The sequence below is a fragment of the Chryseobacterium indologenes genome, from assembly GCA_016025055.1.
Classification (GTDB): domain Bacteria; phylum Bacteroidota; class Bacteroidia; order Flavobacteriales; family Weeksellaceae; genus Chryseobacterium; species Chryseobacterium indologenes.
On the sequence record CP065590.1, the window covers coordinates 2,191,514 to 2,422,199 of the forward strand.

A 230,686-nucleotide genomic window follows, 5' to 3' on the forward strand; every position below is an offset into this window, starting at 1 on the left:
ACACGAAGCGGTGGAATTACGTGACGGAGGTTCAGAATACCAGGGAAAAGGAGTTCTGAAAGCTGTTGAAAATGTAAAAGAAGTAATTGCAGAGAATTTAGTAGGACAACCGGTTTTTGAACAAAACTATATCGATCACATTATGATTGATCTTGACGGTACACCAAACAAAGGAAATCTTGGGGCGAATGCCATTTTAGGTGTTTCTCTTGCCGTAGCAAAAGCTGCCGCTGCAGAGCTGGGAATGCCTTTATATAAATATGTAGGAGGCGTAAATGCTAACACACTTCCTGTTCCAATGATGAATGTAATCAACGGGGGATCTCACTCTGATGCTCCAATTGCATTCCAGGAATTTATGATTATGCCGGTAAAAGCAGATTCTTTCTCTCATGCATTGAGAAAAGGAACTGAAATTTTCCACAACTTAAAATCTATTCTAAAAGGAAGAGGCCTTTCTACTGCAGTAGGGGACGAAGGTGGTTTTGCACCAACTTTCAACGGAACTGAAGACGCTCTGGATACTCTGCTTCAGGCAATCGAAAAAGCCGGTTATAAGCCTGGTGACGATATCATGCTGGCATTAGACTGTGCAGCTTCAGAATTCTATAAAGACGGAACTTACGATTACAGAAAATTCGAAGGCGACAAAGGAGCTCACAGATCAAGAGAAGAGCAGGTGTCTTACCTTGCTGAGCTGGCAGCTAAATATCCTATTATTTCTATCGAAGACGGTATGCAGGAAGATGACTGGGAAGGTTGGAAAATGTTAACTGATAAAATCGGTGACAGAGTACAACTGGTAGGTGATGATTTATTTGTAACCAACGTAGACAGACTGTCGAGAGGAGTACAAGAAGGAATTGCCAACTCAATCCTAGTAAAAGTAAACCAGATCGGTTCCCTTTCCGAAACTATGGCTGCTGTACAAATGGCCCAGAACAACAAATTCACTTCGGTAATGTCTCACAGATCAGGAGAAACTGAAGATGCTACGATTGCTGATCTGGCAGTGGCCATGAACTGCGGACAGATCAAAACAGGTTCAGCTTCAAGATCAGACAGAATGGCAAAATACAACCAGCTTTTAAGAATCGAAGAAGCGTTAGGTGAAACTGCTATTTTCCCAGGACTGGAAGCATTTAAAATCAAAAGATAATCGAATTTATAAATAACGGCAAGCGATAATTTTTGTTTGCCGTATTTTATGGAAAGTAGTATATTTAAAAAAAAATAAATAATGTCAGACAACAAAGTAATATTGAATTACGACGGTAATTCATATGAATATCCTATCGTGGATAGTACTATCGGAGACAGAGGGATTGATATTTCAAAATTAAGAGACCAGACAGGTTTAATCACTCTGGATTTAGGTTACAAAAATACAGGAGCTACCATTAGCGACATCACTTACTTAGACGGAGATAAAGGGGAATTATTCTACAGAGGTTATCCAATCGAGCAGATCGCGGAAAAATCTAACTTTACAGAAGTAATGTACCTTTTATTACATGGAGAATTACCTACTCAGGACCAATTTACTTCTTTCGAAAACAATATTAAAAAATATAACTTCATCGCAGATGAGATGAAAAAGATCATTGATGTTTTTCCTCGTTCTGCTCACCCTATGGGAGTTCTTTCTTCTATGACCTCTGCATTAACGGCTTTCAACCCAAAAGCAGTTAACGTAAACTCTAAAGAAGAAATGGATCATGCTGCTGAGCTAATGATCGCTAAATTCTCCCACCTTTGTGCATGGACGTACAGAAAAACTCAAGGTTTACCTTTAAACCACGGAGATAACAACTTAAACTATGTAGAAAACTTCTACAAAATGGCATTCAGATTACCAAATGCAGATTTCGAAATCGATCCGGTAGTTGTAAATGCTCTAGATAAATTATTAATCCTTCACGCTGATCACGAGCAAAACTGTTCTACTTCTACAGTAAGAATGGTAGGTTCTGCTCACACAGGCCTTTTCGCTTCTATCTCTGCCGGGGTATCTGCACTTTGGGGCCCACTTCACGGTGGTGCAAACCAGGCTGTTATCGAAATGCTTGAGCTTATCGAAAAAGATGGTGGTGACGTATCTAAATATGTTGCTAAAGCAAAAGATAAAGGAGATAGCTTCCGTCTAATGGGATTCGGACACAGAGTGTACAAAAACTTCGACCCAAGAGCAAAAATCATCAAGAAAGCTGCTGATGATATCCTTAAAGCTTTAGGTATCCAGGACAAAGCTCTTGATATTGCCATGCAGTTAGAAAGAGTAGCACTTGAAGATGAGTACTTCGTAGAAAGAAAACTATATCCTAACGTAGACTTCTACTCTGGTATTATCTACAGAGCATTAGGAATTCCTACAGAAATGTTCACCGTAATGTTTGCTTTGGGAAGACTACCGGGATGGATCTCTCAGTGGAAAGAAATGAGACTGAAAGGAGACCCTATCGGAAGACCAAGACAGGTGTACCAAGGTGCTCAGGAAAGAAACTACATCGATATCGCAAGCAGATAATATTTGCTTATACCATATCAAAATCCCAAGGCTTGCTTTGGGATTTTTTGTTTCTAATATTCAGGAGCTGTTTCCTGCTATCCACTCATACTCCTCGCACCGGTGCCAGCCCGGCGTTCAAGGCCTGTTAAGCTCCATTGCATGCTGCGGGGTAACCGTTCCTATCAGGGCTATGATATGAGTAATGATAGACAATATTAGTCTTATTTTTAATGTCATGTATTCTGTTGATAAAGGTCCCGAAGAAACAAACCAACACCTGTGAAGATCTGAGGAATCTGTGGGAAAAAATACTATCAATTTCTTATTCATACAAACACTTACCTCGTATGCTCCATAAACCTTGTCATCCAATAGAAACGGGCTTTAGCCTGTTTAACAAATAAATCCCTGCCCATCGGCTTTAGCGGAAACCTATAAAAATATCAATAGATTTCTATAAAAAAACCTACATATTCCTGAAATTCAATCCAATAAATTATTAAATTTACTTTCAACAGATACGACATCAAAAAGTTGATGCTTATTGACAAAATACATGTAAATCTTTTATGATGACCAGAGATTAATGCGTTTTGTGAGCCCATTTGTATACAAAAAATAAAAATTAATAGAACATGACTTTCGGACAGCAGATGTTATTTTTCTTCAGTGCAGTAGGAGCTTTCAATGGGTTTTTGCTGGGGATTTATCTGTTGTATATTAAAAAACTAAAATACCTGCCTGATTTTTTTCTCGGCCTTCTTTTACTGATGCTAAGTATCAGAGTTGGGATTTCAGTAAGTATTTATTTCTATCCTGACTTACCGAGAATTATTCCCCACCTTGGATTATCTGCATTATTTTTTACAGGCCCGGCTCTCTATTATTACATTAAGTCTTCTTTTCAGCGGGAAGAATTTGATCAAAGAATGTGTCGGAGGATGTTTGGGCTATTAACCCTTATTTTAGGAGCTGTGGGGCTGCTTTATCTGTTTTTCCCGGTAACCTGGGATCATTATTTCGGTACATTTACTTATACGGTCTGGTCTGTATTTATAGTGTTGGCGGTCTATCAGTTTTATATTTCTTCCCGACAAAAGAACAAAAACAACAACCAGTTTGTTTTCCCTGTTTTACTCAGTAATGTCATTATCTTTTTAACCTATCAGCTGATCTCTACAGGTTGGGTACAAATCTATTGTGCAGGAGGAAGTCTGGTTTTTTCTTTTGTGCTGTATGCCAACTTCCTTATTTTATTCAATAAAAAATATCAGCAGATATCGACAAGAGAGCCTCATAAGTATTCCAATAAAAAAATACCGGACGAACAGGCGAATAATTTTACTTCAAAACTGGAGCGGCTCATGCATTCCGAAGAACTCTATAAAAATCCAAATCTAAAATTAAGTGATCTGGCATCTATGATGAGTATGTCTTCCCATCAGCTTTCTCAACTATTGAATGACAACCTTGAGAAAAGTTTTTCCATCTACATCAATGAATACAGAATTGATGAAGCCTGCAAAATGATTGAAAGAGGTTCGTACCTGAAGATTGAAGAGATTGGCTATGAGGTCGGATTTAATTCAAAATCTACATTTTTCTCAACATTTAAGAAAATTAAAAATACAACCCCTCTTTTATATAAACAATCGCAAATACCCGTTGAACAACAATTCCAGAGTTCAAATTTATAATTCAGTACTGCGGAATTTAAACTTTAAAACCGCATTCTTACCCCAGGCCGATACTTTTGACTTCATAAAATATAAAGTTTATGATGATCAAATTATGGTTTCTTTTATTCCTGCTCTTTTTAACCATTTTTGGAAAGGCACAGGAGATTGTAAAAGAAAAAGCTTCGGACTCCCTCACTGAATCAAAGTCTTCAACAGCGAACATCGCAGAGGTTATTATAAAATCTGCTCCGAGGAGTATAAAGCTTAGTGATGGAAATACGGTCGTAGCAGTTTCCGGCAATAAAGACTTTAAGACTTCAACAAATCTTCTTGAAGTGTTGAGAAAAACGCCGGGAGTAACCGTAGACCAGGAAGAGGGCATTTTTATCGGAGGCAGGGTAACTCCTGCTATTTTTATCGATGGTAAACCTGTGGTCATGAGTACTCAGGAACTGCAGGCTTATCTACGGTCTTTAACACCTGAGGTGGTAGAATCAATAGAAGTTAATACCAATCCTTCCTCAAAATATGATGCGGAATTTAAAGGAATCATTGATATTAAATTAAAAAAGAATATCCATCTCGGATGGAAGGGAAATTATAATGGAAATATATATATCAATAAATTCAATTACAGAGAAAATACTTTAAACCTTTCCTATAATATCTCAAAGGCTGTTTTTACGATGCAGACCAGCTATAATGATGGCATTTCTAACTACCGTTATAATGCTTTACAACGATTAGCAAATACCGATGTGATGCGCACAAATACAAAACAAAAAGAAAATGCCGGTGTGTATAATGTTTTGGTAGGTGCAGATTTCACATTAAATGATAATAAGAGATTGGGGATCAATGTAAGAGGCAATTTTTGGGATAATGATCGTCTTCGTTCCGGATCATTATACACTACTGACAAAAATGAAACTCAATTGGTTTTTCATACTACAAGTGAAAACCCTTCAGACTATGTACAGAATAATTATGGTATTACAGCCGATTATTCTTTTCAAAACAAGGGATTAACAATTAATTTTCTCGGAAACTATCTTGCAGTTAAAAACAAACAGAAAGATGACTTTATCAACAGAGATCAACCTACATCTGATCTTTTATCATATTGGAAGTCTGACCTCGTTAATAAGATAGATATCTACACCACACAGATGGATGCATCTCAAAAAATAGGAAATGCAGACATTGAAATGGGAATTAAGTACAGCTATTCAGATACCAGCAACAATATCAGATATGATACTTTATCTGCCGGAGGACAGTTTGTATTCGACCCCGACAGGAGTAATGTATTTTCCTATAAAGAGAAAATATTGGCTGGTTATTTAGCATATAGACAAAAGTTTGGGGCACTTCAGATGAATGCAGGGTTAAGACTTGAGAATACGAACAGCATTTCTGATGCAGTCAGTGTAGATTCTATTGTTACCCGAAACTACTTGGAATGGCTGCCTTCCTTTAGCGCGAATTATACATTCAGTAAATCCAGTGAAATTTCCCTTTCTTACAGCAGAAAAATGACCAGACCTATTTTCTCCCAGCTTAATCCGTTCAGGTTTTATTTTAGCCCTCTGAACTACTGGATAGGAAATCCCTATCTGCAACCTTCTTTCACCAGCCAGATCAAAGCAACCTATCGCTATAAAAACTGGATTACAAGTTTTAGTATAGGAAAAGAGAAAGATGTAATGACGCGTTATCCTATTTATAATCCCGAAACAAATGTTTTAGAATATCTGGGAACCAATTTACCTTACAGGAATTTTGCTGTTTTAGAAACCACTTTCCCGTTGAAACTGACAAAATGGTGGAATCTCACTACCCAGATTACGGGATATTACAATAAAGAATTCAGGCCCTACCTGGGAGACGTCTTTGCACTTGATATTTATAATTATGACATAAGGTTAAACCAGGTTTTTACTTTGCCCAAAGGATATACAGTGAATCTGTTCACAAATTATGAATCAAAATCAGGGAACAGTCTCTACATGATCAAGCCACGGTACACCGTAGACTTGTCACTTCAAAAATCATGGTTAGATAATCAGCTTAATACAAAAATTGGGTATAACAACATCTTTGATTCTTATGACCAAAGCCTGGAGTTCAGGCATAAGCAGATTATGGATAATAAGTTTACGCATTGGTGGGATAGCAGTAGACTATTTATTTCGTTGAGTTATCATTTTGGAAGTTCTGTATATCAGGTAAAAGAATTTCAGAAGACAGAAGAAGAACAAAGGACAAGATAAAAGAAAACCTGCTTAAAAAAGCAGGTTGAATATTTTATGGGCAAACACAGTTTCCGCATGTCCAGATTCTGCAGCTACCATCTTCATTCCATTCGCAGCAGTAATCAGGGGGTCTGTTTATGCTTCCTCCTGTAATTGATTTTTGTTGCTCTCTCCTTAATTTTTGTGCATTTTTAAGCGTCGGATTGTTCTTGTTCATGATTTTTTGTTTTTGATGTTAATAGATTGTTAGGTTGTCATATTTTTATGGGCATTGACATCTATCACAGGTATAGATAAGGCATTTTCCTGAAGGATCCCATTCACAGCATCTTTTTCCTGCTGAGATTCCTATTCCGCCTACTAATTTTTTTTGTTGCTCTCTTTCTAATTTTTGTGCGTGTTTTAGCACAGAATTGTTCTTGTTCATGATTTTGTTGTTTTGATGTTGATAGTTTAGTTTAATTATTTTATAATCTTGCAAAATTATATCCCTAATTTATGAATTTATTTTGAATTTAAACGAAAAATTTATCATTATGCATCTGGAATATAGTAAGTTGTGAAAATGTGTAAAAATATTTTTTTGTCTTCATTGTTAAAACAAGAGGAATTCTCGACACTCGGGAGTGTTTCTTTGATAATTCAGAAGGGTTATAATAAATGAAACGGCTTACTTCATGTTACGGGCAGTTACATCTGCCGCATATCCAGAGGAAACATGTTCCGGTGGCATCATCCCACTCGCAGCATTTTTTAGTTCCAGGCATAAATTCACCTCCGATGATTGTTTTTTGCTGGTCTCGTCCCAGCTTTTGTGCGTTTTTCAGCACATAATTTCTCTTGTTCATGACTTTGTTTTTTTTGATGTTAATAGTAAAGTTTTATGAAGTATAATTTCTCGAGAATTATATCCCTAATGTAGGAAGTTGTTTTTACTTTTTCAGCAAATCCGGGATTCTTACGTAGATGAAATATAGTTAGTTATAGATGGTTAGGAACCTTTGGTGACTGATTTTGTTAAAAAATATGAAAAGATAAGCCCGCTACCCATCAAATTTATACATAAAATAATCCAAAAGTTTTATAGATAGAGACCTTTACTTATATTTGTAGTATTGCATAAATCTTTATGAAACTAAACATTAAAAACGAAACGGGGAGGCTGAAGTCAGTAGTTCTAGGCCAGCCTAATTCACTGGGACCGGTTCCCACGCTAGAGGAAAGTTATGACGCCAAGTCATATTACTCAATCGAACACAACATTTATCCTAAAGAAGCGGATATCATCAATGAGATGAATGCTTTTGAAGCAGTTTTAAAAAAATATAACGTTGAAGTGCTTCGTCCAAGTATTATCCAGGATTACAATCAGGTTTTTTCAAGAGATGTAGCCTTCGTTATTGATGATAAAATGATTATTTCCAACGTGATCGCCGACAGAGCAGACGAACAGGAAGCATACAAAAGTGTTTTTGAAAAAGTGGCCTGGAGAAAAATTATCAATCTTCCGGAAACAGCACATATCGAAGGCGGAGATGTCATTGTATGGAACGATTTTCTTTTTATAGGAACTTGCTTCAGCGAAGACTACAGAAACTATAAAACGGCCAGAACCAACGAATATGCGATCGAAATTTTAAAAGAATATTTTCCCAAGAAAAGAATCATTGATCTTGAACTAAAGAAGAATGACAAAGTTCCTTTTGAAGGTATTCTTCATCTTGACTGTACTTTCAATCCTGTTGGTGAAGACAAATGTATTATCTATAAAAACGGATTTGTTGATGAAAGTGATTACCGATTAATTATTGATATTTTCGGAGAAGAAAACTGTTTCCATATCAATGATGAAGAAATGTTTGAAATGTTCCCGAATATTTTCTCTATTTCCCCTGAAGTAGTTGTTTCAGACAAAGCATTTACAAGAATGAACAACCATTTAAGAAACGAGTGGGGAATGACCGTTGAAGAAATCCCGTACAGAGAAATTTCTAAAATGGGAGGATTGCTGAGATGTTCCACAATGCCTCTGGTGAGAGAGTAGCTGAGTTAGAGTGTCGAAGAGTTTTAGAGTGGGGGAAAGGAGTTGTCTAATATTAACTGATAAATTATGTCAACAATTTAATTTCATCAGGATTTAAAAGTCTATCAAAGGTCTTTTGAAACAGCACAACAAATTGATAAACTCTCAATTTTTTCCCAAAGTAGAATTATACACTTTAAAAGTAGAATTATACTCTTTAACAGATCAGATCAGGAGATCATCAAGATCAGTTTTGGCGAATATAAGTGAAGCTTGGAGAAAAAGATTCAGAGGGTGAAGCAAGAGAAACTCAGACATGGCTCCAATTTGCATATGCTTGCTGTCACATTAATGAAGAGCAATATAATGATTCACACAGACAATATAATCAAATAATAGGAATGTTAGTAAATATGACGGGTCAGTCAGAAAAATGGTGTTCATTCTCATCAATTAAAAAAGATGACGAGAATTGATAGTAAATCATATCTCAGACTCTCAAATACTAGCACCCTCAAACTAAATAAAAATGCAAACAACAGATACCGTATTAATGATAGAGCCGATAGCATTCGGTTACAACGCAGAAACTGCAGAAAATAATTATTTTCAGGTTGAACAGACAGGTTCAGATATTCAGTCAAAGGCATTGGCAGAGTTCAATACTTTTGTAGGAAAGCTGAGAAGTAAAGGGATTAATGTGATCAGTATAAAAGACACATTAGATCCCCATACTCCGGATTCTATTTTTCCCAACAACTGGGTGAGCTTTCACAAAGATGGAAAAGTTGTTTTATATCCGATGTTTGCTTCCAACAGGAGAGTGGAAAGAAGGGATGATATTATTGAAACCATCAAAGCACAAGGGTTTGAAGTCGCTGAAATTGATGATTGGTCCTTTCCTGAGACCCAAGGGCATTTTCTTGAAGGTACGGGAAGTATGATCTTCGATCACGATAACAAAATAGCATATGGTTCAATTTCTCTGAGATTAGACGAAAATTTATTCAGAGAATTCTGTGCAAAATATAATTTTACACCGGTCGTTTTCCATTCTTTTCAGACAGTAGGAGCAGAAAGACTTCCCATTTATCACACCAATGTCATGATGTGTGTCGCAGACAAGTTTGTCGTAATCTGCCTTGACTGTATTGATGATGAGTTGGAAAGAGAGAAGGTGATTGAAACCATCAAAAACTCAGGAAAAGAAATCATAGAAATCTCCGAAGAACAGATGCAGCAGTTTGCAGGAAATATGCTTCAGGTTCAGAATAAAGACGGCGAAAAATTCCTGGTAATGAGCCAGACGGCATACCAGTCCTTAACGAAGGAACAGGTAGCAGCTGTTGAAAAATACTGCGAAATTATTTATTCAGATCTTAACACAATTGAAGTAAACGGAGGCGGAAGTGCAAGATGTATGCTTGCTGAAGTGTTTCTGCCAAAAAAATAATATATTTACGAAAAAAATTAATTGAAACCATTATCAAGTAAAGGTTTACATATTCTTCTGACTTTGGAAACAGAGTCAGAAGATTTGTTATTAGACTGCAGTAAATTTCTGGAATTTACTAAAGAAATTCTGAAAATTCAAGACGTGGAGATTGTAGGAATTACCAATCATATTTTTGACAATCAAAGTTTCACGGCTGCCATATGCCTTAAAGAATCTCATCTGTGCATTCACACATGGCCGGAATATAAACAACTGACTTTTGACGTTTTTCTGTGCAATTATACTCAGGATAACACATCAAAAGTTGAACGGATTGCTGATGACGTAATAAAATACTTCAAGGCAATTACTATCCAGGAACATAAAATTAATCGATAAGTATGGATCATATTTGCCCCGTTTGTCATACAAACAATAATGATCTTGCCATTGATTTTGAGGTTAAAGAATTTGTTTGTAGTTATTGTGAGAACCTTATTGAAGTAGGAAAGTCTACACCGAAAAAACATATTAAAAAACCTGTGGAAAACGTTGCTCTTGAAATTGGAGACAAAGGTGAAATTTTTGGTACTGAATACTGGGTAATCAGTATTGTCATCAAAAAATATGGTTCAGATACTTTTTGGAGAGAATATGTATTAAAAGATAAAGATGGAAATGATGCCTTTCTTAGTGAGAGTGACGGACATTGGGTTTTCCTTCACCAACTCGATACTGCTTTCAAAGAATCTAAATTCCATGCTGAATTTGAAGGCAGAAAATACAGATGGTATGAAACAACTCCATGCACTACTTATGCAGCAACCGGATTTTTTGAAGATAAAATTGAGTTTGGTCTTACAACATATAAAGAATACGTGAACGGTACAGAAATGATTTCCATAGAACAGTCCGGGAATATAGCCCAATATTTCAAAGGAAATCATATTTCCAGAACTGAGATCAAAAAGGCCTTTGATGTAAAAGCTTTGCCATACCGTTCCGGAGTGGGAATCGTTCAGCCGTTTCCTTATAATGTAAGACAATGTATCAATATTATGAGTATTACAGCACTTCTGATATGCTTATTACAATTATATGTAGTGACATCAAGAAGTAATCATACTATTTTTGAAGAGACGATTAACTTTGTTGATGTTAATGATAAAGAGATGGTAAGCAAAAGTTTTAATCTTTCAGGTGGATCGGCTCCACTAAAGATAAATACTTTTTCAGCAGTGGATAACTCGTGGGCAAGTGTAATTATAAGCCTTGTCAATGAGAAAACTAACGAAGTAACATATGCCTCTAAAGATATTGAGAAATATTCAGGTTTTGAAGATGGTGAAAGTTGGACGGAAGGAAGCCAAAATGAAACCTTTAATATTTGTGGCGTGCCCCCGGGAAATTATCACTTTCTGGTTTCTGCAGAAAAAGAAGGAGGAATCATAGACCCTTTTAAATCCGGTTATCGCCCACAAAATGGAAATTTTTCAGTAATCCAGAATGAAACCGGGACTTACTTTTTACAAAATGATAAAGATAAAACAATTGTTACCTATCCGGAAAAGGATGCTTTAGAAAAGAAATACAGACAAGAACAGGTATACAGAATAACTTGCAGGAAGTTAAAAAACTTGATTCTATTCTGATCAATATGGTTCCGGATTATGGCTATCCGGGAAAATATGAAGAACATGCTTCAGTAAGTATCAAAGCGACTTGGTTGCCGGTATCTTTCTGGAATTTTGGAATTGTTCTGGCATGTTTAATTGTATTCACTGTTCTAAGCTATGTGGGACAGCATATTTTTGAAACCAGCAAATGGAAAAATAGTTCCAATTCACCTTATCCCTCTACATAGACTATGGAAAAGATACTTGATTACATTAAAAACAATTGGAAACTGTTTATTATGGGAGGAGCTTTTCTCATCTGGTTTATCTATCTCACATTTTCAGGAAATCAGTTCTGTGATTGTATCAAAACGGAAAGCTATCGGGATGGTACTACAAAAAGCCATTCCAGAACTGGATATTACAGATTTTATCACAAATAAAAATATAAAAACAAACTATGGACAATATTAATGTATTACCTATAATTAACTCGATTCTTTATTCATTTTTGGGAATCGCCATTTTGCTGATTTGTTATTTCACTATTGAAAGGTTAACACCAGAGAAGACATGGCATGAAATTGCCCAGAATAAAAATATAGCATTGGCAATTGTCTTTGGAGCATTTATTATTGGAATTTCAATGATCATAAGCGCTGCAATTCATGGATAAAAGGAGAATCCCTTTTGAGCTGCTTTTATTGTTTTCGGTATTTGTTATAGCTACTTGCGGGTTGATTTATGAGTTGGTGGCAGGTGCGCTGGCGAGCTATCTATTGGGAGACTCAGTTAAACAGTTTTCTTTCATCATCGGGGTTTACCTGTTTTCAATGGGCGTAGGTTCTTATCTTGCCAAATTTATAAAAGGAAATCTTATTGATAAATTTGTTGAGATCGAAATTCTGGTGGGAATTGTAGGAGGTATAAGCTCAGTAGTGCTATTCATTTTATTCAATGCAATGGCCCATTTTGAGGCTGTTCTCTATCTTTTTGTTTTCTTTACAGGATGTTTGGTAGGTGTGGAGATTCCATTGCTGATGAATATTCTAAAAGATAGGATTGGCTTCAAAGATCTGGTTTCAAATGTTTTTGCATTTGATTATATCGGGGCACTTCTTGCGTCCATATTATTTCCGTTGGTTTTGATTCCTAATCTGGGGATTGTAAAAACACCACTGTTCTTTGGGCTGATTAATATTTCCATAGCCATATTTCTCTGTTTTTATCTTAAAAAAGAACTCTCAAAACCTATTTCTTTAAAAGTAAAGGCTATTGCTGCTTTCATTTTTCTTCTAGCTCTTTTTCTTTTTTCGGATAAGATTCTGTCTTATTCAGAGGAGAAACTATACGGGGAAAATGTAGTTTTTACCAAAAGCTCACCTTATCAACGAATTGTTTTAACCAGGAACAATCGAGAATTCCGATTGTATTTGAATAATAATCTACAGTTTTCCTCCACAGATGAATATCGCTATCATGAAGCTTTGGTGCATCCTGTCATGTCTATGGCTAAAAATATCGATCAAATCCTGGTATTAGGTGGAGGAGATGGTTTTGCTGTTCGTGAAATCCTCAAATATAAAGATGTTAAAAAGATAAGTCTTGTTGACCTTGATGTTGATATGACCAGATTTTTCAAAGACAATGAGACCATGAGAAAGTTGAATCAAAATTCTTTTTCTAATCCTAAAGTTGAGATCATCAACAAAGACGCCTATATTTGGGTTAAGGAAAATAAAAAGAAATTCGATGTCATTATCATAGACTTCCCAGATCCTTCCAACTACAGTTTAGGAAAACTCTATTCACTTCAGTTTTATAAAGAGCTTGAAAGGCTGACGACTCCGGAAACTAAAATTGTAGTTCAGACAACTTCACCTTATTTTGCTGCAAAGTCTTTCTGGTGTATTGAAAAAACTATAAATCAGATTTATCCTTTTACCTCGGCGTATCACACCTATGTGCCATCATTTGGAGAATGGGGTTTTTCTATGGCTTCCTTTGAACCTGTTAATAATAAGATTTACAGAAGACTTTCCAACCTTAAATATTATGACTATAATTTTTCTCAGCTATCTTATTTTAGTAAAGATATGAAAGCTTCTGGAGTGGAAGTGAATCGTCTGGATAATCAGATACTAGTACGCTATTTTGATGAAGAGTGGGGAAAAGTTCAGTAGGAAAGACTTTCTTACAACAATAGCATTGGGAACTCTGATGCTTCCTTTTCTGCAATATTGTGGGAAGAAGATAAAATCCATAATGCTTACCATTACAGGAACCAGCCATGTTCTTGGTCATCGCTTGTGGGCTAAAGATTTTCCACAAGTTTCAGAAGTTATCCACAAAAAATATCTTATCGTGGGTGGTGGTATTTCGGGACTAGCGGCATCCAGATTTTTCCATCAGCATCTTGAAACTGATTTTCTTCTGTTGGAAATGGAAAATCATTTGGGTGGAAACTCATCAAACGGACAAAATAAATATTCAAAATTTCCCTTAGGAGCCCATTATCTTCCATTACCCAATAAAGAAAATGAAGAGATTATTGACTTTTTAAAAGAATGCGGGATATATTATGGCGATGATGAAAACGGAGAACCAATACTGGATGAATATCAGATGACCTTCCCACAGCAGGAAAGATTGTTTTTCAGAAATTCCTGGCAGAATGATATTGTCCCTCAAAAAGGAATCTCATCGGCGACACAAAAGGAAATGGAGCGTTTCTTTAAAACGATGGAAAATTTTAAACAAAAAAAAGATCACCTCGGAAAATATTGGTTTGCTATTCCTGTTCATGATTCTAGTAGAGGAGATGAGGTGGTACAGCTGGAAAAAATCTTTTTTAAAGACTGGCTGAAGGAAAATAAATATCAGTCCGAAGAACTTCTCTGGTTGCTGGATTATTCCTGCAGAGATGATTACGGATTGGGAATAGATTATGTTTCTGCCTGGGCAGGTATTCATTATTTTGCCGGAAGAAAGAACAACTGGAGCAAAATTTATAAAGACAAAGTATTTACGTGGCCGGAAGGTAATGCAAGACTGACAAAACATTTATCAAAATATGCTGAGGGGAAAAGTCTTTCCGGGCATTTGGTTTTTGATATTAAAATAGATGATAAGGTAGAAGTACAATGTTTTGATAGTGTTCAACAGAAGACAAAAAAAATTATTGCTGAAAAAGTACTGTTTGCGACTCCTCAATTTGTCAACGAAAGAATATTTAATCACAAAAAAGCAGAGTCCTTCCAATATGTTCCATGGCTGCTGACAACCATTACTCTCAAAAATGAATTTGGAGGAGATGAAGAGCTGGCATGGGACAATGTGATATATGGATCGTCAGGATTAGGTTATATTTATGATCAGCATCAAAATATCAATCAGATTACCGGTGAAAAAGTGATTACGTATTACAAAAGCTTTTCAACTGATAACTGTAAAAAAGCCCGTAAACACTTATATTCTATGAGGGAGGATGATATGAAAACTTTAGTTTTAAATGACTTAAAGAAAGCGCATCCATTGATAGAAGATTTTATTCTGGAAATGCAATTTCACAAAATAGGACATGCTATGATTTCGCCTGTTCCCAATCAGATCTTTGGAGAAGAAGCTCAAGCAGCTAAAGAACGGATGGACGGTAAAGTATTTTTTGCCCATTCCGATCTTTCAGGAATCTCTATTTTTGAAGAAGCTTTTTATCAGGGAATACGAACGGCAAAAGAGATGTTGTAAAACTTATTGATAAAGAATATGAAACAACCCTGGATACATAATGCAAAAACTGATTGGTGGTTTATTCTATCCCCACCATTTCTTGTCCTGTTGATTATTTTTCTTTTTCAGAAGCAGATTCACGAGCTTGAAAAAACGTATTCTTTTTACACTTGGCTGTTGCTGATAGTTTTTGTGGATGTAGCTCATGTATATTCCACTTTATTTAAGACCTATTTTGTAAAAGCAGAAGTACAGAAAAGAAAACTGTTGTATTATGGTATTCCTCTTCTAAGTCTGGGATTGGGTATCCTTTTATTTCAGTTCGGAGATTTGGTATTCTGGTCTGTGCTTGCCTTCATTGCTGTATTTCATTTTATTCGGCAGCAATATGGTTTCGTAAGAGTATATGCGAGATTTGAACCTGGTAACTGGAGTAAAAAAACAGATGAAATAGCCGTATATGCTGCTACAATTTTTCCCATGTTGTATTGGTTTAAAACGCCACGTTCTTTTACTTGGTTTGTGAACAGCGAATTTGACTGGTTCAAAAAGTTACCTGACTATCTTGGTGTAGTCACTGGTCTATATATCTTGATACTGGTCGTCTGGATCATAAAAATAATAATGGAAGGAGTAAAAACAAGAAATATTAATATTCCTAAAATTACCCTTATTGCCGGAACCTACTTTTCATGGTATTTCGGGATTGTTTACTTTAATAATGATCTCCTTTTCACTCTTCTGAATGTAGTTTCCCATGGTATTCCCTATATCGCATTGATTTATATCCGTGAAATTAAACAGAAAGACTGCTCACTTTTCTGGTTGCCTGCGCTGAGGTCTGCTTCCGGGATATTCATATTCATCGGAATTATCCTGTTATTTGCATTACTCGAAGAATTCCTATGGGAAACATTGGTGTGGAATGAACATTTCTCACTAAACTTATATATTTCCGAAAATCTATTGGCATTTTTGATTCCTTTGCTGACTGTTCCGCAGTTTACTCATTATCTTCTGGATGGCTTTATCTGGAGAAAACCCAAAAAAGTTAGCTAACTTTGCCTTAATCTTTAAAATCTAAAAATGAGACAATACTTTCTGTCAATAGCTATTTTCCTTGGAATTGTAATAGGTGCCCAGCAGAAGACATTCTGTAATCCCATCAATATTGATTATGGCTATACGCCGTTTGAAGCCTTTTCGAAACAAGGAAAACATCGTGCTACAGCAGATCCGGTAATTGTTAATTTTAAAAATAAACTTTTCCTTTTCTCCACCAACCAGGAGGGATATTGGTATAGTGATGATATGCTGGACTGGAAATTTGTCAAAAGAAAATTTCTAAGAGATAATAAATATATTCACGATCTTAATGCTCCGGCTGTCTGGGCCATGAAAGATACATTGTATGTTTTCGGTTCAACATGGGAGCAGGATTTCCCGATCTGGAAAAGTACAAATCCTACTAAAGACGATTGGAAAATTGCCGTGGATACCTTAAAAGTAGGTGCCTGGGATCCGGCGTTCCATTATGATGAAGATAAAAATAAACTTTATCTCTATTGGGGATCCAGCAATGAATGGCCGCTATTGGGAACTGAAGTCAAAGTAAAGACTCTTCAGTCAGAAGGTTTTGTAAAGCCTATCCTCAGATTAAAACCGGAAGACCATGGTTGGGAAAGATTTGGGGAGTACAATGATAATGTTTTTCTGCAGCCTTTTGTAGAAGGAGCATGGATGACAAAGCATAACGGAAAATATTATATGCAGTACGGAGCTCCAGCCACGGAATTCAGTGGGTATTCGGATGGAGTATATGTGAGTAAAAGTCCTTTGGAAGGCTTCGAATATCAGCAGCACAACCCTTTTTCATACAAACCGGGAGGTTTTGCCAGAGGAGCAGGGCACGGTGCTACTTTTGAGGATAACTTTAAAAACTGGTGGCACGTTTCCACTATTTTTATTTCCACCAAAAATAATTTTGAAAGAAGACTTGGAATCTGGCCGGCTGGTTTTGATAAAGATGACATAATGTATTGCAACACAGCGTATGGAGATTATCCTACCTACCTTCCCCAATATGCACAAGGAAAGGATTTTAGCAAAGGACTTTTTGCCGGATGGATGTTACTGAACTATAACAAACCCGTGCAGGTTTCTTCTACATTGGGAAGTTACCAGCCCAATTTTGCAGTAGATGAAGATATTAAAACTTACTGGAGCGCAAAAACCGGAAACACCGGAGAATGGTTCCAGACTGATCTTGGGGAGACTTCAACGATCAATGCCATTCAGATCAACTATGCAGATCAGGATGCTGAGTTTATGGGGAAAACTTCAGGAAAAATGCATCAGTACAAAATCTACGGATTTGATGACGGTAAAAAATGGAAAGTCTTAGTAGATAAAAGTAAAAATACCAAAGATGTTCCGCATGATTATATCGAACTGGAAAAGCCAGCCTCCGCAAGATTTCTTAAGATGGAAAATCTGAAAATGCCTACCGGAAAATTTGCCTTAAGCGGCTTCAGGGTATTTGGAAAGGGAGCAGGAGAACAACCTAAGAAGGTTGAAGGCTTTGTTCCGTTAAGAGCCGATCCTAAAAAATATGGTGAAAGAAGAAGTATATGGATGAAATGGCAACAAAATACTGAAGCAGACGGATACGTTATCTATTGGGGGAAATCACCGGATAAATTATATGGCAGCATCATGGTATACGGAAAGAATGAGTATTTCTTTACGGGTGCTGACAGAGCAGATGCTTATTATTTTCAGATTGAAGCCTTTAATGCCAATGGAATGTCGGAAAGAACAGAGGTTTTTAGATCAGAATAAATAATTCTTTTATAAACACACTTTGAGCTATCAGGGGTGTTATTTATTATCAGCCTTTTGTAGAAATGATTTTATACCATCGATGAGAACAACATCGTTTGGTGATTTGTCCCAATCCAGATGGCCGCCATTGAATTCATAAAACTCATGCAGTACATTATTTCTGGACAAAACAGAATCGAGTATTTTTCCCTGGCGGGATGGAATGACCCGATCGTTCTTTCCGTAATAAGATAGAGTAGGAGGTGATTCTTTTGTAATCCAGTATACAGGACTGGCCACATCGATATCTGAAATTCCGGCTTTTGGAAAATGAGGATCTACAAGCTGTCTTTCTACAAAGGAGTATTCCTGATAATTTTTAAAACCGGAATCGGAAAGATCTGCCGGTCCGACAATATTGATAACTGCTTTAACTTTTTTCAAAAGGTCACACTTGTAAGCGTATAACATGGATAAATGGCCGCCGGCACTGTTTCCCAATAGGATCAGTTGAGGAGAGTAATGAAGTTTGTTCTCCAAAAAAGAAACCACATGGCCGATATCGTCTGTCTGATTGGGCAAGGCATATTCAGTTTCAGAAGCAAGCCGGTAATTCATATTAACAAAAATGTGACCGGGAAACTGCTTCATCAATGATAAGGCAAAGAATGTCAGCTGTGATTTATTTCCGGCACGCCAGCCACCTCCATGGATCATGATAAAAGCCTTTGTGTTTTCGGTGATTTTTTTATGAGGAATATAAAGATCCATGGTTTGTCCGGAATGTGGGCCATATGAAATGTTTTCTTCTTTATCAAAACCGACCTTATTATCAAAACTAATCTTTTTGTCTTTGCAGTTTATTAAAAGAAGAAATAAGGTGGTCAATAAAAGTGTTCCGATCAACCTTTTTTTCATACCATTAAAGATAAAAAACCCGTTGAGATCTCAACGGGTTTGTGTACAAAATAATTGATTTAAATATGAAGAAAGATAATTTCTATCTTGTTCTGCTTTTAATAGAGTCTGATGCCCCTTCAATGTCTCTTACCTTTTTCACCTTCTGATTTCCAAAGTTGTAGGTAAGGCTTACCATGATGTTCCTTGGGTACTGGTTTTGGTGTACATAATTGTAGTTTCCATTGGCCTGGTAATCTTCGATCTTAACAATATTTGTTCTTAAAATATCATTAAGATTCACTGCGAAAGTCCAGTCATTCCAGGTTTTCTTTATACTAAGGTCTAAACTCATCAGGCTTTTTAATTGACCGAGCTCAATTTGTTGCTTATCTATATAGAAATAATTAATTCCCAGGAACCACGTTTTCTTTTTATCAAGACGGATGGTATTATTGGTCTGGATCAAAAGACTCGTAGATTTTATATTATTAGTATATACAATAAACTGGCCATCTTTATTTTTAAATCGATCTCCTGTTGTAGGATCGGTATCCAGGCTTCCGTTGTTGATGTTATGCTGAAGTCCGATATTAAAGTTGGTGGTCCAGTATTGTTTGAAGAATGACTTTTGAATTCCAAACATGGCAGACATTTCCTGTCTGTCTCCGAAATTGGTTCTGATGTATCTCAATACAGGGTTTGATCCAACGGTTCCATCCGGAGATACAGGATAGCCCTGCAACGGTACCTGGGTAATAGCATCCTTAAAATAAGAATGGTTTAAAATCAGGAAATATGAATTTTTATACATATAGGTAAGTTCCTGATTGTAGGTAGAAGAGGCTTTTACAAAAGGGTTATTCTGTGTATAATTATAATCTGTAAGGATGTTTTTTACCGGGTTGATTTCCCAGAAGCTCGGTCTTCTCATTCTGCTGGAGAAGGAATAGGAGATATTGTTTTTTTCATTAATTGCGTAGTTGAAACTCAGGTAAGGAAGAAAGTTATTATAATTTCTTTCAATTCTTTTCAGATCTTCAGTGGCTGCATTGTCAGAAGTTCCCAGGCTGTTTGTGATCTCATATCTGGCACCAATTTTTCCGGAAAATTTATCAGAAAATTTCTTTTCTGCCGTTACATACAATCCATAGATATTTTCGTCATAAATAAAGTGATTTGGTTTTGGATCAGGGTTTTTTGCCGGGTCATAAAAGTAAGTTATGTTTTTAGAATCGTTATCAGTTTTTGTCCTGTTATAATTTCCTCCTACAGAAATGGTCAGGTCATTTTTAAATTTCTGGATATAATCAACCATCCCTGAGAAGTTATTAATAATCTGAGGAAGGTCCTGGAATACCTGAGTGGTCATATCTTTAATGTCTCCATTACTATTTGAGGCATACGTCCTGTTGTCGGTAAACTGAAATCTTTTATAATTCAGGTAAGCGGCATTCACATTCAATTTACTCCCCAGAGAATCCGTTTTTAATTCATAGTTTAAGTTCAGAGAATTATTGTATGTTCTGGCATCTTCTTTATTTTTTGACCAGGTATAAACCGTGTTGTTGCCGTTTTTTATGGTATTGAATAAGCTTACAGTTGAGTTGTAGCTTTTATTGGCCCATGTATTCCAGGAAAGAGCAAGGTTACTTTTATCTGTCAATTGGTAATCAATGTTGAGGTAGCCACCTATGTTTTTGTTTGGATCATCGATGTCTCCTACAGATTCATTGGAAGTATCTGCAGTTCCGTTTCTCAATACATATCTTTGTGCCTGAATATTTTCACCACCATTAAGGTTGGCGCTGATGGCCAGTTTATCTTTTCTGTAATTGGCAGAGAAGCTTGCCTGGCTGGCATTGTATTTACTTTGTGTGTTTGAAAACCTCATATTTCCGTTAAGTCCGTCACTCATCTTTTTCTTTAATACGATATTGATGATTCCGTCTGAAGATTCTACCTGATATTCACTGCCGGGAACTGTAATAACTTCAATTTTCTGAATGTTTTCAGCAGGTGTATTTTTGAGGAACTGAACCAGAGATTCTGCATCCATATTTGTTTTTCTGCCGTTGATATAGATGAGGGCATTATTTTTTCCTGCAATCTTTAATGTTTTGTCATCTGTTGAAGATAACAAAGGAGTTTGTTTAAGGAGGTCAAAAGTAGTATTTCCCTTAGCAACAGGCGATGCAGCAACATCATATACAAAACGGTCGCTTTGTTTCTTGAATACCTGTTTAGTGAGGGTAATTCCTTCTATATTTTTTGTTTTTGCCGTGTCGGATTTCTTTTCCTGAGCTAATGCAAAGGTTCCGAAGATGACAGCCATTGACAAAAGGATACGTTTCATGTTTGTTTTTTTTTAAGAGTGGTTGAATGATATAGTTTTATGATATTAGGTTCTTGATTTTACAGCATCATTGGCTGATTTCATTTCCCTTGCTTTTTTAGTTTCTGGTTCCCGAAATTATAGGTAACTCCTATACTTATCAGTCTCGGATAGCTGAAGTTGGTGATGTTATTGTATTTTCCATCTGGCTGTATTCCGTTGACCCTGTAGTAGCTTTGATTAAATAAGTCGCTCACTTCCGCCATGATAGTCCAGTCACCCGCAATTTTTTTCAGGTTAAGATCGAAGCTTTGTCTTACCCCTACTGTTCCTGCTTCCGTAGCTGCTTTGCTGGAGAAAAAGTAATTGACCCCCAAAAACCAGTCTTTTTTAGAAGAAAGCCTGACAATATTGTTGATTGTCGCAGACATATTGTAGTTCTTAATATCAATGATGTAAGGATCCACCACCTCAATTTCCCCTGGAGCTGGCATAGAAGTAGGATCATTCAGAACAGCACCTTTATAGGTTACATAAGACAGGTTTACAGAGTAGTTCGTTGTCCAGATATCTTTGAACCAGGATTTATTCATACCTAGGGTCAGGCTAAGTTCCCTGCTCTTCCCATAATTGGTTCTTATGTATCTCAGAAATCGGGTAGTCTGCATGATTGGATTTCCTTTAATATCGTAAATGATTTTACCATCATCATCTTTTTGGGGAGCCGTTACCGTTCCCTGTAAAGGAAGCATATCAGAGGCAGCAGCATCTTCTACCATATTAAAACTAAGATTAGCATAGAATGCATTTTTATACATGTAATTAAGCTCCTGGTTATAATATTTGGATGCCAGTATAAATGGATTGTTCTGTGTATAATTGGTTGGAGTAAAATAAGTTCTGGAAGGATTAAGTTCCCAAAATCGAGGTCTTCTGATTCTGCTGGAAAAAGTATAGCTGAGGTTGTGGTCAGAATTGATGGTGTAGTTTAGATTCAGGTAGGGTAGCAGGTTATTGTAGTTTCTCTCAAATCCTGTTTTGTCTACGATATCTCCCGTACTTCTGGTCATTTCGTAACGTGCTCCTATTTTTCCGGATAATTTTTCCGTCAGTTTTCTTTCATAGTTGAGGTAGATTCCCAATATGTTTTCCTTGTAAATAAAGTGGTTGGTTTGGTTGGGGTCGATGACAAATTCACCTTTTAAAAGTTTATCCTGTCTTGTATCATTATCTGTATTGGTACGGTTGTAGCTGATTCCCATTAACCAGGTCGCTCCTTTGGCAGTTTTTTTAAGATAGTCGATATTGGCTGCATAGTTGTTGATAATTTGTGGAACTGATTGGTGAAGTGCCCCGTATTTATTGATCGTATCATTCGTCAGAGGAAAACTTTCATTGAAACTTACTTTATCCCGGTTAAACCATAAATAAGAGACATTCGAAGTAAGTTTACTACCCAGAGAATCTGTTTTTAGCTCGTAATTGAGATTAAAAGAATGATTTCTTGTCTGTGCATCTTCGTTATTAACCGTTCTGTTTTTTAAAACACCATTTTGCCAGTTGGTGATATCAAGTACCGAATTGAAACTTTTGTTGTATCTCATGTTATACGAAAATCCTAAGCTTTGTCTCCTATTAATCTCATAGTCGATATTGAATCCGCCACTGAAGTTTTTATTAGGATCATCATTAAAACCATAAGACTCATTTCTGAAGGTTGAGTCTCCGTTGGATAAAGAGTATTTTTGTCTTTCTGTCCAGCTTCCCGTTCTGAAATTTGAATTCCCCGACCATTTTCCCTGTCTGAAATTAAATGATGCTCCTGCATTAGGATTATTGTAATAAGCCTGTTCATTCTGCATTTTCAAGGTTCCGTTATAGCCGTTGTTTTTATTCTTTTTCATGACAATATTGATAACTCCTTCCTTAGATTCTACCTGAAATTCACTTCCCGGAACAGTAATCACTTCAATTTTCTGGATATCTTCTGAGGGAGTTGACTTCAGCATTTCTATCAATGCTTCAGAATCCATATTGGTTTTTTTATTGTTGATATAAATAATGGCATCAGACTTTCCCAGAATCTTTAATGTTTTTCCGTCAATACTGGAAATCATGGGAGTTTGCTTTAAAAGATTAAAAGTATTGGTTCCCTTTGCAATAGGAGAAGATGCCACATCATAAACTAATCGATCGCCCTGCTTTTTGAAAACCTGTTTCTTGATATTCACCGCATCAATAGCATTTACTTTCAGACTGTCTTTTTTTGCTGTGCAGTTATCAATCCGCCGAAAAATAAAGCTGCTATAAGGATTTGAGTTTTCATGATGATTATTTTTTAATTGTTAATAGCTTGTATGATTAGTTATTTAACATTACAAAGATATATAATTAATTTAGTATTATGCAATACAAAGTACTGAAAAATATTTTTACTTTTATATAATTAATTGATTTACAATGAATAAAAATTAAATGAAAAATATGGTTTGCCTGACCTTTCTGTATAATAAGACAACTGTAACAACAATTTTGTTACAGCAAAAATTCAGATTTTATTAAAAAAGTGATTATTCTCTGTCGAATTGAGCCAGTTTTTTATCGACCCAAACCGTAGCAAAAGGGAAAAATGCTGCTAATAAAGCAAAAACAAAATCTTCATCATCCCAGTTGTAAATTTTTCTTGCAGGAAGACATAATAAAAGATAAAGTGTAAAGAATAAGCCGTGTAAACTTCCCACTACACTAATGAAAATAATAGAATACAGATTTTCATCATATCGAATCCAGATCATAGCTACACAATACAGTAAAATACATGAAATGGCCTCTGCAAGACAAATCTGTTTAAACCACTTAATGATTTTGTCCTGGGAATATTTGTTGAAAAATTTTTCGATGAAGTTCATTTCTTTACGTATAATTTGAGTGCTGTAAGTAAGAGTTTTATCAAACTTCTAACCTCTGATTTCTGGTTTGCAAAATTACTTATAAAAACTGCTTCCGTCCAAATATTCAAAAACTTCGGGTGGCAGCATAGGCCTTACATTCTTACCCTCTTTAATCATATTGCGGATCTCAGTGGCGGAAAGTTCTATTATTGGCGCCTTTACCAAAGAAATATTATCGTGCCTCAGATATTCAGAATCCTTTTTTGCTCCGTCAAACACTCTGGGGTACACAATAATATGATGGTTTTTGATCAGTATATCAGCGTTTTTCCATTTATGAAGGCTATCCAGATTATCTTCTCCCATAATCAAACTGAAAGAATATTCGGGATACTTTTCATGAAGATAGGTAAGAGTATCAATCGTGTAGCTGGGCTTCGGAAGTGAAAACTCTACATTGGAAGCTCTCATATTCGGATAGTTTTTTACAGCAAGCTGAACCATATCCAGTCTGTTGTGGTCATTCAGCAATGATTTTTTATCTTTAAACGGATTTTGCGGACTCACTACAAACCAAAGCTCATCCATGTCTGAATTTTCCAGAATATAATTAGCTAAAATAAGATGCCCGATATGAATAGGGTTAAAAGATCCAAAAAATAAACCGATTTTTTTCATTTGTCAAAGTAAGAGATGATAAGCAACAGATAAGGTAAAACAGTAATTATTCTCTGAACTTTACATCTTTGATATTAAGATAATGGGTTACATTGCCTTTCCAGTGATTTTCTTCCAATGTGAATGCCAGATCGAAACTTTTAGTTTTAAAATCATCAACAAACTGCCCGAGTTTAAAACCGACACATTCAATATTCCTACCGGTAGATTCTTGTTTAATATAAAACTTAAGATGGTTGTTATCTTTTCCCATCGTTTTTACATAGCCAGACAGCTTCTGGTTTGTCAATGTAAAAATAGGTTTCATATTATGAGGGCCAAACGGAGCGAGTTTTCTGTGAAAATTGATAAATTCTCTGTTGATTTCATCAATTTTAATTTCCGTATCAATCGAAATAGAAGGCTCTTTCTGGTGCTCCTGAATTTTTTCAGAAACAATTCTTTCAAATTTCTCTTTGAATGCAGCAAACTTATCTTTCTCCATAGAAAGTCCGGCAGCGGCGTGGTGCCCTCCGAATTTAAGGAAATATTCAGAACACATATCAAGAGCTTCATGAACGTCAAAATCAGAAACAGATCTTGCAGAAGCTACCATTTCCCCATTGTTACCGTCAGTAAATACAAGGGTAGGTTTGTAATAGGTCTCAATAAGCCGTGAGGCAACAATACCGATTACTCCTTTATTCCATTCAGGATGATAAACGATGGTAGTATGCTTTGTTTCCTGCTGGGATTCTATAATTTGATTCAAGGCAGACAGCGTAGAATTCATATCCAGTTCACGCCTCTCATCGTTGAGGTTCATGATATCATTCACAATCTGGTTGGCATGCTTTAAATTGTCGGAAACCATTAATTCTACCGCGGCTTTACCATGAGATATTCTTCCGGCTGCATTAATTTTAGGAGCAATTTCAAAAACAATATTGGAAATTTCAAAATGGGAAAGTTTATCCTCAGGAATTAATAGTCTTAATCCCATATTTCTTGTTTTCCTCAGGATTTTTAACCCCATTTTGGCTAAAACCCTGTTTTCTCCGGTCATTGAAACGATGTCGGCTGCTATGGAAATAGCAAGAAGGTCCGTAAGTTCAAATAATTCGGCTTCCGGAATTTTATAAATGGTATTTAATCCCTGGCAAAGCTTAAAGCCTACACCACATCCGGAAAGTTCCTTGAAAGGATATCGGCAGTCGGTTCTTTTAGGATCAAGAACAGCAGCTGCGTTAGGAATTTCTTCACCCGGAAGGTGATGGTCACAAATAATAAAGTCTATCCCTAAACCAGAGGCATAGCTTATCATATCAAGTGCCTTTATTCCACAATCGAGGGCAATGATTAATGAGAAACCATTTTCTTTCGCAAAATCAATTCCTTCTGTAGAAATTCCATATCCTTCAGAATTTCTGTCCGGAATATAGTAATCCAGGTATTTTTTCTCAACAATTTTGCTGAGATAAAGGTACATCAGGGCTACAGCTGTGGTTCCGTCTACATCATAATCGCCATATACCAATATTTTTTCTCCGTTTTCAATTGCAGTAGCAATGCGCTCAACAGCCTTTTGCATATCCGCCATTAAGAACGGGTTATGAATATCGTTAAGGTTCGGTTTAAAAAATTCTCTGGCCTTTTGATAATTGTCAATTCCCCGCAGAACGAGGAGCTTAGATTCAAAAGTACCAAAACCAAGTGACGAACTTAGTCTGTCCACAACTTCCTCATCGGGTTCAGGCTTATAAATCCATTTTTGACTCATTTCACAAAAATAGGGAAAAAAATAGCATTGTGAAACGATCAGGAATGAAGTTTGAGCTTTATAATTGTTAAAAAATAATTATCTTCGTGCTCCAAATTTAAATGACTATGAAAAAAATGACTGTGTGCCTTTTATTTCTGGGCGCAATGCATACGATCAATGCTCAAAAAATTAATCTGGGAAAAGCAGCTGGAATCGTTTCTAATGGTGCAAAAGCCCTGACATTTACCAACGAAGATGCCATCAAATTATCCAAAGAATCAGTAGAATGGATGGATAAGAATAATCCTGTGGCGGGAGCAAAAGATCCATATACCGTGAGATTGAATAAATTGTTTGGAAAACACAAATCACAAGATGGCCTTAACCTGAATTACAAAGTGTACAAAGTAAAAGATATCAATGCTTTTGCTTGTGCAGACGGTAGTGTGAGAGTATTTTCTTCCCTGATGGACATCATGACTGACAGTGAATTACTGGCTGTAATCGGGAACGAAATCGGTCACGTAAAAAATCAGGATACAAAAGATGCCATGAAATCTGCATACCTGAAGGCCGCCGCATTAGATGCCGCATCATCAGCTTCGGGCGCAGTAGCAGCCCTTAATGAAAGCCAGATCGGAAAAATGGCCAATGCATTTTTAGATGCCTCTCACAGCAAAAAACAGGAATCTGAAGCAGATACCTACTCATACGATTTCATGAAGACGAATAAGTATGATGTTGTAGGAGCTTATACAGCTTTCAAAAAACTGGCATTACTTTCAGAAGGAAGTACGCAGACCAATTTTGAGAAGATGTTTAATTCTCACCCTGACAGTGAAAAGAGAGCGCTTGCAATCAAAAAGAAAGCAGAGAAAGACGGATTGTGGAAAGATCCGGGGACGGTAAGTCTTCCCACTTCAAAACTGACAAAATAATTATTTTATTTATTGTTTAAACGAAAATACCTCAAAGCTTTGCTTTGAGGTATTTTTATATATTTTTTAATGCTGTTATAAGATTAAGAATACATTTTTTCTCTTAATTCTTTTACCTTTTTATCAGCAAGATATTCGTCATAAGTCATTTCTCTGTCGATGATTCCTGTAGGAGTCAGTTCAATGATTCTGTTACAAACCGTTGAAAGCATTTCGTGGTCATGAGATGCTAACAAAAGATTACCTTTAAAGTTGGATAAAGAGTTGTTCAATGTTGTGATACTCTCAAGATCTAAGTGGTTGGTCGGTTCATCCAGTAAAAGTACATTTGCTTTCTGAAGCATCATTCTGCTGAACATACATCTCATTTTTTCACCTCCTGAAAGCACTTTACAAGATTTTAAAGCCTCATCACCAGAGAAAAGCATTCTTCCCAGGAATCCTCTTACGAATTCTTCATGGCGCTCTTCATCATTTTTGGTGAATTGTCTCAGCCAGTCCACCAGGCTTAAATCCTCCTGAAAGAAATTAGTGTTATCCAAAGGCATATGAGATTGGTTTGTTGTAACTCCCCAAGCAACTGTTCCTTTGTCTGGTTCAACATTTCCTGCCAGAATTTCAAAAAATTCTGTAATGGCAAGTGAGTTTTTAGAAAGTACCGCTACTTTATCTCCTTTTTTAAGATTTAAGTCGATGTTAGAGAACAATAATTCTCCATCTTTAGTCTTCTCAAGACCTTTTACATCTAAAATCTGATCTCCTGCTTCTCTTTCCATTTCGAAAATAATAGCCGGATATCTTCTTGAAGATGGCTTAATATCGTCAATATTTAGTTTGTCGATCATTTTCTTTCTTGCTGTAGCCTGTTTAGCCTTAGCAACGTTCGAACTGAACCTTGCGATGAAGTCCTGAAGTTCTTTTTTCTTCTCTTCAGCTTTCTTATTTGCCTGCGCTCTCTGTCTTGTAGCCAGCTGAGAAGCCTGATACCAGAAAGAGTAGTTACCTGTGTAAAGGTTAAGCTTAGAATAATCAAGGTCACCGATGTGCGTACAAACTGTATCTAAGAAGTGACGGTCGTGAGATACAACGATTACTGTATTTTCATAATCAGCAAGGAAGTCTTCTAACCAGGAGATCGTATCAATATCAAGGTCATTGGTAGGCTCATCCAGAATCAGTACATCCGGATTTCCGAAAAGTGCCTGAGCCAAAAGAACCTTTACTTTGTCTTTGTTCTCAAGTTCACTCATCATCTGCCAGTGCATATCATCTGTAATTCCTACGTTGGAAAGCATGGTTTGTGCATCAGATTCAGCAGTCCATCCTCCCATTTCGTCATAAATTACCCCTAGTTCACCAGCTTTAATTCCGTCTTCATCAGAGAAATCTTCTTTTGCGTATAACGCATCCATTTCCTCCTTTATCTCAAATAATTTTTTATTTCCTCTTAATACAGCTTCAAGAACAGTATATTGATCATATGCAAAGTGATCCTGCTCCAAAACTGACATTCTTTTCCCTGGTTCCAGAGATACATGCCCTGTTGTCGGATCTTGCTTCCCTGTTAGTATTTTCAGGAATGTAGACTTTCCCGCACCGTTTGCTCCGATGATCCCGTAGCAGTTTCCTTTGGTAAACATAATATTTACCTCGTCAAAAAGAACTCTTTTCCCGAATTGTAAAGATAAGTTAGATACTGTTAACATATAGTTTTGTAAATTTGGCGCAAAAATACGAAAAGAATTTGGGTATATTGTAATAATATAATACTCAAGTTTTTAAATGTAGGGTATTTTTTATATATTTCATTAACGAAATTTTAAAATGATGAAGATTGAAAAAACAGTTAACATATTAAATAGAAGAGCTCGGTTTGAATATGAAATTCTTGAGGAATACGAAGCCGGGATGGTTTTGACAGGGACAGAAATAAAATCTTTACGTTCTTCTAAAGCATCTATCACAGAATCGTTCTGTCAGTTTATTGATGGGGAATTATACATTATTAATATGATGATTGATGAGTATAAATTAGGCACTTTTTATAATCACAAAACAAAAAGGGAACGGAAATTGCTGTTGCACAAAAAAGAATTAACAAAACTTGAGAAAAAGTTAAAAGATGCCGGGAACACAATTATACCTCTGAAGTTATATATCACCGATCGAGGTAAAGCAAAGGTGCTGATAGCGCTGGGTAGAGGGAAAAAGCTTTACGATAAAAGAGAGGCGATAAAAGATAGAGAAAATAAACGGAACCTGGACAGAATATTAAAGAAAAGTTAAAAATCATTTGAAAAACTTTGTATATAAAGAAAAATTATATTTATTTTGCATTATCAATTATTTAATCATTTAATTCTATGAAAAATCTAAAATTAGGAATTTCAGCATTGGCGCTTACTGTCGCTTCTACTGTTTTCGCGCAGACTACCAATAATCCGTGGTTAATCGGAGTTGGTGCTCACGCAGAAAACCACGTAGCAGCACGTTCAAGCTTCAGTAATACGTTCTCTGCTAAAAATTTAACGAAGAGTATGTTCAATATGAACAACTTCTCTATTACACCTCCACTATCTAAGTTAACAGTTGCTAGAAACATTGGAAAAGGTTTCGTTATCGACTGGCAGACTTCAGTAGGAAATGTTGAAAACAAAAGATTCAACATGGGGAAAGAGTTCTACCTAATGACAGGTCTTGGTCTTCAGGTTAAAGCTGCAGGTCTTTTATGGAACGAAGAATCTTGGTTTGATCCATATTTAAGAGTTGGTGCTAACTATTTAAGACATGACTATACTGCACTTTCTTTCCCAAGAACTAGTGTAGATGCTAATGGTAACCCAATCGAAACTGTTCAAAACGGTAAAGATGGTAACGAAAATGGTAAAGCTAATTTCTTTGCTTTATCTACAGGTGCTGGTGCTAACTTCTGGGTAACTAAGAACTTCGGTCTTGGTGTTCAGGGTGATTATGTATCAACTCCAGGTGATAAATCTTCAGTTGCAAACCACTGGCAAGCTTCTGCATCTATCTTATTCAGATTTGGAAACAGAGATAGAGATAAGGATGGTATCCTAGATAAAGATGACCTTTGTCCGGATACACCAGGTTTACCAGAATTCCAGGGATGTCCTGATACAGACGGAGATGGTGTTCCAGATAAAGACGATCAATGTCCAGATGTAGCTGGTCCAGTTGAAAACAACGGTTGTCCTTGGCCAGATACAGACGGTGACGGTGTTATCGATAAAGATGATGCTTGTCCTACAGTAGCAGGTCCTGCTGAAAACAACGGTTGTCCTTGGCCAGATACAGACGGTGACGGTATCCTTGATAAAGATGATGCTTGTCCTACTGTTCCAGGTCTTCCAGAATACAACGGATGTCCTAAACCAGAGAAAGTAATCTCTGAAGAAGCTACAGGTGCTCTTAAAGGTATCTTGTTCAACTTCAACAAAGCTACGATCAGACCAGAGTCTAACGGTAAGTTAGATGAAGCTGCTAAGATCATTAAGCAATCTTCAAATGGTACATTCTTAGTAACTGGTCACACAGATGCTAAAGGTGCTGCTGCTTACAACTTGAAACTTTCAAGAGAAAGAGCTGCTTCTGTAGTTGCTGCTCTTGAATCAAGAGGAGTTAACGGTAACCAATTGAAATCTACTGGTGTTGGATCAAGAGATGCTAAAGTTCCTGCTAAAGCAACTGACGCTGAAAGAATGGTTGACAGAAAAGTAGTTGTTGAAGCTGTTAACGGTGCTGCTTGGGATGCACTTAAGAAATCTGATCTAGACGTAGTAGTGAAGAAGACTGTAGTGAAGAAAGGTAAAGCTCCAGCTAAAAGAAAAGCTCCAGCTAAAAAAAGAAAATAATTAATTTTTCTAAATAATGAATACCTCCAATTTTTTTGGAGGTATTTTTTTTTTGTTGACTTTTAGTTAATTTTGTTGAAAATTAAAAATTAAAATGGGAAGAGCATTTGAATATAGAAAAGCTTCTAAAATGGCCAGATGGGACAAGATGGCCAAAACATTCTCTAAAATAGGTAAAGATATTGCACTGGCAGTAAAAGCAGGAGGCGCAGATCCGGAATCCAATCCGGCACTAAGAAGATGTATCCAGAATGCCAAAGGGGCCAACATGCCAAAGGACAACGTTGAAAGAGCAATTAAAAAAGCAAGCGGTGCCGATGCCGAAAACTATGAAGAAGTTACTTACGAAGGATACGGACAGGGAGGTGTGGCTTTCTTTGTAGAATGCACTACAAATAATACAACCAGAACTGTAGCTAATGTAAGAGCTGTCTTTAATAAATTTGACGGAAACCTTGGAAAAAACGGTGAGCTTGCCTTTATCTTTGACAGAAAAGGTATTTTCACCATCGATTTGGCGCAAATCAAAATGGATTGGGATGATTTTGAAATGGAAATGATTGATGGAGGAGCAGAAGATGTGGAAAAAGATGAAGAGGAAGTAATGATTACAACTGCTTTTGAAGATTTCGGATCTTTATCCCATAAATTGGATGAACTTGGAATTGAAGCAAAAAGCGCAGAACTGCAAAGAATTCCTAATAATACGAAAGAGGTTACTGAAGACCAGTTCAAAGCCAATATGAAAATGCTTGAACGTTTTGAAGATGACGATGATGTACAAAACGTTTACCACAATATGGAAATCACTGAAGAGTTGATGAATTCTCTTTAAAAAAATAATATAGCATTCATATACAGTTAACTTTCAATTAGTTTCTTTGTATAAAACTATGAAATACCTTTCCTAAATTTCTAAACTATTGAAATTGTCGGGCGTTTCATTCGGCAAACCAAAAAAGCTGAAAAATATACGGATGAAAAGAAACGTTGAATTAGTTGTCATATCGGATGTTCATTTGGGAACTTATGGATGTAAGGCTAAAGAATTGTTGAGGTACCTCAATTCTATCCAACCCAAAACACTGGTTTTGAATGGCGATATTATTGATATCTGGCAGTTCAAAAAGTCTTACTTCCCTAAACCTCATTTGAAAATAATCAGAAAGATTCTTTCATTTGCTACTAAAGATACGGAGGTTTATTACATCACTGGCAATCATGATGAGATGTTCCGTAAGTTTACAGATTTTGAGCTTGGAAAACTTAAGGTTTGTAACAAAATTTGTCTTACCATTGACGATAAAAAAACATGGATCTTTCATGGCGACGTTTTCGATGCGTCTGTTCAACATTCTAAATGGATTGCCAAACTGGGAGGAAAGGGATACGATCTTTTAATCATAATCAATAATGTTGTCAACTGGTTTTTGGAGAAGATGGGTAAGGAAAAGTATTCGTTTTCAAAAAAAATCAAAAATAATGTAAAAAAAGCAGTAAAGTACATCGGTGATTTTGAGCTGACAGCTTCTGAACTTGCTATTGACAATCACTATGATTATGTGATCTGCGGGCACATTCATCAGCCGCAAATGCGCGAAGTGGTCACTAAGAAAGGTTCCTGTACCTATCTTAATTCCGGTGACTGGATTGAGAATCTATCCGCTCTGGAATATAATGATAAACAATGGAGGATCTTTTATTATGACGAGTATAAACACTTGCTCACAGATGATGGAGCAGAAGACATTCAGGAAATGGATAATTCTGATCTTTTAAAAATCGTAACCAATTTTACCTAAATGAAAATTTTATACGCATTTCAGGGTACCGGAAACGGACATATGGCCAGAGCCCAGGAAATAATTCCCATTCTAAAAAAATATGCATCCGTCGATACACTGATCAGTGGTCATCAATCGCAATTAAAGGCTGATTTTGGTATTAATTTTCAATATAAAGGTATTTCTTTACTTTATAATAAAACAGGAGGTTTATCCTACCGTAAAACGTTTACTGAGAATAAATTTTTCGATGCGTTAAAAACTATAAGGAATCTTGAGCTTTCCGGATATGATTTAATCATCAATGATTATGAACCGTTAACAGGCTGGGCTTCGAAGATGAAAGGGCTGCCGATGATTGAACTAAGCCATCAGGCATCAATGAGCTTTCCTGAAACTCCTAAACCTGATAAAAAAGATTTCCTGGGTGAAATGATTTTGAAATATTACGTTCCCAGTGAACGGAAAATCGGATTTCACTTTGAAAATTATCATCCCCAAATTAAAAAACCGGTGATCAGAAAAAAAATCAGAGATCTCAATCCGCAAAAACAGGGATATTATCTGGTATATCTTCCGAGTTTTGCAGATGAAAACATCATCAAAGTTTTAAGAAAGATTCCCGTACAGTGGAAAGTATTTTCAAAATACAGCACAGTTCGTGTAAAAGTAAAAAACGTTGAAGTTTTTCCTATTGACGAAATCCAATATCTGAAATATTTCGAAGGATGCGAAGGTATTCTATGCAATGCAGGTTTTGAAACACCTGCAGAAGCACTTTTTATGGATAAAAAACTGTTCGTAATTCCTATCCACAACCAATATGAGCAGGAGTGTAATGCCTGTGCCCTGGATAAAATGGGAATTCCTAATTCTAAAGTTTTAAAACTACAGGAAATTATGGAATGGGTAGCTTCTGACCAACATTTAAAAGTAGATTATCCCAATGATATTGAAGATATTCTTTTGAACGAAGTGCTAATTCTTTAGAAAAATATCATCCACATCATTCATCCTCATCATTACAGATCTTGCATATGAACAGTGAGGATACACCTTCCAGCTATTCTCCCTTGCAAATCTGATGGCTTCTTCAACTAAAAATTTTCCCATTCCCCTCCCTTCAAATTCAGGATGCACAAGAACAAATGAAATGATCAGTTTGTGATCTTCAGGGAAAATGGTATAGGTAAGTCTTCCTACTTCTTTAATTTCGTTATTTAATGTAAGTACTCCGCCGTTTCCGGATTTATTGTTTTCAAATTTCATGAGTGTGGACTTTGATTCTAAAGATACAAAAATTGAACCGACCTTTAATTGTAGGCCATAAGTAAATGATTTAGATTATCAATATTTTGCGCCTAATTATCTTTTCCCGTATAATAATTGTAATCTTTGATAATAACATTGATAAACTGCCTTTCCGTCATTTTTGTTGGATCTATTTCAAGTTTTAGAATTCCTTTTATTTTATCAGAAAGTCTGCTGATGATCTGACGGTCGTCTACTTTCAAAGCCTTTGTATAATTATCTTTAATGATCCTCATATCATTATCACTTAAAGCAATAACCTGAGGAAATGAAGGGATATAATCTTCCTTAATATGCTCTAAAATAGTATGGGAAATATTGATATTGTTCTTTAATGAAATAACAGCCGTCCCTGAGGCAATATCTCCCAGACGCTGATTGTTTTTAGACACGATCATTGAGATCAGTCCAACGATACCGGCAAATGAAACATCTACAATTCTGAATACCCATCGGATCATATAGTCCCCAAAGCTCGCCTGATATCCGTCAATCTTCACCACCCTTATTTTCATGAGTTTTTTCCCCGGAGTCTGTCCTTCCATTAAGCTTTCAAGAACTACCGGATAAATATATACGGGAAAGGTAAGAATGATATATATAGCCATGACAGACCATTGATCAAGACCATTCAGCAAATATCCTAAATCGAAAATATTGAAAAAAACATAAAGTATGATAATCACGTAAGCAACCCTGATGAGAAGATCAATGATGAATGCAAGCATTCTTTCTCCTACGCCGGCAATATTAAAGCTAATATTTACATTTTGTGAGGTATTTATCGCAATTTGAGCCATATTTTTTATTATTTTAGCTTTTACAATTATGAGAGAGGTTTATTTCATTAAACAAAATAAAGAAAAATGGTTGGGAATAGAACAGGTTATTGATGGGAAAATTAAAAAAAATCCTGATGACCTGTCTTCGTTGTACATCAACCTGATCAATGATCTTTCTTTTGCACAGACTTATTATCCTAAAAGTAATACAACCGTTTATCTCAATCACTTATCTTCTCAGATTTTTCAGAAGATCTATAAGACAAAAAGAGTGGAAGAGAACAGGCTTATTTACTTTTTTAAAACTGAGGTTCCCTTACTGGTTTATCAGTATCGACGGTATCTGATGTATGCTTTCCTCTTTTTTATTTTATTTACTTCCATAGGGGTATTATCAGGTATTTATGATAAAGATTTTGCCAAAGTTATTCTGGGTGAAGATTATGTGAATCAAACGATAGAAAACATTAAAAGTAATAATGCAGTAGGAATTTACCAGAGCGGAACTACCTGGGGAAGTACGATCGGAATTATTTTCAATAATATCCAGGTGGGAGCCAAATTGTATATCTACGGAATTGCCGGTGGAGTAGGAACTTTATTTGCTCTTCTGTCCAATAGTGTCATGTTGGGATCTTTCCAATATTTTTTCTATGATTACGGAGCTTTGAAAGACAGTGCAAGGGGAATATGGCTTCATGGGGTTTTTGAAATTTTTGCGATGGTGGTGGAAGCCATGTGCGGATTGATTCTGGGAGCATCAATTCTTTTCCCGAGAACATTTTCAAGATTTAATTCTTTTAAAAAAGGTTTTCAGGATTCATTTAAAATATTTTTGAGTACGGTCCCCTTTACGGTCTGTGCAGGAATTATTGAGGGGTATATCACCAGGCATGCTTTGAAAATGCCTTTGGTACTGAATTTTGCGATTATCATCACTTCACTTGTGATCATAGGGTTTTATTATTTTATATATCCTGCTATTGTTAATAAAAAAACTAATAAACACGTCAATGATACAATTTTATAAAAAAAGAGATTTTGGAACTTTCATCAGTGATAGTTTCAACTTCTTCAAATTATACGGAAAGAATTACTTTAAAAATTATATTCTTATTAACGGGCTGCTTCTGATTTTAGCCGCTGTGGTAGTTATTTTCGGATTCAGGGAGATTTTCGGACAGCTCTTAGGGCCTAATATGAGTGGGGAAACCTATTACTTCGAAAAGTACTTTTCTGAGAACACAGGCATGCTTGTGGTAGTGTCGGTATTGATGTTTATATTGTTAATGCTTATTGCAATCATTAACTATTTATACCCCGTTTTTTATCTGAAACGAATTGCTCACGGAGCCGAAAAAGTAAAGACAGATGAAATTCTGGATGACTTCAAAAAAAACTCGGGAAGAATAGGCAAACTGTGCCTCGGAATGATTTTTATTGTGGCACCATTGGTTTTGTTCGTGGTTGGATTTTCCTACCTCCTTGTACTGATCATTATCGGATTTTTTCTGATATTGCTTTTATATCCTACGATATTTAACTGTACAACATTTTTGATGTACGACTATTTTAATTCCTCAAGAGGCTTTTTAGAAAGCTTAAGCTATTCTATCCGCTCTCAGTTTTCTTACACCAATGGAAGTGAAAAGTCTCCGTTCTGGAAATATTGGGCATCTTCATTTGTCATGTTTATCATTATCTACATTGCAACGACCATTTTTACATTGGTTCCGATGATATTTTTCTACGGCTCAATACTGACTTCCACACCGGACGCCAGTTTTGAGGAAAATCCGTTTACCGGAGCTATGGGAATCGCTATGTTCATTTTCTACGGAATATCAATGATTCTCTCATTTTTCCTATCAAACCTGATGTATGTGAATGCCGGTATCATGTACTATGACAGCAGAACAGATCTTCACCAGAAAGCAGAACTTGCCGAAATAGACACGATTGGTATCAATGAATAAAATACTTTTTTCCATAGTATTTCTTTTTTTCTGGGGTTTATTCGGGCTCAGAATGATAGTCCTGTGGATGATCATTTGATAGATTCGTTATATGCTACGGTACATTATAAAAATATGCTTCCCGCAGATTCTGTTTTAAAAGCAAATCCGGTTTCGGAGAATACAGTATATCCCAAAACCTTTAAGAAAAATGTTCCGTCCAGATATAAGGGAAATGAATTTGATTATTCAGAATCAAAACCGAGAGAATCATTCTGGGCGAAATTAGTAAGAAAAATAAAAAATATTTTCAGGGGGATTTTTGGAGAAACCGTTTTTACCAAATCGGCACAATTTACAACAACATTGGTTAGATTATTTGCCATTATTCTTGTCGGCTTTTTATTGTATTTTGTTATCAGATATGTTCTTGGGAAAGATGGTAATTTTATTTTTGGTAAAAAGAACAGAAAATTAAATCTCAATGTAGAAGAGCTTCACGAAAATATTCATGAAATTAACTTTCCTGAAAGTATTGCGAAGTTCGAGCACGAGAAAGATTACCGTTCTGCGGTACGTTATCAGTTCTTATTTATTCTCAAAAAATTAAGTGATAAAAAACTGATCATCTGGAATCCTGAAAAAACAAATAAAGACTACGTTGGAGAAGTAAAAGCTCCTCACCTTAAAAAGAGTTTTCCGACCTTTCTCATATCTTCGAGTATGTCTGGTACGGAGAATTTGATATTACAGAGCAGAATTATCAAAAATTTAAAAATCAATTTCAGACCTTTACACCATAACTTAATTTACCATGAACAAAACTTTCAAAATATATGCTGTTATTTTCATCATTGTGATGATTATTTTGGCATTGCTTGAAGTTAATAAGAAAGAAACTACAGATTGGCGAAGGAATTTTGATCGCAATGAGAAATCTCCTTTCGGACTTTTTGTTTTTAGTAATGAAGCACAGGATCTTTTTAAAGGTAAGTTGAAAAAAGTGGAGCAGGCTCCTTACGAATATTATCAACAGTATAAAAAAGAGCCCCACAATATAATCGTTATTGAAAATGATATAGATAGGGAATCGTGGAAGAAAATTCTAGATGAGGTTTCAAAAGGTTCAGATGCGATGCTGATGGTAAGCAGAATGCCTAAGCAGATTTCGGATACAATCGGATACTATGATTCCGAAATATCATTTGAAGAGGAAAATGTATTGAAGCTTACGGAGAAAAAGTATCAGAATGATTTTGTTAAATTAGATAAATTTCCATCCGGAAGAGGGTTTTCATTTATCAGACCCGGAGTAGTTGTCCTGGGTAAAACAATAGAAAATAAAAATGCTGATCAGGCCAATTTCATCAAGGTGAAATTCGGGAAAGGCTATATCTATGCTCATAGTGAACCCCTTTTTCTGACAAACTATTATTTGCTGAAACCCGGAAATACAAAATATGCTCAGGATGTTTTCTCCTATCTTCAGGATAGAGAAACACTTTGGTTTGTTGAGAACAATTCAAAGGAATCCCGGTTCTTTATGAGGTTTATTTTGGGGAATCCTGCCCTGAAATATGCCTGGTGGGTGTTTCTGGGAGGATTGGTCTTATTTATTTTCTTTAATGCGAAAAGAAAACAGAGGATCGTTCCTGTTTTAGAGCCATTGAGAAATACTTCCGTAGATTTTGTGAAAAGCATAGGAAATCTATATCTGCAGGAAGGCGATTTTCATGATATGATGGCAAAGAAAGCTCAGTATTTTCTGAATAAAGTAAGAATAGATTTCCTTATCGATACACAGGATCTGGATGCAGACTTTGCCAAAAAGTTACAACTTAAAACAGGAAAACCTATGGAAATTATTCACGAAGCGATAAGCCTCATTAAGAAAGCACAGGACCCTTATGCAAACGTAATGAAAGAAGATCTGGCAAGAATCAATAAACTCCTTGACGAGATATTAAAATAAAAAGAGCCCTGACGGGACGATTTCAAACAAGATAGCAAGAAGTCCTGTCCAACCAAAAAATAAAAATTATGGAAAACCCTGATCACCCAAATATAGAAAACGAAAGCTCTGTCAACCTTAATAAACAGGAAGAGCAGTTCCAGTCACGAATCGATATGATCGAGCTTCGTGCCAGTTTGGATAAAGTAAAATCTGAGATAGGAAAAGTAATCGTCGGACAGGAAAGTATGATTGAGCACCTTCTGGCTGCATTACTTTCCAACGGGCATGTTTTGATCGAAGGGGTGCCCGGTGTTGCAAAAACCATTACTGCAAAATTACTGGCAAAAACAGTCGACGTAGGTTTCAGCAGAATACAGTTTACACCGGATCTGATGCCTTCAGATATTCTCGGGACATCTGTCTTCAGTATGAAAAATTCGGAATTTGAATTTAAAAAAGGACCTATTTTCTCCAATTTTATCCTGATTGATGAGATCAACCGATCCCCGGCCAAAACCCAGGCGGCATTATTTGAAGTAATGGAAGAGCGTCAGATTACTATGGACGGAACCCGGTATATTATGGAAGAACCGTTTCTGGTGGTGGCGACCCAGAACCCCATAGAGCACGAAGGAACATACAGACTTCCGGAAGCTCAGTTAGACCGTTTCTTATTTAAAATCAATGTGGGTTATCCTAACCTTGAACAGGAAATTGCCATCATCAAAAATCAGCACGAAAGCAAAAAAGAAGATAAAACAGAAGGAGTCGGTAAAGTGATTACTGCAGAGCAGCTGAAAAGCTATCAACATCTGGTGAAAGAAGTGATTGTGGAAGGTCAGCTGATGGAATATATTGCAAAGATCATCATCAATACCAGAGAAAATCAGTTTTTATATCTGGGAGCTTCACCAAGAGCATCGCTGGCACTGCTTACCGCTTCAAAAGCATTTGCTGCATTGAGAGGAAGAGACTTTGTAACCCCGGAAGATATTAAAGAAGCCAGTTATGCTGTTTTAAGACACAGAGTTATCGTGTCGCCGGAAAGAGAAATGGAAGGCCTGACAGCAGATGAAATTATCCGCCAGATTTTAGAAGGAATAGAGATTCCGAGATAGGGGATAGATAATAGGTGGCAGCTGATAGTGAGTGACTGTTTAAATAGTTACAAAATTATCATAAATGGCAAATTTTAAAGACCTTTTAGTCTGGCAGAAGTCTATTGATGTTGTTACTGAAATTTACAGGGCTACAGAACCTTTTCCTAAAGATGAGACATATGGATTGATATCATAAAGCAGGAGAGCTGCTGTTTCTATACCATCCCATATCTCTGAAGGAAACTCAAGAAGAAGTAAACCTGATTATCTGCAATTTTTAAAAATATCAAGAGGCAGTTGTGCAGAAGTAGAAACACAATTAATTATCTCAAAAAATCTTAATTTTTTAAATGAAAATGAGTATTTAAAATTAAACGGGAAAATTATACAAATAGCTAAAATGTTGAACGGAATTATTAACTCCTTACAATAATAATCATGATGAAAAAGCCAATAGACGTTTACCTAAAACCTTTCATCTGCAACCTGCAACCTCAATAATGAAAAACTTATACATCAATACACGTTTTTTCTTTACACTCATTGGAGTGGGAATCCTGTATGTCCTGGCATTCTTTTTCCCGATTCTGATGTGGGCAGCACATATCGTATTGTTACTGTGCTTCCTGGCCGCCATGGTTGATTATCTGTTGCTTTTTAATCAAAAAAATGCACTGCAGGCGCAAAGAATATTGTCGGAAAAACTTTCGAACGGGGATGAAAACTTTGTGAAAATAGATATTAAAAATAATTACAGCTTTAAGATTACAACTAAAATTATTGATGAAATCCCGTTTCAGTTTCAAAAAAGAGATTTTTTAATCGAAAAGAATATCGACAGCGGCTCAAACATCTATTTTCAATATAGCTTAGAGCCCAAAGAAAGAGGAGAATATCATTTCGGAAGTTTAAATATTTATGCATCGTCACCACTTGGCTTTGTTTCCAAGCGCTTCAATTTTCAAAAAGATGCGATGTTGCCTTCTTATCCTTCTTTCATTCATCTTAGAAAATATGAGCTGATGGCTCTTCAGAGTGAATTTTTACTGGGAGGAATTAAGAAAGTCAGAAAATTGGGTCACACCATGGAGTTTGAGCAGATCAAAGACTATGTGCCTGGCGATGATATCAGGACCATCAACTGGAAAGCGACTTCCAAAACCAATCGTTTAATGGTTAATCAATTCCAGGACGAAAAATCACAACGCATTTTTATGCTGATTGATAAAGGCAGAACCATGAAAATGCCTTTCAACGGATTGAGTTTATTAGACTATTCCATCAATGCAACAATGGCGTTATCCCATATTATTCTGCGAAAAGGAGATCGTGCAGGGATGATGACCTTCTCCAAAAAAGCAGAAAATAAAATTGCTGCTGATAATAAATCGGGTCAGCTTAAAAAGATTTCTGAAGCACTTTACAATATCAAAACAGATTTCTTTGAAAGTGACTTCAATCGTCTCTATCAGGATGTAAAATACTCCATCAATCAAAGAAGCTTAATTCTTCTTTTTACCAATTTTGAAACATTGGACGGGCTTAACCGTCAGTTAAAATATCTTCGCGGGATCGCTAAAAACCATTTGCTGGTTGTGGTTTTCTTCAAAAACTCAGAGCTGCAGACGATCATCAATAAAAACCCTGAAAATATGCAGGAAATCTATGACGAGATCATTGCTGAAAAGTTTGAATTTGAAAAGAAACTGATCATTCAGGAACTTCGAAAATACGGAATTTATACAGTATATACACTTCCGGAAAATTTGAATATCGATGTTATCAATAAATATTTAGAGATTAAAGCGAGAGGAATTTTATAATTTTGTAGTAAGAAATAAGTAAAAATGAAAATTACACTTAACAGAATAAACGAGGACTTTTTATTTGAATGCACCAATTCCCAGGGAAATTCTATCCTTTTGGATAATACTTCCCAACCCGGAGCAAAGGGTGTCTCTCCAATGGAAAGTGTTTTAATGGCAGTCGCAGGCTGTAGCGGAATCGATGTCGTTTCTATCTTAAAAAAACAACGTCAGGAAATTACAGGTTTCCAGGCAGAAGTAGAAGGAGAAAGAATTCCTGTAGATGATGCAAAACCCTTTAGATCAATTAATGTAAAATTCCTTTTAGAAGGAGAAATCGATCCTAAAAAAGCTCAGAAGGCGGCTCAGTTATCCTTTGAAAAATACTGTTCTGTCTCCAAAACATTAGAACCTAATGTAGAGATCGGGTATGAGGTATTTGTCAACGGAGAAAAGATCTGATTTTTGATTTAAAAAAATAAAAGAAGCCGGAAATTGATCCGGCTTTTATTGTTTATGACTGATTGCTCATTATCTTATATGGTCAGTCTTGGTTTTATCAATTTGGCGACTGTAGCAGTCCATCCCGTTTGATGGGAAGCTCCTACACCTCTGCCATTATCCCCGTGGAAGTATTCAAAGAAGGTGATATAATCTTTAAAATGCTCATCATAATTGAACTTAGGATTACCTCCATTAAAGGCACGTTGTCCATGCTCATCCTTTAAAAATATCGAACAGAGCCTTTTACTGATGTTCTGGGCAACTTCGTCAAGATTCCTTTTATCACCGCTTCCCGTTGGTAGTTCTACCTTGAGGCTGTTTCCGTAATAGTAATGAAAACGTTGTAAACTTTCTACAATAAGAAAGTTGATAGGAAACCAGATAGGGCCACGCCAGTTGCTGTTTCCGCCAAACATCCGGCTGTCACTTTCTGCAGGCGTATAATACACCATATTTTCTTTGCCGTGAACAGAGAATACAAATGGGTTTTCTTCATACACCTTAGACATGGCGCGGATTCCGTAAGAACTTAAAAACTCTTTTTCATCAAGCATTCTTGATAAAACTTTGGTCAATCTGTTTTTACGAAGAATACTCATCAGATGCTTTCTGCCTTGTCCTTCCTCATCCCAGTGAGAAACCAGCTTCGTAAGCTCAGGTTTATTTTTTAAGATCCATTCCATTCGGGCCTGAAAATTCGGCATTTTTTCCAGTAATCTGTGGTCCACAATTTCTACAGCAAACAACGGAATTAATCCTACAATACTTCGTAATCTCAGGGAGACACTGTCTCCGTTTCCAAGCTGTAAGACATCATAGAAAAATCCGTCTTCCTCATTCCACAGACCTTTTGTCCCTTCACCCAGATTCTCCATGGCTTCAGCAATATAAAGGTAATGTTCAAAAAATTTGATCGCCATATCTTCATACACCTGATAATATTGAGCCAGTTCCATAGCGATTCGCATCATATTCAGGGCATACATGGCCATCCAGCTTGTTCCATCCGCCTGTTCCAGATGCTGGCCGTCTTTTAAAACCATATTCCGGTCAAAAGCTCCGATATTATCCAGACCAAGGAACCCTCCTCCGAAAATATTTTTACCGTTTTTATCCTTTCGGTTCACCCACCAGGTGAAATTCAGGAGAAGTTTTTGGAAAACTTTCTCAAGGAACAAAAGATCGGGTTTGCCATTATTTTTTTCATCAATTTTAAAAACCCGGAAGCACGACCATGCATGTACAGGCGGGTTTACATCACTCATATTCCATTCATACGCGGGAAGCTGGCCGTTAGGATGCATATACCATTCTTTGGTCAATAGCAGAAGCTGTCCTTTAGCAAATTCTGCATCAATAATGGAAAGAGGCACACAGTGGAAAGCAAGATCCCATGTCGCATACCATGGATACTCCCATTTATCGGGCATCGAAATAATATCCTTATTGTGAAGGTGGTTCCATTCCGTATTTCGTACATACTCATTGAAATTCCTTGGAGCTTCAAAATTCGGATCACCTTTCAGCCATTTTCCGATATTATAATGATAAAACTGCTTGTTCCACAGAAGTCCTGCAAATGCCTGCCTTTGAACATTTTTTTCATCTTCGTTGATAGGGTCGTTCTGAATTTCCTGATAAAATTCTTCAGCTTCAGCAATTCTCCTATTGAAGATCTCCTCAAACTGTGCAAACGGTTCGTCTGTTTCATTCGGACACAATCTGAATTCAAAAACTTTCGATTGTCCGGCGCCAATCATTTCATCAATCAGAAAAGACGCTTTTGTTCCTCTCTTTTCAGGATTAACGGTATCAGTTCCATGATGGATGATAAAATCGTTAATTCCATCCTTGAAGTAATTATTTTCAGTGTGCGGAACTCCGTAAAGCTTTGTCGTATTGGTTTCGTTATCACAGAACACACTTTGAACATCCGTATTCCTAGAATAGATTTTCTTGATGGAAATACTGTCATGCCCGATATCTATACATCCGTTTTGAGAGGCATTCAATTGCCCTTTATAGGTATTGTAGCCCCATTTCCAGTTATTCCTGAACCAGGCTGTGGGGATCACAACAATAGGAGCTTCATGCTGACTCCTGTTGCACACCGTTACTCTGGCGAGAATATCATTATGGTCAACCTTGCAGTACTCAATGAAAATATCAAAATACTCATCTTGATCAAAGATCCCGGTATCGAAAAGCTCGTATTCCGGTTCCTGTTTGCTGCGTCTTCCGTTTTCATTCACCAGATCATCATAAGGAAAAGCATTGATAGGGTATTTGTATACCATTTTCATATAGCTATGCGTAGGGGTATTATCGAGGTAATAAAAAATTTCCTTGATATCTTCTCCATGGTTTCCCTGTGGATTGCTTAATCCAAAGAAGCGTTCCTTTACGATTTTATCTTTTTTGTTCCAAAATGAAAAAGCAAAGCAGAAAAGCTGCTTTACATCTGAAATCCCGGCAATACCTTCCTCACCCCAACGGTAAGCATAGCTTTCCGCGTTATTATGATTGGTATAGTTCCAGGCATTTCCGTTCGGACTGTAGTCTTCACGTACATTTCCCCATTGCCGGTTGCTTACATAAGGTCCCCAGTTTTTCCATTTGGTATCTTGTAATCTTTCTTTTTCGGCGGTCATATCTCATCATTTTTCTATACGAAGTTAGTTTTTTTGAAAAGTAATTCCAATTTTTTTCATCTGAATAATTATTAATATACTCTTGAAACACTAGTATTTAAGCCGATTTTTAAATATTAAATTAATTTTTTTTGAAATTAAAAGAAAAGAACTACCTTTGCACTATTCGTTCATTCAAATATTGAAAATGTTATCAAGAAAGGTTGAGGGATTAGACCCTATGAAACCTTAGCAACCCTTTGTGCAAGCAAAGAAGGTGCTACGTTCTACCAAAATTATTTTGGACAGATAACTTACTGAAGTTCTTTTCAGCCATTTCCTGTGGCATTTTCAATTGTATTAAAATAATAGAATTGAAAACAGAACTAAACTATATTAATCTTACGTATCAAACCAATTCCGGAAAGGAATACCATATCCCGTTGAGCTATCAGCTGTTCGGGAAAGAGCTGTTTACAGCACCCATTATTGTAGTCAATCATGCCTTAACCGGAAACTCTGATGTTTCAGGAGAAAAAGGATGGTGGAAACAACTTATTGGGGAAAATCAGGTGATCAATACGGAAAAATACACAGTTCTGTGTTTCAATATTCCCGGAAACGGTTACGATCATTTTTTAATTGACAACTATGAAGACTTCACTCCCTCAGATATTGCAAATCTATTTCTGAAAGGGCTTGAAGCTTTACATATCAAAAACGTATACGCCATTATCGGAGGCTCACTTGGAGGCGGAATTGCCTGGGAAATGCTGGCCAAGCAACCTGCGCTGGCAGAAGTTTTTATCCCGATAGCCTGTGATCACAGAACTCATGACTGGCTTCATGCACAATGTCTGGTTCAGAAATTTCTATTGAATTCTGAAGATCAGCCATTACAAAAAGCAAGAATTCATGCCATGCTGTGCTACAGAACTCCGCAGTCACTCAATGACAGATTTCAAAATACATACAACCCGGAAAAACAACGCCTGGAATCAGAAGACTGGCTGGTTTATCATGGAAATGCTTTAAACGATAGATTTAGTTTAAAAGCCTATAAACTGATGAATCATCTGCTGATGAATATTAACACGGAAGAATCTGCTCTGGAGAGCATACAGGCACGAATGCACATGATCTCCGTTGATACAGATTTATTCTTTCCTGCTTCTGAAATCCGAATGTGTTTTGAAAGCCTGCAGAAAAAAAAAGAATACTGTTTCCTATCACGAGATCCAATCTATACACGGGCATGACGCCTTCCTAATGGAATACCAACAATTAAATAATATCATAAAAAACATTTTATAAAGTAATGAAAAATGCTAACGAAATAAAATTTTTGAAGAACAGATCAATCGTCAAATTTGAAGGAGAAGATTTTTTAGGAGAAATCGGAATTGACGGAAGAATTTTTAAAGCGCTTACTCTAGCGCGTATCAGTGTAGGAGTGATCTCCCAGCAAGCTATAGAAAACGGAATCTCTATTTTGGTTCACGAAAATGATGCCGAAAAAGCAGTAGCTTGTCTTATTGATGAATTTGAACCGGAAAGAAAATCAGGAAAAGTATCCCAGATATATAGTATCAATAATGTTTCTGTTATCGGATTTGTTGCAGAAGATTTCAATAAAGTATTTGCCGAACTGGCAAGAAACAACGTTTTTCCATTATTGTTAAATCAGGTAGCCGGAGAAAACAGAGTAAATATCGTCGTGACTTCATCTCAGGATGAAAAAACAAAAAATATCATTGAATCCGAAATTTTTAAAAAACCAAAGACCGTTCATCTGGCAATCATCGGTCATGGAAATGTCGGAAAAACATTAATACAGCAGGTGCTTGAGTCGTCAGAAGAAATTAAAAGACGCAAGAAAATAGATCTTAGAGTAGTTGCTGTAGCCAATTCAAAGAAAATAGCTTTCAACAAAAAAGGATTTGATGCCAATTGGGGTGATGAGGTGTTGACTGCAGAACATCCGTCAAATGTTCAGGAACTGATTAACTTTTCAAACGAAAATCAATTAGAAAACCTGATCGTTGTAGACAACACTGCCAGCAAAGACTTTGTGAAGAATTATCATGCATTGGCTGAAAACGGATTCGACTTAGTGTCATCCAACAAGATTTTCAATACGCTGCCTATTGAAGAATATCGTAAACTAAGATATACGTTGAGTAAAAATAACAGACGTTATTTATACGAAACCAATGTAGGAGCAGGGTTGCCTTTAATTGACACTATCAAATTATTACACCTTTCAGGAGAAAATATCACAAGAATCAAAGGGGTATTCTCCGGAACATTGAGCTATGTATTCAACAATTTTTCTTTAAGAGACGACAAATTCTCAACCATCATCAATGAAGCCCTAGAAAAAGGATATACAGAACCGGATCCGAGAGAAGACCTTTCAGGAAATGACGTAGCAAGAAAATTATTGATTCTGGCAAGGGAACTGGATCTGATCAATGAATTTGATGATATCAACATTCAGAATCTGGTACCGGAAAGTTTATCATCTGTTTCAAAATCAGAATTCCTTTCCAGACTTGACGAATTAGACGAAGAATACCAAAAAATCAAAGAAAGCCAGGAACCGGGTCATGTGTTGAGATACGTCGGAGATTTACATGGCGATTTACAAAAAGACAAAGGGGAATTGGATGTAAAACTGATCTCTGTTCCTGCTACTTCCGCATTAGGTCAGTTGAAAGGTTCAGACTCGATCTTTGAAATCTATACAGAAAGCTACGGCGAAAATCCGATTGTCATCATGGGAGCCGGGGCCGGAGCTCAGGTAACTGCAAGAGGAGTATTCGGTGACATTTTAAGAGTAAGTGAAACAAAATAATTGTAGAAACAATCCCGAAGGGATGATTTAACCAAAGATAGAATGCAATTCTATCAAATTAAAACTATATGGAAAATTTCGAAACATCAGCAATAAGAACACAGACTGAAAGATCTCAGTTTGATGAGCACTCCACACCTTTATACCTTACGTCCAGTTTTATTTTTCAGGATGCTGAAGATATGAGAGCAAGCTTTGCGGAAGAAAAGCCTAAAAACCTGTACAGCCGATTCTCAAACCCAAATATAACTGAATTTACAGAGAAGATCGCAAAAATGGAAGGAGCAGAAGCAGGATATGCATTTGCAACGGGAATGGCTGCCATCTACTCAACATTTGCAGCATTATTAAGTGCGGGGGATCATATCGTAAGCTGTCAGTCAGTTTTTGGTTCTACCCATACTTTGTTTACAAAATATTTCCCGAAATGGAATATTGAAACCACCTACTTCAAAGCTGAAGATGCTGAAAACGTAGAAGAATACATCAAACCCAATACAAAGATTCTCTACCTTGAAACTCCTACCAATCCTGCGATTGAAATCCTGGACCTTGAGTTTTTCGGACAGATTGCCAAAAAACATAACCTGATTTTCATTGTAGACAACTGTTTTGCAACGCCTTATCTGCAGCAGCCGATCAAATATGGTGCAGATGTTGTTGTACATTCTGCAACGAAGCTGATTGACGGACAGGGAAGAGTACTGGGAGGAATTGCAGTAGGAAGGGAAGACCTGATCAGGGAAATCTATCTTTTCGCAAGAAATACAGGGCCTGCATTATCTCCTTTCAATGCCTGGGTACTATCAAAAAGTCTGGAAACTTTAGCCATCCGCGTTGAAAAACATTGTGAAAATGCACTGAAGGTAGCAGAGTTTTTAGAAAACCATCCTAATGTGGAACTTGTAAAATATCCATTCCTCAAATCCCATCCAAGCTATGAAATCGCTAAAAGACAGATGAAGCTGGGAGGAAATATTGTTGCTTTTGAAATTAAAGGAGGTATCGAAGGCGGAAGAAGCTTTTTAGATAAGATACAAATGTGCTCGCTTTCTGCCAACTTAGGTGATACGAGAACGATCGTCACCCATCCTGCATCAACGACCCATTCAAAACTGTCGGATGAAGAAAGAAACGAAGTAGGAATTACCGCAGGTTTAGTACGTTGTTCAGTAGGTCTGGAAAATGTAGACGACATTATTGCAGACTTAAAACAAGCCTTAGATTAATCACAAAGAGTGCCAAAGGGGCGATTTAACCCAAGATAGAGAACGAAGTCCTATCAACCAACTATCAGTCTCACTCAACAACTATAAAAGAGATGACAAATATAGAATCACTAAACAAAGCCCTCAAAGAACGCATCCTAGTCCTGGACGGCGCGATGGGAACCATGCTTCAACGTTATAAGTTTGAAGAAGAAGATTACCGTGGAGAGCGATTTAAAGACTGGGAACATCCGGTAAAAGGAAATAATGATTTGCTTTCCCTTACCCAGCCTCAAGCGATAGAAGAAGTTCATAAAAAATATCTGGAAGCAGGAGCTGATATTATTGAAACCAATACTTTCTCAGGAACTACCATAGCCATGGCTGATTATCACATGGAAGAATTGGTCTATGAACTGAACTACGAATCAGCAAAGATTGCCAGAAAAGCCTGTGATGAGTATACTGCCAAAAATCCTGATAAACCAAGATTCGTCGCGGGGTCCATCGGTCCTACCAATAGAACGGCAAGCTTAAGTCCGGATGTGAATGATCCCGGTTACAGAGCCATTACTTTCGAAGAGTTAAGGGTAGCCTACAAACAGCAGTGTGAAGCTTTGCTGGATGGTGGTTCCGATATTCTTTTAGTAGAAACCATCTTTGATACATTAAATGCCAAAGCAGCTTTATTTGCCATTGATGAACTGCAGGACGAAAGAGGAATTAAAATTCCGATCATGGTCTCAGGAACAATTACCGATGCATCAGGAAGAACATTGAGTGGCCAAACGGCTGAAGCATTCCTGATCTCAGTTTCCCATCTGAATTTGCTGAGTGTTGGATTCAATTGTGCATTGGGAGCAGATCAGCTAACCCCGTATCTTGAAACATTGGCTCATAATTCAGAGTTCTACGTTTCAGCATATCCGAATGCAGGTTTGCCTAATGCTTTCGGGAAATATGACGAGACTCCTGAAGATATGGCCAGACAGATCAAGGAATATGTAGAAAAAGGATTGATCAATATTATCGGAGGATGTTGCGGAACAACACCGGAACATATCAAAGCCATTGCTGATCTGGTAGAAAAGTATCAACCAAGAAAATTGAAGGAATTTGTATGATTTGATAGATTTTTTTAATTAAAATCAAGAATGTGGGCTGGCTTATAAATATTAACTTTAAATAAACCACAAAATTTAATGTAATGGAAAAGCCGATTTACCTGAAAGATCCAGACGATGCCAAACTGTTTAATGAATTAAGAAAGAAAGTGAACCAGCGTGTAGAAACCATTTCCGAGAATAGGGATATTTACATTCAGATCAAGGCGGTCATCCTGCCATTGATCTATGTGGGGTTATATCTTTTTGCTCTTTTTAATGCACAGACACCTTGGGGGTATATACTGAGTTTTATCTGTATGGGAATTCTTCTCGTATTGATTTATCTGAATTTAATTCATGAAGCAGCCCATAACAATATCTACAGAAGCAAAAAACTCAACTGGATCGTCTTACACATTTTTGATTTTGTAGGGGCTAATTCCTATATCTGGAAAAAAAGGCATATCGCAAGTCATCACGCCTATCCTAATGTGGACGGATGGGATACAGACATCGAGCAAAGTGGTTTATTGTTAATTGTACCATGGATTAAAGCAAAAGGCATCCAGAAGTATCAGCACAAGTTTTTCTTTCTAGTATATCCTTTGTATTTGTTCAACTGGATGTTTATAAGGGATTTTAGAGACTTCTTTGACAAGGAAAGGGTGATTTTAAAAACCCAGGGAAGAATTCCTGTTGTAGAAAAAGTAAAAATGGTGAGTTATAAACTGTTCTACTTCTTTTATCAGATTGTGATCCCTGTTGTGTTCTTTAAAGTATCAATAGGATTGGCTCTGGGAGCCTGGTTTTTGCAGGTAATTGCAGCCAGTATTTTTGCCCTGTTTGTTCTACTGCCATTACATCCGCTGCCGGATAATGCTTTTCCGAAATTAGATAATAAAAACGGACTTCCGTTTAGCTGGCTTCGTCATCAGCTGGAAGTTACCAACGATTTAAAAGAAAATAACTGGTTTGTAAGAAATTTATTGGGGAATTTTAATTTTCATGTGGCCCATCATCTCTTTCCAAACTACAGTTATATGTATTACAATGAAATCACAGAGGAAATAGAACAATTTGCCAGGGAGCATGGTTTAGCCTATAAAAGGTTTCCCTTGATCACTGCTTTAAGTAAGCACAGAGATTTATTGAGGCAGAATGCAAATAATGCCTATTATATTTTAGAAGAATAAGATTAATGAAATATTTAAGATTATCAGGCCTCGAGCCTCTTATCATAACGCCGGAGAGTAATTTCATCAACGTAGGTGAAAGAACCAATGTGGCCGGTTCAAAGAAATTTTTAAGACTCATCAAAGAAGAAAAGTTCTCTGAAGCATTAGATATCGCCCGCCATCAGGTGGAAGGAGGTGCACAGATTCTTGATGTTAACTTTGATGACGGACTGATCGATGGAAAAGCATCGATGATCAAATTCCTGAACTTAATCGCCTCAGAACCGGATATCGCAAGAATCCCCATCATGGTGGACTCTTCCAAATGGGAAATCCTGGAAGCGGGCTTACAGGTAGCACAAGGTAAATGTGTGGTGAATTCTATCAGCTTAAAAGAAGGTGAACAAGAATTTGTCCACCATGCAAAAGCTATTAAAAGATATGGAGCCGCAGTCATTGTCATGGCATTTGATGAGGTAGGGCAGGCAGATAGTTATGAACGAAGAATTGAAATTTCAAAAAGATCTTATGACATTCTTGTCAACCAGCTGGGTTTCCCGGCAGAAGATATCATTTTCGATCTGAATATTTTCCCGGTAGCTACAGGAATGGATGAGCACAGAAGAAATGCCATCGATTTTATCGAAGCAACACGATGGGTAAGACAAAATCTCCCTTATGCCTCAGTAAGTGGGGGAGTGAGCAATGTTTCCTTCTCTTTCCGTGGAAATGATACCGTACGAGAAGCTATGCATTCAGTTTTTCTTTATCACGCAATCCAGGCCGGGATGAATATCGGAATTGTAAACCCGGCTATGCTGGAAGTCTACGATGAGATTAACAAGGAATTGCTTGAACTGGTTGAAGATGTGATTCTTGACAGAAGAGAAGATGCCACAGAAAGACTTCTTGATTATTCTGAAAAACATAAATCGGTAAAGAAAGAAAAGACCGAAGACCTTGAATGGAGAAACAATTCTTTGCAGGAAAGAATTACCTATGCTTTAGTAAAAGGTATTGACCGTTTTATAGAAGAGGATGTGGAGGAAGCAAGGCAACAGGCAGAAAGACCACTTCATGTCATCGAAGTAAATCTGATGACGGGAATGGGGGTTGTAGGAGATTTATTCGGAAGCGGAAAAATGTTCTTACCACAGGTAGTGAAATCTGCAAGGGTAATGAAAAAAGCCGTGGCATATCTACAGCCTTTCATTGAAGCTGAAAAAGACGGATCAAGACCTGCCAATGGAAAAATATTAATGGCTACTGTAAAAGGAGATGTGCATGATATCGGAAAAAATATTGTCAGTGTAGTATTAGGATGCAACAATTACGAAATTGTTGACCTTGGTGTGATGGTGCCGGCAGAAAAAATTATCCAGACAGCTATTGAAGAAAAAGTAGATGTCATCGGATTAAGTGGATTGATTACACCAAGCCTGGACGAAATGGTGTATATCGCATCAGAATTAGAAAGACAAAATTTAGATTTTCCTTTATTGATCGGAGGTGCTACCACTTCAAAAGCGCATACTGCAGTGAAAATCGATTTAAAATATAAAAACGCTGTCGTTCATGTGAATGATGCTTCCAGGGCAGTAAATGTAGTCAGCTCATTATTGGGAGACCGGAATAAAGAATATGTTTCTGATCTGAAGAGCGATTATTCCGATTTCAGAGAGAAATTCCTGAACAGGCAGGTGGATAAAGACTATGTTTCTATACAAGAGGCAAGAGAAAATCATTTTAAAATTGATTGGCAAAACGAAGATATTTTCACACCAAATAATTTGGGTGTAACCGTTGTTGAAAACCAGGACCTTCGGGAATTGTTGCCTTTCATCGACTGGTCACCATTTTTCAGAAGCTGGGATCTACATGGCAAATACCCCAATATTTTAGAAGATGAGGTGGTGGGCGTGCAGGCAAGCGAGCTATTCAAAGATGCACAGGTCATTTTGAAAAGAATACTCGATGAGAAGTTACTAACGGCAAAAGCCGTCTTCGGAATTTTTAAGGCCAATTCCAATGAGACCGATGATATTTTGATTTTTGATGAAAATAATAAAGAACAGGCCAAGTTTTTAACCTTAAGACAGCAGGCTCAAAGATCAAAAGGAAAAGATTATCTGGCCCTAAGTGATTTTATTGCCCCTCAAAGTTCGGGGAAAACCGATTATATGGGAGCATTTTGTGTCACCACGGGTTTTGGAACGGATGAACTTGCAGAAGAATATGAAAAAGCCAATGATGACTATAATGCGATCATGGTGAAAGCATTGGCAGATCGTTTTGCAGAAGCCTATGCAGAATTTTTACATAAAAAAGTAAGAACCGAATATTGGGGATATGCCAATCAGGAAAACTTAAGCAACGAAGAACTGATTGCTGAAAAATACAAAGGAATACGTCCCGCACCTGGATATCCGGCTTGCCCTGACCATCTGGAAAAGAAAACCATCTGGGATCTTCTAAAAGTAGAAGAGAATACAGGTGTTTTCCTTACAGAGAGCCTGGCGATGTTTCCAACGGCATCTGTTTCCGGATATTATTTCGGAAGCCCGCATGCCAAATATTTTGGTTTAGGAAAAATTACAGAAGACCAGCTGAAAGATTATGCCGACAGAAGAAGTTGTAGCATTCAGGAAGCTAAAAAATGGTTGTCACCCAACTTAGCAGATTAAAATTAAACATGAAGATAACTGAACACATTAAAAATGCAAATGGAAAGACTCTATTTTCCTTAGAAGTGGTTCCGCCACAAAAGGGAATAGGTATTGAAGATCTCTATACAAACATTGATCCTTTAATGGAATTTAAACCTCCATTCATTGATGTTACCACTTCGAGAGAAGAATATATTTATCTGGATAAAGGAAATGGTCTGATGGAACGCAGAATCACAAGGATGCGCCCGGGGACATTGGGGATTTGTGCGGCGATTCAACACAAATATAATGTTGATACCGTGCCTCATTTACTTTGTGGTGGTTTTACCAAAGAAGAGACAGAATACCTTCTTGTAGATTGTATGTATCTCGGGATAGAAAATGTAATGGCTTTGAGAGGAGATGCCATGAAAGGACACCAGTATTTTGAACCTACGCAGGGAGGTCATGCCAGTGCTATGGATCTTGTCAATCAGATTAACGATCTGGGAAGAGGAAAGTACCTGCACAATGAAGATCAGGTCTGTGATGAGTTGAATAAATTTTGCATCGGAGTTGCCGGTTATCCTGAAAAACATATGGAAGCACCTTCCATGAATTATGATTTAAAATGGCTGAAACAAAAAGTAGATGCCGGAGCTGACTACATTGTTACCCAGATGTTTTTTGATAACAAAAAATATATTGAATTTGTACAAAAAGCCAGGGAAATGGGAATTACAGTTCCTATCATACCGGGGATCAAGCCCATTGCTACCAAAAGACACTTAAAACTGCTTCCACAGGTATTTAAAATTGATCTGCCGGAAGAACTGATCAACGAAGTGGAAAATGCAAAAAATAATGAAGCAGTCAAACAAATCGGAATAGAGTGGTCTATTGCACAATGCAAAGAACTGCTGGATTTCGGAGTTCCTGTTTTGCATTTTTATTCCATGGGGAAAAGTGATAATATTAAAAAAGTAGCCGGCGAGCTATTCTAATATCAGTACTAAATGAAGGAACCCTGCTACGCGATGTAGCAGGGTTTATTTTGTATCAAAAATTCAGATTTAATTATGATTTACCGTTTAAGAAATTAACCAGTTTTATAAGATCATCCTGTTTATTGAATTTAATTTTATTAGACTTGAAGAAACCTTCGAGTTGCTCCTTTTTTCCCGGAAGTCCATCCATACATTCTTTTGAATTTTTAGGATTTTTGATAAACCCATCCGGAGTCTTTATATAGTATATTGGGTTCAGGTTTTTAAATGAAGGTGGAGTATTGTTTGAATATGCATTATCTGCTTTCTCGCCATTTAGAAAAGTAGTTTTGATCTTTTTATACAGTCCATATTCTCCCGTTACAATTTCAAAAAAATATCCTGAAAGATCATCACCGGTATCCAGTCGTACTAAGGTATCCTTACTATCTAAAAAAGTTAATTTGGGAAAAGTATCACTTTTTGGTAGCACATATACTTTATCATCTTTTTTCTTAAATTCTATTTCATCAAGATACGTGTTATATCTTGCCGGGGCAGGTTCTGTAACACCCTGGAATCTTGTAGGCGTGAAGTCTTTTTTAAAATAAGGATCACCCTGAATGTCGCTATATGCTATAGTTCTTGCTCCCGGAGCACTGGGTTGGTTCATGTACATTTCACCTCTTTGATTCAATACCCCACCATTAACAGGCGAAAATGGATCCATAAGCCTGTTGGACAATATATTGTCACTATTAGGGATCTCATCCATACGAAGAATTTGAGCATAGCTTACAGCTGAAAACATCAGTATAGCTAAGAAAAATGTTTTTTTCATATTATTAGAATTTTAAGGCAATTTACAAATAATACTAACGTAAAACTTTGAATTTATGCTAGAATTTAACGGAAATGGGATATTACAATAATGGGTGCCTTGAAAATTTCTTTTTTCTATCAAATAAATAACGGTAAGTGGCAAGTTTTCTGGTTACTGTTGTGTCAAGATTTTCAGCAATCCTGATCATTTTTGGATTGAAATCACCAATCCATTGCAACTCAGTAATTTTGAAATCCGTATGCTTTCTAATATATTGAGTCCCTTCCCAGATCATATATCCGTCGATTCCTCTCTTTTGCCATTCCGGGACAACTCCAAAGACAAGGCCCACCATTTTCTCATTCTTCTTAAAATGTTTTAAGAATAAAAATGTAAGCTTTTCAAAAATTCCAAATTTCCCGTTGAGGTACTTGAACCATTGATTCAGATCCGGAAGATTGATCCACATAGCTATCGGTTTTTCATTTTCGTATACAAACCAGGAAATGTGTTCATTGATGATTGGTTTCATTGTATTGAACATCTTCAGCACTTTCTTTTCATCCAACTGTTTACCTTCCCCATGAGATGCCCATGCCTTATTATAAACTTCAGTGAAATCTCTGGAAAATTTTTCGAGATTGTTCTTTTTCATGGGTTGAGCTGAAATAGCAGGATTTCTCCTGTTCCTTTCATGAGCAATTTTAAATACTCGGGATACTTCTGTGAAAATGGGTCTGGTAAAACAAAGCTGTTCAAAATAAATCTGAAAACCATAATTTTCAAAAAGCGCTTTATAATAAGGAAGATTATAGTTCATCCCAAATAAAGGCTCGATGAAACCTTCAATCAAAAGTCCCCAGAATTTATCTCTTTCCCCAAAGTTAATAGGACCATCCATCGCTTCCATACCTCTTTCCTGAAGCCAGTTTTTACAATGGTCAAAAATAAAATTTGCCGTTTCCTGATCATTAATGCAGTCAAAAAAACCAAAACCACCGGTGGGTTGTTCCTGCTTGTAGTGACTGTTGATAAATACAGCGACTTTACCTACCGTTTTATCGTGTTTTTTAAATAAGAACCTTTTGCATTCACCATCCTTGAAGAATTTATTTTTTTTAGGATCGAAAATTTCTTCAATATGTTTATCTAAAGGACGTATATAATTTTTGTCGTTTTGGTACAGTTGTACCGGAAATTCCAGAAATTCCTGTTTTTGTTTTTCGTTTTGTACTTCTTCGACAATAATCATATGTTCTTTAATCAGACAAGGTTATAAAGATAATATTTTTCATTTAATTTTAAAATAGATGATTAAATATTATCCGTATTTTTGCTGCAAATTAAATAAAAATGGTTGATTTTACCGATAACGACGATGATATTTTCACAGGAAAAGAACATACGCCAATAAGAGATGATGCTTTTGATAAATCGCCACAGGAAAAAATAGAAAAAATCACTGAGCTTTTTGGAGAAATCATGGAAACACTGGGGCTGGATATGACAGACGATTCTTTAAAAGATTCCCCTAAACGTGTTGCCAAAATGTATGTGAATGAAATTTTTGGAGGACTTCTTCCGGAAAATAAACCCGGCATTTCTACATTTTCCAATAAATATAAATACCGCCAGATGTTGGTGGAGAAGGATATCACAGTCTATTCTTTCTGTGAACATCACTTTTTACCTATCATCGGAAGAGCTCACGTAGCCTACATTTCAAATGGTGAAGTAATCGGTCTTTCAAAAATTAACAGGATTGTTGATTATTATGCCAAAAGACCACAGGTTCAGGAAAGATTGACCATGCAGATTGTTGAAGCTTTAAAAGAAGCTTTAGGAACAAAAAATGTGGCCTGCATTATTGATGCCAAGCATCTCTGCGTAAACTGCAGGGGAATTAAAGATACTGCAAGTTCTACCATTACAGCAGAATTAAGCGGAATTTTCAGAACAAACCCTATTACAAGACAGGAATTCTTACATTATGTAGGAAGCCATGCCAAACTAGATTAATCCATGAATTACCAGATACTCAAAAACATAATAGATGCAGAACTTCAGAGATTTCAGACGATTTCTGAAGAAGAATGGAGCTACAGGTCCGCACCCGAAAAATGGTCCAAAAAAGAAATTATTGGCCACCTTTGTGACAGTGCTTTTACAAATATCCGTAGATTTGTAGTTACACAATACAAAGAGAACGAGAATATTGTATACGATCAGAATGCCTGGGTAAAAGCTCAGAACTATCAGAATGTTCCCACGGCTGATTTGATTTTACTGTGGAAAATGCTGAATTATCAGGTTGTGCACATTGTTGAAAATATCCCGGATGAAGCGTTGCAAAGAACCTGTGACACTACCAAGACAGAACCTCAAAGGTTTACCTTGGAATTTATTATCAATGATTATGTAGATCATCTGCAGCATCATTTAAAAGCGATTTAATAATGATAAAATTTAAAAAAATAGAAGATAAAATTTTCATCACAACAATTATATGTTGTGGCAGATTTTTATTTTAACTAATTTTTGAATCTTAAAAAACTATTGAATCTTTTAATAAAAAATAAATGCAATTAAAAATATATAACTCGCTTACAGCAGAAAAAGAAATATTCAAACCTATTTTAGAAGGAAACGTAGGAATGTACGTCTGCGGACCTACAGTGTACAGCAATGTACACTTGGGGAATGTAAGAACTTTCCTTTCTTTCGATTTTATTTACCGTACCCTGATGCATTTGGGCTACAAAGTAAGATATGTAAGAAATATTACCGATGCAGGGCACCTTACCGATGACGGAGATGTAAATAACGACAGATTCGTTAAACAAACCCGTCTTGAAAAGTTAGAACCAATGGAAATTGTACAGAAATATACGGTAGATTTCCATAAAGTTCTGGACATGTTCAATCTGCTTCCTCCCAATATCGAGCCTACCGCAACCGGTCACATTGTAGAACAGATTGAGCTAACTCAAAAATTAATAGACACAGGTTTTGCCTATGAAAGTAATGGTTCCGTATACTTCGATGTATTGGAATACAATAAAAGAGGGCTGAACTATGGTGAGCTCTCAAAACGTAATATAGAAGAGCTTTTTGCCAATACCCGTGATCTTGACGGGCAAGGAGAGAAGAAGAATCCTCAGGATTTTGCCCTTTGGAAAAAAGCATCTCCTGCTCATATTATGAGATGGAATTCGCCTTGGGGAGAAGGCTTCCCGGGATGGCACCTTGAGTGTACAGCAATGAGTACTAAATATTTAGGTGAAACATTCGACATCCACGGAGGTGGTATGGATCTGAAATTCCCTCATCACGAATGTGAAATCGCTCAGGGAAAAGCTTGCAATGGTGCAGCACCGGTACATTACTGGATGCACGCCAATATGCTAACGATGAATTCCCAGCGTATGAGCAAATCTACCGGGAACTATATCCTTCCTATGCAGTTGGTAACCGGGGATAATGATTTTTTCGAAAAGCCCTTCCATCCGTCAATTGTACGTTTCTGCTTTCTGCAGGCACATTACAGAAGTGTGTTAGACATTTCCAATGATGCCATGATCGCCAGCGAAAAAGGATTTATCAGATTAATGGAAGCTGTGAAGGTATTGAACTCCATTACTCCAGATGACAACAAGCAATCGGCATTCAGTCTTACAGAATGGAAGAACAAATGCTATGACGCACTAACAGATGATTTCAATTCTCCAATCCTGATCGCTCACTTATTTGAAGCAGTAAAATACATCTTTGCTTTAAATGACGGTAAAGAAACAATCTCAACAGCAGATCTCGAAGATTTAAAATCATCATTGAATGCATTTATCTTTGACGTACTGGGATTACAGACTGTAGAAGAAAACAATAATGAAAAGCTTGATCAGACTTTAAAAGTATTGATCGAATTGAGAAATCAGGCAAGAAAATCCAAGAACTTCGATCTTTCAGACCAGATCAGAGACAAACTCCTTGCCGAAGGTATCGAATTAAAAGATGGAAGAGACGGAACATCCTATGTTCTGAATTAGAAAATATAACTTCTTTATAACCATTCCGTAGGAAGCCTATAAAAGGACTCTTACGGAATGTTTTTTTATGTAGATCCTCATTATATCTGTAATATTCATATTCAGGAGCTATTTCCCGCTATCCGCTCATACTCCTCGCGGCCTTGCGCTCCACGTCTAACCCTTATATTCTCCAGCGCCTGCAGTGGGGTAACCGCTTCTATCGGGGCTAGGAAATGGTAAAAAGTTGAAAATGGAAAATTGAAAATTGAAAATGGATGCCTACTCAACATATTTATTTACTCATCTGTGCAATCTGCGTGATCTGTGGTAATCTTTATTCAGTAGGAGCGAGGTAAAGCCCGCTTAATAAATACCTCTTCCTTGGGCTTTAGCCAAAACCTAAGAGCTTCCCAGCCATCTCCATACAGCTTGTCATCTCGTAGGAATCACAACATAGTCATTCTCACATACTCTTATAATATATATGTATTATCCATGATCCTCTGTGTAGATTCGTGCAATCTGTGGTAAAATCAAATTCAATAGGAGAGTGCTATGGCTGATCAATACATTATTTATCACCATTAATCTGATATTCTACTCCCGCAGGAATCACAACATAGCCATTCCCGTATCCTTTTATAATATATAGTATATAGATTATCCATGATCCTCTGTGTAGATCCGTGCAATCTGTAGGAAAGGTTCTCATCCCTCTCAAAAATCCCCCTTCCGACCTCTGATTTCTCTCCACACTCTAACCCTCCCACGCTCCAACTCCCTCCCTTCAAACATTTGTTTAAAATTTTTCTCCCTGCCTTCCAGTGGTTTACCCTCCAATATTACAATAAAGTAAAATTTATGTTACATAAACTTGCGGGATATTGAGGAAGTCTCTATCTTTGCCCCACTGAAAAACGAAAGACATTCAGTAAGCGCAGAAGGGCTTTTAGATAAGCAAAAACAAAATACTCTTAAAAGAAACAGACAAAAAAAACTTCAAAACTTTTTACAAAAAAAAGTTGCCGGTTAAAAAAGAGTTTGTATCTTTGCAGTCCCAATTAGAGGGAGCGCAGGAGTAGAGTGATTAAGGTTTCGAGAAGGGTTTAGGGTTACACAATAAACTTTAAATTTTCTTCAAAAAACATTTGGTCAATTCAAAATAAAGTTTTACTTTTGCACTCGCAAATACGGAGCAACACTGACAGAAAGATTGCTTCGTTATAAAGCGGAAGATATAAAGATCATTGACATACAATATAACAACCAAGTAAGGAAAAACTAAAGCGTTAAAAACTTTGAGTGAGTCAGACAAACATACAATGGAGAGTTTGATCCTGGCTCAGGATGAACGCTAGCGGGAGGCCTAACACATGCAAGCCGAGCGGTAGAGATCTTTCGGGATCTTGAGAGCGGCGTACGGGTGCGGAACACGTGTGCAACCTGCCTTTATCTGGGGGATAGCCTTTCGAAAGGAAGATTAATACCCCATAATATGTTGGATGGCATCATTCGACATTGAAAACTCCGGTGGATAGAGATGGGCACGCGCAAGATTAGATAGTTGGTGAGGTAACGGCTCACCAAGTCTGCGATCTTTAGGGGGCCTGAGAGGGTGATCCCCCACACTGGTACTGAGACACGGACCAGACTCCTACGGGAGGCAGCAGTGAGGAATATTGGACAATGGGTGAGAGCCTGATCCAGCCATCCCGCGTGAAGGACGACGGCCCTATGGGTTGTAAACTTCTTTTGTATAGGGATAAACCTACTCTCGTGAGAGTAGCTGAAGGTACTATACGAATAAGCACCGGCTAACTCCGTGCCAGCAGCCGCGGTAATACGGAGGGTGCAAGCGTTATCCGGATTTATTGGGTTTAAAGGGTCCGTAGGCGGATCTGTAAGTCAGTGGTGAAATCTCACAGCTTAACTGTGAAACTGCCATTGATACTGCAGGTCTTGAGTGTTGTTGAAGTAGCTGGAATAAGTAGTGTAGCGGTGAAATGCATAGATATTACTTAGAACACCAATTGCGAAGGCAGGTTACTAAGCAACAACTGACGCTGATGGACGAAAGCGTGGGGAGCGAACAGGATTAGATACCCTGGTAGTCCACGCCGTAAACGATGCTAACTCGTTTTTGGGCTTTCGGGTTCAGAGACTAAGCGAAAGTGATAAGTTAGCCACCTGGGGAGTACGAACGCAAGTTTGAAACTCAAAGGAATTGACGGGGGCCCGCACAAGCGGTGGATTATGTGGTTTAATTCGATGATACGCGAGGAACCTTACCAAGGCTTAAATGGGAAATGACAGGTTTAGAAATAGACTTTTCTTCGGACATTTTTCAAGGTGCTGCATGGTTGTCGTCAGCTCGTGCCGTGAGGTGTTAGGTTAAGTCCTGCAACGAGCGCAACCCCTGTCACTAGTTGCCATCATTAAGTTGGGGACTCTAGTGAGACTGCCTACGCAAGTAGAGAGGAAGGTGGGGATGACGTCAAATCATCACGGCCCTTACGCCTTGGGCCACACACGTAATACAATGGCCGGTACAGAGGGCAGCTACACAGCGATGTGATGCAAATCTCGAAAGCCGGTCTCAGTTCGGATTGGAGTCTGCAACTCGACTCTATGAAGCTGGAATCGCTAGTAATCGCGCATCAGCCATGGCGCGGTGAATACGTTCCCGGGCCTTGTACACACCGCCCGTCAAGCCATGGAAGTCTGGGGTACCTGAAGTCGGTGACCGTAACAGGAGCTGCCTAGGGTAAAACAGGTAACTAGGGCTAAGTCGTAACAAGGTAGCCGTACCGGAAGGTGCGGCTGGAACATCTCATTTTAGAGCGTCTTAAAGACGATAAAAAAATTAGTATCGCAAGATACAGCACTTACTTAAAGTTCAGGCTTTAGTTTTTATTTGGTTGATATATAACAATACAAAACCCACTAGAAATTAGTAAAGGGATTGAGATACAAGAGCCCAGAGCGAAGAACCAAGACGAATGAAAGTCTTGTATCTAGCATCTAGGATCTGTAAGTCTAAAAAGACAGTCTCGTAGCTCAGCTGGTTAGAGCGCTACACTGATAATGTAGAGGTCGGCAGTTCGAGCCTGCCCGAGACTACTAATTAAAAAGACGGGAAGACATCAGATATGAGACATCAGACATTTAAGTCTGAGATCTGGGATCTGATATCTGAAGTCTACTAGCGGGGAATTAGCTCAGCTGGCTAGAGCGCCTGCCTTGCACGCAGGAGGTCAAGGGTTCGACTCCCTTATTCTCCACAGTTTTGTGAGTTTGATTTAAAAGTTACGGATGGAGCCAAAAACAACATCTGTTTATCAGACGAGCAAGAAGCAATTAAGATCATTGACATTAACGGTAAAGACATCACAAAGAGATAACCGAGCACTTTCGAGTGCGAAGTTTAAAAATATTAATTAGCATTGAATGCTAATGACAAAACTAAACTAATATAATTATTAGGAAAGAAATCGTTAAGGGCGTATGGCGGATGCCTAGGCTTTCAGAGGCGAAGAAGGACGTGGTAAGCTGCGAAAAGCTGCGGGGATTGGCACACACGAATTGATCCGCAGATGTCCGAATGGGGCAACCCGGCATGTTGAAGACATGTCATCCCTTAGGGGAAGCAAACCCGGAGAACTGAAACATCTAAGTACCCGGAGGAAAAGAAATCGAAGAGATTCCGTAAGTAGTGGCGAGCGAAAGCGGATTAGCCCAAAAGTCTTTTTATATTTAGAAGAATGTTCTGGAAAGAACAGCCATAGACGGTGATAGCCCGGTATTCGAAAGGTATATTAAGATGATAAATGAGTAGGGCGGGACACGTGAAATCCTGTCTGAATATGGGGGACCATCCTCCAAGGCTAAATACTCCTGAAAGACCGATAGTGAACAAGTACTGTGAAGGAAAGGTGAAAAGCACTTCGAATAGAAGGGTGAAATAGAACCTGAAACCGTACGCCTACAAGCGGTCGGAGCAGCGTAATGCTGTGACGGCGTGCCTTTTGCATAATGAGCCTACGAGTTAATTTTACTAGCGAGGTTAAGGTATTAAGTACCGGAGCCGGAGCGAAAGCGAGTCTGAATAGGGCGCATAGTTAGTAGGATTAGACGCGAAACCTTGTGATCTACCCATGGGCAGGTTGAAGCTCTGGTAACACAGAGTGGAGGACCGAACCGGTTGACGTTGAAAAGTCTTCGGATGACCTGTGGGTAGGGGTGAAAGGCCAATCAAACTGGGAGATAGCTCGTACTCTCCGAAATGCATTTAGGTGCAGCGTCGTATATAAGTTTATTAGAGGTAGAGCTACTGATTGGATGCGGGGGTTTCACCGCCTACCAATTCCTGACAAACTCCGAATGCTAATAAATGTTCTACGGCAGTGAGGGCATGGGTGCTAAGGTCCATGTCCGAGAGGGAAAGAACCCAGACCAACAGCTAAGGTCCCCAAATATATGTTAAGTTGAAGCAACGCGGTTGGACTGCATTGACAGCTAGGATGTTGGCTTGGAAGCAGCCATTCATTTAAAGAGTGCGTAACAGCTCACTAGTCGAGCGGTCCGGCATGGATAATAATCGGGCATAAACATATTACCGAAGCTATGGATTTGTATTTAAGATACATCTGGTAGGAGAGCATTCTATTTGCGCCGAAGCAGTACTGTGAGGTATTGTGGAGCGGATAGAAAAGAAAATGTAGGCATAAGTAACGATAAAGCAGGCGAGAAACCTGCTCACCGAAAGACTAAGGTTTCCTCAGCCATGCTAATCAGCTGAGGGTTAGTCGGGACCTAACGCGAACCCGAAAGGGGTAGTGGATGGACAATGGGTTAATATTCCCATACTTGCTCACACTAAAAAGGGGACGGAGTGCCGTACTTACTGGAGACTGACGGAATAGTCAAGGCCTAGCCTTCGGGCGAAGCTGCTGTAGGGAAAGTGCTTCCAAGAAAAGCCGAAGTGAAGCAACCCGTACCAAAACCGACACAGGTAGTCGAGGAGAGAATCCTAAGGTGCTAGAGTGAATCATGGTTAAGGAACTAGGCAAAATAGTCTCGTAACTTCGGGAGAAGAGACGCCATCAGCAATGGTGGCCGCAGTAAAGAGGCCCAGGCGACTGTTTATCAAAAACACAGGACTCTGCAAAATCGAAAGATGCAGTATAGGGTCTGACACCTGCCCGGTGCTGGAAGGTTAAGGAAGGTGCTTAGCGTAAGCGAAGGCATTGACTGAAGCCCCAGTAAACGGCGGCCGTAACTATAACGGTCCTAAGGTAGCGAAATTCCTTGTCGGGTAAGTTCCGACCTGCACGAATGGTGTAACGATCTGGGCACTGTCTCAACCATGAGCTCTGTGAAATTGTAGTATCGGTGAAGATGCCGATTACCCGCAATGGGACGAAAAGACCCTGTGAACCTTTACTATAACTTCGTATTGACTTTGAGTAAGTAATGTGTAGGATAGGTGGGAGGCTTTGAAGCTGGCACGCTAGTGTTGGTGGAGCCGACGTTGAAATACCACCCTTTACTTACTTGGAGCCTAACTTCTTTCAGAAGGACATTGCGTGGTGGGTAGTTTGACTGGGGTGGTCGCCTCCAAAAGAGTAACGGAGGCTTTCAAAGGTACCCTCAGCACGCTTGGTAACCGTGCGTAGAGTGTAATGGCATAAGGGTGCTTGACTGTGAGACCAACAAGTCGATCAGGTGCGAAAGCAGGACATAGTGATCCGGTGGTTCCGTATGGAAGGGCCATCGCTCATAGGATAAAAGGTACTCCGGGGATAACAGGCTAGTCTCCCCCAAGAGCTCACATCGACGGGGAGGTTCGGCACCTCGATGTCGGCTCGTCACATCCTGGGGCTGGAGAAGGTCCCAAGGGTTGGGCTGTTCGCCCATTAAAGTGGCACGCGAGCTGGGTTCAGAACGTCGTGAGACAGTTCGGTCTCTATCTATTGCGGGCGTTAGATGTTTGAGAGGGCTTGATTCTAGTACGAGAGGACCGAATTGAACAAACCTCTGGTGTATCAGTTGTACCGCCAGGTGCACTGCTGAGTAGCTACGTTTGGAAGAGATAAGCACTGAAGGCATATAAGTGCGAAACTCGCCTCAAGATGAGACATCTTTTAAGGGTCGTTGGAGATGACGACGTTGATAGGCTACAGGTGTAAAGGCAGTAATGTCATAGCCGAGTAGTACTAATTACCCGTAGATTTATAGCCTGATAAGGCGCACAAGAAAGTGCAGCAAGGTTAGCTCTTTGTGAAAGTTTTTATCGCTTAAAACAGATATCAGAGATGATCTCTCAGATCTCAGGCATTGGTCTGACATCTGAAGTCTTACCACTGACATCTTATATACAACCTTTAGGGTGGTTTTAGCGGTGGGGCTCACCTGTTCCCATTCCGAACACAGAAGTTAAGCCCACCAGCGCCGATGGTACTGCTAACGCGGGAGAGTAGGCCGCCGCCAGTTTTTATTTTATTTTTAAAAAGTCTCATACAGCAATGTATGAGACTTTTTTTGCTTTATACCTAAGCAGGTTACAGATTATAGCTTACAGGTTACAGGCTATAGCCTATAGGCCCTAATCCACTAGATCATTCCTGATTGATCATTTTCAACTCTCAATTCTCAATTTTCAACTTATTTATAGATCGTATTCTTTATTATGTATCTGTATTAATAGTAGAGAATACACGGATTTGTTATATGATCTATTTATTTTTGCTTTTTATTTTGAAAATTATGTAACTTAGTGATATCCAAAATAATTACAAATCTAAATTATATATTATGAAAAAACTTTTATTCCCTCTCTTATTGTTGGCAGCTGGAACGAATGTGTACGCCCAGGATCTTTTTGCAATTACAGGAAAAGATACCCAGAGTATTAATTTCAATGATATTCGTACGTTGGATGTAACGAATGGTACCCCAGGAGAAAAGATTTTTATGGCAGATTCTCCTGTGCAGGTATTTTCTCAGGCCAGAAAAGGTATAATTACAGAAGATAAAAATTCTTACAACAATTCTCAGGCGGTTACAATGGCAGCCCTGGCATATGACCCTTCCAACAATAACCTTGTCTATATGCCGATGTTTTCTTCTAATATTTATGTTTTTAACCCCCAAACAAAGGAGATTACACTTATTGATAATAATATAGGAAAAGTATCGTCATGTGATATCAATTCCCATATAACCAGGATGACGACAGGATATGATGGAAATATTTATGCGCTTAATAATGCAGGGACTCAATTTTTACAGATAAGTAAAAAAGGAGGACAATATGTAGTGAATGATTTGGGAATTGTAAAAGATGATGCTTCTAATGGCAGGAATTCTTTTACTGAAATGCAGACAGGCTTTGGAGGAGATATGATTGCTGACGCCGATCATAATTTCTACGTTTTTGCGGCTTCCGGAAACGTTTTTAAAGTCTCTGCTAAGGAGATGAAGGCTAAATTCATAGGTAAAATTGCAGGAGTGCCTGATAATTACTCTGTAAATGGTTCTGCTGTGAATGCACAGGGAAAAGTAGTTATCGCCAGTGCTAAGGGTGCGCCCATGTATGAAGTTGATCTGTCTACATTACAGGCAAAGCAGCTTCCGGGAGAAGATAATCTGCATATTTATGATTTGGCCAGTAAATATTTCGCTAATGATAAAAAGGCTTCAGCTGATGTATTAGCTAAAAATCTTGACATTTATCCAACAAGGGTTACCGAACATACTATCACTGTAGCCGGCGGTCAAAATGTAAGGGGAAATATGAAGCTGAATATTTTTGATATGTCGGGTAAAAATGTGATGTCACAGAATATTTCTGTAAAAGATAGTTCTACACACCGGAAGATAGATCTCAAAGGTCTTCTGACGGGTGCCTATATTGCAAGTATTAATGATGAGTCAGGAAAAGTTTTGCTTAATAAAAAGATTCTTGTCACAGAATAAATGATAGCTCCTAACTTGAAGTATATAAGACCTTTTCAAAATATTTGAGAAGGTTTTTTAATGATTATTTGATAGACAATAAGTTTTATTTTTCGATATTAAAATGTAATTTTAAAAAAAATTATAGATGAAGCTATATTTTAATGTAGGATATATTGTAAAAGCTGGAGAGAGTCTGGAGCTGATCATTGGTGATGAAGGATTTGCTGCTAAGGCCCATACGATGTTTTGTGCAGAAAATGATTTATGGAGATGTGAGGTTGATTATTTTTCAAAGGTGATTTCTTATCATTACAGGGTTGTAGATCATAAGGGAAATACTTTGCGAGACGAATTTGTTAAGCATCAGCTTTCTTTTCCGCACAATTATAAGGAGTTCATCATTTTTGATGAATGGAATAATAAAAACTTTCCTGAGAATTATTTAAACAATAAGATTCTTTACAATAAGCTTCATGATTTTATTCCTGAAAAAGCAGCAATTTTAAAGAAGCACACGCATCTATTCAGAATTGAAGCTCCCATTTATAATCCGGACTGGAAAATTGTTTTATTTGGAAACACACCGTCTTTGGGAGGCTGGGATTATGGAAAAGTTGTTCATCTGTCTCAGACAGATTTTGGGGTTTGGGAAGTTTCTGTTGATATTCCTGAAAATGAGCCGATAGAATTTAAATATTGTCTTTACAGTATCAGTGAAAATAGAGTTATTGATGTTGAAACAGGCGGAAACCGTTTAACGGTTGCGAATCTGTTGCCGGATGTGCTGCAGATTGTTTCTAATCATTACTTTAGATTTAAAGGGTATCAGATGTATCATGATGCAGGAGTTGCAGTTCCTGTATTTTCCCTGAGAAGCGAAGAAGGTTTTGGAGTCGGGGAATTTGCAGATATTAAAAAGCTGGCAGATTGGGCAAAAAATACCAATCTCGGTATTATTCAGATCTTGCCTATTAATGATACGACGGCCAATTATTCATGGACCGATTCTTACCCTTATGCCGCTGTATCTGTCTACGCCTTACATCCACAATATATTTCATTGGAGAAGCTTGAATTCCCATTACCGAAAGAGTTAGTTGAAGGCTATGGTGTTGAGAAACAACAATTAAATGCTCTTACTCTGATTGATTACGAAAAAATGATATCCGGTAAATGGAAATACCTTAAAGCTGTTTTCAATACCGAAAAAGATAAAATTTATAAAGATCGGAACTTTAAAAAGTTTATCAAAGATAACGAACATTGGTTGGTTCCATACGCAGCATTTTGTGTTTTAAGGGATAAATATAAAACCCCCAATTTCAACGAGTGGAAAACACATAAAAAATATATTGCAGGAAAGGTCTCCCAGTTTTTTACCACAAAGTCTAAAGATTATGATGCCTCAATGCTTCATGCCTGGGTACAGTATGAGTTGCATTGTCAGCTAAAAGATGCTGTAGATTATGCTCATCAACTGGGGATTTCGTTAAAAGGAGATTTGCCGATCGGTATTTACAGATATTCAGTAGAAGCCTGGACAGAACCTGAATTGTTCGGTATGGATTTCCAGGCGGGAGCTCCACCAGACCAGTTTACTGAACTGGGGCAAAATTGGGAATTTCCAACGTATAATTGGGAAGCTATGAAGGCTGATGATTACCGATGGTGGAAAAACAGGTTCAAAGCATTGGAGCAATATTTTGATGCCATGAGAATTGATCATATTCTTGGGTTTTTCAGGATCTGGAGAATGCCCATTTCTGCAGTTCAGGGAATATTAGGCTATTTTTACCCGGCAGTTCCTATTGTTCTGGAGGAATTTAAAGCGTGGCAGATTCCTTTTAATGTGGAGAGATATTGTCAACCATTTATCAACAATAAGATTTTATGGGATTATTTTGGCGAGGACAGTGAAAAAGCATTGGAGTTTATCAATGATAACGGTGATGGAACTTATTCCTTTAAAAAAGAATTTGATACCCAAAGAAAACTTGCCGAGTTTTTCATAAAAAACCCACGAGGTTCACTTGAGGAACAGTTAATTTCGCTCTGTGCTAATGTTTTGTTCCTTGTAGAGCAAAGAAAAGGGGAGACGGTGTATCATCCGAGATTTAATGTATTTAATACAGAATCTTATCAATATTTGCCGGAACCGGAGCAGAAAAGTATTTATGATCTGTACCATGATTATTTCTTTAGAAGACAGGATCATCTGTGGTATGAGAAAGCTATGGAAAAGTTACCTGTCATCCTGAATGCTACGAAAATGCTCATCTGCGGTGAAGATTTGGGAATGGTACCTGCCTGCGTTCCTGTTGTAATGGATGAATTGGGAATCATTGCCCTGAAAGTTCAACGTATGCCTTCGGAAAATATTCCGTTTTATAACCCCAAATATGCAAATTACATGAATGTGGTTACAGCCTCTTCCCACGACAGTTCCACATTGAGACAGTGGTGGAAAGAAGATCTTACCCTCACCCAAAGATATTTTAACCAACAGCTCATTCAGTATGGAAAAGCTCCCGCTGAATTGAGCCCGGAGCTCGCAGAAATCATTATGAAGCAACATCTCTATAATGAAGCGATGCTGGCTATTTTCCCGATTCAGGAATTCCTCGCCACAGACGTTACGCTTGCCAATAAAAATATTGATGATGAAAGAATTAATAATCCGGCAGTTTTTCCACATTATTGGCGATACAGAATGCATATAAAGCTGGAAGATCTAAAGCAAAAACAAGCTTTCAATGAAAAAATTGCTTTTTGGGTGAAAGATAGTGGAAGGTCATAATTTTTATTATTGATTATCAGTTGATTGTAAATAATTTAAAAGAAGTTTGATCTTTTGATTTAACTTCTTTTTTTTATTTTTATCAAAAAGATAGAATTGAGATATTCTGCTATATATTAACCAATTAACAACTATAGAGATGAAAAAAATATTTTTAGGATTAGCTTTCGGGTTAGGCGTCTTGACGTCCGCTCAGCAGTATCCTAACAATGGTTGGGGAGATGATGGTTATTATCAGAATGATGGAGGCTATTATAGCAATGAAGATGACAGAAGCTATTTTCCTGATGATTATTATTACAATTATCCTCAGGACTATTATCCAAGTGATTACTACCAGAATTACTATAACGATTACAGAAATAGTATTGTCAATATCAACTGGAATGGTTTCTTTGTACAGAACAGATTAAGCCGCTGGCAGATTGATCAGATTATCAGATTGAATAATCTATATGCGAGTTTCGCAGCGTGGGATAATTTTTACAGATATAATCCGGACAGATGGTATTATGATAGATTTTATGCACTGGAAAGGATTTTAGGACCAAGGGTTTTTGTAGTTTTCAGAAACGATTATTACAGAGGGATGAATCCTGTCGTTTATTTCCAGAATTACAGAAGGACCTATTATGTTCCGAGATATGCTGTAATGCCAAGATATCGAAATGTAAATATCAACATCTACAGGATGGACAGGTCAAGATTCCGCAGAATGGATAATCCTACGTTTGATATTATCAGAAGAGACAACGGATTCCGTGGGCCGGTAAGAGATGGAAGCAACAATTCAGGCGGTTTCAGGAATGATAATGTAGGAACAAGAAATAATAATACCGGTGGTTTCAGGGATAACTCTAATAATAATGGAGGGTTCAAAGGAAATTCAAACCATAGCGGAGGATTCAGAGACAACTCGGACAATAGAGGATTTAAAGGAAATGCTGGCAATAATGGAGGTTTTAGAAATGGTGGCGGTTTCAGAGAAAATAATGAAGTAAGAAGGGAAGCCCCCAAAAGACAGGATAACGGCGGATTCCGTGGAAATGAAGGAGGAGGATTCAGAGGACGATCAGAACATTCAGCTCCAAGACAGGAAAACCGTGGTAATAACGGAGGATTTCGAGGGAGTTTAGTTAGGAATTAATTTTCATATATTATATTTAAGTGGTGTGAAGGACAGGTTTTTATAAATCTGTCCTTTTTTGTGTTTATTTTTAATTTATTTTAGTTAAAATTTAACATTATTTATGAATGCGTTAATTTAACTTAGGTTTTAATTGTTAATCAAAAAGGTATATAACAATTAATTAAATTTTTAAAAATGAAAAAATTAGTTTTAGCAATAGCGTTTATAGGAATGGGAAGTTTTGCAATGGCACAACAAACTACTCCACAGGATAGGGAAGCAAGGAGAGCAGAGATGCAGCAGAAAATGCATCAAAAAGAACAGGAACATTTAGCACAAATGCAAAAAGATCTTAACCTTAATCAGTCTCAGGTTGACCAGATAAAAGCCCTTAAGGACAAAAGAAAAGCTGAAATGAAAGCCGAGTTTGAAAAAACTAAGGTCGACAGACAGGCTAAGATGGAAGCAATGAAGGTCAAAAGAGCACAGATGGATGCTGATATGAAAAAAATTCTTACTCCTCAACAGTTTGATAAATGGCAGGCTGACAGAGATGCTAAAATGGAGAAAAGAAAGATGGCAATGAAAGAAAGAAGAATGATGAAAAAGCCAATGACTACAGGAGCTGTTGAACCAAAATAAGAGTTCATAATTTCAATTTTTGAATGTGGTAAGGATGGAAAATGTTCCATCCTTTTTGTATTAATTTTAAGTAAAACCTTTGATGTCGGGCATATATTCCCTATTTTTGACTATAAATTTAATACTTATGGTTAGCGAAAAAATTGCAAAATTAATTAATGAACAAATAGCTCACGAACAATATGCTGCTCAATATTATCTTTCAATGTCTGCCTGGTTTTCAGGGAAAGATCTTGACGGAATTGCCAACTACTTCAGAGTACAAAGCAAAGAAGAATTAATGCATGCAGATAAAATGTTCGATTATTTGAATGATGTAGGAGGAGAAATCATTATCGGAGAAATTGCAAAACCGCCACATGAGTTCGACAGCGCAACGGATATTTTCGAGAAAGCTCTGGCACACGAGAAAATTGTAACGAAAAGCATTTTCAACATTGTGAAGAATGCTAATGAGGAAGGAGATTTTGCGACAACATCTTTCCTGCAATGGTTTATCAACGAACAGGTAGAAGAGGAGGCAAGTGCTTCTCAGTATGTAACGAAGATTAAAATGGTATGCGATAATCCGTCGGCATTATATCTTTTGATCAGGAATTATCACAAAGAGTATTTACTCCGAACACAACTGCTTAAGATTAAACAATCTTTCAGAAAATATAAAAAGCCGTTATCATTGAATAGCGGCTTTTTTATTGAGATTATATTTTTTTCTTATTTTTTACGAGTGTACGCCAGCCCAAATAAATTCCCAGAACAGCAAGAAACAAAACATAAAACAAGATTCCCTGAGGATAATCTTTTGCCATGAGAATGATGATCATCGGAGTAATACCTCCAAAAATGGCCTGCCCTAAATTGTAGGAAAACGAAATTCCGGAAATCCGCACCGACGCAGGAAATCTGTGAATCATAATGTATGGAATGCATCCTAAAACTCCTCCGGCAAATAAACCTGTTGTGGCGTATAATATTGATAATCCTTCCGGTTTCATATGGATCAGTTTCTGGAGGAAGAACCAGCTGCAAATCCCGAAACAGGTACTCCAGAGCATCAACATTCTGCCTGCTCCTTTTCTGTCGCACATCATTCCTCCCAATACGGCTCCCAGGCTAATGCTGATCAATGTATAGCTTTGCATGGTGATGGCATCTTTCCTTGGAATACTAAAGAAATCACTCATCAAATTGGGGATCATCAGGGTGAGAAGGATAGAACAACCTGTAAAAATCCAGGTGAGCAGAAGGGAAAAACTGATATCCGGAAGATGAGACTGAAAGATCTTTTGCAATGGGATTTTCTCGCTTAACGTTTTCTTTTCCTTCATTTCAATAAAAACCGGGGTTTCCTTGAGATACCTGCGGAGGAAGATGGTAATGATACCAAATAAACCTCCCAGGATGAAAGGATACCTCCAGGCTCCGTTGAAAATTTCTTCTGCTGAAAAGGAGGTATTGATGTAAAGGGTAATGGCAGAACCCAGTAATACTCCCATCGAAAGGCTCGCCGTTATCATCGAATCTGCTAATCCGACCCGGTTACCCGGTACATGTTCAGCGACAAATACCCAGGCTGCAGGAATTTCGCCTCCTATAGCAAAGCCTTGTAAAATCCGTACCACCAGAAGCAATATAGGCGCAAAATATCCGATTTGTTGATAGGTTGGTAAAAAGCCTATGGCCAACGTTGGAAATACCATCAGTACAATGGATAGGAAAAACATTTTCTTTCTCCCGAAAAGATCACCAAAATGTGCCATGATCATTCCTCCGACCGGCCGTACAAAAAAACCTGCAGCAAATGTACCGTAAGTATTCATGGATGCCCAGAAAGAATCTAAGGTAGGCGGGAAGAAATGTTCTCCGATGATTTTTGCGAAAAAAATAAAGACTACAAAATCATAAAACTCCAACATTCCTCCAAAAGAAGACAGGATCAATGTTCTGATATCATGTTTGTTTAATTGCCTCGGCCGGGTAAAAGTGGGCATCTCCATATTAATTTGGTATCTGTATAATTTAATCTAAGATATACAAAATATGAAAATCATGAGTTTGTTCAGAAATGTTTATTGAAATTAATTTGATTCCTGATGCAATGCCGTATTTTTTGGTGTGAAATTATTTTCTATCTTATTATCTGTCATAAAAGCATGATAGCCATTCTTGTAAAAAAATAAATACCCATCTACGATAAACATATCATTAAAAGGAAACTGACAACCCTTTTTTGAAATATCTCCATCAGCATTCATGACAACCAATAAATCGTCGGTGTCTTTGATTCCAAAATCTTTTTTTAATAATTCTTTTTTTTCGCTGCCTGTTTTAGAGCTTTTGAAGTAGTTTGCAAACGTATTTTTTTCTTTCACAATTTCTCCAGAACAAACGAGTTTTCCTGAGTTGAGAATTTTAATGGAATCTTCACTGATGTATAGGGTAAAATCCTTGTAGTCCGTATGTAAATTGTTTGGGGCAAACTTCCAAATGACATAATGAGAATCTTCACCATTACGTTCTTTTTTACACCTGTTAAAGTATCTTTCTGTTTACAGCCCAGAACAATAAAAGCAAGTATGAACAAGATCGCTCTATGCATCTGTTATAATTTATATATTAAAGTTTTATAATTTTTCCCTTCTGATCAATTTTAAATTTTTCAAATGCAGTAGCATCTTCTGTATTCCCTTTATACTTTTCAACAGTGAAATCAGGAAATATTTTAAAAGTAACAGGGTTTTCATCACCAATAGAACCTATTTCTTTATAGTCGATAATATTATTATTTTGAGTAGTGATTAAAATAAAATAATCTGAATCTCCTCTGGACATATCAACAACCAGATATTGAAACTGATCATCGGAACGGAGGACAAAAGCTTTATAGCTTTCTCCATCATAACTCTTAGTTTTTAAATAGTCTGTCAAGCTTGAATTTACGTCATAGGAAGGATATTTAACGGATCAGTAGTATTAGCAGCAAAAGCTATTATTTTAATAAGTTCTTCTTCTGTCCAAGGACTATTTTTATCATCATAAAATTTAATAATTTCTTGAGTGACATATTTTTCCAACGCTAAAGTATATTGGTTTTGTTGAGCAGTTGTGTTTTTTTGTATATAGCTTAGGATTTCTGTATTAATTTGAAGTGTATTGTTTCTATCTTTGGTGAAAATTAAATGATCAGTGACTTCTTGTGGATTAGATTTGTTTTTCTCCATTATCTCATGTATAGAGATATTAGAGTTTACTCTATTATTATAATCGGGTAGACTCTACGGTTTTGGAGCTATATAAAAAAAATAAATATTATTTATACAATAATCGATATATTAATTTGATTCTTTCATCTTAATTTCAATTGATAGAAATAATGTATTACTTGCTTTTTTTTACATTATAGCCATATTTGGACATTCTATTTTCAGCTTCTTCTGGTTTTAATTGTGTTGTTTGTGTGTAATAATTATTTTTCCACTTATACAATTTCATAATTAGCTGCCCTTTATCATAAGTCTCATAGCCGTCTTGATGATCCAAAGCGTAAATAAAAAGAGTGTCTTTATTCTCTTTTACAGAACATTTATATTTAAGATAGAATTGAAATCCTGAACCTTCATAACTACAAGAGTTTTTCGATATGGTAAATTGATGTTCCCAATACATTGTTGGCGCATAGCTCCTTTTTGTGGAAAAATCTAATGAATAATTTCCAAACCATGATGGGGGTAATTGCTCTTGAGCGAATGTAAATGCACTCATTGAAAGGAGAAATATAAATAAAAATTTTTTCATTAGTACTATTTTTACTCTAATAACAAAAACTGAATTTTATAAGTTTACAATTATTATTTTTCCATTTTATCCATTTGGAAATATCTTTATAATCTTCAACATATTCACATTCTGTTTTTACAATTGATTTAATTAGCATTGAATCACCATTTATTTTATCTGATTTATACTGAAGTTGTTTCTTCAGTTTCTACTGTGGATGAAAATTCACCTTGAAATTTAGAATCAAGTGATTTAATATTCTCGGTAGCCGATTCTTTGATTGTATACTTTTTATTTTCTTCGTGAGTTTTGCAACTGAATAAAAATAAATAGACTGAAGCTATTAAAACATTTAATTTCATTATTTGTATTTGGGTAAGGTGCTTTATTTATAAGATGGTTTTTATTATTTTAAATCCATCTTTTTGTGGTTTTGTAATGATATCAGAATCTATCCATTCAGACTGAACATAAAAATTTCCGTTGTCTTCTATTAAAATGAACTGTGGATCCATATTTTTTCCAAGAGTATAGCCATCAAGATTTTTTTTATGTTTTAATATCAATTTATTTCCTTCTTCTGTTGCCGTTAGCTCATCTTTAAATCCAATTTGATAACCATTGCCTGACGCTATACTATTTTCACCAGTTATATTGATCTCTAAATCCCACCCGGCATTCATTCCTCCAATTTTTCCATAATTAAATCGAACTTTATAAATACCGTACCATTTTTTATTAATTGCGATGGTGTGTAATGAAGACGGAGTTTTTTGTCTTGAAGTAACAGTATCAGCGTTGATAACTTGAGTAACAGATGTTTTGGCATCTTTACATGAGAAAGCCAGAAATAATAAAAGTGATATGTGGAGGTGTTTTGCTACCAAACTACGTACTTTATTAAATTAAGATAGAATCTATTATTTTATCTTTTGTAAAGGCATTTCATTATTTCCAGGATTGATAAAGTAAACAGGGTTTCCTGAAATATAATATTCATTGTCTGATTTTTCAATATAAATTGTGCCCATATCATGTTGAAATGAAGAATTATAGATGATTTTTATTTTGTCGTTATTAATAAGTTCAGCTTTGACATTAGAATAACTCTCTTTACTCCCATCATCATTTATATTGACTGAAATATTATCTAAGGACTTTATAACAATATTGAAACTTGTTTTTGCCTCATCTCTATTGGATGCTTCAAAATGATAGTTGCCCTGCCAAATAATGTCATTTGCCTTTTGAGATTTATCGATATGTGATCCAGGTGAAACCAATGAATCTTCTGATAATGTCTTACTGGAGCCAACTTTTTTGAAATGGTTGTTTTGTGCTCTTGTGCTTTTTCACAAGAAAACAAGCTTAAAATGCAGATGATAATTAGGCTTTTCATTTCAAAAAATACTGTTGTTTATGTACGTTTATTTTATCAAATCAATGATTTTATTATTGATCATTTTATTATAATCACCTTCAAAAAGCCCATTTTTATACTTTTTGTAATATTCTATATTTGATGTGGAAAACTCGTAGTATAACTTGTCTCCTTTCTCATAATATTTTCCTTCAGAATAGTTTGGATAGTTTTTATAATCATTATCATTTTTGATAATATATTTATCTGGAATCTCTATTAAAATACTTTCTCCTGATTCATAAATTTTTAGTATATCCGAGTAATTAACAGTTGATTCTTCGTACTCAGGTTTCCAATACATAACTCTTTGTCCCAGGGGATATAAAACTTTATTTTTATATAGATATAATTTCCATCCAAAATGATTATCACCATTTATTGGAAAGAATATTACATAGTTTTTAGATGCATCTGAAAAGTAGACTGTAGGTACCGAGGTTTCTAAGTCTTCATTATTAATTTTCCTTATAATAGCTTTTTCTATATCATTAAAAACAAAAGTAATAAGTTCATATCTATTTTTGTCACTTCCTTCAATCGTTGTATTTGAAATATTAAAATTTTTACAATTTAAACTGTAATTAGAAGATTCAGAATTTTCTTGGCCACAATTAATTTTGGTTAATTGAGTGAGATTTTCTGTAGTAATTGCTTGACCTGAAGTCTCAGATTTTAATGCTTCTTTTTCTATTTTGATACTATTATCTTCCTCTTTTTTTTGCCCTTGACATGATAATAAAAAGAGTGTGATAAATATTGTTATTGTTTTTTTCATAACTATTAATTAATCCCAAAAATCTTCATACTAGTGATCTTTATAATTAGTAGTCTTAAGGTGGACCAAATTTATCAAACTCAGATGCATAAGAAATCATTTCTTTGATATGTGGTAGGTTATAGTAATTTTCTTTTTTAACTTGATTTTGAAAATTAATCCATAGAGTTTTAGGATATGTCAAACAACAGAAGCTTAAAATATTTCCCCACATTCCTTTGTGCCAATTGTCTGGTGATTCTTTCCAAAATTTTTGATGTAACGGATCAGTAGTATTAGCAGCAAAAGCTATTATTTTAATAAGTTCTTCTTCTGTCCAAGGACTATTTTTATCATCATAAAATTTAATAATTTCTTGAGTGACATATTTTTCCAACGCTAAAGTATATTGGTTTTGTTGAGCAGTTGTGTTTTTTTGTATATAGTTTAGGATTGCTGTATTAATTTGATGTGTATTGTTTCTATCTTTGGTGAAAATTAAATGATCAGTAACTTCTTGTGGATTATACTTGTTTTTCTCCATTATCTCATGTATAGAGATATCAGAGTTGCGACTTACATTTATATTCCTCTGTTCCTTCTTGCAAGAAAACAGGCTTAAAATACAAATAATAATTATCAGGCTTTTCATTTATTATCTACAGATAATGGTTCTCACTATTTTTTCTTTAAGAAAGTACCATTGGTAGAAATACTATATTCTTGTGTATTTTTTAATACATTTTTATAATCAACTCTATTAAATTTTTTCAAAACAATAGAGTAATTTTTACCAATTGAAAATGTTGTTAACTCTCTTTTATTGGATTCAGGGTAGCCGTCATCTGCATAACCTACCTTTAAAGAGTCAATTGTTTTCCCTTTATTATCCATTGTAAATAATGTATAAAATACGTCATCAGTATTATCATTTTTGGCTAGGGTTATATTAATATCTCCATATTTTTCCAAAGATAATTTGCTGTTATAATTACCCAGAGAATTATCTGCCTCCCATTCGAATTTGTCTAAATCTTCCTGTTGTATGGGTAGAGATACTTGTTTTGAATGGTTGTTAAGTTTGAGAATGATGTCATCATTAAAGTTACTTAAGGTAAGGGAACCAAAATCCTCAGGGGTATAAATCTCATGCTGTTCATCTATTCCTTCTGACGTTTGCTTAGTTTTCAGGAGATCTATTTTTTCTAAAAAAACTTCATTGGATTTGAAGCTAAATGAATAGACTATGTCCTCCTGTATAAGATCAAATCCTGTATCTGTCGCTTTTAAACTCACATAAGGGTCACCTGACTGAACACCACATGTTGAACAGGCAATGATTTTATTATTTGAACTTATTGTTTTATATGTATTTTGGCTATTAAGCTGCACGGCAATTGTTCTGTTGGCCGTTGGTGTTTTTTCAGAAATGATAACCTTATCAGGCTGACCATCTTTATTGATATCAACAAGTAAGGAGTCTATAACTTTTTCTTGCTTATTTGGTTCATTGATAATGGTTGCTTGGCTTTGCAGATGTTTTTTACAAGCTAATAACGATACACTCAATATCATTGAAATGAAAAAAAAGTTTTATTTTCATTTTATTTATCTTTTTTATATTCATTATAGTAGGTTTCAATATTCGAAGCATAGTCAGGATTCTTTTTTTCCATTTACTTCCGTTATATTTAGAAGCAATATCTTCCCAATTTTTATTTTTCATAGCGGTTATCATTCCAATAGTATTTTCAATATATCCAACAAAAAAGTAAAATTGCTGAATTTCACAAAGGTTTACAGCTTTTTCCATTTCTTCAGGTGTGCTAAAGGCTACTGAATAGTTGAAACCCATCACTTGGAATTTACCCCAACTACAAGCTTTTAAAGCGGTTGTATTATCAATTTTTTTAGCTTTATCTAGTTTGTCGTATTGCTCGGAATATTTACCATAACCTCCTGACAGCTCATTTACAAGCGAGGGATCATCTTTTTGTAATTTTTCAAGTTCAGATCTTGTCTTATTTAAATCTTTTTCTAGATATTCCCACATTTTGTGTCTTTCAAATAGGATAGTAGCTTGCCCTTCTTTCCAGAAACTCTCTCTCTTTGATTCCTGCTTTGCGATAGCCTGAATCATTGCTAACTCAATACCTAATCTATCTGCTTCTTTTTTATAAATATCATTAGTAATAGGGCTGCCTTTACCTATACATGCTGTTTTCACTTTACCTTGTTTAAAGCAAATACATTCTCCTACTTTTGAATTAGAATTGCTATTGGTGCTTAATCCTCCGCCCATACAACTACACATATCTTTTAGTCCCAATTCATTGGCAAGTTGGGTTAGGCTTTTTCCTGTAAGTGAATCTTGAGTTTTAGTAAAAAATTTATCATCTAGATAAACATTATCAAATTCACGTACATCCATGTGGATCCAGCTCCAAGTTTGCCCATTTCCTAATCCAAACGGCTCTAAAGAAAAATTATTATTTCCATTAAGCCAATTATATTTACTGTCTAAATATTTTGTATAAAATTTGTCACGAATATCTCTTAGAATAGGTAGGTTTTCTTCTTTTTTCCCTGCAACTAGTTTATTGTTTTTTAAGAACTGTATATCTACAGCTTTTCCCATATGGTTAGTAGTTGCTCTACCAGCATATTTATTGTGTTCCCAACATCTGTATCCTGCAGTAATACTAGAATATTTATATTCATTTTGTATACTTAAATAATATTTCAAGGCGCTCACTCCCCATAATAAACTTCTATGCATTCCAGGTCTTTCATATTTATGATATTTTTCAACGTGAGTTTTACTTGAATATTGATCTTTATATTGACCTTTTCCAAATCCTGAGCATTTGTTTGGAATACTTTTTATTCCATTACATAAACATGTATAATCTGATATTTTTTCAGCCCATTTCGAAGTAAAATCATCAATTGCTTTGAGTACATTTCCACAGACTTTTCCTGTTTCTGGAACTTTCATATAATCCCGTTGGAATTGTTTTACCATTTTTTCTGTTCTGTCCGTAAACTCATCTGTTGGAACATTTCCACCAAATCCAGCTAAGCGGATATTGATTTCTCTGATCAATTCGCTCTTAGGGCTTCCCTTTTTAATACAGAACTTGCCACCACAATTAGATCCACCAATTGGTTGATCCCCCACTTTCACCGCACCTTTATTCTCAACAATCTTAACCAGCGTACTCCCTTTCTTCAGCTTAGCGGTAGCCATTGAGAAATCACCATCTGCATCGTATAAAACTTTTCCGTCCTGGTTCTTTTCTTTCACGATGGCATAAACGGTCAATAAATTTACTTTATTTTTTATACCGTTCCATATAATTTTTTGTTTAATGATTCCATTCTGATCAGCTTTAACATTGACCTGCTGTAAGAGCAGGGGATCTCTCCCTAATACAGAATCCCTTATTTCCAGGAATAAGCTTTCATCAGGCTTTATTCCGCGGCTGTTGGCGTAGAAATAACTGATCTCATCATAATCTACTACCGTATGTTTTTCGCTGCCGTCTTCACTGCCTAACTTGGCATTGAAAATTTCTTTTTATCCTGAACATCCAGTTTATACGTTTTAGGGAATGGCAAACCTTCCCCAATAGCGACAACATCTGGTGCTGAAATTTTGGCATAGATCAATCCCTGGTTTCCCGCCTTGTTTTTCATGTCAGCATCTAAGGTTATCGGAATTAATCCTCCGTCATAAGCTTTAATGGTAATGGTTTTTACAGGGTCGTCCTGTACGGTGTCACTATCCCAGAGTACGATGGTTAGTTTTTCATTATCAAGGCCTTGGTGATCAATGCGGATATTTACTTTCTGTCCCCAGCCGGCTTTGTCTATTTTACTTCCGTTGCTGTCTGTAAACTGGATATCGTTAATTGTTGGTTGTACTACGGTTATGGTTTGCGTAGAGCCTTTACCTTTTATTCTGCTGGTAATGGTTAATGTCCCGGGCTTTTTAGGCGTAAAGTTGATGGATTTTCCGGTAACGGCATTAGAGAATCCCTGCCATTGTACTATTTCGCTGGGAAGAAGATCCGGAAATATCATTTTGTCAACAGTAGCGGTCATAGGTTTACCCACTTTGGGAGTACCGCTGACGGTAAAGCTTACCACATCGTTTTCCTTCACCTCAAAATGCCAGTCGTCATCTTCTTTTTTGGCGTTTTTCCCGGTAGCGTTGGCTACCATGCTGTATGCTTCTACAACATGCTTCCCGGGAGTGACGCGTACTCCGGGGATGGTAATACTTTTCCCGTTTCCGATGAGTACACCGTCCAGGTTCCATTTGATGTCTGCTGCTTCTCCGGAAGTCAGCCCAAAAGGAGAGTTCTCATCACCCAATTTATATTTCATTTTAGAAACACTGAAAGACATCGAAGTTCCCGGTCTTACGACTTCGGCACCATGACTGATACCTAAAACCGCATTGCCTTCACTTTCTCCGGACATCTTTTTTCTATGGCTTCCCCGTTTTCGTTGATATAACGGGCCAGAATACTGTATTTCGCTTTAGTGTTCTGAGGAATAAAGGTTAGGGTGTCATCATTGATGTGAACGCCTTCCGTAATAGCATTTCCCGATCCATCGAATACGGCGAGTGTAAGCCTTGATTTTTCTTCTTCCGTAAGATCAGGAATGAAAAATTTTGCTCTGAACACAGAAGGAACGCCTTTCCTGAACTTTCTGTTTTTAGAGGGGTCGATACGGGTAGTAAAATCTGCGGATGTAGACTCAAGATCGAGAAGGGTGTTTTCTACTACTTCAACATCGATAGAACAGGTAGGATCACATTTATCAAATTTTCCTTTTTCAAATTCCGGGGTTTTAGGTTTGCCGTATCCTTCAATCCTGAATTTTCCCAATCCTTCGAAACTTTGGGAAAACTCGGTTCCGATTTGTTCTCTTAAAAATATTCTGTTCTCTTTCTTACCCTGATGGTCACTGTAAACCATCCACGAGGTGAGTTGTTTGTTTCCGCTTTTCAGATTGGCTTTAAAAGATGCTTCTTCGTCTTTACGCAGGTAAACGGTACCACTTTTATTTTTGGAATCTATTTCTTTAAAACTAAGTCTGTTTTCTATGGCAGTTAAGACAATAGAAGTCACGGAAGGATATTCTTCCTTTTTTTTAGGCTGATCCACTGCCGGATTTACCATAGCCAGTTCTGCCGGGTTGGTATTGTCAGCATGGGCGTTGCTCACAGAATCAGTCTGCCCGTGTTTAGCTATGGTTATTATTCCGCCTGCAGTACACGTTAATTGAGAGATTTCTGTCAGTGTATTTTTTCCCATGACCTGAGTACTGTCATAGGTTTTGTCCCATTTGGGTGCAGGCGCTACAGCACACGGAAGATAACCACCTGCCGTTGGTTTCATTTTACATTTTCCGAAAGTTTCAGCGGGAGGCATAAATGTTTTATCTTCTTCTGTGGCGGCCAGTTTACCCTGTTGATCGTTCAGGACGATAATTGCATGGGAAGTAACTTGCAAATCTGCTGTTTTTTTAGGAGGAATGGATTGATCACAGATGCATTTGGCACCATGTACCACAAAGTATTTTCCGTCGTGGTCACTTTTGGAAGCCTGTTCGTTTTTCTTTTTCTCTTCTTCCTTCTTTTTTTCCTCTTCCTGTTTCTGTTCTGCCGTTTTTTGTTCCTGGGCAGGATCGGGTGGAGGAGTCTCACCATTGAGTCCATACACCTCATCAGGAGGCGGAGTCATAAGGGAAAAGCCTGTATAAGGAGTATTACCAACCTTCGTTTCGGAATTGGCATTATGATAGTCTTTCAGTTTTGTCCAGTCTTTGATCCCCAATTTTTTGGCGATATCCTGCAGCGTTTCTCCGCTCTGAACTGTATATGGGATAGGTGCTGACATATTGTTATTTTGTTTCGATGGTGATAATCTGTTGGTAGTAAAATTTATCTTCCGCTTCTATGCACACAATGTTTTCTGCTTTTTCAATTCTACCGGTTTTCCCGGTGTAGCTGATGGTATTTTGAAGATCTGCATAGAGTGGGAGTGTTTCTTCATCAAAATTGACGTCGTAGTCATACTTATGAATGTATCTTATAATATCATTCATGATATCCTGGGCATTATTGATTTTAGGTTCGAATGATAATGTGTTTTCATCTTTCTGATAGCGGGTTTCGCCTTTCCATTCAGAATTTCCTATCGGGAGAATTTTCCAGGAAGTTTCATAGTGTTTTTTAGGATTGAATTTTTGTAAGCTATACTCAAGCATTTTCATAAAATGCAGCTGTCTGATAAACTGACTTAACTTTTCATCCGTTTGTATCGCCTCAAAAAACCGGGTCCTTATATGTTCGGTCCCATCACCACTGTAGATATTGTGAACGTCGATATCTGCTTTTTGGATGCGTTTTCTGATTTCATCTATATTCTGAATAACCAGGCTATACTTCTGTACCACACAGACCAGCGGAAACAGTGCTTCCATATAGGTGTTGGATACTTCGAGAAATTTAGTATCTATTTCCTGGTTATTAACCTTAAGATTGGTTCTGTTGATCAATATTTGATTACCCTCTTTTTTCCATGGCTCTATATACAAAGTGTATGAGAGCTGCCCGTCATGCTGCTCGCGACCTATTTTTACCGTGCATTTATCCTGTATGAAGTAGGTAGAAGTGGGGAATATGTCCGAAATTGGGAAAGTCATGATTAATTGTGTTTTCAGGTGTTTTTATTAGTATATGTTTAATATATCATAATAAGGGACGTCTATTTTCTTATCCTTTATCATATATTGGCCAAGGCAACAGCCCAGCATTTGCTTGCCTCCGTAATAGGGCATGTTTTTAAAATTGTATAATTTGAAATTCAGGTTTTCTGCTACCTTCACTTCCAAAGTGTCTGTAGTTTGTAACCCGGTTATATTTTTAATTTTTAATTGTGAATCCTGTTGTTTTAAAGTATGGGGTAGTAAGATGGATTTCCCGTTTTTAATATGGAAAATCTGAGCCTTATCCAAATTGACATTTTTGTATTTATCCATAAACTTAAGAGTTAATGAATCATATTTGAATTCAATATTTTTGTTTTGGGAACATTGTTCCTGATCCTGTACTTTTTGTTTTTTTTCGTCTACACATGAAGTAAACAAAAAGAACATGCCGGTGATCATTGCTATGATATTTTTCATTGTATTATTTCATTTTTATATAGCCATTGTAATTCATCATAAAATGTTGCCATGATATGGGAGCCTCAAGATAGGTATCTTTGGTTCCCCATGAATATACCTTAAACATGACTTCATCCTTTTTACTCTTAAAGAAACCGGGTTCATAGTCCCAGGTTATCGGGGTTTCCAATACAACCCAATGCAGATCAAAAGATTTTTTATCCCATATATCCTGTATGAGATCCGAATCTATCATCAACATTAGCCTGTATCCATTACTAAGCTGTTTATTGATATCATCAATTTTAATCTGCATTTCCATGGTGCTTGTCGCCAGTGGTTTTATAGGATTGTATACTCCTTTGGAATGTACGTCACTATAACCCAATAGCTTTTCGCAGAGGTTAATAACTACATTAGGCCAGTTGATTGCCTGAAATTCTTCATCTCCGCCCTTATATTTTGGATTATCGGTATTTCTTGTGGATGCCATTGTGACATAATCCACTAAAGGCATATCCGAAGTATTCAGAGGAAATCCTTTGGTATTGATTTTCTTTTCCAGAATATCAATACTTGGTTTTGCTGTATAGCTCTTATAAGTAGATTCTCCGGTTCTGAACAGTTCTTTTGCAAATTTTTTATAGGCAGCAGGCTGTTCCTTTGCAAACAAATAGAATACACAAGCCATTCCGCAGAGAGAAGTTCCTGACTGGTTTATTCTTTCCGGATGTTTATCGTCAGTTCTTACTTTTAATTCTGCTTCAAACATAGCTTCGTTGAACCATCTGAATCTGTTGTGATGCCATATTTTTAAACGGCCTTCTGATGCTTCATCGTTAATATAAGCCATTACATAAATGTAGCTGCCGCACATATCCTTTTCATTCAGATGAAGACTATAAATTTCTCCGGTGATAGTGGACAGATGTTCTATCCATTTATTTTTTGACGGACTATAATATTTGTATTTCCACCTGATCTTCTTCTTATCCTGAGGCGGAAGATTGGTGTAAGTAACGACCTGGAATCTATAAGTTTTTCCAAACAGAAATCCTGGCTGTGTCTTTATGGGACTCGCTTCTTCATTGGCGGAGCCATTATCCAACGGAGTAAGGAGCTTAATACTTTTAACCTTGGTAGGCTCAATGCCCTTACGTTGGGTCTCTTTTTTTTGTCAAATTCTACTCCAGGCATAATAATATTGATTTGTGTTTTGGTGGCTTATGTTTGTTATTTTCTATTTAAATCGATTCCCATCTATCATATAATCTTTTAAATAGTCTTTCATATCTTCTTCCAGATAATAATCTTTATTGTCATGATATGAATTTTTATCTTTAACAGTTTTTACATACATCGCTTTCAGCTTTTTATTTTTAACAGAATAAATACAAGAGCAATTATTTTTTTTTGTATAGTGCTGTTTGCTAAAGGATTGATAATTCATTTTAAGTATACTGTCATTTATCAATCGAGGTAAAGGATATAATGAATTAAACAATGCTAAATACTTATCTGTAAAAAGGTCTGTTTTTTTTGATGAATGAAGATCTGCGCAGTATATTCCTCCAAGTTCGGCAAACTGTTTAAATGTTCTGTTGTCATTTTGTAGTTTGTTTATAACCTGAGAAAATATCTTATTATCCTGGCTCCACAAATACGTTGGAAGAGTAATACTTAAAATGATTAAAATATGCTTCATTATTTATATATTATTTTAATTCCCAAAAATAAACGGTCCCTCCATAATCGACATAATTATGTCCACCTATTACATTTCTATTATTTCCAATCCAAAGAGTTGCATGTCCGGAAATTCCATCACCAAATCCACCAAGTATAATGTAAACACCATTTTTTATTTTACCCTCATTGATTTTATCGGCTACAGCAGTAATGTTTGAAGGTCCCTTAACGGTCACATCCGGAGATCCCCAAACGTCTGGTTTTATTAACCATGATTGTAAACCACTAGCACTTGTCTGAAATCCTTTATTGTAAAAAGTATGCTTTTTGTTAGTAATTTTAAAAGCAGTTTTAACTTTCATTCCTCCGTTTATTAATCCCAAAGAAACTCTTGTTGCGCAAGCATTTCCAAAGGTTTTTGTATCATAGTCTTTTCCTAATAGCTCTGGGAAAACCTCTGTGGCAGGCTTGTCATCGTTGCCGGATTTGGGATAACCCTCATAAACATCTTTCCAGCTAGGCCTCTTTATTTGAATAGGTGTAGTCGTTTTTCCACCAGACTGCGCAACAAACTTTCTTTGTTGCTCCAGCAAAATGGGAATCAATTTTTCTATATTCATAGCCTGTACTTTTTAGGATTCTTCTTTATCATCCCTTATCGTTAACGTGTAAGCCTTTAAAGGCTCCTTGAATATGATCTGCCCTTTTTTTACAGTTCCTGTAAGAGTAAGTTCGTCAAGACCTTCAGCAATAGGCTCTCCATCTTCAGCTTTAATTGTTACCTCTATGCTTTCTCCGTCTTCATAACCTTCAGTTTCTACAATGAGGTCCATGTCTACATAAAACCTGGAAGAATCTGTCAGATGATTTTCCTCATCCCCATATGCCCAATACATTTCTGTTATTTGCCCATCAGATTTATCCTCATCCTCAGTCAATGCTCCTCCTTTTCCAAAACCTTGCAATATTGCTTTTTTTTGGCTGGATAATTCCAGGTTTTGCTTGGTAGCCTCAATAGTCACCTGCTGGGCTTCCTCATGAGAAACCTTACTGAGCGAGGTATAATTATTTGAAACCTGTATATTGATATTTTTTGCATTCTTTATAATCGCCATGATAATGAGTTTTATAAGTCATTTTTGTATAGCTGGTTAAACGGATATTTATTCTTTTTCCTTTGTCTTAAAGCTCTTAAGGATACATAAAAAGATAAGATAAAAGCTAAAAATCCCAGAAATAAAGATTCAATGACATTTTCCATGGGCATATTTTCGTGGCTGTCTTCTGTCATCGGAGCATTGATGAAATCCATAATATTGTAAGCCGCTATAGTCGTAAAGCTCATAGCAATAATGCTGATCAGTAGTGGTAATAAATAGAGTCTCATGATTAGTTTTTAATGGGAGTTTCCTTGTTCGCCGCTTTGAGATTTTACTGTTTTCTCACTTTGCAAAACCATATTTTCTTTCGTACTGACAACGGTTACTTTATCTGCATAGGAGTCGCTCTTTTTAGATTGGACATTTCTTTCATTTTCGGCGATCTCAGTTCGCATGTCAGATGATTCATGGATATTACCGGTTGCAGTCTGCATCAGATCTTTTCCTGCGGTATCAATCATATTCACTCCCGCATTGGATACAATATTCACATTGGCGGTGGCATACATGTTATTTCCAGCGATAGAAGTAATATCCCGCCCTGCTGTCATTTTGATGTTATTCCCTGCGGTGAAGGTCATGTCTTTTGGGGCATTAACAGTGATATTTCCTTTTCCATCCATGAAATACGTATTTCCACTCGGGTCTTCAATATAAATGCTGCCTTCTGCATCATTGAAAATCACTTTATTCCCGCTTCTGGTCTGTATGGATTTGATATGGTTGTTGACACCACCTCCGAGTGCTACTGCACCATGGAACATTCCTCCCATGGCAAAAGGAAAATCCGGATGATGATATTCGAAGCCTACCATAACCTGGTCACCCACTTCAGGTACAGCTACAAAGCCTCTGTTTTGAGTAATGGCATCAGTACCTCCGGCATCCGGGCTCATCATTCTGATAAAATGGGTGGTATCATGCAGCTGCCAGTCGAATTGTACCTTTATTCTTCCCTGATTCAGAGGGTCTGTATTAGAAATGACGGTAGCAATCTGTGGTTCTGCAGGGATTTGTTCAAAATCAGGTTTTGGAATATATCCCGTACCTTCTGCAATCGCTTCAAATGATCCTGTATAAATCCCTCTTGTATTTACTTCATGAGAAACTTCTGTGATCATAAGTTTCGTAAAATAGGAGGTCTGATTGCTGCTGGGTTTTCTCATCTCAATATCCGGCAATACAACCCGGATACAAGAACGGCACAGAAGTATTTGCGGAAACGGTAAAAACTTCTACAGCTGCGCTCCCTGCAGCACTTTTTTGAGCATCGTCTACATTTAATGACATATTTGCATTCACGGGAGAAGGGTTCAGGGCTCTGGTCTTGTAAATACCATCATTCAGGTCATAAGCTTTGGAAGCCAGTTGCCCCAAATGTTTGATATTAGCCGTTGAGCTTAATAGTTTCTCGTGTTTACTGCTGTTATAACCGAAGAATTCAGGTTTTGTATGTACCGCTTTGAGTTCAATGCAGATATCACTCACATTACTTCCATAGGTAAGTTTTATAGGTTGCTCTCCCGGAGGAAGTTTTCCGAAGTGAAGCACCTCACCGTCATAGTAAAACTGTTCCCCATAAGTTTCTGCCAGTCTTGCAAGGTAGTTGTAATGTGTTTCTTTGTATTGTGCGCTATAGTTGATATAGCTTTTGTTTTTTGTATCTATTTTAAAATCGTATTTACCGGAACCTAAGGTTTCCTTAATGACCCTGTCTGCAATGATGGAGGTATTGACCTGCTGATCACCACCGAAACTTTGTGTATGCGGAGCAGAATCCATTAAAATGGTAGGACTTTTTCCTTTTAGTACGATACTGCCAAGGCTTGCTTTTTCCTGGCTGAAAGCAACCTGAGTGATAAAACCTACAAAAGTTCTTTCAGGACTCTCGTTTTCAGCATCTTTATATTTAAAGACGACCGTTAAACGCTTTCCTAAAAACTGTTGAGCTTCTTCCAGGTTATGATCCTGCCCGTCTCCTAAGGCATCGTGAGCAAGGGTAAGTTCGAAAGTATGATGTTTCCGGATACTCTGTTGGAGGCGGAAATGCTTGAAATATTTGATGATTTTACCTTCAATCACAATATCCAGCTTTACCACGCGCTGGAGTCCGGCTATATGATTTTCAGCAATCTTGTCTGCATTGGTAGTCTTATTTTTCATCGGTTTTTTCTTTTGTGGTTATATCACTAAAATTAGAAATGTTTTAAATTAGTCAGATATAGAAACTGTTAAATTTTAAAAATTGTAGTAGAATTACGACATTTGTCAAAGAAATGTCTCACAAACCAAAACAATTGTAATAAATATGGTCCTTTTCGCAGGAAATAAATCTCATATTTCCTTGAAAGCCGATATTTTGTTAACAGAGACAAAAAGACCATCCTGCTTAAGAATGATCTTTGTAATTTGTTGATTGCTGGAAATTAAGAAGCAGGCCACAGTCCCAAATACTGTGAAGTTCCGTAGTCAATGGTTTCCGCGCTTACCACAAAGCTGATCAGCATGCTATTGCTGTCAACAGCATCGAACTCTACCTCATGCTGGATCACATATCCGTTTTCCCAGTTTAAAGTAATTAAAGTTCCTTCCTCATGAGACTTATTGAAAATAACTTCCCCTTTGGTAGGTTTGTATTTTCCGTTAAGTAATGTTTCAAGGATGTCAGATTTTTCTGTAGCTTCTACAGTCAGTTTTATAAGGGCATTAGAAGGGTCTGAAGCTACACGTCCCGATACATCTGTAGATCTGGATACGCTGTATTTCAGTTTTAATAGCTTTTGCCCTTCACTTCCGTTGAATTTTAAGATTCCTCTTGAGTTTGCTGCCATGGTTGTAAATTTTCTGGTTAATTAATATGCTTTCTGTGATTCTGACACAAATGTATATTTCTTCAATTAAACTTAAAAATTTTTACCATTAAGTTTCAGTATTTGTAGTAATTCTACGATTTTATGTCGTAGTTCTACGATATTTACGGAATGTAGCTATGAAGAAGGATCAGAGATAAATGACCTGCGTTTTTAGAACTTTTCTACCCAGATGCTCAAGAATATTCTTATATCTTTCAACCTGCGCTTCATCTTTCATCTTCTCTTCCCCGGTTTTAAAGTCAATAATGATATAGCCCTCATCACTTTTTAAAATACGGTCAGGTCTTGAAATATAGCTCTTACCTCTTTCCGAAATCATGATATCTTTCTCATTAATAACTTCCCACTTTTCATCAAAGAATTCTGAATAAGTCCTGACAATCTCTTCCAGCTTGCTCTGAATTTCATTTTTCTCTTCAATGGTAATCTGCCCTTCCAGAGCATACGCTTCCAGTACCCTGGAAATATCTTTTTCTGTATTGATTTTGGAAAGAAGCTCATGGACAAAAAGCCCGATTCTTACCTTCTCATTTCTTACCTGATAATTTTTTGAAGGAGTTGCAATTTTGATGGAAGTGCTCTTTTCATTGACATTTTTCAGATTTTGGATATTCTGGGTTTTAAAAGATGAGGTTTTATCACGGGAATGTTTTTTTAACATTTCAGGATGTACCTCATACAAGTCAAACTCATCCGCATTTTCCGTATTTTTTGTTTGAAGGAACTCTAGCAACTCCAGATTATTTGAAGTTTTGTTGGCTTTTTGAATATAGAAAAATAACTGCTCAACAGGTCGGGTTGTTGCAACATATTGAAGGCACAGACGGTCAATCAGGTTTTTATAAGAATTTTTTCTATTGAATGCCTGAATTTCTTCGTCGTACGTTTCGAGGTTTTTACTGAATTGGTTGATATTGACTGATTTTAAAGCAGAGTTCTCACTGGTATCAAACCAATTCGTAAATTCATTGTCCCGATTCTTATTCATCATAGGAATAAAGACGATAGGAAACTCCAGCCCTTTAGACTTATGAATGGTCATAATCTGGATGGCATCGATATTTTCAGAGGCCTGAATGGTGTAAGAAGAAGCTTCCTCATCCCAATATTTCAGGAATTCTTTCGTACTTGCTCCTGCATTCTGAGTAAAGTTAAAAAGCATTTCCATGAAATTGAGCAGGAAGTCGGTTTCTTTATTCTCCACCGAAAATTCATTGATGTAATATTCTATAAAATTATACAGGTTGAATCTTGGGAAATTATCCTGTTTCAGCTGTAATGAATACTTTTGTCGGAGAAAATGAAGAATTTCTTCATGACTTTCAATGTCAAGAATTTCCTTCATTTCCCATGTGAAATCAGCCATACCGACAGCGTCCCAATGTATTCAGATGGTACATCATCATAATCAGGCAGGTCCTGTTTTTAGGATTGATTTCCCATCTGAGAAACTCAATAACGGCTTTTAAAGTACTCGAAAGCTCCAGCGTAAGCCCTTTATCTGAAATTGTTTTGATATTGGTTTCCTCACCACGGTATTTCACTTTCAGGTTACCCAGTTTTTGAGAATAACTGAAAATATCAAAATTTCCACGACAGAGAATCGTAATATCTGAAAATGTAAAACCATTATCCAGACACTCCTGAATATCTTTACACATTCTGTCTGAAGTGTCATCGTAAAATTCTTCGTTGGTGAGATTGTCTATGAGGTTTACTTTTACCCGGCCTTCAAGTTGAGATCTGGGGCTTTGTTCAGCATCTGTTCCAAAAATATTCTTATGCTCCTCTTCCAGTCCTTCGGAATGAAAACGATACAACTCATTATTAAACCGGACAATATTGCGGGCGCTTCTCCAGTTGTCTTTTAAAACAAGAAGATCTGCTTCCTTAGGGGAAAATTCTTTTTATTAATGATGTCCAGCATCAGCTTGCTCTCCCCGCCACGGAATCTGTAAATACTTTGTTTGGGATCGCCAACGAGCGTAAATGAGGTATATTCTGAAGAAACACTGTGATCTCTCAAAGGAACAAAGTTCTGCCATTGTAGCTCGGAAGTATCCTGAAATTCATCAAAGAAATAATGCTGAAATTGAGCTCCTACTTTTTCGTAAATAAAAGCAGAAGGTTCATTTTTGAGATTCTCATTGATCAGGATGTTAAACTTAGACAATAGTACAAGGTCATTTTCTTCCTCAATTTTTCTGAGTTCATCCTGAATATCTTTATTTACTTTCAAAGGAAGAAGGGCAGATAAGACTTTCTCCTTCTTCTGAGTTTCAATGTACAGAAGGATGAGCTGCATTCTGTTTTCAAGAAGCTGATCAAGAATTTCAAAAATCTCAGCTTCTTTATGTTTCGATTTTGAAGAAGCTCCCTTTCTGTAATTGTTCACCACAGAGTCTTCCTGTGTGGTAGGAAACGGAAAGCCTGGTCTTTTCTGCTGGTAAAAGTCAATCACTTTTGTGAAAAATCCTCCGATACCGTTTTTACCCTGGGCAAAATCTTCAATCTCAATATTTCTTGCTTTAAATAATTCAATGGATTTTGCAGCAAGCTCTGTAGCCTGCTTTTTGTTTAGGACAATTTCTTTGCGGAGTACATTTTTTTATATTTTCATAATTGGCATCGTCAAAATCACTGTTATTTTTCAGATGCTCATAATGAATATCCTTTACAAACTCCTTGGCAGAATCATACAGGTTTTTGTTGAGGTTAATTCTCTCATTGTTTTCAAGACTGTAGTCTACATAATCCATGAAAGAATTGGAAATCGTTTCATTCTCACCGATCTTATCCAGCATTTTATCCACAGCTTCGATCAGGAAGGGTTCAGCTTCAATTTCAAGATTAAAATTTTTAGCCAGGCCCAATTCATAAGAAAAACTCCTTACCAGCCTTGAATTAAAACGGTCAATGGTTCCGATATTCAGTGTAGAGTAATTGTGCAGAATATAATCCAGAAGCCTCTTTGAGCGAACATGAAGCTCATCAATGGTAATTTTTAAACCTTCTGCTTCAAATGCTTTCTGTATATTTCTCAGGTCTGTATTGTATGCAAAATCTTGGGAGGCGAAGTTTCCTAACCATGATAAAATCCTTTCCTTCATCTCATTCGCTGCTTTGTTGGTGAAAGTCAGGGCGAGAATATTCCTGATCGATTGCTGTTGATTAGGATAGCGGAGACAGATCATCAGAAGCCTTTGAACCAGGGCATATGTTTTTCCTGATCCTGCTGAAGCATTGATGACTGTGTAAGAATTTTCCATTGTAAAAGGTCGTATTGAGACTGCAAGTTAGCTAAAATTTAAAAGAAACTTTAACAAATTAATCGGGCTATTGATCAGTTTCAGGGGTAAAAAAAGAAAATAAATATTAAAACACGTTAAGGGTGGTTAAACTTGTGGTCCACGTTAAAAATAATTTTAGCTTTGTTTTATAAAAAGTATCCCGTGAAATTTAAACTATTCCTTATCCTTCCCCTTATTTTTTTTATTAAAACCCATGCCCAAACTTACATTTTCGGTAAAGTGATTTCCGAAAGCGGGACTGAAATGCAGGATGTCAACGTAATCAATATAAGGACTGATGAAATGGTACTTTCCAATACTGACGGACATTTTATGATTTCCGGAAAAGCAGGAGATGAATTACGTTTTATAAAGGCGGGATATGATCGTTTGTCTAAAAGAATATCCCAGGAAAATATACAGGCTCCTATCAATGTCACTTTGGTACGTACCACCATAGAAATTCCTGAAGTTCAAGTAAAACAGGGGCTTACTGGGAATCTGAAAATTGATTCACGGACTTATAACAAACCCCAGAAAGTACAAAAACTTACCAAAGAAATTGATCGGTATATTGCACAGAAGTCTGATCCTAGAATACTGGCTGCAAGACCGGGAGAATTTGTGCAGCCGAAAGGAGAAGGATTTTCGATCGGAAAAGCGAAAGATAAGTGGGATGATATTGATTTAATGAACTATATCAAAGCAAGCCTTGGGGATGAGTATTTTACCAATCTTAAAATAGAAAAACCCTTGATAGATCATTTTATTTCCTATGTTCTTGCAGGTGGTTTTGAAAGAAAAAAAATCCTGAAATACGGATATTGTAGTGATGCAGATCTATACAGGTTCCAGCGTTTTGTTTTGGTAAGAATTTCATCCTATCGTACCCCACAACCCCGGAATTAACACGTATGAAAATTTTTCTCAGATTATGCCTTTGTCTGGCTTTTCTATCGACCATAAACATTTTTTCACAACAAACCATCACCGGACGTATCACCGATGAAAGTGGTGAAAGTTTAAGTGCGGTAACCGTCGTCAATATGGCCTCCGATAAAAAAACGTCTTCAGATTCACAGGGAATGTTCTCTATAGAAGCATCTCCCAATGATGAGCTTAGGTTTGTCAAAGAAGATTTTACAAGAGTCTCCCGAAGAGTTCTTATCAATGGAATTAATTCACAATTGTTGATCACTCTTTATCAGATTCCTAAAGATGTCGGGGAGGTGAAAATCGTAAAAAAGCTTTCCGGTGATCTCGATCAGGACTCCAGAATCGTAGCCAAAGCAGATAAAGGTGAGCAGGTAAGAAATGCTGTCGGCCTGCCACAACCGGTCGGGAAAATGAGAGAAAAACCGGCAGAAGTGAAAACTGTTCTCCTGCCTATATTGCTGGGAAACCTGAATGTTCAGGGATTATATGATTTAATAAGCGGAAAGGCCAAAAAACAGAAGCGGCAGTATAGATATGATGACCTGCAGGAGCATATTGCCTGGATCAGAAACAGGGTAGAAGACGAATACTTTATTAAAGCCGGAATTCCTGCAGACAGGATTTCAGAATTTATACAGTTTTCATTTGTAGCAAAACCTCAGGTACGAACCTATGTGAAAGCAAGAAACCTTTCAGGCGTTTTGCTGAGGTTAGAAGAGACAATACCACTTTTTCTCGAAAGATTGCAAGATTCTTCAAAGTAGCGATACCGGATAAGGCTATTCGTTTTTGGTTTAAAATACTGGAACAGAAATTGATGCGTTAGAATAAAAACAAACCAAATTCTCAAATTTTATGAATAAAAGTAATATTGCAGTAGCGGTGGTCATAGCCTTAGGCTTTATTATTGGTCTTGGCTTTTTAGGAAATGCCATCAAGAATCGTAATAAATCTGAAAATACCATTTCTGTAACCGGTCTTGGAACCAAACAATTTACATCCGATCTGATCACCTGGTCAGGAAGTTTTTCTAAAAATAATATAGACTTAAAATCTGCTTATGATGAGCTGGCACTCGACAGGAAAGTGATCAATGACTATCTGGTCTCTAAGGGAATCAAACAGAACGAAATCGTATTTTCTTCAGTAGATATTCAGAAACAGTTCAGAAGTTACAATGATTCCAATGGAAATTATGTACAGGGTGAGTTTTCCGGATACAACCTGACTCAAAAAGTATCTATCGAAAGTAAGGAAGTTGGTAAAATTGAGAACCTGTCCAGAAATATTACGGAAATTATCAATCGCGGAATAGAATTTACTTCTTCTTCACCTTCCTATTTCTATACAAAACTGGCCACGGTAAAGCAGGAAATGATCGCCAGTGCTACAAAAGATGCAAAAGAACGAGCAGCAAAGATTGCAGAAAACTCTGGAAGCAGCTTGGGAAATCTTAAAAAGGCAACGATGGGAGTAATCCAGATCACAGCACCCAATTCAAATGAAGATTACTCATATGGCGGGACTTTTAATACTTCGTCGAAAGAAAAAGAAGCCAGTATTACTATTAAGCTTGAATATGAAGTAAATTAAGTGTTGATACGAATTCTAAATCCTCTGTAAACAAAATAACGCCGGAATTTCCGGCGTTTTATATTTTAAGGATAAATAATATCACAAATTTCTTTTTTGATTTCTTCTATATTTTCAGGAGTATAGTTGGCCAGCAACCAAAGGTTCAAAGACTGTTTCCCTTCGCCATAGCTTGGCTGAATATAAGTGGTGTCAACCAGGCTGAAATTATTCCTCTGGTAAAAAGAGTAACGGCGCGTAGCATCTTCGCTCAAATCAGCCGGCTCAATTTCCAAAATGACATGGGGATAATTTTCCGTCAGGTGATTAACGATATGAGATCCCAGCTTTTTACTTCTGAAGGCTTCAAATACCTCGAAATGCTCCACAAAAACAAACGAACTCATTTTCCAGAGAATAAGATATCCAATGGCCTCCTTCTCATGGATCACAGACATAAAGCTAACATGTGGATTTGAAAATAAATCCAAAAACTGATCTTTGTCTCTTTGCTCGTCTACAGGAAAAGTGCTGATATAAGAATTATAGATCTCCTGAACTCTATCATCCTCAGCATAAGTAATCGGTAAAAATTCCATAATTATAAATCAAAAACGCTTGGTCTTCTGGTAATGAAGATATCTTTAATCCAAAGGGTGAATGCTAATCCCAGATAAATCAGAAAGAAAAAAACCTGCAGTGGCAAAAGTGGAGTAGATGAAGAAAATCCTTAATTTAGATACAGGGATTCCCAGTTTAGCGCCCATTCTTGTCAGGACTCCAAACCACTCTCTTTCCATTTTATGACGGATATTACTTAGCATTTCAAGATTTTTTTAGTTTAATCTGATACTGCAAGATACGCAATTTTTTTGATTATTTTTGAAGAGTTAAAAATGCTATTGTTCCTTTAAAAGTCTAAACCCTATACCGCAGGCCAGACAGTTCTTGTGCTCACAGTAGTTTTTATAGTGAAAAATCATAGTTTGACTTTCCAGTGCATTGTTAATCGTTACTCCAAGGCTTTTCCAGTTCCGGATTACTGAGTTTTTTTCCGCGGTAATATGTCGGTAGAATTCAATGATTTCATCTGCAGCTTCTTCATGATGATATCTGTGATAGACGTATTTTAAGGGAAGAACGGTATTCAAAAGAACAAGGTCAATAAATTCTTTACTTAATGCCTTAGGCTGCATTTTTGAAATCGTTCCAAAATTAAAATGAAAATCCCAGTATTCAGAAGCTTTTATCGAAGAAAAAATTTCATACAGCTGATCTGCACTTTCCACTTTAATGATTTTTGAAAACAAATTCTGATGCTGGAAATAGAGATCTGCCAGCTGAGATAACCTGATGGTAGGGAAATTGGGAGGTCTTAACCGTAAGAATTTAGGATGAAACTGTAAGTCTGCTATGGTGAACTTCTTTTTAGAAACTCAAATTCTCGTTTTAAATGTTTCATATACATATCTTCAGGATGATCCAGCCATCCGGAAATTCCAAAAAATAATGCTTCGAGTTGCAGGGGATTTTGACGGATTTTATTGATAATGCCATAATCAATACTTTCAGCAATTTGCCTGAAAATATGAGCATTTACCTTGAGCCCGAAAGAGTAGGCAAAGCTGTGAAATAAAACGGCTTCAAAATCATTTTTGTGCCGAACAAGACATTGCTCAAATTCCTCAGATTTTTCTTCCAGCTTTTTCAGAATATTTGCGTCGTGAAAATTAACGGGAATTTTTTCCTTTGTAAAGATCTTTTCACAGGCAATAAACTGGCTTCCTTTGATAAGATTTTCATATGAAGTGATAATATTTTCATCAATATAATCTTTCAGTTCCAATGTGGGGATTCCTTTTGTGGTGTGGTCGTTAATTTCTACGTCATAAAGGAAAATGACGTGAAGAATAATGTTTTTATAATTGGGATCCTGAGAATGATTATGAAAAATCCAGTCCGAAGAGCGGACATGAAGCTCTATATTACCGGCTAAAACGAGGCCGTTGGTTTTAATTTTTGCATCCAGAAAATCCGGGCCGGCATTGGTATTCCACTTTCCAAAGTGTATAATTTCAACGGAATTTCCTTCAATATCCTTGAAGTCAAAATGTTTGAAAACCTTATAGTTCCAAAGATATTGAAGTAATTTTTCCGTCATAAGCTGACGATAAATATAATAGAAATATTATACTTTCGTCAGTTCCTTATTAAAATTTTCTATGGTCGTTCTATACATTTTCTCATAGATAGGAAGAATGTTTTTCAAGTCAAACTTTATCGCCTGATCTTTCGCATTTTGCTTCATTTTGGTTAAAAGCTCTTCATTGCTCAAGAGCTTAATGGTGTAATTGCTCATTGCTTCTACATTTCCAATCTCAGCCAGAAATCCGGTTTCTCCCTGAATGTTGACCTCCGGAATTCCTCCCGCATTCGAGCTGATAACTGGGGTATAAGCCGCCATTGCTTCCAGGGCCGCCAAACCAAAACTTTCCTGTTCGGAAGGAAGTAAAAATACATCGGAAAGCTGTAAAATCTTGTAAAGATCATTTACTTTCCCCAGCAGACGGATTTTTGAGATAAGTTCCGGATTCTCCTCGAGGAACTGGTTCACTTTTTCCATATCCGGACCTTCCCCGATAATGATAAGTTTAGATTTTACTTTTTTCTCCACGCTTTTAAAGATCTGCAGCACTTCATCCACACGCTTTACAGGACGTAAGTTGGACACGTGAATCAGGATCTTTTCATCAGGATTGGCAAATTGAGTTCTCTGACATTCTGAGCAATCATCAAATTCAGTATTATCAATAAAGTTGGTGATCACCTGGATTTCTTTTTTGATATTAAAAAATTGAAGAGTATCCTTTTTCAGGCTTTCAGAAACCGAAGTAATTGCATCCGACTTATTGATAGAAAATTCTACCGCATGCTTATAACTCGGGTGCTGCCCAACAAGAGTGATATCAGTACCGTGCAATGTCGTTACCAGAGGGATATCATTATTGTCTTCCTTGAGCATTTGCTTAGCTGTAAACGCTGCATACGCATAAGGAATGGCATAATGAGCATGAAGCAGATCCAGTTTGTAAAGATTCACGACCCTGTAAATCATAGAACTTAAAGCAATATCATACGGCTGATATTGAAAAAGGGGATAGGTCTGAACATTTACCCTGTGAAAGAAAATATTGGGATTGGTAATGTCTAGTCTTGCAGGAAGTGCGGAGCTTATAAAATGCACCTCATATCCTTTATTGGCAAGAGACATCCCAAGTTCTGTTGCTACAATTCCGCTTCCACCATAGGTAGGATAGCAAAGTATGCCTATTTTCATTTGATTATTGTTGTTTTTGATGTTGTATTATTTATTATTCTTCTGAGAAGCCGGATCTAGATCAATTCCCATTCCTGCTTTTAATTGGTCATTTACCAATACAGGAAGCCTTCCCGAGATTTTTGTTTTTCCATTTAAAGCATCAGCTGTTGCATTCATCGAATCATCATTGTTTTCATAAGAAACCAGAACTGTAGATATTTTTGAAATATCAATATCTTTTAAAGCGTAGGCACTTCCAAAAACATTCAGGATTACATTTTGATTTTGAGTAAGATCTGCAAGTACTTTTTTAGATTCTGCAGATATTTTATAAGGTTTATAAGCCGTTGAATTATCCTTATGCAATCCAGCAATTACCGTTGAACCTGCCGGTATAGAATTAATTTCAGATGCCTTTTTGATGATGACATTTGAGCCTAGCCGGTTGGCAAAAGTTTGATAAGGTGCTTCTTCCAATGGAATATAATACACTTGTTTTCCCGGTATCGGAAGCAGTTTTTTATCGTCTTTTAGTAACGTCAATGCATTGGCATAAAGATTCTGAACCAATATTCTGTGTGATTCATTATTTAAATCAGAATTAATATTTTCAGGGTTTTTCGGAGTATACTGAGTAAGTCCCAGGAAATATTTGGTCAGTAATATTTTCTTTACACTTTCTTCTACTCTTGACTGAGGAATTTCCCCTTTATCAATGGCTTTCTGAATTAATTTTTTTCCTTCAGAAACACCTTGTGAGAAAAGCATAATATCATTTCCTGCAGCGAATGCCAAGGCGTCCAGTTCTCCGGGTTTATACTTATTGGCCACTGCACCCATATTTAAGGCATCAGTAATGATTAAACCTTTATACCCTAATTGATTTTTAAGCAGACCTGTGATAATATTTTTAGAAACAGAAGCCGGAATCCCTTTGCCTGATTCCAGACTTGGAACATATAAATGGGCAACCATTACACCCCCGATTCCTTTATCCATCAAGGCCTTGAATGGCGCTAATTCTGTTGTATTAAGCCTTTCGATATTGTGAGAAACCACAGGAAGGTCAAGATGAGAATCAGTACTGGTATCACCGTGTCCGGGAAAATGCTTGATGGCAGCTAGTATATTATTGTCCTGGAGACCATTAGAATAAGATAGGGCAGAACTGATCACATTAGGAACTTCTGAACCAAAGCTTCTGTTCCCAATGATTGGATTATTAGGATTGGTATTCACATCAACTACCGGAGCAAAATCCCAGTTGATCCCCATTCTGTGGCAGTCTTCTGCAATTTTGGCAGACATCTGATGGATCAGGTCTTTATCCTGAATCGCACCCAATGTCATGGCCCACGGAAATTTGTGTGCTGTTGCTATTCTCTGAAACAGCCCCCATTCTGCATCCATACCAATCATTAAAGGAATTCTGGATTTTTGCTGGAATTCATTCACAAGGCTAATTTCTCTTGCAGCATCATCCTGCATTAAGATCAATCCTCCGATTTTATCATTCACAACAATATTCCTTACCTGGCTGATGAAATCTTCACCTTTATTGGTATATAATGCAACAATAAAGAGCTGTCCCAGCTTTTCATCCTGAGAAAGATTTTTGTAAGTCTTCTCAACCCATTGCCGGGCCTTTTTTATATCTTCCGGAGAAGTATTTTTCGGCTGATACTGAGCCATAGCTTTAGGGCTTATGAATGCAGCAATAAAGATAGAAGTATATAATAATTTCTTCATGACTTTTTGAATAAGAACAAAAATACAATTAAAAAAATTGACAAAAACAACGTTTTTGAAATTTTTGGTATATGATTTGAATACGCAATATAAATAATAACTAAACTTTTATAGAAATGAAAAAAATTCTTCCATTTATGCTATTAGCCGGAATTGGATTCTTATCATATAGCTGCGACAATAAAGATGATGTTGTGGTACAACAGAATGCGAATTTCCAGATGAAAGATATCACTGGAACCTTTACTGGAGCTAATAATGCGGACTTTACTATTTCACAAGGACTAGGATTGAAGAGTACAGATGGTCTATTAGTATATAGAAATATCAATTCAAACTCTAATAACAGTGCTATTTGGCAACAAATTCCAAAGGCTTATTTTCTGTCAACTGGTAGAGAATTGGATTATAACTTTATTTTCAATAAAGATAATGTTGATATAACAACTAAAGCTAATTTTGACCAGAATACAATGACTTCTGCGGAAAGACAAACGTATTTGACTAATCAAACATTTAGAATTATTATTGTTCCTGCGAATACAACTGGTACGAGCAACAAGTCAGCTAAAGCACCTGTTGATTACAGCGACTACAATGCTGTGGTAAAATATTATAATCTTAATGATTCTAATGTGCCATCAGTAAGAGTAAATTAAGAAATATCTTTTCAGTTTTTTATAATTAAAAAAAGCTCCGGGAGAATTATTCTTCCGGGGCTTTTGATTTGATGATCTGTTGTTTACAATTTTATGACTTCAGGAGGTTATAAAAGATAGTGTGTAAAGGTTTTGATGCAAAGCAAAAATATAGACCAAATAAAAAAGCTTCAGAGAAACTGAAGCTTTTGTTTTTATTTACTTATCATTGTCATCGAGAAGATGTCCAAAGAAGTCTTTTTTAGTCTGGAGATATCCTTTACTGATTTCATTTGCGGGAATCTGTAACGGAACTCTTGAATTAAGATGTACATTGCTATCCACTACATATTTTACCTTTTCCGGATTATTAGTCAAAAGATTGATATCTTTTACGTCCAGTACATTAAGGATTTCAATCGCTACGCCAAAGTTTCTGTCGTCAGCAGGGAGTCCCAGCTCCAGATTGGCTTGTACGGTATCCAGTCCTTTTTCCTGTAAAGAATATGCTTTAAGTTTATTGATGATGCCAATATTCCTGCCTTCCTGACGGAGATAAATGATAATGCCGCCATTTTCATGGATGTATTTCATTGCAGCGTCCAGTTGCTGGCCACATTCACATTTTTTTGAATGGAAAACTTCTCCGGTAATACATTCTGAATGAAAACGAACATTCACAGGTTTTGAAAAATCTGTATTTTCAGCGACGATAGCCATATGTGGCATCCAGTCGTTTTCGTTTTCGGAGAAAGCGATCATTCGGAAAGTACCGTGTTCTGTTGGAACATTGGCTTCCGCCTGAATTTTAATCATTGATTGTTCAATTAGTTTTTAACTTCCTGACAAAGCATCTTCAATGACAGAGACATTGGTTTTTAACCTTACCAGATATCTGTTGATAACTTCGTCATCATCTTTATCGAGACTTTGTCTTGATTTCTGAATTTTTCTGTATGATTTTTCGAAGCTTTTCAGTGCTCTGCTCTTACCTGAAGAGTTGTTGGCATCAATGGCATATAAATAGTTCTGAAGGCTGTATTTCATGCTGGTAATCTCATCATTCAATCCGTTGTTCTTAAACTTGGGAAAGGTAGAGATCAGGTTTGAAATCTCAGAGGCATTTACATTTTCTTTGACATTAATATTAAAGCTCTTTTTTGAGCCTCTGTCAGAATCAGAGCCTTTGGTCTCACTGTAAAAGTTGTTTGACAGCGGAGAAAGGTTGAGCTTTTCCGTTGCGCAGGAAGATGTTAATATGATTAGTACTCCAAAAAAAACTAGTCTTTTCATTTTTGTTGCCCTTTTTGATAAAGGATTGGATTAAGACTTTCATCGTTATACATTTTCATTTGTTTGTATACCTTCATCTTAATATTACCGTTTTCAATATCAGCAAGCAACTGGTTAATAGAAGTTGACAGATCTTCCTTCTGAATAAGCAGAACATCCAGTTTGGCCTGGCAATTTTTTCTGTGTTCTTCAGAGGCGGATTCTCTATTAGCTTCTAATGACATATGATAAACTTTTAACGCAAGAATGGAAAGTCTGTCTACTGCCCAAGCGGGAGTTTCCGTATTTATTTTTGCGTCAGGTTTAGGAGTTATATTTTCAAACTTATTAAGGAACCAGCTGTCAATATATTCTACCAGATCAGTTCTTTTCTGATTGGAGGCATCTATTGTTCTCTTCAGTTGAAGTGCTTCAGCCGGATCAATATTTTCATCTCTAATTATATCTTCCAGATGCCATTGAACGGTATCAATCCAGTTCTTTGCATACAAAATCCGTTCCAAACTATCTTTTTCGAAAGGGTTATTAATTAGAGTGTTGACGTCATCAGACACGTGATAGTCTTCAATACATTGATTGAAGACTTTCCATGCAGTCTCAGTGAAATTCATTAATGCTAAGGAATTTTAGTTACTGGTAGAATTATTATTTGTAGAAGAAGATTTGTTTTCAGAACCTGGTTTGTCTTCTTCTTTTACCGCATCTTTAAATTCCTTGATTCCCGAACCGACTCCTCTCATAAGTTCCGGAATTTTCTTTCCTCCGAAAAGTAATACCAAAAGTATGGCTACGATCAGAATGTGTTGCCAAGATAAGGCAAGTATAGTTAGTGTATTCATCTCTTAAATTTTATGCAAAGTTACACTTTTTTTAATATGAAATCCAACCTAATGGATCAACTGGGGTACATCCGCTCCATACCTGGAAATCAAGGGTGTATGCACCGTCAAAATCTTGAGCAACACTTCCTACCGGCGTACCTGAAGAAACCTGCTGTCCTTTGGAAACACTTACATTTCCTAAGTTGGAATAAATCGTAAAGTAGCCTCCATGCTTGATAATAACGGTTTTCGTGCCGTCATTGTTTGCCAGTACTGAAGATACGGATCCCGGGAATACACATTTTGCACGTGTACCTGAAGGGACTGAAATTTTAATTCCATTGTTTTCTTCAGTAATATTTTTGAAAACGGGGTGTGGTTGTCTTCCGAAGCGGTGGGTAATCTGCCCTGCTCTGTCTGCCGGATAACCCAGCCTTCCTCTGTTATCGGCAAAACTATTTCCGGAAGCCGTAGAAACGCCATAGCTTGTCATAGCTTTTGTTTCTGCCGCTTTTTTCTCATCTTCTTTTCTTTTGGCCAGCGCCAATTCAGCTGCTCTTGCTGCTGCTAATTTATCAGCGGCTTCTTTAGCCTTCACATTAGCTTCGTCTGACGCTTTTTTAGCTGCGATCTTTCTGGCTTCATCTTTTGCACTCGCTTCGGCTCTTGCAGCTTCTTCATTACGTTTTCTTTCTTCTTCAGCTCTTCTTGCAGCGAGTTCAGCAGCTCTTTTAGCCTCTGCTTCAGCCAATCTTCTTTCTCTTTCAAGGGCTTCGGCTCTTGCTTTGGCTTCCGCCTCAATTCTTGCTTTTTCCCTTTCGGCTGCTATTTTAGCTAAACGTATTTTTTCGGCTTCTGCCTTTCTTCTTGCTTCTTCTTCTGCTTTGGCAATTCGGATTTCTTCTGCGATGATGGCCCTGATTTGTCCTTCTAATGCCTTAGATTGCGTTTGCTTTTGTTTAAGCTCAGCGGTAAGTTTAGATTCGTTCTTTTTAAAATCAGCGACTAATTGTTCCTTTTGTGCTCTTTCAGCATTAATGGTCGCCAGATCCTTCTGTTGATTGATCAAAAGATTTTCCTTCTCTTTCATTGAGTTTTGCCTTTGGGAAATCGTTTTTTTGATCTGGTTGGCGGCATCAGTAATTTCCGCTGCTTTTTTGTCTTGATAATCAGCGTATTGTTTTAAATATTGTACTCTTCGTATGGCTTCACCCAAATTTTTGGATGAAAGAATGAAAGTTACTTTATTTTGTACCCCTTTATTTTTATAAGCATTAACAAGGACTTCAGCATAATTTTTTCTGAGAACAGCCAATTCTTTATTTTGGCGGTTGATCTCAAGCTGACGCAGGTAGATGTCATCTTCAATAAACCTCTTTTCTTTTTGAGTATTATTGTAGACTTTTTCCCTTAAAACCAGCTTTTGATTGACACTGGTAAGGTAAGCTATAGAAAGTTTAGATTCGCTTCTTGTTTTAGCTAAATCTGTATTTATTTGTGCAATTTGTTTTTTAAGTTCGGCGTTCTGCTTCTGCAGTTGTTCTTTTTCTGCTGCCCCTGGTGCAGCCCGAATATAAGAACACCTATTAAAAAGCTAAATTTTTTAATCATTTAATCTCTATTTTCTTATAACTGGATGGTACAGAATAAGGTGTTTCCATCCTCGAAAAGTCAAATTTCGTGTTTTCCAGTAAAATTTGACTAGATTTTGAGCCTTTTATAATTATTTTAACATTTTTAGGGAGGCGTATTCCGTTGTATTCATCCCAGTCGCTATAGGAGATTTCAAGCTCGTCTGTGGATAAAACATCTTTTAAATTTATACTTAACAAATCGTAATTGGTGTCGTATTGCAGAGCTATCTTATACTCTCTGTTTTTCTCGTCTGTAGTGATTTTCTGGTTGGCGTTCGAAACCATTTTATATCCCTGTGCATTTTGAGTCAGTGTAAATTGTGAATCACTGATTTTTACAAAAGTTCTCCCCAGTAAAATTTTTTCCAACGATTTATAATCGATAAAATTGACATTAAGCAAGTGATTAAGATAATCGAAATCGGAATCTATGTAGGCTTTGTTTACTTTGTCCTGTCCTTTTATGCCCTCAGGAGTTGCAATACCTCTAGCGACATTAATAAATAATGCTCTCAGGTTCATCCATACTTTTTTATCATTTTCAATATAAATCGTTGCGTCCAGTGGGGGGATGTAATTTCCCGTTTCCACACGAACTTTACTGTCTATTTTGATCTGGTCAAATTTTGGCGGGATCAATACATGTTCGTAAAAAGCAATTTTGTCTTTTACCGGTTCGTTGACATCTTTTGGATGTTTGGTATTCCCGGTAGTTTTGATACTATCCCCTGATTCCGTATTATTCTGTACAGCATTACGGGTTTTACACGATGATAAGGCAAGAAGTAATAAAAAGAGTGGTATCCAGTTTCTCATGTATTTATCTTTTCAATTAGGAAAAACGCTGCAATATTAACGCCAAACCACACAAAACGTTTTGTGTGGTTTGATTATATCTTGTTTAAGTTAACTAAATTCTGTGTTTAATTATTTCGATAGGAAATCCAATACTGAATAGTCTCCCAAAGAAATTTCTCTTGCCACTCCCACATACTGTGCGGAGTTACCAATCATAGAATTAGAAAGGTTTCCGTGGTTGATTCTTGTGTTTTCCTGGATCAAAGAGTTTTCAATATTAGAATTTACAATCGTAGTGTTGTTACCCAATGAAACGCCAGGTCCTACTTTTGAGTTGGAAATTTTCACATTTTCACCAATGAAGCAAGGAGGAATAATCAATGAATTTTCAATCACTGCAGACGCCGGATATTGAGCCATTTCTTCCTTTTCATATGCAAGGATTTTACTGTTGGTTTCCACGGTAGCATTCTTGTTACCACAATCCATCCAGTCATTTACTTTTCCTAAAGTGAATTTTGCTCCTTTTGCTCTCAGGTTTTCCAGGGCCATTGTCAACTGGTATTCTCCTCCGTTTTTAATATCATTGTCCATGATATAGTTGATTTCATCCATTAGTTTTTCAGCACTATTGAAATAATAGATACCGATAATGGCAAGATCTGAAACAAAAGTCTGAGGTTTTTCAACAAAATCAGTAATAAAGCCATAGTTATCCAGTTTTACTACCCCAAAGGCAGACGGATCTTCTACACTTTTTACCCAAATTACACCATCTGAATTTTTGTCCAACTGAAAATCTGCACGGAAAAGAGTATCGGCGAATGCGATCACCACATCTCCCTGCATAGATTGCTCTGCACATTTGATAGCGTGCGCTGTTCCAAGCGGATCATTCTGATAATACAGGCTTCCTTTTGCTCCTAATTTTTCAGCAATCTGAAGCAAAGATTTTTCAATCTCGGAACCAAAATCTCCAATGATAAATGCTACTTCTTCAATTTCTTCTCCTGCCACTTTAGCAATATCTTCCACCAATCGTTGTACGATAGGTTTTCCGGCAATAGGGATAAGAGGTTTTGGTACTGTCAGGGTGTGTGGACGTAATCTGGAACCACGTCCAGCCATCGGAACAATAATTTTCATAAATGGTATAAAGATGTTTTTGTTTAAGGATTGATTATTTTTTGTTAAATATAGTAATTAAAACGCTTCAGGAACGTAATGCTTATCATGTTTAACGGCTTTGTTTAATGTTTTTAAGCTAAGTAATTATCAAAAGAGAGACCAAAGTTTAGTTCTTCCTGATTCTGGATAAAATCATATTTTTTTCCGAATAGACTAAGATCCCCACGAAGACTAAAAATAAGGCATTGCTGGTCAGGATATTATAGTTAAAATATTTTACGATAATAAAACTAAATATTCCCAGCAATATAAGGAAGAAAGACATTTTCTTCATGCGGTAAGGGATGGGGTAGTATTTCTGGCCCAATGCATAGGATATGATCATCATGATGACGTACGCTCCGAAAGTGGCCCATGCAGAACCAATCATACTGTGATAGTAACTTAAGGCCAGATAATTCAAGGCGATATTAATTCCGGCTCCGATCCATGAAATAACGGTTCCCACACTGGTTCTGTCTGTCACTTTATACCATGTGGAAAAGTTATAATAAATTCCGAAACACAGGTTTGCCACTACAATAATAGGAATAATGTCTATTGCAATCCAATATGATCTGTTCGGAATGAAAACATCCTTTAGCCACGAAATATTGGCGATAATTCCTAATGCTACAGCACAGGCGAAGAACGAAAAATATTCAGCTACCTTAGCGTACGTTTTCTTAGCGTCACCTTTATCCATCTGTTTAAAGAAAAATGGTTCAATACCCATTCTGTACGCGGTTACAAATAAAGTCATAAGGACAGCTAGTTTATAACAGCCTCCATAAGCTCCGGCCTGTTCGTCTGAAATATGATTTCTCTGGATAGATTTATCGAAATTTTCATTAACCATAAAAGCCAGCCCTGCCAGCATAAGCGGAAACGAGTAGCGAATCATCCGCCCAAAAAGAGAGGTTACAAACTGAAATCTTACTTTTAATATAATAGGAAGTAACAATAAAAACCCTAAAGCACTTCCTGCTAAATTACTAAAGAAAGGATAGTCTACATTCTGATCCAATCCAAAACTTCTGGATACATTCTCGGGGATCCAAAAGAATAATGCAGCGGTAAAGACTGCCTGGAATATAGACTGAAAAATTCTGACCGCAGAATATTTGATAGGTTTATTGTGAAAACGAAGCCATGCAAACGGAATGACCAGTAAATTGTCGAAAAAAGCAATTAAAGCAAACCATTTTATATATTCAGGATTATCATGGTATCCCAGATAATCAGCAATAGGCTGATTGAAAAGATAGCACAATGCTAAAAACAGAGTAGAAGTTGAAAATAAAAACCAGAATGACGTGTTGAAAGTTTTTTTCTCATTATCCTCTTCAGCAGAAAATCGAAAATAGGCCGTTTCAAAACCAAATGAAAGTATAATATTCACAAAAGAAATCCATGCATAAAGTTGCGTGAAAATCGCAAAACCTTCATTGGGAATTTTATAGATCAAAAGAGGATTAAGGATGAATAGAATAATTCTGGGTGCTATTGCTCCTGCTCCGTAGATGATTGTTTGCCCTAATAATTTCTTATACAATTCGAAAAATTTTATGCAAATGTAAATATTTAGAAATTGATTTGTATCCGGTGATATTAAAATTCATTCATAAACCTTAATTTTGTTCATTATAGAAGGTAGAAGCCGGGAGCTGGAAATCAGTGATCTCTCTTTATAGTTCGATTCTGACAGGCAGCTCGAAGTAATTTTGGATTTTAACCTTTAATTTTAATTCTAAAAAAGTAAAATGAAAACCCTTATCAAAAATGTACATGTTGTCAATGAAGGCCAGGTCTTTCAAAGCGATGTTTTAATAGAAAATGATGTAATTTCCAAAATTGCTTCCGGCATTTCTGTAGATGCAGATCAGGTTATTGACGGTTCCGGAAAGTATCTTCTTCCGGGTGTTATAGACGATCAGGTTCATTTCCGTGAGCCGGGCCTTACTCATAAAGGAGATATTGAAAGTGAGTCCAGATCAGCGATAGCCGGAGGAGTAACCAGCTTTATCGATCAGCCTAATACGGTGCCGAATGCCGTTACTCAGGAATTACTCGCTGATAAATATGAAATTGCAGCTCAGAAAGCCTATGCCAACTATGGTTTTATGATGGGAGGAACAAATGATAATCTTGAAGAAGTTTTAAAAACGAACCCGAGAAATGTTCCCGGAGTAAAATTGTTTTTAGGCTCCTCTACAGGGAATATGTTGGTGGATAATCCAGAAACCCTGGAAAATATTTTCAGCAATACCAAAATGCTGATTGCAGTTCACTGTGAAGATGAAGCGACCATCAGAGCCAATACCCAAAAATATATTGATGAATATGGGGATGATATTCCGGTAAAATTCCACCATTTAATCAGAAGTGAAGAAGCTTGTTATAAATCTTCCTCTAAAGCCATTGAGCTCGCTGAAAAAACTGGGGCAAGACTTCACGTGTTTCACCTTTCAACAGCAAAGGAAACTTCACTTTTCAGAAATGATATCCCGTTAAAAGATAAAAAGATCACTGCTGAAGTATGTGTTCACCATCTGACATTTACCAATGATGATTATGAAACAAAAGGAAGCCTGATCAAGTGGAATCCTGCTGTGAAAACTCAAAAAGACAAGGATGGACTTTGGGAAGCTCTGCTTGATGACAGAATTGATGTGATCGCGACAGATCATGCTCCCCATACCGCCGAAGAGAAACAAAATGTGTATACAAAATGCCCTTCCGGAGGACCCCTGGTACAACATTCACTCGTAGTAATGCTGGAAAACTATAAAACAGGAAAAATTTCTCTTGAAAAGATTGTTGAAAAGATGTGTCATAATCCGGCAATCCTTTTCAGAGTTGAAAAAAGAGGATTTATTAAAGAAGGATATAAAGCAGATCTTGTTTTGGTCGATTTAAATGAAGACTGGACGGTAGCTAAAGAAAACCTCCTGTATAAATGCGGATGGAGTCCGCTGGAGGGGATGAACTTCCATTCTAAGGTAACCCAGACGTTTGTCAACGGGCACCTTGTATATGATAACGGAAAAATTGCTGAAGAAAAATTCGGAGAGCGTTTACTTTTTGAAGTTCAGGAATAAGAATAGCCGGATATCATAAAAATTCAGGAAAAGAGGCTATCTCACTTTTGAGACAGCCTCTTTTTATTTATCTCATGCCCAAAATAAAGGCCCTATTTATTTTTTCGCCTTGTTTCCCATATAAAATGTCAGTTTTCCACCATTCATTATTTCAGAATGTTTCAGAGTGAAGTTTTTAATTTCACGACCATTTAAAAGAACCTTCTGAACATATACATTTTTCGGACCTTGATTGATCGCTTCAATTTCAAATGTTTTTCCGTTTTCCAGATTCAGAATAGCCTGATCAACAGCGGGACTACCGATAGCGTAGTCTTCCGAACCGGGAGCAACCGGATAGAAGCCCAGTGAACTCAGAATATACCAGGCACTCATTTGCCCCGTGTCATCATTCCCTCCCAACCCGTCAGGAGTTGACTTATACTGCATTTCCAGGATATGACGAATCTGGGATTGTGTTTTCCATGGCTGCCCGGCCCAGTTATAGAGGTAAGCAACATGATGTGCAGGCTCATTTCCATGTACATATCCTCCGATAATTCCTTCTCTTGTAATGTCTTCAGTGTCTGCAAAAAACTCATCAGGAAGATGCATGGTGAATAATTCGTCCAGTTTTGAGGCAAATTTTTTCTTTCCTCCCATCATTTTGATCAGTTCATCAGGATTCTGGGGAACAAAAAAACTGTAGTTCCAGGAATTTCCCTCAATGAAGCCTTGTCCGTGGGTACTTAAAACATCAAAATCTTTTTTGAAACTTCCGTCTGCCAGGCGTGGGCGCATGAATCCGATGGATGGGTCAAAATTATTCTTCCAATTTTCAGAACGTTTGATAAACTGATTGTAGATTTCTGTCTCTCCAAGATGTTTGGCCAGCTGGGCAATTGCCCAATCATCATAAGCATACTCAAGGGTATTGGATACTGAGGTGCCATTTTTCTCTGCAGGAATGTATCCCAGGTCAATATATTGTCCTATTCCTTCATAATTTCGTTTGTTGGCTGTTTCTACGCAGGCTTTCAAAGCTTCCTGAGGATCACCGGCATAATTTCCTTTAATAATGGCATCTGCCACTACACTTACGCTATGATAACCACTCATACACCAGTTATCATTGGCATAATGTGACCATATAGGTAGCATTTTCATCGAAAACTGATGGTAATGAGCCATCATAGATTTTACCATATCACTGTTCCTTTTAGGCTGGATAATGTTAAAGAAAGGATGAAGAGCTCTGTAAGTGTCCCAAAGCGAGAATGTGGTATAATGAGTAAAATTTTCTGCTTGGTGAACATTTTGATCCAATCCTTTATACTCGCCATTGATATCCATATACACGGTGGGATTGATAAAGGTATGATACATCGCGGTATAGAAATTGATTTTTTCGGTTTCAGAACCTTTAATGATGATCTTGTTAAGTTCTTTATTCCAGTCTTCCTGAGCTTTTTCTTTAATTTGATTAAAAGATAAATTTTCCGTTTCCTTTTCAAGATTTTCCATAGCATTGGCCTGGCTTACAGGAGATATAGCCAGTTTGATTTCAATGGCTTCACCTTCACTGGTGTCAAAATCAAAATACATTTTAAGATTCTTTCCGGCAATTTCAGGGAAATTCTGAGTTTGATCGAATTTTCTCCAGAACCCTTTGTATACCTGCTTTTCATCATAGTTCTTCTGACCGTAGGATGTAAAGGGTTTTGAAAACTTCATGGCAAAATAAACCGTTCTTGTTCTTGCCCATCCGTTGGTCTGGCGATATCCGGTAATCGTATTGCCATTTTCCACACGGGCATAGGTCCATACATTTTTCCCGTCATAATTATAAATTCCTGCCATCAGATCAAGAATGATATGCGATTGATCAGATTTGGGAAAAGTATACCGGTGAACACCGACTCTGGTGGTAGCCGTCAGTTCTGCTAAAATATTGTGATCATCCAGCTTTACCTTATAATATCCGGCTTCAGCTTTTTCGTTTTCGTGGGAAAACTTGCTTCTGTAGCCTTTTTCAGGATTTGAAGCTGTTCCCGGATCCAACTGAAGTGGGCCGACAGTAGGCATGATCAGGAAATCCCCGAGATCAGAATGTCCGGTACCACTAAAGTGCGTAGAGCTGAAACCTACTATGGTTTTATCTTCATAGCGATAGCCTGCACAGTATTTATAGACTTCACCATTGTATTTCCCGTTGAGTTCATAAGAAATTGTATCTGTTTCAGGACTTAGCTGCACGGCGCCAAACGGTGTAGTAGCGCCGGGATAGGTATGTCCCATTTTTTCAGTTCCAATCAGCGGATGTACGTATTGATATAATTTTTCAAATTGTTGAGCTTTGAGGGGAAAGCTTAAGATAATGAATAAAAGAAAAACAGATGTTTCCGTATTTTTCATGAGCAGATAAGTTTATTAAGTGATAAAATTAGGTAAAAAACAAAGAATATTATTTATGGCATTATTTATACCGTTATTTTAAGGTAGATCCATTCAATATTTATTATTTTTAAGAAAAAATATTTTATGAGTCTATATACACAACCAATGCTTCGCGAAGGGGCATTAAAAGATAAAGTAGCGATTGTAACAGGAGGCGGAAGCGGTCTTGGAAAAGCAATGACAAAATACTTTCTTGAGTTAGGAGCTAAAGTAGTCATTACGTCCAGGAATCTTGAAAAGCTACAGACTACTGCGAAGGATCTGGAAGATGAAACCGGTGGTAAAGTTCTTTGTGTAGCGTGTGACGTCAGAAACTGGGATGAAGTAGAAGCTGTGAAAGAAGCTACGCTTAAGGAATTCGGTAAAATTGATATTCTTCTGAATAATGCAGCCGGTAATTTTATTTCTCCTACAGAAAAACTGACTCATTCTGCTTTTGATTCTATTTTAGATATCGTTTTAAAAGGAACTAAAAACTGTACACTTTCTATAGGAAAACACTGGATCGACTCCAAAACACCGGGTACCGTTTTAAATATCGTAACCACTTATGCATGGACGGGGTCTGCCTATGTTGTACCCTCTGCCTGTGCAAAAGCAGGAGTATTGGCAATGACCAGATCATTGGCAGTGGAATGGGCAAAATATGGAATTCGTTTCAACGCTATCGCTCCGGGGCCATTTCCTACAAAAGGTGCCTGGGACAGACTTCTTCCGGGAGATCTGCAGGAAAAATTCGATATGAAAAAGAAAGTGCCGTTAAGAAGAGTAGGAGAACATCAGGAGCTGGCCAATCTTGCCGCGTATCTGGTGTCTGATTACTCAGCGTACATGAATGGTGAAGTAGTCACTATTGACGGAGGAGAATGGCTTCAGGGAGCAGGTGAATTTAATATGCTTGAAGCTATTCCCCGTGAAATGTGGGATGCTTTAGAGGCCATGATTAAAGCAAAAAAATCAAATTAATTGAAATTTTCAGAAAAAAAACTCCCGGATTTGTAACAATTCCGGGAGTTTTTTTTACCTATGTATAAACTTTTTTCAAATGAATTGTAAACTTCCAACTCTTGTTTCTGCAGTGGCTTTCTTCCTTTTTTCAGGATCTGCCTATGCACAGGAAACGCCAAAGTATGATTATGTAGAAGCCTTTAAGCCGTTTTTCTATCCGCAGACAGGTACGGAAACACGCTCAGCCAGTGGACAGCCGGGGCATGCCTATTGGCAGAATTCAGCAGACTATCATTTGAATGTGAGTCTGAATGAGGACAAAAAAGAAATTACAGGTACCGCCGAAATTAAATACACCAATAACAGCCCGGATCAGCTGGGTTTCTTATGGCTGCAGCTCGATCAGAATCTTTTTGCAAAAGACTCCCGCGGAAATGCTGTGGTGCCTCTGTCGGGAAGCAGGAATGGTTCACACGGCGAGACTTTCAATGGCGGATACGTTATTAAATCCGTAAAAATTGATGGCAAAGCAGCTAAGTATACCATTTCCGATACAAGAATGCAGATTGATTTACCGGAAGAACTGAAGGCAAAAGGAGGAGTGGCAAAAATTACCATTGATTATTCCTTTATTTCTCCGGATTATGGTTCAGACAGAATGGGAGTTCAGGAAACAAAAAATGGTAAAGTCTTTACTATGGCACAATGGTATCCGAGAATGTGTGTGTATGATGATGTAATGGGATGGAATACACTACCGTATGCAGGCGCTTCGGAGTTCTTTCTGGAATATGGTGATATCACAGCCAATATTACTGTACCTGCCAATCATTATGTGGTGGCCTCAGGAGAACTTTTAAACGAAAAAGAAGTTTATAGTAAAGATGAGGTCAACAGATGGAATCAGGCGAGAAACAGTGATAAAACAGTCATGATACGTCCTGAGTCTGAGATTGGAAAAAATAAATCTACAGGAACAAAAACCTGGAAGTTTAAAATTGTACAGGCAAGGGATTTTGCATGGGCATCATCTGCCGGCTTTATTTTGGATGCTGCAAGAATTAATCTTCCTGATGGAAAAAAATCGCTGGCCATTTCTGCCTATCCGTCTGAAAGTGCAGGAGAAAAAGCCTGGGGAAGGTCTACCGAATATACCAAAGCCGCTATTGAACATTATTCTAATAAATGGTACGGATATACATACCCGGTAGCAACTAATGTAGCAGGAAACGAAGGCGGAATGGAATATCCCGGAATTGTGTTCTGCCATATGGATTCAAAAGGAGAAGATCTGTGGGGTGTTACAGATCATGAATTCGGGCATAACTGGTTTCCTATGATTGTAGGATCCAATGAAAGATTATTTGCCTGGATGGACGAAGGATTCAATACTTTTATCAACGGACTTTCGACGGAGGCTTTTAATAAAGGTGAATATTATAAAAAACAGAATATGGCTCAAACAGGAAGCTATCTTTTAACAGATAATCTTGAGCCGATTATGGTAGGTCCCGATAATATGAGAGAAAGAAGTATCGGAGCTCTTGCCTATTATAAGCCGGGAGCGGGATTATCGGTTTTAAGAGAAACGATTCTCGGGCCTGAGAAATTTGACAAAGCATTCAGAACCTATATCAACCGGTGGGCATTCAAACATCCTACACCCTGGGATTTCTTCCACACGATGGAGAATGTTTCAGGAGAAGAACTGAACTGGTTCTGGAGAGGTTGGTTCTTTAATAAATGGAAAATTGACCAGTCCGTTAAGAATGTGAAATACATCAATGGAGATTTCAAAAACGGAGCTCAGGTTACTGTTGAAAATCTTGGACAACTTCCTATGCCGACGACGGTTCAGCTAAAATTCAAAGACGGAACAAAACATACGGTAAAAATACCAATCGAAGTTTGGAAGAGAAATACAGAATGGACATTCAAAGTAGAATCTGATAAGGAAATCGATGAGGTAATACTTGATCCGGATTCTATGGTTCCGGACGTCAACATGAAAAATAATAAATGGACATCTGCGGATGCAAAACCTATGGAGAAAATTAACCTGAAAGATTTCATAGGAGCGTACAACAATAAAGAATCTAAACTTAAAATAATATTTACTGAGAAAAACGGGTTCCTGTATGGCAGCGCAGGCGGACAACAAAGCTTTCCGCTGGAGTATACGGGAAATAATACATTTGCTTTTGAAGATGCTGGTCTGACAATCGTTTTCAGTAAGGATAAAAAGACGGCAACCCTCACAGAAGGAGGAAGAGAATTTAAATTCAATAAAGAATAGTCTTCGGGTTCTTTTTTCCGTACAGGAAATAATTTAACATTATGATGATATGAATAAGGCTTCTCTATGGCAGAGAAGTCTTATTTTTGTCTCTTATTGATAAAATAAACTATGAATTTCAGATTTTCAATTGCATTCCTCATGCTTTTTGCATTGGGATTTTCACAGGATCTTACCGTAATGAGTTTTAATATCCGACTGAATGTAGAATCGGATAAGGAAAATGCTTGGCCACAGAGAAAACAGGATGTTGCCGACTTATTAACCTACTATCATCCGGATTATTTCGGAGTGCAGGAAGCCCTTCCGGAACAAATGAGAGATATTAAAAACGGACTGAAAAACTATAACTCTATAGGAGTAGGAAGGGATGATGGTAAAGAAAAAGGTGAGTTCTCAGCTATTTTCTACGATATCAACAGGCTGGATGTCATAAAATCCGGAACTTTCTGGTTATCTGAGACTCCGGAAAAACCTTCGAAAGGCTGGGATGCTGCTTTGAACAGAATATGTACTTACGCTGTATTTAAAGATAAAAAGACAAAAAAGGAATTTCTGGCAATGAACCTTCATTTCGATCACATCGGAAATCTAGCAAGGGTAAAATCTTCAGAGTTGATTTTAAAAAAAATAAAAGAACTTAATCCAAAGAATTTACCTGTCACATTAAGCGGGGATTTTAACCTGACCGATGATTCAGAACCGATCAGAATTTTATCCCAAAACATGAAAGATACTTTTTATCATTCAGAAGCAAAACATTACGGCCCGGCAGGAACATTTACAGGATTCAACGTGAATGAAGTTCCTAAAGAAAGGATCGATTACATTTTTACCAATGGCTTCAAAATAAAATCTCACAGACATATCAATGACAGACGAGAAAATTTATTGTATCCGTCGGATCATTTTCCGGTGATTACAGGGCTCTCTTTCTAATACATCAATAGTCTGGAAAATCGATATCAAATCCAATTCCTCTCAGGGATTGGATTTTTATTTGGGGATCATGGCTGAAATATTTACGGAGTCTGCTGATAAAAACATCAAGACTGCGTCCTGTAAAATAATCATTGGTTTCCCAGATATTATCCAGAATCTCATCTCTTGTGATGGCAGAATGGTTGTGCTGCAGAAGATACACCAGAAGCTGCTGTTCTCTGATAGTCAGTCGTATATTTCCGTGAGGATGGGAAAGCAGAAGCTTTTTGGTGTCCAAGGAATATTGGCCCATCTTGATTATGGTTTCAGGAACGGCAGTTGTTGTTCTTTTGATGATATTTTTAATTCTTAAAACCAGTTCTTCAGGATCGCAGGGTTTGTTGAAATATAATCGTCTGCCCCAATTTTCAATCCGGTCAGTCGGTCTATTTTCTGATTTTTAGCGGTTAAAAACAAGAGTGGAAATTTATTCTTTTCCTTTAAAATCATTTTAGCCAGTGAAAAACCGTCAATATTTGGCATCATCACATCCAGAATGCCCATATGGAAAGGAAAATCAGAGGTAAGTCGACTGACAATACCTTCAGGATTCTGAAACCAGCTGACCTCAAAGTCTTCCAGTTCGAGATACTGCTTTAAGATCATTCCGAAATCCGGATCGTCTTCTGCTAAAAGGATTTTAGTTTTCATCAGTAGTTGTTTTTTCTTGTGGAAGATCATCAGTGTTGTAAGGAGCTGATATTCTAAATGTGCTTCCTTTAGGTTGGCTGTAAACCTCTATAGTACCGTGATATTGGGTTATGATTTTCTTTACCATGTACAAACCTAACCCAAGTCCTTTGCTGTTGTGGATATTGTTGCTTTGTATGCGGTAGAATTTTTCAAATATATTTTTTAATTCTTTAGCTTCCATACCTTGTCCATCATCTGAAACTTCAATCTGTAAGTTTTGTGAGGCGGTAGTAAGATTGACAGTAACGATGGAGGCCCCATATTTTACACTGTTTTCACACAGGTTTTTAATAACGGTTTCCATCAGGTTTTTATCAAAAGGAAGCTCCCCGGTAATGGTATTGTCAAAGTTAAATTCAACCTTTGGATAAGTAAAAGACAGATCATGAACAAAGAAATTCCAGTCTTTTGGCTGTATAAAAACAGGTTGTTCCGGATTTTCATCCTGATGAAGCTGAAATACGAGACTCTCAAGACGGGAGATCTGGCGGTCAATAAGAGGCAGCATTTCCGAATTCCAGCCTTTTTTAAGGTTTTAGAAGCAATTTTTAAAGTGGCAATAGGTGTTTTAAACTCATGAGAAATATTATCAACTACCGTATGGAGTACCTCTACTTGCTTTTGTTGTTTGATGAGGTTTTTGATGGTTGAAATATATATCAGAAGTACACATGAAAGAAGGAGGATACAACAGAAGAACAGCAGGGCAAGTTCTTTAAAGACAATGGTTTTGATATTGGTGATTTCAAAATCAATCTGGCTTTTCACATAGAAAGTATCGCGCCTTTCAATTTCTTTATGATCACTGTCTCTTTTTTTTGAGGACGTAGTTTCCCAGCTGCTGGTATTTCCGATTTTAGGATTTTTTACTTTTTCTTTTGTTTCAAAAACAATAAAGGGTTTGTCAATCAGTTTCGTACTGTCCGGAAGATGGATAATAGAGGTATATTCAATCCTTGCAGATATTTTATACCCATCTTTTTGAAGGCGGTTGTCAATATAATGGCTTAGTCTTTTCCGGACTGCGTATCTGTTGTCGGTAAAATTTTTAATAAAATCCTTTTTGCTGATTTCCTTATTGTAATACTGGATGATAACTTTTTGAAGGGCATCATCTTTTGTCTCCTGGGCGCGTTGAGTACTTTCCTCGGTGTCTGTATAAGCGGGAAGGCCATCGATCACTGACCTGTAAATATCCCGCTCCTTTACCTGATAGGTTTTATACATAAAATAAACCTGTATTCCCAGTAAAAGAAGAAACAGGGCGGCAAATACAGAAATGAGAAATTTATTCTTGGAAACCATTAAAACAAAGATAAAACTTTACCTATTCTCACAAGATGATTATTTTGACGTTAACCTTTCATTAACCCGAGGACCGGGATTTCGACTGAGACCGGAAAAAGCCGTTAACCTGCCATTAACCGTCTGTTAACCGAAATTCTCCTGCCCAATCCGGAATTTTGTACACCAGAACAACACATATGATTGTTCAGAATTATAAAAAAAACAGATATGTATAAAATTCTTCTTTTGCTATGTCTCCCTGTAATGCTGTTGGCTCAAAAGCAAAAACTGGCGGGAACGGTAATGAACAACGACAGTGAAAAACTTCAGGCTGTACAGATTGAATTATATGATTCTAAAAATCAACTGATCGCTGAGATTAAAACGGATGCCGATGGAAACTTCACATGGGAGGGCATTTCTGAAACTGACGTAAAAATTGTTGTAAAGAATAAAGGGTATTCTCTGTTTGAAAAAAAACTTGATCAGGAAAAGGCTAAAGCTCTACAAATTATTCTTAGCAAAGAATCAAACCAAATAGGAGAGGTCATTATGACCAAAAGGAAACCTGTGGTGAAACGGAAAGTAGACCGTCTGGAGTTTAATGTCGAAAATAGTAACATTTCATCTTTGAATGCCTGGGAAATTCTTAAAAATACACCCGGAGTAACCACTAATAATAATGTGCTAAGAATAAAGGGAAGTACCGGTATTCTGGTAACCATCAATGACAAAAAAGTTATGCTGTCCGGGGATGAGCTGAAAAATCTTCTCGAAAATACCCAGGGAGATGAGGTAAAGTCTGTAGAGGTCATTACCAATCCACCGGCAAAATATGAAGCATCGGGTAGTGCTGTACTCAACATCGTCATGAAAAAAAATAAGATTGAAGGGTATAGAGGAATTCTTACCTCCAAATATATTCAGACACAATATGCCAAAGCGGTTTTCGGACTTTCACAATATTACAAAAAAGATAAACTTTCGGTGATGGCAAGCTATTACAGAGGTTTGGGAACCTATTATCGCGAAGGAACAGACCACGTCAATTATCCGGAAAGCCAGACAAGATGGATAAGTACCATGAACAGAAAGGATAAAAACACTAACCAGAATACCCTGAATTTTAATGTCGAATACGAGCTGGATAGTCTGACCAACTTGAGTCTTAACTATTCAGGGTTTTTCTATCCGAAGTCCTACGGAACCTATCTTGTGCCTACACTGATTTATAATAGTCAGAATGTAGCGGAATCCAATTATACGACGGTCAATGACCACCGCAACCGTGTTACGAATAATGCTCTGAGCTTTCAGTTGGACAGAAAACTGAATACAAAGAGTAAATTATCCTGGATAAACTATTTTGCCGGAAACAATTCGGATAAATTCCAGCGTGTGAATACGTATCTCAACTTTGCCGGACAGCCTCCGAGAGAAGAAAATTTTCAGACACAAAATAATTCGGATGTTCAGTTGTATTCTTCACAGTTAGATTATCAATGGAAAAATGACAGGCTGGAATTTGAATCGGGAGCAAAATACAGCTTTGTAAAGACCAGAAGTACACTTGATTTTTCTGATAATGAAAACGGACTTTTACAGTATAGACCTGAAAAGAGCAGTGTTTTTAATTATAAAGAACATAATTTTGGCCTCTATTCTTCACTCTCATATACTCTGGGAAAATGGAGTTTCAAAGGTGGGCTTCGTGCTGAAATGACCAACCTGGAAGGAATCGTTTCCGAGCCTTATGAGCTGAATGAAAATAAATACTGGAAGTTTTTTCCCACTTTTTATACACAATACACGACAGATGATAAACATGAGTTTGGCTTCTCTTACGGGAAAAGGATTACCAGACCTTTCTATTCATGGTTGAATCCTGCCAAATCTTATTATAACCTGTTTTCCTACTATCAGGGAGATCCGGAATTAAAAGCCACCATTACCCATAATCTGAATTTTACTTATTCATGGAAGGAATGGAATGTAGATTTGTATTACCGGAAAGAAATCTATCCGTCAATGGAAATCTCATATCAGGAGCCAAGTACCCATCACCTTATTTATTATTTTACCAATATTGAGAATGGCGAGGCTTTTGGGCTGAGCTTATATAAAAGTTTTCAGGTGAAACCCTGGTGGAATATCATGGTGTCTGAAAATCTTGAGCATAATGAAAACAATTTCAAGGGAACCGACGGGGCGCTTTACAAAAACAAGGTCTGGAATCTGGATTCCAATATTTCTACCAGCTTTACCCTGGATAAAAGCAGTGACTGGAAAATGGAAGTAGGACACCGCTACAATTCCCCGGGCATTCAGGGAACTTTCAGGATCTCCGGTGTATGGTCAGCCTATTTTGTGATGAATAGAAAGTTTTTTAATAAAAAACTCGAAGCAAGCTTATTTTTTAACGATATATTCAGAACCACAGGAAAAAAAGTAAGTACAAAATATGCCAATCAGGATAATTATTATCTGGATTACGGCGATGCGCAGGGTTTTACATTTTCTCTGAAATACAATTTTGGAAATCAGTCCGTGAAAGATGCTAAAATGATAAAAAAGACAAGTGAGCAAGATCGTTTGTAGTATATTTTTAATCTAAAGCGAAAAATTGAAAAATATTATGTTAAAGAAGTAGTCGCGCTGTGTTACATTTTCGCTATTTTTGATACTTATCTCTAAAAAGATCGTTATGAAGAGAATTTTTTCCGGAGTGCTGGTGGCGGTTTCATTATTGCAGTTGCCGGCTCAGGAGCTGTATATGCCCAGAAATATCAAAAAAGCTTACGAAAAAGGAACACGTGATATTTCCGGAGCGCCTGGTAAAAATTACTGGCAGAATAAAGGAGTGTATAATGTAGAAGTAAAGGTGGATGCCACAACCAAAACGGTTTCCGGAAAGGAGACTATAATGTATACGAATAATAGTCCTGATCATCTTAATGATTTAGCCATAAGGTTCGTCAATAATCTTCACAAACCGGAATCACCAAGATCAGGATCAGTCTCAAAGGATTTCTTGTCTTCAGGGCTTAAGATTAAATCATTTATTGTTAACAATGAAAAATATGATATCAATAGTGACGAGTGGGGAACTGTTGAAAAAGTGAAATTGAAATCTGCTTTACAATCAAAATCAAAGTCAGAGATCAAAATAGAATGGGAATATCCCCTTTCATTACAGAGTGGGAGAGAAGGGCAGATTGATCCGGAAACGTTTTATGTAGCATATTCTTTCCCAAGAATTTCGGTGTATGATGACTACAACGGATGGGATATGCTTCCGCATTCAGACAGACAGGAGTTTTATAATGATTTTAATGACTATAGTTTTCAGATCTCTGCTCCGAAAAATTATGTTGTCTGGGCAACCGGCGATTTCCTGAATCCTGAAGCTGTTCTTCAACCGGAGTATCTGAAAAGATATAAGGCCTCTTTGAAAAGTGATCAGGTGATGCATATTGCTTCGGAACAGGAGATGAAATCCGGAAAAGTGACCAAACAGAACAAATGGAATGTATGGAAGTTTAAAGCGAATCATATTACAGATTTTTGTTTCGCATTGAGTAATCATTATGTATGGGACGCAGCAAGTGTTCAGCTAAAAACGAAAAGAGCAAGCGTTCAGGCAGGTTACAAAGCCGGGGCAAAAGATTTTGAACAATATGTTGGCTGGATGCGCTATAATCTTGATTGGTTTTCCAAAAACTGGCCGGGAGTAGAGTATCCGTACAATGTGATGACGGCTATTCAGGGATATGCAGATATGGAATACCCGATGATGATTAATGATACCAGTATCCCTGACGACCTTAAAGACGCCAGACTTACTGCAGATCACGAGATTGCCCATACCTATTTTCCTTTCTACATGGGAATCAATGAAACAAGATATGCCTATATGGATGAAGGCTGGGCCACAACCCTTGAGTATCTTATCGGAATCGATGAGAACGGTGAAAAAGCAGCCAAAGATTTTTATAAAAACTTCAGGGTTAAAAAGTGGATTACCGATGCTTCTGCTGAGCAGGACCAGCCCGTAATCACGATGAGCACACAGGTGAGCGGTCCCGGATACGGAAATAATTCATATGTAAAAGCCTCCTTATCCTATCTGGCTCTGAAAGATTATCTGGGAGATGAGGTTTTTAAAAAAGCGTTACACCACTATATGGATAACTGGAATGGAAAACATCCGGTTCCATGGGATTATTTCAATTCGATGAATGCAGGTTCCGGGAAAAATCTGAACTGGTTTTTCCAAAATTGGTTTTATACCAATAATTATATAGACCTGAAAGTGTCACAGGTATCCCAAATGAACGATTTGCTTACCGTGAATGTTGCCAATATCGGAGGTTTTGCCATTCCGTTTGATGCGGTATTGTCTTATGAAGACGGTACCACGGAAAAGTTGCATTTTTCACCTTCGGTTTGGGAAAAGGACCAAAAGCTCACAGATCTTGTGATTCCTATCAAGAAAAAAGTGAAATCAGTACAATTGGACGGCGATATTTTCATGGATTATACTCCTGAGGATAATACCAAAACATTATAAAATATAAAGCCTTCAGTTCATCTGAAGGTTTTTTTTATTTAAAAATAAGCGGTAAGTCTTAATCCAAGGGTGAAATAATTGATTTTCTCTTTGGCAGTCATATTATTTAACTGATCGTTCAGGTCATCACTAGACTCAATGGTATCACTGAAATAATACCGTATAGAAGATTTGATCTCATTGTAATCAGAATATAAAGTGACTCCCAATCCCGGATTGAATTTATAGGTTAAGGAAGCTCCGGTATTCCAGCGGAAAGCAGGCTTGGGTTTGTATCTAGCAATTTCAAGCTCATGAGTAGGAGTGTCTATATTATCACTCTTTATAAAAACTTTACCACTTGAGGTGGCAGAATAGCCGGCAGTTGCTTTTAAGGTAAGCTGCCATTTATCCGAAAATTCATGAGAGTAGTAAGGGCCTGCGCCGGCACCAAGAAAACCTAATGACTGAGTAATGATGCTGTAATCTCCAAAATCTTCTCCGTCATCTAAAGTAGCTTTTAATGGTTTGATCGGGAAGCTGCTGAAACTGATGTCTCCACCTATACCCCATTTTTTTGAAAAGAAATATGCCCCTTCTAATCCACCTTCAAAACCGATCTGTTTTTTATCATCCAGATCAGATTCTTTCAGGAAGTTGGTTGTAGCAAGGGCTGATCCCAGTTTAATAGACAGGAAGGAAGGATAGTCATTCCCCTGTATCCTTGATAAAAGACTTAGATTGTCTCCTTTGTTCTTATATATTTTATCGATAAAAAAATAGCCTAATTCCGTAGATAAGATTCCGATTCCGGCACCTGCCAGAACATCAGGAATCCAATGCCTGTTATTCAGGTTACGGCCAAGTCCGGTAAGGGCAGCACTTCCGTATCCTGCGATGCTGTATCCAGGGTTTACCATACCATATTCTTTGTGTAAAAAGCTTGCATTAGTAAACGCCATTGCGGTATGACCTGATGGAAATGAATTATTTTTAGAACCGTCAGGACGCTCAACTTTTGCCGTGTATTTGATGGAATTGACTAAAATCCCCATGATAGCTAAACTGGTTACATAAGAAAGCGTTGCTCTTCCCAGGTTATTCCGGCCTTTTACACCGGCTAATTTTAATCCGTAAACAGCTGCTGCAGGAGCGTATTGAAGATAGTCATCATATTTTGCCTTAAAAGTAGGAAGGTAACGATTGCGGACTTCCCGAATATTTTCTTTCTCTCCCCAGGTCGCTGCTGCTGCAGTAAAAAGAATAGCAGGGGCTACAGATTTTTTTACCCATTCTTTCTTGAAAAAAGGAGTTTTAATCTGCTGGGTACTATCTGCGCTTATGAGAGCAAGGTCTTTCTGAAGATTTCTGGATTGTACGGTATCTTGTGCCTGATAGCAACATAGGTTCAATAATAGGCCTGTTGCTATTACTATTTTTTTCATCGTTAGGGTCCCTGATTTTTAACGTCGCAAAATTATAAAAAAAATCTATCTCAGTACTAGAGATAGACTTTTTTTAGTGAAATAAGTGATTTTTTTTAATAATATTAACAAATCTGTAGATTGTGATACAGTATTAATAAAGTCTTAGACCGGATCTGGGACCGGAAGCAGAAACTACGGCCTGCATTCTTTGTTTTTGGTTGGCTGTAAACATGTGCATTACTTTATCGTCTACATAATCCATATAATTCATGAAGATTTGTGAACGGCTTACCCCGCCACAGACTCTGTTTAAAGGATAGGTCGGAACACCGAAGTTCGGGCCAGGGGAAGCAGGAGTGTCATTGGAGTAATCTGTCTGACAACCTGTATTACTGGATCCCCAAAGATGTGGAAGATTTAAGTAATGCCCAACCTCGTGTGTGGTTGTTCTTCCCAGGTTATAAGGAGCAGCTGTTCCTGAGCCGGTTCCTATATATGGGGCTCCGATAACGACTCCGTCCAAAGAAGCAGTGATGGTTCCCGGATAATAAGCATATCCAAGAGTTCCGTCAGTCATGTTATTAACAATCCATATATTCAGGTAGTTGTCAGGAGAAGTAGCTGCAATTCCCGTAGTAGCAGATTTCATTTTATTCTCATCCGGATTCCAAATAGTGGTGCTGCTTTGCTTTCTGACAGTTTTTGCCAATCTGAATCTTATCTTGGTATCTCCTGCTTTTACAGGTACAAATTCAGCGGGTGTATTGTTGATGTCTGAATTGGTAGCTCCAAAATCCCTATTCAAAACATCAATCTGTGATTGTAGACGCGCATCGGATACATTTTCACTGCTCGTGTTGTATACCACGTTGAATACCACCGGAATTTCTACGGTGCCGTCTGCTAAAACTTTACCTACCTTAATATCGCTAAGACGTTTTTCGGTGTACTGTTCTATGGCCTCTACCCTGGCTCTTGCACTTGGATCTTTTAGTAAAATTTCTTCCCTCATAGCATCTGAAGGGCATACTCTTTTACCTGCTACCTGTGTTGTAGGAGCTTCTGCTGCTGTTGGATCATTTACAGAATTCGTGTCGTTGTTACAAGAGCTAAGGAATATAATCCCTGCTCCTAAGAGAACTCTTTTCATAAATATTATTTTTTTTGGTTGGGATTGTGAAATTAATTCAAATTAATGTGATGTGCAAATAATTTTATATTTTATTTAATAATTATCATTTATTTCGCTTCAATACTGATATTATCGTAAGTTATTTAAGTTTAAAGTGTTTTTTATTCATTTTATAAATTTGTATTTATATCTTTTATTTAAAAGTATATTTTTAGAGTAAAAAATATTATAAAATATAAAATTCAAAGAAAATTTTGTATTAATAAATATCTTCTTATGCAGATGAAGTTTATGTTGATCATGATAAATCTACTGTCTGAGCAAATAAAAAATCCTCCCCATAAGACAGGAAGGATTTACAGAAAATAAAATAAAATATTTTTAGTATACTCTCAGCCCCGCTCTTGATCCGGAAGCTGAAACTACAGATTGCATTCTTGTCTTCTGCCCTGCAGAAAACATAAACATTGCTGCATCGTTTACATAATCCATATAATTCATAAACATTACAGATCTGTTTTTACCACTGCAACGATTGTATAACGGATAAGTAGGCGTATCATAATTTTCAGAAGTTTGTGTTGGTGTATCAGCTACAAGATCATCTCCACATTTGGCATCTCCCCAGATATGCCTTAAATTCAGATAATGTCCTACTTCGTGAGTGGCAGTTCTTCCAAGGTTAAAATTGGCTGCTGCTCCTGTCTTACCAAAATAAGGAGCCGGAATAACAACCCCGTCATTCCATAATCCTGCAGATTCCGGGAAGGTAGCGTAGCCCAGAATGGTTCGGCCATCACTGCTTACAACTTTTCCGACAATCCATATATTTAAATAATTGGAAGGGCTTGTGGCATCTATTCCTCCGTTAGCAGATTTTTTCATAGTATCTTTTACCCAGCTCGTTTGAGTGGTTGCTTTACGAACTGTATTCGCTAATCTGAATTTGATTTTAACGTCTCCCGCCTTTACCGACTGAAATTCTGCCGGTATGTTGGTAACATCAGTATTTGTTCCGCTGTAGTCAGCATTTAATACATCAATCTGCTCAGCGATTCTGGCATCAGATAGATTTTCTGCGGCATTGCTGTATAATATATTGACTACCACCGGAATTTCGACACTTCCGTCTGTCAGAACTTTTCCAAGTTCGGCATTTTTTGCAAATCTTTCTGTATTGGCTTCCAATTCTGCATATCGTTGTCTCAGTTCAGGGCTTTTTTGTAAAGCCTCTTGCCTGATTTCTTCTGAAAGACAACTTCTTTGCAGAGCAGTGGTAGGAGAAGAAGCAGCTGGGTTTGCTGAAGTTTCATTTTGATTGGACATGTTGTCATTGGTACATGCTGACATCATGCCTAGAGCGATAGCTCCAAATAGTAATTTTTTCATATCCTTTTTTGTTAAGGATGTGAAATTATATCATTTTAAATTAATATGCAAATAAATCGATTAATTGTTTAATTATTTACTATGTTAAGCCTGTTTTGTTAAATATTATTTATTGATTAATGGCTTTACTTGTATTTTAGTTAAAAATTAGAATTTGCTTATTTTTATTTTGTATTATTTTTTATTTTGTAAAATTATTTTTACTTTTTAATGTGTTATAGTGTAATTCGTTAGTCTTCATATCATTATTAAAGGTCCAGATTTGTCAGTATGAATATTCCTGTACGGATTTTCAGCATAAGGAAATCCACCCGGATAATGGATAGATTTACCTGTTTTTACTTTTGATCTTATCAAAACGTACATAATGACAGGTTATCAGAATATCCAAATAATTCATAACATAAAAGATCTCTTTACATTATTAAAAATTGTACTGTAGATATGTTGGGTTAGCCTGCAAAACCGTTTTTAATGGCGAAAACAGCTAGTCCTACACGGGTTTTTAATTCCAGTTTTTCACACAGCTGATCACGGTAGCTTTCTACAGTTCTGGGACTACAACACATTTTGTCTGCAATTTCTTTATAACTAAGCTCGGTAACAGTGTATTTGAGGAATTCTTTTTCCCGTTCAGAAATTCTTATCGTAGTTTCTGTTTGTTTATCTTTATTAAGGTTGGAAAATATAATTTTTGAAGCCCATTCAGGATAAAAGAATCCATCGGTATTGAGCCTTGTAAGTGCTGTTTCCAGGTCTTTTGGATGGGTGTTTTTTAACAAATATCCTTTGGCTCCGCTTCTGATCATTTTGATGACACTGTTATCATCTCCCTGCATGCTAAGTGCCATGATTTTGATGTCAGGATGATTTTTTGTCAGCCATACAGCCGTTTCGAAACCATCCATAATAGGCATGCTGATATCTAAAAGTATAATGTCCGGGATGGGGTTACCATCTCCGAGTTTCTGGATAAGGTCCTTTCCGTTTTCGCAGACATAGATTACCTCAAATTCGTTAAAATTACCAATAATGCCTTCCAGTGCTTTTGCGATAAGTATATGGTCGTCAACAATGACAATTGATTTTTTCATGATTGTTTTTTTAAGGTAATATTAATGCGGGTTCCGATATTTTTTTCACTTTCAAGACGGAATTCTGCTCCTATAATCTCGGCTCTGTTTTTCATGTTTGTTAAACCTATTCCGTTGGATTCGGTTTGGGATTTGTCAAACCCTATTCCGTCATCACGTATTATAAGTTCCCATAGAATGTCCTCGGACGTATTCAGAGTAATGAAAATATTTTTGCAATAAGCATGTTTTATACTATTCTGAATAAATTCCTGTGTAATTCTAAGAAGTACGTTTTTATGGACAAAACCCAGGTCGAATTGGTTGGCGTTGTGTTCAAAGCTTACCACACATTTTTTAAATGTATTGGTATTATCAACTTCTTCTTGAATCAAAGTTACAATTTCCTTTTGGTTGATATTATCATCCGTCAGTGTTTTTTGAAAGGCTCCTGAGATCCTGTAATGACTGGTTGATAATTTGTGAAACCTGGTCTATCCTTTCGCTGGCCTCCGGAGCTTTATTCTCATAAAGCATTTGTTGAACATAAAGACTTACGAGAGTAAGTTTCTGACCGATATTGTCATGAAGTTCGCGGCCAATCTGCTGCATCGTGGCCTGCTGGATTTCGAGTTGAGTCGAAAGAAGTTCTCTTTGATGAAGTTCATTTTTCATCTCAATTTCATTCAGATATTCTTTTTTTCGCTGCCTGTAATTCCGGATATAGATAACTACAGCCACTACAAACATGACAAAGAATATATTAAATAGAATAATGACTATTAAGAGCTCTGCTTTCCCCATATAAATGAAATTGAGAATAAGATATACATTATTATACCTGATATCAGAAAATAATCAAAATAGATATTCCAAATTTCCAGGTGATTCCGTAAGGGTGAATATAACGCAAAAAAAGGAAGTGTTCCAATGTAGGAAAGAGTAACCCCCATATTAATATAAAACATCCTGTTTCTTCCAAAGTTGAGAATGTTTTGTGAAGTAATTTGCTTGTAATACTCCATCACGATCAGAAGCATTAATATCAGACAACCAAATGTGTAGTTAAAAGCAAATATAATTTTACTTCCCGTAAAATATAATTCATTAGGGATGAATGACAAAAGATATAGCAAGGATAATGTCAGAAAAAGTTTTGGGCGGCCAAAAGATTTTGCTGTGTAAAGCCAATAGAAAAAAATAAATTGGACAGGCATTACGAAGTAATTGTAATACTTTGCTTTTGAAAAATATATAAAATTACCCCATCGGCCAAATGCTTCACAAAGAAAAATGAGAATCAGATAGAACACGAAAAATTTCCAATATTGTTTTTTAACGGTGTTGTAATATAAAAGAGCTACCACTGCGGCAAGCCCTTCAAACCAAAGCATGCTTTTGCTCACAAATTCTTGGAAATCATTCATGTTATCTAAATAATGTTTTATTAAAATAGTTCACCTCTGGAAGTGTATGGCGGAATAATCTGGCCATTATTTTCTCCTATTATATCATCTTCTATTTTTATACTACGTGCATTGAGTGCCAAAGCTTCTGAATCATGATCTTCTGACCTGAAGTCAAAATGGTCAGTTTCACCATTTTCATTGGTCTTTTTTAAAGTAGGAATTAAAACAAGTGTATGTCTTTCTGCATATTCCTGAGGTACAGGATGAGATTCCATGATGTCCCAATTTTTGTGTTCGGGATACGCAGCATAGTAGAATCTGATTCCTAAATCATCTTCAGTGACATCAGGATTTGTCTTTGCTGCTTCAGTTTCTATCATTGCAATAAATTTCTTTAGTTTAGGAAGATCAAACCATATGGAATGTGCATCTTCTATTCCTAATGTGTCATTGATGGCAGTCATGTGCTTTTGACGATAATTGTCTATCAAATTTTGAATCAATTTGTTCGACATTCTGCCAGGTTGCAAAGAATCATTCATAGAATCTGTTTTCATAGCTTAGTTGTTTATAATAAGTTAATACGCAAATTTCGTAAAAAATTATATCATAAAGTATAATAATAAATAGGGAATTATACTATTAATTTTACCGTGTTTTTACGGATTGCCAATCATAATATTACAAAAAGACGAAAGTAAATAATTCTATAAAAAATAAAAAACGGAGAAAAATCTCCGTTTACTTTTAGATGCACATGTATTTTCTGGGATCTCTGCAGATATCGCCCGTTGAGCAACATAATCCCCGAGGACACATCATATTGATATCACAACTGATAATCTGGGCTGCGCCCCCTTCGATTTTCTTTAAATCGTTTCTTTTTAACTTTTTCATGTTGATTTTGTTTTAGTTATTAATTTGTTCGGTATGATAAAGATACTCATATTTCACCATCTATAGACAAAATAGGTAAAAATAAGTGCTGTAGGTTTCTCTACAGCACTTACTTACAAAAAATTAATGTATATGAAAAAAAACTATTTTATTTTTCGGTAGGTCTGAAAACCAAACCTGTTTCTACGAAGTAATCCAATGTGATTCTGTCTCCGTCTTTTACATTTCCGGCAAGGATCTCTTTAGAAAGTTTGTTCAGGACTTCCTGCTGGATTACTCTTTTTAAAGGTCTTGCTCCGAAAGCCGGATCATATCCTTTGTCCATCAGATAATCTACAGCATCCTGGGTGAAGGTCATGATAATATTTCGTTTAGCCAATAGATCATTGAATCCTCTCAACTGATACTGAACGATTTTTCCGATTTCTTTTTTTCTTAAAGGCTGGAACAGCACAATCTCATCAATTCTGTTCAGGAATTCCGGGCGTAAGGTCTGTTTCAATAAATCGAATACTTCTTCTTTGGTTTTATCCACAATCTCATCCTGGTTTTCCTCGGTTAAGTTTTCAAAATTCTCTTGGATCAGATGTGAACCTAAATTAGAGGTCATGATGATGATTGAATTTTTAAAATTCACGACACGTCCTTTATTATCGGTCAGACGACCGTCATCCAGCACCTGTAAAAGGGTGTTGAAAACATCAGGATGTGCCTTTTCAATCTCATCAAGAAGCACAACAGAATAAGGTCTTCTTCTTACGGCTTCAGTCAATTGTCCACCTTCATCATATCCTACATATCCCGGAGGCGCTCCGACCAATCTGGAAACACTATGACGCTCTTGGTACTCACTCATATCAATTCTGGTCATATTGTTTTCATCATCGAATAAAAATTCAGCCAGTGCTTTTGCCAGTTCGGTTTTACCCACACCGGTTGTTCCGAGGAACAGGAATGATCCGATAGGTTTCTTATCATCACTCAGCCCGGCTCTGTTTCTTCTGATTGCATCTGCTACTGCCTGGATGGCTTCGTCCTGTCCTACGACTCTGTGGTGAAGCTCAGCCTCTAAATTCAATAATTTATCTCTTTCAGACTGTAATAGTTTTGTAACCGGAATACCTGTCCATTTTGCGATGACTTCAGAAATGTTTTCTGCTGTAACTTCCTCCTTGATCAGTTCATTCTGATGGTTTTGCATTTCAAGCTCCACTTTGGCAAGCTCATCCTCTTTTTCACGCAGTTTCCCATACTGAATTTCTGCAACTTTGGCATAATCTCCTGCTCTGGAAGCTCTTTCTGCTTCATGTTTTAAGGATTCAATCTCTTTTTTTATCTGAGTTAAATCTTCACTTTTCTGTTTTTCTTTCAGCCATTTTGCATTGATCTCATTTCTCTGTTCAGAAATTTTAGCGATATCTTCTTTTAAATGGTCGATTTTAGTCTGGTTACCTTCTCTTGAAATAGCGGCCAATTCAATTTCCAGCTGCATCAACCTTCTGTCTAAAACATCCAGCTCTTCCGGTTTTGAATTGATTTCCATTCTTAATTTTGCGGAAGCCTCATCGATCAGGTCAATGGCTTTATCCGGTAAAAAGCGGTCTGAAATATATCTTTGAGACATTTCCACTGCTGCAATGATTGCCTCATCTTTGATTCTTACTTTGTGGTGGGCTTCATATTTATCTTTGATCCCACGAAGGATCGAAATAGCAGATTCTGTATCGGGCTCTTCCACCATCACTTTCTGGAAACGTCTTTCTAATGCTTTATCTTTTTCGAAATACTTTTGGTACTCGTTCAGGGTAGTAGCTCCGATAGCTCTTAATTCGCCTCTGGCTAAAGCAGGTTTCAGAATGTTTGCCGCATCCATGGCACCTTCACCGCCTCCGGCTCCTACAAGCGTATGGATCTCATCAATGAAAAGGATAATCTGTCCGTCTGATTTGATCACTTCATTGACAACAGATTTTAAACGCTCTTCAAATTCACCTTTGTATTTTGCTCCGGCGATCAAAGCTCCCATGTCTAGCGAGAATAATGTTTTATCCATGAGGTTTTCGGGAACGTCGCCACTGATAATTCTGTGCGCAATTCCTTCAGCAATTGCCGTTTTACCAACACCCGGTTCTCCGATAAGGATAGGGTTGTTTTTAGTTCTTCGGGAAAGGATCTGGAGAACTCTTCTGATCTCCTCATCACGTCCGATCACAGGGTCCAGTTTTCCTTCAGCTGCTAATTCGTTAAAGTTTTTAGCATATTTATTCAAGGATTGATAAGTCTCTTCCGAACTGGCAGAAGTAGCTTTGCTTCCTTTTCTTAATTCTTTGATAGCACCTTCCAGCAGGCTTTTTGTAACGCCCATATCCTTGAGCATTTTAGATACTTCTGAGTTTGTTTCCAAAAGAGATAGCCATAAATGCTCAATGGTTACATATTCATCACCCATTTTCTTGGCGATATTGGGAGCATCCAGTAAAACTTTATTGGCTGATTGTGAAAGATAAATATTTCCCCCTTGTACTTTAGGAAGTTTTTCTAAATTTTCACGGTTTCTTTCTCTCACTAAATTCGCATCTGCTTCAGATTTTTTTAGTAGAAAAGGTGATATATTTTCATCTACCTGAAAAATTCCTTCAAGGAGATGTTGAGGTTCGATACTTTGATTGCCTAATTCCATAGCGACCTGTTGAGCTGCCTGGATGGCTTCTTGTGATTTTACAGTATATTGGTTTAAGTTCATATTTTATATATTTTTGGTAATGATTCGTTTGTAAGTTCAGGTTTAAAATAACATCAAGAAACTAAATTCTGAGGTTCAGTTTCTCAATGCCATCAATTATTTAATCATTTAATCGATGACTGTATCGCAAAAACTGTTCAATTATTAAATTTACAAAAAATATGGACAAAATTTCCGAAATTGGTATATTTAACGTAAAATTAACTTGACAAAATTTCCGATTCTTTAATTTTTTCTCTGAAATCGGTGAACAAATAGTCATACCTGGATGAAATCGTCATCTTAAAAAGCCGAAAAGCCTTTTGAAAACAGCTAACTTTTGAAACTTTCTCTCTTTTACCCTCAAAAAAACAGCATTTTAAATCAGAATAACTACTTTTGCATTTTTACAAATGGAACTTAAAGAAAAACAAAGGAAAATATTAGATGTAGCCGTAGAGCTTTTCAAAGAGAAAGGTTATATGGGAAGCTCTGTAAGAGACCTGGCTACAAAGCTTAATATTAAGGCTGCCTCTTTATATGCACACATCCGTTCAAAGGAAGAAATTCTGGAATGGATCTGTTTTGGCATTGCACAGGAGTTTTTCGATCAGCTTCAGGAAGTAAAAAGTACCGATATCAGTCCGAAAGATAAACTGAACCTTTTTCTGGATAAACACCTTTCTGTTGTTCTTAAAAACCGTGATGTGACCCACATCTATTCCAACGAATGGAAACATCTGGAAGAAAGACTTCCTGAGTTTGTAGAGTTGAGAAAAAACTACCAGCAGGAAGTAGAAGCGCTTATTTCAGAGATTTACCAGGCAGAGGGCTGGGAACTGAAATCTCCCTCCTTCACTACACGATTTATTCTTCATACTTTAAATAATTCTTATTTCTGGTTTAAGAGAAGCAGCGATTCTACCGACGAGATTACAGAGGAAATCAGAAACAAGATTCTTTTTGGTCTGTTAGGCAATCGAAATGCATAATGTATTCGTTCCGGCAAAAGTATTTCTAATAGTATTAGTCCGGCATATATTCTATTTTTAATTATTTAGAATCATTCAAAATATGACGAAAATCATAAAAATTTTGTCAGATAGCAAAATCTTTTTAAATTTACACCTAACAAATGTTAGTTAGTTTTATGGATTTTTCAGTTGAATATCTGGAGCTGGGTCAGTTGAGACAGCTTCAAACCGATCGGTTGATCAATTTGATCAGCTACGTGGGAGAGAAGTCGGAATTTTATAAAAGGAAATTTGATGAATTGGGTATGTCTCCACGGGATATAAGGTCGATTGAGGATATCACTAAACTTCCGATTACGTACAAACAGGATTTGAGGGACCATTATCCTTTCGGGTTATTTGCTGTTCCTAAAAGTGAACTCCAAAGGATTCACTGCTCAAGCGGAACAACAGGAAAGCCAACAGTAGTAGGATATACCAAAGAAGATGTAGATCTTTTCAGCGAAGTCGTTGCCAGATCTTTGAATGCCGCCGGTGCAAGATCGGGAATGCAATTGCATAATGCATATGGCTATGGAATTTTCACAGGAGGTCTTGGCCTTCATTACGGTGCAGAAAAATTAGGAATGAGTGTTCTTCCTATTTCCGGAGGAATGACTGCCAGACAGGTTGATCTGATTATAGACTTTAGGCCTGAAGTCATCTGCTGCTCTCCATCTTATGCACTGACGATAGCAGATGAATTTGCAAAAAGAGGAATATCTGCTGATGAAATCAGTCTTAAGTATGCCGTATTGGGCTCAGAACCATGGACAGAAATCATAAGAAACCATATTGAAGAAAGACTGGGACTGCATGCCACAAATATTTACGGTTTGAGTGAAATAATAGGCCCCGGAGTTTCTATGGAGGACTTTGAAGAAAAAGGAGGCGCTTACATCTGGGAAGATCATTTTTATCCAGAAATTCTGGACCCTGTCACAAAAGAAGCGGTTCCTTTCGGAGAAGAAGGAGTATTGGTCATCACAACATTAACCAAGAAAGCAATGCCGCTTTTACGCTACTGGACAAATGATATTACAAGTCTTTATTATGATGAGAATGCCAAAAGAACAATGGTGAAAATGAGACCTATTGTTGGCAGAGCGGATGATATGCTGATTGTAAGGGGAGTAAATGTGTATCCGAGTCAGATTGAAGATGCTTTTTCACATATAAAAGGCGTGGTTCCCAATTATTATTTGACTCCGATAGAAAAAGAACATATGTGTGTCGCTTTGGATATTGATGTGGAAATTGATGATGAGCTTGTAGATGCTCAAAAAATAAAAGCAAATACCGACGATTATTTTAATTTTGTCGGAAAATTCGGAAAAAACATAGAAAACGAAATCAAGAAAAGAGTAGGGATCACTACAAAAGTGAAAGTCCATGCTCAGGATAGTTTGCCAAAGTGCGAAGGTGGAAAAATTAATAGAATACTAAAAAAATAATGAATTCATTTTATAAACTTAAAACAGTTAAAGTTCAGAAAGATACTCCGGATGCAGTCAGTGTAGCCGTAGAGATTCCTGAAGAACTGAAAGATAAGTTCAGATTCAAACAAGGACAATACCTGAATTTCCGAATGATGATCAACGGAAATGAAGAAAGACGTTCTTACTCAATTTGTAACGCTCCCAGTGAGAAAAGTAACAGACTGGAAGTGTTGGTGAAATTACTGGAAGGCGGAAAGGTATCAGGATATTTCAATGAGCATCTTCATATGGATGAAATGTTAGAAGTAATGCCTCCTATGGGTGGTTTCAATACTTCTTATCATCCTACCAATGTGAAGACGTACATTGGTCTGGCGGCAGGAAGCGGTATTACCCCTGTTTTGTCTAATATTAAAGAAAGCCTTTATCAGGAGCCCGACAGCAATGCTTACCTGTTCTACAGCAACAGAAGTATGAATCATGTTTTGAGAAAAAATGAAATTGATAAACTGGTAGAGCAATTCAACGGTAGACTTAAAGTTGTATACCTTGTAAGCCGCGAGAAACATGAAGATCCTGTTTTTGAAGGAAGGATCTCTCCTGAGAAATTAGATCAGTTGTTTGAAAGGTATACTGATATTGACATCAGAGAAGCCACTTATTTTATTTGCGGGCCTTCAGAAATGATCAAAGGGATTGCGGACTATCTGAAAAAAGATAAGAAAGTACCTGCTATTCAGGTTTTATTTGAATATTTCACGGCTCCTGACGAAGAGAATACGGAGGAAATGAGTGATGAATTCAAGGCTATTGCGAATATTGAAAGTATGGTAACGGTGATTATCGATGATGATGAATATTCGTTCCACCTTAATTCTAAAAAAGAAAGTATCTTAGATAAAGCATTGAAAGACCAGCTTCCCGTTCCTTTTGCATGCAAAGGAGGTGTTTGCTGTACGTGTAAAGCACAGGTTTTGGAAGGAGAAGTTTTCATGGAGAAAAACTATGCGCTTACCGAAGAAGAAGTAGCCAGAGGCTTCGTTCTTACCTGCCAATGTCACCCGACAACGAATGTGGTGATGCTTAATTATGATGTTTAATTTGTAGTAACGATTGAATGTAAATTGTAATCATAACTACATTAATACTTTTTACATTTTACAAAAAAACAAAAAAATGGACCTAGAAAAATTTGTACAATACGTACATGACGAAAATAAAGTAGAACCAAAAGATGTAATGCCTGATGATTACAGAAAGCTGTTGGTTCGTCAGATCTCACAGCATGCCCATTCTGAAATTGTGGGAATGCTGCCCGAGGCCAACTGGATTTCAAGAGCTCCTTCGTTGAGAAGAAAAATGGCGCTTTTGGCAAAAGTTCAGGATGAGGCCGGGCATGGTTTATATCTTTACTCTGCAACAGAAACTTTAGGAGACGGAAGTATCAGGGCAGACAGGGATGCCACCTACGAAGATATGCTGGAAGGAAAAGCAAAATACTCGAGTATATTCAATTATCCGACGTTAAGCTGGGCTGATATCGGAGCTATCGGTTGGTTGGTTGACGGTGCGGCAATTATGAACCAGGTAATGTTAATGGGGAATTCCTATGGACCTTATTCAAGAGCTATGGTGAAGATTTGTAAAGAAGAATCTTTCCACCAAAGACAAGGGTATGAAATTCTGATGGCTCTTTGCCGTGGGACCAAACAACAGAAAGAAATGGCTCAGGCTTCATTAAACCGTTTCTGGTGGCCGGCACTGATGATGTTCGGACCGAATGATGACAGCTCTCCAAACTCTAAAATCTCTATGAATTACAGGGTGAAAAGGGAAAGTAACGACAGTCTTCGCCAGAGGTTTATCGACGTTACCGTTGCTCAGGCAGAATTCCTTGGATTAACTATTCCTGATAAAGACCTGAAATGGAATGAGGAAAGGCAGCATTACGATTTCGGAGAACTTCCCTGGGATGAATTCATGGAAATCTTAAAAGGAAACGGCCCTGCAAATAAAAAACGTATCGAAACGAAGAGAAAAGCTCAGAGAGAAAACTCCTGGGTAAAAGAAGCAGCAATCGCTTACGCAGAAAAAACAACAAAAAGAAGTAATATAATAATGTAACAATATACCGATGTAACAATGTAACAATCAATGGTCATTCCGAACAAAGCGAAGATTCCATTGATAAACTGGTACATTGATACATTGTTAAATTAATTTGACTATGGCAAATTTAGATATGTGGGAAGTGTTTATTCAGACTAAACCGGGATTATCTCACAAACATGTTGGAGTTGTACAGGCCCCAACAGCAGAAATGGCTTTACAAAACGCAAGAGACGTTTATACAAGAAGAAAAGAAGGAACTTCTGTTTGGGTAGTTCCAAGCAAATATATCGTGACTTCTGAAGGTGTGGATAAAGAAGCTTTCTTTGATCCGGCTGATGACAAATTATATCGTCACCCGACTTTCTACGAGATTCCAAACGATGTGAAAAATATGTAATTAATCAAGATTGTAAGATATGAGAACTCAGATACTAGACTTTTTTGTCGATCTGAAATCTGAAATCTGAAGTCTGAAATCTACTCAACAATGAACGCACTATATAATTATTTACTGAAATTAGCTGATGACAGCTTCATTATGGGCCAGAGACTATCCGAATGGTGTGGACAGGGACCATATCTTGAGGAAGACATTGCATTAACCAATATTGCTTTGGATGAGCTGGGCCAGGCTAATAACTTTTACGTCTATGCGTCACGGCTTATAGACAATGGTAAAAGTGAAGATGATATTGCCTTCTTAAGATACGAGCATGAATATATCAACGCCCACTGGACAGAGCTTCCCAATGAAGATTATGCACAGACCATCCTTAAAACATACGTCTTTTCTGTCTATCAGAAATTAATGTATGAAGCATTATCAAGCTCTGCGGATGAAGAACTTTCTGCAATTGCACAGAAATCATTAAAAGAGGTAAGGTATCACTATACCCATACTTCTTCGTGGATGAAAATCTTTGCCCAGGGAACAGAAGAAAGCCGTACACGTTTAGAGAATGCAATTGAAAATATCTGGGAATACACCAAAGGCCTTTTTGCCAAATCAGAAGGCGAGGATGATCTTGTTGTCCTGAATATCGTTCCCAATGTCGATGACTTGTACAAAGAGTTCGTTGCCATCACAGAAAAAGATTTCCAAAGCTTTGGATTAGAATATCCAACGAATCCGTTTATGCAGCCGAAATCCAGAACAGGATATCACACAGAATACTTCGGATATATTCTTTGCGAACTTCAATATATGCAGAGGGCATATCCGGGATGTACTTGGTAAAAAATAATGAGACAATTTGAATATGAGTTAATTTAAAAATGACATCTGCATTTCATTTTTAAGTTTTCGAATGATCCAATTCTCAAATGAATAATGAACAACTTATTACACTTATTAAAAACCATTCCCGATCCGGAAATCCCGGTCATTGATATCGTGGAATTGGGAATCGTGAGAGATGCACAAATCACTGGTGAGAATACTTGTGAAGTGACCATTACGCCTACTTATTCTGCGTGTCCTGCAATGTTTACCATCGAAGAGGATATTATCAAAATGATGAAGGAAAATGGTTGGGATGCAAAAGTAGTGACCAAAATGTTTCCGATCTGGACAACAGACTGGTTGACAGATGAAGCGAGAGAGAAACTTCGTGCTTTCGGAATCACCCCTCCGGAAAAAGGAGCCGATGAACATCATATCGGAAAACCGAAAAAATGTCCACGCTGTGGTTCTATGAACTCAAAACAGATCAGCAGATTCGGATCTACCCTGTGCAAAGCCTCATATCAGTGCTTAGACTGCCTGGAACCGTTTGATTATTTTAAATGTCATTAAGAAATAACAATACGAAGACTGGTTACAACCTTTTTAGCTATGAAGTTTACGGACTATGCAGAACATAACGATGGCATTGCTACATTGTTAAATTCGTAGACTGTTACATTGATTTATATTATTAAATTAGTGCATTGTTAAATAAAATTGCAAAACTATTATTATGTACACACAACTCGATATTGAAACACATTTTGACGGGAAGCTTAAAATCGCTTACCTGAATCAGCCTGAAACGATGAATGCTCTTACAAAACCGGCTTTGTCGGATTTAAAAGACTTTGTGAAAGAATGTAGCGAAGACGAAACCGTAAGATGTGTTGCCATCTCCGGAAGAGGAAGGGCTTTCTGTTCCGGTCAAAATCTTGAAGAAGCTTTCGCCGTAGGTAAAGAACACCACGATCAGGATATCATCAGAAAAATTGTGGTAGACTATTATAATCCATTAGTAATGGAAGTTACCCGTTGCAAAAAACCTGTTATTGCTTTGGTAAATGGTCCCGCAGTAGGAGCCGGTGCAATGCTGGCGTTGATTTGTGATTTCGTGTTGGCAAATAATAAAGCTTATTTTTCACAGGCATTTTCAAATATCGGATTGATTCCGGATACCGGAGGTACATATTTTTTACCGAAACTTTTAGGTAGACAATTAGCCAATTATTTAGCCTTTACAGGTAAGAAACTATCTGCAGAGGAATCTAAATCTTACGGACTTGTAGCTGAAGTATTCAGTGAAGAAGAATTCACAACGAAGTCAATGGAAATTCTGGAAAGAATGGCCAATATGCCGACAGCAGCGATTAAGCTTACCAAAAAAGCTTTCGCAAATTCATACACCAATACTTTAAAAGAGCAGTTGGAGCTTGAAGGCGATTTGCAGCAGGAAGCAGCAGAGACAGAAGACTTCATCGAAGGTGTAAATGCCTTTTTACAGAAAAGAAAACCTGATTATAAAGGAAAATAATATTAATATAACAATTTATCAGTGTAACGGTTTACCAATAGAGATGTTGTTTCAAGAATCAATTTTTGACAAAATTGTTACATTGGTAAACTGATACACTGTTACATTATTTTTTTAACTATGAATATTGGAATTATTGGTGCAGGAACCATGGGAATCGGAATTGCCCAGGTAGCTGCAACCGCAGGATGCAAAGTTGTCGTATTTGACGCTAATGCTCCACAAATTGATAAAGCACTTTCAGGTTTAGAGAAAACCCTTCAGAAACTTGCAGAGAAAGGTGAAATTACTGAAGATAAAGCCTCTGAAATCAGAAATAATATCACAAAAGGAGAGGCCTTACAGGATTTAAAAGATTCTGATTTAGTCATCGAAGCGATTATCGAGAACAAAGACATCAAGACCAAAGTTTTCACTGAGCTTGAGAACTATGTTTCAGAAGATTGTGTGATCGGTTCCAATACTTCATCCATTTCCATCACCTCTCTTGGTGCAGAACTAAAGAAACCGGAGCGTTTCATCGGAATTCACTTTTTCAATCCGGCTCCGTTGATGCCTTTAGTGGAAGTTATTCCATCTTTATTAACAGAAAAAACTTTAGCAGAAAAAATATACAACCTCATGAAAGAATGGGGAAAAACACCGGTTATCGCCAAAGATATTCCCGGATTTATTGTGAACAGAATTGCACGTCCGTATTATGGAGAAGGGCTCAGAATCGTTGAAGAAAATATCGCAACACCTGAGCAGGTGGATGAGGCAATGAAAACCTTAGGAAACTTTAAAATGGGACCTTTTGAATTAATGGATCTCATCGGGGTAGATGTGAATTTTGCCGTAACAACAACGGTTTATAAAGACTATTTCTACGATCCTAAGTACAAACCTTCTTTACTTCAGCAAAGAATGGCAGAAGCCAAGCTTCATGGCAGAAAGACAGGAAAAGGGTTCTATGATTACAATGAAGGAGCTGAAAAACCGGTTGCCCAAAAAGATGAAGCTTTGTATCAGCAAATCTATTTAAGAATCATTTCCATGTTGATTAATGAGGCTGTAGAGGCCAAAAGACTCGGTGTGGCCAATGACGGGGATATCGAATTGGCAATGCAGAAAGGGGTAAACTATCCGAAAGGATTATTAAGCTGGGGAAAAGAATTAGGATATTCAAAAGTTTCAGAGACCCTGCAGAACCTTTACAACGAATATCAGGAAGAAAGGTACAGACAAAGTCCTTTGCTGAGAAAACTATAATTACAGATGAATATAGAGGAACTCAGAGCGGAGCTGGAAACAAGGCTTTTAATAGAAAAAGAATACTTAATTCAGGAAGCTTCTTCTGTGAATGATGAGGAAAGACTCGGATTACTTGGGAAGTTTAATGACAAATACAGGGAGCTGATCAATAGGTTGGCAAATGAACATGGAATTGATTTAAAAGCTTCTTATGAAACTGATAACTCATCTGATGCTGAAGACCTTTCATATCAACAAATCATTCTGGGTAAAACCATGAGTATTTATGACAGGTTATCTGACCAACTCTATGAAGAAATAATAAAAGTATAGAAATGAATCCGAGACAAGTTGCAGATTATATGTTCAATCAGGATGAATTTTCCCAATGGATGAATATCAGGATGATTGAAGTTAAAGAAAATTATTGTTTAATAGAAATGCCTATTAAAAAGGAAATGCTTAATGGACTTAAAACAGTTCACGGAGGCGTAACTTTTGCCTTTGCGGATTCTGCACTGGCATTCTCCTCAAACAATACCGGAGATGCTGCTGTAGCACTTAACTGTATCATCAATTTTACAAAAGCAGGAAAAGAAGGTGATCTTTTCAGAGCAGAAAGTACTCTGGTGAATGATACCAGAAAAACAGCGGTCTACGATATTAAAATTACCAATCAAAACAATGAACTGATTGCCAAATTTGTAGGGACGGTTTATAAAATCGGAAAAAAAGTAACCGAACTATAAGTTCAATGTAATAATATTCCGGTATAACAATGTACCAATAATAAATAGAAAATTAATTTCTGACACAAATGATAAATTTCGAAAATAATCCATTAATTGAGAAAACTGTTTAATTTTCTTTAGATATAATTGAATTCTGTGAATTGTTAGAAGAAAAAAGAAAATTTGTTATTGCAAAACAACTATTACGTTCCGGAACAAGTATAGGTGCAAATGCTTTGAGGCATAAAACCCTCACAGTAAGAATGATTTTGTAAATAAAATTAAAATTGTAGCTAAAGAATTGGAAGAAACCAAATATGGGCTATATCTGTGTAAGAACTCTATAACTTATCCTTTTGAAGAAAAATTATAAGTTCAAATTACAAAGATTGGAAAGATAATATATAAAATATTAAGTACAAGTTTAAATAAAAATCCATCAATCTAGTATTGTTACACTGTTACACTGCTAAATTGTTATATTAAAATAATTATGAACAACGTATACATCATAGACTATGTCAGAACTCCCATCTCAAAATTACAGGGAGGTCTATCAGAAGTAAGAGCAGATGATTTAGCTGCAATAGTTATCAAAGAGGTAGTCGCTAGAAACCCGGAAGTTCCGGTAGAGGAAATTGAGGATGTCATCTTCGGATGTGCCAACCAAGCGGGAGAAGATAATAGAAATGTAGCAAGAATGGGGCTCTTATTGGCTGGTCTTCCTTATAAAATAGGTGGCGAAACAGTCAACAGACTTTGTGCTTCAGGGATGTCCGCCGTAGCAAATGCGTTCCGCTCCATTGCAGCAGGAGAAGGGGAGATTTACATTGCTGGTGGTGTAGAGCATATGACACGTTCCCCTTATGTAATGTCAAAACCTAGTGCCGCTTTCGGAAGAGACAGTCAGATGTATGATACAACTTTCGGATGGCGTTTTGTGAATCCGAAAATGAAAGAAATGTACGGTGTTGACGGAATGGGTGAAACAGCAGAGAACCTTGCCGATATGCACCAGATCAATAGAGAAGATCAGGATAAATTTGCCCTTTGGTCACAGCAAAAAGCAACAAAAGCCCAGGAAAGCGGAAGACTGGCGGAAGAAATTGTAAAAGTTGAAATTCCTCAAAGAAAAGGTGATCCTGTTGTTTTTGAAAAGGATGAGTTTATTAAACCAACATCTTCTATCGAAGGACTGGCAAAACTTCGTCCTGCATTCAGAAAAGAAGGAACGGTAACTGCCGGAAACGCTTCTGGAATGAATGATGGAGCTGCTGCTTTGATTCTGGCCAGTGAAGAAGCCGTAAAAAAATACGGATTAAAACCAAAAGCGAAGATTCTGGGATCTTCCGTAGCTGGTGTAGAACCCAGAATTATGGGAATAGGTCCCGTAGAAGCCACTCAAAAGCTCTTGAAAAGATTAAATCTTTCCTTAGGAGATATGGACATTATTGAATTAAATGAAGCATTTGCTGCTCAGGCTTTAGCAGTCACCAGAAGTCTGGGATTACAGGATGATGACGCAAGAATAAATCCTAACGGTGGGGCTATTGCTATTGGACACCCGCTGGGAGTTTCGGGAGCAAGAATCATCGGTTCTGCAGCTATGGAACTTCAGAAACAAAATAAAAAATATGCATTGTGTACCCTTTGTATCGGTGTCGGACAAGGATATGCAATGGTGATTGAAAGAGTATAATTCTTCCAATAATGTAACAATGTAACAGTTTAACAATATAACAATGTTGAATGTATTGCTAGACTGTTACATTGTTAAATTGGTATATTAAATTTAAATTTTATGAACATCTACTCATACCACGGAATTCGTCCCATCATCAAGCCTTCTGCTTATATCCATCCGCAGGCGGTGATTATCGGGAATGTAGAAATAGGTGAAGAAGTATATATAGGCCCCAATGCGGTAATCCGTGGCGACTGGGGGAAGATCATCATCAAAGATGGCGCGAATGTACAGGAAAACTGTACTCTTCACGTTTTCCCCAATATAGAAACGATTTTAGAGGAATCAGCTCATATCGGACATGGTGCGATTATTCATTCCGGTCACATAGGGAAAAACTGTTTAATCGGAATGAACTCCGTTGTGATGGACAAAGCGTATATCGGTGACGAAAGTATTGTCGGTGCCCTGGCTTTTGTTCCGGCAAACTTCAGATGTGAACCCCGAAAATTAATCGTGGGAAGCCCGGCGAAAATTATCCGTGATGTTTCCGATGAGATGATCCGTTGGAAAACAGAAGGAACCAAACTCTATCAGGAATTGGCAAGAGAGGGAAAAGAAGCCATTTTGCCTTGTGAGCCATTCACCGGATATGTTCAGCAGACTCCTACAAAGATTGTGGATTACAGTATCTGGGACGATGTAAAGTAAATAGGATTATTAATGAAGGGGTTTAGTGATTTATTGAATGCTTACGCAAAAGCTTATAACCAATATAGTTCATATCTGAATGTGAATAAGCCAAGCAAAATTTGCAGGTCAGAGATCATGCGCTATTTTGATACTTTAGATATCTTTGTTGCCTATCATCAATCTCATATGGAATATGATTTTTTGGATGTAGACTAATTAATTATGATCAACAAATTGAAACAGAATTAAACATGATTAAAAAAGCTTTGATTTTTTGCAGTATTCTATGGGCTGCGAATGCTATGATGTCGGGACAAACTGCAACAGTAAAACCGCTTACAATAGGAGAGGTGAGAACATTTAAATCTAAAACCTTACATGAAGATAGAACTTTAAATATCTATCTGCCTCAGGGATTTGACAAAACAAAATCATATCCGGTCATTTATCTTTTAGATGGAAGCATCAATGAGGACTTTATTCATGTTTCAGGATTAGTACAGTTCTTTAATGAAATGTATTCTATGCCGGAAACGATCGTGGTAGGAATTGCCAATGTAGACAGGAAAAGAGATTTTACATTTCATACCGATTTAAAAGACTTGCAGAAAGATTTTCCTACAGCGGGTCATTCTGATAAGTTTATTGCTTTTCTGGAAAAAGAATTGAAACCTTATATTGAGAGCCAGTTTAAAACTACAGAGAAATATATTTTCGGTCAGTCTTTAGGAGGGCTTGTGACAACAGAGATCCTTTTGAAAAAACCGGAAATGTTTGACAACTACTTTATCATCAGTCCAAGCTTATGGTGGGATGATGAAAGCCTGCTAAAGCAAGCCGGAACATTATTGTCCAAATCTCACGACACCAAAAAGTTTGTGTATGTTTCTGTAGGAAAAGGAGAACATCCGGTAATGGTAAAAGATGCTGAAGAATGGTATGATGTCCTGAAGAAATCAAATAAGAAAAACTGGACAGTAGAATATAAAATGATGGAAGCAGACAATCATGCAACGATTCTTCACAGAAGCTTGTATGAAGGATTGGTGAAAAAGTTTCCCTATCAGGAACCAAAATAAGTAATAAATCTAACTATATACCAGTGTAAAAAATGTAACAATCCATTTTGATCTGAGTAAAACACAGAACCTCAGTATAGATAGACTGTTAGATTGATGCATTGTTAAATTAATATTATATGGAAAAATTAAAAAACTATATCTACGGGCAATGGGTAGAAGGTAACGGAAACGGAATCCCTTTGTACAACGCTGTTACAGGAGAACAGGTTGCTGTTTCAGATACAGAAGGGCTCAATTTTGGGCAGGCACTCGACTACGGAAGAACAGTAGGATATAAAAACCTTTCATCAATGACTTTCTACGACCGTGGAGAGATGTTGAAAAAAGTGGCGCTTTACCTTTTAGAAAGAAAGAAAAAATATTACGAATTATCATATAAAACAGGAGCAACGCATGTTGATTCATGGGTAGATATCGAAGGAGGTTTCGGAACTTTCTTTACCTATTCGGGACTGGCAAAAGAATGCTTCCCAATACTCCGTTCTGGGTAGATGGAGATACACAGAAAATTTCTGCCAACGGAACTTTCCTGGGAGCTCATATTTTAACGCCTAGTGAAGGAGTATCTGTACAGATTAATGCCTATAATTTTCCTGTTTGGGGAATGTTGGAAAAGTTATCCACATCATTGTTGGCAGGAGTACCGTCAATTGTAAAACCATCTCCATTCGGATCATATCTCACCAATGCAGTATTTCAGGATATGATTGAAAGTGGAGTATTACCTGATGGAGCGATTCAGTTGGTTTGTGGAGAACCCGGAAATATTCTTGATTATGTTCAGGATGGAGACTCCGTTTTATTTACAGGCTCTGCCCAAACAGGCAGAAAATTAAAGTCTCTTCCTTCGGTTGCCGGAAATGCTGTTCGCTTCAATATGGAGGCAGATTCTCTGAACTGTTCTATCCTTGGATTGGAAGCAAAACCGGGAACTCCGGAATTCGATTTATTCATCAAAGAAGTTCGTAACGAAATGACTACAAAGGCAGGCCAGAAATGTACTGCCATCAGAAGGATTATTGTTCCTGAACACCTAATTGGTGATGTACAGAATGCTTTATCTAAAGCCTTAGATCAGACAAAAATCGGAAACCCGTTAAGCAGAGAAACAAAAATGGGTTCTTTGGTTGGAAAACAACAATACGAAGAGGTTCTGAGAAAAGTAAATATGCTGAAAGCAGAAACAGAGCTTATCTATGACGGAAAACACGAACTGGTAGATGCCGACTATGAAAAAGGAGCATTTATGAGTCCTAAACTATTCCTGAACGATAGCCCTTTCGAAAAAAATATCTCTCATGATGTAGAAGCTTTCGGGCCGGTATCTACATTAATGCCTTATAAAGATGCAGAAGAAGCGGCAGCGCTGGCAAAAAGAGGAAAAGGAAGTTTGGTAGGGTCCATCATTTCTCACGATGAAAACTTCATTGCTGAGACTTCATGGAAAATGGCTTCACAACACGGAAGAATCTTTGTTCTGAACAGAGACAATGCAAAAGAAAGTACCGGCCACGGTTCACCACTTCCGACATTAATGCACGGAGGACCGGGTAGAGCCGGCGGAGGTGAAGAAATGGGCGGTCTGAGCGGTCTTCATTTCTTCTTACAGAAAACAGCAATTCAGGGTTCTCCTGATGTTTTGAAAGCCATCACTAAAATTTATCAGCAGGGAGCAGAAAAGAAATTCTCAGACAAACATCCTTTCCAGAAATACTTTGAAGAAGTTGAAGTAGGAGATTCATTGGAAACAGCAGGAAGAACTGTAACAGACGCTGATATTGTAAACTTCTCCAACGTATCATGGGACCACTTCTATGCACATACAGATGCAACGAGTCTGACAGGTACAATCTTTGATAAAACGGTAGCTCACGGATATTTTATCCTTTCAGCAGCTGCAGGATTATTTGTTTCAGGTAAAAAGGGACCTGTTATTGCCAATTACGGACTGGAAGAATGCAGTTTCTTCAAGCCTGTATATGCCGGAGATACCATCACCGTCTACTTAACAGCAAAAGAAAAAATCAACAGAGGCGTAAAAGGAAGAAACATCCCGTCAGGTGTAGTGAAATGGCTTGTTGAAGTAATTAACCAAAGAGATGAGGTCGTTTGTGTAGCAACAATTTTAACACTGGTAGCAAAACAATCTCCTTTCATTGATCTGAATGTGAAAAATGTTCAGAAAATACTAAGCGGACTGACAGAAAATACACCTTCCCAATGGGGGAAAATGTCACCACAGCAAATGATTGAACATCTTGATCAGGCATTACTGGTAAGTTTAGGAGAACCTGAAGCAGAAAAATGTTTCACTCCTGAAGAACATCTTGAAAAATGGCAGGACTCCCTGTATAATCACAGAAAAATGCCAAAAGAATTTACCGCTCCGTTCCTGCCTGAAGATGGCTCACTTCCTGAACCAGCACATAAAAATCTGGAGGCGGCAAAACAATCATTTTTGGATAATCTGAAACGTTTTGTGATTTATTACAGAGAAAATCCTCAGGCAGAACATATGAACTATGTGTTCGGAAAATTAAATAAAGAAATGTGGGAGCTGATGCATAAGAAACATTTTACGCATCACTTCGAGCAGTTTGGTTTGATTTAATTCAAAATACAACTTAAATTAAAGTCCCTTCCAGTTTTACTGAAAGGGACTTTTTCGATATCATGTCAAGGTTTTAAACCTCGGGAAGAATGATGTTTCCCTTTAGCAAAACGTAGATAATAATACACAAGAACAGGAAGCGCGAAAATCTGAAACAGAAAGACGAATAATGATAAGATGCCTTCAAGGTGATTGCTGTTGGCTTTTACAAAAATGTTCTGTTGTAGCGGGCCGCCGGAAAAAGGACAATATCCATGAGATTCCATCCCAGATGTAATCCGATCGGAAGATATAAAGACCTGGTCTGTGCAAAAGAATAGGCAAGCATGAAACCAAAAATAGCGGTCATAAAGAATATAATGGCCATCTGGAGAGGATTTCCAAAAGCACTGAAAGAAAACCAATGGTAGATTCCGAAACAAAACGCAGAGAGAAAACAGGCTTTTTTTACTCCCCATTTTTCCATGACCAGATAAAGCAGGGCACCCCGGAAGAGTAATTCTTCAAACAGCACAGATTTGATCGTCCACCAGATACCCGCCAATACCTGAAACCCTGTGATTGGTTTCCTGATCACCCAGTAATTATTAGCAAAAAGTGTAGACATTAGTTGGTAGATAATATAAATAGCTGCAGCCATCAGAAAGCCAAACCAAAAATGAAGCTGCCTGCTTTTAGTACTATGAAATCCTAAAACAGAAAGATCTTTTTTAAGCGTAAAACGAAGGATGAGCCAGGAAAAGAATAGCTCTACTATAATTCCAATCATGAGGTTAATCGTTTTTAATGAATGAATCATCCTCATTATTCATCTTTTCATTGTAAGCTAATTTACAAAAAAGATGAATGTGGGGAAAAGTAACGATCATTCACATGAAGTCTTAAACACAAAAACCTTTGCAAATTACCTGTTCATACACTATCTTTAAACTTCAATCATACAATAAAAATAATGAACGAAAGCTGGATGCAACAATGGGAAGAAGTGAAGGGTAAATTTGAATCTCCCGTAGATCTTGAAACGTATTTTACTTCTGAAGAAATTATGGATCAAAAAATGGAAGTGATGGCCATCGGAGATGTTTCTTTACCTTCAGGAAAAGTGATTGTCAGAGATCCTCTTGTTTATCTTAATAAAAAGGAACAGCCTTATTTCACCGAAGTACCCAAAGGAAACTTTCCCGTATCCATTGCCGTGGTAAAACTGCAAGACTGGGGAGATCGGTATGCTGCGGTGAAAGTAGAATTTACCAAGGAAAAGCCGGTGATGTACAGAGAAGCATTAATCGGGATTGAAAATCTTGAAGATACCAATGAAGGAGAGTTTTTTGGATTCAATGTGGATGCCGGTTTAGCTTGTATTACCGACCCGGAAGTTGTTCCTTTTGTAGATAGGTTTATCGAAGAGCTGGATGTAGACAATATTTATGATGATTATTTTGCCGGGCTGTTTGCAGAAAGCTATAAAGAAAATCCGAAAAACCAAAGAGATCTTGGAGACTGGATCAACTGGAAGGTTCCCAATACAGAATATCATATTCCTATTTTTGCCAGTGGGGTGGGAGATGGTGTATATCCTGTTTACTTTGCCTATGATCAGGAAGAAAGAATATGCGGTGTCTATATCCACTTTATCGATATAGAATTAGAATTATCTTACGAAGACGAGGAAGATGAAGATGACGAAGCTTTAGATCTGTCAGATGATTATGTTTCTTTAAAATAACTGACTTCAATGAATAAAACTTTTGCTGATCAGGTCATTGCATTCAATGAAAACCTCACGTACACAGGAGACCTTCCTGAAGGTTTTGAAGTCCTGAATCCGTATCTGGATAATCCGGAAACAATGGTGGTCATGCAAAAGTTTTATCATAAGTACTATAATGATTCCAGTAAAAGGAAGTTTATGATCGGAATCAATCCCAGCCGTCATGGCGCCGGCGTCACAGGAGTTCCGTTTACCGACACCAAAAGACTGGAAAGTGTATGTGGCATACAAATGAAGTCTGCCCGCACCCACGAAGTTTCTTCAGTGTTTATGTATGATATGATTGCGGACTATGGAGGAGCAGAAGATTTTTACAAAAACATTTATATCAATTCTCCTTTTCCTTTGGCTATTGTAAGAAAAACAAAAACCGGATGGCTGAATGCAAATTATTATGATGACAAAAAGCTCTTTGAGTCCGTCAAAGGTTTTATGATTGATTCACTGAAGAAACACATCAGCCTTAATCTGGATACTTCCGAAGTCTTTATTCTGGGCAAAAAGAATGCGGATTTTATTTCTAAACTGAATCAAGAGGCAAAATTGTTTGATAAAATGACCGTTCTGGAGCATCCCCGATATATACAGCAATATAAATCAAAAGAAAAGCAATTGTACATTGATAAATATATGCTGGCACTGAAAAAATAAAAATCCCTCAATCATTTCAGATCAAGGGAATTCCCATTCATGTATTAGAATCTTATCGGGACTGTGACTTGTGAAAATTTTATTTCTTAATAATTTTACTGGATTCTGTTGGTGTTTTTATCAGATAAACTCCTTTCGGTAAGTCTGAAATGTCCAGATCATTTACTCCTTTTTTAATCTGTACACTTTGTAGCAGTTTTCCTTCCAGGCTATAAATCTGAGCTTCAGAATTTTTCTCTGTTCTGATCGATAGTGGCCCTGTGGTTGGGTTTGGGTAGATACTTACCTCTTTTACTACGGCCTTTGTTTCGGAAGTTCCCAGGACTATATTACTGTCTTTTACCCAGGTAAAGGCATCAAAACCGACATATCTGAATCCCCCGTTAGCTGTTATCTGTAATTCATCAATAACGATATTGGAATAATTCTGACCATTTAAATTCGTCATGTCAATCAGTGTATATCCATTTGTAGCTCCCAGGGATGTAGCGAAGCCGGTTGTTTTTGTCTGTGTAAACTTAGTTACACCACTCAGCTTTCCTGTGATAGTCAAACTTCCCACTACATTGAGCTGTAGGGTAAGATCTGAAAGATACATCCAGAATCTGTTTACTTTAAATAAGTTAGAAGTTGTTTTGATACTGAATGATGGTGGAGAGGCCGTGTTGTTGGAATTATCAATATATCTGTTGTCCACTGCTGTTCCGGACCATCCTGTTCCCGGGAAATTGGACTGAATATCAAACACACTGACATGTGAAATGACATTAAAAATAACTCCGTTATCCGTAAAACTCGTGCTTCCGTTTGATTCGGTTTCAAAAGTTTCTGTACTGGTCTGCCCGAATGAGAAAATTGAAATGAGCAGACTACAGATCGTTAAAAAAGTAGTGCTTTTCATGATTTTATATTTTAAAGTTTTCAGGAAAAAGCTGTATAGGTTGAATACTAAGCTTTTATAAAGATTATCAAAGATAGTCAGGTAACGATTTGGTAACAGTGCTTACTGCTTTGCTTTTCAACGTCTTTCCGTTAGCTCAAGGCAAATATACAAAAATAGAAGGATAGGAAAATTAAAACCTATCCTTTATTTATCGCTCTTAAATATTTTTGATTCTTATGAATCCTACTAGAATAAAACATTAATTTCCTGATATCCCATTAACAAAAGTATCTACGAATCCAATGATTTTATTTAGAATACGATCTCCGATTTCCTTAGATTTTAATACACTTGGTCTTCCTTCTTTCCGTAAATCTAAAATTTCTTTTCGCAAAGGTTCACGTTCTGTAAACAAATAATTTTCTATCAGTCTTTCTGTTTTTTCTTCGGAAAGATTTTCTGTTTTGACTAGTTCCTGAAGTGCTTTTTCTTGCTCTACATTCCAGAATTTTTCAAACTCTTCTGGAATGGCATCCGTATCTTCGATATGTGGTAAACTTTCCTGAATAAATTTTTCAATCAATTCTCTTTTACTTCTTAATGAGACCTCGGTGTTCAGTAAATTGAATATATCTTTTTCAATACTTTCTTTGTCTTTCGCACTATGTTTCGACTTGAATTTAATCAATAACTGAAGTATGTAAGTTACATTGATTGTATCACGCCTAATCAATTCCAATTCAAAATCTATATCATTAAGAATAGACGCTTTTTTAGACGGATCAGTAGGATCGAGTTTTTCCTTTAAATCCAGATATTTACTGGTATAATCGGCAAAAAGTTGTTCCTCCATCTGTAAATCATCCCAAGTAAATTCTGTGTAATGGCTCATTTTTTTGTGCAAACGCATCATGGCACGGAAAGCCAAAATAAATTGTAGCTGATCTTCTTCCGAATATAAACCGTCAACAGATACTACTTGTGGAACGATTTCTAATAATTTCTGCGTGGCTTCGTTAAACTTTTCTACATACGCTTCGTATGGTTCTACAATAATCTCATCAATTGCTTCTTTGTTGCTGAATAAAGCGATGGCTTCGTCTGTCTTGTCTTTTAGGTTTCGGAAACATACAATATTTCCCTGTGTTTTATTCTTATCCAGAATACGATTGGTACGGCTAAATGCTTGTATCAATCCATGATATTTCAGATTTTTATCAACGTATAAGGTGTTTAAATACTTACTATCAAATCCTGTCAAAAACATATTGGCTACCAACAAAATATCCGTCTCGTTTTGCTTTGATTTTTTGGCTACCGCATTGTAATAGTTGTAAAATCCTTCGGTATCTTTTACGTTCTGTTTCTCTCCAAATAATTCATTAAAGTCTTGTACATACGTTTCTAATAATTCTCTACGATGAGGTTTGTAGCCGTAAACTGCTTGTGGTTCAGCAACCATTCCTAATTGGGAATAAACAGCATCTTCCATTTCCTCTTCATTCTGAGCAAAGCTAAAAATAGTCGCTATTTTTAAATCGTGCTGTTCCTCTTGTTTTTTACGCTTGAAAATTTCATAGTATTGAATGACCGAATCAATATCCTGTACACACATCATTGCACAAAATTTCCTGTTTTGGGTTTTCTGATCGTGGTATTGAATGATGTAATCTACAATGGCTTCCTTTCGTTCAGGAGCTTCAAAAACTTCAGTTTCATTGATTTGCTCTACTTTTAAATCAATGATATGTTCTTTCTGTTTGAAAGTCTGAATGTATTCTACAGAAAACTTCAGTACATTCTCATCACGTATGGCATCTGTAATTACATATTTATGCAGACATTTTCCAAACAAGCTTGCGGTTGTTTTTTCTCCATCTGCATTCTCTGCCAAAATGGGAGTGCCTGTAAAGCCAAATAATTGAATATTGGTAAAATAATTGACGATGTTTTTGTGGGTATCACCAAATTGCGAACGATGGCATTCGTCAAAGATAAAAACCATCCTTTCGTGCTGAATGGATTTCATTTTTGATAAGTTTCTTCCTGAAATTGCATTATTTAGCTTTTGAATGGTGGTAACGATGATGCGAACATTCGGGTCGTTTAATTTACGAATGAGGTCATCCGTATTAGTAGCAGAACTTACCGAGCCCTTACTAAATTTATCATACTCTTGGTTGGTTTGATAATCCAGATCTTTTCTATCTACCACAAAAACCACTTTTTTGATAGCTGGAATTTTGGATAGAATCTGACTGGCTTTGAAACTGGTTAAGGTTTTTCCACTTCCAGTTGTATGCCAGATGTAGCCATTTTTTTCGATGTTATAGCCATTCAGAATTTCGTTTTCTTTTACCTTTTTGATAATACTTTCTACCGCATAATACTGATATGGACGAAGTACCATCAGACGTTTATCAGTTTCATTCAGAACGATATACTTACAGATCATTTTACTGATATGACAAGGTTCTAAAAAAGAATCGGTAAAGCCGTTTAAAATATTATTTAATGGATTATTTTGTTCGTCTGTCCAATGAAACGTCTGAAGATATTCCTGCTTATGTGTTCCAAAATTACTGAAATATTTGGTATTTACACCGTTACTTATAACGAATAATTGTACAAAATGAAACAAACCCTTTCCAGCACCAAAGCTATGTTTTTGATAACGGTTGATTTGGTTGAATGCTTCTTTCATTTCCAAACCTCTTCGTTTCAGCTCGATTTGCACTAAAGGCAATCCATTCACCAGTAAGGTAACATCATAACGATTTTCATATTTCCCTTCTTGTGTAATTTGATTGGTTACCTGATATTCGTTCTGACACCAATGTTCTACATTGAGAAATTCAAAATACAGGTTATCACCATTATCCCGAATAATGTGATGTTTTTTTTCACGCAATACTTTGGCTTTTTCGAATACAGAACCTTTATTAAGTATATTCAATACTTTTTCAAATTCACTATCGCTAAATTGTATATGATTATGCTTTTCTAATTGTATTTTCAGGTTTGCCAGTAAAGCTATTTCATCAACAATAAAAGCGTATTTATATCCCAATTTCTGTAATTGGTCAATGAGTTGCTCTTCTAGAATTTGTTCGGACTGTTTGCTCAAAATAATTATGAATTAGGAGTTTATCTTATTTTTTTTACCTATGTACAAATTTAACAAAATATAATGTTCTCCTAATCCATAATCTAAAACTTATCTAAGAGCCTTAAACATCTGCTCAATAGCTTTCTTCTTTTGTTCCATATTAGGATGTACATAAAGATTTAACGTAGTGCTGATGTTGGAATGCCCTAATAGTACACTTACCGTTTTATAATCGCAATTACTTTCAATACATCGGGTTGCGAAACTATGTCTTAACCCGTGAAATTTAAGTTCAGGCATTTTTAATTCTTTCATTAAATTTTTGTAATAGCTTCTGTAGGTTCTGGGTTCAGTTGGTTTAGCATCGTTTGTCAATACAAAAAATAAAGGATTCACAATCTTTTTAAATGGTTTCAATATTCTTAATAAATCCTTACTTATCGGAATTTCACGAATAGAATTTTTAGTTTTAGGGGTATCCAGAATCAATTCCGTTCTACGAGTTCCATCTTCTATCATATAAATACGCTGGATGGTTCTGTTAACACTGATAATTCCGTTATCGGTATCAATATCTTCCCAAGTTAATGCACATACTTCCCCAATACGCATTCCTGCACTTAAACATATATATACACCTAAATTCCTAAATGTAAAATGCTCTTGTATATAGTTCATTATTTTTTTCTGATCAGTCTTGGTAAGCACTTCAATATTGTGCTTTTCTCGTTCAGTAGGAAACTGAATATCAAAAGGGGTATATTTCAACCATTTGTTTTTAGCTCCAAATTTCAAAATCATTTTCAGAACAATTAAAATATCCTTAATTGTTTTATGACTTAAGCCTGTTTCCAACTTTTGAAAAACAAAGCTTTGGACATCAGCTTCTTCAATCGCAATTTTATTACCGAAATTAGGCAGTAGATGATTTTCAATCAATAGCGTATAAGCTGAGAAACTTGACTTTTTTACATACTGTTTTTTGTCTATTTTCCATAGATCGATAACTTCTGAGAGTTGTTTTTGTTCATTCATTATAATTTAATTTTTTAAAATCTCAAAGGAAAGAAATTAAGGACACTTTATCCCCCAGATGGATTTGGAACTAAGGTTCCTAATTTGAGATTTCCTGAATTTACTGAGGAATGGGAAACTAAGAAGTTGGGAGATATTGCTACGTTTTCAAAGGGAAAGGGAATTTCTAAAAGTGATATAGAAGAAAATGGAATTATTGAATGTATAAGATATGGCGAACTCTATACACATTACAGAGAAGTTATCAATGAAATAAAATCCAAGACTAATGTAAATACATCGACTTTAGTCTTAAGTGAAATGAATGACGTCATAATTCCTGCTTCTGGCGAAACAACAATCGATATTGCAACAGCTTCCTGTGTCTTGAAATCTGGGATTGCACTAGGAGGTGATTTGAATATCATTAAGACTAAGAATAATGGAATCTTTTTGTCTTATTATCTAAACAGTAAAAAGAAAATGGAAATAGCTAATTTAGCACAAGGTATTTCCGTAGTACATTTATATTCAAGTCAACTAGCTTCTCTTTCTTTAAGTCTACCAAAGCTTAATGAGCAAAATAGAATTTCTTCATTTTTGGCTTTACTTGACGAAAGAATCCAAACCCAAAACAAAATAATTGAGGAGCTGAAGTTATTAAAGATTACGATTAGTAAGAAATTATTCTCACGTCAATTGAGATTTAAAAATGGAAACAATAAAAATTATATAGATTGGAATACTAAAAAGTTGGGAGAGGTTACAACTCTTATAAATAAGAGAAATAAAAATAACGAAAAGCTTCCTGTTTATTCTATAAATAACAAATTAGGATTCGTTCCGCAAAGTGAGCAATTCGAGGGAGTTGATAGCGAAGATAGAGGCTACGATATTAAATTATACAAAATAATTGACAAGAACACCTTTGCCTATAATCCAGCAAGAATTAATGTGGGATCTATTGGCTATAGTGAAAACTTAGAGAATATTATTATCAGTTCATTGTATGTTTGTTTTAAAACAGATAACATCGTAAATGATAACTTTCTATATCAATATCTAAAGACAGATTTTTTTAATAGAGAAGTTTTAAAAAATGTTGAAGGAGGAGTAAGAGATTATCTTTTCTATGACAATTTTGCGAGAATTAAATTTGATTTACCTTGTATTGAAGAGCAAAAAAAGATTGCTGATTACCTTTCATCTATAGATTCAAAGATTGATATTGAAAGCCAACTATTGCATAAATTTGAAGAACAAAGAGATACTTGTTAGCTAATTTATTTATATAAATAAATTAGCTAACAAGTATTGTTTCTGCTTAAGTAATAGCGTATGAATTTCAAATTCAGTTTTTATTTTATCGTCAATACTTGATAGAAAATCTGCAACATATGTTTGTTGAACATAATTTGGTAATTGCATTTCCATAGGCTCAATTTCTGATATATAATGCCGTTTGTGTTCATTTGATGATAGATTTAAAAATGACAAATACTCAAATATAAATTTTAGGTTAACATTTGGTTTCGCTGTCAGTATTTTAATTGCTGAAGATTTTACTTTGAATATAAAATTAACAAACTTTATATCCATTGTAAAATCATCGAAAATGATACATTGACCTTTGTCATAAATACCAAATTCTTCATCGGTATATCCTAATACAAAAGCTTTATTTGCAGTTAGAACTGGAATTAGCGAAATATCAGATGAATAATCTGTATTTGTAACCAAATATTTAGTTGGCTGTTCATAGTTTAAAGTATCCTTAACTTGAACATATTCATTTTCTTGATTAAGAATTTGTTCGTATAGTTGATTGCGAAGCGTAATCACATAGGAAATAAAATCCCTAATTAAAGGGCTTTGTCAGAAACTAATTCTAAATCAAGTACCAAATAAGAAAATAAATAATTGTGTTTCTTGCTATTCATCATCATTAACAGAATCTGATGTAATTGATAAAAATGGAATTTACCCAGTTTATGGAGCTACAGGTGTTATTGCATTTACGGAAAATTCTCAAATTAATGAAGATGCGATTTTAATAATAAAAGATGGTTCTGGAGTTGGAAAGGTTCAATACGCATCGGATAAGTTTTCGGTTATTGGTACTTTGAACTATCTAACTGTAAAACCAGATGTTAATTTGAAGTATATTTTTTTCTGTTTAAAATTCTTCAACTTTGAGAAATACAAAGTTGGCTCTGGGATTCCGCATATCTATTTCAAAGATTATGGAGAATCATTAATTTTTTGCCCATTGTCTATTTCGGAGATGCTGGGGCAGGGATTTCGGAGTCATTGGGCCAATTATTTCGCTAGTCATTGGGGCACTTTCCGATTACAATAATATACAATTTGATTAAGATTCCAATTTCTTTTTTCTACGATAGGATTCACCTGTCAATTCTACTCTATGTGAGGAGAATGTTACCCTGTCAAGTATAGCATCAGCAATCGTACTTTCACCGATTAGTCCATGCCATTTTTCTACGGGGATCTGAGTAGCTATTATTAATGAGGCGCTATTATAACGATCTTCTATGATATCCAAAAGTGCTGTCCTTGCGTGCTGATCTATGGAAGTAAGTCCAAAGTCATCGAGTATTAGTAATTCTGCTCTTTCGATCTTTTTGAGTAACTTATGGTATGTGCCATCCAATCTGGCGATTTTCACCATATCAAAGAACCTGCCTGTATTGAGATAGAGCGTCTTATACAACATCTGACAGGCTTTAACTCCGATACACTGCGCAAGGAAGCTTTTTCCTGAACCGGCAGAGCCTGTTAATATTATGTTTTCTTTACGGTTTATAAACCCCAGAGAAAGGAGTCTCTCAAACATATTTCTGTCAAGGTTTCTGGAAGGGTTGTAATCAATGTCAGTGGCAGCAGCTTTTTCCTTGAATGAAGCCCTGTAGATCAGATTATCAATATTCTTATTCTGTCTAGCTTCCCATTCTGCATCGATAATGGTCGCTAGGAAGTCATCCAGGCTCATTTCACGATAAAGATTATCACTCAGACTACTTCGATAAAGCTCGGCCATGGTGATCATACGCATCTTGCGCATTTTTTCGATTGTTGTGTTCTCATTCATATTATCATTTTTAATGTTGTTTACTATCTGTAAATCGAGGTGTCCCGTAGATTTTCATGCTCAGGGATATGGAAGGTCTGTTGTACTTCCTCTTCTAGAGTGTCAAGTTTATTTTTAAGGATATTGACTATCGTTTGGTAAGATGATTTATGATGGAAAAGACCTCTTTTACAGGCGTTTTCAACGCGGGAAACGCTATGGGTTTTCACAAGAGCAAGTATTCCCTGTGCCTGTTTATACCCTAGTTCAGGGTAGCTATACTGTGCAATTAGTTGGCGGATATATTGTTGTGCAGATGGTCCAACAGCTTCGGCCCGCTGTTCAAAGTACATCGGACTCCAGTGGTTATAAACCTGATGTGAAGAAGGCATATGATCTGCGATGGTGGCATAGTTACCCGGTCGAAAGCACCGCTGATGCTTTGCTATACGCTGAAAGTTATAAAAGACCTCAACAGTGTCATTGTTATATTGAACTTCTACATGATGGCCAATATAACGGTGAGGTACACTATAGTAGTTTCTATCAGCATTGAGATATATATGTGATATCTTCTGCACTTTTGCTCGTCTAAAGTACCGCAAGTTATAGGTTGATAAAGGTAACGGGGTTAGGTGTTCTTTTTCCATATCAATAAATTGGCTCCTCCTAGTGGAGCCTCCATGTGAGAACAAATAATCATTATATAACACCAACTGTTCTGCTATGGCTACATTAAGTTCTTTCAAACTAAAGAAGGTCTGTTTGTCCAGTGGGTAAAAGATACGCTGGTAGACCAATGTTACACTACGTTCTACAAGAGCTTTATCTTGTGGGTGATATGGGCGGGCAGGATCTACTACACAACTATGAAAGAGTGCAAAGTCGGCAAGTGTTTTATTGATTTCTGGGGCATATTTGGAGCCTTTACTCACGGCTGATTTAAGATTGTCAGATACAATAGCCTGCGGCACGCCACCAGACCACTGCAAACAGCTATTAAGGCAATCGATAAAATCTTCACGTTTTTGGCTTGCAACGGCTTTTACAAACGTATATTGACTGCAGGGATAGACGGCAACGAAGATTTCGACAGGGATAACCTCTCCTGTACCTCTATCAACATAGGACATCTTTTTGCCTGTAAAGTCTACGAAAAGTTTTTCACCCGCTTTATGATCCAGTTTCCCCGAAGCTTTGATCTTGCCTCTCCACTTTCTGTAATGGGTGGTAAATTGGGTATAGCGGTAACCATCAGGATATTCAAGTAGGTAATTTTGCCATAACGTCTGCAAGGTGGCCCCAGGGCGCTTAAGCTCTTGCTGTATCTTACTGAACTGAGATGACAGGTGTTCATATCGCATCTTTTCGGTTTGGTCATCCTGGGTAAAAAGATCATGAAGATTTGCATCATCCATAGCTAGAAGTTCAGCATGATCTAATTCTAGTACTTTAAACCGCTTAATATAGCTGTCCACCGTTTTACGGTTGATGTTCATTATCTGGGCAACCTTACGGTTACTAAGTCCTTTTTTCTTTAGAAGGATAAGTGTTCTGAGTTCCATTTTGTCTTTCCGTTGTCCTGCCATGCTGTGATCATATGATTATACAACAGCAACTTAAGCAGTTTAATGGAAAGTGGCCCAACGACCTCCGAATTTAAGAAGATTATTTGGCCCATTGACCTCCGAAATAATTGGCAAATCAAACCGAATCAACTGGCCCATTGACCTCCGTTATAGACACCCATCACTTGATGAACAAGGTAATATTGAGAAATTACTATCATCACTTGATGAGAAAATAAATATTGAAAAGACGTTATTAAAAAAATATGAAATACAAAAAAGAACCTTTTACAGAACTTGTTTATATAAATAGGCTCTGTAACAGATATTGTTTTTGACAATGGTATTTATCTAAAATATTTTTTCTGTTTGAATTTTTGTTTCAATAACAGAAAGAAAATTGGCAATGGTAGTTTGCTCATCTAAACAAGGAGATTTGATAGGCATAGATTGAAACATTGGCAATCGTAATGACTTTACAGTAGAACCAACTGCTTTTGATTGTAAATATTTATCATCATTAAGTAAATGGTAATATAAATATTTTCCATTTATTCCTCTGAAATCAAAAATCGCATATGTTCGTTGATGAAGATCAAATTTTCCTATAAAATATTTAGGGATAAATTCTTGCCCTTCTCCTGGAACAATTACTGCTTCTTTATCAAACAAAAATCTACTACTTGTTCTAATATCTTGTGACCTGTCAAAAAACGTATATTCTCCATTTAAAATAGAATCTTCTCGATTAGAAGAACCAGTTGTAATGGTTGATATTTCGCCTAACTTCTTCACCTCCCATTTCTCTGTGAATTTCTTAAACCTAATTTTCTGCGAATATATTTTTTCACTTAGCCCTTTAATTAAGGTTTCTAATTGTTCAATTATTTTGTTTTGGGTTTGAATACGTTCATCCATCAAACTCAATAAAATAGTGATTCTTTCTTGCTCATTTACGGAGGGAAATGATAATTCTATTTTTGAAATCCTTCCAGTATTGATACTTAAAACCTTCGACCCTTGGGATTCTTTTTGAATTTGGGTTCTGACAGAATTGGATTTGAATAAATAACCATTAAAGCCCAAGTGGAAAATACTTGATTTTGGTCTTCCTAATAAGGTGTGTAAACCTGATAATAATTTTTCGCTATTGACATTTATAATTTCGATACTTTTTCCCACATCATTCAAATCTTCTGAAGCATCAGCAAAAATTACATCTCCTTCTTTGCAATAATTTTCATCAGAAATCCTGTCAAGATTTATTTCTTCATTTATGAAAGGGACTACTTCCTTAGTAGTGTCAAATAAGGTTTGAAATTTAGTGTGAATATCTCCGTAATGGATATTTTTTACCGTACCGACTTCGTAATTTAAATTTTCACGAGAAAAGGAGTTGGTTACTTTAAAGTGCATCACTTCCCCCAACTTCTTAGTTTCCCATTCCTCAGTAAATTCAGGAAATCTCAAATTAGGAACGTTACCTACTTTTAATTTTTTATTTATCATCTCGATGATTCAATTTTCGTTAGTAAAAACATTAAGGATGTAAAAAATTAAAAAACAAGTCCCAATTCTTTGAAGTACACATCAATCTCTTTGTCCAGTTGCGCTCGTTTTGCTTCTAAAGATTTGATTTCCTGCATTACGGATTGAATATCGATTTCTTCTTCGGCTTCAAATGTATCTACGTAGCGAGGAATGTTGAGGTTATAGTCATTCTCTTCAACTTCTTTTAGGGTAGCTAAGTGACTGTATTTTTCAATAGTCGTTCTGTTACGGTAGGTTTCAACAATCTTATCGATATGTTCTTCCCGTAACATATTTTGGTTCTTAACTTTCTCGAATTCTTTACTGGCATCAATAAATAAGATATTGTCAGGATCTTCCTTACACTTTTTAAATACCAGAATACAAGTTGGTATACTTGTTCCGTAGAAAATATTGGCAGGTAAGCCTATGACCGCATCCAAATAATTTTTCTGTTCAATCAGGTATTTACGAATATGCAGTTCTGATGCTCCACGGAACAACACACCATGAGGCAGAACAATAGCCATTGTTCCATTCTCTGCCAAATGATAAATCATGTGTTGCACAAATGCAAAGTCAGCTTTGCTTGAAGGAGCTAATTTTCCATATTGGCTAAAACGGTCATCATTTAAAAATAATGGATTGGCACTCCATTTCGCTGAAAAAGGAGGATTTGCGACAATTGCTTCAAATGGCATATCGTTTAAATGCTGTGGATGTTCTAGTGTATCCTCTTGTTTTATATCGAACTGACGATAATGCACTCCATGCAAGATCATATTCATGCGAGCAAGATTGTACGTTGTACGGTTCATTTCTTGTCCGTAGAAATTATTGACATCTTTTACTTCTCTTGCAACACGTAATAGTAATGATCCTGAACCACAAGTTGGGTCATATACCGATTTTAAACGATTTTTACCTGTTGTAACAATTTTTGCAAGAATTTTGGATACTTCTTGAGGCGTATAAAACTCTCCCGCTTTTTTTCCTGCACCGCTGGCAAACTGACCGATCAAATACTCATAAGCATCTCCTAAAACATCCAATTCTGTATCATTCAATTTGAAGTCAATTTCATCGAGATGCTTTAGAACTTTTACAATAAGTGTATTTCTAGCATCAGCAGTTCTACCCAGATTATTACTATTCAAATCCATATCAGAGAACAAGTCCTCAAAGTCTTCTTCACTTTGTGTTCCCATTGTACTGAGCTGGATATTGGTCAGGATTTTTTGTAAATCTTCAAGGATGAAATTGTTATCACCTCTTTTGGTAATTTCGCTAAATAGTTCAGAAGGCTTTAAAAAATAACCCAATGTTTCCAGAGCTTCTTCTCGAATAGCTCCAATATATTCTAAACCTTTAGGCGTATCTTCTTTGATATCTCTGAATTGGATTTGATCTTCTTCCAAAATGGAATTCGCATAGATTTCCATTTTTTCAGCCAAATACTTATAAAAAATAAATCCCAAAATATAATCTCGGAATTCATCTGCATTCATTTTTCCACGTAACGTATTGGCTATATTCCAGAGCTGTTGCTCTAATATTTTCTTCTGTTCTTCTGACATTGAAATAAGCGTTATTTGATTAGGGATTTTTAATCCTTAAGAATCCACTAAAATAGTAAACTTTTAGCTACTAAACATTATGTAGGCTGTAAAAAAGGTGGTTGTTTGAATAGATAAATTTGGTCTAGAAAATTTTAAAAATTCGTTTATTACAAGTAATACTAGGAGAAGTCATCTATTTCTTTCTATAATAATTTAAAGAACTTTTTTTTTCTTTCATTTTATTCATCTGTTTTTGACAAGGCTATCTTAGAAGTATTCGTTTACAAATCTTTATCCATATATTCTTCTAAAGAAGATTTCAGTTGGTCTAAAAATGCGGTTCGGGAACCTGCACGATATTTCATTCGATGGAAAGAATGATGCAAATCTCCTAAAGAAATCTGAAACATTCTTTCTAAAGCCAAACTGATTTTGCGTATTCCTATTTTACCATCAGAAAGAGAGCTATTTGCGTAAAGAGCATAAATCAGTTCTATCAAGGCATTTTTGGTATCCGTCCAAAGGATGCTATCAGATATATCCCTCGCAGAAAAATCTGCCATTTCATCATCATTGATTTTTTGGAGAATGTAGGTATAGAGTAGTTCATTGGCTATTATCCGAGCCACTTTGTTATCATAATAAGTTGAAAACAGGGGGTCAATTTCAAATACAAAACTATTCAAACCATCGTGGAAATTAATATTACCTAATCTAAAGTAGGTTTCATCACGGTCGGTTCTTCCTGAACGGTAATATCTGTAAAAATCTGAATTGTAGATATGCTCCCTGTATTCCTGTTTTAATTCCTTCAACTGTTCCAAAAAATAACTCGCATACATTTTCCCTCCATCAACAGGGCAAGCTGTCTGTATGCGAAATATCTTATTGTGGTAAATAAGCTTGGAGAGAATATATGGCTTGATATTGCGAAAGAAATTGATCTCCTCCCAATGGTTTTTAAAACCTTGCTTTGTAATGTCTTCTCTTATTGACCATAAATATTCTTTTAGGTATATAGTCATTTGATATGCTTCATCAATAGTATTAGGTGCAGACAGCGAAATAGCATTTTCTTTTCGCTGTATCTCCGATATGATATGATTTAGTGAAGATGTCATTTAGTAAACTACTATTTGTTAGTTTTTTTCATATGAAGTATTTTGAAATACAAATAGTTAAAAAGTATTTATAGAAGCTATCCTCAAACAAGCCAAACTATTTACATAAAAAAAATCACTACTAACCGACAAAAAAATATAAGGAGCCATCTGTTCAGGTAGCTTCTTTTTTCATATTTTAGTTTTACTACACACTAAAAATATGAAGTGTTATCATGCCGGGAGTTTCCATAGGAAACAACTGTATTATCGGTTCTTTAAGCGTAGTAAGTTCTTCTGTTCCAGATAATTCGGATTATGTTGGAAGTCCCGCGAAATTCATTTGTACTATTGATGAATATGGCGAACGATTGCTGACGAACAATGTGATGTATCCGCGAGAATTGGAACAAAACCGAAAAGCACTCGAAGATTATCTCCAAAAAAATCTTCCGCACACCTACAAACCTGTGAAAAATTCTACTCCACGCCCTTAACGCCAATTTTCAACATTCTTAGCGACAGTTCGCGGAAATCTCCCAACGTATTGTAAGCCGCATCTTCACTCAAAACACCGTGTGGGAAACCGACTGGAAATTTATTTTCGTTCGCCGCTTCGAAATCTTTGCTCCATTCTTCGCTGTAGTAATAATTATAAAGTTTTTGGTAATTGGGTAGGTTCTCTTCCCATTTTTTCAATAGATTTTCCATTTCCTTGATCAACTGGTCGGTTTGGTTCAAGGCATTTTCCATCTCGGTGATTCTTTCAAGATCAATTTCCATTTCCATTAAAATTTGCTTCAAAAATAAAAATTTAAAAAAGACTAAACGTATATTTGATGAAAATTAAGTTTGCAAAGACGGTTTCCTTAGCATGAAAAAAAGAAAATCCTCGTCCGAATCGGTTCTCTGCGTCATGGCGGCGCAGAAAAAGTTTTGGCGACTTTTCTTAAAAAACTTCCGGACGATAAATACGAAATTGATCTTCTACTGAATTTGTATTCCGGAAAATATCTGAGTGAAATCCCAGATTGGATTAATGTTATTTACCTGAACAAAGGCGAGATGATTACCACCAACCGGCTTCAGGATATTCCGGTAAAAGCAATCCTTATCCGCACTTTCGGAATGCGGATTTCTTTGTTCTGAGCTCGAGATATGAAGGTTTTCCGACGGTTTTATTTGAAGCAATTACTTTAAAAAAGAAAATTATCGCCACCGAAGTTTCGGGAGTTAGCGAAATGCTGGAAAACGGAAAATTAGGACTTATTGTAGAAAATTCCGAACAGGGAATTTATGATGGAATGAAAAAAGCACTTGAAAATCCCGAATCTTTCGACAAATACCTGGAAAATATGAAAGGTTACCAAATGCCATTTACCCTCGAAAAATCTGTGCAACACATTCAAAAAATCATCGATAATCTTTAATTTTGTCTTATGCAAAGTAATCACACTAGTATCCAGAAGGATTTTTATAGGGAAAGCGGAAATTGGCTGTCTCCTTTGCAAATTTGGGCAAAATGCATCAATCCCAACTTGCATTTTATCTATATCTTACGGAAAACCCAGCATTATAGGAAAAACTCTGTATTAGGAATGTTTTGGCGATTAGTTTTAAGGCATCATCAAATTAAATACGGCTTCCAAATCTATCCGGAAACACAAATTGGAGAGGGTTTTTATTTGGGACATTGGGGAAACGTGGTGATCAACCCAAAAGCGAAAATTGGAAAAAACTGCAACATCGCACAAGGCGTATCGATTGCCCAAGCCAACCGTAGAAAAAATGAGGGCGTTCCTGTGATTGGTGACGAAGTGTGGATTGGTCCAAACGCGGTGTTGGTGGGAAAAATATCAATTGGCAACAATGTTCTGATCGCACCGAACGCTTATGTGAATTTCGATATTCCTGATCATTCTGTGGTTATCGGCAATCCCGCAAGCATCAGTAGCAATACCAATGCTACAATGGGATACATTAATAATAAAATTAAATCACTACTAACCGACAAAAAAAATATAAGGAGCCATCTGTTCAGGTAGCTCCTTTTTTCATATTTTAGTTTTACTACACACTAAAAATATGAGCCATAAAAATACAGAAAAGAATTTAGTCGGTCAGCCAATTTTCAAACAAATATTGCAATTTATCCCCCGCAACAAGTTTGATTTATTGGTTAACAAGCATCAATCAGACCGATATTATAAAACATTTGATTCGTGGACGCATTTGATGACGATGCTTTTCGGCATATTCAGCCGATGCGATTCTATGGGTGAAATATGCGATGGGATGCAAGGTTTGGCAGGGAAACTCAATTATTTGGGAATGGAAAAATCTCCCGCCAAGAGCACGGCAGGCGATGGGCTTCGGGGCAGGGACAATGAATTTTTCAAGGATGTCTATTTTATGTTATTGGAACATTTCAAGTCCGTTTTGTCGGTCAGCCGTATTGATAATGTTTCTTTTGCCAAGCTTTTTATCTTCGATTCCAGTACCATACGCTTGTTTTCAGACATTATGAAAGGAGTAGGCAGAAACCCCAAGAACGAAGGAAAGAAAAAAGGCGGACTGAAAGTACACATGATGACAGATGCCCACAGCGATACGCCTGAATTTGTGAAAATCAGCGAAGCTAAACTGCACGACAAAAATTTTCTTCAGTATTTGAATCTGGCAGCCCACAGCATGATTGTTTTTGACAGAGCTTACAATCATTACCTGCAATTTGCCCATTGGACGGAGCAACAAGTCAATTTTGTGTGCAGATTGAAGAAAAATGCGGTATATCAAGTAGAGGAAGAACTCTTCAGACAAGAGTTGCAAGACGGAGAATCCGGTGTTTTGCTGGAAGAGCACGTTCATCTCATTTACAAAGAAGACAATAAGCAAAAAACTTTATGCCTCAGAAAAGTAAACTACAGGGATGATAAAGGGCGGATTTTTGAGTTTATCACCAATAATTTTGAAATCAGCCGGGAAGAAGTCGCTTTTTTTGTACAAACTTCGTTGGAACATTGAACTATTGTTCAAAAAACTCAAACAAAACTTCCAGTTACATTATTTTTATTCCGAAACAGAAAACGGCATCAAAACCCAAATTTGGTGTACCCTGATTGCACAGCTACTGTTGCAAGTTCTACGTGTAAAATCAAAGAGCAAAAAGGCATTTTCTACCATTGCGGCACTCATCAGGATTCATTTAATCAGCCATCTGGAAATATTTTGGATGGTACAGAACAGCAGGAGAACTTACACGAAACAGAAAAAACGAAGAAAACCACCTTGGATACAGACAGAATTGTTCTGAAAAACAGAGAGGTGAGTTTTTGTATTCTTATAAAAACATATTGAAAAACAATGTTTTATGAAGGAATATTACTCATTTGTGTGTTTATCCGTTTGATAGTGAAAAAAATATAGTTTTACCTGTTGATACTTCTTTCTAAAATCACCTCTTTCAGAATATTTGTACCGTTAATTGCTGATGGAAAGCCTGAATATACTGTCATCAAAAGCATTATTTCTTTTATTTCTGTTTCGGTAAGTCCAATATTTAAACCTGCGTTGATGTGGAATTTTAGTTGTGGTTCTGCAGTCCCTAAAGCTGCAAGTGCTGAAATTGTTGCAATTTGGCGATATTTCTCACTTAAATTGTCTCTTGAAAAAATGTCTGCATAACCGTATTCCAATATGAATTTTACTAATTCGGGCGAAAACTCATTGTAAGTATTTTTCAATCTCTCTACTTGTGAACTATCCAATTTTGATAATTCTTTTTCTCCTAATTTTAATCTGTCTGTTTGGTTAGAAATGGTTGCCGATTTTCCGATTTCATCTTTTATTCCTTGCTTTTGTCTTTCTTCCAATACTTCTTTCAAAGCATTCATTCCGTTAATGGCACTCGGAAAGCCAGAATATACTGACATTTGCAAAATGACTTCTTTCAATTCGTTGATGGAACTTCCTGTATTTAAAGCTCCGTTGATGTGGACTTTTAATTGAGGTTTGGCATTTCCCATTGCTATTAATGAAGCCACAACTGCTATTTCTTTGGATTTTAAATCCAATCCTTCTCTGGCATAAATATCTCCGAAAGCGTATTCAATAATATATATTCCTAATTCAGGAGAAATATCTTTCAGGCTTTCAATTACTTTTTCACCTGCTTCTCCATCAATTTCCTTGAGTTTTTTCCAACCTCGCTCATATCTGTTTGATTGCATTTTATTTGTTATTTCGGTTTGACAAAATACTTCTATACTAAAGCCTAATAGTAATATGGAGATAAAGATGTGTTTCATTTCAAAAAATTAATTATTAGACGGTTTAATTCTTTAGGATTTTCTAAAGGGATATGATGTGCAGCATTCGGAATTATAAACATTTCACTATGTTTAATATTTTTCTTGATTTCTGTAGATACTTCCAGTGGGGTTGCAGTATCATCTTGTCCGCATAAGATGAGTGTAGGGCATAAAATATTAGGAAGCAATGCCGATACATTAGTTCTGTTTAAAACGGCGGTTTCAGTAGCAAGAGCCATAGCAACGGGATTTTGTCTCTGCATTATTGCTAATTCTTCTGCTTTATCTAAAGGGAAATGTTTGATAAAATGATTTGAAACAATATTTTTCTGAATCAATTCCATTCGGTTTTTAAAATCTATTACATTCCCGTTTCTGAATGTAATAACCATATCTTGCCAAAAAGGAATTCTATGTGTATATTCTGCTCTGGCACTTGTTCCTATGAGAATTAATTTAGACACTAATTCGGGATATTTAAATGCTAAACGCATAAAAACCATTCCTCCTTGAGATTGACCAATCAATATCACGCTATGCAGATTCTTTTTAAGTATGAATAATCGAAAATCTTCTACTATATCATCTAATGACCAACCATTTTCATCATAAGTTGACTTTCCGTGGGCAGGCATATCAAAGGAATAACAAGTGAATTTTTTATTGAGTTCTTCTATCTGATATTTGAAAATGGTATTATCTACAAAAAGCCCGTGGGCAAATATCACAGGGTTTCCTTTTCCTGATTGTTGATAGTGATATTCTGTTTTGTTAAGTGTAATATGAGGCATATGATTTGATTATTTGAAAGCTAAATAAAGTGCATAAGAGTCTTCTAAAATTTTGTAACTACATATTTTACCATCTTCAACAACGAACTCTATCATAAAATCACTGGAAATTTCTCGTTGTGTCGGAATCACAAAATGGGTAAAGTTTCCTATTGCAAATACTTTGTTTTCTTGCTCAAAATAATAGAGAATATTAAAATCTTTGGGCTGAAAATTTGCCTGAAAATTTTCAATAAACGAATTAATTTCTTCGATACCTTTTCTTTGACCAACGGTTGGAACGTTATCTGAACCTTTTACAGACCAAACAACTTCATTGCTCAACATTTCAAATACTTTTTCTTTGTCGCCTTTAAGAAAGTGGTCAAAGTAGGTTTTGATAATTTCAATGTTTGTTTTTTTCATTCCTTTTTAATTTTTAAGCAAAGGAACAACAACATTGAGGGACAGTGTTAGGACTTCTTTTCGTTTTTGTGGTACTTTTCCCGAAACTCGGCAGGAGAAAAATCGGTTTTCTTTTTGAAAATTCGTGAAAAATAGGAATTATCTTCAAATCCCAATTTAAAAGCAATTTCACTTGAGTTTAAAGAAGAGTATAACAATAATCTTTTTGCTTCGGTGATTTTTACATCTAATTGAAGTTGCTTTGCAGTAAATCCAGTTTCAGCTTTGCAAGTCTGATTGAAAATTTCAATAGTAACCCCTATTTTTTCGGCATATTGTTCGATTGTGAGGTTTTTATCTAAATTTTCACTGACCAATTTTTTAAATTTTGTAATCGTGTTATTTATTCTTGATGCTCTTGAATTGTTCAAAAGTGAAAATAAATAAGGAATTGCTGTTAGTTGATTTTTTCCTGACAACATTCGTTTAAAAATTTCTTCAATAAATTGCAAGTCGTCTTTTTGCAAGTCAACGAACGGAAATGAAAAATCAATATTTAAGTGTTTCGCAAATGGTTCATCAATAAGTAAAGTGTATCCGCAACTATCAGAAGAATAATTCCAATTGTGTACCTGTTTCGGATTGATTGCGAAAATTCTATTTGGCAAAATTTCGTGCTCGTCAAAATCAATTACGTTTATTCCGCTTCCTTTAGTAAACCAAACCAACGAATAAAAAGCGTGTCTGTGAGGCCATTCAATTTCAGGGTCAGGTGTGTCTTCAAAAACTCCAACATAATATTGGGTGAATTGTTTTACTTCTGGAATAATGTCTTTTATGGAATAAACTTTCATATTAAAATATAATAAATTACAATGTCATTTTTAAATCTTTATTCTCCGACAAACTCTTTCGTTGTCAAATGTTCGCCAAAATGATGAATAATCTCACTTAAAAAGTACGATTGTTGCGTTTGATTAAAAGCAGAAGTCGCATCTGAAATTACATACGTATTGTAACTTCTTTCGTGTCCGTCACGCAACGTACTTTCCACGCAAACGTGTGTAGCGTATCCAACCAAATAAATATTTTCTATTTTGTTGTTTCTCAAATAAGCATCCAAATTTGAGCCTGTAAAACCACTTGCACCGACACGACCTGTAACCACAAATTCGCCCTCAATTGGTTTCACGGTTTCATAAAATTGCGAACCAAATTCGTTTATCGGAAAAGTTCCGGCATTCGGAATTGCTTTTCGTAAGCCACTTTTTCCGTTGGCTAACTCGGGATAACCTTTCTCAAAACGCAATCCTACGTGAATGACAGGAATACCGTTTTTTCGAGCAAACGCAACAGCTTTTTCAATATTAGTAATCGAATTGAGCATTATTTTTTCGTCTTTTACCAATAATTTTCTCAATTTTCCGTCTATGTGCATCCATTCGTTTTGGGTTTCAATCAGAATAAGTGCCGATTTTTCTTTTGTTTGTGCTTGTAGAATGTTCATACTTAAAAATGTCAGGAAGATTAAAATTGATGTTCTCATAATTTTTCGCTTTTAAAATTTTAGATTTAATGGATTAGGAATATGTTCGTGCGAGATTTTTCCAACAGCTTTCCAACCATCAGGAAATTTGATAAATGAAAGATAATCGGCAATGACAATTTCTTTGTTTCTGAAAAATTCGGTTTTTACAACCGCTGTTTTTCTTGTAATTTCTAAAACTTTTATCGTGTATTCCAAATTCCGAACACCCGAATTAACTTGTTCTTCCGAATTTTTGTATTGCTCTACAACATTTATCCAATCATTCAGAAACAAACGGTTCAGCTTATCGTCTTTCGCTATCAAAATGGCAAAATCAGGATGAAAACCTTGTCGCATTGCTTCTGTATTCAATTCATTCAAAGCACCGTTTACAAAGGTTTTTTTACCATATTTTTTAGAATTTCTTCTTCTGACTGAACCCATATTTTTTGTTCTTTCAGCCAACTATCGTGAAGCCATTTTTCTGTAATTCGTTTCTGTTCGCTATTATTCCATTTTATTTTGCGTTCAAAAGTCATTACCGAGCCATCAAATCCGACAATTACCCAAGCATAATCTTTTTGGGAAGGACGATAACATTTGTATTTCATTCCAGCCAAAACAGTTTTTTGACCATTAACCAAAATTTCTTCGTCGTGTCGTTCTATCCAAAGATTTTTCAAATCATTTGCCAATGATTTATCCATTTTTAGAAGAAATTCTTTAGCAATTTTTTCAGTTTCAGCTTTGGAAATCATTTTTGTATCCGAATACTTTTTATTCATATTCGTAAAACCTAAAATTTGCTTGTCTTCTGAAATTAAAAACGAAAAATATTCCCCACCTAAACCTTTGTTTTCCTGTTTTTCAAAACGGAACAAATAAGCTGAAATATTATCTGCTTTCACTTTACTAACGGAATGAAAAAGATACTCTTTAGGAACTTCAACGAACTTTTTAAACTCATCTAAATAGACTTGTGTTTCTGTCAATGAAACGATTTTCAAGTCAGTCTTTTGTGCATTCACTTTTGTTGTCATCATAGAAATTGTTAGTGCGGTTAATACTACCGATAAAATTAAAACTGTCTTTTTCATGCTTTTATTGTTTTTAATTACCAATAATTGTAAATAATTTACAATTGCAAAATAAAGACGAATATTTTATATTTGCAACATTAATTGTAAATAATTTACAAAATGAGCAAATCAGAAAATAGTAAAGACTTGTCTTTTGACTTTGATTTTTTAGATAAATTAGTTGTTGGAATTGGGGAAGTTGCCCAAATAACAGGCATTCCGACAAGGCAAATACGTTATTGGGAAGAGAAAGGAATCATAGAAAGCCTAACCGAAGAAGAAGGTAAAAACAGACGATATAATTACGAGAACATCAAAAAAATGTTGCTCATAAAAGAACTAATGGAAGAAGGCTATACTTTAGATGCTTCTGCGGAAAAAGTAAAAAACGTATGGAGATGATTGAAGAAACCTTAAATAAGCTTAAAAACAAGTAATTCACATATAGTTTTTGAAAATAAATATTTTACAATCTCCTGCCTTTCTTGGTCTTTTTCTTCATCCGATTGGCAAACTGCTCTTCTTCGTAGTCCTCGCCTTGTGCATCAGGTAACAGGCTGAATAATCCTAAATCAGAATTAGGTGAATGTTCCTGTGAGATAAATTCAAATAGGTCTTTTGTCGGCAGGTTATCCATAGGGTTTGTTTTGGAAACAGAGTTATCCTGTATTTTCAATTCGGGTTTATTTCCGTTATTCCACCAATCATTGAATACATTAGCTGAAAGGTTTCTGTCTAATTGTGAGCCGTTCCAAACGGTTCGACTTTCGTGGTCAATAAAGGTCATACCGTAAATTCGTCCTTCACTATTACGTCTTACAACTGCATTAATACCCTGCTCGGTCAACTGCTTTTTAAAATCTGTTTCGTTGCTTGTGGTATGTATGGCAAGCTCCACCATATTTTTCAGAACAGACCTTACAGGCGTGGTTTTCATTTTCTCTTTGGACTGCTTAAAGTGTTTTTGCAGTTGTGCAACGCCTGTATCTTTCCCGAAAAGCGATGCTTTAAACGGATTACTTGCCTTATTTCCGTTCTCGTCCAATGCCACATACACCAACCCGTTTACAGGTTGTCCGTTCCGCTCGCCCTTGACTTCCTCCGCAGTGATATTGAAAAGTGATAGTAAAGCATTGTAACTACCCAAAGTTGAAAAAGTATAATACTTTGGTAGATGCCGTATTACCGAAGCAATCTGGCTTTTGATGTCGCCATTTTTATGATTTACAGGCTTGAAAACTTTATTCGTTTGTTTCTGCTCCTGGTCGGTAGCCTTTTGCAGATTGTGTTTTGTTTCCAAATCCCGACAAATAGTCATTGAGCGTGAATGGTCGTAATCATCGGAAATTTTCTTGCCGTCAATGCCCACGCAGGTCGAGACGATATGGATATGTGTGCGGTCAATGTCCGTATGCTTGAAAACTATGTAAGGTTGATTGCCGTAGCCCATACGCTCCATATACTCCTGAGCCATTTCGGTAAACTGTTCATCGCTGACCTTATCCGAAGGATCTGGGTTCAGTGAAATATGCCTTACTGTCTTTTCCGTTTTGATATTTGCCGATAAATACGGCTCAAAGCATTTATTAAAATAGGCTACAGAATATTTACCGTCCACCGTATCGGGTATCTTGTTTAGCAACAGAACCGCTCCATTTTCCTTATCTACTTTTTGTTGATTGTACAAAATCGCTCCGTACATATTGCTTCCCTTTCCGATTTTTGCAATCATAACTTTACTCTTTTTTCAAATACTTCTCTTCAAATTCCTGTGTCAAACGGATAACTTCTTTAGTAACTTGTACCAATTCGATGGTTTCTTTTTCCAATTTAAAAAGGTACATTCCTGCTTTTTTCTCTGAAAAATTGCGGTACAATATCTTCACAATCTGATTATAATTTGTTCCGATTGCTCGGAACTGACTAAAAAATCGGGTCAGCTTTTCGTGATATTCTATTGCATCCATATCAATTTTAACGATCTTTACTGTCTTCTGAAAGATGCAAGCCGTAATAAAATGAGCAATTACTTTCATTTCTGACTGGTCAAAGAGGGCAAGAAATTTCGCATTGTCCTCCGCATTCAGGTTGATGGAATACCGATGAACCGCAGGGTCAATCTTTGGTTTTCTTCCTGATTTCATAATCTGTTTTCTGTTTTTCTCTTCCATAATAATCTAATTTTAATTTTACATAAACGAGCGACTTCGGAGCCGTTTCCAGCCCCTGCAAGGGCAAGTGCTCTTGAGATGCTGAAATTTATTTCGAGGACCTCAAGAGATAACTTGCTCTGAACAGGAGTTCAGAAAAATCCGTTTTGCAAACGGATTGGAGTTAGCTGAAAAAGCTAATCGCTTTCGTTACAAAGTTCGATAAGACCATCTGAATAACAACGACTTACAATCACGCCAAACAAAGCCAATAAACGCCAAATAGTACCACCTTTATGAGGATTGGAATTGCTTTTATTTCCTTTGTAACTGGTTAGCTGGCTGATTGGTTATGCCCTAATTAAATAACTGAACAGCATAAATCCCGACAGCAAATCTGCGTGATTGAATGCAGACGAATTATACACTTTTCAGTTAACGAAACAGCTAATTAAGGGTATGCAGGTGCATAGGTAGATAGGTTGTTATATAGGTGCAATCGTACATACAACTGACTGCTTAGCTAGCCAAACAGCTAATTGGATATAATATTAAAATTTAGAGATATGATACACGAAGAAAACAAAAATCAGCAACCCGAAAAAGAGGATTTTTCTATTGAAAATTTCCTAACTGATGAAAAGAAACAACCTTTGACGGAACAACAAGGAGCAACACATCGGGAAGACTTTGCCAAACCCGAAGTAGATGAGGAAGCTATTATGCGTGTAATGGCAGGGGAAGAACCCGAGAAAATAGCAACAGAAATGGAACAAACTAAACCGTCAGCGAACAGCACGAAAAAAAGTACCTCCAAGCCAAAGAAGCTGACCAAACAGGACTACTGCGGACAGTTCTTTAAAATTCCGAACAGTACTGCAAGTAGGGGGAAATCGGTCTATGTACGGCAGGAACACCACGAAACATTTAACAAGCTGACAAGTATTATGGGTATCGACAAGTTGACAATTTATGCCTATCTGGACAACATTATCGAATACCACTTTCAGGAGTTCGCGGATTTGATTAGCGAAATCTACAACGATAAGCACAAACCGTTGTTTTGATTGTGGTGCGGTCTCGGGCGTGGTGCGTTGCTCCCTCTTAAAATTATTTTTCAAAACAAAAAAACAGAAAAAAAGAAAGCCATTCAATCAAGTCGGACAAGCGGAAAACCAAAAGGAAACGGAATAAATCCCGAAGGGTGGCAGGGCAATCACACAACAACTGGGCGAAGCCACCATATTTGCACTGCCATTATGCCGTAGTCTTTTGGTTGGGTGGTGCGGTGGCTGTCCGACTTACATTTGCTACCTTTTTGTTCATTTTTTAATCCATTCCAATCAAAGAAAGGATACAAAAAACACGTAAAGGTTAAGGACAGGTTGTTTTTGGTATGCTTTCCTTTATCCGTACAAAACTCTTTAAACGAGTGAGGGCTTTGCGAGGAAAATTTAAAGTGTTTTAAGGATTAATTTCCATTCCTATTTGTGCCAACAGAAGCCAAATACTGCCACGTAATGCCAAATGAAAATAATACATTCTCTTGTGTTCTAAATTGTGGGAAATTTTGAACCTATGGCACAAAAAACAATTACCGAAAAAGAGCGTAAAGAAAACGAGCTATCCGAGAAGAAAAAGAACACTCCTTTGATGCAGGTCGATAAGCATAGCGACCCGATTTCCAATTTCATTACCAACTTTAAACGTCAATTCAAAGATACAAAGGGCTTAGGTCTGGACAAGCTGTTCGGTGGCAAGCGTGTTGAACAACAAAAACAGACTACCGAACCTGAAAGTATAATAGGTGCAACAAAAACGATTATGCTTTCGGATTTCAAAAACGATGAAAAAGTCAGATTGTACAGAAAAACAATAAGCATGCCTTGAAGACAGACAACGCAATCAAACCGCAACAAGCTCTCCAGAAAAACAATAAGCCAAAGTTGGGATTGTAGCCGAGTATTTTACATCTGAACGCCAAACGCTACCTCTGACGGCAACATTGGAACGACCTATGTAAATAGCTTTTATTTTCGAGGTTTAAATGATTCAGATATGGAAATAACAGTTTTAGACATTCAGATTTTAAAAGCATTGCATAGGGAAGTAAAGGAAGTTTCCAATCTAATTGCGGAAATGACCGCACCCTACAAAGCATTGCAACAGGCAACAAAATGGCTCGACCAACAGGAAGCCTGTCAACTACTGAACATTAGCAAAAGAACTTTGCAGACATACAGGGCAAAGGGCATTCTTGGAGCAACGCAAATCAATCGGAAAACATATTTCAGATTATCCGAAGTGGAATTATTTATGCAGGGAGAGCGACCGTTAAAAAAGCAAAAGAAATGAAACAGATTGGAAATTCAAACGAGGATATGCTTGCTTTGCTCGAAGCTGTGGTAGGCATCAAAAATGAACTGCTGTATATCAGAGAATATTTCCACCCACTTTTGAAAGGGGAAATCTATCTGTCAGGCGAACAGGTTTGCGAGATGCTCCACATTAGCAAACGGACGTTGCAACAGTATCGTGATGACGGACTGATACCTTTTATCAAGCTCGAACGAAAAATCCTTTTCCGTGAAAGCGATATTATCAAGGTGTTGGAAGATAACTACCAGAGTTAGCTGATTGTGTGAAATTGTAAGCGTATCGGTCAATTAAAGAAACAGCCCACTGCTTTAGGCAGTGGGCTTTGGTATTATTACATTTCTATCATTCTATTATTTAATATACTACTAAAATAGCAAGTCAAATTTGATGAAATTTTTTCAAAGACATTAGGAATATAGTCTGATATATTTTCAACAGTCAATTCCTTTTCAATAGGATAATTATGATATGTATTAAGATAGTTTTTTATATCATATTTCTCCGTATCATTGAGTTTTTCAAAGGGGTTTTGAGCCGTGTAGTTGTGGAAATCTGACAAATGAATGGAAGCACAACCAAATTTATATACATATTGAATATACCCATAAAATTCATTTGCCTTCTCAACCATATCTTTATCTGTGATTTGTTTCCATTTGTTATTTGATGTTAAAACTGTCCATTTCTCTCCTGACAAAGTCTGGTTCATCATTCTTTCTCGTTCATCGAAATCGGATATTCTACCTAAATACATTACTCTGATAAAAGAGTCCAACTCTTGTCTTAATATAGAAACGCAGTTGCCAAATAATCCTTGTGAAAATAAAAGTGTCAATGCTTTTTTATTTTCTTCACTTCTATTCTGAATTAGTGAAATATATTTTTGTCTTATATCCGCCATTATTTGAAGCATTTTTTCTAATAGCTAAAGTACAAAAAAAAGCCAATGTAGATAACATTGACTTTTTTAAATTGCTTTACTGGGTTTTATAATTGAGCCACAAAAGACTGCTCCATCCTCTTAAATTTGTGTGATACTTTTTGCATATCCTTACCTACTTTCTCGTTGAGTATCTTGGCATAAATTTGCGTTGTGGCAATGTTTTTATGCCCTAACATTTTGCTCAAACTCTCTAACGGAACTCCCTCGCTCAAAAACAGCGTGGCAAACGTATGGCGTGCCAAGTGAAAGGTTACTTTCTTTTCTTTCAGGCAGTCAATCAGTTGTGATATTCTCTTTAGGCTATCATTACAGACTGTATTTGATGGTACAGGAAATACCTTTCCGTCTTTTGAAAATCCTGCATATTTTTCGATAATCATTTTGGGAATATCCAACAGCATCACGTTTGACGATGTGGCTGTTTTTTTCCTACGTATGATAATCCACTGGTTACCGTCAAAGAAATCCTGAATATTGCTGTTTCTAAGTCTTTTCATATCTGAATAGGAAAGACCTGTAAAGCAACTGAAAACAAATAGGTCTTTGACCAATTCGTCTTTCTTTTTCTCGCAGTTGAACGTTACAAACTGTTCCAACTCGTTCCGCAACAGATAACCTCTGTCTTTGTCCTTTTTGGTATTCTTGTACTCGCTGAACGGATTAAAAGCAAGATGCTTTCTGCTCATTGCCAATCGGCAAAGCGTGGTAAAGCCAATCATATACAGCCAAATCGTGTTATGTGTCAAGCTTTGTTCGTCACGCAGGTAGTAATCAAAGTCCTGTACAAAATTAGATGTAAGGTCATTGAATGATAAGTCAGAATATCCGTATTTTGTAAGTGCAAAATTTCGCAGATGCTTCAAAAGTGTTTTGTACTTACTGCGTGTGCCATTTACCCTAAGTCCGTTATTGACTTTTTTCTCATAGTCAGATAAGAACTGTTCATAAAACTTGAAAAAGGTCATTTCTCCGCTTTCCATACCGAGAAAAGCATTTTTAAGTTTAGCACTGTTTACAGCTCCTTCGTTCTTCAGAATTTTGGAATAGCATTCCTCAATACCCAAACGGATTTTATCAAGCTTGCCGTTAACATCTTGGGCTTCTCGGCTTTTTCCTAAAACCCTGCCGTACTTCAAATCCCAATTTGATGCAGAAATATCCAGCTTGGTACTGAATGCAGACTGATTACCGTTTACGGTAATTCTACACATAAGCGTAACTTTCCCGTTCTTCTTCGGGGCATTCTTTTTAAGGTAGAAAAGAACCTTAAACGTTGATTTTTTTGTCGTTTCCATACTCACAATTCTTAATGATAAAATTAAACCTATGCGAGCTACGGAACAATATGAAAAACTATGCAGAAAGCTGAATTACAGTATTTTAAAACGATTGTTTCTAATATTTAAAAGTAACGTTTTAGTAACCTTACTTTTGCTAAACCTCGCTTTTTACTGCTTTTTACCTCATTACCAAAAAATCATAAAACGGCTGTAAAGTCTTTATTTACAACCGTTTTTCCTGTTATTAATCTTTGATGTATTTTTACTGAAACTTTATTTTAAATTTGGTTATTATGTAAAACTAGCTTCTTGGTGGATAGATACCCTCAACGCAGATTATATAGTTTAAACCCAGGTAAGGAGGCATATTGTTTACCGGAAGGTTTTGCCCGACAAACGAAATACTCTGAGGGTTGATAGCTGTATCGGGATCGGCATTGTTGACAAAGCTGGTGACAACATTGAAATCTCTTCCCACCTGTGTTCCTGAGATAGCAATAGATGTGGTTGCCGATGGCGTACCTGAATTGGCATTCTTATTAGCTACTTTGAGTTGAAACCCGGCCCCTACACTTGGAAGGTTAGACGCTAAAAGTGTATTTTGAGTGGTTCCTGCCACAACACCCAATGGGTAAAATTGATTAGCATTTACATTCCCTGCTCCCAATGCCATTCTTCCTTTAAGGTTAGGAAGGGCAAAAGTAGTGATTCCATCACCTCCATAGGTTGTTCCTAAAAGAGAGAACAAGGCGCTGTTCTGGGCAATACTTAAGAGGCTTCCGTCACAAAACATCCATCCTCTGGGTGCAAAATTTCCTGCAAATAATTTAACAATTCCCATATATTCTTCCATAATACTAGTTTTTTCAGTTTTTTACTATTCCTACTCTGTTTCACCGGCTTTTCGGAGTCCGCCAACTGGTTTGATTTACTGAGTCAAAGGAACAACGAATACAAAAACAGAACTAGAGTAGAAAATACCAAATTATACACTCCGTATTTCTACGTAATATCCGATTTGAAAATCAAGACTAATTTGTCGTCCTTAAGTTTCCCGGAGAGCACTGTATTTAGTATTTTTGTAAGAATCCAATAAAAAGTAAAATGAACGAATTTGTAGCAACAGAAATTAAAAATAATATTGCCGAAATCACATTCGGAACGCCAAAAAGCAATTCTCTTCCGGGAGCCATTTTAGAAAAGCTGGCCCATACTATTTTAGAAGAGGGGGCAAAAGATGAGGTAAAAGCCATTTTGGTCAAAAGCGAAGGCGAAAAAAGCCTTTTGTGCAGGAGCAAGTTTTGATGAGCTTTTGGCTATCGAAGAACTAGAGGCTTCCACAAAATTTTTCGGCGGTTTTGCCAAAGTATTGAATGCTATGAGAAATTGCGGAAAGATTGTGGTGGTAAGAGTACAGGGAAAAACTACCGGTGGTGGAGTAGGTATTGCCTGTGGGGCAGATTATTGTTTTGCAACAAAAGATTCAGCTTTAGCCCTTACTGAAATTAATCTGGGAATCGGCCCTTTCGTAATCGGCCCTTATGTAGAAAGAAAGATTGGAAAGTCCCAGTTTTCTGCAATGGCCATCGATGCTGATTTCAGATCTGCAGACTGGGCAGAACAACATAATATCTACCATTCTGTATCTGATACCATTTCGGAAATGGATGAAAAGCTTGACAAATTTATGCAAACCCTGGCCTCCAGAAGCAGTGAAGCCTTAGCCCTTATTAAAAAAGTTTCATGGGAGGGAACAGACCATTTCAATGAATTGATGCCGGCAAGAATTCATATGAGTGCCAGCCTTATTCTGGAAGATTCTGCAAAGAAAAATATCGGAGCGATTAAAGAAAGATTAAGAGCCAAGTAATATACAGAGTTCAGGATTTTAAAATATTCAGCCATTGATAAGTTCAATGGCTTTTTTGTTGAGACCGGAAATTATTTTTTAAAAAAAGTTTTGTTCATTCAAATAAAATTTTAACTTTGTAATTCAAAGTTCTTTTTATGGATACCAAAAACTATCACGAAGACTTATCTCATATCCGTTCCATGATGGAGCGTTCTTCCAGATTTATTTCTTTAAGCGGCTTGTCTGGAGTTGTGGCCGGAGTTGTTGCTCTTCTCGGGGCGGGATATGCATATTATGCGATGGAAAGAGAAAAGGTAAGCTATGTTCATGGCCGTAAATTCTTGTATAATCCCGATCTTGTGCAGGAATTAATAGTAACGGGACTTACCGTTTTAATAGTAGCTGTTCTTAGCGGATATATTTTTACGGCCAATAAAAGCAAAAAGAAAGGATTGAAAATCTGGGATGCTACCACGAAGCGTCTTATTGTCACATTTGCTGTTCCGTTGGCGGCCGGAGGGATTTTTTGTTCAGCGCTTATTTTTCATCATTTAGTGGTCTGGATTGCTCCCGCAACATTGGTATTTTACGGATTAGCGTTGGTGGCTGCGGAGAGATATACGCTGCCGGATATAAAATATCTGGGATATTGTGAGATTATTTTAGGATTGCTGGCTGCCTTCGTATTAGGGTGGGGATTGGTTTTCTGGTCCTTGGGATTTGGAGTTTTGCATATTGTTTATGGACTGATTATGCATAAAAAGTATAAATAAAAAGCTAAATTTGCAGCTCTTTAGTCGCTAGTTTCTATAGCCTGCTGTCTGAGATCTGCAACGATTACCTTATTATGATAAAAATAAATCAACTCAACAAAGAATTTGAAAGCCGTGTAAGACTGGGGATTATGTCCGTTCTTATGGTTAATGATTGGGTTGACTTTTCCGAAATGAAAGCCCTTCTGGAAATTACAGACGGTAATCTGGCCAGCCACAGTAATGCATTAGAAAAAAACGGATATATTGAAGTAAAAAAGAATTTGTGGGTAAGAAACCTAAAACCTCTTACAGGGTTACCCAAAGTGGAAGACAGGCCTTTACAGATCATTTGGATGCTCTTGAAAAATTATTGGGACGCTAAACTCAATATTTTTTTTGAAATAATACTTTGAAATTCAAAGTTCTTTGTTTTATAAAATAAAGGAATAATACTGAAAATTAATCTCTTAAAATATATACACTATGAAAAAAATACGTGTTCACTTTCTGCTTTTTGTGTACGACAAAACTCAAAAGATATACAGAAAATACTTTAAAAAGAAAAAAAGACAATGGCAGTTTAATGAAAAGCAGCTTCTTGAATTTCAGGAAGATTCTCTGGGAAGGAAATTGGGGGAATTTTACCATAAACACGGTTTCTCTATGATTCCTAAAATGGAAAACCACGATGTACATCACCTCATTACAGGCTGCAGTACCCATTTCGAAGATGAAATTGCCATGCAGTACCTCTTACTGGGAAATGGTAAACTGAATGCTCATCTTTTGGCTGCTATTGTATTGGGAACGATCATTTTGCCTGAATATGCGAAAATTTATATCAAGGCTTTTCAGAAAGGCCAAAGTATGAGACCTTTCCACCATTGGGATTTTGAAGAATTATTGTGGCAGAACTTTGAGCATGTGAAAAACTTCATCCATCAAAAAGATACCGTTGTACTTTATTAATAAACCTATGGGAACAATAAAATTCAGCTTGTTGGGGAAAAGAACTTTCCTTATTTCGTTTTGGCTGGGAACGCTCCTATTGGTCGCATTTTGGATGACAAATGCAGAATGGCTGGCCATTGTCGGGTTTTATTACCTTATCATCGTTGCTATTGCCAATTTCATGATTCTTTTACATGAGCTTTTAGAATATCTGAATGATGTCTCTGAAAAGAAAAGCTCAGGAAACTCAGTACTTCTGCTCCTTGTTAATATTCCGATTGCTTTCGGTTATTTCTATCTATTCCTGCATATCGTTACTTCTTCTTTCAACTCATCATTTTAAATCTACTCTTATGAAAACACATCAATATATACTGATCACAGCCATCCTTTTTGTTATCCTGTTTTATGAGCAGGAACCGGGGCTCAACCTCGGAATCCTTGCTATTGTTTATACGGTACTGACCTTATTCAGGACATCGGAAAAAAACAGAACCCGGGCATTTCTCATTCTTTTTGTAACCAGTATTTTGTCCGCTGTGGCCTTTGCCTGGTATGGTGATTTTCCTTCTTTCCTGGCAGTGGTGAGTTCACTTCTGCTTCTGGCTTACAGGTCAAAGAACAGGAAGATGAAGATATTGTTTCTCCTTCCTGTTTTTATTGTAAACTGTTGTACCTCTTTTTGCCGCTTTTTCAGTTTTGATCAATGGATGCCTAAAAGAAATGTTTCCGGATTATGGCAGAAGACATTAGCTTTTATCCTGATTCCCTTGATTCTTGTATCTGTTTTCTTTGGAATTTATTCTGCCGGAAGTGACCATTTTGCAGCTCTCTTTACAGATTATGAACTGGATATCAATTTATGGCAGCTTTTCTGTCTTTCTGTTTTGGGATTTTTTATCGCTTTTAATTACTGGAACTATGCAGTAGAAAAATTGATTTACAAAAATCATCACTTCCTGGATAATGATTTTAAGAAAGATGCACTGATTCCGAAAGCCACCTATTCTTTCCTGGATCTTGACTCCGAAAGAATGAGTGGGGTTATTTCTTTCCTTTTGCTCAATATTCTTTTGGTCTTTTTTATCATCACTTATAATTATGAACAGTTCTACGAAACTTCAAAAACACCGGTTCAGCTGTCAGAAGAAACACATGAGAGAGTCAACGCAGTGATTATGTCTATCGTTATGGCTATTCTCGTAATCATGTTTTATTTTAAATCCGGTTTTAACTTTGATCCTAAATCCGGATTGATGAAAGTTTTAGCCAAATTCTGGATTTTTCTGAATGCTGTTCTTGTTTTGTCAGCGGCAGTGAAAAATTATGAATATGTGGTTCAGTATGCATTGACCTACAAAAGACTCGGTGTTTTTGCTTTTTTAATGTTAGCACTCGTGGGACTTGCTTTGACCTATATTAAGATTCAAAAGAGAAAAAGAAATGCTTTTCTGTTCAATACAATGACATGGTATCTGTATGGGACAATTCTGGTTTGCAGCTATGTGAACTGGGGTGGTTTTATCACTTCTCAGAATATGAAACGTAAAGATTTTGCCGTCAATTATCATTTTATCTCCATCAATTTTAGCGAAAAGGATCTGTTGAAATATGCTGATGAAAAACATGATCAAAAGCTTAAAAAACAGATACTGGATAAGATTAGAAATGAAAGGTCAAAAACCTTTCTTTCAAAGATTATATATTATCAGGCCATTAAATAATATAAGATGAATAAAATAATAAAATCGTCAAGGTTTACAATGAATATCCTGCTGGTATTCATGACCTTATTTTGTTTCAGTCTATCTATATTCAGGTATTATGTCAGTGAAACCAAAGTTTTTTTCTTCCTTAACTGGAATTTATTCCTCGCCTGGATTCCTTTTTTGTTGAGCTCATTCATTGGTGCTTTCAAAATCAAAAGTAAAACATCCCTGGTGTTGATCATTATCGTGTGGATTTTGTTTTTTCCCAATTCACCCTATATTCTTACCGATCTTTTTCATTTAAAAATGAGGGATTCAATACCGGTTTGGTATGATCTTATTGTCATTCTTTCTTATGCATGGACCGGGTTGATATGCGGATTTATAAGTTTACATGATATTGAAAAGCTGCTTTCTGAAAACGGTAAAAAGAGAATGGTTACCGGAATTGTAGTGCTTTTTCTTTTTATGAGCAGTTTTGGTGTCTATCTGGGAAGGTTTTTGAGATGGAACAGCTGGGATGTTTTTAACGATCCTTCCGGATTACTCGGTGACATTATTATTCGGTTTATCGATCCGACAGAGTATTCCGGAACATGGGGGCTTACCTTTTTAATGGGAATTATGCTCAATTGTATGTACTTCACATTTAAACTAATGGAAAGCAATGAAAAGACCGTAATCGAGGCAGAAAAGTGAATCTGTTGACTGCAGTTGGAACAATTTTAGCATGTAAAAAGACTTAACTGAATGTTGAATTGGAACATCCATAAATTAATTATTATGAAAAAAAGCCTATTGTTAATTCCTTTGATGATCGTTGCCTGTAAAAAAGAACCGGCTGTAACAGCAGTATCGGATAAAGATTCTACCATTAAAACAGAAATGCCGGATTCTGTCATGAAAAGTGATTCTGCTGCATTGAGAAAAAAAGATTCCATTATTAACAATGCACCTGCCACTAAAGAAGTTTTGCGTAAAGGCGTCATGAGAAGCGAAAAAGAAGGCCAGATTGTAAGAACGGCCGATGCTTCCCAACTTCCCTTTACACTGGGAGAAGCATTTACAAAAGACGGTCAGGAGCTGGTTTTAAAACTGATCAACTATGATCAACCCAACATTAAGGCAAAGATCACCACCAAAGAAAAGGAATTTAATATCCGCTTCAATCAGATCAAACTTCCTAATGGAGATTATGACGGTCCTTTCGGAAGAGATATTACCTATGAAACTCCGGGGAAAGGAGAGGTATGGCTGATTATAGGGAAAAGTAATATGGCATCAGGAAACACAAAAGGTAGTTTTACGGTAAGCGTGGAATAAGATAAACCAATTTGGTATAATTTCTGCAAACTAATCTTTGAAGTTTAAATTTTAAATTATGAAAAATATAGTTCTAACAGCAATGGCCGCTTCAGCTGTACTTGTAAGTTGCGGAACCGTACAGTCGCTGGTTCAGAATACGTTTCCATACACCACAAATGTTTTAGTTTCTACAGGAGTGCCCGCAGATAAAGAAGTGTCTTCTACGGCAACTGCTACGAACGTTCAGACATGGGTAGGAGGAAATAATAATGCAAAAATCAAAGATGTGAGAATCTCAGAGGCAAAAATCTCTGTAGCTTCACCGTCTGGAGGAAATTTAAGCGCATTCAAGTCCGTTAAAATTTACGTTTCGTCTGCCGGAACAAATGAAAGACTGATTGCATCACGTTCCAATATATCCACCAATTCATCCAGCTTAAACCTGGATCTTAATGACACCGGATATTTGGATGAGATTGTAAAAAGTGCGGGACTTACGGTAAGAACGGTGTATGAATTGAAAAACCAGACCAGTTCAGATATGAACATCAAAGTGGCACTTAATTTCAACAGCGTCCCTGCACAATAATTTTTATAAAGTTTATTATGAAGAAAACGTCTTTCAGAGTATTGAAAGACGTTTTCGATTTATATGGTATCGACCGTATTATTGCTTTATCAGTTTTTCAACAACTCTTCGTTGCCCTTCACTGATCGTAATAATATATTGTCCGGGCAACAGGCTTGAAAGATCAATTTTTTCTTCCGGCATTGCTGTTCCCCTGATGACAGATCGTCCCTGCATACTAATGATTTCAAAATCAAGCTTTTTATTTTCCACATTTTGAAGGGTTATAACATTTTGGGACGGATTAGGATAGATTTTTACTTCCAATGATGGTAAAGCTTTAACAGCCTTTGCCGATTTGCCTTCCAATTGGAGTATGGCATTTTTTACATTGGGAAGAGGCCCGATTTTTTGATTGGCAACAGTGCCACCCTGGGGTATTCCTGTAGAAATTAAAAGGTTCTTCATGGCAGCCGGACTCAGGTACTGACCTGTGGTTTGGCGATAATATGACTGAATCAGCACCGCGGCAGAAGCTACCGTAGGAGTTGCAGAGCTTGTTCCACTGAAGTAATTGTATGTTCTGTTGTTATCATTATCATATTTGGCATAGGAACCATATCCTGCCGCCAGAACACTGCTTCCCCAACCTTGTACATCCACCCGGTTCCCGTATGTGCTGAAACTTAGTTTTGAATGTGTGGTATTTGGTGAACCAGCTCCCACGATAATAGCACCGCTGTTTCCTCTTGACATATAAGAAGCATAGAAAGGATCATCAAGGTTCTGGTTCCCATTACCTGCTGCTGCAATAATGATTATCCCTGAATCTGTAGCCGCCTTTGTAAGATCCCAGATTACTTTGTCATATTCTGCAGGGCAATATTGACCGTCTTTACCGCCGGTTTGCATTTCATACAGGATAATATCGCCGGCCTGGGATGCATTGATGGATCTGCTCACTGCAGCGGCCCTGTTGTAGCCTACAGTGGTCCACTCCATATATCCTTTGATTTCAGAAGCATTGTAGACTGCTCCTGTAAGTCCGATATTATCTTTTACAGAACCTAAAATACTGACTACAGCAGTACCGTGATCTCGGTAATTATTATTTGATAATCCGGAATTTGGAGAATATCCTGGTTCCAGTTGTATTGAGTTTTGATTGGCAAGCATTTCGTGAGTTTTATAAAAACCGTATTCTACATCACGGATTCTTATATTTTGTCCGGTAATCCCTCTCGACCAGGCATACTTGGCATTGATTCCGGGGTTGTCGTTCAGGTAAGTCTGAAGGTTTTCCAGATCAGGAGTTGCAACAAAAGCATTGATTAACGGAGGTTCTACAGGAGTACTGCTCATTACTGATGCATATTCAACTTCAGGAAATCTTTCAAGAGCCTGAGCCAGCCTTTGGGCATATTCTTCATTTTGAACGGGAAGGTCAGCTTTGAATATTCTTTTCAGTTTTTCGACAGATTCAGGAGAATAACCGTTGAGCTTACTGTTTCTTGCCATCTCAGAAAGTTTTTCATCAGTAAAGCCAAGGTCATAGGTAAATGACATGCTGTTTTCCCTGGCCAATTTTTCCAGCTCAGGGTTTTGTGCAAATGCAGCTTTTGCTGAAGCAATACCTTTTGAAAAACAGACATAGATATTGGCTTTTGCATAAGAGTCTCCGTTTGAAGGTTTCTGTGCAAGACAGAGAGAACAGGAGAACATAAACAAAGAGAAAATTTGAATTTTTGTTTTCATATAAATTTTGTTAAATGGTTGTGGATCAGTTTATGTTTATGTCAAAAATAATAATAAAATTAAAACAAATCACGTTTTTGTGAAATTATTTTAATTTGTATGTTTTTTTGGATACATATTAATTCCGTCGGAAAAAATGTTGCGGTAAAGGGCAAAAAAATGTCTCACAACATGTGGGAGACATTTTTAATTTTTTATTCGATATATTTTAACTGTAATAATATCCTTCGGATATGTCCGGTAATAAACGCATTATTATTGGTAAGCCAGACAATAGAAATCTGTTTCTCAGGAATGATAAGAAGATGTGATTTAAAACCTCCCTGATCCCCGGCGTGTTCGATAACCTTTACCTTTTCTTCTGTTTTTATTCCCGTATAAAACCCATTATGAACGAACCAGGTTCCGGTATGATCGGCTATTTTATCACTTTTCCAGTTAGCAGGCTTCCATGTGGTTTGGGATTCTTTTATAGTATGACAGTCTGTAAATTTACATTGTTGAAGAGCTGAAATATATTTCTTTAAATCTTCAACAGAACTCCAGACTCCGCCATTTCCGGCAGCTGCAAAAGTAGGACATTCACCATAATCATATTCCTCATAGATATTATTCCTGAGAACATATCCGTGAGCTACCCCTTTGTCTGGGAAACTACCGTCAGTAATGGTTGTGTTTTGCATCCCTGAAGGTCTGAATATATTTTCTGCAATAAATTGTTGCCATTTTTGATGGCTTGTTTTTTCAATGATCAATGCAAGTCCGTTATACGCAGGATTGGAGTAATTTGATTTCGTTCCGGGCTCAAATTCCAATGAATCGGTAGATTTTAATGGCTCAAAATTTTCTTTGTCCTTCGCCGTAAGATAAAATATACTGTCTTTGGCAACCTGTCTGAGATCCGGAAGGCCGGAAGTATGGGTAAGGAGGTGGCGGAGCCTGATATCTGCAACTGCTTTCCTGTTTTTGAAGTCCGGGAAGAATTTCAGAAGATGATCTTCTATGGAGAGCTTTTTCTTATTCTGGAGAATCAGAATTCCATAAGACACAAAAGTTTTTGTAATAGAACCAACATTAGATACTGTTTTACTCGTGAATTTTTCTTTTGTTGTAAGGTCTGCAAGTCCAAATGAATTTTCATAGAGTGTCTTATTGCCCTGTTGAATCAGGATACTGCCTCCGGGACTGTTTTCATTAAAGACCTGTGAAAAAGCGGAGTCAAGCTTTGTCTTTAAAAGTTGTTCACGGTCTTGTCCATAACAAGTAAACGCTGTAATGAGAAAGAGTAAAAGACAATGTCTTGCCTGTAACTGTAAATGAATAAACATGGTTTTTGTAGTTGTGATTGTATGTTTTTTATAATTCTGATTCCTCTTTTTTATCTTTGTGATAAAAGATATTTTTTTTATTCATGATTTCGTATTCAATTCCTAGGCTGTCTTTATCGACGCTTACCAGTTTTGCCTTCTGAATGGGCTGTGCTTCTCCCGCTATATCATTGGTGAAATGATCCTGAAAAACTTTTTCCACAATCTCCAAATAGGGCACTTTATATATTTCTTTTTCCACAATGCCTTCGTTTTTGTAGATATACACTTTAGGTTTATCCAGGACATTCCGACGCGTTCTTTCAATTCTATAGATCTTGTTAAGTTGTATCTGCTGATAATCATCCAATGTTGAAAAGTAATTGACCAAAGCGAAAAAAGGAATCATCATAGGTAACATGCTCAAAAGAACAGAGAAAATGAGAACGGCAAAATATGCCTTGACAACTTTTTTCTCCAAAACCTCAGGATGATCAATAAGGTCATTGCGAGCCACATCCAATTGATGATTTTATCCGTGTAATATCCGGAAAAGCTATACTGGTTTAAAGATAAAACAACTTCAGCAAGGAAAACCAGGCTGATAAAAGCATAAAGAAGGAGAATATTTTTATTGCTCATTGTTATCCTGCGATCAGTTTTTGGTAATTGAATCCATAACAATGGTTACAGGACCGTCATTGATGAGGGATACTTTCATATCTGCCCCGAAGATTCCGCTGGCTGTTTTCAGTCCTGATTTGGCTAGTTCTTCTTTGAAATAATCAAACAAAGGAACAGCCTTATCAGGTTTTGCCGCTTTGATGAATGAAGGGCGGTTTCCCTTTTTATAATCGGCAATCAGGGTAAACTGGCTGATGCACAGAATTTCTCCTGAAATATCTTTTACGGAAAGATTCAGTTTCCCGTCTTCATCGCTAAAGACCCTGAGATTTAAAACCTTTTGAACCAGCCATTCTGCATCTGCTTTTTCATCATTTTCATCAATACCAACCAGCAGCATTAAGCCTTTTCCGATTTCTCCTGCGATTTTTCCGTCTACTTTTACATTAGCTTCCGAAACTCTTTGTATAACGATCTTCATTTTTAATTGTACTATGTATTTTGTGTTTTCTTATAAAAAGAATGGAAGCAAAAATACTAAGAATACTGATAATGATTTGATCTTATTATTCAAAAGAATCATTTCTGAATTGTGAGCTCCATTGCTATCCTGGTTTTTAAGAAATGCCTATTTCATTGTATATGTTTTATAGATAAAAATACTGTTTTTTATTCATATCATTGCGCATCGTGATTTCCATAGTGGATATGAGCAGAATTGTCCTGGATCCCGCAATGTTGAAATCAGAGATATTGACAAAAATAAAAGATTAAAACGATATCATACCATGAAGAAAATGCTTATTTTACTGTTATTGACCTTTCACTACTTGCTATCGGCCCAGAATGACCGTTTTATTTATGAAGTGGAGTATAAGAAAGATTCAATTTCCGGTAAAACCGATAAGGAGAATTATTATTTGGAAATAACAAAAGAAAATGCCGTTTATTACAACAGACAGTATTACGTAAGAGATTCTATATTTGAAACGACAGGAATACAGGGTTATAAGGGATTCAGATTAACTTCATTTTTAACAAAAAAATTGAACGCTCCTTCATACGAGAATTATGAATATATCGGTGACGTCAATTTTTACAAAGTAGAGGAGCCGGTACATCTTGACTGGAAGATGGCAAGTGATACAAAGGTGATTAATGATCTCAGAGTACAAAAGGCTGAAACGTGCTTTGGGGGAAGAACCTGGACTGCCTGGTTTACCCAGGAAATTCCATTTTCGTATGGCCCCTATAAATTCAATGGTTTACCAGGTCTGATTGTGGAATTGTATGATTCTAAAAAGAATTATGTTTTCCGGCTCGTTAAAAGTGAAAAAATTGTAGCAAACTATAAAAGTTACACCTTGAATGAGTACAGCAAAGGAGCGGTGTCAACCAATTACAAGAAGTTGTCTCAACTGAAGGTAGAGATTTATAAAGATCCTTTTAAATATGTTTTTAATGGCAGATTAAGCATTCCCGAAGGGAAAAAACTACTACTTGAAGACGGAACGGTGCTGAGTAAGGATGAATTAAAACCTGCAGAGAAAAGGGAGCGAGAAAAGATCAGGTCGTTCAATAATCCGATCGAGCTGGATAAAGCGGTCAAATACCCGGACTAAATAAAAAACCACAATAATTGTATTGTGGTTTTTTATTTACTTTATTAGTAATAAATATGTAAAACTTTGGTTGTAGGATCAAAATCATAGGTGTTATAAGTCTTTGGTGGAAGAGAGGTTTTGGAACCGGATTCCGGTTGCCCGGTTCTGAGAATCCATGTGCTGTTATCCTTCGGACATATGATGGCAATATTATTTTTCACCTCAAGAGTCGTGTTGTTATCCGGACATATGTGAGGTGCATTCCTGTCATATACTTTGAATGCATTTCCTACACGAACTATAATTAATCCTCGGGTTCCCGATTGCTGCTCATTCACATACACCCAGCCGTTGTCATAGTTCAGATTATTGTAAGCCGGAAGGTTTAGATTCAAAGTAACGTTGATCGGGTTATTGGGAAAGCAGCTTACGGTATCTTCTCTGCTTCCGCAAGAGTTTATGTATAATGAACTGGAAATCAACAGGATGAAAATAGATAATATAGAAAAAGTTTTTTTCATTTCAATTTAAATTTTTATATATTTGTAAAAATTAAACGATTATAACACGTAAAACATTGTCCGGCAAATGTCGGATTATTTTTTTATACTAAAACTAAATTTTGAAAATTATGGCAAGCTATGTAACAAAGGAGGGCCTGGAGAAAATGAAAGCTGAGCTGGAACAGTTGGAAACTGTGGAAAGACCAAAAATTACTCAGCAGATCGCAGAAGCAAGAGACAAAGGAGATTTGTCTGAAAATGCAGAATATGATGCGGCTAAAGAGGCTCAGGGAATGCTTGAAATGAGAATTTCCAAGCTGAAAGATGTAATCTCTACTTCTAAAATTATAGACGAAAGCCAATTAGATACTTCAAAAGTTTCCATCTTAACGACTGTGAAACTTAAAAATAATGCTACCAAACAAGAGCAGGTATTTAAATTGGTACCAGATAACGAAAGTGACCTGAAAACAGGAAAGATTTCTGTAAACACTCCGATTGCAAAAGGACTGCTGGGAAAAGCTGTAGGTGAAACTGCAGAAATTACTCTACCCAACGGAAACAAACTTTCTTTTGAAGTATTAGACATTACACTATAGTCTGATATCATCTTAGATTTCTAACCTCTAACTTCTATATAAATGAGCACTATATTCACAAAAATTATCAACGGCGAAATTCCCTCGTATACCATTGCAGAAGATGAAAATTTTATCGCTTTCTTAGACGCAATGCCGCTGGTGAAAGGACATACCCTGGTAGTTCCTAAAAAGAAGTGGATCTGATTTTTGATCTTGACAGTGAAGAATACAAAAACCTTTGGGGATTTGCCCAAGAGGTAGCCAAGAAGATCAAAACTGCAATTCCATGTGTAAGAGTAGGAGTAGCGGTAGTAGGACTTGAAGTACCCCATGCTCATATCCATCTGATTCCTTTAAACAAGATGGAAGACATGAACTTCAGAAATGAAAGATTAAAATTAACGAACGAAGAATATACAGAGATTCAAAACTCAATTATTAATTCTTAACCAACAGAAAATCGTAAAAAAGAAATTTTTTACGATTTTCTTTAACATATACATATTATTATATCATATGAATTCAAACCAGTGTTCTTTCTGCGGTAGAAAAAGAAATGAAGTACAGATGCTGATTTCCGGGCAGAACGGTTTTATTTGTGAAAATTGTATAGAACAGGCACATGCTATTGTAAAAGATGGTGCTTCCAAAGCGGGATATGCTCCGGCAGAAAGTATGGAAGAACTTAAAAAGCCGAAAGTGATCAAGGAATTCCTGGATCAGTACGTGATCGGGCAAGATCAGGCAAAGAAGCAGCTTTCCATTGCTGTTTACAATCATTACAAAAGATTGCTGCATGCCCAGGATGAAAACAGAGAAGTAGAGCTTGAAAAGTCAAATATCATCATGATAGGGGAGACCGGAACAGGAAAAACTTTGCTGGCGAAAACAATTGCCAGAGAGCTGAATGTTCCTTTCTGTATCGTTGATGCTACTATTTTAACAGAAGCAGGTTACGTAGGAGAAGATGTGGAAAGTATCCTGTCAAGACTGTTGATGGTAGCAGATTATGATGTGGAAAAAGCAGAAAAAGGAATTGTCTTTATTGATGAGATCGATAAAATTGCAAGAAAATCAGATAATCCAAGTATTACCAGAGATGTTTCCGGAGAAGGAGTACAACAGGGGCTGCTGAAGTTGCTGGAAGGAAGTATTGTAAACGTTCCGCCGCAGGGAGGCAGAAAACACCCGGACCAAAAGTACATTCAGGTGAATACCCAGAATATCCTGTTTATTGCAGGAGGGGCTTTTGACGGGATCAAAGAGATCATCGAAAGAAGAATGAATAAGCAGGCCATTGGGTTTAGCTCTGAAAAAATCAATAAAGTAGATGAGGATGAATATGTATTAACAAATATTAATGCAGTCGATCTTCGATCTTTCGGATTAATTCCCGAACTTTTAGGAAGATTTCCGATCATTACTTACCTCGATAAACTCACGAAAGAGACTCTGGTAAGAATCATGAAGGAACCAAAAAATTCAATCGTGAACCAATTTGTTGAACTTTTCAAGATGGATGGCACAGATTTGGTAATTACCGACGGGGCAATTGAAAAAATTGTTGAAGAAACAATTGAAAAGGGATTAGGAGCCAGAGGGTTGAGAGGAACTACGGAAAAAGTTCTGGAGGACTATATGTTTTCAATTGGAGAAGAGAAAAATATTATCCTTTCCGAAGATAATATTTTGATTAATAGATAAAATATTTTTTTTTTTTTTGGAAAAAAATAATACCTTTGCGGGTGAAGATTGTATTAACACACAAATATAATTTATACAATGAGAAAAAGTTTATTTGCTATAGGTCTTTTAGCCGTTAGCTATTCTGTTCAGGCGCAGAATGTTCTATGTCATGTAGACACTAACGCTAATATGTATGTGAGCGAAGGCACCCTAGTGTATAGCGGTGGCGGTGTACAAACAAGAGGTAATGGCCTTTTGGATCTACACGGAAACATGATGGTTGTAGGATCAACTACAGACGCCTTTAAAACAATTGATGCATCCGGTGCAGATAAAACTGACGGAGGAAACATCATTGTAAGGCTGAATGATCCCGCCAATTATGCAACCTCTACTTATGGCCAGTTATATATTCAAGGTTTATCCCAAGCCGGAATTACTGGTGTTGTAAGTAAGGAATACAGAACTAACAAACAGGGTGACGGAAACTACTTCCAACAAATTGCCCTTCCTTTCTTTGGTAAAACATTCAATTCATTATCTACTGAACTAGGCAAAACTTTTGGAACTACCAGAAGTGTAAACAATGCCAATTCTGTAAATAATGATTTGATCTTAAAATGGAATAACACAAGTGCTGTGTCTGACCATTTTACCAACCTTGCCAATACGACATCTGACGGTTCCGGATACTATATGTTAGGGTCTAGAAATAACAACCTGAACTTAAGTGCTCCTGCAACGGGTAATGTATTTACTCTTACAGGAAAGCCGTATGCAGAATTTGCAGCTCCTGTTAACTTACAAAACGCAGGAAATGTAAATTTTGGACCTAACGGAACTTACAAAAACTCTTATCAGGAATATTACTATACCTATATCCAGGATCAGTTTGACCTTCCTAATGGTTCTTGGACAGGAACTTACGGTAAAAATATTTACCAGTTCGGTAATCCATTCTTAACCAATTTAGATTTATCTAAAATCGGGTATATTGAGAACGGAACAATTACAGACGGGAATAACATTACCAACATTATGGGTATTGAATACACCTCAGGTAATGTAGTTACTCAAAATTCAGGTGGTTCTTCTGCAACTTATACCACAGGGGCCCAGATTCAGACGTTTGCTTTGAATGGTGTTCCGGTAGGAGATACAGGATTGATCATCAAGCCAATGCAGCCATTTATTATCAAGCTTAGGGATAATACAGCTCAAACTTTAAACTTCAACACGCTTAGAAGATTCAAAGATGTTGTTAGAGCAAACGGAGTTGATTATAACGTTAATGCTGCAAAGATGAGCAATGGAGGAAGCAAGACAGACAGAGGAACTGTAAAGCAACTAGGGGTTATTGGTCTTGATGCTAATAAAAACGAAATTGCAAGAACTTACTATGTAGTTACTCCTACTTCAGCTACTGGTCACCAGACTTCTATTGCCAGTACTGTACAGGCTGCTGCGACTCCAATGAACCTAATCGGAACTTTTGAAGAAGCGGTGAACGGAGGATATGATAATAACTATACTGGTCAGTATTGGTTATATATCAATGAAGCCAATGAAAGTGATTTCCAAGGTAAAAATGTAATGCTTGTAAATTATGATCAGACTAAGATCAAGTATTACAAGTTTGAAATAAAAGAAAATGCTGAACCAATTCCTGCAGGAGCACACCAGCTTTCTGCCGGTATAGGATTCTATTTCAAAGCTGAAAACGGAACTGTACAGCAGGCTAAACAAGGAGATATTGTTCCTGTAACTCATGAGGAGTATAATTTATACTACGGAGAGCCTAATAACGGTACGTTAGCAATTGATAAAAAAGAAGCAAGACCTTCAAGAACAGCGGTGGTTTACAATCCGGCAATTACAAACTATATTGTCAGATTTGATCCAAACTGGAAAAAAGCAGATATTGAAGTTTATGATATGAGCGGTAAACTGGTAATCTCCAAAAAGGCGGTTGATGCATCCAGAGATTTTGTAATTGAGCTCGATAGCTCTGTTAAAAACTCTTACGTTGTAAAAATTGTCTCTGATAAAGGAGAAACTGTTAACACTAAAATCTTAAAATAAACAATATGAAAACTATTAATAAACTAGTATCCGCAATTTTTCTTCTTGCTGTAGTATTCGTACAGGCTGCACCACCGGTACCGGGAGGAGGCGGAGGTACAGGAGGTCACGGTACAGGAGGGGGAGACCCAGCTGCACCAATCGATATGTATGTATATGTACTTTCTCTCGTAGCTATTGCATTCATTGTATTCTTTACCAAGAAGTATAAAAGCGTAAAAGCATAAAATTTTATTAAAATAATATTAAACTCTCTGATTAGTCAGGGAGTTTTTTTATTTTTACTTTATGAAAAAGATTTATACACTATCTGCAGTTTTAGCTGCATTTGCTTTGCAGGCTCAATTTTCAGTTACTATTCAGGCTCCTGCAGACTTTAAAGATCAGGACGCTATTCTATATACATTAAACGGTTCTAAAGATGTTGTTGTTACCAAAGAACAAAGTAAAAATAACACCTGGACATTCAAGTATCCCAATAATTATATGGGGATGATGAAAGTGTATTTTCCGGGTTCCAACAATACCGTGAACTTTATTTCTGAAAATAAAAATGTCAGCTTGAAGCTGGATGTTCAGAATAATAAAGTAAAAGATATTATTTACCTTGATGAAGCCAATGAGCTGATGAGTAAACAACAGGAAGGTTCTCAAAAGAAAGAGCTTATTCTTCCTGCTCTGAGCCAGATCAAAGAATATTACAAAGATAATACAGACTTCGGAAAAGCATTGAAAACCGAGATTGAAAGACTTTCGGGTAACTCTGGTGCCATTGATGCGGCAAAACATCCGTTTATCTCATATTATAATACCAACTACAGTAAGTTCCTTTCTAATCCGTCAGATCCTGCTAAAAAACCCAGCCAGGACGAGATAATCAATTTCCTGGATAAGTCTAATGATATGCTGGAAACATCATCCTTATTGAGACCGGTATTGGTCGCATATCTTAACTCAGGCGGTAATACAAACGTCACCGGTTCTGTAGATAAGCTTCTTGATCGTCTGAAGGTGGAAACTCCAAGAGGCCAGACTGTTTTATCGGAACTGATCGACATTTTTGACGTCTATCAGATGGATGAGTTTAAAAGTAAATATCTGGGGCTTGCTAAAAACCTCAAGTGTACCATTACCGACAGACTGGCTTCTACCATCAAATCTAATGCTAATGTAGAAATGGGGGCAGCTTTTCCAAACTATAAGTTCCAGTCTCCTGTAAATACGACTGCAAAATCACTTTATGATGTAAAGGCAGATAAGAAGGTGGTTGTTTTCTGGTCATCTACCTGTTCGCACTGTGAAACCGAGCTTCCCAAGCTTTTGGAAAAATATAACGAGTTAAAGGGAAAAAATATTCAGGTTGTAGCGCTTTCTTTAGATGTTGATAAAAATTCATACACTAAGAAAATAGCTGCTTTCCCATGGGTGAATGATTCAGAATTGAGAGGATGGAACAGTAGCTATACTGAAACTTACAATGTACACGCTACTCCGACCTATTTTATTTTAGATGCTAACAATAAGATAATCAATAAACCAGAGCATGTTGGCGATGTTTTAGAATATTTTAAGCTAAAATAATTTTGGTAGATAAAATATATTTTCTATATTTGCACCACCGAAAAGGCGAGGTAGCTCAGTCGGTTAGAGCGCAGGATTCATAACCCTGAGGTCACGGGTTCAATTCCCGTCTTCGCTACAAAAAACCGCAGTCATTGTTTATAATGATTGCGGTTTTTATTTTACAATAGGTCGTCTCCCTTTTATCATTTTACTGAGATTTCAGGGATCAGGTACAGAAGTCGGGGGCTGCACAAAAAGTTTGGTTAATCTGCAAATAAAAAGTTTCGTCTTTTTACACTGTGAGTTGCAATCTGAAGTTTTACAAAACACAAAACAAATGTGATTCCTGTAAGAGGGGAAGAAAGCCATCAAGTAGCTGATGAATCTTTGTGGATATACATGCGCTCACAAAGAATAAGTTCAGGAGAAATTTTATGGGAAAATAATGGAGGATAAGAATATATAAGTACAAAAAGGAAATGCCATTTTCACAGCTTGTGAAAATGGCATTTTTTGTTTTATCCGATGCATAATCAGGATTGGTATCCGAGGAGCTTTCTGATTTGATAGAAAAACCTCTCAATAAGCCTTAAATCCTGCGTCACGATCTCTGCACTTCCCCGAAGTTCTTTATCGAAAATAAGGGTCTTATTATAGCTTGTTTTTAATCCTTTTGGTAATACTACATCTACATAGTAATTTCCTTTATCATCAGGAATCAGCGATATATTCTGTACCTTACCCTCAATAATCCCATATTCCTGAAAACGGTAGTTATCCAATTTAATCAATACCTTCTCTCCCGGAATGATTTTTCCGGAGTTAACTGTAGGTACAGACATTCTGCCAACCAGCTTCTCTTTATTTTTAGGTAAGATAGATAAGATCGGTTCTCCCACTTTTACGAATTGATTTTCGCCGAAAAACTGCTGAAAGCTGGCTACCCCATCGGTTGATGAAATAACAAGGTAATTCTGCTCCCATTGCTTCAGAGATTTTCGAAGCTGCTCAAATAGCTGTAGTGTTTGTGAAGAGTAGGTGATTTTATCTTTTTCAGTATTAATGGCTGTTCCGCTTTTTGTTTTATTAAGATTGGAAATACCTTCTTCTGTTTGTGATATGGAAATATTAATATTTTCAAGGTTTTGCTGGGCCTGAAGATATTTGATTTTTTCATTTTCAAGTTCCATAGAAGAGATGACCCCCTGATTAAAGAGTTCCTGTGACCTCTGGAAACTTTTCTTGGTTAGGTCATACTTGGCCAACTCCAGATTTTTCTGTTGTTTTAAAGTTGTAATTCTTGTTCTGTATTCAGAAATACTGTTGTTGGCGGCCAGGTTTTCCGGAGCATAAGGCTGTAAACGGGTAAACAGGGCTTCATCCTGAAACGCCTTTGCAAAGCTGTTGTAATCTCCCTGTAATTCACCAAGTTTAAACCTTGATGCCTGGGCTAAAGGGAAGGAAGCTATCTGGTTGGGAGCAATTGAATCAACCAGTTTTTTAAGCTCTAATACATCTTTATAGTTGGCAGCAGATTGCATAACCATCAAAACTTCATTTTTTTTGACCTCCTGGTGATCTTTAATGAATATCTTTTCAATTTTGGAACTGATTCTTGCCTCCATTTTTTCCGGAGGATTCTGAGAGGTTACAATAATGGGAGCCGGTACAAACTCAGGGTATTTTATTATATAACTCATAACAAGGATGAGCAGGAGAATAACAAATATAACCGTATTGCCCCAGCGTATCATCCAATGCGGAGGCTGGGTTAAGATATCTTGTACGCTTTCTGAGCGGAGTTCAATATTATCTAAAACGTCTTCTTTCATTTTTATAAGATAAAATTCTCCGATGTTTCGGAGGAAATATAATTAAATAAATGGGGAGTTTCTGCTGTACCATGACACCAGGGCCCACAACAATTTCTTTGTGGACACACCGCCCAGCTATTAACGGAAATCAGGTCTAAAAGTTTTCTCAGATTTTTCATATTAATAGCTTTTTAGTTTTCCTACTCTGTAAGCTTTTCGGATTCCGCTGTCTTCATATTCGTGGATATTAATTTCCTAATTCAAGCTGATTTCTTACCAACCTGTAATATTCTCCCCTTAGGTCTACCAATTCTGCGTGGCTACCTTCTTCTACGACTTTCCCATTATCTAATACTATGATTTTATCAGCATGTTTTACGGTTGAAAGTCTGTGGGCAATAACCACTGCCGTTTTACCCCTAAAGAACTGTTCAAGGTTTTCCATAATAACCTTTTCATTATTGGCATCCAATGCGGAAGTTGCTTCATCAAACAGAATATATTCGGGAGATTTGTATACGGCCCTGGCGATAAACAAACGCTGTTTCTGGCCTCCACTTACGCCAACTCCTTCATTCCCGATCTTTGTATTATAGCTTAACGGAAGCCCTTCTATAAATTCTTTAATATTGGCAATTTCTACGGCGCGCCTTAGTTTTTTCTTATCGATATGATCTTCACCGACAGCAATATTATTGGCAATCGTGTCATTAAAGACGTAGCCTTCCTGCATTACCACTCCGCAATGATCCCTCCAGTATCTTGGGGAAATATTTTTCAGACTGGTATTTCCGATTCTGATTTCACCCTGATCCGGATCATAGAATTTCATCAACAGCTTTAGCAGTGTGGTTTTTCCGCTTCCACTGGCTCCTACAATTGCTGTTGTTTTTTGATAGGGTATGCTAAGGCTTAAGTTTTCAAAAACCGGAACATCAGAACCTATGTATCTGAAAGACATATTGGAGATCTCAATATCTCTTTGGGGAATTTCTGTAGCGTATTGTTCGTTTTTATCCTCTTCATCTTCCTTATCGTGAATTTCACCTAATCTTTCAAGGGAAATTTTGGCATCCTGAGTTTGTTTTATAAAGTCGATAAGCTGCAGGAGAGGGCTGTTCAGCTGTCCGATAATATACTGTACCGAAAGCATCATCCCCAGGGTAAGATTTCCGCTAAGGACCAATTTGGCAGAAAGGAAGCTTACAAGAATATCTTTCATCTGATTGATGAAGTTTCCTCCTACGGATTGCCATTGCTCTAACGATAGAGATTTTATTCTGATTTTAAATAATTTCACCTGAAGAAACTCCCAATCCCATCTCTTTTGTTTTTCGGCATTATGCATTTTGATCTCCTGCATACCGTTGATCAGTTCAATCACTTTACTTTGTTCCTGCGAAACCTGGGAGAACCTTTTATAATCAAGTTCTTTTCTTTTTTTCAGGAAAAAGCTAATCCATCCGATATACAATACAGCTCCGACAAGATATACAATGAATAGCCTGTAATCATAGAATAGTAAAACAATACTGAAAATGATAAGGTTTACGAGAGAGAATAGTGTGTTCAGTGATGAACTGGTAAGGAGTTGCTCTATTCGGTGGTGGTCATTGATCCTCTGCATGATATCTCCTGTCATCCTTGTATCAAAAAAGCTTATAGGAAGTTTCATCAGCTTGATAAAGAAATCTGATATGATGGAAATATTTATCCTTGCAGATAAGTGGAGGAGGATCCAGCTTCGGATCACTTCTATTCCCATTCTGCCAAGAAACAGCATGATCTGCGCAAGCAAAACCATGTAGATAAAGTTGATATCCTGATTTTGTATTCCGACGTCTACTATACTCTGGGTAAGAAACGGAAAGATCAGTGAGAGTAAACTTCCTCCCAAAAGCCCGACTGCCAGCTGTATAACAAGTGTCTTATATTTAAGCAGGTATTTGGATAGAAATGTGAAGCTGGCTTTGCTTTGATCTGTATCAAACTCAGTCTGGAAAAATGCAGGGGTAGTTTCCAGAATCAGAACAATTCCTTCTTCTGTATTTTCATTGGCATTTTCGCCGATCCAGAATTGGATAAACTCATCGCGGGTGTAGGTGATCAGCCCGTAGCTGGGATCTGATACATATACTTTGTTATTTTTGTCAATCTTATAAACAACAACAAAATGATTTTTATTCCAGTGTGCGATACATGGAAAGGGCACTTCTTCTACAAGGGTATTAAAGTCGATCTGGACTCCCATAGAACGGAATCCCAGGTTTTCGGCAGCATCACTCAGCCCAAGAAGGCTGCTTCCCTCACGAGTGGTCTCAGAAAGGTTACGGATTTGTTGCAAGGATATGCTTCTGCCATAATATTTACTTACGATTCTAAGGCAGGTAGGCCCACAGTCTTTAGTGTCTGGTTGCTTATAAAAAGGAAATTTCTTCAAAACTAATATTCATTATAAAATGTCGTCAGAAAGATGACGACATTTTTACTTTTATTCAATGTTACAATTCAGTTCAACGGTGGATTAGTAATAACACCATTTATTACAAGCGTTTATTGCTCCTTCTTTTGGAGGATTTATTTTAGATTCACAGTAGCTTGCTTCACTTTGGATTCGGGCACACTCCTCGGTAATTCCTCCCTGCAGAGTTCTTAAGTTTTCTCTCGAAAGTTGTTTAAGGTTTTTCATGATCAATAGTTTTTCGTTTTTTCCTACTCTTTTATAGCTTTTCGGATGTCGCTTTTACTTTTCCTAAGATAGTGAAAATTTTATATCAGGGATATTTATTTACTGGAAGTCTTCATCCTCTATCAATTCATCAATAAAATAGACAATATCTTCACGATCATATTTGTCCGGGAACTGATAGCCGTTGATGATGAGAATAGGAGTAAAGTTTAAGCCAGCTTCACTGTTTTGATTTGACATTTCAATAATTGGATGTAAGTTTTCCGAGGTTGGAACACCTCCGGACAATGTGTTGATTTTACTTTCATCTTTTGTTTCAAACCATTGCTCGATAGCGTGTAGGAAGTCTTTTTCCGGCTTATTGTTGTAAATATAGGTAAGGTCGGAGATTAACCGAGTATATTTTTCGTTGGCCCTGTCCGGTGTGTAATTGAATCTCATCTGCAAAGAAACACCATCAGGATATTTTTCTAAAATAGATTCTACCAATTTGTGAGCGTCTTTACAGAACCCGCAGTAAGGATTTGAAACAATGGAGATGCGTAAATTTGAATCTTTTTTTCCTACCGAAAATGTATGGGTATCCTGAAATTCTATTTTTTCAGTGGTCAGTAATTGACTTTTGAACAGCTCATAATTTCTTTTGAATCTGAGATTTTTTGCATTGGATTTTTGCAGGGTTTCTTTTTGCTCCAGAAGTGTACTGAAATAGAGTACCGCAGAGAAAATAATCACCCAAAGAATAAGAGTGAGCAAAAGCACTCCGATTCCAAATGGTGAATTTTGGAAAAAGATACTACTGATGATCAGCTGCGCAACTAAAATGGAAATGATTAAGAGACAGATTCTACAAAAAGCCTTTTCCACGAAAGCCTGAATGTATAAAGAATATCCAATGGCTAACAGGGAAACAAATGTAAATCCCTTTACAATATAAGAGGTTGTCGGTAAGAATAATCCCAATATCGTAAGACCAATGAAATAGATCAGTGAAAAATCTGCAAACTTTAAGCCTAAAATACTGGTTTTATCCTGCTTGATAATTTTATCACACGAATTGGTGGTTTGGCTGGCAGCAGCACCTCCGCCACCGCAAATACTTCCGATAACGGTAGAAACATTTCCAAATTTCTGATTAAAAATCTCAAGGGAAATATATACACCAGCCAATGATAAAAGATTGAAGATAGCTTCATATAAGCTTTGGCTCAAAAATGAATAAACGACAATAATGGCAAATACTGCGTAAAGAATTGGCTTGAAATTGAACGCCAGTTTATTCTCAGCATTTTCAGTTTTTTCAAATAAAAGTACAAAATCCGTAGATTTTTTATAAAGTTCTTCCTTATTCAGTGTTTTTGCTTTCTCTGAATATACGGAGTAGGTATTTCCTGATTTTTTTACTAATGAAAAGGAATTTTCAACAATAGCAATAAACTCTTCCGGAAGTTCATCCCAATATTCCTTATCAAGTTCATAGGCATCATTCTTTACTCCAAGGAAATTTAAAGTATCGCTGAAAGCCAGTGCTGATGGGTAATTGGGGTGAGAATTAAACTGGAAAATAAATTCCTGTTTGTCAAGTTTCAGATAGTGTATTAGTTTGTCAAAAATCATATTAATATTTTTATCTAAAATACACAGATGTTTTAAATATACAAAAAAAATTTTCTGTTATTGGTGAGATATAACAGGATGTTGGTAGATTTGGTTTGAATTTCAATATTTTATTTTTATGAATGATGAGTTTTTGAGCTTATTAATTTATGTGTTGAAGGATTTTTCAATCTGCTTAGTATCTATAGAAAGGCTAGTACCCGTTTTTTTTCTTAAAAGCCAAAGAAAAGGCCTGTGCGTTATTATAACCCAATTCCTCAGCAATTACCGGTACCTTGTAAGCCCGAAATTTTTTATCTTTTATCAATCTATTTAAAGCAAAATCAATTCTAAGATCATTAAGATAGGTAGCGAAGTTTTTTCCCTTATGAGTATTGATTGTTTCTGATAAGTAATTTGTGTTTGTTTTTATATTTTTTTGCTAAACTGGCTAGTGTAATTCCTTTTTAAGAAAAGTTCTTTGAATTCAAATATAAATAGAGGTAGGGACTTCATTATTTTGTAAATACATAATAAAAATACGCATTCGTTATGTAAGTGAGGAGAATACGTGGCAGCCAATCTGAGAATTTTAATCATATGATGACAGATCATTACCTCATTACTATCTTTATAAAAATGTCTGTTCGAAGGATTAAAAGTTCCTCGAACTTAGTCGCGAATTTTAGAGATATGTTCAATTATAAAGGAATAACTCTAATTTTTTATGTAATCAAAAAGTAAAATAACTGGAATATTTATTTATCAAACAAATGTTTAAAATTTTAGTGTTTTTGTACCCTCTGTCCACTTTTAATGATGTTTTTATGAAAGATATAAGAGGTTACTATGATTAGTGTTATCATGAGCTGAACTCAAAAAAACTTAAAAAATCATAAAGTTTTCATAAAGTTTTAAAAAAGAAAAGAAATGTTTTTGTATTTATAAAATATGTCGTACTTTTACATCGCCTTGAATGAGGGAACAAGTCAAGGTAATAAATTTTTTTTCATCATTTGTGTTTTTAGAATCGTATCGCCTGATACGATTCTTTTTTTGTTTATTTTTCGTAGTTTAAAAGGAGATCAATAAAGTACGAATAGGTGACAGCACCCTCTTGTTGGTTGGTCTTAAGAAACAGATTATTAGTATATCCAAAGAAATCATCCAACCACCCCTGATGGGTAAAGATGAATTTTTTTTCATAAGCTCTGTCTCTTTTCATAGCGGGAGAGTAATTGTCAAGAACAGATTTTACAAACTTTGGATCCTTATCACTTATAAACCTTAAAAGGCTTTTTAACGTAAAATATTCTGTACTGTATTTCAAATCCGTATTGCCGGAATTTACTCCTATCAAATACCCCACAAAATTAGCTTCCTGCTCTCTGGCAAAGCCAAGCTGATGAGAACTTTCATGAGCGGTAGTAAAAGGGATAAAAGTAGACGGCAATTCCGAATTGTATTGTGCTTCAGCAGTAAAAGGATTATAATAACCGAGAATACCCGTAAAACTCATCACATACTTGAATATACTAGGCTTCATACTCAAAACCTGTGAAGCTTTTTTATCCGAAATATTCCTGGGTAATCTGGTCTGCTGCAGAAGGATTTCCTGTTGTACAGATTTCAGATCACGGATGATAAATACCCCGCGGTGATCTTCATGCACGGATTGTCTGGTTGTTTTGCATTTTTCAAGATAGCGTAAAGCCAATTTTTTTGCCTTTTCTGTTTCCGGCTTTTCCTGGCTGGAAAGCTTTTTAATAATAGGGGTCTGAAAATAAAGCATTCCCCAGAACACCTGATAGATAAAATAGAAGACATTGAGGATGATGAGCATCTTTAGCATGGAGGCAGCTCTTTTCTCTTTTTTAAACAAACGGATAAAGAGGTAGAGTATTGCTCCTCCCAGCATAATGTAGAGCACGTCTCCCGCAGAAAAAGGAATCCAGCTGAATAAAACCTGATGTGATTTTTTCTGAAATTCAAAGAATTTTTCAAAAAAAGAAATCATGAATACAGATTTTGAGAAAAAATAAAACAAAAGAAATTGGGCAAGTAATATACCTGCCCAACTTCTTTTTTATATAGTATTTTTGTAAAATTAATGACCATCACCTTTAGATATTTGATCCAGATTGATACCCTGGGCCTTTAGAATTCCCGTTACCCGGATTGCATAGAATGCAAGATAAGCAAAACAAATAACACCGATGATATAGCTAAAGTGAATATTTGTTATATCTGCTACATATCCCTGAATAAGACTTACAATTCCTCCACCCATAATCATCATGATCAGATAACCGGATCCCTGATTGGTGTGTTTTCCAAGACCATTAATAGCCAAGGCGAAAATACACGGCCATAGGGTAGAACAGAACAGACCTACACTGGTAAAAGCGTATACGGAAACCATTCCTGTAGTAAACATACCGATAAGTAAGGCAGCAATTCCCGCTACTGAAAAAATTAAAAGCATTCTTGCAGGGTTTCCCTTACTCATGATATCACAAATGATCATAGCAATGATAACAAATCCATATACATAAAAAGGAGACAGGTCATGCTTAGCAATCGCATTGACCAATAAGAATACACCAAATGCAAGGTAAGGAGCAAGGAATCTTAATATTTTTTTAAATCCTGCGTTCACGTCAAATGCCTCTACCGCACCTGTCCAACGACCAATCATGAGTGATGCCCAGTATAATGAAACATAGGGAGCCACATCTTTGGTTTCAAAACCAAGGTTTTTTTCCATATAAGCTGGCAGGTTACTGGCAGTAGAAACTTCTACACCCACATAAACAAAAATGGCAATCATTCCCATCACCAATTGAGGATATTGGAATGCCGAACTTCTGTGCTCTCCCGGGGTAGCGTCGTCAGTATCTTCAGTATTGGTTGGAGTTACTGTAGGAAGAGATGAGAATTTCAGCATGATAGCCACTAAAACAAAAGCTACTCCTAAAATCAGGTAAGGGATTTTTACACTTTCAATGCTTGCTTCCGTATTGGCAGCAGAAGCGGAACCGAAAATAGCAAATGCAACAATAAGCGGTCCGATTGTCGTTCCAAGATTGTTGATTCCCCCGGCCATTGTTAATCTCTGTGATCCTGTTTCCTTTGGGCCCACTTCAATGGCCAACGGATTGGCAACAATCTGTTGTAAAGAAAAACCTAAACCTACAATAAACAGTCCGGAGATCATCAGAGGGAAAGACCCCAGATTTGCTGCTGGATAAAATAATAGAGTTCCTGCAGCAGAGATTAGAAGTCCCAGGATAAGCCCGTTTTTATACCCTATTTTATTGATTAAATCCTGTTGAAGGCCTTTCGAGATAATCATATAAATTAAAGATCCTACGGTATAAGCAACATAAAAGCAGATTTGTACGAGCATACTTTCAGTTTGCGTTAAGTGGAAGGCTTTTTGAAATACCGGGATCAGAATATCATTGCTGGCAGCTACAAATCCCCAGAAGAAGAATACAGTAACCAATGGAATGAATTGTGCCCAATTGGTTTGTTTAGAATAATTTGACATATTTATTAAAGATTTCACAACAAATATACTTATTTCCTTTATACGGAATACTTAATGAGTGTTTTTTTTATTTCTTCGAAAGAATCTGATTTTGAGTCCTTTGAGACTGGTGTAGGATCTATGATACCATTAAAATATACCTTTACTCTTCCGGGATAGCCCTGAGAGTTGTCAAAAGGAAACATTTTTTTTAATCCTATAAAAGTATGAACTGCAATAGGGGAGTTGTGTTTTGAAGATAAAATAAATGCCCCATCCTTGAAATCATCCAGAATAATGGAAGTATCATCCGGAACGCCTCCTTCAGGAAATATGGCAATACTGTTACCTTCTTCCATTTTCTCAGCACATCTCCGGTATACATCGGCACGGCTTCTTGCACTTGCTCTGTCGACCATTACACAGATTCTTTTATATATAGTTCCAAAAATAGGAATCTTTACAAGTTCTTTTTTGCCTACAAAACAAATAGGATGGTGTGGAGACAGGATGCAGACCAGCATGATATCCATGATGGAGGTATGGTTGGATATAAAAACATAAGGTTTGCTTTTATCCAGTTTTTGTCCGGATAACTTAATGAGGTCATATCGGAAACCCATTCCGTAAAACATTCCGAAACACCAGAGACGGATAAATTTATAAGCATATTTATAATGCTTTTTATTAAAGGATAAAATATAGACCGGGATTCCCAAAATGACAGTCAGAAAAAATGCTAACACCAACAGCCAGAACCTCCAGAGATAATTTAAAATTTTTGTCACCGCTTAACCGTTAAAAATTACTTTCTTTTTTACCGAATAATTAAGAATGGAAACCAATAAGATCGCTGCAATTTTGCTGATCATTTCCGGGCTCAAGGTATAAAAAAATAAATTGATATTATCTTTAAATATAAAACTATAAAATACCTGGAAGAAACTTAAACTTAATAAAGTCGATACAAAAGAGACGGCCATAAAATATACAAACTCTTTTTTCTTGGAATGCTTTCCTCTTTCAAAGACAAACCAGATGCTCAGAAAGTAATTGGTAATAATCCCGCAAGACGTAGAAAAAATATTACTCAAAGGATAGTGTACCCCATGAAAGTTGGTTTCTCTTGCAAGAAACTGTGGAAGATAAGTGCTGAATATTTTGAAGCTGCCAATCTCTACAATGGCGCTCAATCCTCCTGCAATGATGAAGAACAAAACCTGTTTTTGGCGTAAGAGTATTTCTTTCATGTAATTAATATAAAAAATAAATTCATATCATGCTTTCAATCAGTATGTTTTGTGAAAAGATACCTTCTGATCCTACGTTTCTGGGCAATAAATAATGCTGGATGCCCATTCCTGAAGGAGATGCTTCATCATATGAATATGCAAATTTATAACTATATGTTAAACACTGAAAAAAGTTGTTAAAATATTTTTTTTAATAAAAATAATTTCTAATTTTAATACACAGAATGATGTAACAACACCTGATAATAAATTCATTTTCAAACCCTTGTGTTAATGGTTTTTTCTATCTTGTAATGCACGGTTGAAGGCATACTACTCCAACATTTTATGATCCAATTGATAATAATATTTGTATGAAACGTCAAAACAAATACAGAAAATTCCAGCTTCAACAGAAAAATATTGAAGCTCTTGAAAAAGAAAACTCTCGCTTCAAACGAGTGTATTCTGAGTACGAAAATATGTCTGATGAACTTTGGAATCTTGAAAACTCCAAAGGAGAACCTGTTCCTGATGATTTTATTAATGCAATGGTTTTACAGACTTCTTATCTTGAAGATGAAATAGAAGACTGGCTTCTGCAATTCAATCAAAAAAAGACTGATATAAAACAGTAGTGATTTTAGACAGCTTCAGGGTTGTTTATAAATGCTAATTGAAGATAAATTCATAATTTAGCATCCTTAAATTAAAATCAAAAATATGGTTGCTATTGTAGATAGTGGTTCTACTAAAACGGATTGGGTAATATTGGACGACTTCAAAAAAGTCTTTCTGAAAACAGAAACAATTGGCTTTAATCCCAATTTTATCAATAGAGAACTTATCGCTCCTGAAATTCAGAAGAACAGCAACCTTATGTTGGTGAAAAATTCTATTACCAAAGTCTTTTTTTATGGTTCAGGATGTGGTGTGAAAAAGAACTGCGAAACCATAAAAGAAGAAGTTAAAAAAGTATTTGGTAAAGCTGAAATCATTGTAAAAGAAGATCTGATGGCTGCAGCTTATGCAGCATACAGCGGAAAACCTGCAATCGTGTGCATTCTTGGCACGGGATCAAATTCTTGTTATTTCGACGGTGAAAATCTGAAAATAGAATTGCCGTCCCTTGGATTCCTTATTGGGGACGAGGGAAGCGGAAGTGCCATCGGAAAACAATTGGTACGCAGATATTTTATGAAAAAATTGCCTTCCGATCTTCACGGTGAATTCGAAAAGGAATACAACCTTACTATAGAAGAGGCATTGAAAAACATGTATCATACACCGAGACCCAATGCCTATTTAGCCAATTTTACCAAATTTGTGATCGAAAGAAAGGATCATCCTTATTTTAATGATATGGTTTTTGAAGAAATGAAAAGTTTCTTTGAATACCAGGTACTCCCTTATCATGAAGCAAAAGATGCCGAGATTAATTTCATTGGCTCTATTGCTTATTATTACGAAAATATTCTACGTTCTGTTGCTACAGAACTTCATTTAAATGTGGGACATGTTGTTCAGAAACCAATTGAAAGCTTAGTAGATTACCACATTAAATATATACTCTAACAAAAAACGAAATTTTATGTCAAGTAAAAACCACCGCGACGAAAAGAACTTTAGCCAGGCCGCGTTAGATTATCATAAAGCAGAACCCAAAGGAAAAATAGAAGTTATCCCATCAAAGCCCCACTCTTCTCAGAGAGATTTGTCATTGGCTTATTCCCCGGGGGTAGCCGTTCCTTGTATGGAAATTCACGAGAAACCGGAAACCGTATACGATTATACAGGAAAAGGAAATCTGGTAGCTGTAATTTCTAACGGTACTGCAGTACTTGGATTAGGTGATATTGGTGCGGAAGCTTCCAAACCGGTAATGGAGGGGAAAGGACTTTTGTTTAAAATCTTTGCAGATATCAATGTATTCGATATTGAAATTGATGAGAAAGATCCTGATAAATTTATTGAAATCGTAAAAGGTATTGCTCCAACTTTTGGAGGAATCAACCTTGAAGATATTAAAGCTCCGGAAGCATTTTATATTGAACAAAGACTGAAAGAGGAATTGAATATTCCTTTGATGCATGACGATCAGCACGGAACAGCTATTATCTCCGCAGCTGCATTAATCAACTCTCTGCAGATTGCCAATAAAGATATCGCCCAGGTGAAGATGGTGGTGAATGGTGCGGGAGCGGCAGCTATCGCATGTACGAAGCTTTATATTTCATTAGGACTTAAAAAAGAAAACGTTCTGATGTGTGACAGTAAGGGCGTAATAAATCATAAAAGACAAAACCTTACTCCTGAAAAACTAGACTTCATTGCCAATACAGATATCGAAACGCTGGAAGATGCTGTAAAAGGGTCGGATGTTTTCGTTGGGTTATCTAAAGGAAACGTAATGACGCCGGAGATGTTGTTGAGCATGAATGATAATCCTATCGTATTTGCTTTAGCTAATCCTGACCCGGAAATTGCTTACGACCTTGCCCTTGAAACACGTAAAGACGTAATCATGGCAACAGGAAGAAGTGACTATCCTAACCAGGTTAATAACGTATTAGGATTCCCTTATATTTTCCGTGGTGCATTGGATGTTCAGGCTACGGGTATCAATGAAGAAATGAAGTTGGCAGCGGTACATGCTATTGCTGATTTAGCAAAAGAACCTGTACCTGAAGCGGTAATTTTAGCCTACAACGTTCAGAGCCTGCAATTCGGAAGAGAATACTTTATTCCAAAACCATTTGATAACAGACTGATCACAAAGGTTTCAAGTGCTGTGGCCAAAGCAGCTATTGAAAGCGGTGTAGCAAGAAAGACGATCGCTGATTTTGAAGAATATGAGCATCAGCTTCTTGACAGAATGGGAAGAGATGAAAGGTTGGTAAGAATGATGCAAAGCCGTGCAAAATCCAATCCAAAAAGAATTACCCTTGGAAATGCAGAAGAATACAACGTATTGAAGGCAGCCCAGATTCTTTATGAAGAAGGAATTGCTTACCCAAGCCTTTTAGGAGATAAAAAATATATCAAGGAGCAAATGGAGCGTTACGGGATTAATCTTGATGTTCCTATCATTGATCCAAGTGATGATGATCAGAAGGAAAACAGAAAAAATACAGAGAAACACTTTGGAAACTTCGTCAGAGAAAAGGAATGAACGAGTACAAAGCAAAAAGATATGTTCGTCAGAGAGATTATTTCGGACCTCTGATGCTAAAACACGGGGATACTGATGGTCTTATCGTAGGATTCTCTAAAAACTATACTTCTGTACTGCGTCCTGTTCTTGAAGTGATAGAAAAGGATAAAGGCGTAGATAAAGTAGCGGCAATGATGATGATCCTGTCTGAAAAGAAACCTATTTTCTTTGCAGATACCTCCATCAATCAGAATCCTACATCAGAAGATCTTGTGAATATCGCTAAAATGGCAGAATTTACCGTGAAATCGTTTGCGATCGAACCGAGAATTGCCATGCTTGGTTTTGAAAACTTTGCAGCGATCTCCGAAACTTCCAAGAAAGTAGCAAAAGCGGTAAGTATTCTTCACGAGAAATATCCGAAAATGATCGTGGACGGTGAGATTCAACCTGATTTTGCAATGAATGCTGATCATTTAAGCGATTATCCTTTCTCAAAATTAGGAACAACGCCTGCGAATACTTTTATCTTCCCTAATCTTGAAAGTGCGAACCTGTCATATAAAATTCTGAGAGGAATGAAAGTTGCCCAGGTAATAGGACCAATCCTAATGGGATTAAAGCAGCCTGTTCACGTACTTCAGATGCGTTCAAGCGTAGACGAGATTGTGAATCTTGCTACCATTGCCGTTCTTGACGCTCAAAGGAGAGAAAAGAAATAATACAGAAAATGTATACCGGTAAAGACCGGAACCAACCAGACGAATATCCGTCTGGTTTTTTTTATGACCTTACAATAGAGATAAGTACGCAGGATTTAGGGTTGAGTAAAGACAAACCTGGTTTAAAATTTACTTTAACTGGAAGGTGAAACTTAATTTACATATCACTTTTGACAAGTGATGCTGTAAAAAATATTTTGATATGTTTTTTTTAATGAATACTTGCTGCTTTTTTAAAACATGACTGTATAATTTAATATCTTTGATATCATAAAACACAAACATTCTAAGACCCAAAAGTACAAATGCATGAAAAAGATATCCAGATGTATCATACTATCTCTTTGTAAATGTATTGAATGATTGATATAATCCTATTCCTGATTCAGGAAAGGATTTTTGATATTCAGTATTTTATAAACACTGTGAAATCCTTGTGCTTTTGATGAAGAAACAGATGCTCTTATTCTGTTCAAAATATGTATTGTTTGTAGGTGGTTTTTTAGAAATAAACCTTTAGAAACACTATGAGAAAAAAGAAGTTCGAGAAATCAGTATGCCTGCTATTCCTTGCCGCCGGTACCTTCTGTCTTGCACAAAAAATCAATTTAAAATCCCATGAATTATCACTCAATGGATATATTCGGACAGGCTTCGGATGGTCAGATGGTGGCCCAATGGTAAATTTTACTGCGCCGGATAATGTTCATAAATTCAGAATGGGTAATGAAGCCAATCATTATGGTGAACTTCAGTTTAATTACCGGTACAAAAACAAAGATTCGGTAAATATCTATGAAGTCACGTATATGATGGCAAAGTTTATTCCTTTCGGAGATGACGGATATCAACAATTTCCAGAAACTACCCAGCTTTTCGGTAAAATAAATAAGGTGATAAAAAACGCAAATCTATGGGTCGGAAAGAGATATTATGATCGTAGAAACGTAGAATCTCTGGATTATTTTTGGATTAATTCTGCGCAAAATTCACAGGTTGGTATTGGGTTAGAAAATTTTCAGGTTAAAAAGTCAGGTACTATGAATCTTGCTTTCATGAGATTTAAATACGGAAATAATGATGCTCATTCCTACGTGGCAGATTTCAGGTATCTGGATCTTCCTGTTTCAAAACATTCCAAACTGAATTTTTTAGGTCAATACAGTATAAAAACACAAAATGAAATGACCAATACCCCACAATCTACAGGATATGCACTGGGCGGATGGTGGACGTATTCCCAAAAGAATATCAGCAATACTTCTACAATACTGTTTCGAAAAGGTAGCTCAATAGTAGAAAATCCTTACTCCGGAAAAACAATATCAGAAAATGCAGGCAATAAAGTGCTCTATGATCTCGATAAGGCAAATTCGTTTGATGTCATAAATAATTTTGTCTATGATGATAAAAGAAAACATGCTGTACAGGCATCTCTTAGCTATCAGTACAGAGATTTTGGAATTGGTAATACCGATGAAAAGGGGACGATTCTGGATCATAAAGTGTCAAAAAACTTTGTGAGTATAGGCTTTCGTTACCTGTATTATATCAACAAACATTTCAATCTGGCTTTAGAAGCAGGAAATGATTATATGAAAAATAACAGATCGGGAGTGGAAGGAAGTTTACAGAAAATTACATTTTCACCACAGATCTCCTGGGATTACGGGTATTATTCAAGGCCCGTTTTGCGGCCATTCGTTACTTATGCCCATTGGTCGGATGATTTTATGGGGAGTACTGGTGTTTCGGATTTTAATACCAGGCTTACTGGCAAAAATAATGGGATATCTTTTGGTCTCCAGCTGGAAATATGGTGGTAAGACATAACCCTCGCCGGATAATAAGACTTCTTTTATGTAAAATCTCCAATTGAGATAAATTAAACTTTATCATCGCAGAATTTGAGATCTATGAAATCTTGATTTTGAGATCTTTTATTTTTATAACAGATTGATTGAATATAGCTTCAAAATTTAAGTTAAAAATCATTCGTACATCAAATGAAAATATTAATTAGTTTAAATTGCTATATTTGGGAGTTTTAAAAATTAATAATGATATTTTCTTTACAAGGCAACGTTCAAGAACTTACGCCTACCTATGCTGTCATCAATGTACAAGGAGTTGGTTACTACGTGGGTATCAGTCTAATGACCTCACAGACGCTGGTTTTGAATCAGCCGACCTTTTTATTTATTCAGCAGATCATTCGTGAAGATGCCCATCTTCTCTTTGGATTTAACACTCGTTCAGAAAAAGAAATGTTCAATCTGTTAATAAGCGTTAATGGAGTAGGAGCAGTTTCAGCTCTTATTCTCTTGTCAACTTTGACGCTGGATGAGATTGCTTCGGCAGTACTTTCCAAAAATAGTGCATTGATTCAGAAAGCAAAGGGTATCGGTGCGAAAACAGCAGAAAGAATTATTGTGGATCTTAAAGATAAGGTACAGAAATTCAATGGTACAGCCGAAAACATTTCTGTGCTGGTGGATAATAAAATTAAGGAAGAAGCGTTATCTGCATTAGAAGTTTTGGGCATTCCAAAGCGTATGAGTGAAAAAATTGCAGATAGAATAATAAAGCAAAATCCAGAGATCTCGGTTGAAGAACTGGTAAAACAAATTTTAAAAAACATTTAACATTTGGTGGCTAATAACAAACATTTTAACATCTTCTTGTTCCTGTCGTTCCTGTGTATTTCCGTGGGTGCATTTGCCCAACAAAAGCAAACGGATACACTGATCATAAGAAAACAATATGAAGTGGCTGACCCTACAAGGTATGAAGCCTATTACGACATAAAAACCGGGATGTACTATGTATATCCCAAAGTCGGAAATACAATAACCGGTCCCCCTACAGCAATGTCTCCTGAAGAATATAAGGAATACATGCTTGCAACACAGACCAAAGCCTATTATAAAGAGAAATCTGAAAAATATAATCTCCTTTTCAGAAAAGATAAATCTGATGCAAGAAAAAAAGGTCTTATTCCTTCCTTACTCATCAACAACAAACTGTTTGAAACCATATTCGGAGGCAATAAAATTGAAATTATCCCTTCCGGATATGCTTCCATCGACTTTGCAGGGTTGTATCAGAAGATTGATAATCCGCTGATCCTGCCGCAGAACAGAACCAGTTTCACCTTTGATATCGATCAGAGGATTCAGTTAGGATTATTAGGGAAGGTAGGTGAAAACCTGCAACTGAAAGCCAATTACGATACTCAAAGCGGTTTTGCTTTTGAAAACAGGATGAATCTCGTTTGGCAGTCAAAAGGAAGCTGGAAAGATCTCCAGAAAAAAGGTCTTGGAAATTTAGATAAACCTAGCGAAGGAGGAGAAGATAAAATCATCAAAAGAGTTGAATTTGGTAATGTTAATATGCCTCTTTCCACCAGTTTGATCCGTGGTTCACAATCTTTGTTTGGGGTGAAGACAGAATTCCAGCTGGGAAAAACTTTTGGAACAGTGGTGCTTTCTCAACAACAAGGGGAAGCCAGAAATATTGTAGTGCAGGGAGGCGGTGTGATGAATAACTTTAAGGTCAATGCCATTGATTATGAAGAAAATCAGCATTTCTTTTTAGGACATTATTTTCTTAATACATATGATAATGCTTTACTGAACTATCCTCAGATCAATTCAATCATAAACATTACCAGAATGGAAGTGTGGGTACTGGATCAGGGGAACAGTAATCTGGCCTATCAGAAGAGTATTATCGGGATCAGGGACCTTGGAGAAGGAGCTGGAGGAGGCACAATGCCGGACAACTCTCTGAACGGACTCTATGATGATATTTCAACGGCCGTTGGTACAAGAGAAGCAGGTAAGAACTATGGTACGATTTTACAGGGGAAAACTTTTGCAGGTAGTACGGAACCTTATCAAAATGATGAACATTTTATCTTCAACAGCAAAGCAAGAAAGCTAAACTCCAACGAATTTGTATTCCAACCACAGTTAGGATATATTTCATTGAACCAAAAGCTTAATGATAATCAGCTTTTAGCCGTTTCTTATTCCTATACCGTCAACGGAAGTAATAAGGTATACAAAGTAGGGGAATTTTCTGAAGAAAGCCCTGTGTTAATTACCAAAGTATTAAGGGTAAACAATAAAGTAAACACACAGTCTCCAATGTGGAAGCTGATGATGAAAAACGTATATTCTTTAGATGCAGGCCAGGTTTCACCGGACGGGTTTATTCTGAATGTATTGTACAGAGACCAGAAAACCGGAGGTAAAGTAAATTATCTTCCGGATACTTCTGTAAAGGATCTGAATTTATTGAAATTATTCAATTGGGACCGTTTAAATATGAATGGGGATATTCAGATCAATAAGGACGGTACCAATGGAGACGGGGTCTTCGACTTTGTAAACGGAATAACGATCAGACCGGAAAACGGAAGGGTAATCTTTACCAAAGTACAGCCCTTCGGTGATTATATGCAAAATGTATTGGGAAGTAATGATCCAAAGTATGTTCTTCATGACCTTTATGATAAAATAAAACAAACTCCAAGTCAATCATCAGTACCTCAGTGGTATACCATAGAAGGACGATATAAAGGAGTCCAGGGACAAGGAATATCCCTTGGAGCGGTCAACGTACCACAAGGATCCGTAAAAGTTTCAGCCAATGGAGTACAACTTTCAGAAGGAGTAGACTATACCGTAGATTATATGCTGGGTACAGTGACGATCATTAACGAAAATGTGAAACAATCCGGACAGGCGATCAATATTTCATTAGAAAACCAACTGACCTTTAATACCCAACGAAAAAGATTTTTAGGGCTAAATTTAGAAAGGAGGCTTAATGAACACTTTATTTTAGGCGGTACGGTAATTAACTATTCCGAATCTCCGCTTACCCAGAAAGTGAACTTTGGACAGGAAGCCGTGAATAATACAATGGCAGGGATCAATTTGATGTATAACAATCAGGCACCATTCCTGACAAGATTGACAGATAAACTTCCATTGATCAAAACAGAAGCACCATCCAACATCAACTTTAAAATGGAAGGAGCTTATTTGTTGCCTGGACTCAATAAAGGAACCAATAACCAGTCTTATATCGATGACTTTGAGCAGACGACTTCTAAAATATCTTTAAAAGAACCGGCAGCATGGAGCCTTGCTTCAAAACCTGAAAAGAATACAGAACCACCATTCAATACGCCACCTGCTAATGATGATATTACAAGCGGATACGGAAGAGGATTGCTGTCCTGGTATACGATTGACCCAAGATTCTGGAACATCGGAGGAAAATCACCCGCAGGAATTACACCGCAGTCAGTCTCCAACCATGCTTCAAGAAGAGTTCAGACTTCTGAGATCTTTAATAACAGAGATTTCGTAGCAGGGGAACAAACCTATACAAACACGTTTGATATTTCATATTATCCTAAAGAAAGAGGACCTTACAACGTGAACCCGGGAACAGAACAGGCGCAAAGCAGATGGGCCGGGATCATGAGACCGATCAGTGTTCCTAACTTTGTCAGTTCAAATATTGAATATGTCGAGTTCTGGATGATGGATCCCTATGCAGACGGAAAGCCGCTAGGGGATAATGCAAAACTTTTACTACAGTTAGGAAACGTTTCTGAAGACGTTTTGAAAGATGGAAAAATGTTGTATGAAAATGGACTTCCAACTCCCGCGACTCAATCATCTACGACCACTTCAAACTGGGGGGTACAGCCGAAGCAGCCTCCTATTTTATATGCATTTTCTACGGAAGGGGATGACAGAAAAAAACAGGATGTAGGATATGACGGATTAAGTTCAGATCAGGAATCAATGAGATTTGGAAATACATTTGTAAACCCTGTAACGAATATCGTTGACCCTGCTGTAGATGACTTCGTATTTTATATGTCGGATAAATTTACAGGAAATCAGGCATCTTCACTTATTGAACGTTATAAGTACTTCAGAAATCCGGATGGAAACTCTGAGGCCAACTCTCTGAATGTTTCTTCACAGACTCCGGATGCAGAAGATATCAACAGGGATTATAACCTGGATCAGACAGAAAATTACAATCAATATACAGTAGATCTTAGCCAACAAAAATTAGCATTAGGTCAAAATAATATAGTGGATGTAAAAACAGTAAAAGCAAATTTCCAAAACGGGCAGTCTGCTGATGTAAAATGGTTTTTATTCAGAATACCTGTGTCGGGATACGATCCGGACCAGGGAGCCGCACAACCGTCTGTATTGAACAACGTAAGATTTGCGAGGTTAATGCTGACAGGATTTGAACAAACTTCTACCATAAGGTTTGCAAGCATGGACTTGGTAAGATCAGACTGGAGAAAATATCCTAATAAAATTGCCGGGGTAGCTGATACTGGAACATCAGAAGGAACCGGAGAAGTGTTAAATAAAGACTTTGAAATAGGAAGTGTAAATATTGAAGAAAATGCTTTTAATAAACCTCCATATGTATTGCCTCCTGGAATTGATCGTCAGGTTCTAAGTGGGAATGCCGGGGCACAAAGACAAAATGAAGCTTCTCTATATATGAAGACAAATCAATTGGAAAGTGGAGAGGCTAGAGGTGTATTTAAGAATACTACACTGGATATGAGAAGGTACAAAAAACTTAAAGTCTTTACTCACGCTCACGATCCAGGTAATAGGGATAGAAATATTGGAAGAATAGATCCTAAGACCAAATTTTTTATTCGTTTCGGAAATGATGCCACAGACAATTATTATGAATATGAAGCATCTTTGAAACTAACCAGAACTACGGAAACAACACCAATGGAGATCTGGCCAATGGAGAATGAAGTTGATCTGGAAATTCAAAATTTCGTAGATGCGAAGATCAGAAGAGACAAAAATAATTCTGATAAAATCACACAAAGAATACTTGACAATGTTTTTGGTGGTGGAGATAATGCAAAAAAAATCTATATCAAAGGTCGCCCAAGCTTAGGGAATGTAACAACTATTGTAATTGGGATAAGAAACGGTATTGCAAGAGGAGAGGAATATGCTGAATCCATAAATAGAATCCTTTGGGTTAACGAACTGCGTCTTTCTGAAATTGAAAACGATGGAGGATATGCAGGAAATGCCAGCTTAAACTTCAATATGGGAGACTTTGCAACCGTAAACGCGAATGCTTCTTATACTTCGGTTGGCTTCGGAAATATAGACTCAAAACCAGCTGAAAGAACCCAGTCTACACAATCTGCATTTAGCATCAATACGGCGATCAACGTAGATAAACTCCTTCCTGAAAAAACAGGAATTAAAATTCCTTTAAACTATTCGTACTCACAGACGATTGAAGATCCGAAATACAATCCTTTGGATACGGACGTTGAATTCAGCAAAGCGCCTAACAGAGAACAATTAAAAAAGGTAGCAAGAACGTATACCCAGCAGAGAAGTATTGGTGTCGTGAATATGCGTAAAGAAAGAGTGAATCAGAATAAAAAGCCAAAGTTCTATGATATCGAAAACGTTTCTGTGACTGCGGTGTATAATGATGACTATTTCAGGGATATCTACACCAAGAAAAACTACAGACAGTATCTGAAAGGCTATATTGATTACAACTACACTTTCAAACCATGGGTAGTGAAACCTTTCAATAAAATGATCAGTGATACGGCAAAATCAACCAAGTATCTGAGATGGGTAAAAGAGTTTAACTTTAATCCTGTTCCTACAAGATTATCTTTCAGAACAGAAATTGACAGGAATTATAATGAGCTTGAGTTTAGAAATGTACAGGCCATCTTAAACGGTGATATGATCAGTAATTTTGACGCTATCAGAAACAGAAACTTCTTTTTTGGATGGCAATACGGATTAGGATTTAATTTTACCAAATCATTAAAACTGGAAATCAATTCCGCAACCAGAACATTGAATGACAATATGGATGTCAATTCGATGGACAGCAAATCGATTTTCGGAAATGTATTCAGAGCGGGAAGACCGGTGCTGTATAACCACAGAGTACAGTTAAACTATAAACTGCCGTTCCAGTATCTTCCTTACCTGGACTTTATCGATGCTGAGGTAGGGTATGGATTTACGTATAACTGGAATGCAAGATCTACAGCCTTACTTTCAAGCCCTCAGGGAAGCTTAGGATCAATAGGGCAGAATACCAATGTGATCCAGGCAACGGCTTCAGCAGATCTTCCTAAATTCTTCGGACAGTTTAATTATTTTAAAAATATCAATGCCAAACTTCAGAAGAGAAAACAGGAAATGGATTCTTTGAATAATGTTTATACAAAACAATGGGAAAAGAACAGATACAGATACAAAAAGTACAAGTTTAAAAATAAATTATCCATTCCTGAAAGCGCAGCATTCTTCCTGACTTCTTTCAAACAGTTGAACGTAAGCTATAATGAAACCAATGGAACTGTACTTCCGGGATTACTTTCCGCTCCGAACTGGTATGGCTACGGACAAACTTTAGGTGGCCCAACAATAGGGTTCCTTTTAGGTTCTCAGGCTGATATCAGAAGACTGGTAATGGAAAACGGTTGGGTAAGTGACTCCAAGTTTATGACGGACCCGTATGTCAGGATGTCTACCAAAGAATTAAAGGCAGACTTACAGATGATGCCGATGAATGATCTTAGGGTAGATTTCAATGTGTTGCATACTTATAACAGTAACTTTACACAAAGCGGATTTAACTATAGAGATTCAGACACAAAAATTGTAAATCCTGATTTTACCTTTGCAAATGAGATGGTAACCTATTCCAATTCTACGATGCTGCTGAGCACATCCTTCAAAGATGGACAGGCAGTGTACCAGGCGTTGAGAGATAATGCAAGAACTTTATCACAACAGTTGGGTGGCACTGCTAACATCGATAATAATGGATATGCAAAAGGTTATAGTATTGCTAATGCATATATTTTAATTCCTGCGTTTAGAGCAGCCATGGAAGGGAAATCGGTGGCCCCGATGGGTAATCCTAAAAAATCAGGTTTCCCGTTACCAAACTGGCGGATTACATACTCTGGATTGAAGAATATTCCAATCATCAGCGGTCAATTTAGTAAGTTTGATATTCTCCATGGATATACAGCAACCTATACGGCAACAGGAATCCAGAGAAACATCGACTATTATAATAATCCTAATGGAAATTATCCGGCTGTAGACGCTTCCGGTGTGGTAGTTAAAGATGGTGGAGATAAAATCAATCCTTACACGTTTGCTCAGATAGGATATGTAGAATCCTTTTCACCACTGATCGGAATTGATGTGACCATGAGAAACAATATGCAGTTCGGTATCCAATACAACAGAAACAGAATGATGGTACTCGGATTGGTGAACAGCACCCTTACTGAAGATTCAAATACAGAATACGTAGTGAGATTAGGATATATTGTCCGAAACTTCAGATTAGGAACTGCCAATATCAGAGGAAGAGGAACCAGAGGAAAAGGAAGTGACCTTAACATCAGAGGTGATATTGCGTTAAGAGACAGTAAGACGTCCATTATGAATATCCTGCTGAATGATTCTCAGGTAACAGGAGGACAAAGGCTAATGAATATTAAACTTTCTGCCGACTATAATGTTTCAGAAAATCTTAACCTGAGAGTGTTCTACGAACAAATGACCTCCAAGTATAAAATTTCAACGGCATTCCCGTTATCAACCATTAGAGCCGGTATTTCTGCCACATTTACATTCGGTGATTCCGGAGGCGGATTCTAAGAAAACAAATAAAGACTCACAAATAAGTATCCCTTTCTCTTGAGAAGGGATATTTTTTTGTAATAACTGATGTTTAAATGATATAAACAGCCCATTGTTTATAAATTAAATCGCTGCTCCTGCAGCGATTTTTTATTTTCATTCAAAATTTTATAAAGATGCCCATTAACACTTTGAACCTTTTAGAATTTTGAATACATTTGTACAAAATAAAAATTAAAAAATGAACACACCATCAGAATTAAAGTACACCAAAGATCACGAATGGATCAAGATTGAAGGTAATGTAGCTACAATTGGTATTACAGACTTCGCACAGGGAGAACTTGGAGATATCGTATACGTGGATATAGATACTGTAGATGATGATCTTAATGGAGGAGATGTTTTCGGAAGTGTAGAGGCAGTAAAAACTGTTTCAGACTTATTCTTACCGATTGCAGGAAAAGTGACTCAATTCAACTCAGATTTAGAAGATCAGCCGGAACTATTGAATACTGATCCTTATGGAGACGGATGGATTATTAAATTGGAAGTTGCTGACGGTGCAGATTTATCTGAATTGCTTTCTGCTGAAGAATACCAGGCTATCATTGGATAAAATTTCAAAAATATTTAGTAAGATCTTGCCCATTTATTGGGCATTTCTTACTTATATGCTTCTCAGGCCCGGACAAGAAAATCATGAATATTGGTTTATGTTCAGCGGGATCGATAAAGTTCTGCATTTCTGCATTTTTGCATTTCTGGGATTTTCGTTCATCGCTACATTTCCCAAAATAAAATTCTCCTACTTTTTTCAGATCATTCTTATATATGCATTCCTTACCGAAATCCTACAGGAAGAAATGGGACTCGGAAGATCTATGGAAACATTGGATATTGTAGCAGACGCTATAGGATGCCTCGTTGGATACTATACGTATAAAATATTCATAAAACATTTTTTCTGATCACACATTTTGTGACTCATTTCAGGTTTCGTCACGCTCCAACCCTCCAATTCATTCATTCTCCGGCTTTCAAACATATTCAGGAGCTGTTTCCCGCTATCCGCTCATACTCCTCGCGCCCTTGCGCTCCACGTCTAACCCTTATATTCTCCAGCGCCTGCTGTGGGGTAACCGCTTCTATCGGGGCTAGGAAATGGTAAAAAGTTGAAAATGGAAAATGGAAAATTGAAAATGGAAGCCTAATCAACATGCTTATTTACTCATCTGTGCAATCTGCGTGATCTGTGGTAATCTTTATTCATTAGGAGCGGGCTTTAGTCCGCTTAATTAAATACCTCTTTCCTTGGGCTTTAGCCAAAACCTAATAACTTCCCAGCCATCTCCATGCAGTTTGTCATCCCGTAGGAATCAGAACATAGTCATTCTCACATACTCTTATAATATATATGTATTATCCATTATCCTCTGTGTAGATCCGTGTAATCTGTGGTAAAATCAAGTTCACTAGGAGAGTGCTATAGCTGATCAATACATTATTTATCACCATTAATCTGATATTCTACTCACTTGTCCTCCCGCAGGAATCACAACATCACCATTTTCATATCCTTTTATAATATATAGTATATAGATTATCCATGATCCTCTGTGTAGATTCGTGCAATCTGTAGGAAAGGTTCTCATCCCTCTCAAAAATCCCCCTTCCGACCTCTGATTTCCCTCCACACTCTAACCCTCCCACGCTCCAACTCCCTCCCTTCGAACATTTGTTTAAAATTTTTCTCCCTGCCTTCCAGTCGTTTACCCTCCAATATTACAATAAAGTAAAATTTATGTTAAATAAACTTGTGGGGTATTGAGGAAGTCTCTATCTTTGCCCCACTGAAAAACGAAAGATATTCAGTAAGCGCAGAAGGGCTTTTAGATAAGCAAAAACAAAATACTCTTAAAAGAAACAGACGAAAAAAAACTTCAAAACTTTTTACAAAAAAAAAGTTGCCGGTTAAAAAAGAGTTTGTATCTTTGCAGTCCCAATTAGAGGGAGCGCAGGAGTAGAGGGATTAAGGTTTCGAGAAGGGTTTAGGGTTACACAATAAACTTTAAATTTTCTTCAAAAAACATTTGGTCAATTCAAAATAAAGTTTTACTTTTGCACTCGCAAATACGGAGCAACACTGACAGAAAGATTGCTTCGTTATAAAGCGGAAGATATAAAGATCATTGACATACAATATAACAACCAAGTAAGGAAAAACTAAAGCGTTAAAAACTTTGAGTGAGTCAGACAAACATACAATGGAGAGTTTGATCCTGGCTCAGGATGAACGCTAGCGGGAGGCCTAACACATGCAAGCCGAGCGGTAGAGATCTTTCGGGATCTTGAGAGCGGCGTACGGGTGCGGAACACGTGTGCAACCTGCCTTTATCTGGGGGATAGCCTTTCGAAAGGAAGATTAATACCCCATAATATGTTGGATGGCATCATTCGACATTGAAAACTCCGGTGGATAGAGATGGGCACGCGCAAGATTAGATAGTTGGTGAGGTAACGGCTCACCAAGTCTGCGATCTTTAGGGGGCCTGAGAGGGTGATCCCCCACACTGGTACTGAGACACGGACCAGACTCCTACGGGAGGCAGCAGTGAGGAATATTGGACAATGGGTGAGAGCCTGATCCAGCCATCCCGCGTGAAGGACGACGGCCCTATGGGTTGTAAACTTCTTTTGTATAGGGATAAACCTACTCTCGTGAGAGTAGCTGAAGGTACTATACGAATAAGCACCGGCTAACTCCGTGCCAGCAGCCGCGGTAATACGGAGGGTGCAAGCGTTATCCGGATTTATTGGGTTTAAAGGGTCCGTAGGCGGATCTGTAAGTCAGTGGTGAAATCTCACAGCTTAACTGTGAAACTGCCATTGATACTGCAGGTCTTGAGTGTTGTTGAAGTAGCTGGAATAAGTAGTGTAGCGGTGAAATGCATAGATATTACTTAGAACACCAATTGCGAAGGCAGGTTACTAAGCAACAACTGACGCTGATGGACGAAAGCGTGGGGAGCGAACAGGATTAGATACCCTGGTAGTCCACGCCGTAAACGATGCTAACTCGTTTTTGGGCTTTCGGGTTCAGAGACTAAGCGAAAGTGATAAGTTAGCCACCTGGGGAGTACGAACGCAAGTTTGAAACTCAAAGGAATTGACGGGGGCCCGCACAAGCGGTGGATTATGTGGTTTAATTCGATGATACGCGAGGAACCTTACCAAGGCTTAAATGGGAAATGACAGGTTTAGAAATAGACTTTTCTTCGGACATTTTTCAAGGTGCTGCATGGTTGTCGTCAGCTCGTGCCGTGAGGTGTTAGGTTAAGTCCTGCAACGAGCGCAACCCCTGTCACTAGTTGCCATCATTAAGTTGGGGACTCTAGTGAGACTGCCTACGCAAGTAGAGAGGAAGGTGGGGATGACGTCAAATCATCACGGCCCTTACGCCTTGGGCCACACACGTAATACAATGGCCGGTACAGAGGGCAGCTACACAGCGATGTGATGCAAATCTCGAAAGCCGGTCTCAGTTCGGATTGGAGTCTGCAACTCGACTCTATGAAGCTGGAATCGCTAGTAATCGCGCATCAGCCATGGCGCGGTGAATACGTTCCCGGGCCTTGTACACACCGCCCGTCAAGCCATGGAAGTCTGGGGTACCTGAAGTCGGTGACCGTAACAGGAGCTGCCTAGGGTAAAACAGGTAACTAGGGCTAAGTCGTAACAAGGTAGCCGTACCGGAAGGTGCGGCTGGAACATCTCATTTTAGAGCGTCTTAAAGACGATAAAAAAATTAGTATCGCAAGATACAGCACTTACTTAAAGTTCAGGCTTTAGTTTTTATTTGGTTGATATATAACAATACAAAACCCACTAGAAATTAGTAAAGGGATTGAGATACAAGAGCCCAGAGCGAAGAACCAAGACGAATGAAAGTCTTGTATCTAGCATCTAGGATCTGTAAGTCTAAAAAGACAGTCTCGTAGCTCAGCTGGTTAGAGCGCTACACTGATAATGTAGAGGTCGGCAGTTCGAGCCTGCCCGAGACTACTAATTTAAAAAGACGGGAAGACATCAGATATGAGACATCAGACATTTAAGTCTGAGATCTGGGATCTGATATCTGAAGTCTACTAGCGGGGAATTAGCTCAGCTGGCTAGAGCGCCTGCCTTGCACGCAGGAGGTCAAGGGTTCGACTCCCTTATTCTCCACAGTTTTGTGAGTTTGATTTAAAAGTTACGGATGGAGCCAAAAACAACATCTGTTTATCAGACGAGCAAGAAGCAATTAAGATCATTGACATTAACGGTAAAGACATCACAAAGAGATAACCGAGCACTTTCGAGTGCGAAGTTTAAAAATATTAATTAGCATTGAATGCTAATGACAAAACTAAACTAATATAATTATTAGGAAAGAAATCGTTAAGGGCGTATGGCGGATGCCTAGGCTTTCAGAGGCGAAGAAGGACGTGGTAAGCTGCGAAAAGCTGCGGGGATTGGCACACACGAATTGATCCGCAGATGTCCGAATGGGGCAACCCGGCATGTTGAAGACATGTCATCCCTTAGGGGAAGCAAACCCGGAGAACTGAAACATCTAAGTACCCGGAGGAAAAGAAATCGAAGAGATTCCGTAAGTAGTGGCGAGCGAAAGCGGATTAGCCCAAAAGTCTTTTATATTTAGAAGAATGTTCTGGAAAGAACAGCCATAGACGGTGATAGCCCGGTATTCGAAAGGTATATTAAGATGATAAATGAGTAGGGCGGGACACGTGAAATCCTGTCTGAATATGGGGGGACCATCCTCCAAGGCTAAATACTCCTGAAAGACCGATAGTGAACAAGTACTGTGAAGGAAAGGTGAAAAGCACTTCGAATAGAAGGGTGAAATAGAACCTGAAACCGTACGCCTACAAGCGGTCGGAGCAGCGTAATGCTGTGACGGCGTGCCTTTTGCATAATGAGCCTACGAGTTAATTTTACTAGCGAGGTTAAGGTATTAAGTACCGGAGCCGGAGCGAAAGCGAGTCTGAATAGGGCGCATAGTTAGTAGGATTAGACGCGAAACCTTGTGATCTACCCATGGGCAGGTTGAAGCTCTGGTAACACAGAGTGGAGGACCGAACCGGTTGACGTTGAAAAGTCTTCGGATGACCTGTGGGTAGGGGTGAAAGGCCAATCAAACTGGGAGATAGCTCGTACTCTCCGAAATGCATTTAGGTGCAGCGTCGTATATAAGTTTATTAGAGGTAGAGCTACTGATTGGATGCGGGGGTTTCACCGCCTACCAATTCCTGACAAACTCCGAATGCTAATAAATGTTCTACGGCAGTGAGGGCATGGGTGCTAAGGTCCATGTCCGAGAGGGAAAGAACCCAGACCAACAGCTAAGGTCCCCAAATATATGTTAAGTTGAAGCAACGCGGTTGGACTGCATTGACAGCTAGGATGTTGGCTTGGAAGCAGCCATTCATTTAAAGAGTGCGTAACAGCTCACTAGTCGAGCGGTCCGGCATGGATAATAATCGGGCATAAACATATTACCGAAGCTATGGATTTGTATTTAAGATACATCTGGTAGGAGAGCATTCTATTTGCGCCGAAGCAGTACTGTGAGGTATTGTGGAGCGGATAGAAAAGAAAATGTAGGCATAAGTAACGATAAAGCAGGCGAGAAACCTGCTCACCGAAAGACTAAGGTTTCCTCAGCCATGCTAATCAGCTGAGGGTTAGTCGGGACCTAACGCGAACCCGAAAGGGGTAGTGGATGGACAATGGGTTAATATTCCCATACTTGCTCACACTAAAAGGGGACGGAGTGCCGTACTTACTGGAGACTGACGGAATAGTC

186 protein-coding genes, 5 tRNA genes, 5 rRNA genes, 22 pseudogenes and 1 riboswitch (2 of these 219 cut by a window edge) are annotated in these 230,686 nt (G+C 36.9%); of the genes and pseudogenes, 120 read left to right on the forward strand and 98 right to left on the reverse strand.

Annotated features, from left to right (window positions below):
- The 4 genes from eno to H3Z85_09965 form a co-directional block, all read left to right on the forward strand.
- On the forward strand, positions 1-1,159 hold the 3' portion of the coding sequence (gene eno, locus H3Z85_09950; protein ID QPQ53607.1) for a phosphopyruvate hydratase. The gene continues 134 nt to the left of window position 1, outside the view; 1,159 of the gene's 1,293 nt are visible here — the last part of the coding sequence; the start codon falls outside the window, past its left edge; it ends in the stop codon at positions 1,157-1,159.
- 81 nt (positions 1,160-1,240) lie between these two features.
- Positions 1,241-2,527, forward strand: a complete 1,287-nt coding sequence (locus H3Z85_09955) for a citrate synthase (GenBank protein QPQ53608.1) — start codon at positions 1,241-1,243, stop codon at positions 2,525-2,527.
- A 617-nt stretch (positions 2,528-3,144) separates the two neighbouring features.
- Entirely contained in the window at positions 3,145-4,206 is a 1,062-nt protein-coding gene (locus tag H3Z85_09960; GenBank protein ID QPQ53609.1) for a helix-turn-helix transcriptional regulator, read from the forward strand.
- Positions 4,207-4,286: 80 nt separating this feature from the next.
- A complete protein-coding gene (locus H3Z85_09965; protein QPQ53610.1) occupies positions 4,287-6,461 on the forward strand; it encodes a TonB-dependent receptor in 2,175 nt (724 codons plus the stop codon).
- 34 nt (positions 6,462-6,495) lie between these two features.
- On the opposite strand, the gene H3Z85_09970 is transcribed toward H3Z85_09965, so the two are convergent.
- Together H3Z85_09970 and H3Z85_09975 are read right to left on the reverse strand one after the other, a co-directional pair.
- Complete coding sequence (locus H3Z85_09970) at positions 6,496-6,660, reverse strand: hypothetical protein (protein ID QPQ53611.1); 165 nt, start codon at positions 6,658-6,660, stop codon at positions 6,496-6,498.
- A gap of 463 nt (positions 6,661-7,123) precedes the next feature.
- Entirely contained in the window at positions 7,124-7,291 is a 168-nt protein-coding gene (locus H3Z85_09975; protein QPQ53612.1) for a hypothetical protein, read from the reverse strand.
- Positions 7,292-7,572: 281 nt separating this feature from the next.
- Between H3Z85_09975 and H3Z85_09980 the strand changes: the two genes are divergently transcribed.
- The 12 genes and pseudogenes from H3Z85_09980 to H3Z85_10035 all read left to right on the forward strand — a co-directional run bounded on the left by H3Z85_09980 (position 7,573) and on the right by H3Z85_10035 (position 18,087).
- Positions 7,573-8,487, forward strand: a complete 915-nt coding sequence (locus H3Z85_09980; protein QPQ53613.1) for an amidinotransferase — start codon at positions 7,573-7,575, stop codon at positions 8,485-8,487.
- A 132-nt stretch (positions 8,488-8,619) separates the two neighbouring features.
- Positions 8,620-8,942 (forward strand): annotated as a pseudogene (locus tag H3Z85_09985) (four helix bundle protein).
- Positions 8,943-8,995: 53 nt separating this feature from the next.
- Entirely contained in the window at positions 8,996-9,919 is a 924-nt protein-coding gene (locus H3Z85_09990) for an amidinotransferase (GenBank protein QPQ53614.1), read from the forward strand.
- A 21-nt stretch (positions 9,920-9,940) separates the two neighbouring features.
- Complete coding sequence (locus tag H3Z85_09995; protein QPQ53615.1) at positions 9,941-10,300, forward strand: S-adenosylmethionine decarboxylase; 360 nt, start codon at positions 9,941-9,943, stop codon at positions 10,298-10,300.
- A 2-nt stretch (positions 10,301-10,302) separates the two neighbouring features.
- Positions 10,303-11,553, forward strand: a complete 1,251-nt coding sequence (locus tag H3Z85_10000) for a DUF4178 domain-containing protein (GenBank protein ID QPQ53616.1) — start codon at positions 10,303-10,305, stop codon at positions 11,551-11,553.
- Positions 11,520-11,765 carry a hypothetical protein gene (locus tag H3Z85_10005; protein ID QPQ53617.1) on the forward strand — a complete coding sequence of 82 codons (246 nt, stop codon included), beginning with the start codon at positions 11,520-11,522 and terminating at the stop codon, positions 11,763-11,765. Before H3Z85_10000 ends, H3Z85_10005 begins: the two co-directional genes overlap by 34 nt.
- 3 nt (positions 11,766-11,768) lie before the next feature.
- Positions 11,769-11,960: a hypothetical protein gene (locus tag H3Z85_10010; GenBank protein QPQ53618.1), complete on the forward strand. Its 192-nt coding sequence runs from the start codon at positions 11,769-11,771 to the stop codon at positions 11,958-11,960.
- 17 nt (positions 11,961-11,977) lie between these two features.
- Positions 11,978-12,193 (forward strand): DUF350 domain-containing protein, encoded by a 216-nt coding sequence (locus H3Z85_10015; GenBank protein QPQ53619.1) that lies wholly within the window; start codon positions 11,978-11,980, stop codon positions 12,191-12,193.
- A complete protein-coding gene (locus tag H3Z85_10020; protein ID QPQ53620.1) occupies positions 12,186-13,700 on the forward strand; it encodes a polyamine aminopropyltransferase in 1,515 nt (504 codons plus the stop codon). The genes H3Z85_10015 and H3Z85_10020 overlap by 8 nt, the downstream gene beginning before the upstream one ends.
- On the forward strand, positions 13,675-15,264 hold the full coding sequence (locus H3Z85_10025; GenBank protein ID QPQ53621.1) for an NAD(P)/FAD-dependent oxidoreductase: 1,590 nt from the start codon (positions 13,675-13,677) through the stop codon (positions 15,262-15,264). Before H3Z85_10020 ends, H3Z85_10025 begins: the two co-directional genes overlap by 26 nt.
- Before the next feature lie 18 nt (positions 15,265-15,282).
- Complete coding sequence (locus tag H3Z85_10030) at positions 15,283-16,305, forward strand: hypothetical protein (GenBank protein QPQ53622.1); 1,023 nt, start codon at positions 15,283-15,285, stop codon at positions 16,303-16,305.
- 27 nt (positions 16,306-16,332) lie between these two features.
- The gene (locus H3Z85_10035; GenBank protein QPQ53623.1) at positions 16,333-18,087 is read left to right on the forward strand and encodes a discoidin domain-containing protein; all 1,755 of its coding nucleotides are present in this window, start codon (positions 16,333-16,335) and stop codon (positions 18,085-18,087) included.
- 39 nt (positions 18,088-18,126) lie between these two features.
- Here H3Z85_10035 and H3Z85_10040 read toward each other — a convergent pair whose 3' ends face one another.
- From H3Z85_10040 to recJ, 6 genes and pseudogenes are all read right to left on the reverse strand, one after another.
- Complete coding sequence (locus H3Z85_10040) at positions 18,127-18,987, reverse strand: alpha/beta hydrolase (protein ID QPQ53624.1); 861 nt, start codon at positions 18,985-18,987, stop codon at positions 18,127-18,129.
- An 82-nt stretch (positions 18,988-19,069) separates the two neighbouring features.
- The gene (locus H3Z85_10045; GenBank protein ID QPQ53625.1) at positions 19,070-21,322 is read right to left on the reverse strand and encodes a TonB-dependent receptor; all 2,253 of its coding nucleotides are present in this window, start codon (positions 21,320-21,322) and stop codon (positions 19,070-19,072) included.
- Between the two features lie 45 nt (positions 21,323-21,367).
- A pseudogene (locus H3Z85_10050) lies at positions 21,368-23,627 on the reverse strand (TonB-dependent receptor family protein).
- 244 nt (positions 23,628-23,871) lie between these two features.
- Positions 23,872-24,210: a DUF3817 domain-containing protein gene (locus tag H3Z85_10055; GenBank protein QPQ53626.1), complete on the reverse strand. Its 339-nt coding sequence runs from the start codon at positions 24,208-24,210 to the stop codon at positions 23,872-23,874.
- 75 nt (positions 24,211-24,285) lie between these two features.
- The gene (locus tag H3Z85_10060) at positions 24,286-24,870 is read right to left on the reverse strand and encodes a nicotinate-nucleotide adenylyltransferase (GenBank protein ID QPQ53627.1); all 585 of its coding nucleotides are present in this window, start codon (positions 24,868-24,870) and stop codon (positions 24,286-24,288) included.
- Between the two features lie 46 nt (positions 24,871-24,916).
- Positions 24,917-26,629 (reverse strand): single-stranded-DNA-specific exonuclease RecJ, encoded by a 1,713-nt coding sequence (gene recJ, locus H3Z85_10065; GenBank protein QPQ53628.1) that lies wholly within the window; start codon positions 26,627-26,629, stop codon positions 24,917-24,919.
- Between the two features lie 107 nt (positions 26,630-26,736).
- On the opposite strand from recJ, the gene H3Z85_10070 reads away from it, so the two are divergent.
- Positions 26,737-27,549 (forward strand): M48 family metalloprotease, encoded by an 813-nt coding sequence (locus tag H3Z85_10070; protein ID QPQ53629.1) that lies wholly within the window; start codon positions 26,737-26,739, stop codon positions 27,547-27,549.
- A gap of 83 nt (positions 27,550-27,632) precedes the next feature.
- Here H3Z85_10070 and H3Z85_10075 read toward each other — a convergent pair whose 3' ends face one another.
- Positions 27,633-29,255 (reverse strand): ATP-binding cassette domain-containing protein, encoded by a 1,623-nt coding sequence (locus H3Z85_10075; protein QPQ53630.1) that lies wholly within the window; start codon positions 29,253-29,255, stop codon positions 27,633-27,635.
- Positions 29,256-29,376: 121 nt separating this feature from the next.
- On the opposite strand from H3Z85_10075, the gene smpB reads away from it, so the two are divergent.
- The 5 genes from smpB to H3Z85_10100 all read left to right on the forward strand — a co-directional run bounded on the left by smpB (position 29,377) and on the right by H3Z85_10100 (position 34,195).
- On the forward strand, positions 29,377-29,835 hold the full coding sequence (gene smpB, locus H3Z85_10080; protein QPQ53873.1) for an SsrA-binding protein SmpB: 459 nt from the start codon (positions 29,377-29,379) through the stop codon (positions 29,833-29,835).
- A gap of 77 nt (positions 29,836-29,912) precedes the next feature.
- Positions 29,913-31,421 (forward strand): OmpA family protein, encoded by a 1,509-nt coding sequence (locus tag H3Z85_10085; protein ID QPQ53631.1) that lies wholly within the window; start codon positions 29,913-29,915, stop codon positions 31,419-31,421.
- Between the two features lie 94 nt (positions 31,422-31,515).
- Positions 31,516-32,256: a YebC/PmpR family DNA-binding transcriptional regulator gene (locus tag H3Z85_10090; GenBank protein ID QPQ53632.1), complete on the forward strand. Its 741-nt coding sequence runs from the start codon at positions 31,516-31,518 to the stop codon at positions 32,254-32,256.
- A 142-nt stretch (positions 32,257-32,398) separates the two neighbouring features.
- Positions 32,399-33,223 (forward strand): UDP-2,3-diacylglucosamine diphosphatase, encoded by an 825-nt coding sequence (locus tag H3Z85_10095; GenBank protein ID QPQ53633.1) that lies wholly within the window; start codon positions 32,399-32,401, stop codon positions 33,221-33,223.
- Positions 33,224-34,195 carry a glycosyl transferase gene (locus H3Z85_10100; protein ID QPQ53634.1) on the forward strand — a complete coding sequence of 324 codons (972 nt, stop codon included), beginning with the start codon at positions 33,224-33,226 and terminating at the stop codon, positions 34,193-34,195. It begins immediately after the preceding gene.
- On the opposite strand, the gene H3Z85_10105 is transcribed toward H3Z85_10100, so the two are convergent.
- Positions 34,184-34,474, reverse strand: a complete 291-nt coding sequence (locus H3Z85_10105; GenBank protein QPQ53635.1) for an N-acetyltransferase — start codon at positions 34,472-34,474, stop codon at positions 34,184-34,186. The genes H3Z85_10100 and H3Z85_10105 overlap by 12 nt on opposite strands.
- A 92-nt stretch (positions 34,475-34,566) precedes the next feature.
- Positions 34,567-35,316: an RDD family protein gene (locus H3Z85_10110; GenBank protein QPQ53636.1), complete on the reverse strand. Its 750-nt coding sequence runs from the start codon at positions 35,314-35,316 to the stop codon at positions 34,567-34,569.
- A 28-nt stretch (positions 35,317-35,344) separates the two neighbouring features.
- Here H3Z85_10110 and H3Z85_10115 point away from each other — a divergent pair, with 28 nt between their 5' ends.
- The 8 genes and pseudogenes from H3Z85_10115 (at position 35,345) to H3Z85_10150 (ending at position 42,574) form a co-directional block, all read left to right on the forward strand.
- Complete coding sequence (locus H3Z85_10115; protein QPQ53637.1) at positions 35,345-36,328, forward strand: stage II sporulation protein M; 984 nt, start codon at positions 35,345-35,347, stop codon at positions 36,326-36,328.
- The gene (locus H3Z85_10120; protein ID QPQ53638.1) at positions 36,312-37,274 is read left to right on the forward strand and encodes a DUF4013 domain-containing protein; all 963 of its coding nucleotides are present in this window, start codon (positions 36,312-36,314) and stop codon (positions 37,272-37,274) included. Before H3Z85_10115 ends, H3Z85_10120 begins: the two co-directional genes overlap by 17 nt.
- 18 nt (positions 37,275-37,292) lie before the next feature.
- Positions 37,293-38,056, forward strand: a pseudogene (locus H3Z85_10125) (DUF4129 domain-containing protein).
- 11 nt (positions 38,057-38,067) lie between these two features.
- The gene (locus H3Z85_10130) at positions 38,068-39,225 is read left to right on the forward strand and encodes a hypothetical protein (GenBank protein QPQ53639.1); all 1,158 of its coding nucleotides are present in this window, start codon (positions 38,068-38,070) and stop codon (positions 39,223-39,225) included.
- A 68-nt stretch (positions 39,226-39,293) separates the two neighbouring features.
- Positions 39,294-40,325, forward strand: coding sequence for a MoxR family ATPase (locus H3Z85_10135; protein QPQ53640.1), 1,032 nt, complete (start codon positions 39,294-39,296; stop codon positions 40,323-40,325).
- Between the two features lie 64 nt (positions 40,326-40,389).
- Positions 40,390-40,740, forward strand: a pseudogene (locus tag H3Z85_10140) (four helix bundle protein).
- Between the two features lie 67 nt (positions 40,741-40,807).
- The gene (locus tag H3Z85_10145; GenBank protein QPQ53641.1) at positions 40,808-42,130 is read left to right on the forward strand and encodes a DUF58 domain-containing protein; all 1,323 of its coding nucleotides are present in this window, start codon (positions 40,808-40,810) and stop codon (positions 42,128-42,130) included.
- Between the two features lie 24 nt (positions 42,131-42,154).
- A complete protein-coding gene (locus H3Z85_10150; protein QPQ53642.1) occupies positions 42,155-42,574 on the forward strand; it encodes an OsmC family protein in 420 nt (139 codons plus the stop codon).
- Between the two features lie 74 nt (positions 42,575-42,648).
- Here the strand turns inward: H3Z85_10150 and H3Z85_10155 are convergent, their stop codons facing one another.
- Entirely contained in the window at positions 42,649-45,267 is a 2,619-nt protein-coding gene (locus H3Z85_10155; protein ID QPQ53643.1) for a glucosidase, read from the reverse strand.
- 187 nt (positions 45,268-45,454) lie between these two features.
- Positions 45,455-45,562: riboswitch (SAM riboswitch) on the forward strand.
- A 49-nt stretch (positions 45,563-45,611) separates the two neighbouring features.
- Here H3Z85_10155 and H3Z85_10160 point away from each other — a divergent pair.
- The 7 genes and pseudogenes from H3Z85_10160 (at position 45,612) to metF (ending at position 55,244) form a co-directional block, all read left to right on the forward strand.
- Positions 45,612-46,560 (forward strand): annotated as a pseudogene (locus H3Z85_10160) (alpha/beta fold hydrolase).
- Between the two features lie 4 nt (positions 46,561-46,564).
- Positions 46,565-48,103 (forward strand): homoserine dehydrogenase, encoded by a 1,539-nt coding sequence (locus H3Z85_10165; protein QPQ53644.1) that lies wholly within the window; start codon positions 46,565-46,567, stop codon positions 48,101-48,103.
- Positions 48,104-48,171: 68 nt separating this feature from the next.
- Positions 48,172-49,332, forward strand: coding sequence for an O-succinylhomoserine sulfhydrylase (locus H3Z85_10170; protein ID QPQ53645.1), 1,161 nt, complete (start codon positions 48,172-48,174; stop codon positions 49,330-49,332).
- A gap of 92 nt (positions 49,333-49,424) precedes the next feature.
- Positions 49,425-50,435 (forward strand): homocysteine S-methyltransferase family protein, encoded by a 1,011-nt coding sequence (locus H3Z85_10175; protein QPQ53646.1) that lies wholly within the window; start codon positions 49,425-49,427, stop codon positions 50,433-50,435.
- Positions 50,436-50,518: 83 nt separating this feature from the next.
- Positions 50,519-51,610, forward strand: a complete 1,092-nt coding sequence (locus tag H3Z85_10180) for a fatty acid desaturase (GenBank protein ID QPQ53647.1) — start codon at positions 50,519-50,521, stop codon at positions 51,608-51,610.
- A gap of 5 nt (positions 51,611-51,615) precedes the next feature.
- On the forward strand, positions 51,616-54,276 hold the full coding sequence (gene metH, locus H3Z85_10185; GenBank protein ID QPQ53648.1) for a methionine synthase: 2,661 nt from the start codon (positions 51,616-51,618) through the stop codon (positions 54,274-54,276).
- An 8-nt stretch (positions 54,277-54,284) separates the two neighbouring features.
- Complete coding sequence (metF, locus tag H3Z85_10190; protein ID QPQ53649.1) at positions 54,285-55,244, forward strand: methylenetetrahydrofolate reductase [NAD(P)H]; 960 nt, start codon at positions 54,285-54,287, stop codon at positions 55,242-55,244.
- A 73-nt stretch (positions 55,245-55,317) separates the two neighbouring features.
- Here metF and H3Z85_10195 read toward each other — a convergent pair whose 3' ends face one another.
- Positions 55,318-56,067 (reverse strand): hypothetical protein, encoded by a 750-nt coding sequence (locus tag H3Z85_10195; GenBank protein ID QPQ53650.1) that lies wholly within the window; start codon positions 56,065-56,067, stop codon positions 55,318-55,320.
- An 82-nt stretch (positions 56,068-56,149) separates the two neighbouring features.
- A complete protein-coding gene (locus tag H3Z85_10200) occupies positions 56,150-57,301 on the reverse strand; it encodes a hypothetical protein (GenBank protein ID QPQ53651.1) in 1,152 nt (383 codons plus the stop codon).
- Between the two features lie 101 nt (positions 57,302-57,402).
- On the opposite strand from H3Z85_10200, the gene folE reads away from it, so the two are divergent.
- The 13 genes from folE (at position 57,403) to H3Z85_10265 (ending at position 73,415) form a co-directional block, all read left to right on the forward strand.
- On the forward strand, positions 57,403-58,068 hold the full coding sequence (gene folE, locus H3Z85_10205) for a GTP cyclohydrolase I FolE (GenBank protein QPQ53652.1): 666 nt from the start codon (positions 57,403-57,405) through the stop codon (positions 58,066-58,068).
- A gap of 3 nt (positions 58,069-58,071) precedes the next feature.
- Positions 58,072-58,503: a DinB family protein gene (locus tag H3Z85_10210; GenBank protein ID QPQ53653.1), complete on the forward strand. Its 432-nt coding sequence runs from the start codon at positions 58,072-58,074 to the stop codon at positions 58,501-58,503.
- Between the two features lie 125 nt (positions 58,504-58,628).
- Complete coding sequence (locus H3Z85_10215) at positions 58,629-60,095, forward strand: cysteine--tRNA ligase (protein ID QPQ53654.1); 1,467 nt, start codon at positions 58,629-58,631, stop codon at positions 60,093-60,095.
- Positions 60,096-61,396: 1,301 nt separating this feature from the next.
- Positions 61,397-62,917 (forward strand): 16S ribosomal RNA (locus H3Z85_10220).
- A 206-nt stretch (positions 62,918-63,123) separates the two neighbouring features.
- Positions 63,124-63,197, forward strand: a tRNA-Ile gene (locus H3Z85_10225).
- Between the two features lie 87 nt (positions 63,198-63,284).
- Positions 63,285-63,358: transfer RNA gene (locus H3Z85_10230), tRNA-Ala, on the forward strand.
- A 203-nt stretch (positions 63,359-63,561) separates the two neighbouring features.
- Positions 63,562-66,317: ribosomal RNA gene (locus H3Z85_10235) — 23S ribosomal RNA — on the forward strand.
- 144 nt (positions 66,318-66,461) lie between these two features.
- Positions 66,462-66,569, forward strand: a 5S ribosomal RNA gene (rrf, locus tag H3Z85_10240).
- The 16S, 23S and 5S rRNA genes sit together here with 2 tRNA genes alongside, the layout of an rRNA operon.
- A gap of 321 nt (positions 66,570-66,890) precedes the next feature.
- On the forward strand, positions 66,891-68,054 hold the full coding sequence (locus tag H3Z85_10245) for a T9SS type A sorting domain-containing protein (GenBank protein ID QPQ53655.1): 1,164 nt from the start codon (positions 66,891-66,893) through the stop codon (positions 68,052-68,054).
- Between the two features lie 127 nt (positions 68,055-68,181).
- A complete protein-coding gene (locus H3Z85_10250; GenBank protein QPQ53656.1) occupies positions 68,182-70,833 on the forward strand; it encodes a 4-alpha-glucanotransferase in 2,652 nt (883 codons plus the stop codon).
- 139 nt (positions 70,834-70,972) lie between these two features.
- Positions 70,973-71,980 (forward strand): hypothetical protein, encoded by a 1,008-nt coding sequence (locus H3Z85_10255; protein QPQ53657.1) that lies wholly within the window; start codon positions 70,973-70,975, stop codon positions 71,978-71,980.
- A 177-nt stretch (positions 71,981-72,157) separates the two neighbouring features.
- On the forward strand, positions 72,158-72,604 hold the full coding sequence (locus H3Z85_10260) for a hypothetical protein (protein ID QPQ53658.1): 447 nt from the start codon (positions 72,158-72,160) through the stop codon (positions 72,602-72,604).
- 127 nt (positions 72,605-72,731) lie between these two features.
- Positions 72,732-73,415, forward strand: a complete 684-nt coding sequence (locus H3Z85_10265; GenBank protein ID QPQ53659.1) for a ferritin — start codon at positions 72,732-72,734, stop codon at positions 73,413-73,415.
- Here H3Z85_10265 and H3Z85_10270 read toward each other — a convergent pair.
- The 23 genes and pseudogenes from H3Z85_10270 to H3Z85_10380 form a co-directional block, all read right to left on the reverse strand.
- A complete protein-coding gene (locus tag H3Z85_10270) occupies positions 73,306-74,595 on the reverse strand; it encodes an MFS transporter (protein ID QPQ53660.1) in 1,290 nt (429 codons plus the stop codon). The genes H3Z85_10265 and H3Z85_10270 overlap by 110 nt on opposite strands.
- Before the next feature lie 87 nt (positions 74,596-74,682).
- On the reverse strand, positions 74,683-74,976 hold the full coding sequence (locus tag H3Z85_10275) for a hypothetical protein (GenBank protein QPQ53661.1): 294 nt from the start codon (positions 74,974-74,976) through the stop codon (positions 74,683-74,685).
- 244 nt (positions 74,977-75,220) lie between these two features.
- Entirely contained in the window at positions 75,221-75,532 is a 312-nt protein-coding gene (locus H3Z85_10280) for a hypothetical protein (protein ID QPQ53662.1), read from the reverse strand.
- A gap of 8 nt (positions 75,533-75,540) precedes the next feature.
- Entirely contained in the window at positions 75,541-75,825 is a 285-nt protein-coding gene (locus H3Z85_10285) for a hypothetical protein (protein ID QPQ53663.1), read from the reverse strand.
- 157 nt (positions 75,826-75,982) lie between these two features.
- Positions 75,983-76,399 carry a hypothetical protein gene (locus H3Z85_10290; GenBank protein ID QPQ53664.1) on the reverse strand — a complete coding sequence of 139 codons (417 nt, stop codon included), beginning with the start codon at positions 76,397-76,399 and terminating at the stop codon, positions 75,983-75,985.
- Between the two features lie 371 nt (positions 76,400-76,770).
- Complete coding sequence (locus H3Z85_10295) at positions 76,771-77,268, reverse strand: hypothetical protein (protein QPQ53665.1); 498 nt, start codon at positions 77,266-77,268, stop codon at positions 76,771-76,773.
- A 33-nt stretch (positions 77,269-77,301) separates the two neighbouring features.
- A complete protein-coding gene (locus H3Z85_10300) occupies positions 77,302-77,664 on the reverse strand; it encodes a hypothetical protein (GenBank protein QPQ53666.1) in 363 nt (120 codons plus the stop codon).
- A 144-nt stretch (positions 77,665-77,808) separates the two neighbouring features.
- Positions 77,809-78,579 (reverse strand): hypothetical protein, encoded by a 771-nt coding sequence (locus tag H3Z85_10305; protein ID QPQ53667.1) that lies wholly within the window; start codon positions 78,577-78,579, stop codon positions 77,809-77,811.
- A 55-nt stretch (positions 78,580-78,634) separates the two neighbouring features.
- Positions 78,635-79,102: a hypothetical protein gene (locus H3Z85_10310; protein ID QPQ53668.1), complete on the reverse strand. Its 468-nt coding sequence runs from the start codon at positions 79,100-79,102 to the stop codon at positions 78,635-78,637.
- 134 nt (positions 79,103-79,236) lie between these two features.
- Complete coding sequence (locus H3Z85_10315) at positions 79,237-80,133, reverse strand: hypothetical protein (GenBank protein QPQ53669.1); 897 nt, start codon at positions 80,131-80,133, stop codon at positions 79,237-79,239.
- Positions 80,102-81,883 (reverse strand): DUF3380 domain-containing protein, encoded by a 1,782-nt coding sequence (locus tag H3Z85_10320; protein QPQ53670.1) that lies wholly within the window; start codon positions 81,881-81,883, stop codon positions 80,102-80,104. The genes H3Z85_10315 and H3Z85_10320 overlap by 32 nt, the downstream gene beginning before the upstream one ends.
- Before the next feature lie 230 nt (positions 81,884-82,113).
- Positions 82,114-83,046 (reverse strand): hypothetical protein, encoded by a 933-nt coding sequence (locus H3Z85_10325; protein ID QPQ53671.1) that lies wholly within the window; start codon positions 83,044-83,046, stop codon positions 82,114-82,116.
- Positions 83,013-84,473 (reverse strand): DUF4280 domain-containing protein, encoded by a 1,461-nt coding sequence (locus H3Z85_10330; GenBank protein ID QPQ53672.1) that lies wholly within the window; start codon positions 84,471-84,473, stop codon positions 83,013-83,015. Before H3Z85_10330 ends, H3Z85_10325 begins: the two co-directional genes overlap by 34 nt.
- A 4-nt stretch (positions 84,474-84,477) precedes the next feature.
- Positions 84,478-85,281 (reverse strand): hypothetical protein, encoded by an 804-nt coding sequence (locus H3Z85_10335; protein QPQ53673.1) that lies wholly within the window; start codon positions 85,279-85,281, stop codon positions 84,478-84,480.
- Positions 85,282-85,308: 27 nt separating this feature from the next.
- Positions 85,309-85,764 (reverse strand): hypothetical protein, encoded by a 456-nt coding sequence (locus H3Z85_10340; GenBank protein ID QPQ53674.1) that lies wholly within the window; start codon positions 85,762-85,764, stop codon positions 85,309-85,311.
- A gap of 4 nt (positions 85,765-85,768) precedes the next feature.
- A complete protein-coding gene (locus H3Z85_10345; GenBank protein ID QPQ53675.1) occupies positions 85,769-86,854 on the reverse strand; it encodes a hypothetical protein in 1,086 nt (361 codons plus the stop codon).
- Between the two features lie 132 nt (positions 86,855-86,986).
- Positions 86,987-87,451 carry a hypothetical protein gene (locus tag H3Z85_10350; GenBank protein ID QPQ53676.1) on the reverse strand — a complete coding sequence of 155 codons (465 nt, stop codon included), beginning with the start codon at positions 87,449-87,451 and terminating at the stop codon, positions 86,987-86,989.
- Positions 87,452-87,461: 10 nt separating this feature from the next.
- On the reverse strand, positions 87,462-88,055 hold the full coding sequence (locus H3Z85_10355; GenBank protein ID QPQ53677.1) for a hypothetical protein: 594 nt from the start codon (positions 88,053-88,055) through the stop codon (positions 87,462-87,464).
- Between the two features lie 12 nt (positions 88,056-88,067).
- On the reverse strand, positions 88,068-88,550 hold the full coding sequence (locus H3Z85_10360) for a hypothetical protein (protein QPQ53678.1): 483 nt from the start codon (positions 88,548-88,550) through the stop codon (positions 88,068-88,070).
- Between the two features lie 11 nt (positions 88,551-88,561).
- On the reverse strand, positions 88,562-88,822 hold the full coding sequence (locus H3Z85_10365) for a hypothetical protein (GenBank protein ID QPQ53679.1): 261 nt from the start codon (positions 88,820-88,822) through the stop codon (positions 88,562-88,564).
- A gap of 9 nt (positions 88,823-88,831) precedes the next feature.
- Positions 88,832-90,758: pseudogene (locus H3Z85_10370) on the reverse strand (Vgr family protein).
- Positions 90,759-91,021: 263 nt separating this feature from the next.
- Entirely contained in the window at positions 91,022-91,426 is a 405-nt protein-coding gene (locus H3Z85_10375; protein QPQ53680.1) for a hypothetical protein, read from the reverse strand.
- A 169-nt stretch (positions 91,427-91,595) separates the two neighbouring features.
- Positions 91,596-94,737, reverse strand: a pseudogene (locus tag H3Z85_10380) (UvrD-helicase domain-containing protein).
- Between the two features lie 183 nt (positions 94,738-94,920).
- On the opposite strand from H3Z85_10380, the gene H3Z85_10385 reads away from it, so the two are divergent.
- The 3 genes from H3Z85_10385 to H3Z85_10395 all read left to right on the forward strand — a co-directional run bounded on the left by H3Z85_10385 (position 94,921) and on the right by H3Z85_10395 (position 97,287).
- Positions 94,921-95,667, forward strand: a complete 747-nt coding sequence (locus H3Z85_10385; GenBank protein QPQ53681.1) for a hypothetical protein — start codon at positions 94,921-94,923, stop codon at positions 95,665-95,667.
- A gap of 5 nt (positions 95,668-95,672) precedes the next feature.
- Entirely contained in the window at positions 95,673-96,458 is a 786-nt protein-coding gene (locus tag H3Z85_10390; GenBank protein QPQ53682.1) for a carboxypeptidase regulatory-like domain-containing protein, read from the forward strand.
- 91 nt (positions 96,459-96,549) lie between these two features.
- Positions 96,550-97,287, forward strand: a complete 738-nt coding sequence (locus tag H3Z85_10395) for an SIMPL domain-containing protein (protein QPQ53683.1) — start codon at positions 96,550-96,552, stop codon at positions 97,285-97,287.
- 65 nt (positions 97,288-97,352) lie between these two features.
- Here the strand turns inward: H3Z85_10395 and H3Z85_10400 are convergent, their stop codons facing one another.
- The 5 genes and pseudogenes from H3Z85_10400 to H3Z85_10420 all read right to left on the reverse strand — a co-directional run bounded on the left by H3Z85_10400 (position 97,353) and on the right by H3Z85_10420 (position 102,334).
- Entirely contained in the window at positions 97,353-97,865 is a 513-nt protein-coding gene (locus tag H3Z85_10400; GenBank protein ID QPQ53684.1) for a GNAT family N-acetyltransferase, read from the reverse strand.
- Between the two features lie 2 nt (positions 97,866-97,867).
- Positions 97,868-98,090, reverse strand: a pseudogene (locus H3Z85_10405) (PspC family transcriptional regulator).
- Positions 98,091-98,165: 75 nt separating this feature from the next.
- A pseudogene (locus H3Z85_10410) lies at positions 98,166-99,427 on the reverse strand (DUF2851 family protein).
- A gap of 27 nt (positions 99,428-99,454) precedes the next feature.
- Positions 99,455-100,603: an N-acetyl-alpha-D-glucosaminyl L-malate synthase BshA gene (gene bshA, locus H3Z85_10415; GenBank protein ID QPQ53685.1), complete on the reverse strand. Its 1,149-nt coding sequence runs from the start codon at positions 100,601-100,603 to the stop codon at positions 99,455-99,457.
- Positions 100,604-100,630: 27 nt separating this feature from the next.
- Positions 100,631-102,334 carry a glycoside hydrolase family 3 protein gene (locus H3Z85_10420; GenBank protein QPQ53686.1) on the reverse strand — a complete coding sequence of 568 codons (1,704 nt, stop codon included), beginning with the start codon at positions 102,332-102,334 and terminating at the stop codon, positions 100,631-100,633.
- A 116-nt stretch (positions 102,335-102,450) separates the two neighbouring features.
- Between H3Z85_10420 and H3Z85_10425 the strand changes: the two genes are divergently transcribed.
- Entirely contained in the window at positions 102,451-102,993 is a 543-nt protein-coding gene (locus H3Z85_10425) for a hypothetical protein (GenBank protein ID QPQ53687.1), read from the forward strand.
- Between the two features lie 198 nt (positions 102,994-103,191).
- On the opposite strand, the gene ribA is transcribed toward H3Z85_10425, so the two are convergent.
- From ribA to H3Z85_10465, 8 genes and pseudogenes are all read right to left on the reverse strand, one after another.
- The gene (gene ribA, locus H3Z85_10430) at positions 103,192-103,788 is read right to left on the reverse strand and encodes a GTP cyclohydrolase II (protein ID QPQ53688.1); all 597 of its coding nucleotides are present in this window, start codon (positions 103,786-103,788) and stop codon (positions 103,192-103,194) included.
- An 18-nt stretch (positions 103,789-103,806) separates the two neighbouring features.
- Positions 103,807-104,265, reverse strand: a complete 459-nt coding sequence (locus H3Z85_10435; GenBank protein QPQ53689.1) for a hypothetical protein — start codon at positions 104,263-104,265, stop codon at positions 103,807-103,809.
- Positions 104,262-104,876 carry a DUF4254 domain-containing protein gene (locus H3Z85_10440; GenBank protein ID QPQ53690.1) on the reverse strand — a complete coding sequence of 205 codons (615 nt, stop codon included), beginning with the start codon at positions 104,874-104,876 and terminating at the stop codon, positions 104,262-104,264. Before H3Z85_10440 ends, H3Z85_10435 begins: the two co-directional genes overlap by 4 nt.
- A 15-nt stretch (positions 104,877-104,891) precedes the next feature.
- Positions 104,892-105,104, reverse strand: a complete 213-nt coding sequence (locus H3Z85_10445) for a twin-arginine translocase TatA/TatE family subunit (protein ID QPQ53691.1) — start codon at positions 105,102-105,104, stop codon at positions 104,892-104,894.
- 31 nt (positions 105,105-105,135) lie between these two features.
- Positions 105,136-106,697: pseudogene (locus H3Z85_10450) on the reverse strand (peptidoglycan DD-metalloendopeptidase family protein).
- Positions 106,694-107,536 carry a DUF4292 domain-containing protein gene (locus H3Z85_10455; GenBank protein ID QPQ53692.1) on the reverse strand — a complete coding sequence of 281 codons (843 nt, stop codon included), beginning with the start codon at positions 107,534-107,536 and terminating at the stop codon, positions 106,694-106,696. Before H3Z85_10455 ends, H3Z85_10450 begins: the two are co-directional and overlap by 4 nt.
- Before the next feature lie 111 nt (positions 107,537-107,647).
- On the reverse strand, positions 107,648-108,664 hold the full coding sequence (locus H3Z85_10460; protein ID QPQ53693.1) for an NTP transferase domain-containing protein: 1,017 nt from the start codon (positions 108,662-108,664) through the stop codon (positions 107,648-107,650).
- A 148-nt stretch (positions 108,665-108,812) separates the two neighbouring features.
- Complete coding sequence (locus tag H3Z85_10465; protein QPQ53694.1) at positions 108,813-110,240, reverse strand: oligosaccharide flippase family protein; 1,428 nt, start codon at positions 110,238-110,240, stop codon at positions 108,813-108,815.
- Positions 110,241-110,448: 208 nt separating this feature from the next.
- Here H3Z85_10465 and H3Z85_10470 point away from each other — a divergent pair, with 208 nt between their 5' ends.
- Positions 110,449-111,786, forward strand: coding sequence for a dihydroorotase (locus H3Z85_10470; protein QPQ53695.1), 1,338 nt, complete (start codon positions 110,449-110,451; stop codon positions 111,784-111,786).
- A 96-nt stretch (positions 111,787-111,882) separates the two neighbouring features.
- Here H3Z85_10470 and H3Z85_10475 read toward each other — a convergent pair whose 3' ends face one another.
- Complete coding sequence (locus H3Z85_10475; GenBank protein QPQ53696.1) at positions 111,883-114,180, reverse strand: glycoside hydrolase family 92 protein; 2,298 nt, start codon at positions 114,178-114,180, stop codon at positions 111,883-111,885.
- Between the two features lie 126 nt (positions 114,181-114,306).
- Between H3Z85_10475 and H3Z85_10480 the strand changes: the two genes are divergently transcribed.
- The 3 genes from H3Z85_10480 (at position 114,307) to H3Z85_10490 (ending at position 118,405) form a co-directional block, all read left to right on the forward strand.
- The gene (locus H3Z85_10480; protein QPQ53697.1) at positions 114,307-115,188 is read left to right on the forward strand and encodes an SDR family oxidoreductase; all 882 of its coding nucleotides are present in this window, start codon (positions 114,307-114,309) and stop codon (positions 115,186-115,188) included.
- A gap of 79 nt (positions 115,189-115,267) precedes the next feature.
- Positions 115,268-117,466: a M1 family metallopeptidase gene (locus H3Z85_10485; protein QPQ53698.1), complete on the forward strand. Its 2,199-nt coding sequence runs from the start codon at positions 115,268-115,270 to the stop codon at positions 117,464-117,466.
- Between the two features lie 111 nt (positions 117,467-117,577).
- The gene (locus tag H3Z85_10490; GenBank protein QPQ53699.1) at positions 117,578-118,405 is read left to right on the forward strand and encodes an endonuclease/exonuclease/phosphatase family protein; all 828 of its coding nucleotides are present in this window, start codon (positions 117,578-117,580) and stop codon (positions 118,403-118,405) included.
- 4 nt (positions 118,406-118,409) lie between these two features.
- On the opposite strand, the pseudogene H3Z85_10495 reads toward H3Z85_10490, so the two are convergent.
- From H3Z85_10495 to H3Z85_10505, 3 genes and pseudogenes are all read right to left on the reverse strand, one after another.
- Positions 118,410-119,098 (reverse strand): annotated as a pseudogene (locus H3Z85_10495) (response regulator transcription factor).
- Entirely contained in the window at positions 119,088-119,444 is a 357-nt protein-coding gene (locus tag H3Z85_10500) for a sensor histidine kinase (protein ID QPQ53700.1), read from the reverse strand. The pseudogene H3Z85_10495 and the gene H3Z85_10500 overlap by 11 nt, the downstream one beginning before the upstream one ends.
- Complete coding sequence (locus tag H3Z85_10505; GenBank protein QPQ53701.1) at positions 119,444-120,445, reverse strand: hypothetical protein; 1,002 nt, start codon at positions 120,443-120,445, stop codon at positions 119,444-119,446. Before H3Z85_10505 ends, H3Z85_10500 begins: the two co-directional genes overlap by 1 nt.
- Before the next feature lie 210 nt (positions 120,446-120,655).
- Here H3Z85_10505 and H3Z85_10510 point away from each other — a divergent pair, with 210 nt between their 5' ends.
- Together H3Z85_10510 and H3Z85_10515 are read left to right on the forward strand one after the other, a co-directional pair.
- On the forward strand, positions 120,656-123,025 hold the full coding sequence (locus H3Z85_10510) for a TonB-dependent receptor (protein QPQ53702.1): 2,370 nt from the start codon (positions 120,656-120,658) through the stop codon (positions 123,023-123,025).
- 106 nt (positions 123,026-123,131) lie between these two features.
- Entirely contained in the window at positions 123,132-124,997 is a 1,866-nt protein-coding gene (locus H3Z85_10515) for a M1 family metallopeptidase (GenBank protein ID QPQ53703.1), read from the forward strand.
- Positions 124,998-125,035: 38 nt separating this feature from the next.
- Here the strand turns inward: H3Z85_10515 and H3Z85_10520 are convergent, their stop codons facing one another.
- The 8 genes and pseudogenes from H3Z85_10520 to clpB all read right to left on the reverse strand — a co-directional run bounded on the left by H3Z85_10520 (position 125,036) and on the right by clpB (position 135,046).
- A complete protein-coding gene (locus H3Z85_10520) occupies positions 125,036-126,421 on the reverse strand; it encodes a phosphatase PAP2 family protein (GenBank protein ID QPQ53704.1) in 1,386 nt (461 codons plus the stop codon).
- A 133-nt stretch (positions 126,422-126,554) separates the two neighbouring features.
- Positions 126,555-127,553 (reverse strand): zinc metalloprotease, encoded by a 999-nt coding sequence (locus H3Z85_10525; protein ID QPQ53705.1) that lies wholly within the window; start codon positions 127,551-127,553, stop codon positions 126,555-126,557.
- A gap of 363 nt (positions 127,554-127,916) precedes the next feature.
- Positions 127,917-128,924 carry a zinc metalloprotease gene (locus H3Z85_10530; GenBank protein QPQ53706.1) on the reverse strand — a complete coding sequence of 336 codons (1,008 nt, stop codon included), beginning with the start codon at positions 128,922-128,924 and terminating at the stop codon, positions 127,917-127,919.
- 452 nt (positions 128,925-129,376) lie between these two features.
- Entirely contained in the window at positions 129,377-130,018 is a 642-nt protein-coding gene (locus tag H3Z85_10535) for a response regulator transcription factor (GenBank protein QPQ53707.1), read from the reverse strand.
- Positions 130,015-130,801 (reverse strand): annotated as a pseudogene (locus H3Z85_10540) (two-component sensor histidine kinase). Before H3Z85_10540 ends, H3Z85_10535 begins: the two are co-directional and overlap by 4 nt.
- Before the next feature lie 643 nt (positions 130,802-131,444).
- Positions 131,445-131,963: a hypothetical protein gene (locus H3Z85_10545; GenBank protein QPQ53708.1), complete on the reverse strand. Its 519-nt coding sequence runs from the start codon at positions 131,961-131,963 to the stop codon at positions 131,445-131,447.
- 190 nt (positions 131,964-132,153) lie between these two features.
- Complete coding sequence (locus H3Z85_10550; GenBank protein ID QPQ53709.1) at positions 132,154-132,303, reverse strand: hypothetical protein; 150 nt, start codon at positions 132,301-132,303, stop codon at positions 132,154-132,156.
- Between the two features lie 148 nt (positions 132,304-132,451).
- On the reverse strand, positions 132,452-135,046 hold the full coding sequence (gene clpB / locus H3Z85_10555; protein ID QPQ53710.1) for an ATP-dependent chaperone ClpB: 2,595 nt from the start codon (positions 135,044-135,046) through the stop codon (positions 132,452-132,454).
- A 392-nt stretch (positions 135,047-135,438) separates the two neighbouring features.
- Between clpB and H3Z85_10560 the strand changes: the two genes are divergently transcribed.
- The 17 genes and pseudogenes from H3Z85_10560 to paaZ all read left to right on the forward strand — a co-directional run bounded on the left by H3Z85_10560 (position 135,439) and on the right by paaZ (position 150,382).
- Positions 135,439-136,017, forward strand: coding sequence for a TetR/AcrR family transcriptional regulator (locus H3Z85_10560; GenBank protein QPQ53711.1), 579 nt, complete (start codon positions 135,439-135,441; stop codon positions 136,015-136,017).
- Between the two features lie 158 nt (positions 136,018-136,175).
- Positions 136,176-137,492 carry a phenylacetate--CoA ligase gene (locus H3Z85_10565; protein ID QPQ53712.1) on the forward strand — a complete coding sequence of 439 codons (1,317 nt, stop codon included), beginning with the start codon at positions 136,176-136,178 and terminating at the stop codon, positions 137,490-137,492.
- Positions 137,492-138,577, forward strand: coding sequence for a 2Fe-2S iron-sulfur cluster binding domain-containing protein (locus H3Z85_10570; protein ID QPQ53713.1), 1,086 nt, complete (start codon positions 137,492-137,494; stop codon positions 138,575-138,577). Before H3Z85_10565 ends, H3Z85_10570 begins: the two co-directional genes overlap by 1 nt.
- A 76-nt stretch (positions 138,578-138,653) precedes the next feature.
- Positions 138,654-139,601, forward strand: coding sequence for a 1,2-phenylacetyl-CoA epoxidase subunit A (gene paaA / locus H3Z85_10575; protein QPQ53714.1), 948 nt, complete (start codon positions 138,654-138,656; stop codon positions 139,599-139,601).
- A gap of 103 nt (positions 139,602-139,704) precedes the next feature.
- Positions 139,705-139,986 (forward strand): 1,2-phenylacetyl-CoA epoxidase subunit B, encoded by a 282-nt coding sequence (paaB, locus tag H3Z85_10580; protein QPQ53715.1) that lies wholly within the window; start codon positions 139,705-139,707, stop codon positions 139,984-139,986.
- A gap of 90 nt (positions 139,987-140,076) precedes the next feature.
- On the forward strand, positions 140,077-140,826 hold the full coding sequence (paaC, locus tag H3Z85_10585) for a phenylacetate-CoA oxygenase subunit PaaC (protein ID QPQ53716.1): 750 nt from the start codon (positions 140,077-140,079) through the stop codon (positions 140,824-140,826).
- Positions 140,827-140,919: 93 nt separating this feature from the next.
- Entirely contained in the window at positions 140,920-141,384 is a 465-nt protein-coding gene (paaJ, locus tag H3Z85_10590) for a phenylacetate-CoA oxygenase subunit PaaJ (protein QPQ53717.1), read from the forward strand.
- Positions 141,385-141,547: 163 nt separating this feature from the next.
- Positions 141,548-142,348, forward strand: coding sequence for an enoyl-CoA hydratase/isomerase family protein (locus H3Z85_10595; GenBank protein ID QPQ53718.1), 801 nt, complete (start codon positions 141,548-141,550; stop codon positions 142,346-142,348).
- 120 nt (positions 142,349-142,468) lie between these two features.
- On the forward strand, positions 142,469-143,599 hold the full coding sequence (locus H3Z85_10600; GenBank protein ID QPQ53719.1) for a 3-hydroxybutyryl-CoA dehydrogenase: 1,131 nt from the start codon (positions 142,469-142,471) through the stop codon (positions 143,597-143,599).
- A 6-nt stretch (positions 143,600-143,605) separates the two neighbouring features.
- Positions 143,606-143,914 (forward strand): hypothetical protein, encoded by a 309-nt coding sequence (locus H3Z85_10605; protein ID QPQ53720.1) that lies wholly within the window; start codon positions 143,606-143,608, stop codon positions 143,912-143,914.
- 2 nt (positions 143,915-143,916) lie between these two features.
- Positions 143,917-144,330, forward strand: a complete 414-nt coding sequence (locus H3Z85_10610) for a PaaI family thioesterase (protein ID QPQ53721.1) — start codon at positions 143,917-143,919, stop codon at positions 144,328-144,330.
- A gap of 68 nt (positions 144,331-144,398) precedes the next feature.
- Positions 144,399-144,685, forward strand: a pseudogene (locus H3Z85_10615) (four helix bundle protein).
- Positions 144,686-144,805: 120 nt separating this feature from the next.
- Positions 144,806-146,011 (forward strand): 3-oxoadipyl-CoA thiolase, encoded by a 1,206-nt coding sequence (pcaF, locus tag H3Z85_10620; GenBank protein ID QPQ53722.1) that lies wholly within the window; start codon positions 144,806-144,808, stop codon positions 146,009-146,011.
- Positions 146,012-146,113: 102 nt separating this feature from the next.
- Positions 146,114-146,707: a transferase hexapeptide repeat family protein gene (locus H3Z85_10625; GenBank protein ID QPQ53723.1), complete on the forward strand. Its 594-nt coding sequence runs from the start codon at positions 146,114-146,116 to the stop codon at positions 146,705-146,707.
- A 12-nt stretch (positions 146,708-146,719) separates the two neighbouring features.
- Complete coding sequence (locus H3Z85_10630; protein QPQ53724.1) at positions 146,720-146,905, forward strand: hypothetical protein; 186 nt, start codon at positions 146,720-146,722, stop codon at positions 146,903-146,905.
- Positions 146,906-146,940: 35 nt separating this feature from the next.
- Positions 146,941-147,768 carry an alpha/beta hydrolase gene (locus tag H3Z85_10635; GenBank protein ID QPQ53725.1) on the forward strand — a complete coding sequence of 276 codons (828 nt, stop codon included), beginning with the start codon at positions 146,941-146,943 and terminating at the stop codon, positions 147,766-147,768.
- A gap of 119 nt (positions 147,769-147,887) precedes the next feature.
- A pseudogene (paaZ, locus tag H3Z85_10640) lies at positions 147,888-150,382 on the forward strand (phenylacetic acid degradation bifunctional protein PaaZ).
- A 65-nt stretch (positions 150,383-150,447) separates the two neighbouring features.
- Here the strand turns inward: paaZ and H3Z85_10645 are convergent.
- Positions 150,448-151,151, reverse strand: a pseudogene (locus H3Z85_10645) (CPBP family intramembrane metalloprotease).
- Positions 151,152-151,334: 183 nt separating this feature from the next.
- Here H3Z85_10645 and H3Z85_10650 point away from each other — a divergent pair.
- Positions 151,335-152,108: a DUF4241 domain-containing protein gene (locus tag H3Z85_10650; GenBank protein ID QPQ53726.1), complete on the forward strand. Its 774-nt coding sequence runs from the start codon at positions 151,335-151,337 to the stop codon at positions 152,106-152,108.
- A 9-nt stretch (positions 152,109-152,117) separates the two neighbouring features.
- Positions 152,118-152,804: an SMUG2 DNA glycosylase family protein gene (locus H3Z85_10655; GenBank protein QPQ53727.1), complete on the forward strand. Its 687-nt coding sequence runs from the start codon at positions 152,118-152,120 to the stop codon at positions 152,802-152,804.
- A gap of 79 nt (positions 152,805-152,883) precedes the next feature.
- On the opposite strand, the gene H3Z85_10660 is transcribed toward H3Z85_10655, so the two are convergent.
- The 3 genes from H3Z85_10660 to H3Z85_10670 all read right to left on the reverse strand — a co-directional run bounded on the left by H3Z85_10660 (position 152,884) and on the right by H3Z85_10670 (position 157,831).
- Positions 152,884-153,705 (reverse strand): T9SS type A sorting domain-containing protein, encoded by an 822-nt coding sequence (locus H3Z85_10660; GenBank protein QPQ53728.1) that lies wholly within the window; start codon positions 153,703-153,705, stop codon positions 152,884-152,886.
- Positions 153,706-153,946: 241 nt separating this feature from the next.
- Entirely contained in the window at positions 153,947-156,814 is a 2,868-nt protein-coding gene (locus H3Z85_10665; protein QPQ53729.1) for a type I restriction endonuclease subunit R, read from the reverse strand.
- 90 nt (positions 156,815-156,904) lie between these two features.
- The gene (locus tag H3Z85_10670; protein ID QPQ53730.1) at positions 156,905-157,831 is read right to left on the reverse strand and encodes a site-specific integrase; all 927 of its coding nucleotides are present in this window, start codon (positions 157,829-157,831) and stop codon (positions 156,905-156,907) included.
- Between the two features lie 84 nt (positions 157,832-157,915).
- On the opposite strand from H3Z85_10670, the gene H3Z85_10675 reads away from it, so the two are divergent.
- The gene (locus H3Z85_10675; protein ID QPQ53731.1) at positions 157,916-159,088 is read left to right on the forward strand and encodes a restriction endonuclease subunit S; all 1,173 of its coding nucleotides are present in this window, start codon (positions 157,916-157,918) and stop codon (positions 159,086-159,088) included.
- A gap of 9 nt (positions 159,089-159,097) precedes the next feature.
- Here H3Z85_10675 and H3Z85_10680 read toward each other — a convergent pair whose 3' ends face one another.
- Positions 159,098-159,652: a restriction endonuclease subunit S gene (locus tag H3Z85_10680; protein ID QPQ53732.1), complete on the reverse strand. Its 555-nt coding sequence runs from the start codon at positions 159,650-159,652 to the stop codon at positions 159,098-159,100.
- A 7-nt stretch (positions 159,653-159,659) separates the two neighbouring features.
- Here H3Z85_10680 and H3Z85_10685 point away from each other — a divergent pair, with 7 nt between their 5' ends.
- Positions 159,660-160,169: a restriction endonuclease subunit S gene (locus tag H3Z85_10685; GenBank protein ID QPQ53874.1), complete on the forward strand. Its 510-nt coding sequence runs from the start codon at positions 159,660-159,662 to the stop codon at positions 160,167-160,169.
- A 12-nt stretch (positions 160,170-160,181) separates the two neighbouring features.
- On the opposite strand, the gene H3Z85_10690 is transcribed toward H3Z85_10685, so the two are convergent.
- The 5 genes from H3Z85_10690 to H3Z85_10710 form a co-directional block, all read right to left on the reverse strand.
- The gene (locus H3Z85_10690; GenBank protein QPQ53733.1) at positions 160,182-160,919 is read right to left on the reverse strand and encodes an ATP-binding protein; all 738 of its coding nucleotides are present in this window, start codon (positions 160,917-160,919) and stop codon (positions 160,182-160,184) included.
- A gap of 23 nt (positions 160,920-160,942) precedes the next feature.
- Positions 160,943-162,463: an IS21 family transposase gene (locus H3Z85_10695; protein QPQ53734.1), complete on the reverse strand. Its 1,521-nt coding sequence runs from the start codon at positions 162,461-162,463 to the stop codon at positions 160,943-160,945.
- A gap of 354 nt (positions 162,464-162,817) precedes the next feature.
- Positions 162,818-163,975, reverse strand: coding sequence for a restriction endonuclease subunit S (locus H3Z85_10700; GenBank protein QPQ53735.1), 1,158 nt, complete (start codon positions 163,973-163,975; stop codon positions 162,818-162,820).
- A gap of 47 nt (positions 163,976-164,022) precedes the next feature.
- Positions 164,023-165,573, reverse strand: coding sequence for a type I restriction-modification system subunit M (locus H3Z85_10705; protein ID QPQ53736.1), 1,551 nt, complete (start codon positions 165,571-165,573; stop codon positions 164,023-164,025).
- 263 nt (positions 165,574-165,836) lie between these two features.
- The gene (locus H3Z85_10710) at positions 165,837-166,676 is read right to left on the reverse strand and encodes an RteC domain-containing protein (GenBank protein QPQ53737.1); all 840 of its coding nucleotides are present in this window, start codon (positions 166,674-166,676) and stop codon (positions 165,837-165,839) included.
- A gap of 215 nt (positions 166,677-166,891) precedes the next feature.
- On the opposite strand from H3Z85_10710, the gene H3Z85_10715 reads away from it, so the two are divergent.
- The gene (locus H3Z85_10715; GenBank protein QPQ53738.1) at positions 166,892-167,152 is read left to right on the forward strand and encodes a hypothetical protein; all 261 of its coding nucleotides are present in this window, start codon (positions 166,892-166,894) and stop codon (positions 167,150-167,152) included.
- Here the strand turns inward: H3Z85_10715 and H3Z85_10720 are convergent.
- On the reverse strand, positions 167,136-167,438 hold the full coding sequence (locus tag H3Z85_10720; GenBank protein ID QPQ53739.1) for a DUF4298 domain-containing protein: 303 nt from the start codon (positions 167,436-167,438) through the stop codon (positions 167,136-167,138). The two genes, H3Z85_10715 and H3Z85_10720, sit on opposite strands and share 17 nt — an antisense overlap.
- Before the next feature lie 105 nt (positions 167,439-167,543).
- Here H3Z85_10720 and H3Z85_10725 point away from each other — a divergent pair.
- The 4 genes and pseudogenes from H3Z85_10725 to H3Z85_10740 all read left to right on the forward strand — a co-directional run bounded on the left by H3Z85_10725 (position 167,544) and on the right by H3Z85_10740 (position 169,968).
- Positions 167,544-168,085 (forward strand): annotated as a pseudogene (locus H3Z85_10725) (glycosyltransferase).
- Positions 168,086-168,094: 9 nt separating this feature from the next.
- Positions 168,095-168,700 carry a serine acetyltransferase gene (locus H3Z85_10730; protein QPQ53740.1) on the forward strand — a complete coding sequence of 202 codons (606 nt, stop codon included), beginning with the start codon at positions 168,095-168,097 and terminating at the stop codon, positions 168,698-168,700.
- Positions 168,701-168,740: 40 nt separating this feature from the next.
- Complete coding sequence (locus tag H3Z85_10735; GenBank protein QPQ53741.1) at positions 168,741-169,679, forward strand: IS4 family transposase; 939 nt, start codon at positions 168,741-168,743, stop codon at positions 169,677-169,679.
- Positions 169,680-169,683: 4 nt separating this feature from the next.
- A complete protein-coding gene (locus H3Z85_10740; protein QPQ53742.1) occupies positions 169,684-169,968 on the forward strand; it encodes a hypothetical protein in 285 nt (94 codons plus the stop codon).
- 115 nt (positions 169,969-170,083) lie between these two features.
- Here the strand turns inward: H3Z85_10740 and H3Z85_10745 are convergent, their stop codons facing one another.
- From H3Z85_10745 to H3Z85_10775, 7 genes are read right to left on the reverse strand one after another with little or no spacing between them, the layout of a single operon-like run.
- Complete coding sequence (locus H3Z85_10745) at positions 170,084-170,962, reverse strand: carboxymuconolactone decarboxylase family protein (GenBank protein ID QPQ53743.1); 879 nt, start codon at positions 170,960-170,962, stop codon at positions 170,084-170,086.
- Positions 170,959-171,756, reverse strand: a complete 798-nt coding sequence (locus H3Z85_10750; GenBank protein QPQ53744.1) for an alpha/beta hydrolase — start codon at positions 171,754-171,756, stop codon at positions 170,959-170,961. The genes H3Z85_10745 and H3Z85_10750 overlap by 4 nt, the downstream gene beginning before the upstream one ends.
- Before the next feature lie 9 nt (positions 171,757-171,765).
- The gene (locus tag H3Z85_10755; GenBank protein ID QPQ53745.1) at positions 171,766-172,161 is read right to left on the reverse strand and encodes a nuclear transport factor 2 family protein; all 396 of its coding nucleotides are present in this window, start codon (positions 172,159-172,161) and stop codon (positions 171,766-171,768) included.
- A gap of 47 nt (positions 172,162-172,208) precedes the next feature.
- Positions 172,209-172,994 (reverse strand): helix-turn-helix domain-containing protein, encoded by a 786-nt coding sequence (locus tag H3Z85_10760; GenBank protein ID QPQ53746.1) that lies wholly within the window; start codon positions 172,992-172,994, stop codon positions 172,209-172,211.
- Between the two features lie 38 nt (positions 172,995-173,032).
- A complete protein-coding gene (locus tag H3Z85_10765) occupies positions 173,033-173,686 on the reverse strand; it encodes a cysteine hydrolase (protein QPQ53747.1) in 654 nt (217 codons plus the stop codon).
- 12 nt (positions 173,687-173,698) lie between these two features.
- On the reverse strand, positions 173,699-174,040 hold the full coding sequence (locus H3Z85_10770) for a nuclear transport factor 2 family protein (GenBank protein QPQ53748.1): 342 nt from the start codon (positions 174,038-174,040) through the stop codon (positions 173,699-173,701).
- 17 nt (positions 174,041-174,057) lie between these two features.
- Positions 174,058-174,711, reverse strand: coding sequence for a hypothetical protein (locus H3Z85_10775; protein ID QPQ53875.1), 654 nt, complete (start codon positions 174,709-174,711; stop codon positions 174,058-174,060).
- 156 nt (positions 174,712-174,867) lie between these two features.
- Here H3Z85_10775 and H3Z85_10780 point away from each other — a divergent pair.
- Positions 174,868-175,184: pseudogene (locus tag H3Z85_10780) on the forward strand (MerR family transcriptional regulator).
- 29 nt (positions 175,185-175,213) lie between these two features.
- Here H3Z85_10780 and H3Z85_10785 read toward each other — a convergent pair.
- On the reverse strand, positions 175,214-176,479 hold the full coding sequence (locus H3Z85_10785) for a relaxase/mobilization nuclease domain-containing protein (protein ID QPQ53749.1): 1,266 nt from the start codon (positions 176,477-176,479) through the stop codon (positions 175,214-175,216).
- A 4-nt stretch (positions 176,480-176,483) separates the two neighbouring features.
- The gene (locus H3Z85_10790; protein QPQ53750.1) at positions 176,484-176,918 is read right to left on the reverse strand and encodes a hypothetical protein; all 435 of its coding nucleotides are present in this window, start codon (positions 176,916-176,918) and stop codon (positions 176,484-176,486) included.
- A 545-nt stretch (positions 176,919-177,463) separates the two neighbouring features.
- On the opposite strand from H3Z85_10790, the gene H3Z85_10795 reads away from it, so the two are divergent.
- The 4 genes and pseudogenes from H3Z85_10795 (at position 177,464) to H3Z85_10810 (ending at position 179,530) form a co-directional block, all read left to right on the forward strand.
- Positions 177,464-177,964 carry a DUF3408 domain-containing protein gene (locus H3Z85_10795; GenBank protein ID QPQ53751.1) on the forward strand — a complete coding sequence of 167 codons (501 nt, stop codon included), beginning with the start codon at positions 177,464-177,466 and terminating at the stop codon, positions 177,962-177,964.
- A gap of 511 nt (positions 177,965-178,475) precedes the next feature.
- Positions 178,476-178,855 (forward strand): annotated as a pseudogene (locus tag H3Z85_10800) (hypothetical protein).
- Between the two features lie 100 nt (positions 178,856-178,955).
- Positions 178,956-179,252, forward strand: a complete 297-nt coding sequence (locus H3Z85_10805; GenBank protein QPQ53752.1) for a helix-turn-helix domain-containing protein — start codon at positions 178,956-178,958, stop codon at positions 179,250-179,252.
- On the forward strand, positions 179,249-179,530 hold the full coding sequence (locus H3Z85_10810; GenBank protein QPQ53753.1) for a helix-turn-helix domain-containing protein: 282 nt from the start codon (positions 179,249-179,251) through the stop codon (positions 179,528-179,530). Before H3Z85_10805 ends, H3Z85_10810 begins: the two co-directional genes overlap by 4 nt.
- 77 nt (positions 179,531-179,607) lie before the next feature.
- Here the strand turns inward: H3Z85_10810 and H3Z85_10815 are convergent, their stop codons facing one another.
- From H3Z85_10815 to H3Z85_10825, 3 genes are all read right to left on the reverse strand, one after another.
- Positions 179,608-180,177 carry a hypothetical protein gene (locus tag H3Z85_10815; protein QPQ53754.1) on the reverse strand — a complete coding sequence of 190 codons (570 nt, stop codon included), beginning with the start codon at positions 180,175-180,177 and terminating at the stop codon, positions 179,608-179,610.
- Positions 180,178-180,263: 86 nt separating this feature from the next.
- Positions 180,264-181,514, reverse strand: coding sequence for a site-specific integrase (locus H3Z85_10820; protein ID QPQ53755.1), 1,251 nt, complete (start codon positions 181,512-181,514; stop codon positions 180,264-180,266).
- 286 nt (positions 181,515-181,800) lie between these two features.
- Positions 181,801-182,352, reverse strand: a complete 552-nt coding sequence (locus H3Z85_10825) for a phage tail protein (protein QPQ53756.1) — start codon at positions 182,350-182,352, stop codon at positions 181,801-181,803.
- A gap of 251 nt (positions 182,353-182,603) precedes the next feature.
- Here H3Z85_10825 and H3Z85_10830 point away from each other — a divergent pair.
- The 9 genes and pseudogenes from H3Z85_10830 to H3Z85_10870 all read left to right on the forward strand — a co-directional run bounded on the left by H3Z85_10830 (position 182,604) and on the right by H3Z85_10870 (position 188,660).
- A pseudogene (locus tag H3Z85_10830) lies at positions 182,604-183,369 on the forward strand (enoyl-CoA hydratase/isomerase family protein).
- A gap of 137 nt (positions 183,370-183,506) precedes the next feature.
- The gene (locus tag H3Z85_10835; GenBank protein QPQ53757.1) at positions 183,507-184,124 is read left to right on the forward strand and encodes a hypothetical protein; all 618 of its coding nucleotides are present in this window, start codon (positions 183,507-183,509) and stop codon (positions 184,122-184,124) included.
- A gap of 74 nt (positions 184,125-184,198) precedes the next feature.
- Positions 184,199-184,488: pseudogene (locus tag H3Z85_10840) on the forward strand (transcriptional regulator).
- A gap of 101 nt (positions 184,489-184,589) precedes the next feature.
- Positions 184,590-185,075, forward strand: a complete 486-nt coding sequence (locus H3Z85_10845) for a hypothetical protein (protein QPQ53758.1) — start codon at positions 184,590-184,592, stop codon at positions 185,073-185,075.
- 7 nt (positions 185,076-185,082) lie between these two features.
- Positions 185,083-185,400 (forward strand): hypothetical protein, encoded by a 318-nt coding sequence (locus tag H3Z85_10850; protein ID QPQ53759.1) that lies wholly within the window; start codon positions 185,083-185,085, stop codon positions 185,398-185,400.
- 10 nt (positions 185,401-185,410) lie between these two features.
- Positions 185,411-186,781: a DUF4173 domain-containing protein gene (locus tag H3Z85_10855; protein QPQ53760.1), complete on the forward strand. Its 1,371-nt coding sequence runs from the start codon at positions 185,411-185,413 to the stop codon at positions 186,779-186,781.
- A 6-nt stretch (positions 186,782-186,787) separates the two neighbouring features.
- Positions 186,788-187,465 carry a DUF1361 domain-containing protein gene (locus H3Z85_10860; protein QPQ53761.1) on the forward strand — a complete coding sequence of 226 codons (678 nt, stop codon included), beginning with the start codon at positions 186,788-186,790 and terminating at the stop codon, positions 187,463-187,465.
- Positions 187,466-187,549: 84 nt separating this feature from the next.
- Complete coding sequence (locus tag H3Z85_10865; GenBank protein QPQ53762.1) at positions 187,550-188,089, forward strand: hypothetical protein; 540 nt, start codon at positions 187,550-187,552, stop codon at positions 188,087-188,089.
- A 58-nt stretch (positions 188,090-188,147) separates the two neighbouring features.
- Entirely contained in the window at positions 188,148-188,660 is a 513-nt protein-coding gene (locus tag H3Z85_10870) for a hypothetical protein (GenBank protein QPQ53763.1), read from the forward strand.
- A 78-nt stretch (positions 188,661-188,738) separates the two neighbouring features.
- Here H3Z85_10870 and H3Z85_10875 read toward each other — a convergent pair whose 3' ends face one another.
- The 4 genes from H3Z85_10875 to H3Z85_10890 form a co-directional block, all read right to left on the reverse strand.
- Entirely contained in the window at positions 188,739-190,394 is a 1,656-nt protein-coding gene (locus tag H3Z85_10875) for a S8 family peptidase (protein ID QPQ53764.1), read from the reverse strand.
- A gap of 194 nt (positions 190,395-190,588) precedes the next feature.
- Entirely contained in the window at positions 190,589-191,722 is a 1,134-nt protein-coding gene (locus H3Z85_10880) for a beta-lactamase family protein (GenBank protein ID QPQ53765.1), read from the reverse strand.
- A gap of 28 nt (positions 191,723-191,750) precedes the next feature.
- Positions 191,751-192,218, reverse strand: a complete 468-nt coding sequence (locus H3Z85_10885; GenBank protein ID QPQ53766.1) for a hypothetical protein — start codon at positions 192,216-192,218, stop codon at positions 191,751-191,753.
- A gap of 138 nt (positions 192,219-192,356) precedes the next feature.
- Positions 192,357-192,806, reverse strand: coding sequence for a D-tyrosyl-tRNA(Tyr) deacylase (locus tag H3Z85_10890; GenBank protein ID QPQ53767.1), 450 nt, complete (start codon positions 192,804-192,806; stop codon positions 192,357-192,359).
- Positions 192,807-193,113: 307 nt separating this feature from the next.
- Between H3Z85_10890 and H3Z85_10895 the strand changes: the two genes are divergently transcribed.
- Positions 193,114-193,947: a GLPGLI family protein gene (locus tag H3Z85_10895; GenBank protein QPQ53768.1), complete on the forward strand. Its 834-nt coding sequence runs from the start codon at positions 193,114-193,116 to the stop codon at positions 193,945-193,947.
- Between the two features lie 44 nt (positions 193,948-193,991).
- Here H3Z85_10895 and H3Z85_10900 read toward each other — a convergent pair whose 3' ends face one another.
- Positions 193,992-194,450: a hypothetical protein gene (locus H3Z85_10900; GenBank protein ID QPQ53769.1), complete on the reverse strand. Its 459-nt coding sequence runs from the start codon at positions 194,448-194,450 to the stop codon at positions 193,992-193,994.
- 110 nt (positions 194,451-194,560) lie between these two features.
- On the opposite strand from H3Z85_10900, the gene greA reads away from it, so the two are divergent.
- The 7 genes and pseudogenes from greA to H3Z85_10935 all read left to right on the forward strand — a co-directional run bounded on the left by greA (position 194,561) and on the right by H3Z85_10935 (position 200,480).
- A complete protein-coding gene (greA, locus tag H3Z85_10905) occupies positions 194,561-195,031 on the forward strand; it encodes a transcription elongation factor GreA (protein ID QPQ53770.1) in 471 nt (156 codons plus the stop codon).
- A gap of 42 nt (positions 195,032-195,073) precedes the next feature.
- Positions 195,074-195,462: pseudogene (locus H3Z85_10910) on the forward strand (HIT family protein).
- A gap of 67 nt (positions 195,463-195,529) precedes the next feature.
- Entirely contained in the window at positions 195,530-196,717 is a 1,188-nt protein-coding gene (clpX, locus tag H3Z85_10915; protein QPQ53771.1) for an ATP-dependent Clp protease ATP-binding subunit ClpX, read from the forward strand.
- A 78-nt stretch (positions 196,718-196,795) separates the two neighbouring features.
- The gene (locus H3Z85_10920) at positions 196,796-198,781 is read left to right on the forward strand and encodes a T9SS type A sorting domain-containing protein (protein ID QPQ53772.1); all 1,986 of its coding nucleotides are present in this window, start codon (positions 196,796-196,798) and stop codon (positions 198,779-198,781) included.
- A gap of 5 nt (positions 198,782-198,786) precedes the next feature.
- Positions 198,787-199,008: a signal peptidase gene (locus H3Z85_10925; GenBank protein QPQ53773.1), complete on the forward strand. Its 222-nt coding sequence runs from the start codon at positions 198,787-198,789 to the stop codon at positions 199,006-199,008.
- Positions 199,009-199,069: 61 nt separating this feature from the next.
- Complete coding sequence (locus tag H3Z85_10930; protein QPQ53774.1) at positions 199,070-200,362, forward strand: TlpA family protein disulfide reductase; 1,293 nt, start codon at positions 199,070-199,072, stop codon at positions 200,360-200,362.
- A 44-nt stretch (positions 200,363-200,406) separates the two neighbouring features.
- Positions 200,407-200,480 (forward strand) — tRNA-Met (locus tag H3Z85_10935).
- Positions 200,481-200,877: 397 nt separating this feature from the next.
- Here H3Z85_10935 and H3Z85_10940 read toward each other — a convergent pair.
- The 8 genes from H3Z85_10940 to H3Z85_10975 form a co-directional block, all read right to left on the reverse strand.
- The gene (locus tag H3Z85_10940) at positions 200,878-202,176 is read right to left on the reverse strand and encodes an HlyD family efflux transporter periplasmic adaptor subunit (GenBank protein QPQ53775.1); all 1,299 of its coding nucleotides are present in this window, start codon (positions 202,174-202,176) and stop codon (positions 200,878-200,880) included.
- Between the two features lie 229 nt (positions 202,177-202,405).
- Entirely contained in the window at positions 202,406-204,598 is a 2,193-nt protein-coding gene (locus H3Z85_10945) for a peptidase domain-containing ABC transporter (protein QPQ53776.1), read from the reverse strand.
- A 348-nt stretch (positions 204,599-204,946) separates the two neighbouring features.
- Positions 204,947-206,464, reverse strand: a complete 1,518-nt coding sequence (locus tag H3Z85_10950) for a thioredoxin domain-containing protein (GenBank protein ID QPQ53777.1) — start codon at positions 206,462-206,464, stop codon at positions 204,947-204,949.
- 193 nt (positions 206,465-206,657) lie between these two features.
- Complete coding sequence (locus tag H3Z85_10955) at positions 206,658-206,876, reverse strand: helix-turn-helix domain-containing protein (protein ID QPQ53876.1); 219 nt, start codon at positions 206,874-206,876, stop codon at positions 206,658-206,660.
- A gap of 627 nt (positions 206,877-207,503) precedes the next feature.
- Complete coding sequence (locus H3Z85_10960) at positions 207,504-208,460, reverse strand: DUF3810 domain-containing protein (GenBank protein QPQ53778.1); 957 nt, start codon at positions 208,458-208,460, stop codon at positions 207,504-207,506.
- A gap of 90 nt (positions 208,461-208,550) precedes the next feature.
- Entirely contained in the window at positions 208,551-209,996 is a 1,446-nt protein-coding gene (locus H3Z85_10965) for a sugar MFS transporter (GenBank protein ID QPQ53779.1), read from the reverse strand.
- A 38-nt stretch (positions 209,997-210,034) separates the two neighbouring features.
- Positions 210,035-210,763, reverse strand: a complete 729-nt coding sequence (locus H3Z85_10970; protein ID QPQ53780.1) for a 1-acyl-sn-glycerol-3-phosphate acyltransferase — start codon at positions 210,761-210,763, stop codon at positions 210,035-210,037.
- A 3-nt stretch (positions 210,764-210,766) separates the two neighbouring features.
- Complete coding sequence (locus H3Z85_10975) at positions 210,767-211,225, reverse strand: GtrA family protein (GenBank protein QPQ53781.1); 459 nt, start codon at positions 211,223-211,225, stop codon at positions 210,767-210,769.
- A gap of 356 nt (positions 211,226-211,581) precedes the next feature.
- Here H3Z85_10975 and H3Z85_10980 point away from each other — a divergent pair, with 356 nt between their 5' ends.
- From H3Z85_10980 to H3Z85_11035, 12 genes and pseudogenes are all read left to right on the forward strand, one after another.
- Entirely contained in the window at positions 211,582-211,845 is a 264-nt protein-coding gene (locus H3Z85_10980) for a hypothetical protein (GenBank protein ID QPQ53782.1), read from the forward strand.
- 85 nt (positions 211,846-211,930) lie between these two features.
- Positions 211,931-212,782 (forward strand): ATPase, encoded by an 852-nt coding sequence (locus H3Z85_10985; GenBank protein ID QPQ53783.1) that lies wholly within the window; start codon positions 211,931-211,933, stop codon positions 212,780-212,782.
- 16 nt (positions 212,783-212,798) lie between these two features.
- Positions 212,799-215,083, forward strand: a pseudogene (locus tag H3Z85_10990) (NADP-dependent malic enzyme).
- Positions 215,084-215,610: 527 nt separating this feature from the next.
- Positions 215,611-216,909, forward strand: a complete 1,299-nt coding sequence (locus H3Z85_10995; GenBank protein ID QPQ53784.1) for a carbohydrate porin — start codon at positions 215,611-215,613, stop codon at positions 216,907-216,909.
- A 234-nt stretch (positions 216,910-217,143) separates the two neighbouring features.
- Entirely contained in the window at positions 217,144-217,728 is a 585-nt protein-coding gene (ruvA, locus tag H3Z85_11000; protein ID QPQ53785.1) for a Holliday junction branch migration protein RuvA, read from the forward strand.
- 3 nt (positions 217,729-217,731) lie between these two features.
- Complete coding sequence (sprA, locus tag H3Z85_11005) at positions 217,732-224,835, forward strand: cell surface protein SprA (GenBank protein QPQ53786.1); 7,104 nt, start codon at positions 217,732-217,734, stop codon at positions 224,833-224,835.
- Positions 224,836-225,058: 223 nt separating this feature from the next.
- Positions 225,059-225,436: a glycine cleavage system protein GcvH gene (gene gcvH / locus H3Z85_11010; GenBank protein ID QPQ53787.1), complete on the forward strand. Its 378-nt coding sequence runs from the start codon at positions 225,059-225,061 to the stop codon at positions 225,434-225,436.
- Complete coding sequence (gene vanZ / locus H3Z85_11015; protein ID QPQ53788.1) at positions 225,342-225,788, forward strand: VanZ family protein; 447 nt, start codon at positions 225,342-225,344, stop codon at positions 225,786-225,788. Before gcvH ends, vanZ begins: the two co-directional genes overlap by 95 nt.
- A 1,293-nt stretch (positions 225,789-227,081) precedes the next feature.
- Positions 227,082-228,602, forward strand: a 16S ribosomal RNA gene (locus H3Z85_11020).
- A gap of 206 nt (positions 228,603-228,808) precedes the next feature.
- Positions 228,809-228,882, forward strand: a tRNA-Ile gene (locus H3Z85_11025).
- An 88-nt stretch (positions 228,883-228,970) separates the two neighbouring features.
- Positions 228,971-229,044 (forward strand) — tRNA-Ala (locus H3Z85_11030).
- A gap of 203 nt (positions 229,045-229,247) precedes the next feature.
- Positions 229,248-230,686: ribosomal RNA gene (locus tag H3Z85_11035) — 23S ribosomal RNA — on the forward strand (it continues 1,316 nt past the right edge of the window).

What these genes read in the sequence shown, in the direction of transcription:
- H3Z85_09955 (QPQ53608.1), top strand. Translation starts at nt 1,241, where the DNA reads ATGTCAGACAACAAAGTAATATTGAATTACGACGGTAATTCATATGAA.
- H3Z85_09960 (QPQ53609.1), top strand. Translation starts at nt 3,145, where the DNA reads ATGACTTTCGGACAGCAGATGTTATTTTTCTTCAGTGCAGTAGGAGCT.
- H3Z85_09965 (QPQ53610.1), top strand. Translation starts at nt 4,287, where the DNA reads ATGATGATCAAATTATGGTTTCTTTTATTCCTGCTCTTTTTAACCATT.
- H3Z85_09970 (QPQ53611.1), bottom strand. Translation starts at nt 6,660, where the DNA reads ATGAACAAGAACAATCCGACGCTTAAAAATGCACAAAAATTAAGGAGA.
- H3Z85_09975 (QPQ53612.1), bottom strand. Translation starts at nt 7,291, where the DNA reads ATGAACAAGAGAAATTATGTGCTGAAAAACGCACAAAAGCTGGGACGA.
- H3Z85_09980 (QPQ53613.1), top strand. Translation starts at nt 7,573, where the DNA reads ATGAAACTAAACATTAAAAACGAAACGGGGAGGCTGAAGTCAGTAGTT.
- H3Z85_09990 (QPQ53614.1), top strand. Translation starts at nt 8,996, where the DNA reads ATGCAAACAACAGATACCGTATTAATGATAGAGCCGATAGCATTCGGT.
- H3Z85_10000 (QPQ53616.1), top strand. Translation starts at nt 10,303, where the DNA reads ATGGATCATATTTGCCCCGTTTGTCATACAAACAATAATGATCTTGCC.
- H3Z85_10010 (QPQ53618.1), top strand. Translation starts at nt 11,769, where the DNA reads ATGGAAAAGATACTTGATTACATTAAAAACAATTGGAAACTGTTTATT.
- H3Z85_10015 (QPQ53619.1), top strand. Translation starts at nt 11,978, where the DNA reads ATGGACAATATTAATGTATTACCTATAATTAACTCGATTCTTTATTCA.
- H3Z85_10020 (QPQ53620.1), top strand. Translation starts at nt 12,186, where the DNA reads ATGGATAAAAGGAGAATCCCTTTTGAGCTGCTTTTATTGTTTTCGGTA.
- H3Z85_10025 (QPQ53621.1), top strand. Translation starts at nt 13,675, where the DNA reads ATGAAGAGTGGGGAAAAGTTCAGTAGGAAAGACTTTCTTACAACAATA.
- H3Z85_10030 (QPQ53622.1), top strand. Translation starts at nt 15,283, where the DNA reads ATGAAACAACCCTGGATACATAATGCAAAAACTGATTGGTGGTTTATT.
- H3Z85_10035 (QPQ53623.1), top strand. Translation starts at nt 16,333, where the DNA reads ATGAGACAATACTTTCTGTCAATAGCTATTTTCCTTGGAATTGTAATA.
- H3Z85_10040 (QPQ53624.1), bottom strand. Translation starts at nt 18,987, where the DNA reads ATGAAAAAAAGGTTGATCGGAACACTTTTATTGACCACCTTATTTCTT.
- H3Z85_10045 (QPQ53625.1), bottom strand. Translation starts at nt 21,322, where the DNA reads ATGAAACGTATCCTTTTGTCAATGGCTGTCATCTTCGGAACCTTTGCA.
- H3Z85_10055 (QPQ53626.1), bottom strand. Translation starts at nt 24,210, where the DNA reads ATGAACTTCATCGAAAAATTTTTCAACAAATATTCCCAGGACAAAATC.
- H3Z85_10060 (QPQ53627.1), bottom strand. Translation starts at nt 24,870, where the DNA reads ATGAAAAAAATCGGTTTATTTTTTGGATCTTTTAACCCTATTCATATC.
- recJ (QPQ53628.1), bottom strand. Translation starts at nt 26,629, where the DNA reads ATGAGTCAAAAATGGATTTATAAGCCTGAACCCGATGAGGAAGTTGTG.
- H3Z85_10070 (QPQ53629.1), top strand. Translation starts at nt 26,737, where the DNA reads ATGAAAAAAATGACTGTGTGCCTTTTATTTCTGGGCGCAATGCATACG.
- H3Z85_10075 (QPQ53630.1), bottom strand. Translation starts at nt 29,255, where the DNA reads ATGTTAACAGTATCTAACTTATCTTTACAATTCGGGAAAAGAGTTCTT.
- smpB (QPQ53873.1), top strand. Translation starts at nt 29,377, where the DNA reads ATGAAGATTGAAAAAACAGTTAACATATTAAATAGAAGAGCTCGGTTT.
- H3Z85_10085 (QPQ53631.1), top strand. Translation starts at nt 29,913, where the DNA reads ATGAAAAATCTAAAATTAGGAATTTCAGCATTGGCGCTTACTGTCGCT.
- H3Z85_10090 (QPQ53632.1), top strand. Translation starts at nt 31,516, where the DNA reads ATGGGAAGAGCATTTGAATATAGAAAAGCTTCTAAAATGGCCAGATGG.
- H3Z85_10095 (QPQ53633.1), top strand. Translation starts at nt 32,399, where the DNA reads ATGAAAAGAAACGTTGAATTAGTTGTCATATCGGATGTTCATTTGGGA.
- H3Z85_10100 (QPQ53634.1), top strand. Translation starts at nt 33,224, where the DNA reads ATGAAAATTTTATACGCATTTCAGGGTACCGGAAACGGACATATGGCC.
- H3Z85_10105 (QPQ53635.1), bottom strand. Translation starts at nt 34,474, where the DNA reads ATGAAATTTGAAAACAATAAATCCGGAAACGGCGGAGTACTTACATTA.
- H3Z85_10110 (QPQ53636.1), bottom strand. Translation starts at nt 35,316, where the DNA reads ATGGCTCAAATTGCGATAAATACCTCACAAAATGTAAATATTAGCTTT.
- H3Z85_10115 (QPQ53637.1), top strand. Translation starts at nt 35,345, where the DNA reads ATGAGAGAGGTTTATTTCATTAAACAAAATAAAGAAAAATGGTTGGGA.
- H3Z85_10120 (QPQ53638.1), top strand. Translation starts at nt 36,312, where the DNA reads ATGATACAATTTTATAAAAAAAGAGATTTTGGAACTTTCATCAGTGAT.
- H3Z85_10130 (QPQ53639.1), top strand. Translation starts at nt 38,068, where the DNA reads ATGAACAAAACTTTCAAAATATATGCTGTTATTTTCATCATTGTGATG.
- H3Z85_10135 (QPQ53640.1), top strand. Translation starts at nt 39,294, where the DNA reads ATGGAAAACCCTGATCACCCAAATATAGAAAACGAAAGCTCTGTCAAC.
- H3Z85_10145 (QPQ53641.1), top strand. Translation starts at nt 40,808, where the DNA reads ATGAAAAACTTATACATCAATACACGTTTTTTCTTTACACTCATTGGA.
- H3Z85_10150 (QPQ53642.1), top strand. Translation starts at nt 42,155, where the DNA reads ATGAAAATTACACTTAACAGAATAAACGAGGACTTTTTATTTGAATGC.
- H3Z85_10155 (QPQ53643.1), bottom strand. Translation starts at nt 45,267, where the DNA reads ATGACCGCCGAAAAAGAAAGATTACAAGATACCAAATGGAAAAACTGG.
- H3Z85_10165 (QPQ53644.1), top strand. Translation starts at nt 46,565, where the DNA reads ATGAAAAATGCTAACGAAATAAAATTTTTGAAGAACAGATCAATCGTC.
- H3Z85_10170 (QPQ53645.1), top strand. Translation starts at nt 48,172, where the DNA reads ATGGAAAATTTCGAAACATCAGCAATAAGAACACAGACTGAAAGATCT.
- H3Z85_10175 (QPQ53646.1), top strand. Translation starts at nt 49,425, where the DNA reads ATGACAAATATAGAATCACTAAACAAAGCCCTCAAAGAACGCATCCTA.
- H3Z85_10180 (QPQ53647.1), top strand. Translation starts at nt 50,519, where the DNA reads ATGGAAAAGCCGATTTACCTGAAAGATCCAGACGATGCCAAACTGTTT.
- metH (QPQ53648.1), top strand. Translation starts at nt 51,616, where the DNA reads ATGAAATATTTAAGATTATCAGGCCTCGAGCCTCTTATCATAACGCCG.
- metF (QPQ53649.1), top strand. Translation starts at nt 54,285, where the DNA reads ATGAAGATAACTGAACACATTAAAAATGCAAATGGAAAGACTCTATTT.
- H3Z85_10195 (QPQ53650.1), bottom strand. Translation starts at nt 56,067, where the DNA reads ATGAAAAAAACATTTTTCTTAGCTATACTGATGTTTTCAGCTGTAAGC.
- H3Z85_10200 (QPQ53651.1), bottom strand. Translation starts at nt 57,301, where the DNA reads ATGATTATTGTCGAAGAAGTACAAAACGAAAAACAAAAACAGGAATTT.
- folE (QPQ53652.1), top strand. Translation starts at nt 57,403, where the DNA reads ATGGTTGATTTTACCGATAACGACGATGATATTTTCACAGGAAAAGAA.
- H3Z85_10210 (QPQ53653.1), top strand. Translation starts at nt 58,072, where the DNA reads ATGAATTACCAGATACTCAAAAACATAATAGATGCAGAACTTCAGAGA.
- H3Z85_10215 (QPQ53654.1), top strand. Translation starts at nt 58,629, where the DNA reads ATGCAATTAAAAATATATAACTCGCTTACAGCAGAAAAAGAAATATTC.
- H3Z85_10245 (QPQ53655.1), top strand. Translation starts at nt 66,891, where the DNA reads ATGAAAAAACTTTTATTCCCTCTCTTATTGTTGGCAGCTGGAACGAAT.
- H3Z85_10250 (QPQ53656.1), top strand. Translation starts at nt 68,182, where the DNA reads ATGAAGCTATATTTTAATGTAGGATATATTGTAAAAGCTGGAGAGAGT.
- H3Z85_10255 (QPQ53657.1), top strand. Translation starts at nt 70,973, where the DNA reads ATGAAAAAAATATTTTTAGGATTAGCTTTCGGGTTAGGCGTCTTGACG.
- H3Z85_10260 (QPQ53658.1), top strand. Translation starts at nt 72,158, where the DNA reads ATGAAAAAATTAGTTTTAGCAATAGCGTTTATAGGAATGGGAAGTTTT.
- H3Z85_10265 (QPQ53659.1), top strand. Translation starts at nt 72,732, where the DNA reads ATGGTTAGCGAAAAAATTGCAAAATTAATTAATGAACAAATAGCTCAC.
- H3Z85_10270 (QPQ53660.1), bottom strand. Translation starts at nt 74,595, where the DNA reads ATGCCCACTTTTACCCGGCCGAGGCAATTAAACAAACATGATATCAGA.
- H3Z85_10285 (QPQ53663.1), bottom strand. Translation starts at nt 75,825, where the DNA reads ATGGAGAAAAACAAATCTAATCCACAAGAAGTCACTGATCATTTAATT.
- H3Z85_10290 (QPQ53664.1), bottom strand. Translation starts at nt 76,399, where the DNA reads ATGAAAAAATTTTTATTTATATTTCTCCTTTCAATGAGTGCATTTACA.
- H3Z85_10305 (QPQ53667.1), bottom strand. Translation starts at nt 78,579, where the DNA reads ATGAAAAAAACAATAACAATATTTATCACACTCTTTTTATTATCATGT.
- H3Z85_10310 (QPQ53668.1), bottom strand. Translation starts at nt 79,102, where the DNA reads ATGGAGAAAAACAAGTATAATCCACAAGAAGTTACTGATCATTTAATT.
- H3Z85_10315 (QPQ53669.1), bottom strand. Translation starts at nt 80,133, where the DNA reads ATGATATTGAGTGTATCGTTATTAGCTTGTAAAAAACATCTGCAAAGC.
- H3Z85_10325 (QPQ53671.1), bottom strand. Translation starts at nt 83,046, where the DNA reads ATGTCCGGAGAAAGTGAAGGCAATGCGGTTTTAGGTATCAGTCATGGT.
- H3Z85_10330 (QPQ53672.1), bottom strand. Translation starts at nt 84,473, where the DNA reads ATGTCAGCACCTATCCCATATACAGTTCAGAGCGGAGAAACGCTGCAG.
- H3Z85_10335 (QPQ53673.1), bottom strand. Translation starts at nt 85,281, where the DNA reads ATGACTTTCCCAATTTCGGACATATTCCCCACTTCTACCTACTTCATA.
- H3Z85_10340 (QPQ53674.1), bottom strand. Translation starts at nt 85,764, where the DNA reads ATGAAAAATATCATAGCAATGATCACCGGCATGTTCTTTTTGTTTACT.
- H3Z85_10350 (QPQ53676.1), bottom strand. Translation starts at nt 87,451, where the DNA reads ATGAAGCATATTTTAATCATTTTAAGTATTACTCTTCCAACGTATTTG.
- H3Z85_10355 (QPQ53677.1), bottom strand. Translation starts at nt 88,055, where the DNA reads ATGAATATAGAAAAATTGATTCCCATTTTGCTGGAGCAACAAAGAAAG.
- H3Z85_10360 (QPQ53678.1), bottom strand. Translation starts at nt 88,550, where the DNA reads ATGGCGATTATAAAGAATGCAAAAAATATCAATATACAGGTTTCAAAT.
- H3Z85_10365 (QPQ53679.1), bottom strand. Translation starts at nt 88,822, where the DNA reads ATGAGACTCTATTTATTACCACTACTGATCAGCATTATTGCTATGAGC.
- H3Z85_10375 (QPQ53680.1), bottom strand. Translation starts at nt 91,426, where the DNA reads ATGGCAGCAAACTCAAGAGGAATCTTAAAATTCAACGGAAGTGAAGGG.
- H3Z85_10390 (QPQ53682.1), top strand. Translation starts at nt 95,673, where the DNA reads ATGAAAATTTTTCTCAGATTATGCCTTTGTCTGGCTTTTCTATCGACC.
- H3Z85_10395 (QPQ53683.1), top strand. Translation starts at nt 96,550, where the DNA reads ATGAATAAAAGTAATATTGCAGTAGCGGTGGTCATAGCCTTAGGCTTT.
- H3Z85_10400 (QPQ53684.1), bottom strand. Translation starts at nt 97,865, where the DNA reads ATGGAATTTTTACCGATTACTTATGCTGAGGATGATAGAGTTCAGGAG.
- bshA (QPQ53685.1), bottom strand. Translation starts at nt 100,603, where the DNA reads ATGAAAATAGGCATACTTTGCTATCCTACCTATGGTGGAAGCGGAATT.
- H3Z85_10420 (QPQ53686.1), bottom strand. Translation starts at nt 102,334, where the DNA reads ATGAAGAAATTATTATATACTTCTATCTTTATTGCTGCATTCATAAGC.
- H3Z85_10425 (QPQ53687.1), top strand. Translation starts at nt 102,451, where the DNA reads ATGAAAAAAATTCTTCCATTTATGCTATTAGCCGGAATTGGATTCTTA.
- ribA (QPQ53688.1), bottom strand. Translation starts at nt 103,788, where the DNA reads ATGATTAAAATTCAGGCGGAAGCCAATGTTCCAACAGAACACGGTACT.
- H3Z85_10435 (QPQ53689.1), bottom strand. Translation starts at nt 104,265, where the DNA reads ATGAAAAGACTAGTTTTTTTTGGAGTACTAATCATATTAACATCTTCC.
- H3Z85_10440 (QPQ53690.1), bottom strand. Translation starts at nt 104,876, where the DNA reads ATGAATTTCACTGAGACTGCATGGAAAGTCTTCAATCAATGTATTGAA.
- H3Z85_10445 (QPQ53691.1), bottom strand. Translation starts at nt 105,104, where the DNA reads ATGAATACACTAACTATACTTGCCTTATCTTGGCAACACATTCTGATC.
- H3Z85_10455 (QPQ53692.1), bottom strand. Translation starts at nt 107,536, where the DNA reads ATGAGAAACTGGATACCACTCTTTTTATTACTTCTTGCCTTATCATCG.
- H3Z85_10460 (QPQ53693.1), bottom strand. Translation starts at nt 108,664, where the DNA reads ATGAAAATTATTGTTCCGATGGCTGGACGTGGTTCCAGATTACGTCCA.
- H3Z85_10470 (QPQ53695.1), top strand. Translation starts at nt 110,449, where the DNA reads ATGAAAACCCTTATCAAAAATGTACATGTTGTCAATGAAGGCCAGGTC.
- H3Z85_10475 (QPQ53696.1), bottom strand. Translation starts at nt 114,180, where the DNA reads ATGAAAAATACGGAAACATCTGTTTTTCTTTTATTCATTATCTTAAGC.
- H3Z85_10480 (QPQ53697.1), top strand. Translation starts at nt 114,307, where the DNA reads ATGAGTCTATATACACAACCAATGCTTCGCGAAGGGGCATTAAAAGAT.
- H3Z85_10485 (QPQ53698.1), top strand. Translation starts at nt 115,268, where the DNA reads ATGAATTGTAAACTTCCAACTCTTGTTTCTGCAGTGGCTTTCTTCCTT.
- H3Z85_10490 (QPQ53699.1), top strand. Translation starts at nt 117,578, where the DNA reads ATGAATTTCAGATTTTCAATTGCATTCCTCATGCTTTTTGCATTGGGA.
- H3Z85_10500 (QPQ53700.1), bottom strand. Translation starts at nt 119,444, where the DNA reads ATGGAAACCGTTATTAAAAACCTGTGTGAAAACAGTGTAAAATATGGG.
- H3Z85_10505 (QPQ53701.1), bottom strand. Translation starts at nt 120,445, where the DNA reads ATGGTTTCCAAGAATAAATTTCTCATTTCTGTATTTGCCGCCCTGTTT.
- H3Z85_10510 (QPQ53702.1), top strand. Translation starts at nt 120,656, where the DNA reads ATGTATAAAATTCTTCTTTTGCTATGTCTCCCTGTAATGCTGTTGGCT.
- H3Z85_10515 (QPQ53703.1), top strand. Translation starts at nt 123,132, where the DNA reads ATGAAGAGAATTTTTTCCGGAGTGCTGGTGGCGGTTTCATTATTGCAG.
- H3Z85_10520 (QPQ53704.1), bottom strand. Translation starts at nt 126,421, where the DNA reads ATGAAAAAAATAGTAATAGCAACAGGCCTATTATTGAACCTATGTTGC.
- H3Z85_10525 (QPQ53705.1), bottom strand. Translation starts at nt 127,553, where the DNA reads ATGAAAAGAGTTCTCTTAGGAGCAGGGATTATATTCCTTAGCTCTTGT.
- H3Z85_10530 (QPQ53706.1), bottom strand. Translation starts at nt 128,924, where the DNA reads ATGAAAAAATTACTATTTGGAGCTATCGCTCTAGGCATGATGTCAGCA.
- H3Z85_10535 (QPQ53707.1), bottom strand. Translation starts at nt 130,018, where the DNA reads ATGAAAAAATCAATTGTCATTGTTGACGACCATATACTTATCGCAAAA.
- H3Z85_10545 (QPQ53708.1), bottom strand. Translation starts at nt 131,963, where the DNA reads ATGAAAACAGATTCTATGAATGATTCTTTGCAACCTGGCAGAATGTCG.
- H3Z85_10550 (QPQ53709.1), bottom strand. Translation starts at nt 132,303, where the DNA reads ATGAAAAAGTTAAAAAGAAACGATTTAAAGAAAATCGAAGGGGGCGCA.
- clpB (QPQ53710.1), bottom strand. Translation starts at nt 135,046, where the DNA reads ATGAACTTAAACCAATATACTGTAAAATCACAAGAAGCCATCCAGGCA.
- H3Z85_10560 (QPQ53711.1), top strand. Translation starts at nt 135,439, where the DNA reads ATGGAACTTAAAGAAAAACAAAGGAAAATATTAGATGTAGCCGTAGAG.
- H3Z85_10565 (QPQ53712.1), top strand. Translation starts at nt 136,176, where the DNA reads ATGGATTTTTCAGTTGAATATCTGGAGCTGGGTCAGTTGAGACAGCTT.
- H3Z85_10570 (QPQ53713.1), top strand. Translation starts at nt 137,492, where the DNA reads ATGAATTCATTTTATAAACTTAAAACAGTTAAAGTTCAGAAAGATACT.
- paaA (QPQ53714.1), top strand. Translation starts at nt 138,654, where the DNA reads ATGGACCTAGAAAAATTTGTACAATACGTACATGACGAAAATAAAGTA.
- paaB (QPQ53715.1), top strand. Translation starts at nt 139,705, where the DNA reads ATGGCAAATTTAGATATGTGGGAAGTGTTTATTCAGACTAAACCGGGA.
- paaC (QPQ53716.1), top strand. Translation starts at nt 140,077, where the DNA reads ATGAACGCACTATATAATTATTTACTGAAATTAGCTGATGACAGCTTC.
- paaJ (QPQ53717.1), top strand. Translation starts at nt 140,920, where the DNA reads ATGAACAACTTATTACACTTATTAAAAACCATTCCCGATCCGGAAATC.
- H3Z85_10595 (QPQ53718.1), top strand. Translation starts at nt 141,548, where the DNA reads ATGTACACACAACTCGATATTGAAACACATTTTGACGGGAAGCTTAAA.
- H3Z85_10600 (QPQ53719.1), top strand. Translation starts at nt 142,469, where the DNA reads ATGAATATTGGAATTATTGGTGCAGGAACCATGGGAATCGGAATTGCC.
- H3Z85_10605 (QPQ53720.1), top strand. Translation starts at nt 143,606, where the DNA reads ATGAATATAGAGGAACTCAGAGCGGAGCTGGAAACAAGGCTTTTAATA.
- H3Z85_10610 (QPQ53721.1), top strand. Translation starts at nt 143,917, where the DNA reads ATGAATCCGAGACAAGTTGCAGATTATATGTTCAATCAGGATGAATTT.
- pcaF (QPQ53722.1), top strand. Translation starts at nt 144,806, where the DNA reads ATGAACAACGTATACATCATAGACTATGTCAGAACTCCCATCTCAAAA.
- H3Z85_10625 (QPQ53723.1), top strand. Translation starts at nt 146,114, where the DNA reads ATGAACATCTACTCATACCACGGAATTCGTCCCATCATCAAGCCTTCT.
- H3Z85_10630 (QPQ53724.1), top strand. Translation starts at nt 146,720, where the DNA reads ATGAAGGGGTTTAGTGATTTATTGAATGCTTACGCAAAAGCTTATAAC.
- H3Z85_10635 (QPQ53725.1), top strand. Translation starts at nt 146,941, where the DNA reads ATGATTAAAAAAGCTTTGATTTTTTGCAGTATTCTATGGGCTGCGAAT.
- H3Z85_10650 (QPQ53726.1), top strand. Translation starts at nt 151,335, where the DNA reads ATGAACGAAAGCTGGATGCAACAATGGGAAGAAGTGAAGGGTAAATTT.
- H3Z85_10655 (QPQ53727.1), top strand. Translation starts at nt 152,118, where the DNA reads ATGAATAAAACTTTTGCTGATCAGGTCATTGCATTCAATGAAAACCTC.
- H3Z85_10660 (QPQ53728.1), bottom strand. Translation starts at nt 153,705, where the DNA reads ATGAAAAGCACTACTTTTTTAACGATCTGTAGTCTGCTCATTTCAATT.
- H3Z85_10670 (QPQ53730.1), bottom strand. Translation starts at nt 157,831, where the DNA reads ATGAATGAACAAAAACAACTCTCAGAAGTTATCGATCTATGGAAAATA.
- H3Z85_10690 (QPQ53733.1), bottom strand. Translation starts at nt 160,919, where the DNA reads ATGAATGAGAACACAACAATCGAAAAAATGCGCAAGATGCGTATGATC.
- H3Z85_10695 (QPQ53734.1), bottom strand. Translation starts at nt 162,463, where the DNA reads ATGGAACTCAGAACACTTATCCTTCTAAAGAAAAAAGGACTTAGTAAC.
- H3Z85_10700 (QPQ53735.1), bottom strand. Translation starts at nt 163,975, where the DNA reads ATGATAAATAAAAAATTAAAAGTAGGTAACGTTCCTAATTTGAGATTT.
- H3Z85_10705 (QPQ53736.1), bottom strand. Translation starts at nt 165,573, where the DNA reads ATGTCAGAAGAACAGAAGAAAATATTAGAGCAACAGCTCTGGAATATA.
- H3Z85_10710 (QPQ53737.1), bottom strand. Translation starts at nt 166,676, where the DNA reads ATGACATCTTCACTAAATCATATCATATCGGAGATACAGCGAAAAGAA.
- H3Z85_10715 (QPQ53738.1), top strand. Translation starts at nt 166,892, where the DNA reads ATGCCGGGAGTTTCCATAGGAAACAACTGTATTATCGGTTCTTTAAGC.
- H3Z85_10720 (QPQ53739.1), bottom strand. Translation starts at nt 167,438, where the DNA reads ATGGAAATTGATCTTGAAAGAATCACCGAGATGGAAAATGCCTTGAAC.
- H3Z85_10730 (QPQ53740.1), top strand. Translation starts at nt 168,095, where the DNA reads ATGCAAAGTAATCACACTAGTATCCAGAAGGATTTTTATAGGGAAAGC.
- H3Z85_10735 (QPQ53741.1), top strand. Translation starts at nt 168,741, where the DNA reads ATGAGCCATAAAAATACAGAAAAGAATTTAGTCGGTCAGCCAATTTTC.
- H3Z85_10745 (QPQ53743.1), bottom strand. Translation starts at nt 170,962, where the DNA reads ATGAAACACATCTTTATCTCCATATTACTATTAGGCTTTAGTATAGAA.
- H3Z85_10750 (QPQ53744.1), bottom strand. Translation starts at nt 171,756, where the DNA reads ATGCCTCATATTACACTTAACAAAACAGAATATCACTATCAACAATCA.
- H3Z85_10755 (QPQ53745.1), bottom strand. Translation starts at nt 172,161, where the DNA reads ATGAAAAAAACAAACATTGAAATTATCAAAACCTACTTTGACCACTTT.
- H3Z85_10760 (QPQ53746.1), bottom strand. Translation starts at nt 172,994, where the DNA reads ATGAAAGTTTATTCCATAAAAGACATTATTCCAGAAGTAAAACAATTC.
- H3Z85_10765 (QPQ53747.1), bottom strand. Translation starts at nt 173,686, where the DNA reads ATGAGAACATCAATTTTAATCTTCCTGACATTTTTAAGTATGAACATT.
- H3Z85_10775 (QPQ53875.1), bottom strand. Translation starts at nt 174,711, where the DNA reads ATGATGACAACAAAAGTGAATGCACAAAAGACTGACTTGAAAATCGTT.
- H3Z85_10785 (QPQ53749.1), bottom strand. Translation starts at nt 176,479, where the DNA reads ATGATTGCAAAAATCGGAAAGGGAAGCAATATGTACGGAGCGATTTTG.
- H3Z85_10790 (QPQ53750.1), bottom strand. Translation starts at nt 176,918, where the DNA reads ATGGAAGAGAAAAACAGAAAACAGATTATGAAATCAGGAAGAAAACCA.
- H3Z85_10795 (QPQ53751.1), top strand. Translation starts at nt 177,464, where the DNA reads ATGATACACGAAGAAAACAAAAATCAGCAACCCGAAAAAGAGGATTTT.
- H3Z85_10805 (QPQ53752.1), top strand. Translation starts at nt 178,956, where the DNA reads ATGGAAATAACAGTTTTAGACATTCAGATTTTAAAAGCATTGCATAGG.
- H3Z85_10810 (QPQ53753.1), top strand. Translation starts at nt 179,249, where the DNA reads ATGAAACAGATTGGAAATTCAAACGAGGATATGCTTGCTTTGCTCGAA.
- H3Z85_10815 (QPQ53754.1), bottom strand. Translation starts at nt 180,177, where the DNA reads ATGGCGGATATAAGACAAAAATATATTTCACTAATTCAGAATAGAAGT.
- H3Z85_10820 (QPQ53755.1), bottom strand. Translation starts at nt 181,514, where the DNA reads ATGGAAACGACAAAAAAATCAACGTTTAAGGTTCTTTTCTACCTTAAA.
- H3Z85_10825 (QPQ53756.1), bottom strand. Translation starts at nt 182,352, where the DNA reads ATGGAAGAATATATGGGAATTGTTAAATTATTTGCAGGAAATTTTGCA.
- H3Z85_10835 (QPQ53757.1), top strand. Translation starts at nt 183,507, where the DNA reads ATGGATACCAAAAACTATCACGAAGACTTATCTCATATCCGTTCCATG.
- H3Z85_10845 (QPQ53758.1), top strand. Translation starts at nt 184,590, where the DNA reads ATGAAAAAAATACGTGTTCACTTTCTGCTTTTTGTGTACGACAAAACT.
- H3Z85_10850 (QPQ53759.1), top strand. Translation starts at nt 185,083, where the DNA reads ATGGGAACAATAAAATTCAGCTTGTTGGGGAAAAGAACTTTCCTTATT.
- H3Z85_10855 (QPQ53760.1), top strand. Translation starts at nt 185,411, where the DNA reads ATGAAAACACATCAATATATACTGATCACAGCCATCCTTTTTGTTATC.
- H3Z85_10860 (QPQ53761.1), top strand. Translation starts at nt 186,788, where the DNA reads ATGAATAAAATAATAAAATCGTCAAGGTTTACAATGAATATCCTGCTG.
- H3Z85_10865 (QPQ53762.1), top strand. Translation starts at nt 187,550, where the DNA reads ATGAAAAAAAGCCTATTGTTAATTCCTTTGATGATCGTTGCCTGTAAA.
- H3Z85_10870 (QPQ53763.1), top strand. Translation starts at nt 188,148, where the DNA reads ATGAAAAATATAGTTCTAACAGCAATGGCCGCTTCAGCTGTACTTGTA.
- H3Z85_10875 (QPQ53764.1), bottom strand. Translation starts at nt 190,394, where the DNA reads ATGAAAACAAAAATTCAAATTTTCTCTTTGTTTATGTTCTCCTGTTCT.
- H3Z85_10880 (QPQ53765.1), bottom strand. Translation starts at nt 191,722, where the DNA reads ATGTTTATTCATTTACAGTTACAGGCAAGACATTGTCTTTTACTCTTT.
- H3Z85_10890 (QPQ53767.1), bottom strand. Translation starts at nt 192,806, where the DNA reads ATGAAGATCGTTATACAAAGAGTTTCGGAAGCTAATGTAAAAGTAGAC.
- H3Z85_10895 (QPQ53768.1), top strand. Translation starts at nt 193,114, where the DNA reads ATGAAGAAAATGCTTATTTTACTGTTATTGACCTTTCACTACTTGCTA.
- H3Z85_10900 (QPQ53769.1), bottom strand. Translation starts at nt 194,450, where the DNA reads ATGAAAAAAACTTTTTCTATATTATCTATTTTCATCCTGTTGATTTCC.
- greA (QPQ53770.1), top strand. Translation starts at nt 194,561, where the DNA reads ATGGCAAGCTATGTAACAAAGGAGGGCCTGGAGAAAATGAAAGCTGAG.
- clpX (QPQ53771.1), top strand. Translation starts at nt 195,530, where the DNA reads ATGAATTCAAACCAGTGTTCTTTCTGCGGTAGAAAAAGAAATGAAGTA.
- H3Z85_10920 (QPQ53772.1), top strand. Translation starts at nt 196,796, where the DNA reads ATGAGAAAAAGTTTATTTGCTATAGGTCTTTTAGCCGTTAGCTATTCT.
- H3Z85_10925 (QPQ53773.1), top strand. Translation starts at nt 198,787, where the DNA reads ATGAAAACTATTAATAAACTAGTATCCGCAATTTTTCTTCTTGCTGTA.
- H3Z85_10930 (QPQ53774.1), top strand. Translation starts at nt 199,070, where the DNA reads ATGAAAAAGATTTATACACTATCTGCAGTTTTAGCTGCATTTGCTTTG.
- H3Z85_10940 (QPQ53775.1), bottom strand. Translation starts at nt 202,176, where the DNA reads ATGAAAGAAGACGTTTTAGATAATATTGAACTCCGCTCAGAAAGCGTA.
- H3Z85_10950 (QPQ53777.1), bottom strand. Translation starts at nt 206,464, where the DNA reads ATGATTTTTGACAAACTAATACACTATCTGAAACTTGACAAACAGGAA.
- H3Z85_10960 (QPQ53778.1), bottom strand. Translation starts at nt 208,460, where the DNA reads ATGATTTCTTTTTTTGAAAAATTCTTTGAATTTCAGAAAAAATCACAT.
- H3Z85_10965 (QPQ53779.1), bottom strand. Translation starts at nt 209,996, where the DNA reads ATGTCAAATTATTCTAAACAAACCAATTGGGCACAATTCATTCCATTG.
- H3Z85_10975 (QPQ53781.1), bottom strand. Translation starts at nt 211,225, where the DNA reads ATGAAAGAAATACTCTTACGCCAAAAACAGGTTTTGTTCTTCATCATT.
- H3Z85_10980 (QPQ53782.1), top strand. Translation starts at nt 211,582, where the DNA reads ATGAAACGTCAAAACAAATACAGAAAATTCCAGCTTCAACAGAAAAAT.
- H3Z85_10985 (QPQ53783.1), top strand. Translation starts at nt 211,931, where the DNA reads ATGGTTGCTATTGTAGATAGTGGTTCTACTAAAACGGATTGGGTAATA.
- H3Z85_10995 (QPQ53784.1), top strand. Translation starts at nt 215,611, where the DNA reads ATGAGAAAAAAGAAGTTCGAGAAATCAGTATGCCTGCTATTCCTTGCC.
- ruvA (QPQ53785.1), top strand. Translation starts at nt 217,144, where the DNA reads ATGATATTTTCTTTACAAGGCAACGTTCAAGAACTTACGCCTACCTAT.
- gcvH (QPQ53787.1), top strand. Translation starts at nt 225,059, where the DNA reads ATGAACACACCATCAGAATTAAAGTACACCAAAGATCACGAATGGATC.
- vanZ (QPQ53788.1), top strand. Translation starts at nt 225,342, where the DNA reads ATGGAGACGGATGGATTATTAAATTGGAAGTTGCTGACGGTGCAGATT.